At 63.9% G+C, this 228,102-nt stretch carries 202 protein-coding genes and 2 pseudogenes (2 of these 204 running past the window's edge); 79 read left to right on the forward strand and 125 right to left on the reverse strand.

Translation table 11 applies throughout. The features are described 5' to 3' along the window. Both NJ69_RS07050 and NJ69_RS07055 read right to left on the reverse strand, forming a co-directional pair. Window positions 1–335: the 5' portion of an MmcQ/YjbR family DNA-binding protein gene (locus NJ69_RS07050; RefSeq protein ID WP_039577494.1), read on the reverse strand. The gene continues 28 nt to the left of window position 1, outside the view; 335 of the gene's 363 nt are visible here — the first part of the coding sequence; it begins with the start codon at window positions 333–335; the stop codon falls past the left edge of the window. Beyond that, window positions 328–1,230, reverse strand: coding sequence for a LysR substrate-binding domain-containing protein (locus NJ69_RS07055; RefSeq protein ID WP_039577497.1), 903 nt, complete (start codon window positions 1,228–1,230; stop codon window positions 328–330). The genes NJ69_RS07050 and NJ69_RS07055 overlap by 8 nt, the downstream gene beginning before the upstream one ends. Window positions 1,231–1,362: 132 nt before the next feature. On the opposite strand from NJ69_RS07055, the gene NJ69_RS07060 reads away from it, so the two are divergent. From NJ69_RS07060 to yiaY, 5 genes are all read left to right on the forward strand, one after another. After that, window positions 1,363–1,971 carry an FMN-dependent NADH-azoreductase gene (locus NJ69_RS07060; protein ID WP_039577502.1) on the forward strand — a complete coding sequence of 203 codons (609 nt, stop codon included), beginning with the start codon at window positions 1,363–1,365 and terminating at the stop codon, window positions 1,969–1,971. Between the two features lie 131 nt (window positions 1,972–2,102). Next, entirely contained in the window at window positions 2,103–3,134 is a 1,032-nt protein-coding gene (locus NJ69_RS07065) for an alpha/beta hydrolase family protein (RefSeq protein ID WP_039577505.1), read from the forward strand. Between the two features lie 66 nt (window positions 3,135–3,200). Beyond that, entirely contained in the window at window positions 3,201–3,638 is a 438-nt protein-coding gene (locus NJ69_RS07070; RefSeq protein WP_039577507.1) for a PACE efflux transporter, read from the forward strand. Between the two features lie 187 nt (window positions 3,639–3,825). Next, window positions 3,826–5,388, forward strand: coding sequence for a threonine ammonia-lyase, biosynthetic (ilvA, locus tag NJ69_RS07075; RefSeq protein ID WP_039577509.1), 1,563 nt, complete (start codon window positions 3,826–3,828; stop codon window positions 5,386–5,388). Window positions 5,389–5,523: 135 nt separating this feature from the next. After that, on the forward strand, window positions 5,524–6,672 hold the full coding sequence (yiaY, locus tag NJ69_RS07080; RefSeq protein ID WP_039577513.1) for an L-threonine dehydrogenase: 1,149 nt from the start codon (window positions 5,524–5,526) through the stop codon (window positions 6,670–6,672). A 53-nt stretch (window positions 6,673–6,725) separates the two neighbouring features. On the opposite strand, the gene NJ69_RS07085 is transcribed toward yiaY, so the two are convergent. The 19 genes from NJ69_RS07085 to NJ69_RS07175 form a co-directional block, all read right to left on the reverse strand. Continuing rightward, entirely contained in the window at window positions 6,726–7,916 is a 1,191-nt protein-coding gene (locus NJ69_RS07085) for a hypothetical protein (RefSeq protein ID WP_039577516.1), read from the reverse strand. 76 nt (window positions 7,917–7,992) lie between these two features. After that, window positions 7,993–9,612 carry an NADP-dependent glyceraldehyde-3-phosphate dehydrogenase gene (locus tag NJ69_RS07090; RefSeq protein ID WP_039577519.1) on the reverse strand — a complete coding sequence of 540 codons (1,620 nt, stop codon included), beginning with the start codon at window positions 9,610–9,612 and terminating at the stop codon, window positions 7,993–7,995. A gap of 174 nt (window positions 9,613–9,786) precedes the next feature. Next, window positions 9,787–13,614: a dermonecrotic toxin domain-containing protein gene (locus tag NJ69_RS07095; protein WP_039577522.1), complete on the reverse strand. Its 3,828-nt coding sequence runs from the start codon at window positions 13,612–13,614 to the stop codon at window positions 9,787–9,789. 78 nt (window positions 13,615–13,692) lie between these two features. Continuing rightward, entirely contained in the window at window positions 13,693–14,460 is a 768-nt protein-coding gene (locus tag NJ69_RS07100; protein ID WP_039577524.1) for a carbohydrate deacetylase, read from the reverse strand. Further along, window positions 14,432–15,574: a GNAT family N-acetyltransferase gene (locus NJ69_RS07105; RefSeq protein ID WP_039577526.1), complete on the reverse strand. Its 1,143-nt coding sequence runs from the start codon at window positions 15,572–15,574 to the stop codon at window positions 14,432–14,434. The genes NJ69_RS07100 and NJ69_RS07105 overlap by 29 nt, the downstream gene beginning before the upstream one ends. Before the next feature lie 3 nt (window positions 15,575–15,577). Continuing rightward, a complete protein-coding gene (locus NJ69_RS07110) occupies window positions 15,578–16,267 on the reverse strand; it encodes a GNAT family N-acetyltransferase (RefSeq protein ID WP_039577529.1) in 690 nt (229 codons plus the stop codon). Between the two features lie 34 nt (window positions 16,268–16,301). Further along, on the reverse strand, window positions 16,302–18,212 hold the full coding sequence (locus NJ69_RS07115; protein WP_039577532.1) for a hypothetical protein: 1,911 nt from the start codon (window positions 18,210–18,212) through the stop codon (window positions 16,302–16,304). After that, complete coding sequence (locus tag NJ69_RS07120; RefSeq protein WP_039577534.1) at window positions 18,209–19,513, reverse strand: lipopolysaccharide biosynthesis protein; 1,305 nt, start codon at window positions 19,511–19,513, stop codon at window positions 18,209–18,211. The genes NJ69_RS07115 and NJ69_RS07120 overlap by 4 nt, the downstream gene beginning before the upstream one ends. Then, entirely contained in the window at window positions 19,510–20,520 is a 1,011-nt protein-coding gene (locus NJ69_RS07125) for a polysaccharide deacetylase family protein (protein ID WP_039583154.1), read from the reverse strand. The genes NJ69_RS07120 and NJ69_RS07125 overlap by 4 nt, the downstream gene beginning before the upstream one ends. Before the next feature lie 9 nt (window positions 20,521–20,529). Then, a complete protein-coding gene (locus NJ69_RS07130) occupies window positions 20,530–21,666 on the reverse strand; it encodes a glycosyltransferase (protein ID WP_039577536.1) in 1,137 nt (378 codons plus the stop codon). Further along, window positions 21,659–22,624, reverse strand: a complete 966-nt coding sequence (locus NJ69_RS07135) for a glycosyltransferase (protein ID WP_039577538.1) — start codon at window positions 22,622–22,624, stop codon at window positions 21,659–21,661. Before NJ69_RS07135 ends, NJ69_RS07130 begins: the two co-directional genes overlap by 8 nt. Continuing rightward, window positions 22,621–23,991, reverse strand: a complete 1,371-nt coding sequence (locus tag NJ69_RS07140) for an O-antigen ligase family protein (protein ID WP_039577541.1) — start codon at window positions 23,989–23,991, stop codon at window positions 22,621–22,623. Before NJ69_RS07140 ends, NJ69_RS07135 begins: the two co-directional genes overlap by 4 nt. Beyond that, complete coding sequence (locus NJ69_RS07145) at window positions 23,988–25,106, reverse strand: glycosyltransferase (protein ID WP_039577544.1); 1,119 nt, start codon at window positions 25,104–25,106, stop codon at window positions 23,988–23,990. Before NJ69_RS07145 ends, NJ69_RS07140 begins: the two co-directional genes overlap by 4 nt. Continuing rightward, window positions 25,103–26,677 (reverse strand): GumC family protein, encoded by a 1,575-nt coding sequence (locus tag NJ69_RS07150; protein ID WP_039577546.1) that lies wholly within the window; start codon window positions 26,675–26,677, stop codon window positions 25,103–25,105. Before NJ69_RS07150 ends, NJ69_RS07145 begins: the two co-directional genes overlap by 4 nt. Before the next feature lie 17 nt (window positions 26,678–26,694). Then, window positions 26,695–27,762 carry a polysaccharide biosynthesis/export family protein gene (locus NJ69_RS07155; RefSeq protein ID WP_052192030.1) on the reverse strand — a complete coding sequence of 356 codons (1,068 nt, stop codon included), beginning with the start codon at window positions 27,760–27,762 and terminating at the stop codon, window positions 26,695–26,697. Window positions 27,763–27,775: 13 nt separating this feature from the next. After that, on the reverse strand, window positions 27,776–28,423 hold the full coding sequence (locus NJ69_RS07160; RefSeq protein WP_039577549.1) for a CpsD/CapB family tyrosine-protein kinase: 648 nt from the start codon (window positions 28,421–28,423) through the stop codon (window positions 27,776–27,778). Window position 28,424: 1 nt separating this feature from the next. Beyond that, the gene (locus NJ69_RS07165; RefSeq protein ID WP_039577551.1) at window positions 28,425–29,171 is read right to left on the reverse strand and encodes a sugar transferase; all 747 of its coding nucleotides are present in this window, start codon (window positions 29,169–29,171) and stop codon (window positions 28,425–28,427) included. Then, on the reverse strand, window positions 29,168–30,232 hold the full coding sequence (locus tag NJ69_RS07170; RefSeq protein WP_039577553.1) for an NAD-dependent epimerase: 1,065 nt from the start codon (window positions 30,230–30,232) through the stop codon (window positions 29,168–29,170). The genes NJ69_RS07165 and NJ69_RS07170 overlap by 4 nt, the downstream gene beginning before the upstream one ends. Then, window positions 30,229–31,593 carry a UDP-glucose dehydrogenase family protein gene (locus NJ69_RS07175; protein ID WP_039577554.1) on the reverse strand — a complete coding sequence of 455 codons (1,365 nt, stop codon included), beginning with the start codon at window positions 31,591–31,593 and terminating at the stop codon, window positions 30,229–30,231. Before NJ69_RS07175 ends, NJ69_RS07170 begins: the two co-directional genes overlap by 4 nt. A 381-nt stretch (window positions 31,594–31,974) precedes the next feature. On the opposite strand from NJ69_RS07175, the gene NJ69_RS07180 reads away from it, so the two are divergent. Further along, the gene (locus NJ69_RS07180; protein WP_039577556.1) at window positions 31,975–33,675 is read left to right on the forward strand and encodes a sulfatase-like hydrolase/transferase; all 1,701 of its coding nucleotides are present in this window, start codon (window positions 31,975–31,977) and stop codon (window positions 33,673–33,675) included. A gap of 43 nt (window positions 33,676–33,718) precedes the next feature. Here NJ69_RS07180 and NJ69_RS07185 read toward each other — a convergent pair whose 3' ends face one another. Further along, window positions 33,719–35,038: an MFS transporter gene (locus NJ69_RS07185; RefSeq protein ID WP_029614825.1), complete on the reverse strand. Its 1,320-nt coding sequence runs from the start codon at window positions 35,036–35,038 to the stop codon at window positions 33,719–33,721. A 161-nt stretch (window positions 35,039–35,199) separates the two neighbouring features. Between NJ69_RS07185 and NJ69_RS07190 the strand changes: the two genes are divergently transcribed. Further along, the gene (locus NJ69_RS07190) at window positions 35,200–36,297 is read left to right on the forward strand and encodes a sugar diacid recognition domain-containing protein (protein ID WP_039577557.1); all 1,098 of its coding nucleotides are present in this window, start codon (window positions 35,200–35,202) and stop codon (window positions 36,295–36,297) included. 122 nt (window positions 36,298–36,419) lie between these two features. Beyond that, window positions 36,420–37,561: pseudogene (locus tag NJ69_RS07195) on the forward strand (glycerate kinase). Window positions 37,562–37,606: 45 nt separating this feature from the next. Here the strand turns inward: NJ69_RS07195 and NJ69_RS07200 are convergent. After that, a complete protein-coding gene (locus NJ69_RS07200) occupies window positions 37,607–39,751 on the reverse strand; it encodes a methyl-accepting chemotaxis protein (RefSeq protein ID WP_039577559.1) in 2,145 nt (714 codons plus the stop codon). A gap of 254 nt (window positions 39,752–40,005) precedes the next feature. On the opposite strand from NJ69_RS07200, the gene NJ69_RS07205 reads away from it, so the two are divergent. The 3 genes and pseudogenes from NJ69_RS07205 (at window position 40,006) to NJ69_RS22355 (ending at window position 41,730) form a co-directional block, all read left to right on the forward strand. Further along, window positions 40,006–41,325 carry a Na+/H+ antiporter family protein gene (locus NJ69_RS07205; RefSeq protein ID WP_029613511.1) on the forward strand — a complete coding sequence of 440 codons (1,320 nt, stop codon included), beginning with the start codon at window positions 40,006–40,008 and terminating at the stop codon, window positions 41,323–41,325. A 21-nt stretch (window positions 41,326–41,346) separates the two neighbouring features. After that, a pseudogene (locus tag NJ69_RS23135) lies at window positions 41,347–41,424 on the forward strand (hypothetical protein); the annotation flags it as partial. Between the two features lie 21 nt (window positions 41,425–41,445). Then, window positions 41,446–41,730, forward strand: a complete 285-nt coding sequence (locus NJ69_RS22355) for a pentapeptide repeat-containing protein (RefSeq protein WP_245219546.1) — start codon at window positions 41,446–41,448, stop codon at window positions 41,728–41,730. A gap of 751 nt (window positions 41,731–42,481) precedes the next feature. On the opposite strand, the gene NJ69_RS07210 is transcribed toward NJ69_RS22355, so the two are convergent. Genes NJ69_RS07210 through NJ69_RS07230 form a run of 5 tightly spaced genes read right to left on the reverse strand, consistent with a single transcriptional unit; the run spans window position 42,482 to window position 47,316 of the window. Beyond that, the gene (locus NJ69_RS07210) at window positions 42,482–43,393 is read right to left on the reverse strand and encodes a LysR family transcriptional regulator (RefSeq protein WP_039577562.1); all 912 of its coding nucleotides are present in this window, start codon (window positions 43,391–43,393) and stop codon (window positions 42,482–42,484) included. A 53-nt stretch (window positions 43,394–43,446) separates the two neighbouring features. Next, complete coding sequence (locus NJ69_RS07215; protein ID WP_029615165.1) at window positions 43,447–44,415, reverse strand: lysylphosphatidylglycerol synthase domain-containing protein; 969 nt, start codon at window positions 44,413–44,415, stop codon at window positions 43,447–43,449. Next, window positions 44,415–45,620 (reverse strand): cardiolipin synthase ClsB, encoded by a 1,206-nt coding sequence (clsB, locus tag NJ69_RS07220; RefSeq protein WP_039577565.1) that lies wholly within the window; start codon window positions 45,618–45,620, stop codon window positions 44,415–44,417. The genes NJ69_RS07215 and clsB overlap by 1 nt, the downstream gene beginning before the upstream one ends. Continuing rightward, window positions 45,617–46,402, reverse strand: coding sequence for an endonuclease/exonuclease/phosphatase family protein (locus NJ69_RS07225; RefSeq protein ID WP_039577566.1), 786 nt, complete (start codon window positions 46,400–46,402; stop codon window positions 45,617–45,619). The genes clsB and NJ69_RS07225 overlap by 4 nt, the downstream gene beginning before the upstream one ends. Continuing rightward, a complete protein-coding gene (locus tag NJ69_RS07230) occupies window positions 46,399–47,316 on the reverse strand; it encodes a DUF72 domain-containing protein (protein ID WP_039577568.1) in 918 nt (305 codons plus the stop codon). The genes NJ69_RS07225 and NJ69_RS07230 overlap by 4 nt, the downstream gene beginning before the upstream one ends. A gap of 197 nt (window positions 47,317–47,513) precedes the next feature. On the opposite strand from NJ69_RS07230, the gene NJ69_RS07235 reads away from it, so the two are divergent. Then, on the forward strand, window positions 47,514–48,071 hold the full coding sequence (locus tag NJ69_RS07235) for an ATP-dependent Clp protease proteolytic subunit (protein ID WP_275898088.1): 558 nt from the start codon (window positions 47,514–47,516) through the stop codon (window positions 48,069–48,071). Window positions 48,072–48,080: 9 nt separating this feature from the next. Here the strand turns inward: NJ69_RS07235 and NJ69_RS07240 are convergent, their stop codons facing one another. Continuing rightward, window positions 48,081–52,223: a CheR family methyltransferase gene (locus tag NJ69_RS07240; protein ID WP_039577573.1), complete on the reverse strand. Its 4,143-nt coding sequence runs from the start codon at window positions 52,221–52,223 to the stop codon at window positions 48,081–48,083. A gap of 354 nt (window positions 52,224–52,577) precedes the next feature. On the opposite strand from NJ69_RS07240, the gene NJ69_RS07245 reads away from it, so the two are divergent. The 3 genes from NJ69_RS07245 to NJ69_RS07255 all read left to right on the forward strand — a co-directional run bounded on the left by NJ69_RS07245 (window position 52,578) and on the right by NJ69_RS07255 (window position 54,492). Further along, window positions 52,578–52,793, forward strand: a complete 216-nt coding sequence (locus NJ69_RS07245; RefSeq protein ID WP_039577575.1) for a general stress protein — start codon at window positions 52,578–52,580, stop codon at window positions 52,791–52,793. A gap of 74 nt (window positions 52,794–52,867) precedes the next feature. After that, complete coding sequence (locus NJ69_RS07250; RefSeq protein WP_039577578.1) at window positions 52,868–54,091, forward strand: zinc-dependent alcohol dehydrogenase; 1,224 nt, start codon at window positions 52,868–52,870, stop codon at window positions 54,089–54,091. A gap of 95 nt (window positions 54,092–54,186) precedes the next feature. Next, window positions 54,187–54,492, forward strand: a complete 306-nt coding sequence (locus tag NJ69_RS07255; RefSeq protein WP_052192032.1) for a DUF6555 family protein — start codon at window positions 54,187–54,189, stop codon at window positions 54,490–54,492. 13 nt (window positions 54,493–54,505) lie between these two features. On the opposite strand, the gene NJ69_RS07260 is transcribed toward NJ69_RS07255, so the two are convergent. Next, window positions 54,506–55,513 (reverse strand): aldo/keto reductase, encoded by a 1,008-nt coding sequence (locus tag NJ69_RS07260; protein ID WP_039577580.1) that lies wholly within the window; start codon window positions 55,511–55,513, stop codon window positions 54,506–54,508. A gap of 157 nt (window positions 55,514–55,670) precedes the next feature. Between NJ69_RS07260 and NJ69_RS07265 the strand changes: the two genes are divergently transcribed. Then, window positions 55,671–56,144 (forward strand): YbjN domain-containing protein, encoded by a 474-nt coding sequence (locus tag NJ69_RS07265; protein WP_029614137.1) that lies wholly within the window; start codon window positions 55,671–55,673, stop codon window positions 56,142–56,144. Window positions 56,145–56,154: 10 nt separating this feature from the next. On the opposite strand, the gene alkB is transcribed toward NJ69_RS07265, so the two are convergent. Beyond that, window positions 56,155–56,799: a DNA oxidative demethylase AlkB gene (gene alkB, locus NJ69_RS07270; protein WP_039577583.1), complete on the reverse strand. Its 645-nt coding sequence runs from the start codon at window positions 56,797–56,799 to the stop codon at window positions 56,155–56,157. Window positions 56,800–57,073: 274 nt separating this feature from the next. On the opposite strand from alkB, the gene NJ69_RS07275 reads away from it, so the two are divergent. Both NJ69_RS07275 and NJ69_RS07280 read left to right on the forward strand, forming a co-directional pair. Then, entirely contained in the window at window positions 57,074–57,682 is a 609-nt protein-coding gene (locus NJ69_RS07275) for an SCO family protein (protein ID WP_029614138.1), read from the forward strand. Continuing rightward, window positions 57,683–58,165 (forward strand): copper chaperone PCu(A)C, encoded by a 483-nt coding sequence (locus NJ69_RS07280; RefSeq protein ID WP_039577584.1) that lies wholly within the window; start codon window positions 57,683–57,685, stop codon window positions 58,163–58,165. Between the two features lie 47 nt (window positions 58,166–58,212). On the opposite strand, the gene NJ69_RS07285 is transcribed toward NJ69_RS07280, so the two are convergent. The 4 genes from NJ69_RS07285 to NJ69_RS07300 all read right to left on the reverse strand — a co-directional run bounded on the left by NJ69_RS07285 (window position 58,213) and on the right by NJ69_RS07300 (window position 60,347). Beyond that, window positions 58,213–58,440: a hypothetical protein gene (locus NJ69_RS07285; RefSeq protein WP_029614139.1), complete on the reverse strand. Its 228-nt coding sequence runs from the start codon at window positions 58,438–58,440 to the stop codon at window positions 58,213–58,215. Between the two features lie 64 nt (window positions 58,441–58,504). Beyond that, window positions 58,505–59,338: an AraC family transcriptional regulator gene (locus NJ69_RS07290; RefSeq protein ID WP_039577587.1), complete on the reverse strand. Its 834-nt coding sequence runs from the start codon at window positions 59,336–59,338 to the stop codon at window positions 58,505–58,507. Then, window positions 59,335–59,649, reverse strand: a complete 315-nt coding sequence (locus NJ69_RS07295; RefSeq protein WP_029614140.1) for an AzlD domain-containing protein — start codon at window positions 59,647–59,649, stop codon at window positions 59,335–59,337. Before NJ69_RS07295 ends, NJ69_RS07290 begins: the two co-directional genes overlap by 4 nt. Beyond that, entirely contained in the window at window positions 59,646–60,347 is a 702-nt protein-coding gene (locus tag NJ69_RS07300; RefSeq protein WP_155290524.1) for an AzlC family ABC transporter permease, read from the reverse strand. Before NJ69_RS07300 ends, NJ69_RS07295 begins: the two co-directional genes overlap by 4 nt. Before the next feature lie 155 nt (window positions 60,348–60,502). Between NJ69_RS07300 and NJ69_RS07305 the strand changes: the two genes are divergently transcribed. The 3 genes from NJ69_RS07305 to NJ69_RS07315 all read left to right on the forward strand — a co-directional run bounded on the left by NJ69_RS07305 (window position 60,503) and on the right by NJ69_RS07315 (window position 63,482). Next, on the forward strand, window positions 60,503–61,366 hold the full coding sequence (locus NJ69_RS07305; protein ID WP_039577590.1) for a hypothetical protein: 864 nt from the start codon (window positions 60,503–60,505) through the stop codon (window positions 61,364–61,366). A gap of 50 nt (window positions 61,367–61,416) precedes the next feature. Further along, the gene (locus tag NJ69_RS07310; RefSeq protein ID WP_039577593.1) at window positions 61,417–62,169 is read left to right on the forward strand and encodes a methyltransferase domain-containing protein; all 753 of its coding nucleotides are present in this window, start codon (window positions 61,417–61,419) and stop codon (window positions 62,167–62,169) included. Between the two features lie 98 nt (window positions 62,170–62,267). Next, window positions 62,268–63,482 carry a YeeE/YedE family protein gene (locus NJ69_RS07315; RefSeq protein WP_039577595.1) on the forward strand — a complete coding sequence of 405 codons (1,215 nt, stop codon included), beginning with the start codon at window positions 62,268–62,270 and terminating at the stop codon, window positions 63,480–63,482. Window positions 63,483–63,617: 135 nt separating this feature from the next. Here the strand turns inward: NJ69_RS07315 and NJ69_RS07320 are convergent, their stop codons facing one another. Beyond that, on the reverse strand, window positions 63,618–63,947 hold the full coding sequence (locus NJ69_RS07320; protein WP_029614143.1) for a hypothetical protein: 330 nt from the start codon (window positions 63,945–63,947) through the stop codon (window positions 63,618–63,620). Window positions 63,948–64,198: 251 nt separating this feature from the next. Here NJ69_RS07320 and NJ69_RS07325 point away from each other — a divergent pair, with 251 nt between their 5' ends. Next, window positions 64,199–64,951: a FadR/GntR family transcriptional regulator gene (locus tag NJ69_RS07325; protein ID WP_039583158.1), complete on the forward strand. Its 753-nt coding sequence runs from the start codon at window positions 64,199–64,201 to the stop codon at window positions 64,949–64,951. Between the two features lie 33 nt (window positions 64,952–64,984). Here NJ69_RS07325 and NJ69_RS07330 read toward each other — a convergent pair whose 3' ends face one another. From NJ69_RS07330 to NJ69_RS07350, 5 genes are all read right to left on the reverse strand, one after another. Further along, a complete protein-coding gene (locus tag NJ69_RS07330; RefSeq protein WP_039577598.1) occupies window positions 64,985–66,565 on the reverse strand; it encodes an aldehyde dehydrogenase (NADP(+)) in 1,581 nt (526 codons plus the stop codon). A 70-nt stretch (window positions 66,566–66,635) separates the two neighbouring features. Beyond that, window positions 66,636–68,189 carry a galactarate dehydratase gene (gene garD / locus NJ69_RS07335; RefSeq protein ID WP_039583159.1) on the reverse strand — a complete coding sequence of 518 codons (1,554 nt, stop codon included), beginning with the start codon at window positions 68,187–68,189 and terminating at the stop codon, window positions 66,636–66,638. Window positions 68,190–68,245: 56 nt separating this feature from the next. Next, complete coding sequence (locus tag NJ69_RS07340) at window positions 68,246–69,601, reverse strand: MFS transporter (protein WP_039577601.1); 1,356 nt, start codon at window positions 69,599–69,601, stop codon at window positions 68,246–68,248. Between the two features lie 100 nt (window positions 69,602–69,701). Next, the gene (gene kdgD / locus NJ69_RS07345; RefSeq protein ID WP_039577603.1) at window positions 69,702–70,613 is read right to left on the reverse strand and encodes a 5-dehydro-4-deoxyglucarate dehydratase; all 912 of its coding nucleotides are present in this window, start codon (window positions 70,611–70,613) and stop codon (window positions 69,702–69,704) included. 391 nt (window positions 70,614–71,004) lie between these two features. Beyond that, window positions 71,005–71,817, reverse strand: a complete 813-nt coding sequence (locus NJ69_RS07350) for a gamma-glutamyl-gamma-aminobutyrate hydrolase family protein (protein ID WP_039577605.1) — start codon at window positions 71,815–71,817, stop codon at window positions 71,005–71,007. Window positions 71,818–72,215: 398 nt separating this feature from the next. Here NJ69_RS07350 and NJ69_RS07355 point away from each other — a divergent pair, with 398 nt between their 5' ends. The 10 genes from NJ69_RS07355 (at window position 72,216) to NJ69_RS07400 (ending at window position 92,607) form a co-directional block, all read left to right on the forward strand. Next, window positions 72,216–73,253: an Ldh family oxidoreductase gene (locus NJ69_RS07355; protein ID WP_039577607.1), complete on the forward strand. Its 1,038-nt coding sequence runs from the start codon at window positions 72,216–72,218 to the stop codon at window positions 73,251–73,253. Window positions 73,254–74,402: 1,149 nt separating this feature from the next. Beyond that, window positions 74,403–75,602 (forward strand): aromatic amino acid transaminase, encoded by a 1,200-nt coding sequence (locus tag NJ69_RS07360; protein ID WP_039577609.1) that lies wholly within the window; start codon window positions 74,403–74,405, stop codon window positions 75,600–75,602. Between the two features lie 202 nt (window positions 75,603–75,804). Continuing rightward, window positions 75,805–77,085 (forward strand): serine/threonine transporter, encoded by a 1,281-nt coding sequence (locus NJ69_RS07365; RefSeq protein ID WP_039577611.1) that lies wholly within the window; start codon window positions 75,805–75,807, stop codon window positions 77,083–77,085. Window positions 77,086–77,176: 91 nt separating this feature from the next. After that, window positions 77,177–77,677 carry a thiol peroxidase gene (tpx, locus tag NJ69_RS07370; protein WP_029615159.1) on the forward strand — a complete coding sequence of 167 codons (501 nt, stop codon included), beginning with the start codon at window positions 77,177–77,179 and terminating at the stop codon, window positions 77,675–77,677. A 222-nt stretch (window positions 77,678–77,899) separates the two neighbouring features. Then, complete coding sequence (locus NJ69_RS07375) at window positions 77,900–79,171, forward strand: MdtA/MuxA family multidrug efflux RND transporter periplasmic adaptor subunit (RefSeq protein WP_039577614.1); 1,272 nt, start codon at window positions 77,900–77,902, stop codon at window positions 79,169–79,171. Continuing rightward, the gene (locus NJ69_RS07380; protein ID WP_039577616.1) at window positions 79,168–82,263 is read left to right on the forward strand and encodes an MdtB/MuxB family multidrug efflux RND transporter permease subunit; all 3,096 of its coding nucleotides are present in this window, start codon (window positions 79,168–79,170) and stop codon (window positions 82,261–82,263) included. The genes NJ69_RS07375 and NJ69_RS07380 overlap by 4 nt, the downstream gene beginning before the upstream one ends. Window positions 82,264–82,390: 127 nt before the next feature. Beyond that, window positions 82,391–85,501 carry a multidrug efflux RND transporter permease subunit gene (locus tag NJ69_RS07385; protein ID WP_039577619.1) on the forward strand — a complete coding sequence of 1,037 codons (3,111 nt, stop codon included), beginning with the start codon at window positions 82,391–82,393 and terminating at the stop codon, window positions 85,499–85,501. Beyond that, window positions 85,498–86,988: an efflux transporter outer membrane subunit gene (locus NJ69_RS07390; RefSeq protein ID WP_039577621.1), complete on the forward strand. Its 1,491-nt coding sequence runs from the start codon at window positions 85,498–85,500 to the stop codon at window positions 86,986–86,988. Before NJ69_RS07385 ends, NJ69_RS07390 begins: the two co-directional genes overlap by 4 nt. A gap of 91 nt (window positions 86,989–87,079) precedes the next feature. Beyond that, window positions 87,080–91,873, forward strand: coding sequence for an NEL-type E3 ubiquitin ligase domain-containing protein (locus tag NJ69_RS07395; RefSeq protein ID WP_052192034.1), 4,794 nt, complete (start codon window positions 87,080–87,082; stop codon window positions 91,871–91,873). Between the two features lie 179 nt (window positions 91,874–92,052). Further along, complete coding sequence (locus NJ69_RS07400) at window positions 92,053–92,607, forward strand: DUF4174 domain-containing protein (protein WP_029612575.1); 555 nt, start codon at window positions 92,053–92,055, stop codon at window positions 92,605–92,607. 71 nt (window positions 92,608–92,678) lie between these two features. On the opposite strand, the gene NJ69_RS07405 is transcribed toward NJ69_RS07400, so the two are convergent. The 3 genes from NJ69_RS07405 to NJ69_RS07415 form a co-directional block, all read right to left on the reverse strand. Further along, window positions 92,679–93,539, reverse strand: a complete 861-nt coding sequence (locus NJ69_RS07405; RefSeq protein ID WP_039577625.1) for a shikimate dehydrogenase — start codon at window positions 93,537–93,539, stop codon at window positions 92,679–92,681. 163 nt (window positions 93,540–93,702) lie between these two features. After that, window positions 93,703–95,043, reverse strand: coding sequence for an MFS transporter (locus NJ69_RS07410; protein ID WP_039577627.1), 1,341 nt, complete (start codon window positions 95,041–95,043; stop codon window positions 93,703–93,705). Window positions 95,044–95,203: 160 nt separating this feature from the next. Further along, window positions 95,204–95,887 carry a FadR/GntR family transcriptional regulator gene (locus tag NJ69_RS07415; RefSeq protein ID WP_039577630.1) on the reverse strand — a complete coding sequence of 228 codons (684 nt, stop codon included), beginning with the start codon at window positions 95,885–95,887 and terminating at the stop codon, window positions 95,204–95,206. Between the two features lie 275 nt (window positions 95,888–96,162). Here NJ69_RS07415 and NJ69_RS07420 point away from each other — a divergent pair, with 275 nt between their 5' ends. From NJ69_RS07420 to NJ69_RS07440, 5 genes are all read left to right on the forward strand, one after another. Then, the gene (locus NJ69_RS07420; RefSeq protein ID WP_039577633.1) at window positions 96,163–96,948 is read left to right on the forward strand and encodes a transporter substrate-binding domain-containing protein; all 786 of its coding nucleotides are present in this window, start codon (window positions 96,163–96,165) and stop codon (window positions 96,946–96,948) included. Window positions 96,949–96,969: 21 nt separating this feature from the next. Next, entirely contained in the window at window positions 96,970–97,635 is a 666-nt protein-coding gene (locus NJ69_RS07425) for an amino acid ABC transporter permease (protein WP_039577635.1), read from the forward strand. Then, a complete protein-coding gene (locus NJ69_RS07430) occupies window positions 97,636–98,283 on the forward strand; it encodes an amino acid ABC transporter permease (protein ID WP_029612583.1) in 648 nt (215 codons plus the stop codon). Then, a complete protein-coding gene (locus tag NJ69_RS07435) occupies window positions 98,270–99,004 on the forward strand; it encodes an amino acid ABC transporter ATP-binding protein (RefSeq protein WP_039577638.1) in 735 nt (244 codons plus the stop codon). Before NJ69_RS07430 ends, NJ69_RS07435 begins: the two co-directional genes overlap by 14 nt. A 173-nt stretch (window positions 99,005–99,177) precedes the next feature. Beyond that, on the forward strand, window positions 99,178–99,957 hold the full coding sequence (locus NJ69_RS07440) for an AraC family transcriptional regulator (RefSeq protein ID WP_039577641.1): 780 nt from the start codon (window positions 99,178–99,180) through the stop codon (window positions 99,955–99,957). A gap of 9 nt (window positions 99,958–99,966) precedes the next feature. Here NJ69_RS07440 and NJ69_RS07445 read toward each other — a convergent pair whose 3' ends face one another. Continuing rightward, the gene (locus NJ69_RS07445; RefSeq protein ID WP_029612585.1) at window positions 99,967–100,551 is read right to left on the reverse strand and encodes a LysE family translocator; all 585 of its coding nucleotides are present in this window, start codon (window positions 100,549–100,551) and stop codon (window positions 99,967–99,969) included. Between the two features lie 259 nt (window positions 100,552–100,810). Here NJ69_RS07445 and NJ69_RS07450 point away from each other — a divergent pair, with 259 nt between their 5' ends. Beyond that, window positions 100,811–102,379 (forward strand): TerC family protein, encoded by a 1,569-nt coding sequence (locus NJ69_RS07450; protein ID WP_039577642.1) that lies wholly within the window; start codon window positions 100,811–100,813, stop codon window positions 102,377–102,379. On the opposite strand, the gene rarD is transcribed toward NJ69_RS07450, so the two are convergent. Next, a complete protein-coding gene (gene rarD / locus NJ69_RS07455) occupies window positions 102,345–103,229 on the reverse strand; it encodes an EamA family transporter RarD (protein WP_039577644.1) in 885 nt (294 codons plus the stop codon). The two genes, NJ69_RS07450 and rarD, sit on opposite strands and share 35 nt — an antisense overlap. A 34-nt stretch (window positions 103,230–103,263) precedes the next feature. After that, window positions 103,264–104,850 (reverse strand): EAL domain-containing protein, encoded by a 1,587-nt coding sequence (locus NJ69_RS07460; RefSeq protein WP_039577647.1) that lies wholly within the window; start codon window positions 104,848–104,850, stop codon window positions 103,264–103,266. 304 nt (window positions 104,851–105,154) lie between these two features. Here NJ69_RS07460 and hppD point away from each other — a divergent pair, with 304 nt between their 5' ends. After that, complete coding sequence (gene hppD / locus NJ69_RS07465; protein ID WP_029612588.1) at window positions 105,155–106,231, forward strand: 4-hydroxyphenylpyruvate dioxygenase; 1,077 nt, start codon at window positions 105,155–105,157, stop codon at window positions 106,229–106,231. A gap of 14 nt (window positions 106,232–106,245) precedes the next feature. On the opposite strand, the gene NJ69_RS07470 is transcribed toward hppD, so the two are convergent. Continuing rightward, a complete protein-coding gene (locus NJ69_RS07470; protein WP_052192035.1) occupies window positions 106,246–107,022 on the reverse strand; it encodes a CSS-motif domain-containing protein in 777 nt (258 codons plus the stop codon). A 321-nt stretch (window positions 107,023–107,343) separates the two neighbouring features. Between NJ69_RS07470 and NJ69_RS07475 the strand changes: the two genes are divergently transcribed. Next, the gene (locus NJ69_RS07475) at window positions 107,344–109,410 is read left to right on the forward strand and encodes an ATP-binding protein (RefSeq protein WP_245219520.1); all 2,067 of its coding nucleotides are present in this window, start codon (window positions 107,344–107,346) and stop codon (window positions 109,408–109,410) included. 6 nt (window positions 109,411–109,416) lie between these two features. Here NJ69_RS07475 and NJ69_RS07480 read toward each other — a convergent pair whose 3' ends face one another. Continuing rightward, entirely contained in the window at window positions 109,417–110,997 is a 1,581-nt protein-coding gene (locus NJ69_RS07480; RefSeq protein WP_039577653.1) for a response regulator, read from the reverse strand. Between the two features lie 109 nt (window positions 110,998–111,106). After that, a complete protein-coding gene (locus NJ69_RS07485) occupies window positions 111,107–112,165 on the reverse strand; it encodes a tetratricopeptide repeat protein (RefSeq protein WP_039577656.1) in 1,059 nt (352 codons plus the stop codon). Window positions 112,166–112,370: 205 nt separating this feature from the next. Here NJ69_RS07485 and NJ69_RS07490 point away from each other — a divergent pair, with 205 nt between their 5' ends. Both NJ69_RS07490 and NJ69_RS07495 read left to right on the forward strand, forming a co-directional pair. Next, the gene (locus tag NJ69_RS07490; RefSeq protein WP_039577658.1) at window positions 112,371–113,258 is read left to right on the forward strand and encodes a pirin family protein; all 888 of its coding nucleotides are present in this window, start codon (window positions 112,371–112,373) and stop codon (window positions 113,256–113,258) included. Window positions 113,259–113,473: 215 nt separating this feature from the next. Continuing rightward, a complete protein-coding gene (locus NJ69_RS07495) occupies window positions 113,474–113,749 on the forward strand; it encodes a DUF1652 domain-containing protein (RefSeq protein WP_039577661.1) in 276 nt (91 codons plus the stop codon). A gap of 76 nt (window positions 113,750–113,825) precedes the next feature. Here the strand turns inward: NJ69_RS07495 and NJ69_RS07500 are convergent, their stop codons facing one another. The 5 genes from NJ69_RS07500 to NJ69_RS07520 all read right to left on the reverse strand — a co-directional run bounded on the left by NJ69_RS07500 (window position 113,826) and on the right by NJ69_RS07520 (window position 118,204). Next, a complete protein-coding gene (locus tag NJ69_RS07500; protein ID WP_039577663.1) occupies window positions 113,826–114,662 on the reverse strand; it encodes a bifunctional allantoicase/(S)-ureidoglycine aminohydrolase in 837 nt (278 codons plus the stop codon). A gap of 155 nt (window positions 114,663–114,817) precedes the next feature. Next, complete coding sequence (locus NJ69_RS07505; protein ID WP_052192037.1) at window positions 114,818–115,471, reverse strand: hypothetical protein; 654 nt, start codon at window positions 115,469–115,471, stop codon at window positions 114,818–114,820. A 204-nt stretch (window positions 115,472–115,675) separates the two neighbouring features. After that, window positions 115,676–116,713, reverse strand: a complete 1,038-nt coding sequence (locus NJ69_RS07510; protein ID WP_052192206.1) for a hypothetical protein — start codon at window positions 116,711–116,713, stop codon at window positions 115,676–115,678. A gap of 70 nt (window positions 116,714–116,783) precedes the next feature. Beyond that, window positions 116,784–117,425 carry a LysE family translocator gene (locus NJ69_RS07515; RefSeq protein WP_039577667.1) on the reverse strand — a complete coding sequence of 214 codons (642 nt, stop codon included), beginning with the start codon at window positions 117,423–117,425 and terminating at the stop codon, window positions 116,784–116,786. A gap of 2 nt (window positions 117,426–117,427) precedes the next feature. Then, window positions 117,428–118,204 (reverse strand): YqcI/YcgG family protein, encoded by a 777-nt coding sequence (locus NJ69_RS07520; protein ID WP_039577670.1) that lies wholly within the window; start codon window positions 118,202–118,204, stop codon window positions 117,428–117,430. Between the two features lie 162 nt (window positions 118,205–118,366). Between NJ69_RS07520 and NJ69_RS07525 the strand changes: the two genes are divergently transcribed. Then, window positions 118,367–119,287 (forward strand): LysR substrate-binding domain-containing protein, encoded by a 921-nt coding sequence (locus NJ69_RS07525; protein WP_039583165.1) that lies wholly within the window; start codon window positions 118,367–118,369, stop codon window positions 119,285–119,287. Window positions 119,288–119,313: 26 nt separating this feature from the next. On the opposite strand, the gene NJ69_RS07530 is transcribed toward NJ69_RS07525, so the two are convergent. The 9 genes from NJ69_RS07530 to mqo all read right to left on the reverse strand — a co-directional run bounded on the left by NJ69_RS07530 (window position 119,314) and on the right by mqo (window position 131,310). Next, window positions 119,314–119,778: a DUF1348 family protein gene (locus NJ69_RS07530; RefSeq protein ID WP_039577673.1), complete on the reverse strand. Its 465-nt coding sequence runs from the start codon at window positions 119,776–119,778 to the stop codon at window positions 119,314–119,316. A 142-nt stretch (window positions 119,779–119,920) separates the two neighbouring features. Further along, window positions 119,921–121,102 carry an MFS transporter gene (locus NJ69_RS07535; protein ID WP_039577676.1) on the reverse strand — a complete coding sequence of 394 codons (1,182 nt, stop codon included), beginning with the start codon at window positions 121,100–121,102 and terminating at the stop codon, window positions 119,921–119,923. Window positions 121,103–121,177: 75 nt separating this feature from the next. Further along, window positions 121,178–121,981, reverse strand: coding sequence for a 2,5-didehydrogluconate reductase DkgB (dkgB, locus tag NJ69_RS07540; RefSeq protein WP_039577678.1), 804 nt, complete (start codon window positions 121,979–121,981; stop codon window positions 121,178–121,180). Between the two features lie 171 nt (window positions 121,982–122,152). Next, complete coding sequence (gene pvdM, locus NJ69_RS07545; RefSeq protein ID WP_039577681.1) at window positions 122,153–123,505, reverse strand: pyoverdine-tailoring dipeptidase-like protein PvdM; 1,353 nt, start codon at window positions 123,503–123,505, stop codon at window positions 122,153–122,155. 129 nt (window positions 123,506–123,634) lie between these two features. Further along, window positions 123,635–125,530, reverse strand: coding sequence for a penicillin-binding protein 2 (gene mrdA / locus NJ69_RS07550; protein WP_039577684.1), 1,896 nt, complete (start codon window positions 125,528–125,530; stop codon window positions 123,635–123,637). 229 nt (window positions 125,531–125,759) lie between these two features. After that, complete coding sequence (locus NJ69_RS07555) at window positions 125,760–127,961, reverse strand: xanthine dehydrogenase family protein molybdopterin-binding subunit (protein ID WP_039577687.1); 2,202 nt, start codon at window positions 127,959–127,961, stop codon at window positions 125,760–125,762. After that, entirely contained in the window at window positions 127,958–128,959 is a 1,002-nt protein-coding gene (locus tag NJ69_RS07560) for an FAD binding domain-containing protein (RefSeq protein WP_039577689.1), read from the reverse strand. The genes NJ69_RS07555 and NJ69_RS07560 overlap by 4 nt, the downstream gene beginning before the upstream one ends. Next, window positions 128,956–129,462, reverse strand: a complete 507-nt coding sequence (locus NJ69_RS07565; RefSeq protein WP_039577690.1) for a (2Fe-2S)-binding protein — start codon at window positions 129,460–129,462, stop codon at window positions 128,956–128,958. The genes NJ69_RS07560 and NJ69_RS07565 overlap by 4 nt, the downstream gene beginning before the upstream one ends. Window positions 129,463–129,660: 198 nt before the next feature. Next, window positions 129,661–131,310 (reverse strand): malate dehydrogenase (quinone), encoded by a 1,650-nt coding sequence (gene mqo, locus NJ69_RS07570; protein ID WP_039577692.1) that lies wholly within the window; start codon window positions 131,308–131,310, stop codon window positions 129,661–129,663. Between the two features lie 298 nt (window positions 131,311–131,608). On the opposite strand from mqo, the gene NJ69_RS07575 reads away from it, so the two are divergent. Beyond that, a complete protein-coding gene (locus NJ69_RS07575; RefSeq protein WP_039577693.1) occupies window positions 131,609–131,905 on the forward strand; it encodes a hypothetical protein in 297 nt (98 codons plus the stop codon). Between the two features lie 107 nt (window positions 131,906–132,012). Further along, window positions 132,013–133,122 carry a Gfo/Idh/MocA family protein gene (locus tag NJ69_RS07580; protein WP_039577695.1) on the forward strand — a complete coding sequence of 370 codons (1,110 nt, stop codon included), beginning with the start codon at window positions 132,013–132,015 and terminating at the stop codon, window positions 133,120–133,122. A gap of 46 nt (window positions 133,123–133,168) precedes the next feature. Here NJ69_RS07580 and NJ69_RS07585 read toward each other — a convergent pair whose 3' ends face one another. Further along, window positions 133,169–134,716: a glycoside hydrolase family 15 protein gene (locus NJ69_RS07585; RefSeq protein ID WP_245219521.1), complete on the reverse strand. Its 1,548-nt coding sequence runs from the start codon at window positions 134,714–134,716 to the stop codon at window positions 133,169–133,171. A gap of 426 nt (window positions 134,717–135,142) precedes the next feature. On the opposite strand from NJ69_RS07585, the gene NJ69_RS07590 reads away from it, so the two are divergent. Next, window positions 135,143–135,445, forward strand: coding sequence for a DUF6555 family protein (locus NJ69_RS07590; protein WP_039577697.1), 303 nt, complete (start codon window positions 135,143–135,145; stop codon window positions 135,443–135,445). A gap of 102 nt (window positions 135,446–135,547) precedes the next feature. Here NJ69_RS07590 and mobA read toward each other — a convergent pair whose 3' ends face one another. The 3 genes from mobA to NJ69_RS07605 form a co-directional block, all read right to left on the reverse strand. After that, a complete protein-coding gene (mobA, locus tag NJ69_RS07595) occupies window positions 135,548–136,123 on the reverse strand; it encodes a molybdenum cofactor guanylyltransferase MobA (protein WP_039577698.1) in 576 nt (191 codons plus the stop codon). A 61-nt stretch (window positions 136,124–136,184) separates the two neighbouring features. Further along, entirely contained in the window at window positions 136,185–139,289 is a 3,105-nt protein-coding gene (locus tag NJ69_RS07600; protein ID WP_039577701.1) for a multidrug efflux RND transporter permease subunit, read from the reverse strand. A gap of 11 nt (window positions 139,290–139,300) precedes the next feature. After that, window positions 139,301–140,470: an efflux RND transporter periplasmic adaptor subunit gene (locus tag NJ69_RS07605; RefSeq protein ID WP_039577704.1), complete on the reverse strand. Its 1,170-nt coding sequence runs from the start codon at window positions 140,468–140,470 to the stop codon at window positions 139,301–139,303. A 178-nt stretch (window positions 140,471–140,648) separates the two neighbouring features. On the opposite strand from NJ69_RS07605, the gene NJ69_RS07610 reads away from it, so the two are divergent. After that, the gene (locus NJ69_RS07610) at window positions 140,649–141,350 is read left to right on the forward strand and encodes a response regulator transcription factor (RefSeq protein ID WP_039577706.1); all 702 of its coding nucleotides are present in this window, start codon (window positions 140,649–140,651) and stop codon (window positions 141,348–141,350) included. Window positions 141,351–141,356: 6 nt separating this feature from the next. Then, entirely contained in the window at window positions 141,357–142,670 is a 1,314-nt protein-coding gene (locus tag NJ69_RS07615) for an ATP-binding protein (protein ID WP_039577710.1), read from the forward strand. A gap of 56 nt (window positions 142,671–142,726) precedes the next feature. Here the strand turns inward: NJ69_RS07615 and NJ69_RS07620 are convergent, their stop codons facing one another. From NJ69_RS07620 to NJ69_RS07640, 5 genes are all read right to left on the reverse strand, one after another. Beyond that, the gene (locus NJ69_RS07620) at window positions 142,727–144,313 is read right to left on the reverse strand and encodes an ABC-F family ATPase (protein ID WP_039577712.1); all 1,587 of its coding nucleotides are present in this window, start codon (window positions 144,311–144,313) and stop codon (window positions 142,727–142,729) included. Window positions 144,314–144,345: 32 nt separating this feature from the next. Next, entirely contained in the window at window positions 144,346–144,705 is a 360-nt protein-coding gene (locus tag NJ69_RS07625) for an integrase (protein ID WP_039577717.1), read from the reverse strand. Window positions 144,706–144,735: 30 nt separating this feature from the next. Next, entirely contained in the window at window positions 144,736–145,503 is a 768-nt protein-coding gene (locus tag NJ69_RS07630) for an SDR family oxidoreductase (protein WP_039577719.1), read from the reverse strand. Between the two features lie 55 nt (window positions 145,504–145,558). Beyond that, window positions 145,559–146,236, reverse strand: coding sequence for a polysaccharide lyase family 7 protein (locus NJ69_RS07635; RefSeq protein WP_039577721.1), 678 nt, complete (start codon window positions 146,234–146,236; stop codon window positions 145,559–145,561). A gap of 63 nt (window positions 146,237–146,299) precedes the next feature. Next, window positions 146,300–146,632, reverse strand: a complete 333-nt coding sequence (locus NJ69_RS07640; RefSeq protein WP_039577723.1) for a hypothetical protein — start codon at window positions 146,630–146,632, stop codon at window positions 146,300–146,302. A gap of 220 nt (window positions 146,633–146,852) precedes the next feature. Between NJ69_RS07640 and NJ69_RS07645 the strand changes: the two genes are divergently transcribed. Then, complete coding sequence (locus tag NJ69_RS07645) at window positions 146,853–147,110, forward strand: hypothetical protein (protein WP_029612618.1); 258 nt, start codon at window positions 146,853–146,855, stop codon at window positions 147,108–147,110. 8 nt (window positions 147,111–147,118) lie between these two features. On the opposite strand, the gene NJ69_RS07650 is transcribed toward NJ69_RS07645, so the two are convergent. After that, window positions 147,119–148,165, reverse strand: a complete 1,047-nt coding sequence (locus NJ69_RS07650) for an HWE histidine kinase domain-containing protein (RefSeq protein WP_245219522.1) — start codon at window positions 148,163–148,165, stop codon at window positions 147,119–147,121. A gap of 453 nt (window positions 148,166–148,618) precedes the next feature. Between NJ69_RS07650 and NJ69_RS07655 the strand changes: the two genes are divergently transcribed. Beyond that, a complete protein-coding gene (locus NJ69_RS07655; RefSeq protein WP_039577729.1) occupies window positions 148,619–149,116 on the forward strand; it encodes a methylated-DNA--[protein]-cysteine S-methyltransferase in 498 nt (165 codons plus the stop codon). 4 nt (window positions 149,117–149,120) lie between these two features. Here the strand turns inward: NJ69_RS07655 and NJ69_RS07660 are convergent, their stop codons facing one another. Further along, window positions 149,121–149,366, reverse strand: coding sequence for a hypothetical protein (locus NJ69_RS07660; RefSeq protein ID WP_029612622.1), 246 nt, complete (start codon window positions 149,364–149,366; stop codon window positions 149,121–149,123). 173 nt (window positions 149,367–149,539) lie between these two features. Here NJ69_RS07660 and NJ69_RS07665 point away from each other — a divergent pair, with 173 nt between their 5' ends. From NJ69_RS07665 to NJ69_RS22745, 3 genes are all read left to right on the forward strand, one after another. Further along, the gene (locus NJ69_RS07665; protein ID WP_039577732.1) at window positions 149,540–150,229 is read left to right on the forward strand and encodes a metallophosphoesterase; all 690 of its coding nucleotides are present in this window, start codon (window positions 149,540–149,542) and stop codon (window positions 150,227–150,229) included. 207 nt (window positions 150,230–150,436) lie between these two features. After that, on the forward strand, window positions 150,437–151,441 hold the full coding sequence (locus tag NJ69_RS07670) for a DNA-binding protein (RefSeq protein WP_039577735.1): 1,005 nt from the start codon (window positions 150,437–150,439) through the stop codon (window positions 151,439–151,441). A 37-nt stretch (window positions 151,442–151,478) separates the two neighbouring features. Next, entirely contained in the window at window positions 151,479–151,655 is a 177-nt protein-coding gene (locus NJ69_RS22745; protein ID WP_162889529.1) for a DUF6021 family protein, read from the forward strand. A gap of 48 nt (window positions 151,656–151,703) precedes the next feature. Here NJ69_RS22745 and NJ69_RS07680 read toward each other — a convergent pair whose 3' ends face one another. Together NJ69_RS07680 and NJ69_RS07685 are read right to left on the reverse strand one after the other, a co-directional pair. Continuing rightward, window positions 151,704–151,955 (reverse strand): hypothetical protein, encoded by a 252-nt coding sequence (locus tag NJ69_RS07680; protein ID WP_029612627.1) that lies wholly within the window; start codon window positions 151,953–151,955, stop codon window positions 151,704–151,706. A gap of 26 nt (window positions 151,956–151,981) precedes the next feature. Then, window positions 151,982–152,482, reverse strand: a complete 501-nt coding sequence (locus NJ69_RS07685) for a DUF4142 domain-containing protein (protein ID WP_039577738.1) — start codon at window positions 152,480–152,482, stop codon at window positions 151,982–151,984. Between the two features lie 302 nt (window positions 152,483–152,784). Here NJ69_RS07685 and NJ69_RS07690 point away from each other — a divergent pair, with 302 nt between their 5' ends. Then, on the forward strand, window positions 152,785–154,122 hold the full coding sequence (locus NJ69_RS07690; protein WP_039577743.1) for a dihydroorotase: 1,338 nt from the start codon (window positions 152,785–152,787) through the stop codon (window positions 154,120–154,122). Between the two features lie 25 nt (window positions 154,123–154,147). Next, complete coding sequence (gene dksA, locus NJ69_RS07695; RefSeq protein WP_039577746.1) at window positions 154,148–154,555, forward strand: RNA polymerase-binding protein DksA; 408 nt, start codon at window positions 154,148–154,150, stop codon at window positions 154,553–154,555. Between the two features lie 6 nt (window positions 154,556–154,561). Here the strand turns inward: dksA and NJ69_RS07700 are convergent, their stop codons facing one another. Further along, window positions 154,562–155,275 carry an MgtC/SapB family protein gene (locus NJ69_RS07700; RefSeq protein WP_039577749.1) on the reverse strand — a complete coding sequence of 238 codons (714 nt, stop codon included), beginning with the start codon at window positions 155,273–155,275 and terminating at the stop codon, window positions 154,562–154,564. Between the two features lie 421 nt (window positions 155,276–155,696). On the opposite strand from NJ69_RS07700, the gene NJ69_RS07705 reads away from it, so the two are divergent. The 4 genes from NJ69_RS07705 to NJ69_RS07720 all read left to right on the forward strand — a co-directional run bounded on the left by NJ69_RS07705 (window position 155,697) and on the right by NJ69_RS07720 (window position 158,467). Beyond that, window positions 155,697–156,161 (forward strand): sterol desaturase family protein, encoded by a 465-nt coding sequence (locus NJ69_RS07705; protein ID WP_029612632.1) that lies wholly within the window; start codon window positions 155,697–155,699, stop codon window positions 156,159–156,161. 93 nt (window positions 156,162–156,254) lie between these two features. After that, a complete protein-coding gene (locus tag NJ69_RS07710) occupies window positions 156,255–157,133 on the forward strand; it encodes a Dyp-type peroxidase (RefSeq protein ID WP_039577751.1) in 879 nt (292 codons plus the stop codon). A 213-nt stretch (window positions 157,134–157,346) separates the two neighbouring features. Continuing rightward, complete coding sequence (locus NJ69_RS07715; protein ID WP_029612636.1) at window positions 157,347–157,517, forward strand: KGG domain-containing protein; 171 nt, start codon at window positions 157,347–157,349, stop codon at window positions 157,515–157,517. Between the two features lie 101 nt (window positions 157,518–157,618). Beyond that, window positions 157,619–158,467, forward strand: a complete 849-nt coding sequence (locus tag NJ69_RS07720) for a Ku protein (protein WP_039577752.1) — start codon at window positions 157,619–157,621, stop codon at window positions 158,465–158,467. 45 nt (window positions 158,468–158,512) lie between these two features. Here the strand turns inward: NJ69_RS07720 and NJ69_RS07725 are convergent, their stop codons facing one another. Together NJ69_RS07725 and NJ69_RS07730 are read right to left on the reverse strand one after the other, a co-directional pair. Then, window positions 158,513–160,513: a peptidase U32 family protein gene (locus tag NJ69_RS07725; RefSeq protein WP_039577755.1), complete on the reverse strand. Its 2,001-nt coding sequence runs from the start codon at window positions 160,511–160,513 to the stop codon at window positions 158,513–158,515. 123 nt (window positions 160,514–160,636) lie between these two features. Next, complete coding sequence (locus NJ69_RS07730; RefSeq protein WP_029612638.1) at window positions 160,637–161,017, reverse strand: RidA family protein; 381 nt, start codon at window positions 161,015–161,017, stop codon at window positions 160,637–160,639. A 146-nt stretch (window positions 161,018–161,163) separates the two neighbouring features. Here NJ69_RS07730 and NJ69_RS07735 point away from each other — a divergent pair, with 146 nt between their 5' ends. Continuing rightward, window positions 161,164–161,856, forward strand: a complete 693-nt coding sequence (locus NJ69_RS07735) for a tRNA (adenine(22)-N(1))-methyltransferase (RefSeq protein ID WP_039583167.1) — start codon at window positions 161,164–161,166, stop codon at window positions 161,854–161,856. A gap of 74 nt (window positions 161,857–161,930) precedes the next feature. Then, window positions 161,931–162,863: a LysR family transcriptional regulator gene (locus tag NJ69_RS07740; RefSeq protein WP_029612641.1), complete on the forward strand. Its 933-nt coding sequence runs from the start codon at window positions 161,931–161,933 to the stop codon at window positions 162,861–162,863. A gap of 19 nt (window positions 162,864–162,882) precedes the next feature. Here the strand turns inward: NJ69_RS07740 and NJ69_RS07745 are convergent, their stop codons facing one another. The 14 genes from NJ69_RS07745 to NJ69_RS07810 form a co-directional block, all read right to left on the reverse strand. After that, window positions 162,883–163,194: a hypothetical protein gene (locus tag NJ69_RS07745; protein ID WP_029612643.1), complete on the reverse strand. Its 312-nt coding sequence runs from the start codon at window positions 163,192–163,194 to the stop codon at window positions 162,883–162,885. Window positions 163,195–163,298: 104 nt separating this feature from the next. Further along, window positions 163,299–164,603 (reverse strand): MFS transporter, encoded by a 1,305-nt coding sequence (locus NJ69_RS07750; RefSeq protein ID WP_039577759.1) that lies wholly within the window; start codon window positions 164,601–164,603, stop codon window positions 163,299–163,301. Between the two features lie 323 nt (window positions 164,604–164,926). Beyond that, the gene (locus NJ69_RS07755; protein ID WP_039577761.1) at window positions 164,927–165,139 is read right to left on the reverse strand and encodes a hypothetical protein; all 213 of its coding nucleotides are present in this window, start codon (window positions 165,137–165,139) and stop codon (window positions 164,927–164,929) included. Window positions 165,140–166,037: 898 nt separating this feature from the next. Next, window positions 166,038–166,820, reverse strand: coding sequence for a hypothetical protein (locus NJ69_RS07760; RefSeq protein ID WP_039577764.1), 783 nt, complete (start codon window positions 166,818–166,820; stop codon window positions 166,038–166,040). Window positions 166,821–166,927: 107 nt separating this feature from the next. Further along, window positions 166,928–167,776: an urea carboxylase-associated family protein gene (locus NJ69_RS07765; protein WP_039577766.1), complete on the reverse strand. Its 849-nt coding sequence runs from the start codon at window positions 167,774–167,776 to the stop codon at window positions 166,928–166,930. 16 nt (window positions 167,777–167,792) lie between these two features. Further along, window positions 167,793–168,470 carry a GntR family transcriptional regulator gene (locus tag NJ69_RS07770; protein ID WP_052192038.1) on the reverse strand — a complete coding sequence of 226 codons (678 nt, stop codon included), beginning with the start codon at window positions 168,468–168,470 and terminating at the stop codon, window positions 167,793–167,795. Beyond that, a complete protein-coding gene (locus tag NJ69_RS22995; protein ID WP_039577769.1) occupies window positions 168,467–169,972 on the reverse strand; it encodes an amino acid ABC transporter permease/ATP-binding protein in 1,506 nt (501 codons plus the stop codon). Before NJ69_RS22995 ends, NJ69_RS07770 begins: the two co-directional genes overlap by 4 nt. A gap of 15 nt (window positions 169,973–169,987) precedes the next feature. Beyond that, window positions 169,988–170,818, reverse strand: a complete 831-nt coding sequence (locus NJ69_RS07780; RefSeq protein ID WP_039577771.1) for an ABC transporter substrate-binding protein — start codon at window positions 170,816–170,818, stop codon at window positions 169,988–169,990. A gap of 211 nt (window positions 170,819–171,029) precedes the next feature. After that, the gene (gene cprA, locus NJ69_RS07785) at window positions 171,030–172,187 is read right to left on the reverse strand and encodes a cationic peptide resistance protein CprA (RefSeq protein ID WP_039577773.1); all 1,158 of its coding nucleotides are present in this window, start codon (window positions 172,185–172,187) and stop codon (window positions 171,030–171,032) included. 525 nt (window positions 172,188–172,712) lie between these two features. Continuing rightward, entirely contained in the window at window positions 172,713–173,528 is an 816-nt protein-coding gene (gene efeO / locus NJ69_RS07790) for an iron uptake system protein EfeO (RefSeq protein ID WP_029614901.1), read from the reverse strand. Window positions 173,529–173,548: 20 nt separating this feature from the next. Beyond that, entirely contained in the window at window positions 173,549–174,859 is a 1,311-nt protein-coding gene (efeB, locus tag NJ69_RS07795) for an iron uptake transporter deferrochelatase/peroxidase subunit (protein ID WP_039577776.1), read from the reverse strand. Then, on the reverse strand, window positions 174,856–176,085 hold the full coding sequence (efeO, locus tag NJ69_RS07800) for an iron uptake system protein EfeO (protein ID WP_052192040.1): 1,230 nt from the start codon (window positions 176,083–176,085) through the stop codon (window positions 174,856–174,858). The genes efeB and efeO (NJ69_RS07800) overlap by 4 nt, the downstream gene beginning before the upstream one ends. Then, window positions 176,082–176,927, reverse strand: a complete 846-nt coding sequence (efeU, locus tag NJ69_RS07805) for an iron uptake transporter permease EfeU (RefSeq protein WP_039577779.1) — start codon at window positions 176,925–176,927, stop codon at window positions 176,082–176,084. Before efeU ends, efeO (NJ69_RS07800) begins: the two co-directional genes overlap by 4 nt. Before the next feature lie 141 nt (window positions 176,928–177,068). Next, window positions 177,069–178,439: a gluconate:H+ symporter gene (locus tag NJ69_RS07810; RefSeq protein WP_039577781.1), complete on the reverse strand. Its 1,371-nt coding sequence runs from the start codon at window positions 178,437–178,439 to the stop codon at window positions 177,069–177,071. Window positions 178,440–178,623: 184 nt separating this feature from the next. Here NJ69_RS07810 and NJ69_RS07815 point away from each other — a divergent pair, with 184 nt between their 5' ends. From NJ69_RS07815 to NJ69_RS07865, 12 genes are all read left to right on the forward strand, one after another. Continuing rightward, window positions 178,624–179,133, forward strand: coding sequence for a peroxiredoxin (locus NJ69_RS07815; RefSeq protein WP_039577783.1), 510 nt, complete (start codon window positions 178,624–178,626; stop codon window positions 179,131–179,133). A 49-nt stretch (window positions 179,134–179,182) separates the two neighbouring features. Then, entirely contained in the window at window positions 179,183–179,341 is a 159-nt protein-coding gene (locus NJ69_RS22750; protein ID WP_162889530.1) for a hypothetical protein, read from the forward strand. After that, the gene (locus NJ69_RS07820) at window positions 179,338–179,658 is read left to right on the forward strand and encodes a hypothetical protein (RefSeq protein WP_039577786.1); all 321 of its coding nucleotides are present in this window, start codon (window positions 179,338–179,340) and stop codon (window positions 179,656–179,658) included. The genes NJ69_RS22750 and NJ69_RS07820 overlap by 4 nt, the downstream gene beginning before the upstream one ends. A gap of 319 nt (window positions 179,659–179,977) precedes the next feature. After that, window positions 179,978–180,652 carry a thermostable hemolysin gene (locus tag NJ69_RS07825; RefSeq protein WP_039577789.1) on the forward strand — a complete coding sequence of 225 codons (675 nt, stop codon included), beginning with the start codon at window positions 179,978–179,980 and terminating at the stop codon, window positions 180,650–180,652. Beyond that, window positions 180,642–182,105, forward strand: a complete 1,464-nt coding sequence (locus tag NJ69_RS07830; protein ID WP_039577791.1) for an AMP-binding protein — start codon at window positions 180,642–180,644, stop codon at window positions 182,103–182,105. The genes NJ69_RS07825 and NJ69_RS07830 overlap by 11 nt, the downstream gene beginning before the upstream one ends. Before the next feature lie 8 nt (window positions 182,106–182,113). Continuing rightward, complete coding sequence (locus tag NJ69_RS07835; protein WP_039577794.1) at window positions 182,114–182,794, forward strand: TenA family transcriptional regulator; 681 nt, start codon at window positions 182,114–182,116, stop codon at window positions 182,792–182,794. Next, entirely contained in the window at window positions 182,781–183,587 is an 807-nt protein-coding gene (locus NJ69_RS07840; RefSeq protein WP_039577796.1) for an SDR family oxidoreductase, read from the forward strand. The genes NJ69_RS07835 and NJ69_RS07840 overlap by 14 nt, the downstream gene beginning before the upstream one ends. Next, window positions 183,584–184,225, forward strand: coding sequence for a tetratricopeptide repeat protein (locus tag NJ69_RS07845; protein WP_039577800.1), 642 nt, complete (start codon window positions 183,584–183,586; stop codon window positions 184,223–184,225). The genes NJ69_RS07840 and NJ69_RS07845 overlap by 4 nt, the downstream gene beginning before the upstream one ends. Window positions 184,226–184,228: 3 nt before the next feature. Then, the gene (locus NJ69_RS07850) at window positions 184,229–184,891 is read left to right on the forward strand and encodes a response regulator (RefSeq protein WP_039577803.1); all 663 of its coding nucleotides are present in this window, start codon (window positions 184,229–184,231) and stop codon (window positions 184,889–184,891) included. Beyond that, a complete protein-coding gene (locus tag NJ69_RS07855; protein ID WP_039577806.1) occupies window positions 184,888–186,270 on the forward strand; it encodes a sensor histidine kinase in 1,383 nt (460 codons plus the stop codon). Before NJ69_RS07850 ends, NJ69_RS07855 begins: the two co-directional genes overlap by 4 nt. Then, a complete protein-coding gene (locus tag NJ69_RS07860; protein WP_039577809.1) occupies window positions 186,267–186,617 on the forward strand; it encodes a DUF7079 family protein in 351 nt (116 codons plus the stop codon). Before NJ69_RS07855 ends, NJ69_RS07860 begins: the two co-directional genes overlap by 4 nt. 63 nt (window positions 186,618–186,680) lie before the next feature. Continuing rightward, a complete protein-coding gene (locus NJ69_RS07865) occupies window positions 186,681–187,865 on the forward strand; it encodes a DUF2252 family protein (protein ID WP_039583171.1) in 1,185 nt (394 codons plus the stop codon). A gap of 45 nt (window positions 187,866–187,910) precedes the next feature. Here NJ69_RS07865 and NJ69_RS07870 read toward each other — a convergent pair whose 3' ends face one another. Then, window positions 187,911–189,494 carry a rhodanese-related sulfurtransferase gene (locus NJ69_RS07870; RefSeq protein ID WP_039577813.1) on the reverse strand — a complete coding sequence of 528 codons (1,584 nt, stop codon included), beginning with the start codon at window positions 189,492–189,494 and terminating at the stop codon, window positions 187,911–187,913. Further along, entirely contained in the window at window positions 189,491–190,099 is a 609-nt protein-coding gene (locus NJ69_RS07875) for a cysteine dioxygenase (RefSeq protein ID WP_039577815.1), read from the reverse strand. Before NJ69_RS07875 ends, NJ69_RS07870 begins: the two co-directional genes overlap by 4 nt. A gap of 298 nt (window positions 190,100–190,397) precedes the next feature. Between NJ69_RS07875 and NJ69_RS07880 the strand changes: the two genes are divergently transcribed. After that, window positions 190,398–191,351 (forward strand): ABC transporter substrate-binding protein, encoded by a 954-nt coding sequence (locus tag NJ69_RS07880; protein ID WP_039577817.1) that lies wholly within the window; start codon window positions 190,398–190,400, stop codon window positions 191,349–191,351. Window positions 191,352–191,362: 11 nt separating this feature from the next. Next, window positions 191,363–192,682, forward strand: coding sequence for an LLM class flavin-dependent oxidoreductase (locus NJ69_RS07885; protein ID WP_039577819.1), 1,320 nt, complete (start codon window positions 191,363–191,365; stop codon window positions 192,680–192,682). Window positions 192,683–192,754: 72 nt separating this feature from the next. On the opposite strand, the gene NJ69_RS07890 is transcribed toward NJ69_RS07885, so the two are convergent. From NJ69_RS07890 to NJ69_RS07925, 8 genes are all read right to left on the reverse strand, one after another. Continuing rightward, window positions 192,755–193,855 (reverse strand): LLM class flavin-dependent oxidoreductase, encoded by a 1,101-nt coding sequence (locus tag NJ69_RS07890; RefSeq protein ID WP_039577822.1) that lies wholly within the window; start codon window positions 193,853–193,855, stop codon window positions 192,755–192,757. An 80-nt stretch (window positions 193,856–193,935) separates the two neighbouring features. Beyond that, window positions 193,936–195,555, reverse strand: a complete 1,620-nt coding sequence (locus NJ69_RS07895; protein ID WP_039577825.1) for a dipeptide ABC transporter ATP-binding protein — start codon at window positions 195,553–195,555, stop codon at window positions 193,936–193,938. Next, on the reverse strand, window positions 195,552–196,466 hold the full coding sequence (locus tag NJ69_RS07900; protein WP_039577827.1) for an ABC transporter permease: 915 nt from the start codon (window positions 196,464–196,466) through the stop codon (window positions 195,552–195,554). Before NJ69_RS07900 ends, NJ69_RS07895 begins: the two co-directional genes overlap by 4 nt. A gap of 1 nt (window position 196,467) precedes the next feature. After that, window positions 196,468–197,418, reverse strand: a complete 951-nt coding sequence (locus NJ69_RS07905; protein ID WP_029612034.1) for an ABC transporter permease — start codon at window positions 197,416–197,418, stop codon at window positions 196,468–196,470. Beyond that, a complete protein-coding gene (locus NJ69_RS07910; RefSeq protein ID WP_039577831.1) occupies window positions 197,415–199,034 on the reverse strand; it encodes an ABC transporter substrate-binding protein in 1,620 nt (539 codons plus the stop codon). The genes NJ69_RS07905 and NJ69_RS07910 overlap by 4 nt, the downstream gene beginning before the upstream one ends. A 50-nt stretch (window positions 199,035–199,084) precedes the next feature. Beyond that, complete coding sequence (locus tag NJ69_RS07915; RefSeq protein ID WP_039577834.1) at window positions 199,085–199,879, reverse strand: class II aldolase/adducin family protein; 795 nt, start codon at window positions 199,877–199,879, stop codon at window positions 199,085–199,087. Between the two features lie 57 nt (window positions 199,880–199,936). Then, the gene (locus NJ69_RS07920) at window positions 199,937–201,070 is read right to left on the reverse strand and encodes an acyl-CoA dehydrogenase family protein (RefSeq protein ID WP_039577837.1); all 1,134 of its coding nucleotides are present in this window, start codon (window positions 201,068–201,070) and stop codon (window positions 199,937–199,939) included. A gap of 136 nt (window positions 201,071–201,206) precedes the next feature. Continuing rightward, complete coding sequence (locus tag NJ69_RS07925) at window positions 201,207–202,100, reverse strand: LysR family transcriptional regulator (protein WP_039577840.1); 894 nt, start codon at window positions 202,098–202,100, stop codon at window positions 201,207–201,209. 199 nt (window positions 202,101–202,299) lie between these two features. Here NJ69_RS07925 and NJ69_RS07930 point away from each other — a divergent pair, with 199 nt between their 5' ends. Beyond that, window positions 202,300–203,265: an ABC transporter substrate-binding protein gene (locus NJ69_RS07930; RefSeq protein WP_080754730.1), complete on the forward strand. Its 966-nt coding sequence runs from the start codon at window positions 202,300–202,302 to the stop codon at window positions 203,263–203,265. Between the two features lie 16 nt (window positions 203,266–203,281). Next, window positions 203,282–204,238 (forward strand): aliphatic sulfonate ABC transporter substrate-binding protein, encoded by a 957-nt coding sequence (locus NJ69_RS07935; RefSeq protein ID WP_039577843.1) that lies wholly within the window; start codon window positions 203,282–203,284, stop codon window positions 204,236–204,238. A gap of 41 nt (window positions 204,239–204,279) precedes the next feature. Here the strand turns inward: NJ69_RS07935 and NJ69_RS07940 are convergent, their stop codons facing one another. From NJ69_RS07940 to NJ69_RS08035, 21 genes are all read right to left on the reverse strand, one after another. Next, window positions 204,280–205,362 carry a protein-glutamate methylesterase/protein-glutamine glutaminase gene (locus NJ69_RS07940; protein WP_039577846.1) on the reverse strand — a complete coding sequence of 361 codons (1,083 nt, stop codon included), beginning with the start codon at window positions 205,360–205,362 and terminating at the stop codon, window positions 204,280–204,282. After that, a complete protein-coding gene (cheD, locus tag NJ69_RS07945; RefSeq protein WP_029612029.1) occupies window positions 205,325–205,858 on the reverse strand; it encodes a chemoreceptor glutamine deamidase CheD in 534 nt (177 codons plus the stop codon). The genes NJ69_RS07940 and cheD overlap by 38 nt, the downstream gene beginning before the upstream one ends. Next, window positions 205,855–206,664, reverse strand: coding sequence for a CheR family methyltransferase (locus tag NJ69_RS07950; protein WP_029612028.1), 810 nt, complete (start codon window positions 206,662–206,664; stop codon window positions 205,855–205,857). The genes cheD and NJ69_RS07950 overlap by 4 nt, the downstream gene beginning before the upstream one ends. A gap of 9 nt (window positions 206,665–206,673) precedes the next feature. Continuing rightward, window positions 206,674–207,213, reverse strand: a complete 540-nt coding sequence (locus tag NJ69_RS07955; protein WP_039577851.1) for a chemotaxis protein CheW — start codon at window positions 207,211–207,213, stop codon at window positions 206,674–206,676. A gap of 35 nt (window positions 207,214–207,248) precedes the next feature. Beyond that, the gene (locus NJ69_RS07960; RefSeq protein WP_039577854.1) at window positions 207,249–208,904 is read right to left on the reverse strand and encodes a methyl-accepting chemotaxis protein; all 1,656 of its coding nucleotides are present in this window, start codon (window positions 208,902–208,904) and stop codon (window positions 207,249–207,251) included. 30 nt (window positions 208,905–208,934) lie between these two features. Then, window positions 208,935–210,974, reverse strand: coding sequence for a chemotaxis protein CheA (locus tag NJ69_RS07965; RefSeq protein WP_039577856.1), 2,040 nt, complete (start codon window positions 210,972–210,974; stop codon window positions 208,935–208,937). A gap of 42 nt (window positions 210,975–211,016) precedes the next feature. Beyond that, window positions 211,017–211,301 carry an STAS domain-containing protein gene (locus NJ69_RS07970; RefSeq protein ID WP_039577858.1) on the reverse strand — a complete coding sequence of 95 codons (285 nt, stop codon included), beginning with the start codon at window positions 211,299–211,301 and terminating at the stop codon, window positions 211,017–211,019. Between the two features lie 23 nt (window positions 211,302–211,324). Further along, a complete protein-coding gene (locus NJ69_RS07975; protein ID WP_029612024.1) occupies window positions 211,325–211,693 on the reverse strand; it encodes a response regulator in 369 nt (122 codons plus the stop codon). Window positions 211,694–211,703: 10 nt separating this feature from the next. After that, a complete protein-coding gene (locus tag NJ69_RS07980; protein WP_039577861.1) occupies window positions 211,704–212,915 on the reverse strand; it encodes a methyl-accepting chemotaxis protein in 1,212 nt (403 codons plus the stop codon). A gap of 277 nt (window positions 212,916–213,192) precedes the next feature. Then, a complete protein-coding gene (locus tag NJ69_RS07985) occupies window positions 213,193–214,254 on the reverse strand; it encodes a hypothetical protein (RefSeq protein ID WP_039577862.1) in 1,062 nt (353 codons plus the stop codon). A 93-nt stretch (window positions 214,255–214,347) separates the two neighbouring features. Next, a complete protein-coding gene (locus NJ69_RS07990; RefSeq protein ID WP_039577864.1) occupies window positions 214,348–216,741 on the reverse strand; it encodes a hypothetical protein in 2,394 nt (797 codons plus the stop codon). A 10-nt stretch (window positions 216,742–216,751) separates the two neighbouring features. Continuing rightward, entirely contained in the window at window positions 216,752–217,906 is a 1,155-nt protein-coding gene (locus NJ69_RS07995; protein ID WP_039577867.1) for a hypothetical protein, read from the reverse strand. Then, the gene (locus NJ69_RS08000) at window positions 217,885–219,321 is read right to left on the reverse strand and encodes an alkaline phosphatase family protein (RefSeq protein ID WP_039577868.1); all 1,437 of its coding nucleotides are present in this window, start codon (window positions 219,319–219,321) and stop codon (window positions 217,885–217,887) included. Before NJ69_RS08000 ends, NJ69_RS07995 begins: the two co-directional genes overlap by 22 nt. Further along, window positions 219,308–220,543 (reverse strand): metabolite traffic protein EboE, encoded by a 1,236-nt coding sequence (gene eboE, locus NJ69_RS08005; RefSeq protein WP_039577871.1) that lies wholly within the window; start codon window positions 220,541–220,543, stop codon window positions 219,308–219,310. Before eboE ends, NJ69_RS08000 begins: the two co-directional genes overlap by 14 nt. Then, on the reverse strand, window positions 220,540–221,424 hold the full coding sequence (locus NJ69_RS08010) for a TatD family hydrolase (protein WP_039577874.1): 885 nt from the start codon (window positions 221,422–221,424) through the stop codon (window positions 220,540–220,542). The genes eboE and NJ69_RS08010 overlap by 4 nt, the downstream gene beginning before the upstream one ends. A gap of 58 nt (window positions 221,425–221,482) precedes the next feature. Further along, entirely contained in the window at window positions 221,483–222,229 is a 747-nt protein-coding gene (locus tag NJ69_RS08015) for an EboA domain-containing protein (RefSeq protein ID WP_039577877.1), read from the reverse strand. Next, window positions 222,226–223,116, reverse strand: coding sequence for a UbiA family prenyltransferase (locus tag NJ69_RS08020; RefSeq protein ID WP_039577880.1), 891 nt, complete (start codon window positions 223,114–223,116; stop codon window positions 222,226–222,228). The genes NJ69_RS08015 and NJ69_RS08020 overlap by 4 nt, the downstream gene beginning before the upstream one ends. Beyond that, on the reverse strand, window positions 223,113–224,987 hold the full coding sequence (locus tag NJ69_RS08025; RefSeq protein WP_039577883.1) for a 3-dehydroquinate synthase: 1,875 nt from the start codon (window positions 224,985–224,987) through the stop codon (window positions 223,113–223,115). The genes NJ69_RS08020 and NJ69_RS08025 overlap by 4 nt, the downstream gene beginning before the upstream one ends. 335 nt (window positions 224,988–225,322) lie before the next feature. Next, the gene (locus tag NJ69_RS08030; protein ID WP_245219523.1) at window positions 225,323–225,778 is read right to left on the reverse strand and encodes a hypothetical protein; all 456 of its coding nucleotides are present in this window, start codon (window positions 225,776–225,778) and stop codon (window positions 225,323–225,325) included. Between the two features lie 316 nt (window positions 225,779–226,094). Continuing rightward, window positions 226,095–226,217 (reverse strand): hypothetical protein, encoded by a 123-nt coding sequence (locus tag NJ69_RS23050; RefSeq protein WP_348529589.1) that lies wholly within the window; start codon window positions 226,215–226,217, stop codon window positions 226,095–226,097. Next, window positions 226,218–226,667 carry a hypothetical protein gene (locus NJ69_RS08035; RefSeq protein WP_348529590.1) on the reverse strand — a complete coding sequence of 150 codons (450 nt, stop codon included), beginning with the start codon at window positions 226,665–226,667 and terminating at the stop codon, window positions 226,218–226,220. A 1,035-nt stretch (window positions 226,668–227,702) separates the two neighbouring features. Here NJ69_RS08035 and NJ69_RS08045 point away from each other — a divergent pair. Continuing rightward, the gene (locus NJ69_RS08045) at window positions 227,703–227,972 is read left to right on the forward strand and encodes a helix-turn-helix domain-containing protein (protein ID WP_039577888.1); all 270 of its coding nucleotides are present in this window, start codon (window positions 227,703–227,705) and stop codon (window positions 227,970–227,972) included. Window positions 227,973–228,101: 129 nt separating this feature from the next. After that, window position 228,102, forward strand: partial view of a tyrosine-type recombinase/integrase gene (locus NJ69_RS22365; protein WP_209435525.1) — a 1-nt sliver only. It continues 1,292 nt past the right edge of the window; just 1 of its 1,293 coding nucleotides falls inside the window; its start codon straddles the right edge of the window (only 1 of its three bases is visible, at window position 228,102); its stop codon lies beyond the right edge, outside the window.

Raw genomic sequence — 228,102 nt, forward strand, 5'->3', positions numbered from 1 at the left:
CGCTTGGCCAAGCGCCGCACCACCAGTTGGTGCGAGCGTCGCAACAAGTCGGTCAGTTCTTCGCGGCCAATGGCGTAGGGCGGCATCACGCTGATCCAGTGAGCCCGCGCCAGGTAGGGGGCCGGCCGCACGCCGGGGCGGTCGCAGTAGCCGAGAAAGAGTGCGTCGTCCACTTTGAACGACAGGCCGGCGCCCGCCAGGTCTTGCACGGCGAACATCTTGTTGCCTGCCACCGAGAACACCCGCACTCCGCCCCATTTGTAATCCTCCTGTGCTCCGGGCAGGCTCAGGCAAAAGGCCGCAGCCTGTTCGGTCGTCAAGTGTCGCTCAGACATAGCGCTCTCCACAGGCCTCGAACGAGGCCGCCAGATGATCGATCCATACCCGCACCGCCGGCAGCACGCCGCGTCGATGGGGGTAGACCGCTTGCAGGAACCCGCCGGGCAGCGACCAGTCTGGCAGCAGGCGGACCAGTTCGCCACGCGCCAGCTCCTCTTCGCAGTACATGCTCGGCAGTGCGGTGAAACCAAGGCCCGCACAGGCCGAGGCCTTGCGCACGATGAAGTCGTCGATGGCCAGGCGCGGTTCCAAGGCGATGTCCTGCGCCTGGCCATGGGGCCCGATCAGACGAAAGTGCACCAGCCGATCGGCTTCGGCGGCGCCCAGCACCGGCAGGCTCAGCAACTGCGAGGGGTGCTCAAGGCCGACGGCGAAACCCGGCGCGGCCACCAGGTGCATGCGCGCCTGGCGCAGGCGGCGGGTGGCCAGGGCCGGGTCTTCGTCGCCCACGTCACGCACGCGCAAGGCAACGTCGATGCCTTCGGCGATCAGGTCGACGCGGCGATTGAGCAGCACCATGTCCAGTTGCACCTGCGGATACTGCTGCAGAAAACGATTGATCACCGGTGGCAGGAACGCGTGCGCCAGCGCCACCGGCGAAGACACCCGCAGCCGCCCGCGCGGTTCGCTGGTCATGCTGGCCACCGCTTCGTCGGCCATTTCGGCCTCCAGCAGCATCGCCTGGCAATGGTGCAGGTAGCGCTCACCCACGGCGGTCAACTTCAATTGCCGCGTGGTGCGCTGCAACAGGCGCGTGCCCAGGCGCTCCTCGAGCTCGGCGATGCGCCGTGACAAGCGCGATTTGGGAATGCCTAATTGACGGCCGGCCGCAGCGAAGCCCCCAGCTTCGACCACGCGGGCGAAATAGAAAAGGTCATTGAGGTCTTGCATGTTCGGTCCCACCGTTCCACCAGTGGAACAAACTAATGCACTTTTGCTCACTATTCACCTATTCAACCCTTCTGTAGCATCCTGCCCATCCTGATCGCCTCACTGCGCGGTCGTCATTCACAGGAGATTCCCATGAAACTGTTGCACATCGACTCGAGCATCCTGGGCGACAATTCCGCCTCCCGTCAGTTGAGCCGCGAAGTGGTCGAAGCCTGGAAAGCGGCCGACCCGAGCGTGGAAGTCACCTACCGCGACCTGGCGAGCGATGCCATCAGCCACTTCTCCGCCGCGACCCTGCTGGCCGCCGGCACCGCCGAAGAAGCCCGCGACGCCGCTCAAGCCCATGAAGCACGCCTGAGCGCCGAGACGCTGGCCGAGTTCCTGGCGGCCGACGCCGTGGTCATCGGCGCGCCGATGTACAACTTCAGCGTGCCGACTCAGCTCAAGGCCTGGATCGACCGCGTGACCGTCGCCGGCAAGACCTTCCGCTACACCGAAGCCGGTCCCGAAGGTCTGTGCGGTGGCAAGAAGGTGATTCTGGTGTCCACCGCTGGCGGTCTGCACCAAGGCCAGCCGACCGGCGTCGGCCACGAAGAATTCCTCAAGGTACTGTTCGGCTTCCTGGGCATCACCGATCTGCAGATCGTCCGCGCCGAAGGCCTGGCCTACGGTCCTGAGCAGCGCAGCTCGGCCATCGCCGCCGCACAGGCGCAGATCGCCGGCGAACTGTTCGCCGCCTGATTCAGCGCTGCTGAAAAAGCCGGCTGTCGTGGCGCACGACAGCCGGCTTTTTCATGGATCTTTCATCTGCACCCACGCGCTGCGCTTCTATGCTTGTGCTACTCGTCCACCTCCAGGGGAGAGCCGCTGCGATGAAGACCCGTGCCCTGTTGACCCTGATCCTGCTCGGTGGCCTGCTGGCCCGCGCCGACGCTGCGCCCTGGGTGGCCGGCCTGCATCGTCTGGCCCTGAGCGACCCGCTGGATGCCCAGCCCATGCAGGCACTGGTGTTCTACCCCAGTAGCGCCACGGCGCATCAGACGCGTATCGATGGCTATACGCTGCGCGTGGCCGAGGAAGCGCCGGTGGCCCTGGGGCAATTTCCGCTGTTGGTGATCTCCCACGGCAACACCGGTACGCCCGTGGCGTTGCATGATCTGGCCACGTCACTGGCGCGCCAGGGTTTCGTGGTGGTGGCGGTGACCCATCCCGGCGACAACCTGCACGATCACAGCCGTCTTGGCACCCTGAGCAACCTGTATGGACGCCCGCTGCAGGTGAGTGCCGCGATCAGCGCCGCACGTGCCGACACGCTGCTAGGGCCGTATCTGAACCCCGGCAAGGTCGGTGTGATCGGCTATTCGGCCGGTGGCGAGACCGCGCTGATCCTCTCCGGCGCCCGACCAGACCTGGAACGCTTGCGCAACTACTGCCTGGAGCGGCCGTTGGACGCCGATGCCTGCAAGACCCATGGCGTGCTGATCTCCGATCGCAGCGAGCTGGCGCCCCAGGCCGATCCGCGAGTCGGGGCGGTGGTGCTGATGGCCCCACTGGGGCTGATGTTCGGTCGCCATGCCCTGGCCAATGTGCAGGTGCCGGCGCTGATCTACAGCGGCGATCAGGATCAACTGCTGGCCGTGGAGCGCAATGCCAGCGCCCTGGCGCGCAAGCTGCCGGTCACCCCCGATTACCGTCTGCTCTCCGGTGCTGGCCATTTCGTGTTCATGGCGCCGTGCGACGACGAGCAACGCCAGCGCATGGCCGTGCTGTGCAAAGACGCCGATGGCGTCGATCGGCGCCAAGTGCACCGCAGCCTGCAAAGCGAGACCGCCGCCTTCTTCAGCCAGGCACTGGGCGCCCCAGAGCCGGCCGAGCGCTCGGCGGCAGTGGGGGATACGCCGTAGCGCATCGCTTGAACCGCACGCTGAACCGGGGTACCGTCGTCGTCCGTTTACGCGAAGGAACGCCCCATGCAAGGCAAGGCTCGCAAGGTCGTCCAGGCCATCCTCTATGAAATCATCGCCGTCGCCTGCGTCGCGCCCGCGCTGGCGCTGATGTTCGAGACCAGCATGGCCCATTCCACGGTGCTGTCGGTGCTGATGTCCGGCATCGCCATGAGCTGGAACATGGGCTACAACTGGGCCTTCGAGCGCTGGGAAGCGCGCCAGGCACAGCGTCGCCGGACCTGGCTGCGGCGCCTGCTGCACGCGTTGGGCTTCGAAGGCGGGCTGGTGCTGATCCTGCTGCCGCTGGTGGCGTTCTGGTTGGACATCAGCCTGTGGAGCGCTTTGCTCACCAACCTGGCGCTGTTCGTGTTCTTCTTCGTCTATGCCTTCGTATTCCAGTGGGGCTTCGACAAGGTCTTCGACGTGCCGCTGTCCGCCCAGCAGCGCGCGGCGGAGTGTTGACTTCCTACGAGTTGGCGGGATAAGTTCCTACCCCATGAATACCTCCCTGCCAGCGCGCACCTTCGGCCTGATCATTATTACCGCCATCATCGGATTGGCGGGCTAGCGCGCACTGGCACCGAACCCGCCCTGGAGGCGGGTTTTTCTTCTCGACTCCTGGGCACGTGAAACCACCCAGGAGTCATCGATGAGCAATCTCAGCGTCAGCCCCCGTACCGCCGTCACGCCCCAGCAACTGCTGTCGGAGCAGGTGCGGCGCATTCTTGCGGCGCCCGTGTACGACCTGGCCATCGAAACACCGCTGCAGCCCGCGCCGGCACTCTCGACGCGTCTTGGCAATCAGGTGCTGCTCAAGCGCGAAGATTTGCAACCGACGTTCTCCTTCAAGATCCGCGGTGCCTACACGCGGTTGTCGCGCCTGTCCCAGGCCGAACGCGCGCGTGGCGTGATCACCGCCTCGGCCGGCAACCATGCCCAAGGTGTAGCCCTGGCGGCGGCGCACCTGGGCATGGTCGCGACCATCGTCATGCCCACCACCACGCCGGAGCTGAAAATCGCCGGTGTGCGCGCCCGGGGTGGCGACGTGGTGCTGCACGGCGACAGCTTCCCCCACGCCCTGGCTCACGCCTTGCGCCTGGCCGACGAGCAAGGCGCGACCTTCGTGCCGCCGTTCGACGACCCGGAGGTGATCGCCGGGCAGGGCACCGTGGCCATGGAAATCCTGCGCCAGCAGCCGGGTGCGCTGGACGCGATCTTCGTGCCGGTCGGCGGCGGTGGGCTGATCGCGGGCATTGCCGCCTACGTCAAGTACCTGCGCCCGCAGGTCAAGGTGATCGGTGTCGAACCGCATGACGCCAACTGCCTGCAAGCGGCGTTGGCCGCCGGGCAGCGTGTGGTCCTGCCCCAGGTCGGCAGCTTCGCCGACGGCGTGGCGGTGGCCCAGGTTGGCGCCCATTGCTTCGAACTGTGTCGGCATTTCGTCGACGAGGTGATCAGCGTCAGCAGCGACGAGCTGTGCGCCGCGATCAAGGACATCTACGACGACACCCGCTCGATCACCGAGCCGTCCGGCGCGCTGGCCGTGGCCGGGATCAAGAAATACGTGGCGCGCGAGGGCGCGCGCGGGCAGACCCTGGTGGCCATCGACTCCGGCGCCAACGTCAATTTCGACCGCCTGCGCCATGTGGCCGAACGCGCCGAACTGGGCGAGCAGCGCGAGGCGGTGATCGCCGTCACCATCCCCGAGCGCCCCGGCAGCTTCCGGGCCTTCTGCCAGGCCCTGGGCCGGCGCCAGGTGACCGAATTCAACTACCGTTGCCAGCCCGGCAAGCCGGCCCGGCTGTTCGTCGGTGTGCAGACCCACCCACAGCACGACCCGCGCACGGGGTTGCTCGACAGCCTGCGCGAGCAGGGCTACGAGGTGCTCGACCTCACCGACAACGAGTTGGCCAAGCTGCATGTGCGCCATACCGTCGGCGGGCATGCCGCGCCGCAGACCCAGGAGCGGGTGCTGCGCTTCGAGTTCCCCGAGCGCCCTGGAGCACTGCTGGGCTTTCTCGAACGGTTGGGCCGGCGCTGGAACATCAGCCTGTTTCACTACCGCAACCACGGTGCAGCCCAGGCGCGGGTGCTGGCGGCGCTGCAGGTGCCGGACGATGAGCAGGCGACCCTGCCGCAGGCGCTGCAGGCCATGGGTTACGAATACTGGGATGAGACCGACAACCCGGCCTACCGCCTGTTCCTGGGCTGACGCCGGCCGCTCATCGACGCTTCCCAGCGTCGATGACTGGGCAGTCACGGACATTGTCCTGGATCAACATCCGGGCGCGAAAAGCGGAGGATGCTCGCCGCCAGAGAGACAACAACCAGAGAGAGGAACTCGGCCGTGAGCAGCACATTCTTCATTCCAGCGGTGAACATCATGGGACTCGACTGCCTGGGCGAGGCCATGACGGCCATCGCCGGCTACGGCCTGCGCAAGGCGCTGATCGTCACCGACGCCGGCCTGGCCAAGGCCGGGGTGGCCTCGCGTATCGCCAGCTTGCTGGCCGAGCGCGACATCGACTCGACGATTTTCGACGGCGCCAAGCCCAACCCGAGCATTGCCAACGTCGAAGCCGGCCTGGCGCTGCTGCAACGCGAGCGCTGCGACTGCGTGATCTCCCTGGGTGGCGGCTCGCCGCACGACTGCGCCAAGGGCATCGCCCTGTGCGCCACCAACGGCGGCCACATCCGCGACTACGAAGGCGTGGACCGTTCGGCCAAACCGCAACTGCCGCTGATCGCCATCAACACCACCGCCGGCACCGCCAGCGAGATGACCCGTTTCTGCATCATCACCGACGAAGCACGCCACGTGAAAATGGCCATCGTCGACCGCAACGTCACGCCGATGCTGTCGGTCAACGACCCCGCGCTGATGGTCGGCATGCCCAAGGGCCTGACCGCCGCCACCGGCATGGATGCGCTGACCCACGCCGTCGAAGCCTATGTATCGACCGCTGCCACGCCGATCACCGACGCCTGCGCGCTGAAGGCCGTCACCTTGATCAGCGACAACCTGCGCCAGGCGGTGAATGACGGCCAGGACCTGCAGGCACGGGAAAACATGGCCTACGCCCAGTTCCTCGCCGGCATGGCCTTCAACAACGCCTCGCTGGGTTACGTGCACGCCATGGCCCACCAACTCGGTGGCTACTACGACCTGCCGCACGGGGTGTGCAACGCGGTGCTGCTGCCCCATGTGCAGCGCTTCAATGCCCAAGTCAGCGCAGCGCGTCTGCGTGACGTGGCCAAGGCGATGGGCGTGAAGGTGTGCGGCATGACCGAGGCGCAGGGCGCCGATGCCGCGATTTCAGCCATCGAGCAACTGTCGGTGGCGGTGGGCATTCCGGCTGGTCTCCAGGAACTGGGCGCCAAGCGCGAAGACGTGCCGGTGCTGGCCAGCAACGCGCTCAAGGACGCCTGCGGCCTGACCAACCCGCGCAGCGCCAGCCAGGCGGAGATCGAGGCGATTTTCGCCGCAGCATTCTGAGACGCTGTGTTCACTGGGGCCGTGCTGCGGCCCCTTTCTCACGGGCGGCCGGATCACCGCTCGCGCATGAAGAACCCTGCCACGTACTTGCGAAACGTCTCCGCGCTCTTGAAGTCGGCGTAGCGCTTGAAATGCTCCATCTCAGGCTCAGGCCCCACTGGCTCTTGCAGCAACGACACCGACAGCACCCGGTCCTGGTCGGACGTGAGCACCAGCTCGTCCATCACCTCGCCGCCGATCACCGGACGGCGCATCAGCACCTTCACACCTTTACCCGCCATCCAGTCGATCAGCGACACCAGCGCCTTCAACGGCTCGCGCTCTTCATCCCGATACACCGGAAACAGCTGCCCACGCGACAGCACCGGCACACTGGCGATGTGGATCAGTTCATAGAACTGGCTGCCGGCGGTCGCCGGTGAGTAGAGCGCCAGGGCCAGCAGCGGGCCGCCGGTTTTACTGCCACCCCAGAGCAGGTGATGGCCTTGGAAATCGAAACCGTCCTCGCTGGCGGCGGTGAACACCTTGCGTCCGGCGATGCGCTCCACGCAGTCGAGCAGCAAGCCATGGCGGCGATGCTCGCCGAACAGGCTGGAATCGCGCAGACGCGCCTTGAGCCGCATCATCGACTTCATGTCCAGCCGCGTTTCCAGGTAGTTGCTGGCTGGCACGCGCGCCAGCAGCGGATAGCGCGCAGCCACGCCGCGCAGTTCAGCGAACTGCGCGGTCAGGTCCTTTTTCAGGTGGGTGGCGTAGACATTCAGCCCGCTGGCCTCGATCCAGCTCAGCAGCAACGACAGCAGGCGCTGCTGTTCGCGCCGCGGCGTGCCATCGCCCAGCGCAGTGCCACTGGCAGCGCTGTCCTGACGAAAATCGCCCAGCAGTCGCAGCGGCGTATCCGGCGCCAGCCAGGCCGCCGGCGCTACCTGAGGCTCGGCGTGGCCGCCCGATTCACGGGCCTCCTTGCTGAATGGGCAGCCTGGCGCATGCTCGGGCGTCTCGGGGTTGTTACGCAGAAACAGCGTCCCGCTATTGCCATTGAGGCTGACATTGAGCACCGGCAGCGCGTCGCGCCGACAGTCGCACCCCAACCACTGGTTGGCGCTGCGCACCTTCATCAGCCACTGGTTGGCTTGCAGCAGCCGCGGCCCAACCAGGTTCCCCGTCACGAACCCCACCAGCAGTTCTTCTTCAGCCGCAGTGAGACTGCGCACCGACGCCCCGTTCTTCTCGATGATTCGCATGAAGCAGCTCCAAGCTGTAAGCGGCAAGCGCCGAGCCAAGCCGCGACTCTAGCAGCTTGCCGCCGACAGCTCACCGCTAAAAGATGTAGTCGGTGGTGAGGAAGCTGGACTGGCGGTTGCGGATGATCTCGCTGATCAAGGTCTTGTTGGCGTCCTGGAACTTGGTGGCGACCAAGGTGCGGATCGAGAACACCCGCAGCGCATCGTGCACCGACAGAGTGCCTTCGGCGCTGTTCTTGCGTCCGTTGAACGGGTAGGTGTCCGGGCCGCGTTGGCACTGGGCGTTGAGGTTGATGCGCCCGACCTGGTTGGCGAAGGTGTCGACCAGCTCGCCGATGGTCTGCGGGTCGTTGCCGAACAGGCTCAACTGCTGGCCGTAGTCGGAATCCAGCACGTAGTCGATCACGGTGTGCAGGTCGCGGTACGGCACCACGGGCACGACCGGACCGAACTGTTCTTCATGGTAGACACGCATGGCGGCGGTCACGGGATAGAGCAGGGCGGGATAGAAGAACGAGCCCCGGCTTTGGCCGCCGCCGGGGTTGATCACCTGCGCGCCGTGGGCCTTGGCATCGCTCACCAGGCCATTGAGGTAGTCGACCTTGCCAGGTTCAGGCAGCGGCGTCAGGGCCACGCCAGGCGCCCAGGGCATGCCGGGCTTGAGGGCGGCCAGCTTGTGCTGGAATTTTTCCAGGAAGGGCTCGACCACATCCTCGTGGACGAACAGGATCTTCAGCGCCGTGCAGCGCTGGCCGTTGAACGACAGCGCACCAGTCACGGCCTCGTCCACGGCGTTGTCCAGGTCCACCTGCGGCAGGACGATGCCGGGATTCTTCGCATCGAGGCCCAAGGCCGCACGCAGGCGGTGCGGTCGTGGGTGCAGTTTCTTCAGGTCGCTGGCGGCCTTGTGGGTGCCGATGAAGGCGAAGACATCGACCTTGCCGCTGGCCATCAGCGCGCTGACCGTCTCGCGGCCGCGACCGTAGATGACGTTGATCACCCCCGGCGGGAAGCTGTCGCGGAAGGCTTCGAGCAGGGGGCGGATCAGCAGCACGCCGAACTTGGCGGGCTTGAACACCACCGTGTTGCCCATGATCAGCGCCGGAATCAGGGTGGTGAAGGTTTCGTTCAGCGGGTAGTTGTAAGGCCCCATGCACAGCGCCACGCCCAGTGGCGCGCGGCGGATCTGGCCGAGGGTGCCCTGTTCGAGCTCGAAGCGGCTGGAGCGACGGTCCAGATCCTTCAAGGCGTTGATGGTGTCGACGATGTAGTCGCAGGTGCGGTCGAACTCTTTTTCCGAGTCCTTGAGGTTCTTGCCGATCTCCCACATCAGCAGCTTGACCACCGCGCCGCGCTGCTCGCGCATGCGCGCCAGGAAGCCCTCGACATGCTGGATGCGCTCGGCCACGCGCATGTTCGGCCAGGCGCCGCGGCCTTTGTCGTAGGCCTGAACGGCGGCATCGAGCGCGGTGAGCGCAGTGTCGGCGTCAAGCAAGGGGGCGCTGCCGAGCACCACCTGGCGTTCGCCGTCGCTGTGCTTGAGCCAGACTGGACTGCGGACGGTGGCCAGTGGCCCTTGCCACTGCCTGAGTTCGCCGCCTACGAGGTAGTCGCGTTGTTCCAGCGGCTCGCCCAGACGCCAGGTGTCGGGAATGTCTTCAGGGGCGGGGAAAAGTGCATCGAGCAGACGGTCCATGGTTACTGCGCCTCACGTAGCTGAGCGAATGAAACGTTTCAGCCGAGCATGCACCGGCTGCCACAAAGTTTCCAGTGTGGCCCAACATCGGTGAAGGCGCGCTGCGGGTGATCACGCGCGGGTGTTCGCGGCGCCGACCTGCTGCCCAGCACGGCAGCAGGTCGGCGCCTGCGATCAGCTTTGCTCGATCGGGCGGTCCAGCAGATTGATCGCCGGTTGGGCCAGGACCCGCCGTCGGTAGTACCGGTCCTGGTCCTGCCGTTCCAGACGCCGCCAGGTCTCGGTGCGGGTGTGGGGCAGGCCGTCCAGGTAACGGTCGCTTTCGAGCAGTTCGCGCAGATCGCGGCGCCAGGCCAGTGGCAGCCGCGACCAAATGCCCAGCTGGGCGTCGTTCGCTTCGGCCAGCAATTCCTCGTAGTCGCTGTCCGGCACCAGCAGGTCGATGCCTGTGGCGCTGTAGAAGGCGTCGATCTGTTCGGCAGCGACCGCGCTGAGGGTTTCGCTTTCCAGGCGCAGGGTGCGCGCGATCCGGTCGGGCAGGGCGAAGGCCGGCGGTAGCGTTTGCAGCGGATTGCGGGAAAAGTCCAGCAGCAGCGGATCGAGCAGATGCTGCAAGCCCGTAGGCAGCGTCGACAGCAGGCAGTTGTCCATGTACAGCGTGCGGATCTGTACGTGGCGGGACAGGTCGGGGGCGCGGGTCAGCGGGCAGTCGGAGAAGTCCACCACGCGCAGGTTGAGGTAGCGGTCGAAGTCTGCTTGCTGAGCGGGGTCCCAGGTGATCGGATTGCGGTCCATTTCCAGCCAGACCAGCGCCTCTGGCCGGGTCAACCGTGGCAAACGAGTGAAGCCGCAACCCCGTAGCTTCAGGCGTTCCAGCGCCGGAAAGCGTTGCAGCCAGTGCTCGGGCAGGCGGCTGAGGGCGGCGCTGTGGGTCAGGTCCAGCTCGGTGATGTGGCGAAAATCGTCCGGCAGGACCAGGCTTTCCAGGCTCGCGTTGTCCAGGCCGATGCCGGAAAGGTCCATCACGTGCTGGGCAGTACCGTCCATCAACCTGACGATCGAGCTGCCGCGCTGGGCGTCGACGATGCGCTGCATGGCTCGCTGGCGCCGGGCCGAGGTGCCAGCCCAACGGGTCAGTTGCGCCTGCAGGTCACGCAGTCGGGCCTCCAGGCGCGCCACTTCGATTTCAGGCACACGCAGCGCGGCCTGCCAGTCGCGCAGGGTCCGTTGGGCGTCTTCCAGGCTGGCCAACGGGTACAGCCGCCGCAAGCGTGAGGCCAGCGAATGGTGGGAGAAATCGTCAGGTCGCTGCGGCGTCGGGTCCAGGCCGCCCAGCAGGCGTAGTCGGCTGCGCCAACCTGGGTGCTCGGGGGCGAGCAGACGCTGCCTGAAGGTACCTCGGGCAGCGCCGATCAGTGTGCGCAAGCGTACACGTAGCGCATCTGCACCGCCTTGGGCGAGCGTCGTGCCCAACTCCTGCGGCAGGGTCCACAGCAACGCTTCGAGCAGGTCGTGGCTGACCCTGCCCGGTGCTGGGCGTTCGCCCAGGTCGGCCTCGTAGCCCGCCGCCGACTTGATCAGGCGCAGCCGGCGCGGTGCCAAAGGCACGCCGCACTCGCGTAGCAGTGCGCCGTCCGGGCTGGCAGCGCGCAGCGCCAGGTGCAGGTCCTGCGGCCAGTCCGGCAGGCGGGTCAGGCTGGCGAACAGCAGGCGCTCGCTGGATTCCCCCGCCAGGATGGGCAGGTGTAAACCTTCCAGGCCACGCGCCAGCGGCAGCTCGCAGCGCAGCCGGTCGAGTGTTTGTCGTAGCGACGGGGGCAGGGTATCGGTGCTGCGCCACAGGGCACGTTCTTCGTCCGGTAGGGCGTTCACCAACCGCCGCGCCAGCGGGGCTGGCACGTCGGAATAGCGGTCCAGCAGACGCGCGGTATCGGTATCGATGGTCACAGCGCCATAGCGCTCGGCGATGGCGTCTATCCAGGCCTGTGCCGTCTGGCCGGGCAGATCGGCTGCCACGTCTCGCGCGATCTTCAGGCGCTCCAGGGTGTCGGCCAGCAACGGCGGTGTTGGCAGGTTGTTGAGGTGGATCTCACGCAACGCAGTGCTGTTCAGCCCGGTAATGTCCAAGGCCATGAGCGCCTCGGCTTCGCTGACATCGGCCAAGGTTGGACCCAGCCGCTGTACCAGCTTGTGTACATCCCACGCCTGCGGCTGTTCGTGCTCGACGCGCCAGGCGCCGTCGCCGTTGTGCTCCAACAAGGGGGCGTAGGCGTGCGCGTCGTCTGGGTGGACCAGGCGCCAACGTTGCAGGACCGGGTCCAGGCGCTGCTCGTACAACTGGCCATCGAGGCGGATGAAGTGGCGTCCCTGGTCGACGAACTGACCTCGGGCATTGGCGGTCAGCGCTTGCGGCAGTTCGACCTGACTGCGGTAGCCCGTCAGGTCGGGCAACCACAGGCGCTGCGTGCCATCGGCCAGCTCGACGGGCATCAAGCGCTCCATCAGCGGTGTGCTGGCGAGCTTGCCGGCCACGGCACCTGCAGCGCCGAGTCCGGCGATCAGCGCCAGGTTCAGGCCAGTGGTTTCCAGGTGCTGCAAGGCTTCTCGGCGATCGCCCACGCTCCAGGCCTGGTAACCGGCGTACACCTCGTCGAGCAACTGATACGCGGTCACCAGCAGCATCAGGCCCCCCACCGCCGGGACGAAGAATCCAGCGGCCATCAGCGCGTTGAGGCCCAGGCTCTGCCACAGCGCCAGGCGACGTTTACGCGCCTGCTCGTCGGCTTCGGCGGTGGGCACGGCGAGCAGGCGCGCTTCGGCTTTGAGCCGCGCCACATGGTCGTCGAAGAGGAAGTCGAACAGCGATGTGCCGATGCCCAGCACACGCAGGTGCAGATCGGCGTCGGCGGCCAGGCTCCAGGCCTGGTCCATGCCACTGTGCCCACTGTCGAGGTTCTGCTGTGCGCGGTCGAGCAAAGCGCCCCATTGGGCTTTGTCGACGTAGGCGCTGAACGCCTGGCGTGAGGCCGGTGCCAGCAAGGCCTGTTGCAGGTGCGTGCGCACCGCCTCGAGGCTATCGAACTGACGCAGCATCGTTTCGTGACTGGGCAGGTAGAGCAGCAGTCCGGCAGCGCCGGCATCGATCAGCAATGCCTCGTGCAGCCTCACACCGAACAGCTCCAGTTGCTGGCAGGTGATCCCGGGCTGTCCGTCGATCAGTCGCTGCACGGCGTCCAGTGCAGCGCCGCTGATCTGGTGCCGCACATGAGCCAGGTCGGCGCTGGCGCGCAGGCTGTGCTGGTACAGGGCGATGGCGGCGGGGCGAACCGCGGGTGCAGCGAAGTGGCTGTCCAAGTGCGCCTGATACTGGCCGCCCAGGTCGAGGCGTCGGCACGTGTCGGCGAAATCGGCGGGGGACAAGGGCAGTGCCGTGATCTCGAACTGCTCGGAGTGCAACGGGATGTCCACCAGGGTTTCACTGTCGCCCAGGGTGGTTTTACCGATGACCGTGACGGCCCGCCGTGTGGCATGGCCTTCGAGCGCCAGGGCGCTGTCGGCGCTGAAGCTGACGTCGGCGGCGAAATTATGCAGCGCCGCTTCCAGCAGCGAACGGCGCTCGTGGGTGGTGACGTAGACGTCGTGGGTGAACAGATGATGCAGCCAGATCAGTTCCGTGCTGCGCAAAGGGGCCGCGAACTGGTGTTCCTCGCGCAGACGCTCGCCGAGTCGAGGTTCGGCGAAGGCGCTGATCTGCTCCAGGCCGGTCAAGGCTTCGGCCAGTCGATGGCGCGCAGCGTCCAGGCGCGACTGGCTTGACAGCAGCGCTTCGCGCAAAGCAGGCGCTGCGTTGGCGAACCAGTCGGCCTCTGCGCCAGGTTCGCCCTGGGGCGGTGTGAGGCGTGCGCTCAAGGCCTGCCAGTGGGCCGCGTGCAGCGTCTTGGCCCAGGCGGGCAGCCGGGCGGCAAGGAAGTGCTGGTGGGGATGGGTAGCGCTCGGAGGCATGGGCCGGTCTCCTGTTCGGGAAGGCCACAGGAGACGCCACGCCCAGCGACGCGCGGTGGTAGATAGAGGGCACCCGCCTCAGCGATCCCCTAGCCCGGCGTAGCCCACTCGCTCGACGCCTGACAGGTGCTGGTCCAGCAGTTGCACCAGCGATTCGCCCGGTGGCAGATAGGCGTCGCCGAAGTCATGCCTGTCCAGCGCACTGGGATGCGCCACCACCTCCAGCACGCCGTGGCTCGGCGCCAGACCGTGCTTGAGGTCCAGTGGCGTGCAGACATGGTCGGCGGTCACCGCGCACAGCTGTTTCAGGCGGCGGTTGAGCAGGGTCTTGAACACCCGCTTGAGCGGGCCGATGTTGGCGCCGATGTTGCGCGCCAGGCGCACTGGCACGCCCTGCTCGCGGGCGAAGCGCGCCACTACGTCGCCGACCGGCCAGATATTGTGCACGTGCTGGTGCGAATCCAGGTGGCTGGGCCTGACGCCATGGGCCAGGCAGCGTTGCCACTGGGCATCGAGCTCCTGGCGCACGGCCTCGCGCTCACTCGGTGACAGGCGCAGGGTGCGCTGGCGCAGTTGCAGGTCGAAGCCGCCCTGGGCATCGCACAGCCGCCGTTCGGCGCGAATCGCCCGGCTCAACGGCGAGCCATAGGTGAGGTTGACGTGCAGGCCGATGCGCCCGGCGAGCGTCGGTTGTTGCGCCAGTTCGCACGCCGCCTCGAAGGCCGGCATGTTGGCCATCAGCGTCGCCGAACTGATCAGCCCGGTCTGGAAGGCCCGGACGATGACGGCGTTGACTTCGTCGTCCAGGCCGAAATCGTCAGCGTTGACTATGACCCGCAATGGCATCGGCGCGCTCCTGTGCTGGGGGGGAAGGGGTGTCGGGTTTACGCCGGCGCTTGAGCCAGCGCCAGGCGCGCAGGGCCAGGCCCAGGGCGATGCCGTCGAGGCGCCAGCTGTAGCAGCTCAGGCGCCATTGCTCGAGTTGTCCGGTCTGGCGTTCGTGCAGTTGATGGCTGGAGTTCTCCAGGCTCACCCGCGACGCGTCGACCCAGCTCCAGCCGTCGTCCAGGCCCCAGTGGATCCACTCTTCGAGCAGCACCCGGCCGCTGCCCAGGTCGCGCTGTTCGGGGACGAAGGCCAGGTTGTAGTCATACACCCGGCCCCGTTCGAGCAGGCCCAGGCGATAGCTGATGCAGCGCCCGTCCAGTTCCAGCAGCACCAGGCACACCAGGCCCTCGGCGGCCAGCGCCGTGAAGGCCTGGTACATCCATTGGCGGCGCAGGGGGCCACTGAAGATGCCCACCTCGTCATCGCCTTTCCAACTGGCCGCCTCGACGGCGCTCACCGCATCGAGCCAGTGCTCGATGTCAGCGCGCGTCGGCATGATCCGGCGTACCTGTGCGCCGCAGGCGGCGATGCGCTTGCGCGCACGGCGCAGCTTGTAACGCGGGTCGCCGCTGATCTCCTGGCGGTCGGCCTGGCTGATACGGTGCACCGGCACGCGGCAGGTCAGGCGGCGCTCGAAGGTCGAGCTGGCGGCGGCCCACTGTTGCAGCCAGTCGCTGTCGCCGTCTGGCACTTCGCTCAGTTGCAGCAGGGCGTGCGGCAGCCTGCCACGGATGGCCTTGAGTACCGCACCGGCGTGGCTGACCGGCAGGTCCAGCAGCAGGGCGATCCGGTCGCTCAGCGGATGGCCCAGGTGGCGCACCACCGGCACGTTCAACGGCCCCAGCGGCTGGCGTTCGCGTACCAGGGGCAGGCACAGGCACAGGCGTCCGTCCAAGTGGCCAAGCAACACCTGCAACTGCTGACCCGGCTGCAACGCCGCTTCGGCGGCGCGCAGCCAGCCCAGGTGATTGAAGGGCGTGCTGGCGGCCACGCGCTGACGCAGCGCTTCGTAGCCGGCCGCCGGAAAACTCGGGGTGCACAGCGAGGCGCACCAACTCAATTGCAGGGCCACCGCTCAGGACGCCGTGGCCGTGGTGTGGTGCGCGGCGTGCTTGCGCAGCGGCGCCAGGCGCGAGTCGCGATAGCGGCTTTCGCGGAAGAACTTCCAGCGCCCGAACAGGCAGTAGACATGCATGATGCGACCTTGCTCCTGATAGCCCATGCGCAGGTGCAGCTTGAGCGCCGGGATGTTGTGTTGTTCGCAGACGTCCACCACGGTCGTGCAGCCCTGCGCGGCCATGGCTTGCCACAGCGCCACCTGCAGGTCCACCGACAGTCGCGTGCCCCAGTAACGACGGATCAGTTCGCCGCCGAACTCGAAGAACTCGCCCGGGCCTACCGGGAACCAGCAGCCGTAGTAATGGCGGTCGTGGTAATGCCGGGCGCTGCCCCAGATGAAGGCGACCGCATCGCCTTCGTCGTCGAGGAACATCAGCCCGGTATGGCCTTCGCCGGCCAGTTCGCGCATGGTCTCGACGCGGTCGCCGAAATACCGGGCGAAAGCCCTGACGTTGGTCATGCTGATGTTTTCCAGGCGCAGTGGCGGGTAGGGCTTGAGCCGGTGCGGCGGCACGGGAGCCTGCAGGTCGCGCTGCATCCACAACAGTTCCCAATGATAGAAAACGTAGCGCCGCCAGGCGCTGGCCAGGGTGTTGCGCAGGCCCTTGCGCTGGATGCGTTCGCGGATCTTGCTCAGTGCACGCATGCTTCCTCCGGTGGGTGACGGCTCGTCCAGCGTCTTACGACGCGTTCCAGGTCAGGGCGAACAGCGTCTGCCCTGGCAGTTGAAAACTCAGGCGCCCCTGGCGGCAGTCGAAACGGCCGACGCGTGGGCGGTTGTCGGGGCCGAACAGCTCCAACTGCCCGCTGGGGCAGCGCTCCAGGGACAGTTCGACCTGTTGCTGCCGGTCGGCCTTGTTCACCCCCAGCAGGCTGCGCTGGCGACCGTCGGCCATGGCCAGGGCGTCGACCTCGAAGGCGTCGTTGTCCAAGGCCAGCACCTGGGTCAGCCAGTGGCGCTGGATGAACTGCTGGGCCAGGCCCACCGGCTTGAGCTCGAAGCGCGTTTCACCGAGCACACGGACCATGCCCTTGGGCCACTGCGGCTCGTCGGCGACGTGAAACCAGTTGAGCATGTCAAGCAGGCCGTCGGACGAGGCGTTGATCACCACCGAGGCCCACCACAGGCCGGCGTAGTGGGTGTTCTGCTCGTAGGGGCTGAGGGTCGAGCCGCTGGACAGGTTGGTCTGGTCGATCAGTAGCGCCTTGCGCGGTCGACCCTGGGCGTCGAGGCCGACCAGGTCGGCGGCCTGGCGCACACTGTCGCGGTAGCTGCGGGTGGCCAGCAGGTCGCGCACCATCCACTCATGCCAGGCCAGGGCGTCGATCTGCGCGCCCTGTTCCTCCAGCAGGCGGCGCGCCCAGTCCAGGCCGCGGCGCTGCTGACTGGCGCGGGTGAACGGCCCGCCGATCAGGCGCGAGGAGGCGGGCATGGCGATGCGCACGCCCGCTTCGCGAGCGCCAGGCCAGGCGCGCACGCGTGCGGCCATGGCGCTGAAGAAATCGCGGTAGCTGGCGTAGTCGCGATAGTTGAGGTTGGGCTCGTCGGCGAAGGCCAGGTAGTGCAGGCCCTTGCCGCCCAGCCGCGCGGTGGCGACCAGCCAGGCCTGCAAACCGTCGTGGCTGGTGCGGTCGGCAGCCAGGTCGGCGCGCCGGCCGGTACCGGCCAGCAGGGTGATGTCCTGGCCAATGGCGAAACGCTCTTGATACAGGCGCCGCCAGGCGTCCTCGTAATCAGGCTGACGCGCCAGTACGTCCATGAAACTGTAGTAGCCGGCCGCCTGCGGGCGCAGCGCATCGAGCACGGCGAAACTGGACGGCGGTGGCAGGACATAGGGCAGGTTCAGCCCCAGCAGCGGCGTGCGTCCGATCACCTTGGCCTGTAGGCGCAGGTGTACTTGACCGGGCAGGTCGGGCAGGTCGCTCAGGTCCTCGGCGCGCTGGGCGAACAGGTTGGCGCTGCCGTCGAGCCAGAACGCCGCCTTACCGCGCCCTTGCAGGCGCAAGCGCCAGGTTTCGTCGCGGCGACTGGTCGGCAGCGCTTGCTGGTCGAACTGCCAGTAGGCCGGGTAAGGCTTGAGCGTCAGGTTCACCTGCTGGCCATCGCCCAGGCGCTGGGCCCAGAGGCCGCGCACGCCGCCGTGGTACTTGCCGGCCAGGATGGCCTGTTCGCCCGCCTTGACCCGGAAGTACAGGGTCACGTCTGGCCCGACCTCGGCGCTGAAGTGCACCTTGGCCGGGGCGAACTGCGCGCCGGTGCTGTCCGCGTGCTCGGCCTGGTAATCGCGAAAACTGTAGCCCGGCACTTCCAGACGGTACGGTCCGGCGCCGGGCGTCAGCGGCCAGCGCTGCTCGCCACGCACCTCGGCGGCGTCTATGCGGCGCTCGCCGCACAGTTGCCCGTGGCCGTCGAGCAGGTACAGGTGCTCGCTGTTGGCATCGGCCTGCCAGGCTGGGCGCCAGCGCACCAGCAGGGTGTCTTCGGCGCTCGGTTGCAGGTACAGGCTGCCGTCGCGGATGTCGCCCCATTGCAGCTCGGCGGCCTGCAGCCATGGCGCACCCAGGACCATCAGCAGCAGCCAGCGCTTCATGCCGGCCTCCGTTGCAGCAACTGGCGCAATGGGATGCAGTCGCTGGGCAGCATGATCAGCGTGTGCCACAGCGGCACGCCGCTGAGCCGGCAGTACAGCACCAGCATGGCCAGGGTCACCGCCAGGTAGGCGATGGAGGACGCCGCGGCCGCGCCGACGATACCCCAGTGCGGAATCAGCAGCAGGTTGAGCAGCAGGTTGAGCGCAGCGCCGGCCGCCATCATCAGCGACACCGCGCCAGGGCGGTTCTTGCCCAGCAGGTCCAGGCGCAGGATGCTCGCGTAGCACAGCCCCAGCAGGCCTGGCAGCAAGGCCAGCAGTGCGGGATAAGCCGGCTGGTAGGCGATGCCGAACAAGGTGACGATCAGCCAGTCGCCGATCAGCGCCATGCCCAGGCAGGCACCGAGCATCACCGTGGCGGTCAGGCGCAGGGCCAGCGGCGTCAGCTTTTCCATGCCGGCGTCCTGTTGCAGCAGGCGTTTCATCAGCGGCGTGGTGACCGCCTCGGGCACGATCAACAGCAGTTCGGCAGCGGCGCTGGCCATGGCGTAATGGCCCAGTGCGGTGCTGCCGAGCAGGGCGCCGATGAACAGGTAGTCGGCGCGCAGGATCAGTTGCTGACAGAGCAGGTCCGGGTGGCTCTTGGCGCTGTAGGCGAGCAGTTCGCGCTGGCCGCTGCGGTCCCAGCGCAGGCGCAGGGGGTGCTGGCGGCGCAGCCACCACAGGCCGAGCACCAGCACCAGCGCGATGCCGGCCAGCCAGCTGATCAGCGCCGCCTCGAGCGCCTGTTCGCGCCACATCCAGAACAGCCCGAGAAACAGCAGCAGCGGCGCCAGCGATTCGCTCAGGCGTAGCAGGTTGAAGGCGCCGACGTCGCCGCTGGCGTTGTGCAGGGTCAGCAGCCCGCTCTTGAGCACCGTCATCGGCACCGCCAGCAGCAACAGCCAGGCCAGCAGGCCCAGTTGCAGGGTGATGTCCAGCTCGCCGCCGAAGGTGCGCACCAGCGCCACGCAGGCCAAGGTCAGCAGGCCGGCCAGCAGGCAGCCGTAGATCAGCACCTGGGCCAGCAGCAGGCCCATGTCGCGCTGCTTGGCCGCCTGGTAACCCAGGGCACTGTTCAAGCCGCCGCTGGTGGCGGCGCTGATCAGGTCGGGCAGGGTGCTGAGCAGGGCGAACAGGCCGCGCTCGCTGGGGCCGAGGATCCGCGCCAGCAACACATTGCGCAGCAGGCGCAGGGCGATCATCGCCAGCTTGGTGCCCATGCTCAGCGCCAGGTGGCGCAGGTAGTGGTTGCGGCTCATGGGCGGCTGCCCCGGGCGATACGCCAGCCCAGCAGCGAAGGGTGGCTGGCGCTGCGCTGACTGACGCCGATGCGTGGCAGCGCCAGGGCATCGTCCCGGCCCTGGCAGATGCCGGGGCGGGTGCTCAGGGCAAAGGGGTAGTGGTGGGCGGCGATGCGCGCGCGTACGCGTGGGTCATGGTCGCCATTGGGGTAGCAGTACACCGGCAGCGGCTGGCGACAGCCTTGCTGCAAGGCGTGGTGGCTGCGCTGGATCTCCGCGTCCAGGCCGTTGTCGTCCAGGCCCGGCAGCAGCGCATGGCTGGCTCCGTGGGGGCCGAAGCGCACCAGGCCGGACGCTTCCAGTTGGCGTACTTGATGCCAGTCCATGGCCTGGGGCAGGGCGTCTGCGGGGCAGGCGTCGGTCAACTGCAGCAGGGTCGCTGAATCGAGGGTCTTGAGGCTTTGCAGGTAGTGCGCCAGGGCCAGGCTGCGCGCGGGCGTCTGCTCGGCCAGCGCCGCAGCGGGCGGCAGCGGGCGGCCGAGATCGTGCAAAGCGTCGATGAGGGCGCGTCGGGCGGGTTCGCCATGGCTGCCCCACAGGGTTTCGCCGACGCTCTCCCACCAGAAGCGCTGGCGGCTGCCGATGTAGTCGGTGGACAGGAAGATGCTCGCCGGGGTCTGGTACTGGTGCAGCAAGGCGAAGGCGTGGCTGGCGTTGTCGCGCCAACCGTCATCGAAGGTCAGGGCGAGTTTCGGGCGTTGGTCGCCACGTGGGCGGCCTTGGCACTGCAGCAGGTCCATGAGCCCGACGCAGTCGAAGTGCCGTGGCAGCCAGCGCAGCAGGCGCTCGAAGGCGCGCGGACCGACGCACAGCTCGTTGCGGTGAGGCAGCGCCGCACTGGCGTCATCGGCCAGCACCCGGTGCAGCATCAGGATCACCCCGGCGCCGCGCAATTCGGCGCGCCCTTGGGGCGATCTGAGGTAGAGCCAGCCACTGGCCTGTTTGATCCGGGTCTTGATCGGCATGTCCATCGCTCATCGATTCTGGTCGGGGTTCCACTGCGTGTAGCGGTGCCCGCGCAGGAATTGCCACAGGCCCACGCACATGCCGGCCAGGGTCACCAGCACGAACGCCGCCAGGCGCAGCACTTTGGGCGGGCGCGCCGCGGGGTACAGCAGGCCCGCCAGCGCCGCGCCGTAGCCCAGCACCTGCAGCGCGAGGGTCAGTTGGTAGAAGGGCGATTGGCCGATCAGGCACAGGTTGGCCAGCAGCAGCGGCAGCAGCAACACCGGCGCCAGGCGGCGGATCAGCTTGTGGCTGATCAGGGCGATGGCGTACAGGCCGTGGCGCAGGGGATTGAGCAGTTCGCGGCGCGCAGCCAGGCTCTGCAGACCGCCGACGGTGACCCGCTGGCGACGGCGGAACTGTTTGTCGGCCTCGTCGACGCCCTGGTCGAGGACGATCGCCTGCGCCACGTAGACGATGCGTTTGCCCGCCACCGGCGCACAGGTGCTGATGTGGAAGTCGTCGTTGACCTGCGGCGGGATCGGTTGGAACAGCGCGCGACGCAGGGCCAGCAGTGCGCCGTCGGCCGAAACCATGCAGCCGGTGCGGTTTTCCACCTTACGCACCCACGCCTCGTAGTGGCGGTAAAGGCTGTCGCCCAGGCTCAGGCCTTTGCCGGGGTCGGGGATGATCATGTGCCCGGCGCTGGCACCTACGTCGGCATCGGCGAAGGGCGCCAGCAGCAGGCCCAGGGTGTTGCCGGCCCATTGATTGTCGGCATCGGTGAAGACCAGGATGTCGCCCCGACAGTGCGCCACCGCCGTGTTCAGCGCGCCGGGTTTGCCCAGGCGCGGCAGGTCGAGCACCTGCACCCGGGGGTCGTTCAAGGCCCGCGCCAGCGCCACGGTCTGGTCGCTGGAACCGTCGCTGGCCACCAGCACCTGCAACTCGGCGGCCTGGTAATCCTGGTTCAGCACGCTGTTGAGCTTGGCCTGGATATGGCGCTGCTCGTTGTGTGCGGCGATCACCACGCTGACCCGTTGCGCGGGCAGCGCTGCGCGCCTGCGCCTGGGGAACAACGGCGCGGCCAGCGACAGCAGCAGCGGATAGCCGACCCAGGCGTACAGGAGCAGCGACAGGCACAGCCAAAAGATGAACTCAGCCACGGGCGGGCCTCCTTGCGCTGCGGTTGAGCAGACTGAGCACGAAGGCCGCACCGGCGATGTGCAGGCGCAGCCAGTGCAGAATAAAGAGTTGCAGGGTGAACAGCGCATCGCGCTGGCGCAGGCTCTGGCGCACCGCCAGGGCCACGGCGGGTAGGGCGCCGCCAAGCAGCAACCCCAGGGCCAGGCCGGCGAACCCGCACAGCAGCGCCGAGAGCGCGAGCGCGTCGATCAACCACACGCCCAGCGACAGCAGCGGAAAGCGCAGCAACCGTAAGCTGGCGCCGTGGCTGCGCAACAGTTGCAGGTGACTGCCCTGGCGCCACAGCTCCTTGCCCAGCCATTCGCCCCAACTGCCCTCGAAGCCCCAATGCAGCACCGCCGGTTGGCACACCAGGCGCAGCCGCGCCCCGGCCTCGTGCAGACGCAGGGTGAAGTCCTTGTCCTCACCGGTGCGCAGGGCCTCGTCGAAGCCGCCCACCTGGACGAACCAGGTGCGGCGCATGAGCAGATTCGGCGTCGGCAGCCAGGTGCGCGACTGCACCGGCTGGCCGCCGCGCAGGGTACGGCGTTGCCAGGCGTGGGCGAACCACGGCGCCTGGCCTGGGGTGTCGCAGTCGAGGGCGAAGACGTCGCCGCGCTCCTGCTGTTGCAGGTCCATCAGCAAGGCCAGCCAGTTGGCGGGCACCTCGATGTCGGCGTCGACGAACGCCAGCCACTCGCCGCGACTGACCTCGGCGCCGCGGTTGCGCAGTGCGCCGATGGACACGCCCGGCAGGCTCAGCACCTGCGCGCCATGGCGGCGGGCGATGGCCGGTCCGTTGTCGCGCGAACCGTTGTCGACCACGATCAGCTCGCACTCCAGCCCCGCGAAACGCGCGGCCTGGCGCGCGGCATCCAAGGTCCGGCCAATGTGCCGGGCTTCGTCGAACATGGGGATGACGATGCTGACCACACTCATGCCTTGGCCTCCGCCAGCTGGGGCTCACGGGCCTGGCGCAGCAGCACGCTGGACAGCGCCAGCATCATCCACAGGTACTTGTGGCTGGGCGCGCTGAGGAACATCAGGAACAGCCCGATGGCCAGCATGCACATGGTCAGGTGGGTCATCAGGTCGGCGCGCGCCACATCGCCCGTCGCGCGCCAGGCCGCGCGGGCCTGCCAGAAATTGCGCAGGGCCAGGGCGATCATGCCGACGAAGGCCAGCCCGGCCGGTACGCCGGTTTCGCTGAACAGCTCCAGATAGGTGTTGTGGGCGCGGCGGTAGAGGTCGGTGGTCTTGCTGTTCTCCGGGGCGAAGGCCTTGGAGAAGCCGGTGTCGGCGTAGTGCAGCGGGAAGGTGCCGGGGCCGGTGCCGAGCAATGGGCTGTGGCTGATCATGCGCTGGCCGACCACCAGGTAAGAGGAACGCCGCCCCAGGGACTCGTCCTGGTGCGCGTTGACCCCGGACTTGAGCAGCATCAGCGACTCGATGCGCTCGGCGTAGCCCGCCGGCATCAGCGCTGCGCCCAGCGGCAGCACCACGGCGATACCGAGCAGGGCGAAGCCCAGGTGTCGGGGGCGGATGCGGGTGAGCTGTTCGCGGTAGTTGTAGAGCACGATGCCCAGGCTGATCAGCAGTACCACCAGTCCCGAGCGCGACTCGGTCTTGGTCATGCCCACCAGCAGCAGCACGCAGCAGCCAGCCCAGAACAGCTTGAGCAGGATGTGCCGGGTCTTGATCGTCAGCCACAGCCCCAGCGGCATGGCGATGGTGATCAGCAGGGCGAAGGCGTTGGGATCGAGCATGGCCGAGGCGCGGCCTTGCTCCTGGTATTTGGTGGAGAAGATGGCGAACAGGCAGGTGACGCAGACGCTGACGGTGATCAGCCTGGCCAGCATCGGCAGGTTGAGGTCACGGCCCACCAGCAAGGTGATGACGAACACGATCAGCCCCACCAGTAGTTCGCGCAGGTGGACCAGCGACAGGGCCAGGCTGTCGCTGGTCCACAGGCTCAGCAGGTACAGGGCCATGAACGGCAGCAGCAGGCGCCATTGATTGCTGCGCAGGCGCTCGCCCGGCAATTGGCGCACCGCCAGTTGCAGGGTGAGGATCAGCACCAGGCCCAGGCCGATCAGCTTGGCCCCGGAGACCAGGCTGTCCTTGAGCAAACCTTCCAGCGGTACCAGCGCCGCGATGGCCAGCAGACCCCAGGCGGGCTTGCGGTACAGCACCAGCGCACCGGCCAGGCCGACCACGGCGCCCGGGGCGAGGAAGGGGTAGGGGCTGGCCAGCAAGCCGAGCGACAGCAGGGCCGCCAGGCCCACCAGTGACAGTGGCACGATCATGCGACGACCTCCTGGGTGGCGCCCCGGTACACCAAGGCCCAGTGCTGGGCCAGGGTGGGCAGGTGATGGCGCTCGCGTTGGGTCTGGCGGGCGCGGGCGACCAGTTCCTCGGCCTGCTGCGGGTCGTCCAGCAGGGCGTGCAGGTGAGCGCCCAGTTCCTCGACCGCGAGCGGCGCGGCGAGCAGGCCGCTGCGCCCGTGCTCGATCACGTCTGGGATGCCACCGACGCCGAACGCCACCACCGGTACGCCGTCCTGCATGGCTTCGAGCAGGATCATCGGCGTGCCTTCGGTGCGCGAGCTGATCACCAGGGCATCCAGGCGCTGCATCCAGGCCTGCATGTCGTGCTGGAAACCGGGCAGGGTGATGCGTTCGCCGAGCCCGGCTGCGTCGATGCGTGCCTGCAAAACGGTGCGCTCCGGGCCTTCGCCGAGCATCACCGCGTGCACGTGCGGCTGGCGTTGGCACAGCGGGATCAGCGCGTCGAGGAACAGGTCCGGGCCTTTCTCGCTGGACAGCCGGCCGACGTAGCCAGCCAGCCAGTGATCCGTGCGTGCGCTGTGTCCATGCGCTTGGACGCGCTCCTGGGGCGCGCCCGCGCTGACGGGCTCCGGCAGGCCGTTGGGGATCACTTGAATCTTGCTGGCGGCCACCCCGGCCTGGCGGTGAATGCGGGCGATGCTCTGGGCCACGCACACCACGGTGGTGACCGTCGGGGTGCGGCACAGTTGCAGACTCAGCCAGGTGTAGAAGCGCTGCTTGCGGCTGCGCGGGGTGAAGCCGTGCTGGGTGGTCACCAAGGGCAAGCGCCAAACTGTGGCCGCCAGCCAGCCGAACAGCAGCCCCTTGAAGTTGTGGCTATTGAGCAACGGCCGGGCGCCGCGCTGCGCCGACACCACCCTGAGCACCTCGCCCAGGCCGTTGCACACCTGGCACTGGACACCGGCCTGGCGAAAGCGCGCCAGCAAGGCGTCCGGCGCGCCGAGGAACAGCACCTGGTGCCTGCCAGGGGTGGCCAGGCAGTGGTCCAGGAGCATGCGCTCGGCGCCGTAGAACCCGCCGCTGCCGAGCAGGTGCAGGATCGGCCGGCCAGCGGCAGTTAGAGCGGCGTTCAATGCCGCACCCAATGCAGCAGGCGCGGCAACGACCAGCCTTTATGCGGATTGGGCTGCGCCGGGTTCTGGTCGTTGATCACCAGCAGCACCGGCAGGTTCAGCGCCTGGCCGATCTGCGCCGGGTGCTTGAAGCGGTGGTCGAAGAACTCTTTGACGTAGACCAGGGCAATGGCCAGCAACAGCCCGGTGACCAGACCGAACGGAATGATCAGGCCCGGTTTCGGGAACGAGGCATTGGCCGGCTCGTAGGGCGCGCTGAGAATCCGCGCATTGGACTGGCTGCCGTCGAGCAGGCCCTGGCCACGGCTTTCCTCGTAGCGCTGGGCATAGGTGGAAAAGGCCTTGTGCAGGGCGTCGATCTCGGTGTCGAGCTGGCGGGTCTTGCTCTGGGTTTCACGCAGTTCGGTGATGCGCTGCTTGTAGTCGGCGATGCGCTGGGTCTTCTGGTCGATCACCTGCTGGGTCACGGCCAGGTCCTGCTGGCGTTCGCGGATGCGGTTCTCGACGATCTTCAGAAATTGCGCGCGCAGTTGGGCGATCTGCTGGCGGGCGATGACCATTTGCTCGGCGCCGGGCTGGAACACCGTAGCGTCGCCGTTGTAGCGGGCCAGTTGGGTGGTCAGTTGCTCGCCCAGTTGCTTGATCTCACGGTCTTCGAAGGCGATGTTGTCGACCGTGGTGGTGAAGGTGTAGGGGAAGGCGTAATCGGCCATCTTCGCCTTGCTCGCCGAGGCCAGCGCCGTTTGCAGGTAGTCCAGCCACTGCTGGTTTTCCAACTGGCGATCACGTTGCAGGTTGAGCGCCTGTTCCTCGGTGTTGATCGCGTTGAGGCGGAAGGTGATTTCCTCTTTGGGATCGGACGAGGCCACGGCCGTCAGCAGGCCCAGGCGCTGGCCTTCGAGGTCGTCCAGACGCGCCTGGTAGTGCAGTTTCTTCTGCTCGTAGAAGGTCTCGGGCAGTTCGTTGGACTGCAGGTCCTGGCGGTTCTTCAGAAAGTTGTCCAGCAGACGTGCGACGAACAGGGTGCCGACATGGGCGTCGTCGGCGCTGTAGGTGATGGAGATGACGTTGGAGCCGGGCAGGGTTTCCACCTTCAGGTCCTTGACCGCCTGGTCGGTGAGGTCGTCGAGCTGGGTGTCGCGCTCGTCGGCCACGTTCTTGCCCAGCGCCCGTTGCAACGGCTCGATCACAGCATGGCGCAGCGGGTCGATCAGGGTCCGGCGCAGCAGGCCCGGCTCCACCGGATACTGGCCTTCCTGGCGCAACTGGCCGATGGTCTGGCGGATCAGCGTGGGCGAGCGCAGGATGTTGCTTTCGGTCTCCATGTCGGCCAGCGACGGCGGGATGAACTGGTCCGCCTGCTGCGCCAGGGACGAGCTGGTGTCGCTCTGCGACAGCTTCTTGGACTGGACGATGACCTCGGCGGTGATGTCGAAGCTCTGCTTGAGCACCAGCGGCAGGATCAGCGCGATCACCGCGAAGATCAGGAACACCCGTTTCACCAACTGGCGGTTGGCGAAGAAGATGCGGAAGAACTCGTGCACGTAGTTCTCTTTCGGTTGCGTGGTCATGGTGGCTCCGTCCCCGGTCATTGGCCTGATGCCGCGCCATTGGCGGTTGAACTGCGGCGGTCGTTGTTGTCCTTGTTGTCCAGTCGGTAGCCGAAGCTCACGCCGATACCCTGGAACAGGATCACGTCAGCCAGTTGGCGCGACAGCTCGCCGGCGCTGGCCAGGGCGGTCTTGGGCACGTAGAGCATGTCTTCGGGCTGCAGGTAGGCGATGCTCTGGCTCTTGCCCGACAGGGCCTGGTCGACGTCGTACTGGTAAGCCTGCACGGTGTTGCCGGTGCGGCGCATGATCATCACCGAGCCGAGCTTGGCCTTGATCGTCGGGCCGCGGGCCAGGGTCAGCGCTTCGAGCACTGACACCGGACGGCGGATCTCGAACGCCCCAGGCTGGCCGACTTCGCCGAGCACGTAGATTTCGTTGGCGGCCGTGGACTTGAGCAGCACATCCACGCTCATGCGTCCCGGCAACTGCGCGTAGCGCTCGTTGAGGTAGTCGCGCAACTGGTTGACGGTCATGCCTTGCAGCGGCACCGAGCCGATTTCCGGGAAGGTCGCGCGGCCGTCGTTGCCCACGGTGATGTCGCGGCTCATGCCGGTGCCCGGATGGGTGAGGGCGTTCTTCAGGTTGATCTCGTCGGTCATGGGGCTGAGCACCCGTACCGTCACCTGGTCGCGGTTGGGCTTGAACACGCGCTTGTCGTTGTAGGCCTGGCGAATGGCGTTCTCGGCGTCGCTCGGGGTCAGGCCTTCGACGCGCACCGAGGCGTTGGTCGAGGGCAGGGTGATGCTGCCGTCGGGCTGCACCAGTTGCTGGCCGTTGAGGCTGCTGGCGGCCATGAAACTCAGGTCCAGGGTGTCACCGGACTGGATGCGGTAGACCCCGGCGGTGCGGTTGCTGACATGGAAGATCACTTCCAGCACGTCCTGCGGGCGCAGCACCTGTTCGCGCCGGGCCACCTCGGTGGCCTGGTTCTCGGTCGGCGGGGCGGTGAGGATCTGCACCGGCATCTGCCGGCCCTGCGGGCTGCTGCAAGCGGCCAGGGCCAGCACGCACAGGGCAATCGTGGGGTATCTCAGGGCGATCATCGTGTGCGTCCTCTCAGAGGTGGTCGTACAGCCACTTGGGCATGTAGTACTTGCGTTGGTTGAACACGCTGCCGATCAGCCGCGCGCCGGCCTGGCCCAGGCGCTGGGCGGCGGCCTGGGCCACTTCGAAGCGGGTGTCCTCGGCGCGCACCACCAGGATCACGCCGTCCACCAGCGGACCGAGGGTCAGGCTGTCGGCGCTGGCGTAGATCGCCTTGCCGTCGATCACCACGAAGCGGTACTGGGCGGCGAACTGGCGCAGCAGCACGCGCACTCGCTCCGGGTCCAGGCGTTGGCGGCCGCGCTTGAAGGTGCCTGCCGGCAGCACATCGAACGGCTGATCGGCCAGGTGCACCACGCAGTCCTGGGCCAGCGGCGGGGTGTCCAGGTCGAATTGCAGGTCGCTGTAGCCGCGCAGTTTGCCCAGCCCCAGTTGCTGGCTGAGGCTGGCGTTGCTGGCGCTGGCGTCGACCAGCAGCACGGCACCGGCGCTCATCTGCGCCAGTTGGCTGGCGAAGGCCAGGGCGCTGGTGCTGGTGCCGGTACCGGTGTTGGCGGCGGTCAGCAGCAGGGTGCGCTGGTCGAGGTCCAGGACGGTGGCGGTGAGGTTGGTCTCGCTCGGGTTGGCGATACGCAGGCTTCTAGAAGTGGAACCGTCCATCTCAACTTGCTCCATGGCCAGTGAATACCTTGAACGGGGTCTTGAGCAGGATCTTCAGGTCCAGCATCAGGCTCTGTTCGTTGATGTAGTTCAGGTCCAGCTCGACGCGCTGGTCGAAATCGATGTCGCTGCGCCCGGAGATCTGCCAGAGCCCGGTCATGCCGGGGTAGATCGCCAGCCGCGCCAGGTGGTTGTCCTTGTAGCGGTAGGTGTTGAACGAGGTGGGGCGTGGGCCGACCAGGCGCATGTCGCCGGTGACCACGTTGATCAGGTTGGGCAGCTCGTCCAGGCTGCTGCGGCGCAGCCAACTGCCCACGGGGGTGATGCGCGGGTCTTTGTCGATCTTGAAGTCGATGGCGTCGGCGCCGTGCTTGTTCAGGTGGCGCACCGAGTCTTTCAAGGCCTCGGCGTTGGCGACCATGGTGCGGAACTTGAACATGCCGAACAGGCGACCGCGGTAGCCGGTGCGTTGCTGCACGAAGAACACCGGGCCTGGGCTGGAGCGTTTGACCAGCAGCGCCAGCACCAGCAACAGGGGCGACAAGACCACCAGCAGCAGCAGCGCGGCCACGCACGACAACACGCGGTTGGTGCGCGACAAGGTCCACGGGCGCCCGCCGATGCGGCCGGTGATCCAGCCTCGACCTTGCATGTGGATGGCCGCATCGATGCGCTGGCGGTGCGCCGGATCCATGCGTTTGTCCTGGTACAGCGCCTGTAGCGGGGCGCTCTTGGGTTGTCCTGTCATATCACCCTCCGTTGTTGCGACAGCTCATCAGCAGGTTCGCCGTCTGCCGCGGCGTTCGAGTAGTAGGCCTGGAACCAGGCGACGAAGCGCCCCAGGCCTTCGTCGAGGCTGACCTGGGGGGTAAAACCGGTAACCCGGGCCAGGGCGCTGGCATCGGCGCAGGTGGCCAGGACATCGCCCGGCTGCAGCGGCAGCAGCTCGATCACCGCGCTGCGCTGCAGGTGCTGCTCCAGCAGGGCCAGGTAGTCGAGCAGTTCCACCGGGCGTTGGCCGCCGATGTTGAACAGCCGCCAAGGCGCCTGACTGCTGGCTGCATCCGGGGCGAAGGCGTCCCACTGCGGGTCGGCGTGGGGCGGATGGGGCATCAGCCGCACCAGGCTTTCGACGATGTCGTCGATGTAGGTGAAGTCGCGCTGATGGCGGCCATGGTTGAACAACTGGATCGGTCGCCCTTCGCTGATCGCCCGGGCGAACTGCATCGGCGACATGTCCGGGCGGCCCCAGGGGCCGTACACGGTGAAGAAACGCAGGCCGCTGCTGGGAATGCCGAACAGGTGGCTGTAGCTGTGCGCCATGGCCTCGTTGGCCTTCTTGGTTGCGGCGTACAGCGACAGCGGGTGATCGACGCCGTCCTCGACCCGATACGGGGTGCGCTGGTTGGCGCCGTAGACCGAGCTGGACGAGGCGTACAGCAAGTGCTGCACCGGATTGCGCCGGCAGCCTTCGAGGATGTTGAGAAAGCCGGCCAGGTTGCTGTCCAGGTAGGCCTGGGGGTTTTTCAGCGAGTAGCGCACGCCGGCCTGGGCGGCCAGGTGGATCACCACGTCCGGGCGCTGCTCGGCGAATAGCCGCGCCACGGCATCGCGGTCGGCCAGGTCCAGGCGGTGCAGCGGGAAGTCGCCCGCCTGCTGCTGCACCCACTGCACGCGGGCCTGCTTGAGCGCCGGATCGTAGTAGTCGTTGAAGTTGTCCAGCCCCAGTACCTGGTGGCCATCGCGCAGCAGCCGCAGGCAGGTGTGCGCACCGATGAAGCCGGCAGCGCCGGTGACCAGCACTTTCATGGTGCGCCAACCTGCCAGTCGGCCTGCTCCGGCGCGACCTGGCGCAGGCCGATGCCGCTGTAATGCAGGCCGTGGGCGGCGACCTGGTCGGGGTTGTAGAGGTTGCGGCCGTCGATGATCACGCGGCTGCGCAGCTTGTTGGCCAGCAGCGCGAAGTCGACCACACGAAAATTCTTCCATTCGGTGCAGATCACCAGGGCATCGGCGTCCTGCAGGGTGTCGTCGCGGGTGGCGCACAGTTGCAGGTCGTCCCGGTAGCCGTACAGGCGCCGGCATTCGTCCATCGCTTCAGGGTCGTAGGCGCGCACCGTGGCGCCTTCGGCCCACAGCGCTTCCATCAGGTAGCGGCTGGGCGCTTCGCGCATGTCGTCGGTGTTGGGCTTGAAGGCCAGCCCCCACAGGGCGATGGACTTGCCGGCCAGGCCGCCCAGGCGCTGCTTGAGCTTGGCGAACAGGATGCGCCGCTGGTGATCGTTGATGTCGTTGACGCTTTGCAGCAGGCGCAGTGGCATGCCGCTGTGCTCGGCGGTGTGCAGCAGGGCCTTGATGTCCTTGGGGAAGCACGAGCCGCCGAAGCCGCAGCCGGGGTAGATGAAGTGGTAGCCGATGCGCGGGTCGGAACCGATGCCACGGCGCACCGCTTCGATGTCGGCGCCCAGGTGCTCGCTGAGGTTGGCCAGCTCGTTCATGAAGCTGATACGGGTGGCGAGCATGGCGTTGGCGGCGTACTTGGTCAGCTCGGCGCTGCGGTTGTCCATGAACATCAGCTTTTCATGGTTGCGGCAGAACGGCGCGTAGAGCTCGGCGAGCTGCGCATGGGCCAGCGGGTCGCGGGTGCCGACGATGATTCGGTCCGGGCGCATGCAGTCGGCCAGGGCGCTGCCTTCCTTGAGAAATTCCGGGTTGGACACCACCCGCACGTGCAGGTGGTCCTTGCCCAGGCTGTGCAGGCGTTCGCGGGCCAGGTTCATGACCTGGTCGGCGGTGCCCACCGGCACGGTGGATTTGACGATCAGGGTGCGGTCGGCGTCCATCAGTTCGGCAATCTGCCGGGTGACGTCGAGCACATGGCTCAGATCGGCCGAGCCGTCCTCGTCGGGCGGGGTGCCGACGGCGATGAAGATCAGCTCGGCGTGGCTGACCGCGTCGCTGGCCTGGGTGCTGAACAGCAGGCGGCCTTCGCGGATGTTGTCTTCCAGCAGCGAGGACAGGCCCGGCTCGCTGATCGGCGGGACGCCTTGGCGTAGTTGGTTGATCTTGTGGGCATCGACGTCCACGCACAGGACCCGGTGACCCACGTCGGCCAGTGCCGCCGCTTGTACCAGGCCTACGTAACCTGTGCCAAAAACGCTCACGTCCATGTCGGCTTTCCTCATGAGAATGAGTAAGGGGGGTGAAACAGTGTGTTGTCGGTATAGCGCACCCTAACAGAAATGCGTCAAAGCAATGGCATGTTTCGTCAAACTTACAAGCGCTAACGATAAGGCCACTTGCCACTAACCCCTTGTATGACGCGGCTTTGGACTGAAAAGCGAGAAAAAAGAGGTGAAACGTTTAGCCGATGAACGGTTGCAAGCCGCGAATATCAAGGGTTGCGTTGATAGAAGGAGCAATGTGAAGGATTTTTTTCAGGCCGGATTATGGCGTCAGGATATCGACGGAAAATTGACTTTTTCATGTTGAGATTTGTTTCAACAGTGCTACGGTTGGCAAAATCACCCCGTCATCGGAGCGTTGGGATCATGCGCGGATGGATCAAATTGGCCCTGCTGCTGGCCTATCTGGCGAGTTTTCATGGGTATTACGCCGAGCGCGTCGAAGCGCTGGGGCTGGGCGTACCGCTGGTGCTGTACTTGGGGCTCGCGGCGTTGTTGACGGCGGGTCTGTTGCTGTCGGCGTGGATCCGCCAGGCCTGGCTGCGCTGGCCGTTGGCGCTGGCGTTCGCGGTCGGTGGGCTGTTCTTCGACGCCTACCTGCGGATCACCGATGCGTACCTGACCTACAGCGCGTTCGTCTCGATGGTGTATGCCGGCGGCTTCGTCCAGGAGGCACTGGAGCAGTACCACTATGCGATCACCCTGGCGACCGCCAGCTCGGTATTGGTGCTGCTGGGCGTCGGACTGCGGCCTGGGCCGGCGCCGCGCCTGCCGCAGTGGCTGCCGATCGGCGCGCCGCTGCTGGCGCTGGCGCTGCTGATCGGCATGCTGTTCGTGCGTGCCGGCGAGGGTGCCCGTGGGCTGCCGGTGATGTACACGCCGCTGGCGTACCTGAGCCTGTTCGGCTACGAAGCCTTGCACGACCGGGTGGGGCCGCGCGAGCCGGTGAAGCTGGCGCAGTCGAGCGCGCCGCTGGCGCGTGACATCGTGCTGGTGATCGACGAAAGCATTTCCGGCAACTACCTGGACCTGAACACACCGACGGGCGTACCCAGTCATCTGCTGCAGACATACCCCGGCGTGGACATCGTCAATTTCGGCTATGCCGCCTCGGCCGCCAATTGCAGCGCCGACACCAACGTCACCCTGCGCTTTGGCGGCACCCGTGAGGACTACCTGCGCATCAACTCGACGCAGCCGTCGATCTGGCAGTACGCCAAGCGTGCGGGCATGGGCACGGTGTACATCGATGCGCAGCGCACCGGTGGCAACCTGCAGAACCTGATGACCGACACCGAGAAGCAGGACATCGACCGTTTCATCCAGTTCGACACCACGCCAGTGGTCGACCGCGACATGGCCGCGTTGCAGCAGTTGATCGGCCTGCTGGGCGACGGCAAGCCGCAGTTGATCGTGATCAACAAGCTCGGCGCGCACTTTCCGGTGCACGACAAGTACCCCGACGCCTTCATGGCCTATCAGCCGGCGTTGCCACGCGGGCGCTTCCAGGACGTAGCCGATACCGGGTCGCGCGAAGGCTTCAGCGGCACCGCGCAGGATTGGGTGCTTTACCGCAACGCCTATCGCAATACCCTGGGCTGGAACGTCGGCGAATTCTTCCGCCGCCTGTTCGCCCAGGCCGACCTGAGCCAGGCCGTGCTGATCTACACCTCCGATCATGGCCAGGACCTGCACGAGCGTGGCAATCCCGGGCTCAACACCCATTGCGACAGCGATCCGGTGATGGAGGAGGGCCTGGTGCCGCTGGTGGTCATCCAGGGGCAGGGGGTCAAGGCGCTGGACTGGCAGGCGTACCTGGCACAGAACCGCAATGCTTCAAGCCATTACAACCTGTTCCCGACCTTGCTCAAGCTGATGGGTTATGACGCCTCGGCGGTGGCGGGTGCGTATGGCCAGGCGCTGGATGTGCCGACCCACGACCCGTTCACCTTCAACGCCCGCTACAACGCACGCCTGGGCGGCAAGCCGGATTTCCGGCACATCGACTTGAGCCGGATCGTGGTGCCGCCGCCGCACGAAGCCGAGGAGGTGAATGTCGCGCGTTGAGTGAGTCAGTCCCCGCCGCCCAGAGGCGGGCGGGGATTCGGGCTCAGGACGCCTGGGCATTCCCTGCGCGCGACACGCGCAAGGCCACCACGCTGCCGACCACGATCAAGCCGGCCAGCGAGTACAGCGCGGCGTCGGTCGAGCCGGTCTGGTCCTTGATGAAGCCGACCAGGTAGGGGCTGAGGAAGCCTGCCATCTGGCCGACCGAGTTGATGATCGCCAGGCCCGCCACGGCCGCGCTGGCGCTGAGCAGCGCCGTGGGCATCGGCCAGAACATCGGCAGGCCAGTGAGCGCGCCCATGGTGGCGATCGACAGACCGAGGATGGCAATCGCGGGGTTGCCCGCGAAATTCACCGCGATCAACAGGCCCAGGGCGCCCATCAGCATGGGCACCACCAAGTGCCAGCGGCGCTCGTTGCGCAGGTCGGCCGAGCGCCCCACCAGGATCATGAACACCCCGGCCAGCAGGTAGGGAATTGCGCTCAGCCAGCCGATCAGCAGCGGGCTGTCGAAGCCCAGGCTCTTGATGATCGACGGCAGCCAGAAGTTGATCGCGTAGACGCCGCTCTGGATGCAGAAATAGACGAAACCGAAGGTCCAGATCAGTGGGTTGGTCAGCACCGCCAGCACGCTGTCGCCGGTCGTGGACGGTTTGCTGGCGGCATCACGGGCGAGGTCGCGGGCGATCAGTTGGCGCTGCGCTTCGCTGAGCCACGTGGCTTTCTGATAACCGTCGCTGAGCAGGAACACCGCGAGGATGCCCAGCGCCACGGTGGGCAGGCCCTGGATCAGGAACATCCATTGCCAACCGGCCAGGCCGTGTTGACCGGCGGCGAAATGATCGAGGATCCAGCCGGAGAAGGGGCCGCCGAGCAGTCCCGAGACTGGAATCGCCGACATGAACAGGGCCATGATGCGACCGCGACGGTCCGCCGGGAACCAGCGCGACAGGTACAGCACCACGCCGGGGAAGAAGCCGGCTTCGGCGGCGCCGGTGAACAGGCGCAGCACGTAGAACTCCATGGGCGTGGTGACGAACAGCAGGCAGGTCGACAGGCTGCCCCAGGCGATCATCATCACCGCGATCCAGCGCCGCGGGCCGAAGCGGTTGAGCGCCAGGTTGCTGGGCAGGCCGCAGAGCACGTAGCCGATGAAGAAGATGCCGGCGCCCAGGCCATAGATGGTTTCGCTGAATTTCAGCGCGTCGAGCATCTGCAGCTTGGCGAAACCGACGTTGACGCGGTCCAGGTAGTTGAACAGGTAGCAGATGAAAATGAACGGGATCAGTCGCAGGGTGATGCGCCGGTAGAGCGCATCGCGGCTGGCGTCGTGGCCTTGGTCAGGGGCTGGGCTGTGTGCCATGATGAAATTCTCTGTTGTTATGATTGTCACTGCGGCGCCTGTACCGACGCTCGCCCGAACGAGTCTCGGCGAGCCAGGCGCTGCTGTCTTTGTGCGTCTGCACAGCGCCGGGCGCCGACGATTGTGCCGCGCAACGAAGTCTGCCACTGCAAGGAACCCACATGTTCGAACTTGACCACGAGCTGGCCCAGGACATCGTCGACCGGGCGATGGCGATCCTGCCCTGCAACGTCAACGTCATGGACAGCCAGGGCCTGATTCTCGGCAGCGGCGAGCCGGAGCGCATCAACACCCGCCACGAAGGGGCGCAACTGGTGCTGGCCAACGGACGCATCGTCGAACTCGACGGCGAGGCGGCCAAGTGCCTCAAAGGTGTGCAGCCGGGCGTGAACCTGCCGCTGATGCTCGATGAGCGGTTGATCGGCGTGCTGGGGCTGACCGGCGATCCACAGCACCTGCGCACCTACGCCGAACTGGTACGCATGACCGCCGAGATGCTGCTGGCGCAACGTAACCAGCAGGTTGAGCAACAGTGGCGACGTCAGCGCTGCGACGACCTGCTGGCCTTGCTGCTGGGCGGTAGCGGCGACTCGCCCCGACTGGTCGACGAAGCCCGGCAACTGGGGCTCAAGCCGCAGTTGCCGCGTATCCCGTGTCTGTTCGAGTTGGAAGCCGGGCCGCCGGCCGAGTTGTTGTCGGCCTGGCTGAGCAGTCGCTATCCCGACAGTTGGTGCGTCAGCCCGGCGCGCCAATCGCTGTTGTGGTGTCGGCCAGCCTCGGTGGCCCTGGATGAGGCGCGCCTGCTCGAACGCTTGCAGCGTCACGGTTGGCAGGTGCAGCGTCTGGCCTTGGGCGGCGCGGCGCAGAGTCTCGACCAACTGCGTCGGGGCTATCGCCGTGTGCGTGACCTGTTGGCCTATGGTCGCGAGGTGGTGCCTGGCGAGCGTTTGCTGAGCCTGTCGCGGTATCGCCTGCCGGCGCTGCTGTGGCGCCATCGCCATGACGATGCGCTGGACGAGTTGCTCGAGCCGCTGCGGCGCATTGCCGTCAAGGACGCCAGCGGGCAGTTGCTGGCCACCCTGCGCGCCTGGTGCGCCCATGATGGGCAGAGCCAGACCTGCGCCGATGCCCTGGGCATCCACCGCAACAGCCTGCGCTACCGGCTCGAACGCATCGCCGAGCTGAGTGAGGTCGACCCCCTGCGCCTGGACGGCATGCTGAGCTTGTACCTCGGCTTGCAGTTGCTGCCGGCCGAGTAGCGCCAACGGCCTGATACTCACGGGCATTTGCCCAAACCCGGCCTGGCGCTTTTGTGCAGCGGACAGAAGCCGCGCCGATCGGCAACTGTCAGCATGCCCTGCAACAGGACAGGAGAATCCCCATGAAAATCGTCATCGCCCCCGATTCGTTCAAGGACAGCCTCGATGCCGCCGGCGTCGCCCGGGCCATCAGCGCTGGGCTGGCCAAGGTGTGGCCTCAGGCCGAGCGCATCGAGTGCCCGATGGCCGACGGCGGCGAGGGTACCTTGGAGGCGATCGTCGCGGCCACCCAGGGCGAATTGCGCCGGCAAATGGTGCGCGGCCCCTTGGGGGCGCCGGTGGAGGCGAGCTGGGGCTGGCTGGCGCAGGAGCGCACTGCAGTCATCGAGATGGCCCAGGCCAGCGGGATACAGTGCATCCCCAGCGCCGAGCGCGACGCCTGTCGCAGCAGCACCTGGGGTACCGGCGAACTGGTGGCGGCGGCGCTCGCGGCAGGGCTCGACGCATCGTCCTGGCGATCGGCGGCAGCGCCACCAACGATGCGGGCAGTGGCATGCTGCGCGCGCTCGGCCTGCGCCTGCTGGACGCCGACGGTCAGGCGCTGGCCGAGGGTGGGCTGGCATTGGCCGCTCTGGCGCAAATCGACGCCAGCGATCTCGACCCGCGCCTGGGCGAAGTGCAGTTCGAGGTGGCGGCCGACGTCGACAATCCGCTGTGCGGCGCCCATGGCGCGTCGGCGGTGTTCGGCCCGCAGAAGGGCGCCTCACCCGAGCAGGTGCAGGCACTGGATCAGGCGCTGGGGCACTTTGCCGACCATTGCGCGCAGTTGCTCGGCGAAGACCTGCGTGATTTCCCCGGCTGCGGCGCGGCCGGTGGCATGGGCTTCGCGGCCAAGGCGTTCATGGGCGCGCGGTTCCGTCCTGGGGTCGAGGTGGTGGCCGAGTTGGCGGGCCTGGAGACAGTGGTGCAGGGCGCCGACCTGGTGATCACCGGCGAGGGGCGCTTCGACGCCCAGACCCTGCGCGGCAAGACCCCGTTGGGCGTGGCGCGAGTGGCCAAACGCCACGCCGTGCCGGTGGTGGTGATCGCCGGCACCCTGGGCGAAGGGTTCGAAGCGTTGTACGCCCACGGCATCGACGCGGCATTCGCCCTGGCCAGCGGCCCGACCAGCCTGGAGCGCGCCTGCAGCGAGGCGGGCGTGCTGCTCGAAGCGCGGGCCGAGGCCATCGCGCGCTTGTGGCAGGTGGCGCGCAGCCGCGACTAACCCTTTCCGCACGTCGGCGCGCCCTGTTCAGGCGCGCCTTGGCACTCACACGCGGAACTGATCCATCAACGCCTGCTGCTGGTTGGCCAGGCTGTTCAGCGACTGGCTGACCCGTGCCGATTCGTTGGCCTGGCCCGACAGCGACTCGGTCACGTCACGGATGGTCGCCACGTTGCCGGTGATTTCCTCGGCCACCGCGCTTTGCTCCTCGGCGGCCGAGGCGATCTGCAGGTTCATGTCGCTGATCACCGTGACCGCCTCGCCGATACGGCGCAGGGCGCTGACTGCATGGCCGACCTGTTCGACACCGCCTTGGGCCTGGCGGTGGCTGCTGTCCATGGCACCGACCACTTCGCGGGTGCCGGCTTGCAGCGACTCGATCACCTGGCGGGTTTCCTCCACCGACTCCTGGGTCCGTCGGGCCAGGTTGCGCACCTCGTCAGCGACCACCGCGAAGCCGCGCCCGGCCTCGCCGGCGCGGGCGGCTTCGATGGCCGCGTTGAGCGCCAGCAGGTTGGTCTGCTCGGCGATCGAGCGGATCACCTCCAGCACCGAGCCGATCTTCTCGCTGTTCTGTGCCAGGCCCTCGACCTGAGACATGGCGTTGCTCATGTCGGTCGCCAGGGCACCGATGCTGTCGGTGGTGCGGTCGATCACCGCCAGACCTTCACGGGTGGCCTGATCGGCCTCGCGGGCCGCCTGCGCCGCCTGGGCCGCGCTGCGGGCGACGTCCTGGGCGGTGGCGCTCATCTCCTGGGAGGCGGTGGCCACCTGATCGACCTGGCGGTACTGCTGCTCCATGCCGGCGCTGGTCTGGCTGGCGATGGCCGCCGACTGATCGGCGGTGCCGCGTGCGTCCTGCACCGAGCGTTTGACCTCGGCAATGGTCGGTTGCAGCTTGTCGAGGAAGCGGTTGAACCAGCCGGCCAGTAGGCCCAGTTCGTCACGTTTGTCGTAGGTCAGGCGGCGGGTCAGGTCGCCTTCGCCGCTGGCGATGTCTTCGAGCATCGCGGCGACGCCGAGAATCGGTCGGGTCACGCTACGCGCCATCAACCACACCGCCAGCAGCCCGGCCAGGGCGGCGCCCACGCCCAGGGCCAGTTCGAGCAGGGTGCCGCTGGTGTTGAGGGTATCGAGCGCTTGCTTGAGGGCGTCGGCCGGGCCAGTGAGGGCACTTTGCGGCGCGTCGAGCAGCACGCCCCACGGCCGGCCACCGGGAATCGGGGCGAAGGCCGCCAGCACTTTCAGGCGCTTCTCGCCCTGCAGCACCTGCAGCTTGCCTTCGGCCAGCTTGCTGACCAGTTCTGCGCCCTGGCGCGTGTCGACCTGGTCGAAGCGCTTGGCCAACTCGCTGGCGTCGGCGCTGTAGCCGGCCAGCAGCCCGGCGGGGCTAAGAATGCCGACCCGGGTGCGGCCCTCGTACAGCTCGCGGCTGGCGTTTTCGGTCAGCGCCTGCAGGCTGTTGAGGTTGGTGTCGATGGACAGGGTGGCGATCACTTTACCGTCGACCGACAGCGGGAAGACGATGCTGGTCATCAGCACTTGCTGCCCGGCGATTTCGTAGAAGTAGGGCTCGACGATGCAGACCTTGCCAGTGGCGCGCGGGCAGGTCCACCAGGTGTTGGCCGGCTCGCCGCTGGGGCCGGTGGTGGTGTCGGCCATGTCGTGTTCGGGCAGGGCCATGGAGGTCAGTTGGCCGGCCTTGGGCTGCGACCAGTACAGGGCGAAGCGGCCGGTCTCGTTGCTGCCCAGCTCGGCCTGGCCGCCGAACAGGCTGTCCTTGCCGTCGAGCGCGTTGGGCTCGAAGGTGAGCGACAGGCCGAGCAGGTCGGGGTTGGCCTGCAGCGCGGCACGCACCTGGGCGGTGAGATCCTGGCGCAGGTCATAGGCGTCGATGAAGCGCTTTTCCGCCTGCTCGCGCAGGAACAGCACCTGGCGGGCGAAGCCTGCGCCGTACTGGTAGGCGTCCATGAACTGACGGCGGATGCGTTGTGCCTGCACTTCGCCCTGAGCTTCGATACGGGCCTGGGCCGACTCGGTGAGCATCTGCGTACTGCTCGCCTTGACCAGCGCCGAGCTGTGCTGCATGCGGTACAGCGACAGGCCGACGAGCAGGGTGACGATGCTGGCCAGGCACAGCCCGGCGAGCAGGGTGATCTTCCATTGGATGGACAGTTGGCGCAGCGGCATGGTGAATCATCCCTTATAGGAACAGAGCGGGGGTCGCCGGATATGTCGGCGTGGACGCTGGTTTCTTTACGTGAATATTCGATGACGTGGGCGTGCTTGGCGTAAATGCCCTGGGTCGGCAGTTTTGACATCCCTGGTCGAGTGCTTCAGAGTGTGCGCCCTCCAGAACCACACCCCCTGTTCCGGCCACTGCCTCGCGCAGTCTGTCGCCGGACGCTGGTTTTTCGTCTGTCGTCAACGAGGTATTGCACACCATGAATGCAGTGATTGCCGCGGTCGGGATCATGCTGATACTGAGCCTGTCCCGCGTGCATGTGGTCATCGCGCTGATCGTCGGCGCCCTGACCGGTGGACTGGTCGGCGGCCTGGGCATCGAGGGCACGCTCGCCGCGTTCAATGGCGGCCTGGGCGGCGGCGCGCCGGTGGCGCTGTCGTATGCGCTGCTGGGCGCCTTCGCCGTGGCCATCGCCAAGTCGGGCCTGGCCCATGCCCTGGCCGACCGCGCCTTGGCGATGATCGACCGCCAGGGCCATGACCACAGCGGTCGGCTGAAGTGGCTGCTGATTGGCCTGATGTTGGTGGTGGCGGTGGCGTCGCAGAACGTGCTGCCGATCCACATCGCCTTCATCCCGCTGCTGGTGCCGCCGCTGCTGTACGTGCTGACGCGCCTGCGCATCGACCGTCGGCTGATCGCCTGTGTGATCACCTTCGGGCTGATTACGCCTTACATTTTTCTGCCGGTTGGGTTCGGCAACATCTTCCTCAATCAGATTCTGCTGGCCAACGTCAGCCGTGCGGGCGTGGATGTCAGCGGGATCAACGTCACCCATGCCATGGCACTGCCAGCGGCGGGCATGTTGGTTGGCCTGCTGCTGGCGGTGTTCGTCAGCTACCGGCGCAAGCGTGACTATGACCTGGCGCGGATCGAAGAGGTGGAGCAGGTCAGCGTGCGCTACAACCCGGTGACCTTGCTGGTGGCGGGGGTAGCCATCGCGGCGGCGTTCATCGTTCAGCTGTGGCTGGACTCCATGATCATTGGAGCGATGGTGGGGTTCCTGATCTTCTCGCTGTCGGGGATCGTGCGTTGGAAGGACACTGACGATCTGTTCACCGAAGGCATGAAGATGATGGCGATGATCGGCTTCATCATGATCGCTGCTTCCGGGTTTGCCGAGGTGATGAAAGCGACGGGTGAGGTGAAGAGCCTGGTCGAGACGGCGGCGCAGTGGATCGACCATAGCAAGGGCATTGGCGCCTTGTTGATGCTGCTGGTGGGGTTGCTGGTGACCATGGGGATTGGGTCGTCGTTTTCCACGGTGCCGATTCTGGCGGCGATCTTCGTGCCGCTGTGTGTGCAACTGGGATTCGATCCGTTGGCTACCGTGTGTATTGTCGGGACGGCGGGGGCCTTGGGCGATGCGGGGTCGCCGGCTTCCGATTCTACGTTGGGGCCGACTTCGGGGTTGAATGTGGACGGGCAGCATCATCATATCTGGGACACGGTGGTGCCTACGTTCATTCACTACAACTTGCCGTTGCTGGGCTTTGGGTGGGTGGCGGCGATGGTGCTCTAGGGGGTAGCTTGTAGTGTGTTTGTGGGTGTCAACTTTGAGCGCGCATCCTTTGACAGGGCACTGATGTGTAATGTCGTAATGAAAGGTTGTGATTTCTCGAAGAGCAGGCTCGTGATCAACATGGATGATGCTGTTTGTGAGGTTGCCACCTTTGTTCGCGCCAGATTCTTGGGTGGGGGTTCTGGGATGGAGTATGGCGGGCGTAGCGTGACATTCGTAGGGTGTGATTTTACAGAGGCGGTTTTCGACAGGGTTGAGTTTAGGGCTTCTACGTTTGTTGATTGCACGTTTACTGGAGCGGCATTAAAGCGATGCGACTTTCGCGGGGTTAAGTTTGAAGGTGGGATTTTGCCGCTCGCTCACCAGTTTGAATTTATGGAAGTACCTGATTTGGGTTTGTGCTGAATCAGTCGAGGCTGGCAGATTTTTTTGGGCTTATCCGTTTGCGATGGTGAGGCTTAGTCACCTTTTCGCCTTTACGGCGACCCTCTTTTTTTCTTGGAAAAAAGAGGGGCAAAAACCGCTTGCTCCCGCATCCGGCCCCTACGCTGCGCTTCGGGGTTCCCTCGCGCCGGTGGCACTCCGGGGGTACCGCGCTTAGGGGCCATCCATGGCCCCAAGCGCTTGACGGGCATCCATGCCCGTCAACCCCCTCCATGCCACCTCTGCTCGGCCTCCTGAGGTCGCGATGGGCGGCGTCTGAACTGGCGCGCGCTTAGAAGCAGGGCGGTGCGGCAGATGTTCTGGAGCGCTGCGCGATCAAACCGCCGTTGCCGTTGCCGTTGCCGTTGCCGTTGCCGTTGCCGTTGATCTTAGTGCGCGGTAGCCCAAACACCGCCAACCGCGACCTCAGGAGGCCGAGCAGAGGCGTTGCGCAGGGAGGTGACGGGCATGGATGCCCGTCAAGCGCTTGGGGCCAGGACGGCCCCTAAGCGCGGTCCTCCCGGAGCGACGCCGGCGCGAGGGAACCCCTGCGCGCAGCGCAGGGGCCGTATGCGGGAGCAAGCGGTTTTTGCCCCTCTTTTTTCCAAGAAAAAAAGAGGGTCGCCGTAAAGGCGAAAAGGTGACTCAGCCTCACCAAAGCCAATGGATAATCACCCAGAACCCAGAACCCAGAACCCAGAACCCAGAACCCAGAACCCAGAACCCAGAACCCTCAACCCCCCCGCCGATACATCCGACACTCCGCCAACAACGCCAGTAAATTCGGCTCCCGCTCACGCGCCTTCAAAAACACCACCCCAATATCCTGCTGCAACCGATACCGCTCGCGCAGCGCAATCAACCTCACCCGATTCTCATACACCGCCGCAATCCGCCCCGGCAACAACGCATACCCCACCCCCGAACTGACCATGCTCAGCAGCGTGAAGATATCGTTCACCTGCATCGCCACCTTCGGCTCGAACCCCGCCTGGCCGAACACCCGCGCCCCGTCCCGGTGAGTCGCAAAACCCTGCGTCAGGGTGATGAACGTCGAGTCGGCCAAGTCCGCCAGATCCACCTCGTCCTGCTCGGCGAACGGCGAATCGCTTGGCACGGCCAGGAAGATATCGTCGGAAAACAACGCCAGGTGCGCGCAGGCCGGGTCCTCGATGCTCTCGTCGAGCGCCACCAGAATCGCATCGAGTTCGTGATTTTTCAGGCGATGCAGCAAATCCACATTCGAGCCCAAGGTGAGATCGATATTCAGCTCACTGCGGCGCAGCTTCAGCCCCATCACCAGCTTCGGTACGGTCTTGACCGTCAGCGAGTACAACGCACCGAGCCGAAAGCGCTCGGCATAGAAACCGGCTGCCTCGCGGGTCTGGCGCACCATCTGCTCGGCGTCCTGCAGCAACTGGCGGGCCTTTTTCTCCAGCACATAAGCGCTTTCCAATGGGATCAACTGGCGGCCCTCGTGCTTGAACAGTGGGCAGCGCAGCGCGTTTTCCAGCGAATGAATGGCGCGGTGCACGCTCACCGCGCTGGTCGACAGCTCACTCGCCGCACGGCCCAAGCTGCCGCTGCGCATGAAGGCCAGGAACGTCTCCAGCTTCTTGAGGGTCAGCTCTTCGTCGATCAACATGCACGGCGCTCATTATCCGGGAGCGCCGATCATGCCATAGCCTGGGCCGACGATCAGCGCGCGTCCGCTTCCTGCGGCCGGTTGCGATCCTGTTGGCGCAACGCCTTGGCGCGTTTTTCCAGCACCACGTAAGCGATCAAGGCGAGCAACAGCGGAATCAGGTAGTACAGCGTGCGATAGCCCAGCAACGCGGCGACCAGCGTGCCCTGGCTCAATTGCCCGTGAAGCAGCGCCAGGAACACCGTTTCCAGCACCCCCAAGCCAGCAGGAATGTGCGCGACCACCCCAGCGATGCAACTGATCAGCAGGACACCCAGGATCGACGGATAAAACAGCTCGTGCGGCAGCAACAGATAGATCAGCGCCGCCATCAACGCCCAGTTGCTCGCGCCCAGAGCCACTTGGCACAGCGCCAGGCGCCAGGATGGCAAGGTGATTTCGTGCCCACGAATATGCCAGGTGCGGCGCTTGGCGAACGCGCAGGCGAACAGGTAGGCGAGGGCGACGGCCACCATGGCCACGCCGATCAGTTGCAGACCGCTGGCGCCGACCGCCCAGCCCTCCGGCAACTTCACCAGGCGCAGGGCGAACACGCTGCCGGCCAGCAGCAGGTAGCCCATCCAGTTGGTCAGCAAGCCCAGTGTGAGGATCCGGGTGATGGTGGCGGTGTCCAGGCCCAGCCGGCCGTACAGCCGATAACGCAAGGCCACACCGCCTACCCAGGTGGTGAAATTGAGGTTGAAGGCATAGCACACGAAGGCCACCGGCAGTACCTGGCGGGCAGGCAGGCGGTGTCCGGTGTAGGCGCGCCCTAGCAGGTCGTAGCTGGCGAATACCAGGTAGCTGGTGAGCGCCAGCAACAGGCCCAGCGCCAGGGTTGCCGGGCTGTAGGCCAGCAGCGACTGGCGCACCTCGTCCCAGTCCAGATTGCGCGCCAGGGTATAGAGCAGGGTGGGTATGAGGATGATGAAGCACAGGGTCAGCACCCGCTTGCCCCAAACCTTCCATGACTTCTCGGCCATCAGACGTTGCCCTCGTGCAGCTCACCCTGTTCCTGAACCGAAGGCAGGACCGACTTCAAGCGCTGCCGATGAGCCGGGAACAGGCCCGCGATGCGCGGAAAATAGCGAGTGAAGTGAAAGCCCATGAAGATCAGCGGCGCTCGCCACCAGTAGCCACGAATCATGCGTTCCAGGGTGACTGGCTTGCACTGCTCGCCGGCCAGCTCGCTCAGGTGCTGGTACAACTGCTGGTTGAATGCGCGGTCGCGGATCATCAGGTTGGCTTCCAGGTTCAGCGACAGGCTCAGGGGGTCGAGGTTGCTGGAGCCGACGGTGGACCACTGCTCGTCCACCAGCGCGACCTTGCCGTGCAGCGGACGTCGACAGTATTCGTGAATGCGCACATCGTCGCGCAGCAGGTAGTTGTACAGCAGTCGCGAGATGGCTCGCACCCAGCGCATGTCCGGTTGGCCTTGCAGGATCAACGTCACCTCCACGCCGCGTCGGGCGGCATTGCGCAGTTCGCGCAGGAGTCGGTAGCCGGGGAAGAAGTAGGCGTTGGCCACCACGATGCGCCGCTCGGCCTGGCGGAACATCTGCAGGTACTGCTCCTCGATGTCGGTACGGTGACGGACATTGTCACGCTGCACCAGCGTGGCCTGCGCAGCGCCGGTGGGCGCGGTCACCGGCTCGACGGTGTCGGCGCGGTCCAGGACCGGGGCCATCAGGCGACGGCTGCTGGTATGAACCTGGGCCACCACCGGGCCGGTGACCTCCACGGCGTAGTCCTGCTTGGCCATGGGGCCGAAGTCGCCCAAGTGATCGGCGCTGTAGTTGATGCCGCCGATGAACGCCCGCTGGCCATCGATGACCACGATCTTGCGGTGCAGCCGCCTAAACAGATTGGTTCGCATACCCGCCAGCATCGGCTGCGGGTCGAAGGCATGGAAGTGCACGCCGGCTTCGACCATCGAGGTGACGAAAGCGTCGGGCAGCTCGCCAGCGCCATAGCCATCGGCTACCACCTCGACCCGCACCCCGCGCTGGGCGGCGTCGATCAGCGTCTGGCGCAACTGCTGGCCGACCTTGTCGTCGTAGATGATGAAGGTCTCCAGAAGGATTTCCGTGCGCGCGGCCGCCATCGCCTCGAATACGCGCGGGTAGTACTGCTCGCCGTTGATCAGCAGCTCGACATGGTTGCCGTCGACCCAGGATGGTTGCTTCAAAGGTTCACCTCCGCTGCGAGCGGTGCGTGGTCGGAGAGGTGCGACCAGGGGTATTTGGAGAGCACCTGCGCCTGGCTGGGCATGGCATTGCGCAGGTAGATACGGTCCAGGCGCAGCGCTGGCCAGCGGGCCGGGAAGCTGCGCGCCGGAGTGCCGAAGCGTTCGCCGAAGGCTTCGACCAGGTGCTGGCTGAGCACGTCGTCGGCCTTCAGGCGCCAATCGTTGAAGTCGCCAGCGACGATCACGGGCGCGCTGGCCGGCAGGCTGTCGAGCAGTTCCAGCAGCAACTCGACCTGACGCTGGCGATGCGCTTCACGCAGGCCCAGGTGCACACAGATGGCATGTACCTGGTCGTGCCCAGGCACGTCGAGGCGGCAGTGCAGCAAACCGCGTTCCTCGTTGCCCTTGATCGACACATCGAGGTTGCGATGGTCGAGAATCGGGAATTTCGACAGCAGTGCGTTGCCGTGGTCGCCGTGCGGATAGACCGCATTGCGACCATAGGCGAACTGCGGCCACATGCTGTCGGCGAGGAATTCGTACTGCGGCGTCTGCGGCCAGCCCGGATGCCGCTGGGCATGCGCGTGATGGCTGCCATGCACCTCTTGCAGGAAGACCAGGTCGGCCCCGGTAGCGCGCACCGCTTCACGCAGCTCTGGTAGGATGAAGCGCCGGTTGAACGGCGCGAAGCCCTTGTGCACGTTGAGCGTCAGCACGTTCAGGCGACGCACGGCGGCGCGGGTGTCGACGGCGGGGCGGGGCTGGGTCAGCGGCTCGATCACAGCGGCACCTCCGTTTCCACGCCGGGCTCGGTGACCAACTCGCCGTCCAGTCCCAGCTTGCTCAGTAGGCGTCGCGCATCGAAGGGGGCGTGCACTTTCTGGTCATTGTCGAAATAACAGTACACGTCGCGACTCACCCGCTTGCGCGGCGGTTTGCCCAGTACGCAGTGCGCATCGGCCGGCTGCTCGCCACGGCTCCAGGCCTGGATGCGCAGGCGCCAGTGGCGCAACGCCCGTGCGGTGTAGCCGCTGCTGTACAGCTCGACATCGCCATGCAGGCGCAGGTAGACGAAATCGGCGGTAATGTCTTCGACGCACGGCCACTTGCCTGCACTGTCGGCGACCACCAGGGCCACCTTGTGCTTGCGCAGCAGCGTGATGAAAGCCTCGCACAGGAAGCTCTCATGGCGGATCTCGATGGCGTGACGCAGCGGTGCGTTGCCTTTGATGGCCAGGCCGCCGTTGTCTTCGAGGCGTTCGCTGCAGTGCCGTGCGCAGTCGCGCGCGGCTTTGCGGTCGCGCGGCAGATGCTCGAGGAAGTGGCTGAAGCGCGCCTCGTCGAATTTCAGGTTCGGCGGGAACTGCCAGAGAATCGGGCCAAGCTTGTCGCCCAGCAGTAAAAGGCCGGAGGCGAAGAAGTTGGCCATGGCTTCGTCGATGTCCTTGAGCCGGCGCACGTGGGTGATGTAGCGCGGTGCCTTGACCGAGAACACGAAGTCCTCGGGCGTCTCGTCGCGCCATTGGCGGTAACGTTCCGGGGTTTGCAGCGCGTAGAACGAGCCGTTGATCTCGATGCTGTTCACTGCACGCGAGGCGAATGCCAGCTCGTCGTCCTGACGCAGACCTGAGGGGTAGAAGTCCTTGCGCCACGGAGCATAACGCCAGCCAGAAATGCCGATGCGAATGTCGCTCACGGGGTCTCCTTGGAATCGGTCGATACTGTGTGTGCGACTGAAACGAAGGGGCGGGGGTTCCGAATGGATGGTCAGCGCGCGCTGGACGGTGCAGCGCCGGTCAGCGACGCTCGCCGAGCGGTGGTTGCGGGGAACTTTGTCGCTGCGCACGATTCCACCGAGAGCCGGATGCCCGAGGCGCCCGGACCACTCTGGAGGTGCTCATGGCCCGACATATCATCCACTTCACCGGCCCGATCAATTCCTCGACCTGCGGCAACTTGATCAACACCTGCTCGCGCGCTGTCCAGCAAGGTGCCGAGGCGCTGCAGATCAACATCGCGACCATGGGCGGGGAGTGCAGCTACGGTTTCACCCTGTACAACTTCCTCCTGGCTCAACCGATACCGGTGCACACCCACAATCTCGGCACCGTCGAGTCGATGGGCAACATCCTGTTCCTGGCAGGCAGCCGGCGTACCGCCTGCCGCTACAGCAAGTTCCTGTTCCACCCGTTTCACTGGACGCTGCATGGCTCGGTGGACCATTCGCGCATGGCCGAATACGCCATGAGCCTGGACTACGACCTGAGGCTGTACGCCGAAATCGTCGCCGAACGCACGCAGGGATCGCGCGAAGACCTGGACGTCACCCGCTACCTGATGGCGTACCCGCGTATCCTTGGCCCCGCCGAGGCGCTGGCCAGCGGGATGATCCACGCCATCGACGAATTGCCGCTGGCCGGTGACGTGGTGCAATGGAGCGTGCATGCTTGAGGCCAGGCCTCAGTAAGGCACCGACCCACTCAACGACTCGATCACCTCGATCAGTTCGTCGTAGCCCACGGGCTTGTTCAGGTGGCGGTCGAAGCCCGACTGCCGCGACTTGTGCTGATCGGCACTGGCGCCGTAGCCGGTCAAGGCAATGGCCGGTGTGCTGCGCAAGTGTTCCAGGCTGCGCAGGGCCTTGATCAAGGCATGGCCATCCATGCCCGGCATGCCGATGTCCGAGAGGATGATGTCGTAGCGGTCCTGCCCGGCAGCCTCCAGCGCCTTGCGCGGATCGCTGTAGGCATGCACCACGGCGCTTTCCATCTCCAGCAATTGCTGCATCACGTCCAGCACCTCGATCGAGTCATCCACCAACAGCACGCAGATGCCATGCAGACGGCCCTCGGTCTGTGGCGGCGGGGCATCGGCGCGCTCGTCCTGGCGTGCTGCGCTGAGCGGTAGACGTACGCTGAAGACGCAGCCCTGGCCTAGGCCCGGCGACTGCGCGCGCACCGTGCCGTCATGCGCTTCGACCAGTTGGCGGACCAACGACAGGCCGATGCCCAGTCCTTCGCGGTTGTGGCTGGTGGCGGCAGGGGCGGCCTGGCTGAACAGGTCGAAAATCTTCTCCAGGCTGTCCTCGCGCAGGCCTACCCCTTGGTCGATGACTTGCAGCAGGGCCTGGTCGTCTTCGCGGCTGAGCAGCAGATGAATCTCGCCGCCGTCGGGGCTGAATTTCAGGGCGTTGTTCAGCAGGTTCCAGATGATCTGCTCCAGCCGCGTACTGTCGCCTTCGATGTACAGCGGCTGACCATCGGCCGGCACGCTCAGGCGGATCGTGCAGTTGTGCTGTTCGCTCGACACCACCGCATGAATACCCAGCAGGATCGCGGTGAGATCGACCGATTCGGTCCGCAACTTGAGCTTGCCGGTACGGATACGTGCCACATCGAGCAGGTCGTCGATGATCCGGGCCTGGCTCGACACCGCTTCGCAGATGGTGCTGACCGCCTTGCTCGCGGTGCCTGCACCTTTGATCACGGGCAGGCGGCGGAGGATTTCGGCGTTGAGCTGAATGAGGTTCAGCGGATGCTTGAGCTCGTGGGACATCACCGCGAAGAACTCGTCCTTCAGGTGGCTGGAGGTTTGCGACTCGGCCAGTTGCTTGCTCTGCTCATCGTGCAGGCGCTTGTGGCCGGTGAGGTCGCGGGCGATCTTGACGTAGCCGCGCAGGCTGCTGCCCTTGAGCAGCGAGACCTCGCCGCTGCAATAGAAACGGCTGCCATCCTTGCGCACGTGCCAGCGTTCGTCCTGGCCGCGCCCATTGACCCGGGCGCTGTGCAGTTCGCGCTCGGGCACGCTGCCCTGGCGATCCTCCTCGGTGAAGATCAACTCGTAGTGTCGTCCCAGGACTTCTTCCTTGGTGTAGCCGAAGATCAGGGTAGCGCCGGTGTTCCAGTCGCTGATCGAGCCCTGCTCGTCGAGCAAAATGATAGCGAAGTCATGGGTGCTTTCGGCCACCAGGCGCATGCGTTCCTCGCCCAGGCGCAGGCGTTCTTCGGTGGCGCGGCTCTTGCTGATGTCGATGAAGGTCAACACCGTGCCGTCGATTTTCTGCTCGCTGGAGCGGTAGGCCAGCAGCCGGGTGAAGTACCAGTGCTGGTCCTGGCCGCTGACCTCGCGCTCGATGCTGGTGCCGCCCTGGGCCACGGCGCGGGCGTCGTCGGCCAGCTCCGGATAGTTGAGGCGGTGGGTGATGTCGAGCAGCGAGCGGCCGGTGTCGACCGGCAGCATGTTGAAGATGTCGGTGGCGCGCGGGGTGAACCAGCGGATGCACAGGTTGCGGTCGACGAATACCGTGGCGATGTCGGTGGAGGCGATCAGGTTGCTCAGGTAGTCGTTGACCTTGTCGGTTTCCTCGACTTTGTTCTTGAGTTCGTAGTTGACCGTCAGCAATTCCTCGTTGATCGACTGCAACTCTTCCTTGCTGGTTTCCAGTTCTTCGCTGGCCGAGCGTAGCTCCTCGTTGATGGCCTGCATCTCTTCATTGGAGGCGGTCAGTTCCTCGCTGGAAATCTCCGATTGCTCGATGGTTTCCTGCAACTGCAAGCGCGTGCGCTGCAGTTCACGCTCCAGGTTGGTCAGCACCATGCTGTCGGTCTGGCGGATGCCGCCGGCCAGCGCAATGGAAGGGTCCGGGGCGCGTTCCTCGAAAACCACCAGCAGGCACTCGCTGACGCTGGGGTCGTCCTTGTGCGGGTGGACGACGATTTCCACCTGGATTCGCTCGTCGCCTTCGCCCAATTCGACCGGGCGCGAAGTGACCGCCTGGGAGCCCTGGCGGGCCTGGAACAGGGTGCTGCGCAAGGCCAGGCGCAGGCTGGGCAGCACCAGATTGATCAGGTTGCGGCTCGGCTCGCCGCCGGTCAGTTGCAGAAAGCGACCGACGCCGTCGCTCATGTGCAGGATCATGCCTTCGCCATCGACGATCAGGCTGGGTGGGCTGCGCCGGGCCAGGGCGCGGTGATGGACTTCGGCGTAGGACGGCTTGCGCGCAGCGCGCGTCTTGACCGGCGTGCCCGGGGTGGCGGGCGGCAGGTCCGCTCCGGTCAGCCGGCGTCCGGAGTGGCGCAGGCCACTGGGCATTTCGCGGGCGCGGAAGATGCGGTTGCGCTTGTCCACCGGGGCGAACAGCTCGCCGGCCAGGTCTGCCGACTCGGAGGATCCGAGGAACAGGTAACCGCCGGGGCGCAGGGCGAAGTGGAACATCTGCAGAATGTCGCGCTGCACCTCGCGGTCGAGGTAGATCAGCAGATTGCGGCACACCACCAGGTCGATCTGCGAGAACGGCGGGTCGGACAACAGGTTGTGCCGAGCGAACAGCACCTGCTCGCGCACCTCCTTGCGCACCCGGTAGTGCTGGTCTTCCTTGCTGAAGAACTGGCGTAGCCGCCCGGGCGGCACATCGGTGACGATCGCTTCGGAATAGTTGCCGCTGCGCGCTTGCGTGATGGCGCGCCCGTCCAGGTCGGTGGCGAACACCTGGACCTTGGCCTCGCGCTTCTCCAGGGCCAGTTGCTCGCTGACCAGCATGGCCAGGCTGTAGGCTTCTTCGCCGGTGGAGCAGCCTGCGGACCAGACGCGAATGTCGGCGGGGCCTTCGCCGCTTTCGCCGTCGCTGACCAACTCGGGCAACACATGCCGCTCAAGGGCTTCGAAGGCTTCGCGGTCGCGGAAGAAGTTGGTCACGCCGATGAGCATGTCGGCCAGCAACTCATCGGACTCCTCCGGATGTTGCTCCAGGTAACGGTAGTAGCCGGGCAGGTCGGTCTGCGCGGTCACGTGCAGGCGCCGCTCGATGCGACGCAACACGGTGGCGCGCTTGTAGTGCTGGAAGTCATGGCCGGTGTTGGCGCGCAGCAGCAGGAGGATTTCCTCGAGCAGCGGTTCGGCCTGCTGCGGGTCGCCCTCGCGGATACCCAGCGGCGGCGGCATGTTCTGCTCGTCCACTTCCGGCAGGCGCACTTGCTTGGCCTTGAGCCAGATTTCCATCAACTTCTGGGCCATGTCGGCTGCCGGCATGACGAAGTCCACCAGGCCGGTGGCGATAGCGGCGCGGGGCATGCTGTCGTGCAGGGCGTCGTCTGGTGTTTGCACCAGGGTCACGCCGCCCTGTTCCTTGATCCGCGACAGGCCCACTGCACCATCGGCGCCCGTGCCCGAAAGCACCACGCAGAAGGCGTGGTCCTTGTGCACATCGGCCAGGTCGCGGAAGAACAGGTCAATGGCCACATGGTCGCCACGACGGCGATTGGCCGGGCTGACGCGCAGATAGCCGTCGTTGGTGGAGAGCCGGCTGGCCGGTGAGATCACGTAGACGTGATTGCGCTCGATCGGCACAGGCGCTGTCACCTGGCGCACGGGCATTCGCGTTACGCCCTGAATGATGTGGTCCGCCATGCTCTGATGGTCCGGGGACAGGTGCAGCACCACCACGAATGCCATGCCGCAGTCGGCAGGCATCTGTTCGAAGAAGGTACAGATGGCCTCGATGCCGCCGGCCGATGCGCCGATGCCCACCACCGGAAAATCGAGGTGACTGGGCATCAGTTTGCGATTGACTGGTGAGGCGGTGGGCTGGTTGGAAGACGACGTCATGGCACGGCCTTGTACAGGGCGAGGGGACCACCCAGAGAGGGGAATCGGACAGGGTGAGGGAGTATAGGCTTCGCAGCCTGGGGGACGAAAGCGGTGGCGTAGGGCTCGCTCCTCCGGGATTGGGACTTGGACTTGAACCGCGCAAGAAAGTGCTGAGTTAGCGGCAATGTTCATCGTGGCGCTGCACAACGGCCAATACTGGGGCGCTAAAGTCAGGCCCCGGCGCCTTTAGCGCCGCCGGTCAGAGATTCATCAAAACGATGGAGCGCAGTGTCAGGCGACTGTCGGAACCAGGGTAGGCGTGTGCATCGCGCGCGTACCGGCTGGCCACAGAATCCTTGTAGGAGACATGACATGGCACATGAACCTGAGCAAGACCGCCCGAGCAAGCGCGGCGGCACCCGGCAGCCCAATCCGGGCAATTTCGCTAACGACCCCGAGCGCGCGTCGCGTGCCGGTCAGAAGGGCGGACAGAACTCTGGCGGCAACTTCGCCAATGACCGCGCGCGTGCCTCCGAGGCCGGGCGCCGGGGCGGGCAGAACAGCCGCGGCGGCGCACGTGATGCTTGATGGCTAGACTCTGAACAGGCCCGGTCATCCCTTTGCCTGGGCCAGTGGCAATCCTCAGCCCTGGAGAGCGAATCATGCGTGCATTGACCTATCACGGCGCCGGTGATGTGCGGGTAGACACGGTGGCCGATCCCATTCTGCAAGACCCCGACGACCTCATTTTGCGCGTGACCGCGACCGCGATCTGCGGCTCGGACCTGCACCTTTATCGCGGCAAGATTCCCATGGTCGAGCAAGGCGATATCCTCGGGCACGAGTTCATGGGCATCGTCGAAGAAGTCGGCAGCGGCGTGACGGCGGTGCAGCGCGGGGACCGGGTGGTGATTCCCTTCGTGATCGCCTGCGGTGGTTGTTTCTTCTGCCAGCACGAATTGTTCGCGGCGTGCGAGACCACCAACACGGGTCGCGGCGCCATCCTCAACAAGAAGGCCATCCCGCCGGGGGCGGCGTTGTTCGGCTACAGCCATTTGTATGGCGGCATCGCGGGTGGGCAGGCCGATTACGTGCGGGTGCCGAAGGCCAACGTCGGCCCGTTCAAGGTGCCGGGGCATCTGGCTGACGACAAGGTGCTGTTTCTCTCCGACATCCTCCCAACGGCCTGGCAGGCGGTGGTCAATGCCGACGTGGGCGAAGGCTCTTCATTGGCCATCTACGGGGCCGGCCCGGTCGGCCTGCTGTCGGCGGCGTGCGCACGCATGCTGGGCGTCGAACGCATCTTCATGGTCGACAACTGCGGTTATCGTCTCGATTACGCCCGCCAGGCTTACGGTGTGATTCCCATTGATTTCTCCCACGATGACGATCCGGCCGACACCATCATCCGCCAGACCGCCGGCATGCGCGGGGTGGACGCGGTGATCGACGCAGTAGGCTTCGAGGCCAAGGGCAGCGCTACCGAGTCGGTACTCACCGCTTTGAAGATCGAAGGCAGCAGCGGCAAGGCGCTGCGCCAGAGTATTGCTGCCGTGCGGCGCGGCGGGGTGGTGAGCGTGCCGGGGGTGTATGCCGGCTTCGTCCACGGCTTCCTGTTCGGCGACGCTTTCGACAAGGGCCTGACCTTCAAGATGGGGCAGACCCATGTCCAGCGCTATCTGCCAGCGTTGCTGGAGCATATCGAGGCGGGCCGGTTGAATCCGGAGGCGATCGTCACCCATCGCCTGGCGCTGGAGGACGCTGCGCGTGGCTACGAGTTGTTCGACGAGATGCAGGAGCGCTGCCGCAAGGTAATCCTGCAGCCCGGTGCGGTGCCGGATCCCGAGATCGAGGCCGTGCGCCGAAGCTTGGCGGGGCAGGACTGAACGCACTGTTTATCCACTTGTTCGACAATTTTCTGAATCTTCGCGATGCAGCCCGATCAATCTAGGGTCATCCATGGAGAACAGGAGGCCCAGAAATGCCAGCTCCACAGTTGTACGTCATCGAATACAAGCAGCATGGGCAGCTGCGCAGCTTCATCATTCGATCGGAGCGCATGGACAATGCCGAGGCTTGGCATTGGGCCAGTTGCGATGCGGGGGTGGGCATCATCCCCAAGTTCGGGCGAGAGAAGATCAAGAAAGTCAGCCGGCCCATGGCTGAGCGCTACGGCATTACCGATGTGACCTGGCGGCTGTCCGGAAGCGGTGCCGGACGCAACGGCAGCGACAGCCCGCAACGCACCGAGCCGCTGTCTGGCGGCGAGATGCGTGTGCTGGTGTGATCACCGGGTTAAGTCAGCGCGGCAGCCGCCCGCTGACGAAATGCGCGACATCGTTGAATCCCGGGGTCGAAGCATGTCCTGGGGTGACCAGTGAATCGACGAAGGCTTCGTCTTCAGTGCTGATCTGGACCTCCAGCGCGCCGGCGTAGGTCTGCCACTGCGCCTCGGTGCGCGGGCCGACGATGGCCGAGCTGATCAATTGGTTGTTGAGTACCCAGGCAATGGCGAATTCGACCATGCCGACCCCTTTGGCCTGGGTGTACGCGTGGATCTTCTGGGCAATGGCCAGCGATTCCTGCCGCCATTCCACCTCCATGATGCGTTTGTCCTGGCGCGCCGCACGGCTGCCTTGCTCAGGTGTTGCGCCCGGTGCGTACTTGCCGCTGAGCACGCCGCGCGCCAGCGGGCTGAAGGGCACCACGCCCAAGCCATGGTAGGCGGCTGCCGTGAGCTGCTCGGGCTCGGCCTGGCGGTTGACGATGTTGTACAGCGGTTGGCTGACCACCGGTTTGGCCACACCCAGGCGCTCGGCCAGGTTGCAGATCTCGGCGATGCGCCAGCCGCGGAAGTTGGACACGCCCCAGTAGCGGATCTTGCCTTGCTGCAGCAGGTCCCCCATGGCGCGCACGGTTTCCTCCAGCGGCACCTGGTGGTCCTCGCGGTGCAGGTAGTAGATGTCCAGGTAATCGGTGTTCATGCGCGTGAGCGTGGCGTGCAGGGCATTGAACAGGTGCTTGCGCGACAGACCGCTACGGTTGGGCAGTCCGTCGACCGGTCCATAGCCGCCTTTGGAGGCGACCACCCAGTCCTGACGATTATGCGCCACCGCCTGGCCGACGATTTCCTCAGAGCGTCCGGCGTTGTACACATCGGCGGTGTCGATGAAATTGATGCCCTGGTCCCAGGCCTGACCGATGATTTTCAGCGCGGTCGGAGTGTCGGTCTGTTCGCCGAACATCATGCTGCCCAGGGTCAGGGCGGAAACGTGCAGGCCGGAGCGGCCGAGGGGGCGGTAGCGCATGCTGAAGGTCCTTGCATCGGGAAGGGGATCGGTCCGTTTTACACACAACGCCGCGGCTTTTAAAGGCTGGGCGCGCGTGCCTGGGTGTCGTCCTGGCCAATCAGAAGCGCTGTGCTACTACTTGATAGCGACGTAATGATGATGAGGAAGCGTGTGCATGACGGATGTGACCCTTATTGAAACCGTGAGCGTAGAGTCGCTGACCGAGCTGCTGCAGGATGCCGGCTGTCGGGTCAACCGCAACGAACAGAGCGCTGTGGTGCAGTTGCTCAGCGCCAGTCAGGGCGTGGGCTATGCGGTGCGCTTCGGCAACCGCGCGCCAGGCAAGGACGGCGAATTTCTCGACTTTACCTTCAGTTGTGCGCTGCGCATCCAGGGTGACCTGCCGGACGGCTTGGCTGAACGCTGGAATGCGAGCCGGCGGTTCGCCCGGTTGTCGCTACAAGGTGAATTTCTGGTGATGGAAATGGATGTCGTGGTGGCCGATGGCGTCACCCCGAAGCATCTGCTCGGTAGCCTGCTGCTGTGGGATCGGGTGTTGCAGGAGTTCATCGTTTATCTGCGCGACTACGGGCGTAATAACCCGGTACAGGCCGCGCAGTCGGTCAGCGACGACACGGCTGCGGTCTGAAGGCTGTGCTTCAGCCTGCCCTGCGCAAGGTCAGGTTGATGCGTCGCTCGCCCATTCGTTCATGGCGTCCCGGCTTGATCGGTAACACGCCATGAAATCGCAGCCGGTCCTCGCCGCCCCAGACCAGGACATCGCCATGATTGAGCGGCACCTGTTGCGGGCGGTCGCTGCGCTGATGGCCGCCGAACAGGAACGTGGCTGGCAGGCCCAGTGAAATCGACACGATCGGCTGGGCGAAGTCGCGTTCGTCACGGTCCTGGTGCAGGGTCAGTCGGGTGCCGGGCAGGTAGTGGTTGATCAGGCAGGCGTCGGCGACAAAATCGTCGAAGCCGGCTGCGGCGGCTGCCTGGGTTGCCAGGGACGATAACGTCTCGGGCAGCCTCGGCCAGGGTCGATCAGTGCGCGGGTCGGTGCGGCTGTAGCGGTAGCCGCGCTCATCGCTGACCCAGCCGAACGTGCCGCAGTTGCTCAAAGCCACGGCCATGTGCAGCCCGCCGGGCGTGCGCATGTGCCTGAAGGGCGCCGCGCGCAACACCGGGCGCAGCGCGTCGAGCAACGCTTCGATCCGCGGCAGGGCGAAGCCGGGGAGCAATACGGTGTGGCTGGCCAAGCGCTGGGGCTGCTGGCCGAACAGGTCGAGGTCGGACTGGATCATGGCGCTCACGGGCGGGGACAGGCGCTCAGTGTAGCGTCATGGTCGGGCAGCGCCCATGTCCTCCGGTCGTCCGTAAGCCTTCGTCGCACTGATCTCTAGCAACAAAGTGTTACTCTTTCAAGCCCTGCGACAACAGGCCGCAGCCCATAAATACGGGGCTGCGGGGGAATTGCCGTGTCGTCGTGTGGCCGCTGACGGGGTGTCATGCCAGAATGCCGCGGTTTTCGACCGGTCCTGCGCGAGGACCGGCGCCTCTCCTGTAAAGGATGGTTCCATGACTGATCTACTGACTCGGCGCGCGGTCGTCGCCGGGATGGGTGTACTGGGGCTCGGTCTGCTGGCCGGCTGCAGCCCGGCCCGTGGCCTGGACTTCAAGTACGGCAAGAACATGAGCAACGAGATTCTCGGGCGCAAGTTCAAGCTCAAGGACCCCCAGGGCAACGAGCGGACCTTGTCGAGCTTCTACGGCTCGATGCCGATGATCTTCTTCGGTTTTACCCAGTGTCCAGCCGTGTGTCCGACTGCCCTGGCACGCGCTGCGCAGATCCGCCAACAGCTCAAGGGCCGTGATCGCGATCTGTTCCGGGTGGTGTTCATCACCCTGGATCCGGAGCGCGACACCCCGGAGGTGCTCGACGCCTATGTCAAGGCGTTCGACCCTTCATTCGTCGCCCTGACCGGCACGCCGGAAGAGATCGATGCTGTTGCCCGGGAGTTCAAGGTGTTCTACGAGAAGATCCCGACCGGCGACACGTACACCATTTCCCACTCGTCCACCAGCTACGTCTACGATACCCGTGGCACCCTGCGCCTGAGTCTCGGCCATTCCCTGAACGCCAAGGAATGCGTCGAAGACCTGCGCACATTGATGGAGATCTGCTGAATGTCGATGCAACCGATCAAGCGCGGCCTGGCCGCATTCGCCCTGCTGGGCCTGACCCTGCCGGCGTGGGCCGACACCAGCGTCAAGGACGCCTGGGTACGTGCCAGCGTGCCCCACCAGCAATCGACCGGGGCGTTCATGACCCTTACGGCGACGACCGACAGCAAGCTGGTCGGTGTAGCTTCGCCCGTGGCCAAGACCGTGCAAGTGCACGAGATGACCATGCAAGGCGACGTGATGGGCATGCGTGAGGTGAAGGCCGTGGATCTGCCGGCCGGCAAACCGGTGACCCTGGACCCGAACGGTTACCACGTGATGCTGATGGGGCTCAAGGACCAGGTCAAGGAAGGCCAGCAGGTGCCGCTGACCCTGACCATCGAAGATGCGCAGGGCCAGAAGCAAATCCTGGACGTCCAAGCCCCGGTCAAGCCATTGACTGCCGACATGAGCGGCGGTCACGACCACATGCACATGAAACACTGATCGCCTTGATACCCGTTGGCCGCCCATCAGCCAACGGGTTGGAGGGCTCAACTGCGAAAGCGCGGCAGTGGTCGGTCGACGGTGAGCGAGGTCAGCGTGCGCCGCACCTGGGCTTCGTCGGCCTCAAGCGCCTTGAGGCTGGCGCGGATCTTACCCGCCGCCGGGACATCGCCCTGCCGGTCGATCCAGTCGGCGATCTGTTTGCAGGCGCTGCTCAGGCAGGCCTGGCGCTGGTTCATCAAGTTGATGAGGGTGGTGAGTTCGCGTTCAGACATGACTGCATCCTCCATTCAGCCCCAATCAGTGTAGCAGCGCCTGGCCATCTCGCCGGGTGGGCGCTCAGCGCTGCACACAGGCCAGACGGTAGGCCCCGGGCGTGACCCCATAGGCTTGCTTGAACTGACGGTTGAGGTGGCTCTGGTCGGCGAAGCCCAGGGTAAAGGCCACCTCCAGTGCCGGCAGTCCGCGACGCAGCAGTTCCCTGGCCCGCGCCAGGCGCCGTTGTTTGAGCCAAGCATGGGGCGGCAGTCCAGTGGCCTGGCGAAACACGCGGGCGAAATGGAAAGGCGAGAGGTTGACGGCCGCTGCCAGGCTCTCCAGGGAAGGAGGATCGGCCAATTGGCTTTCCAGCAGTTCCCGCGCCCGCGCCACGGCCAGCGGCTCGTGGCCCGGTGCAGCAGGTTCGGCGCCGTGGCCATGGCGCTGCACCAGTCCCAGCACGGCTTCGCGCCAGGCCGTTTGCTGCTGCAGTGCGCTGGCGCCCTGTTCAGAAAGGCGATGCAGTTGGCTCAGGGCGGCTGCCAGCTGCGGATCCTGGACCACGCTCTGGCGAAAATGCGGCAGGCCACCGCGCCTGAGTTCGAGCTCGTCGAGCACCCCAGTGACCCGTTGTTGCTCGGGGTAGAACGCCCGGTAACGCCAACCGGCCTCGTGCGCCTTCGCGCCGGTGTGCAACTCGTCAGGATTGATCAGCACCACGCTGCCGACCGGCGCCAGATGGTCGCTGCCACGATGCCAGAAGCACTGCGCGCCGGACTCGATCACCGTGAACACGTAGCCTTCGTGCACATGGGGCGCGAAGCGCTGCTGCACGTAGCGGGCGTGCAGCATCTCGACATCGCCGAGCGCAGGCGCCTGCCACAGGTGGATCTGTTCGCGCAGGGGCGTACTCATGCCAGCCAGCTGCGCAGAAGGATGAAGAGCAACATGCTCGCCAGCATGCTCAGCAGTACGCTGCGGGTCAACAGAACGAGTGCGATGGCCACCAAGGCCCCCAGCAGGTACGGGTTCAGCGGGTCCAGGTCGAGCTGATGGCCGGGCAGGAAAATGATCGGCCCACAGATTGCGGTGAGCATGCCCGGTACGGCGAATCCGAGGAACTGGCGCACGTTGGAGCTCAACCGCAGCGGCAGTCGCGGTTCGAGGAACACGTAGCGGTTGAGAAACACCAGCAGACCCATGGCGACGATCAGTAACCAGATCATGGGCGGCTCCTTGTCAACTTCTGGCACACGAAGCCCGCCGCCATGCCCAACAGGCCGGCCAGGACCAAGGCGGTTTCCCAGTGCCAGGTGCTGAACAGCACCGAGCAGAACAGCGACACCGCCACGCACACCAAGGTCGGCAGATTGCTCACACGGGGTGCGATCAGCGCGACGAAGGTGGCGACGATGGAGAAGTCCAGGCCCAACCGGTCCAGGTGCGGGATGCTCTGACCGAGCACGATGCCGGCCAGGGTGAACAGGTTCCAGGCCACATAGAAGGTGAGTCCTACGCCCAAGGCGTACCAGCGGTCGAACTGTTGACGGTCGTGATGGCTGGTCAGCGCGAACAGTTCATCGGTGAGCAGAAAACCCAGGCCCAGCCGCCAGCGCGTCGGCAGGCCACAGATCACCGGCCGCATGGACAGCCCGTAGAGCAGGTGCTGCGAGGTGAGCAGCAGGGTCGTCAACAGGATCGATAGCACGCCGGCGCCGCTCTTGAGCATGCCGATCGCTACCAGTTGTGCGGCGCCGGCAAAGACGATGGCTGACAGACCCTGGCCTTGCCAGGCGCTGAGGTCGGCTTCGATGGCCATGGAGCCGGCCAGCAGGCCCCAAGGCGCCACGGCCAGGGACAGTGGGACGATGGCGAGGCTGCCTTGGACGAACGCCTGGCGGTGATGCAGTGCAGGGCTGGACATGGTGACTTCGAACGTAGGGCAGGGGTAGCCAGCATGCCAGAGCCCATGCGGCAAGGCTTGAACGATCTTGCTGCCTGGGCGCTGGCCCGGGCCAGCCGATGACATTTTTTTCACATCCCCTTGTTAGGATCGCCGCGACCTCAAAGGAGCGATCGATGATTCAAGTGTTGCGCACGCGCGCGGTAAAACTGACCTTGGCGGCCACGGCAGGCGTTGTCGTCAGTGCTTTGGGTTTCTTCGCCTGGCAGAGCTTCTATCCCGTCCAGGCCGCTGATGGTTGGCAGGTTCAGGTGCTGCACGACGACCTGGACAAGGCCGCGTCGCTGCTGCCGCTGGCCGATGGCAGTCTGCTGGTCAGCCGTGAGCTGGACGACGGCAAAGGCAGCATTCTCAAGATCACCCCTCAAGGCGAGCGTCAGGTCCTGATTGATGGGCTGTCCAAGCCTGACGGCATGACAGCGGTGGAGGGCGGCTGGGTGTTCAGCCAGGAGGGTGGGCTGGCGCCGGTCAACCTGTCCCGCGACGGTCAGCTCACAGCCCTGTTCGAAGGCGAGAACGTGCAGGGACTGTGGAACGAGGGCAGCCACCTCTACGCCATCGAGGACCGCAAAGGCGAAGGTCGCCTGATGCGCTACGACTGGAGCACTGGCCAGGTGCAGGTGCTGCGCGCGGCGCTCACCGAAGGCGAGGGCCTTACCCGCTGTGAAGGGGGGCGTCTGCTTTATACCGAAAAAGCGGCCGGGCGCATTCGCGCACTGGGTGACAAGGGCGAGGATCCGGTGGTGGCCGAAGGCCTTCGCCATCCAACCTTCCTGTTTTGCGACCAGCGCGGGTTGTGGATCAGCGAAGACTCGACCCACCGCGCCCGATTGCTGCGCATCGATGCCGATGGTCAGCAGCACACCGTCCTGTCGTTCCTCAAGGCGCCACAGTCGATCGTGCCCGACGGCCAGGGCGGTTATCTGCTCGCCGAAGGTGGACGGGATCGTGTACTGCGCTTGTCGCCGTCTGCGCAGTAGCGCTCGGCGGCCTGTCCCGCCACACTGACCACCCCGATCAGGAGCAGGGCATGGCACTTTCCTCGACCGATTTCACCACCCGGCTGCTGGTCGATGCCGGCATAGGCCCCGGCATGCGTGTACTGGATGTCGGCTGCGGCATGGGCGATGTCAGCTTCATGCTCGCCGAGCTGGTGGCGGCGGACGGGGCGGTGGTGGGCATCGACCCGTTTGCCGCCGCGCTGGCGCACGCGCGCCAGCGCCAGGTAGATAGGCATGTTGCCAACGTCGAATTCGTCGAGTGTGACCTGCATCGACTGCCGGCGTCTCTGGGGCTGTTCGACGCCATCGTCGGGCGTCGAGTGCTCATGTACCAGCCCGATGCCGTGATTGCCGTGCGTCACTTGGCCAGGCTGCTGCTGCCCGGTGGCGTGCTGGTGTTCCAGGAACATGACAGCACGCTGACGCCCGCCAGCCTCGACCCTTTCCCCTTGCATCGCCGTGCCCAGCGCTGGTTGCAGCGCATGATCGCGCATGAAGGCGCCGACTTGCACATCGGTTTCAATCTGCACCGGATCTTCAGCCAGGCCGGGTTGCGGGTCGGTCACCTGCGCGCCGAATGCCTGCTGCAGACGCCTGACAGCCCCTACGGGCTGGCGGCGATCATTCGCGCCTGCCTTCCCCGCATCATCGAGCACGGCATTGCCACCGCGCGACAGGTCAACATCGACACCCTGCAGGCGCGTCTGGACGCCGAGCGGACCGCCTCCACGGGCATCTACATTGGCGACATGGCCTTCGGGATTTGGGCACACAAGCCCTGAACAGGCCGGTGTCACGACTGCGTGCCGGTACAGGCATCTCGCCAACGCCCGCATAGCGGTATACTCGCGGTCCGTTCGACTGTTATCCGAGTATTTCAATGGGTCTTTCCACTACCGCCACTTCCGAGCCGCGCCGTCTGGGCGCGCCGCTCATCGCCCTGGTCCTGTTGCTGACCGGCGCCTGGTTTCTCCAACTCAACGCCAGCTTCAAGCAGATGCTGTTGCTGCTGGTGGGCGCGGCCCTGGGGCTGACCCTCTATCACGCCGCCTTCGGCTTCACATCGGCCTGGCGCGTGTTCATCAACGAGCGGCGCGGCGCAGGGCTGCGTGCGCAGATGGTCATGCTGGCACTGGCGGTCGTGTTGTTCTTCCCGGCCTTGTCTGCCGGCAGCCTGTTCGGTAATCCAGTCAACGGACTGGTAGCGCCCGCCGGAGTGTCGGTGGTGTTCGGCGCCTTCATCTTCGGCATTGGCATGCAACTAGGCGGCGGCTGTGCATCTGGCACCTTGTTCACGGTGGGCGGCGGCAACGCGCGCATGCTGGTGACCTTGCTGTTCTTCATCATCGGCTCGGTCGCCGCGACTCACCACGCCGATTGGTGGTTCGCCTTGCCGTCGTTCCCGGCCACCTCGATCGTCAAGACCTGGGGTGTCGGACCGGCACTGGTCGCCAGCCTTGGGCTGTTCGCGCTGATCGCGTGCGTGACGGTGATCCTGGAGCGACGTCGCCATGGTGTGCTGGAGCGGCCTGTGGGCAGCGAGCACCACGGCGTGCGGCGTTTTCTGCGCGGGCCGTGGCCGCTGCTGTGGGGGGCCATCGCTTTGGCGCTGCTGAACTACGCCACCCTGGCATTGGCCGGCCGCCCGTGGGGCATCACCTCTGCCTTCGCCCTGTGGGGCGCCAAGACCTTGAGTGGGTTGGGCGTTGATGTCGGCAGTTGGGTCTTCTGGCAGGCACCGGCCAACGCCAAGGCCCTGGCATCGCCGCTGTGGCAGGACATCACCACGGTCATGGATGTGGGCATCGTGCTCGGCGCCTTGCTCGCCGCCGGACTGGCGGGTCGGTTTGCGCCTAGCCTGAGGATACCCTTGCCTTCGCTCGTCGCTGCGGTGATCGGGGGGCTGTTGCTGGGGTATGGCTCGCGTCTGGCCTACGGCTGCAATATCGGCGCCTATTTCAGTGGCATCGCGTCCGGCAGCCTGCACGGCTGGCTATGGCTGGTGGCCGCCTATGTCGGCAACGTGATCGGTGTGCGACTGCGTCCGCTGTTCTTCGCCGGTGAGCGGCGTGCTGACAAGCTGACCGGGTGTTGAGCATCGGGTCATCAATCGTGAAGCTGAGAAACTACCTGAGCTTTATCGATAAATAGCTTCAGGTTTTCATCCTAAGTTATTGATGAATAGACATTTTTGGTTTGAGGCTCTGATCAGTAGAGCCTCTGCTGCGAATCATCGACGGGCTACGGCATGCTGCACGCACTGTTCGTAGTACGTCTGCTTGATCGCCTTGGGCGGCAGCCTTGAACGACTGTTGTAGGTCTGTTCAGTGATGCCCATGGCGGTCATGCGCATCCAGGGCTTACCGAAGCGGCGTACCTGCAGTTTCTTGCGCGCTGCATACAGCGTGGCCCCCGACAGTTTGGACTGCTGCGCCTCAGCGGCGATCTGAGCGCCCCATCCACAGACGCTGCGATCGTTCTGGTTCAACGGCCTGGCCTGGGCGTCCCATGCCACGAAAGCCAGCGCACAGCTGGCCAGGGTTGCTAGAAATACACGCATGTTGCTGTCCTAAGCATCTGAAGAAAAAGGGAGTTTGCCTTCGCTTCTGTGGCATCGGGGCCAGCAAATTGCCGTCAGCCGACGGACTGTCACACCCCCATCCAGGGACCATGGCCGCGCGGGGCAGTGTGCTGGCGCCGCGCGAGCATGGGCTGGTGCATCTGAGGCGAGGAATATCGGGTGCATCGATGTGATCGTACAACTGCATGCGTTATGATGGCCGCTGTCTTTTCACGGTGAATCACAACGGCATGACAGAGCAGCACGTACAGCCGCGGACACGACGCAAGCCGCGCAGTTTGGCTCAGGAATTGGTCACGGTGCTCACCGAGCGTATCCGCAACGGCCAGCTCAAGCGCGGCGACAAGTTGCCGACCGAGTCGCAGATCATGCTCGAGGAGGGGGTCAGTCGCACCGTGGTGCGGGAAGCCATCTCGCGCTTGCAGGCAGCCGGGCAAGTCGAAACCCGTCATGGCATCGGCACCTTCGTGCTCGACGCACCGAGCGCTACCGGCTTTCGGATCGATCCTGCGACCGTCGTCACCTTGCGCGAGGTGTTGGCGGTGCTGGAGTTGCGCATCGCCCTGGAGATCGAGGCGGCCGGACTGGCCGCCCAGCGGCGCAGCGACGCGCAGTTGCAGGGCATGCGCACGGCGCTGGACGAGCTCAATGAAGGCGCCGCACAGGCCTGCGATGCGGTCTCGGCGGACTTCCAGTTCCACCTGCGCATCGCCCAGGCCAGCGGCAATCATTATTTCGCCGATATCCTCGCCCACCTGGGTACCAGCATCATCCCTCGCACCCGGCTCAATTCCGCGCGTCTGGCCCACGATGACCAGGCCCATTACCTCAGCCGCCTGAGTCATGAGCACGAGGCCATCTACGAAGCCATCGCTCGCAGTGACAGCGAGGGCGCGAAGTTGGCCATGCGCTTGCACTTGAGCAATAGCCGCGAGCGTCTGCGCCAGGCCCATGCCGCAGCCGAAGAGCAGCACGCGGGGTAGCGAACAGGGGCCTCGAGGCCCCTGGCCGTCGCGTCAGAGCGGTGCGTCACTCCACTGGCCGTTCACCAGTCGCCGCAGCCGCAGTGGATTGGCGTCCTGCAAGGCCAGTGGTAACAGCGCCTGCGGGTAGTTCTGGTAGCACACCGGGCGCAGGAAGCGGTCGATGGCCAGTGTGCCGACCGACGTGCCGCGTGCGTCGGACGTGGCGGGATAGGGGCCGCCATGGACCATCGCATCGCACACCTCGACCCCCGTGGGATAGCCGTTGATCAAGATCCTGCCGACTTTTTCCTCCAGCAACGGCACCAGCCAGGCGTAGGCCTCGAGGTCTTCGGGTTCGCCAATCAGCGTGGCCGTCAGTTGTCCACGCAGGCCCAGCAGCGCGGCGCGTAGCTGAGCGTCGTCAGCGACTTCGACCGCGACCGTGGTGGGGCCGAACACTTCTTCCTGCAGCACCGGGTCGGACGCCACCAGCAAATGGGCGTCAGCCTTGAACAGTTGCGCATGCGCTTGGGTGCCGGTCTGGACCTGACCGGCCAGGTGCTCGATGCCAGGATGCGCATGCAGGTGCGTCAGCCCCTCTTCGTAGCTGCGCAGGCCACCGGTATTGAGCAAGGTCTGTGCGGCTTGCTGTTGCAACTGCTGACCGACATCGCTCAACAATTGACTGAACCCAGGGGATTTCAGGCCGATCACCAGCCCCGGATTGGTGCAGAACTGGCCGGCCCCCAGGCATACCGACCCAGCAAGTTCTCGGGCAATAGCTTCCCCGCGCTGGGTCAGTGCCGCGGGCAGGACGATCACCGGATTGATGCTCGACATTTCAGCGAACACCGGAATGGGCTGGGGGCGTTCGGCGGCCATGCGGCACAGGGCATCGCCACCCTTGAGCGAGCCGGTGAAGCCGACCGCCTGGATGGCGGGGTGCTTGACCAACCCTTCGCCCACGCCTGCACCGAAGACCATGTTGAACACGCCCTCAGGCATACCGGTGCGCCTGGCAGCGCGGACAATGGCGCAGCCGACCAGGTCAGCGGTGGCCATATGCCCGCTGTGCGCCTTGAACACGACTGGGCAACCGGCCGCCAGTGCAGCAGCCGTGTCGCCACCTGCCGTGGAGAAGGCCAGCGGGAAGTTGCTGGCACCGAACACCGCCACCGGACCCACGCCGATACGCATCTGTCGAAGGTCGACGCGTGGCAGCGGCTGGCGCTGTGGCTGGGCCTGGTCGATGCGAGCGCCAAGGTAGTCGCCACGGCGCAGTATCTGGGCGAACAGGCGCATCTGACCGCTGGTACGGGCGCGTTCGCCCTGGATGCGCGCGGTGGGCAGGGCGGTTTCCTGGCAGACGATGGCGACGAAGCGGTCGTCCAGTTCATCCAGCTCGTCGGCGATGGCGTCGAGAAATTCGGCACGCCGTGTCCCAGGCAACTGACGGAATTCGGCGAAGGCGGCCGCTGCCGCGCGAGCAGCTTGATCGACTTCGCTGTCGGTGGCCTGCGCGAATCTGAAGGGCAGTGCCTGCCTCGTACTGGCGTCCAGGCTCTGCAGACGTTGCTGGCCGGCGGCGCTGCGCTGGCCGGCGATGAAGTTGTGGCCGAGGATCTCAGGCATGGGGTGCTCCTGTGGTTGACGCTGGGTGCCTGCTCACCGCCCCGTCAGGTGCGGAAGATGCAGGCCATTTTCAGGTGATCGGTGCTGGATTGAACAAGGTGATGTCGTTGTGCAGCTTGTGGCGCTCGGCCCAGGTCTGTTTGCGGCCACTGGCCACGTCCAGGTAGTAGTGGAACAGCTCCCAGCCCAGCGCCTCGATGCTCGAGCGGCCGCTGGCGATGCGTCCGGCGTCGATGTCGATCAAGTCGGGCCAGCGTTGCGCCAGTTCGCTGCGGGTACATACCTTGACCACCGGCGCCATGGCCAGGCCATACGGGGTGCCGCGGCCCGTGGTGAAGACATGCAGGTTCATGCCCGCCGCCAACTGCAGGGTGCCGCAGACGAAGTCGCTGGCCGGTGTGGCGCAGAAGATCAAGCCCTTGCCGGTGACTCGCTCGCCTGGGCCGATGACGCCCTGAATGGCGCCACTTCCGGACTTGACGATCGACCCCAGGGATTTTTCGACGATGTTCGACAGACCGCCTTTCTTGTTCCCGGGCGTGGTATTGGCGCTGCGGTCGGCTGCGCCCTGTTGCAGGTAGCGGTCGTACCAGTCCATCTCGCGCACCAGCGCCTCGGCCACCTCGGGGGTTTGTGCGCGCGAGGTGAGCATATAGATGGCGTCACGCACTTCGGTGACCTCCGAGAACAGCACCGTGGCCCCGGCGCGCACCAAGAGATCGGCGGCGAAGCCCAGCGCCGGGTTGGCGGTGATGCCGGAGAAGGCATCGCTGCCCCCGCATTGCATGCCCAGGATCAGCTCACTGGCCGGGACCGTCTCGCGGCGGCGCTGATCGAGCTTCTTCAGCCTTGTTTCGGCCAGGTGCATGATCTGTTCGATCATCTCCACGAAGCCCAGCGAGGCATCCTGCAGGCGGTACAGCCAGGGCTCGGCGAGGTCCACGGAGGGGTCGCCCTCGTGCATGACCTGTCCTGCCTGCAATTTCTCGCAGCCCAGGCTGATCACCAGCGCTTCGCCGCCCAGATTGGGGTTGCGTGCCAAGTTGCGTACGGTGCGGATGGGGATATAGGCGTCGCGGGCATTGATTGCCACGCCACAGCCGTAGCTGTGGGTGAGGGCGACCACGTCGTCCACATTGGGATAGCGCGGCAGCAACTCGGCGCGAATGCGCTTGACGGCGTGGTCGAGCACACCCGTCACGCACTGCACGGTGGTGCTGATGCCGAGGATGTTGCGGGTGCCGACGGTGCCATCGGCGTTGCGATAGCCCTCGAAGGTGAAGCCCTCCAGGGGGTGCAAGGCCGCTGGCACGGCATTGCACCGGGGCAGGCTGTCGAGTTCAGGCGCAGCAGGCATCGACAACTGGGTTTCCTGGACCCAACTGCCCTGGCGCAGGTCCTGGAGGGCGTAGCCGATGATTTGCCCATAACGCCGCACCGGCTCGCCTTGGCGGATGTCGACGGTGGCCACCTTGTGGCTTTGTGGCACGCCCTCGATCAGGGTCAGGCCATCGGCGAACCGCGCGCCTTCGCCCAGCCCGCCGTCGTTGACCACCACCACGACATTGTCATCGTCGTGCAGGCGGACGTAGCGGGGCGACTCGGAATGTTCGATCAACTGCATGCTCAAGCCCTTTTTGTCATTCATCTCAGGCGTTCATCCGGCGTTCTTGGTTCAGCTCATCGGCGCGCGGCCGCCAGCCCGCCAGTAGGCGCGGCGGCAGGCTTGGGCGGATCCTTGAGCTCGATACGCTTGATCGGCCCAACGATCACCAGGTAGCTGAACACCGCCACCAGCGCGTTGGCGCCTACATACACCAGTGCCCACTTGAACGAGCCGGTGGCGCTGATGATGTAGCCGATGACAATCGGTGTGGTGATCGAGGCGATGTTGCCGAAGGTGTTGAACAGCCCGCCCGAGAGACCGGCGATCTGCTTGGGCGAGGTATCGGCGACCACGGCCCAGCCCAGCGCGCCGATGCCTTTGCCGAAGAAGGCCAGGGTCATGAAGCCGACCACCATCCACTCGGCCTCGACATAGTTGCAGAACACCATGGTGGTGGAGAGCATGAGGCCGCAGACGATCGGCAGCTTGCGCGAGAAGGTCAGCGAGTTGCCGCGTCGCAGCAGCCAATCCGACAGTACGCCGCCCAAGACACCGCCGATGAAGCCGCAGATGGCCGGCAAGGAGGCGATGAAGCCCGCCTTGAGGATGGTCATGCCGCGCTCTTGCACCAGGTACACCGGAAACCAGGTCAGGAAGAAGTAGGTGATGGCATTGATGCAGTATTGGCCGAGGTAGACCCCCAGCAGCATGCGACTGGTGAGCAGTTGCTTGATGTAGCCCCATTTCGGTCCGTCGTTGCCGCGTTTCTGGTCCATGTCCACCAGGCCGCCGTTGCGTTCGATGTGTTCGAGTTCGGCCGGACTGATACGCGGGTGCTGGCGTGGGTTGTAAATGGTTTTCATCCACACCGCCGAGAACAGGATGCCCAGGCCACCCATGACCACGAACACATGTTCCCAGCCGAAACTGAACACGATCCAGCCCATGAGCGGGGCGAACAGGGCGGTGGCGAAATACTGCGCCGAGTTGAAGATCGCCGAGGCGGTGCCACGCTCGGCGGTGGGAAACCAGGCCGCGACGATGCGGGCGTTGCCCGGGAACGACGGGGCTTCGGCGAAGCCGACCAGAAAGCGCAGGGTGAACAGCGTGACCACCGCCCAGGCGACCGGCAGGCCGCCGACGAAGCCTTGCAGCAGGGTGAACAGCGACCAGGTGAAGATGCTGAAGGCGTAGACATTCTTCGAACCGAAGCGATCGAGCAGCCAGCCACCGGGAATCTGTCCGGCCACGTAGGCCCAGCCAAATGCCGAGAAGATGTAGCCCAGAGTGACTGCGTCGATGCCCAGGTCCTTCTGCAGGCTGGAGCCGGCGATCGCGATGGTGGCGCGGTCGGCATAGTTGATCGTGGTCACCAGGAACAGCATGAACAGGATCAAGTAGCGCACGTGCGTTGTTTTCGTCGCTTGCATGCGGTTGAACTCCCACTAGTTATTGTTGTGCGGGGCGGTCGAATTGTAGGCCGGAGCAGCTGTGCTCCGGCGGCGGCCTGTGCTGGCCGCAGGGCTGCGCCTATTGCGGGCCCATCTTGTCCATCAGCGCGGCGAGCATCTGGTATTCCTCGTCGGTCAGGTCGGTCAGCGGTGTGCGCACGGGACCGGCGTCGTAGCCGGCGATACGGGCACCGGCCTTGACAATGCTCACGGCGTAGCCAGCCTTGCGGTTGCGGATGTCCAGATACGGCAGGAAGAAGTCATCGATCAGTTTGCCGACGGTCGCGTGGTCGTCGCGGGCGATGGCGTTGTAGAAATCCATGGCGGTCTTGGGCACGAAATTGAACACGGCCGAGGAATACACCGGCACGCCCAGTGCCTTGTAAGCCGCTGCATAGACTTCAGCGGTCGGCAAGCCGCCCAGATAGCTCAGGCGATCGCCCAAGCGACGGCGGATAGACACCATGAGCTCGATATCGCCCAGGCCATCCTTGTAGCCCACCAGGTTCGGGCAGCGTTCGGCAAGCTGTTCCAACTGGGTTGCGTTCAGCCGGCAGACGTTACGGTTGTACACCACGACGCCGATCTTGACCGACTTGCACACCGCCTCCACATGGGCGGCTACCCCGTCCTGGCTGGCTTCGGTGAGGTAGTGCGGCAGCAGCAGCAGCCCTTTGGCGCCAAGGCGCTCGGCTTGCTGTGCATATTCGATGGCCTGGCGAGTGGCGCCACCGACCCCGGCCAGGATCGGAACCGAGGTGGCGCAGGTGTCCACGGCAGTCTTGATCACCTGGCTGTATTCGCTGGCAGCGAGGGAGAAGAACTCGCCGGTGCCGCCAGCGGCGAACAGCGCGCTGGCGCCGTAGGGGGCGAGCCATTCCAGGCGCTTGACGTAACCGGCGGGGTTGAAGTCGCCGTGAGCGTCGAAGTCGGTGACCGGGAAGGACAGCAAGCCGTGGGAGAGGATGGATTTCAGTTCTTGTGGATTCATTGTTGGACGCATCCTATGGCGCTTGAGGAGGAAAGGGTTCAAGGCTAGAGGTAAGTTATCGTACAACTGAAATTCTGCAAAGTGGTCTGTTGAAAAATTTCGATGCCAGGCGACGGAGATCGAGAGGGTGAGAAGCAGGCAAGCTGTTCGATCAGCACTGAGTAGGATCAGCTAGCTGCTTACGGTTGCAGGTGTTTGGGAGGAGCGGGTAGGCGTCTGCCCAACGTGATCGACTACTTGAAGGTTCAAGCAGGACTACTCAAAGTCATCGTATGTCTAAGTCGCAGGGCCGTGAGTGGTGCTGATCATGTCTGGTTCGCACGTCAAAGGCAGACAGTCCCACTGCGGAACGACATTGCGTCGTCCCGCGATCAGGGTATCAAGCACGCGATCAGGCCGCCTGATGGCGTTTTCCGGCCTGAGCTTTACGTACCTGGGCGCGGCACGCCTCGCCAAAGGCCTGGAACAACTTGATCGAATCCGGGTTCTTCGCGGCCTGCCATTCCGGATGCCACTGCACCGCGAACAGGAAGGGCGAAAGGTTTGGTGCATGAATGGCCTCGACCAGACCGTCTTCGGCACGCGCAATGGGCTGCAAGCCTTCCCCGAGGTTGCGCAAGCCTTGACCGTGGAGCGAGTTCACCCGGATCTGATCGCTACCCAGGGTGTCGCGCAGCCAGGTGCCTGGTTCAATGGTGACGCTGTGGGAAGCGGCATACTGCACCTCGACCGGATCATCAGGATTTTCCCGATGGTCGTTGAAACCGGGCTCGGCGTAGACCTTCTGATAGATGTCGCCACCGAGGGCCACGTTGATTTCCTGCATGCCACGGCAGATGCCGAAGATGGGCAGGCCACGGGCGATGGCCAGTTGTACCAGGGGGATGTCGAACAGGTCGCGATCCTTGTCCTGCGCTTTGCCGGGCGTTTCGTTCTGCTGACCGTACAGGGTCGGATCGATGTTGCTGCCAGCGCCGGTCAGGTACACGCCATCTGCCATATCCAGGTAGGCTTCGAGCGCCTCCGTACCACAGCAAGTGGGGACCAGAACCGGGATGCAGTCGGCGAAGTCGACCAGGGGCGTGATGTACTTGTGGGTCATGACCTGGTAGTCGTGACCTTTGCGCTCTTGGGTGCCCATGGTCATCAGGACGACGGGTTTGCGCAGGGCGGGTTGCTTGTTGCCAATGTTGCTGTTGGACATATGTCACCTTGGGACAGGTACTACCTGTCGTTGTTATGCAGGCGCGCGGCCTGAAGCCTGAAGTGCGCGGCCTGAAGCCCCGAGCACTGCCGGCGCAGCGATTGGCTGCGAAACCGGTCGGGGCATGGGATCTAGCTTGCCAGAGCCGTTCGATATGTCAAACGACTGAGCGGGCGGTTTAACGCGGTTTTCCGGGGTGTGCAGGGCTGCATGCCCGAGGCTGTAGGGGTTTGCCAGGGGCGCGGGTCAATAATAATTAACGATGCAGTTGGATCATTGCAGCGTTGCAATGAAGCGCAATGACCGCATGTGGTGATCGTCAGATTTGACAATGTGGCGGTGCTGGCCGAAGAGTGTCTGTCCTGTCACCGACCCGCTATCACTGCAAGGAGCCGTGTATGTCCGTGTCCATAGAACCCTTGATTCGTGTACCTCTGGCCGAGTTGCAGGCGCTGTTGCAGCAGGTTTTCCAGCGTCACGGCTGCAGCGAAGCGGTGGCCGGTGTGCTCGCCGCTAATTGCGCGAGCGCCCAGCGTGACGGCGCGCACAGCCATGGCGTGTTCCGTATGCCGGGATACGTTTCGACCTTGGCCAGCGGTTGGGTCGACGGGCGTGCGGTGCCTGAGGTCAACGATGTCGCGGCGGCCTTCGTGCAGGTCGATGCCAAGGGCGGTTTTGCCCAGCCGGCCCTGGCTGCGGCCCGGCAACTGCTGGTGCAGAAGGCGCGTAGTGCTGGCATTGCGGTGCTGGCGATACACAACTCCCATCATTTCGCGGCGCTGTGGCCGGACGTCGAACCGTTCGCCGAAGAGGGCCTGATCGCCCTGAGCGTGGTCAACAGCATGACCTGCGTGGTGCCCCATGGCGCGCGCAAACCTTTATTCGGCACCAACCCGATTGCCTTCGCCGCGCCCTGCGCCGGGCATCCGCCGATCGTCTTCGACATGGCCACCAGCGCCATGGCCCATGGCGATGTGCAGATCGCTGCGCGTCAGGGTGAGCAACTGCCGACCGGCGTGGGGGTTGATGCCGCCGGTGAGCCGACCACCGATCCCCAGGCGATGCTCGACGGCGGCGCCTTGCTGCCGTTCGGCGGACACAAGGGGTCGGCGCTGTCGATGATGGTCGAGCTCCTGGCCGCAGGACTGACGGGCGGGCACTTTTCGTGGGAGTTCGACTGGTCTCAGCACCCTGGCGCGAAGACGCCCTGGACCGGCCAGTTGATCATCGTCATCGACCCCGCCAAGAGCACAGCCACACCGTTTTCCTACCGCAGCGCCGCGTTGGTGGAGCAGATGCACGCCGCGGGCTTGTCGCGCTTGCCGGGGCAGCGGCGGTTCATCGAGCGTGAGTTGTCGTCAGACCGAGGCGTATCGGTCACCGAGGTACAGTGGCTGGAGCTGCAAGGGATGCTGGAGAGGCAAGTCGACGAGTGAATGATTCGCTTGATTTTAGTGGCTCAAGACAACATGACTTCAGCTCGGTCTCTTGGTCGATTCCAGCAAGGCGCAGGCCTTCGATTTTTCGTACCAAAGTTCGCAAGGTATGTGTTCATTCGCACTGGGAATTTCAGTGGGAACTGGCACCTGAGCGATCAAAAAACTTGGCACGCTTAGACAATAGGAAACTGCCGAGGAGTATCAAAGCCCAGCCCCACCAAGCACCGTCCAATTGAAGAAATCGTTTAACGCCCAGTGTTGACCAAACGGCTACACCTACCATGATTAATGCGAGACCTAAATGCCTACGAATGCGAGGCGATTCGCACAGCCACTCCAGCAGGAAGCCTATCAGTAGTAGTGCAAGTGCCAGGTAGATTTCAGTCATTTCAGATCTAGATAATGAGCATGGTGGTTGATACTTGAGGTCCGATACCACTTTTAACCTCAGCCTGGAGAACTACCATAACATCGCCGGCATGGTAGGGCGTCAACGCTTTCCGAGTCGCGAGCGCCGCGGCACTACCGGATACGCCACCTACCGCCCCTTTGGCCAATTTGCCAGATACTTTCGGCATTACCCACCCGGCGCCACGGGCAACGATCAAGCCGACCAGTGATGCAATTGTGATTTTGTTTTCGTTAAGTCTGTCGGCTTGCTGTCTGCTGAGAGGCCTGGAGACAGAGACTTGCAGGGTGCAAACACGTTCATCAGCAAGCATTCGCTGCTAAAGCTCTCGCATGGCACTCACCACTTTATAGTGTGCTCCATGGACGGAGGGGAGATTGGTTTCGGGGAAGTCGCAGCATTCCCCAGGTCTTATGATAAATACACTTACATCAAAAGCTATGGCGTAACGACCGATAGAGTGATACGTCCTTCCAGGTTTCATGACCTCTCCTGGCGGGGCCTGCATAACGTCGATGCCGCAATGACAACAAGATAAATCGTTGCGCAGGCACAGCAAGACGGCCCTTTCTGAAAGATCCGTGGTGCGTTTCCGCTCAATTTTCCATGCTGTCATAACCCTCGGCATTGCAACGCCGCACACCCACCTTGCACATCCAGTGATGTTCCTCGCTCGCTCCTGCAGGTATGCTCGGGCCTGTCCTTCCGACTGTCCTGATTCCAAGGAGCTGCGCGCTGTGTTCAAACATGTCGATGCCTATGCCGGCGACCCGATTCTCTCGTTGATGGAGGCCTTCAAGGCCGATTCGCGGACCGACAAGGTCAATCTGAGTATCGGCCTGTACTACGACGAAGCCGGCGTGGTGCCGCAGTTGGCGTCGGTGGGCGAAGTCGAGAAGCGTCTGGCCGGCCAGCCGCACGAGGCGTCGCTGTACCTGCCGATGGAAGGCCTGGCCAGCTACCGCCAGGCGATCCAGGCGCTGCTGTTCGGTGCAGACCACCCCGCAATCATCGAGGGCCGAGTGGCCACGGTGCAGACGGTTGGCGGTTCGGGGGCGCTGAAAGTCGGCGCCGACTTCCTCAAGCGCTATTTCCCGCAGGCCGAGGTCTGGGTCAGCGATCCAACCTGGGACAACCACCGCGCCATCTTCGAAGGCGCCGGATTCAAGGTCCATACCTACCCGTATTTCGACCCAGCCACCCGTGGCCTCGACTTCGAGGGCATGTTGGCGAGCCTGCAGGCGCTGGCGCAACAGAGCATCGTGCTGCTGCACCCGTGCTGCCATAACCCGACGGGCGTCGATCTGAGCCAGGACCAATGGCAGCAGGTGGTCGAAGTGGTCAAGGCGCGCCAATTGATCCCGTTCCTCGACATCGCCTACCAAGGCTTCGGCGAGGGCTTGGTCGAGGACGCCTACGCCATCCGCGAAATGGCCCGTGCCGGCGTGCCTTGCCTGGTCAGCAATTCCTTCTCGAAGATATTCTCGCTGTACGGCGAGCGGGTAGGGGGGCTGTCGGTGGTCTGTGACGACATCGCCAGCGCGCACAGCGTGCTGGGTCAGCTCAAGGCGACCGTGCGCCGCAACTACTCCAGCCCGCCCAGCCATGGCGCGCTGCTGGTCGCCGGCGTGCTGGGCGACGCGCAGTTGAACGCGCAATGGCAAGCGGAAGTCGGCGCCATGCGCACGCGGATCCTGGCCATGCGTCAAGGCCTGGTCGAGGCATTGGCCCGACACCTGCCAGGCCAGGACGTCCAGTTCTTCCTGCGCCAACGCGGCATGTTCAGCTACACCGGCTTCAGCCCCGAGCAGGCGCGTCGTCTACGTGACGAGTTCGGTGTGTACATTCTCGACAGCGGTCGAGTGTGCATGGCCGGGCTGCGTGAGGATAACCTGCAGCGCGTCGCCGAGGCCTTCGCGGCGGTGCAGCAGGGCTGATCCGAGCGCCCTCTGGAAGCGGCTCCACGCCGTTCCAGAGGGCAGCGTTTCCCTGCTACACCTGTCCCTCATGCCAACAGGGCTTCGCATTCGCCCCCATTCAGTGCACAATCGCGCCCCTCTTTTTCGGTTGGGGGTGGCGTGAGTCTCGTGTCTCGCCATGCTCAGCCTGTTGCAGTCTTGCGAGTGGAGTTGCACCCGGATGAATGAGCAGGCCCAAAGCGTCGAGCAACGCTTCGAATCGACCCAACACGCCGCCCTCGGCAGCTGGTCACGTCAAGACACCACCTGGATGCTGGGCCTGTTCGGCACGGCCATTGGTGCCGGTACGCTGTTCCTGCCGATCAACGCCGGTCTTGGTGGCTTCTGGCCGCTGCTGGTCTTGGCTGCGCTGGCATTTCCCATGACCTACTACGCGCACCGGGCCTTGACCCGCTTCGTGCTCTCCGGCAGCAAGGAAGGCGACATCACCCAAGTGGTCGAAGAGCATTTCGGCATCACTGCTGGCGCGCTGATCACCGTGCTGTACTTCTTCGCCATCTTCCCGATCCTGCTGATCTACAGCGTGGCGCTGACCAACACCGTGGCCAGCTTCATGGAGCACCAACTGCACATGACCCCGCCACCGCGGGCGATCCTGTCGTTCGTGCTGATTCTCGGCCTGCTGGCTATCGTGCGCTGCGGCGAGCAGGCCACGGTCAAGGTCATGAGCCTGCTGGTGTATCCGTTCATCGTCGCCCTGGCGCTGTTGGCGCTGTACCTGGTGCCGCATTGGAATGGTGGCATCCTCGATACCGCGCACCAGGTGCCGTCCGGCTCGTCGCTGCTGCATACCCTGTGGCTGGCGATTCCGGTGATGGTGTTCTCGTTCAACCATTCGCCGATCATTTCGGCGTTCGCCGTGGACCAGAAACGCCGCTACGGTGCCCATGCCGATGAGCGCAGCGGGCAGATCCTGGCGCGGGCGCACCTGCTGATGGTGGCGATGGTGCTGTTCTTCGTGTTCAGTTGTGTTCTGACCTTGAGCAGTGCGCAACTGGCCGAAGCCAAAGCGCAGAACCTGTCGATCCTGTCGTACCTGGCCAACCACTTCAGCAACCCGGCCATCGCTTTCGCCGCGCCGCTGATCGCCTTCGTGGCCATTGCCAAGTCGTTCCTGGGCCACTACATCGGCGCCAGCGAAGGCCTCAAGGGCATCATCGCCAAGACCGGCGCTCGCCCGGGCGCCAAGACCCTGGATCGTGTCGTGGCGGCGCTGATGCTGGTGGTGTGCTGGATCGTCGCCACGCTCAACCCGAGCATCCTGGGCATGATCGAGTCGCTCGGTGGTCCGATCCTGGCGGTGCTGCTGTTCCTGATGCCGATGTATGCCATTCGCCGCGTGCCGTCGATGCGCAAATACAGCGGCGCGCTGTCGAACCTCTTCGTCGTGGCGATCGGCCTGGTAGCCCTGAGCTCGGTGGTCTACGGCCTGTTGGCCTGAGTGAGTCAAAGCCTGCGGGCTTGCCCGCTTGCAGCCTGGCGCTAAAAACGATTAACTCGGGATCCTTTTCAAACCCATAAGGATTCGCGCCATGGCTCAAGTGACTCTCAAAGGCAACCCGGTTCAGGTCAACGGCGAGCTGCCCAAGGTCGGTGCCCAGGCGCCGGCCTTCTCCCTGGTTGGCGAAGGTCTGGCCGACAAGTCGCTCCAAGACTATGCCGGCAAGCGCAAAGTGCTGAACATCTTCCCCAGTGTCGACACCCCCACATGCGCCACCTCGGTGCGTAAATTCAACGCCCAGGCCAACGACCTGCCCAACACCGTGGTGCTGTGCATCTCGGCCGACCTGCCGTTCGCCCAGGCCCGTTTCTGTGGCGCCGAGGGCCTGACCAACGTGCACAACCTGTCCACGCTGCGCGGACGTGAGTTCATCGAGCAATACGGCGTAGCCATTGCCGATGGTCCGCTGGCAGGCCTGACCGCCCGTGCCGTGGTGGTGCTGGACGAACAGGACAAGGTGTTGCACGCCGAGTTGGTCAAGGAAATCGCCGACGAGCCGAACTACGACGCGGCGCTGGCTGTCCTCAAGTAAGCCTGCGCTAACGTCGCTGCGCGCTGTGCACGCAGCAGCCTCGCCGAAAATACGCGGCAATACGGCCCGGACGCCTTTCCGGGCCGTTTTCATTTAAAGTTCATTGTTTTAGCAACGTCAGCCAATGGTAAATCCCTGGTAAAGCTCCTTTGCTAAACCGATGCCAGTGCTTATCGTTCAGCCTCTCCGGCCGCCACTCTCTGAACAAGGTTCGTTCAATCCATGCAAGCTTCCGTTTCCCGCTCCCCCCGTCGCTGGCTGATCGGCCTGCTGATCCTGCTGCTGGTGGCCCTGCTGGCCTGGTGGCTGTGGCCTGCGGCTGCGCCCAAGCACACGGACCCGGCGGTACGCATGGGCAAGGGCGGGCGACCGGGTTTCGGCGCGTCCAGCGATCCAGTGCCCGTGCGCGTGGAGCCGGTCCGCGTCGGTGATTTCCCGCTGTATTACAAGGCCTTGGGCACCGTGACGGCGACCAGCACGGTCAACGTACGCAGCCGCGTCGCTGGCGAGCTGGTGAAGATTCACTTCACGGAGGGCCAGCAGGTGAAGGCCGGTGACCTGCTTGCCGAGATCGACCCGCGGCCTTATCGCATCGCCCTGCAACAGGCCGAAGGCACCCTGGCGCAGAACCAGGCGCAGCTCAAGAATGCCCAGGTCGATGTGGCCCGCTACAAAGGCCTTTACGCCGAAGACAGCATCGCCAAGCAGACCCTGGACACCGCCGAGGCTCAGGTCGGTCAGTTTCAGGGGCTGGTCAAGACCAACCAGGCGGCGGTCAACGATGCGCGGCTGAACCTGGAGTTCAGCCAGATCCGTGCCCCAATCAGCGGGCGTCTGGGCCTGCGTCAACTGGACCTGGGCAATCTGGTGGCGGCCAACGACACCACGGCGCTGGTGGTGATTACCCAGACCGAGCCGATCAACGTTGTCTTCACCCTCCCGGAAACCGAACTGGGTACCGTGCTGGACCGCTATCGCAGCGGCGCACGGTTGGCCGTCGAAGCCTGGGACCGGGGCGACAGCAAGCTGCAGGCCACCGGCGTGCTCGGCAGCCTCGACAACCAGATCGACACCAGTACCGGCACCCTCAAGTTCAAGGGCCTGTTCGAGAACAAGGACCGGGCCCTGTTCCCCAACCAGTTCGTCAACGTGCGCCTGCTGGCCGACACCCTCAAGCAGGTGGTGCTGGCCCCGGCAGCGGCAATCCAGTTCGGCAACGACGGCACCTTCGCCTATGTGGTCGGCGCCGACGACAAGGTCAATGTGCGTAAGCTCAAGGTCGGTGCCAGCGATGGCATCAACAGCGTGATCCTCGATGGCCTCAAGGATGGCGAGCGCCTGGTCCTGGAAGGCACCGACCGCCTGCGCGAAGGCACTCAGGTCGAGATCGTCGACGACAGTTCACAGGTGCCCGCCACTCCGGGTCAGCACCTGCAAGGCCAGGAAACCAAGGACGCCACCCAGGCCGGTGAGTCGAGCAAGGCGGGCGCATGAACATCTCGCGGCTGTTCATCCTGCGCCCGGTCGCCACCACGCTGACTATGCTGGCCATCGTGCTGGCTGGCCTGATCGCCTACACCCTGCTGCCGGTGGCGGCCTTGCCGCAGGTGGACTATCCCACCATCCGGGTCATGACCCTGTACCCCGGCGCCAGCCCGCAAGTGATGACCAGCGCGGTCACCGCACCGTTGGAGCGTCAGTTCGGCCAGATGCCGGGGCTGAGCCAGATGGCCTCGACCAGCTCCGGCGGCGCCTCGGTCCTGACCCTGCGCTTCAACCTGGACATGAACATGGATGTCGCCGAGCAGCAGGTGCAGGCGGCGATCAATGCCGCCAGCAACCTGCTGCCCAGCGACTTGCCGGCGCCGCCGGTGTACAACAAGGTCAACCCGGCCGACACGCCGGTACTGACCCTGGCCATCAGCTCGCGCACGCTGCCCTTGCCCAAACTCAACGATCTGGTCGATACCCGGGTGGCGCAGAAGATCGCGCAGATCAGCGGCGTCGGCATGGTCAGCATCGCCGGTGGCCAGCGCCAGGCGGTGCGCATCAAGGTCAATGTCGATGCCTTGGCGGCCAACGGCCTGAGCCTGGACGACGTGCGCACGTTGGTCGGCGCCTCCAACGTCAACCAGCCCAAGGGCAACTTCGACGGGCCGACGCGGGTGTCGATGCTCGACGCCAACGACCAACTGCGCTCCCCTGAGGAATACGCCAACCTCATTCTCAAGTACAGCAACGGCGCGCCGCTGCGTTTGAAGGACGTCGCCGAGATCGTCGATGGCGCGGAAAACGAACGCCTGGCCGCCTGGGCCAATGAAAACCACGCCGTGCTGCTGAACATCCAGCGTCAGCCTGGGGCCAACGTCATCGATGTGGTCGACCGCATCAAGACGATGTTGCCGTCGATCACCGACAACCTCCCGGCGGGCCTGGACGTCAGTGTGCTCACCGATCGCACCCAGACCATCCGCGCCGCCGTGCGCGACGTCCAGCATGAACTGCTGTTCGCCATTGCCCTGGTGGTGATGGTCACCTTCCTGTTCCTGCGCCGCTTCAGCGCCACGATCATTCCTTCCATCGCCGTGCCGCTGTCGCTGGTCGGCACCTTCGGTGTGATGTACCTGGCCGGCTTCTCCATCAACAACCTCACGCTGATGGCCCTGACCATCGCGACAGGATTCGTGGTGGACGATGCCATCGTCATGCTGGAGAACATCTCGCGCCATATCGAGGAAGGCGAAACGCCGCTGCAGGCCGCGCTCAAGGGCGCGCGGCAGATCGGTTTCACCTTGATTTCGCTGACGTTCTCGTTGATCGCGGTGCTGATCCCCTTGCTGTTCATGGCCGACGTGGTCGGCCGGCTGTTCCGTGAGTTCGCCATTACCCTGGCGGTGGCGATCCTGATCTCGCTGGTGGTGTCGCTCACACTGACACCAATGATGTGCGCACGGCTGCTCAAGCGCGAGCCCCGGGAAGAGGAACAGGGCCGTTTCTACCGCGCCAGCGGCGCCTGGATCGACTGGTTGATCAAGCGCTACAGCCATGGCCTGCGCTGGGTGCTGCGGCATCAACCGCTGACGCTGCTGGTCGCGCTGGCCTCGTTGGCGCTCACCGTCGTGCTCTACGTCATCGTGCCCAAGGGCTTCTTCCCGGTGCAGGACACCGGCGTCATCCAGGGCATTTCCGAGGCGCCGCAGTCGATCTCGTTCGCCGCCATGAGCGAACGTCAGCAGGCGCTGAGCCAGGTGATTCTGCAGGATCCGGCGGTGCAGAGCTTGTCGTCCTATATCGGTGTGGACGGCGACAACGCCACCCTCAATAGCGGTCGCCTGCTGATCAACCTCAAGCCCCATGCCGAGCGCGACGTCACCGCCAGCCAGGTGATCGCCCGGCTGCAGCCGCAACTCGAGCGCCTGGTCGGCATCCGCCTGTTCATGCAGCCGGTGCAGGACCTGAGCATCGAGGACCGCGTCAGCCGCACCCAGTACCAGTTCAGCCTGTCGTCGCCCGATCCGGACATGCTCGCCGAATGGAGCGGCAAGTTGGTGCACGCGCTGCAGCAGCGCTCCGAGCTGACCGACGTGGCCAGCGACCTGCAGGACAAGGGGCTGCAGGTGTACCTGGCGATCGACCGCGACATGGCCAGCCGGCTGGGCATCAGCGTGGCGCAGATCACCAACGCGTTGTACGACGCCTTCGGTCAGCGGCAGATTTCCACCATCTACACTCAGGCCAGCCAGTACCGCGTGGTGCTGCAGGCCCAGGCGGCCGCCAACATCGGTCCGCAGATGCTCGAATCGATCCACGTCAAGGCCGCCGATGGCGGACAGGTACGCCTGTCGGCGCTGGCCCGGATCGAGCAGCGCCAAGCGCAGTTGGCAATTTCCCACATCGGCCAATTCCCGGCGGTGATGATGTCCTTCAACCTCGGCCAGGGCGTTTCGCTGGGCGAAGCGGTGCAGGTGATCGAACAGGTGCAGCGCGACATCGGCGTGCCGCTGGGGGTGCAGACGCGCTTCCAGGGCGCCGCCGAGGCCTTCCAGGCCTCGCTGTCGAGCACCTTGCTGCTGATTCTCGCCGCCGTGGTGACCATGTACATCGTGCTCGGCGTGCTCTATGAGAGCTACGTTCATCCCGTGACCATTCTGTCGACGCTGCCTTCGGCGGCGGTCGGGGCGTTGCTGGCGTTGCTCATCAGCGGCAATGACCTGGGCATGATCGCCATCATCGGCATCATCCTGTTGATCGGCATCGTCAAGAAGAACGCGATCATGATGATCGACTTCGCCCTGGAGGCCGAGCGTCACCAAGGCATGAGCCCGCAGGAGGCGATCTACCAGGCCGCGTTGCTGCGCTTCCGGCCGATCCTGATGACCACCTTGGCCGCGCTGTTCGGTGCCTTGCCGCTGATGCTGGCCACGGGCTCCGGCGCCGAGCTGCGCCAGCCCCTGGGCCTGGTGATGGTCGGTGGATTGCTGGTGAGCCAGGTGCTGACCCTGTTCACCACCCCGGTCATCTACCTGTACTTCGACCGCCTTTCGCGCCGCTGGCGGCGCAGCCCCGCGCTGGAGACTCAGGTATGAGTGGCAAGCGCGAAGCGGCGAGCTGCGAGCTGATTGCGAAGCGCTCGGGCACGACACGCGCAGACGCCGCGGCTTGCCGCTTGCCACTTGAGGCTTGCAGCACGCCACGACCGGCAGGGAGCGCTCGATGAACCTGTCCGGCCCGTTCATTCGCCGGCCCGTGGCGACCATGCTGCTGAGCCTGGCGATCATGCTGCTTGGCGGCGTGAGTTTCGGTCTGCTGCCGGTTTCGCCGCTGCCGCAGATGGACTTTCCGGTCATCGTAGTGCAGGCCAGCCTGCCGGGGGCCAGCCCGGAGGTCATGGCCTCGACTGTGGCCACGCCGCTGGAACGCAAGCTGGGCAGCATTGCCGGGGTCAACGTGCTGACCAGCAATTCCAGCCAAGGCTCCACGCGAGTGATCATCGGTTTCGAGCTGGGCCGCGACATCGACGGTGCCGCGCGCGAGGTCCAGGCTGCGATCAACGCCACGCGCAACCTGTTGCCCAGCGGCATGCGCAGCATGCCGACCTACAAGAAGGTCAATCCGTCGCAGGCGCCGATCATGGTGCTGTCGCTGACCTCCGACGTCCTGTCCAAAGGCCAGCTGTACGACCTGGCGGACACCATCCTGTCCCAGAGCCTGTCACAGGTCACCGGGGTGGGCGAGGTGCAGATCGGCGGCAGCTCGTTGCCAGCGGTGCGCATCGAGCTGGAACCGCAACTGCTCAACCAGTACGGGCTGTCCCTGGACGAAGTACGCACCGCGGTGGCCAATGCCAACCAGCGCCGCCCCATGGGTTTCGTCGAGGATGACCAGCGCAACTGGCAAGTGCGTGCCAACGACCAACTGGAAAAGGCCGATGACTACAAACCTCTGGTCATCCGCCAGCAGAACGGCGCGATCCTGCGCCTGGGGGATGTGGCCAAGGTCCGCGATGGTGTCGAGAACCGCTACAACAGTGGTTTCTTCAACAACGATGCGGCGGTGCTGCTGGTCATCAACCGCCAGGCCAACGCCAACATCATCGAGACTGTGCAGCAGATCAAGGACCAGCTCCCGGCCTTGCAGTCGCTGCTGCCGGCCAGCGTCAAGCTCAACGTGGCCATGGACCGCTCGCCGGTGATCAAGGCGACGCTCAAGGAAGCCGAACACACCCTGCTGATCGCCGTGGTGCTGGTGATCCTGGTGGTCTACCTGTTCCTGGGCAACCTGCGCGCCTCGTTGATTCCCAGCCTGGCGGTGCCGGTGTCGTTGGTGGGTACGTTCGCGGTCATGTACCTGTGTGGCTTCTCGCTCAACAACCTGTCGCTGATGGCGCTGATCCTCGCCACCGGACTGGTGGTGGACGACGCCATCGTGGTGTTGGAGAACATCTCACGGCATATCGAGAACGGCGAGAAGCCCATGCGTGCGGCCTTTCTCGGCGCCAAGGAGGTCGGTTTCACGCTGCTGTCGATGAACGTCTCGCTGGTGGCAGTGTTCGTTTCCATCCTGTTCATGGGTGGCATCGTGCGCGGGTTGTTCCAGGAGTTCTCGATCACCTTGGCGGCCGCGATCCTCGTTTCGCTGCTGGTGTCGCTGACCCTCACGCCCATGCTGTGCTCGCGCTGGCTCAAGCCCCACACCGCGCGCCAGCAGACACGCCTGCAGCGCTGGAGCGACCGTCAGCACCAGCGCATGGTCGCCGGCTACGACCGCAGCCTGGGCTGGGCCTTGCGCCATCGGCGCCTCACGTTGCTCAGCCTGCTGGCGACCATCGTGCTCAACGTGGCCCTCTACGTGATCGTGCCCAAGACCCTGATGCCGCAGCAGGACACCGGTCAGTTGCAGGGCTTCGTGCGCGGCGACGATGGCCTCTCGTTCAGCGTCATGCAGCCGAAAATGGAAACCTATCGACGCGCGCTGCTGGCCGACCCGGCCGTGCAGAGCGTGGCCGGCTTCATCGGCGGCAATAGCGGCACCAACAACGCCTTCGTGCTGGTGCGCCTCAATCCCATCGGCGAGCGCAAGGAAAACGCCCAGAAAGTCATCGATCGGCTGCGCAAGGAGCTGCCGAAAGTGCCGGGCGGGCGGCTGTACCTGATGGCCGACCAAGACCTGCAACTGGGCGGCGGCGGACGTGACCAGAGCTCCTCGCAGTACCTGTACACCCTGCAGAGTGGCGATCTGGCAGCCCTGCGTGAGTGGTTCCCGAAAGTAGCGGCGGCGTTTCGCAAGCTGCCGCAGCTCACCGCCATCGATGCGCGTGACGGTGCCGGCACCCAGCAGGTGACGCTGGTGGTCGACCGCGATCAGGCCAAGCGCCTGGGCATCGACATGGACATGATCACCGCGGTGCTGAACAACGCTTACAGCCAGCGGCAGATCTCGACCATCTACGACAGCCTCAACCAGTACCAGGTGGTGATGGAGATCAACCCGCGCTATGCCTGGGACCCGAGCACACTGGAACAGGTGCAGGTGATCACCGCCGATGGCGCGCGGGTGCCGCTGTCGACCATCGCCCACTACGAAAACAGCCTGGCCAACGATCGGGTCAGCCATGAAGACCAGTTCGCCTCAGAGGACATCTCCTTCGATGTCGCCGAAGGCTATAGCGTCGATCAGGCGCTGGCGGCGGTGGAGCGTGAGGTGGCCAAGCTGGGGCTGCCCGAATCGGTGATCGCCAAGCTCGGCGGCGACGCCGATGCTTTCGCCAAGACCGCCCAGGGCCAGCCATTCATGATCCTCGGCGCCTTGGTGCTGGTGTATCTGGTGCTGGGCATCCTCTACGAGAGCTACATCCATCCGCTGACCATTCTCTCGACCCTGCCGTCGGCTGGGGTGGGCGCCTTGCTTACGTTGTACCTCACCGGCGGGGAGTTCAGCCTGATTTCGTTGCTCGGCTTGTTCCTGCTGATCGGGGTGGTGAAGAAGAACGCCATTCTGATGATCGACCTGGCGCTGCAACTGGAGCGCCACGAAGGCCTGACGCCTGAAGAGTCCATCCGCCGCGCCTGCCTGCTACGGCTGCGACCGATTCTGATGACCACGCTCGCCGCCATGCTGGGCGCGTTGCCGCTGCTGCTCAGCCAGGCCGAAGGCGCGGAGATGCGCCAGCCGCTGGGTCTGACCATCATCGGCGGCCTGGTGTTCAGCCAGGTGCTCACTCTCTACACCACTCCCGTCGTCTACCTGTACCTGGACCGCGCGCGCCATCGTTTCAACCGCTGGCGCGGCGTGCGTACCGACGCCGCCCTGGATACTCCGCTATGAATTTTGCCCAGACCCCGCTGCACCGTGCCCTGCAACTGCTGACCCGTGGCCGCGGCTCACGCCTGCTAGGTGCCGGGCTGTGCGTGGCGCTGCTCAGTGCCTGCACGCTCAGCCCCGACTATCACCGTCCCGAGGTCAGCACGCCGGTGCAGTTCAAGCAGGCCGAGGGCTGGACCCAGGCCAAGCCCTCGGATGCCATTGCCCGTGGCGCCTGGTGGGAAATCTACGGCGACCGCCAGCTCGATACCTTGGTCGAGACCCTCAACAGCAGCAATCAGACCGTGGCCCAGTACGAAGCGCAGTACCGTCAGGCCCAGGCCCTGGTACGTAGCAGCCGTGCGTCGCTGTTTCCATCGCTGAACCTCACCACCAGCAAGAACCGTTCGGCCCAAGGGGCGGGGAGTTCGAGCTCGAGTCTGTCGAACAACAGCAGTGGCATTCGCAACACCTACAACGCGCAATTGGGGGTGAGCTGGGAGATCGACCTGTGGGGCAAGCTGCGCGAAACCCTCAATGCCAATGAGTCCAGCGCCCAGGCGAGTCTTGCCGACATGGCGGCGATTCGGCTGAGCCAGCAGTCCGAGCTGGTGCAGAACTATTTGCAGTTGCGGGTGATCGATGAGCAGAAGCGGCTGCTTCAGGCCACGGTGGCCGCGTACGAACGCTCGCTGCGGATGAACCAGAACCAGTACCGCGCCGGCGTCGCCGGGCCCGATGCCGTGGCCCAGGCGCGCACCCAGCTCAAGAGCACCCAGGCCGACCTGATCGACCTGGCCTGGCAACGTGCCCAGTACGAAAACGCCATCGCCGTGCTCATGGGCAAGGCGCCGGCCGAATTTTCCTTGGCCGAAACCCGCGACATCCCTGCATTGCCGCAGATTCCGTTGAGCCTGCCGTCGCAGTTGCTCGAGCGTCGTCCGGACATCGCGTCTGCCGAGCGCAAGGTCATGGCCGCCAACTCGAACATCGGCGTGTCGCGCGCTGCGTATTTCCCCGATCTATCGCTGAGCATGAATGGCGGCTATTCCAGCAGCAGCTTCAGCAACTGGATCGAATTGCCCAATCGCTACTGGTCGGTCGGCCCGCAACTGGCGCTGACTCTGTTCGATGCCGGTAAACGCAGCGCCGAGGTCGATCGCACCGTGGCGGTGTATGACCAGACCGTCGCGCAGTATCGCCAGACGGTGCTCGATGGCTTCAAAGAGGTGGAAAACTACCTGGTGCAGTTGAAGGTCTATGCCGATGAGGCTGTGGTACGTCAGGAAGCCCTGGATTCGGCGCGCGAGTCGTTGCGTTTGACCGAGAACCAGTATCGCGCTGGGCTAATCGGTTATCTGGACGTGGTCAACGTGCAGACGACCGCCCTGAGCAATGAGCGCAGCGCCTTGAACCTGCTGCAGGGGAGGCTGGTGGCCAGTGTGCAGTTGATCGCAGCACTGGGCGGTGGCTGGGACGCCGAGCAGGCCTTATCGCCAGTCGAGGACTGAGCGAGTCGACGCGTTCTACGTGGCAACTATCTAGCGCATGAGCGCACCGCCTGCTCCTTAGCCTCAGGGCTTTCTCCAGGAGCATGCCATCGTGACTCACGCTATCCCTCCCTCGGCAGCGCATCAGGACTGGATCATCGGTCGGCGCTTGCCCAACTGGCTGGCGACCGCCAGCCTTGAACAGGTCCAGGCACTTCAGGATGCGTTGAGCTTGAGCCTGTATTTTCATGAACGGGCCAGAGCGTTATTGGCTGGACTTCAAGCCCCGGATGCTTACGCTGCGCCCTTGCTGAGCGCAGCGCTCGAACAGCAGATGGGCAGGGCTGTCGAGCTGGATGCCTTGCGGTTCAGAGTCGGCACCCGCGAACCTGTACTGACCTCGCAACCCATCGGTTACCCAGTGACCAAGGCGGAATATCGCGAGATACCACTCTTGGAGGCAGCTCTGCGCAACTTCAGCGCCGAGCAGGCTGAGGAGGGTGGACAACTGGAAGGCAATCGGCTGCTCCAGCCCGATGACGAAAAGGCTGTACTGCCCACTGCCGCGCAGTTCGCCCAACTGTGCCGCGAGGTGGATGTGGGTGGGCAGTATCAGGCGCATGTGGACCAAGTGCTGCAATCTGACGCGCACGCCGATGCGCCAGCAGGCTCGGCGCAGCGTCGAACCTTGTCCCTCCTGGCCCGCGCACACCGCTACGGGATGCTCGCCGATGCTCATGTGGCGCGCCTGAGAGGCCACCTGAGCGAGCAGGAGTTACAACTGGTGGTGCAGGTGTGCAGCTTGACCGTCAAGCCAACCTTCCAAGGTTGTCCGGTTCAGACCAAAGGCCTGCAGTTGCTAGGCACTGCACTAGAACGCATCGTGGTATTGGATGTACGCGATGAGAGCCTCAGCCCTCTCTATACCTCAAGCCAACGTGTGCTGGTGCATATTCCAGGCGATCCGCACACGCCCTGGAGTGCGTTTCCCAACTTGCGCTACTTCGCCAACGACTTGGGCAAGCGCCTGCGCACTGCCGACTATCAAGCATTTTTCAGTCGCTTCGTTCGCAGGCGGCAGGCCAATGCCTTCTTCAATCAATTGGTCAGTGGCTACGCGGGCGTATCGGATCTGGCCAACATTGCGCTCGAAGAGCACATGCGGCCGCTGCCTGAGCCGTTGTTCGACCAGTTGGCGCAGGCACGCATCGCACAGATCAAGGACGATGCTGCGATGATCGCGGTGCCGGTCAAGGCCGTCGATGAGCAGGTGCAGCGCGAGCACGATCAGCGCTTGGCCAGCGAAGGCTGGGCCTTGCTGAATCTGGCGGGTTTCTTCGTGCCGGTGATCGGCCTGGGGTTGCTGGCGGTGACGGCCTGGGAGCTGCTGGGCGAGGTCTACCACGGCGTCGAGGCCTGGCGCGAAGGCGATACCAGTGAGGCGTTGGACCACCTGCTCAATGTGGCGGGCGATGTCGCTGCATTCGCGGTCACGGCCGCCGGAGTGGGGGTGGTGCGCGGTGCCTGGAGTCGATCACGCTGGGTCGATGAGTTGCTGCCGGCCACTCTGGAGGATGGCAGTACACGCCTGTGGCACGAAGACCTTTCGCCCTGGCGCGACGCACCGCCGGCCGAAGCGCGCTGTGACGAACAGGGCCTCTGGCGCCACGGCGACCGTACCTGGGTCCAGATCGATGAACATCACTATCCGGTGCGACAGCGCGCCGATCTGCGCTGGCAGCTTTTGCCGCACAACGGTCACGGCCCGCTGCTCGAACACAACGGTGCCGGTGCCTGGCGTTTGTGGTGGGAGCAGCCGCTGGCCTGGGACGACCCGTATCGGCTGTGTCGCCGCCTGGGCGGGGCCTGGGCGCGACTGGATGACCAGCAGCTGGACGAAATCATGCAGATTCACGGCCTGGATGCCGCGCAATTGCGCGCGCTGCATGCCGATGGACGCAAGCCTCCTGCAGTCTGGCAGGACAGCGTCGAGCGCTATAATCTGGACCGCCGCATTCGGGGCACCGTCAGCCAGTTGCGCAGCGGCCAGCCGGCGAGCGACGGTCTGGTGCTCGCCCATGCACGGCGCTTGCCGGGTGCCGCCGACGTCAGCGATCAAGCCCTGGCCGAGCGGATCTGGGCACAGCGTCGAGAACTGTTCGAGCAGTTGTATGAGGCCACGCAGCCCAGTGACGCGCCCGCGGCGCAGATCGTGCGACGGCAGTTCACCTCGCTGCATTCACGGGGCGCAGCCCAGGTGCTGAACGATGCCCGTGCTGCGGATCGCGAACGTTTGTTGCAAGGCGCACGCGTGCCGCTGGCCCTGGCGGAGGCGGCGCGTGAAATGGTGCGGCAGATCCGTGTCGCCCGGGTGCTGGAGGCGTTGTACCTGGACGCCAGTCAGGACGCGGATCTGGCGCGGGTGGTGTTGCACCTCCTGGGCCGATCGCCTGGGCCTGCCGCCGCTAGCGGATGGCGTCTGTACGAGCATTCATTGTCGGGGCCCACGCTGCTGTCGATCGAGGCCGGGGAGGGCGCGGCCAGCTTCGACCTGGTTCATCTCAATGGCAGGTTCCAGTTGGCGCAGGGGGGGCATGCACTCGGCGAGCGGGGCGAGTTGTTCGAAGTCATCGCGCACACGTTGGATGAATCGCGCTGTACGGCGATGGGACTGAGCGACCCACTGCCGCACAACCTGCGCGTGCACATGGCCCGACTGGCTGCCCGTCAGCCTGGCGAAATCCAGCAGGCCCTGGGGCTGCGCTCGCCGGTTGGCGGCTTCCGGCCGCCCCAGCGTCTGGCTGACGGACGCTTGGGCTATCCGCTCAGTGGGCGCGGCGCGAGACGCCAGGCCCGCGCATTGTATGCACGGGTTCGGGCGCTGTACCCCAATTTCAGCGACAGCGAAGTGGAGAACTGGCTGATTTCCGTACGCGCACAAGGTCTTGACCATAACCTCGAGCTGCAGCGCTTGGGCGCAGAGCTCGACACGCTGCGCGAACATCTCGCTGCCTGGACCCAGCAAGCGCCGGGGCTGATGGCCCGTGCCGAGCGCTCTGCCATGAGGGATGCGCTGATGGCTGTCTGGCGCCGCCAGTCTCAGCGCGTGGCCAACCAGGTCGGCGAGCCGATCGGCTATCGCCTGGCCCTCTGGGGGCTGCCCATGCGTCGACCACCAGACATCCCGGCGCAGGTGCGCTTCAGTCATGTGGTGTCGCTGAACATGACCAGCATGGGCCTGGAAGAGATCCCTGATTCGTTCATGAACGCCTTCACCGGCTTGCAGTCCCTGGCGCTGAACAACAACGCGTTGAGCCGATTACCGGCCAACATCGAGCACTTGCCTGAGTTGCGCGAGCTGGACCTGTACGGTAACCAGATTGTGCTCGATCCTGAACAGGCCGAGCGTCTGGGTCGTTGTACCCGTTTGCAGCGGCTGAACCTGTCGTTCAATCCGCTGGGGCGGGTGTTTTCGGTGGCTGCCATGCCGCGCCTGATCTCGCTGCAGGTGCGTGCGACGAGCATCAGCGAACTGCCGAGCGGTCTGTTCGACCACCACCTGCTGGAAGAAGTGGACCTGCGCAACAATCTCATTACACGGGTGCCGGACGACTATTACCGAGTCCCGCTGTGGGTTTCGGGTGCCATCCTGCTAGCCGAGAACCCGCTGGAGTCCGGCTCGGCCAACCGGCTGCGCAGTTTCATGAGGGTGAACGGCTGGCTGGAGGAAACCGACCCTGCCTCAGGGGTCGAGGAACCCGAGTCGCTCGATCTTGCTCAGGCTTTGGACTATGCGCGCGAGGGGTGGATACGCAGCATCGCGCCGCGTGAGGCCAGAGGTTTCGGCGAAGCCTGGGACGCCTTGCAGGCCGAGCCGGGCAGTCAGGACTACTTGGCCTTGCTGGCTCGTCTGCGCGAGACCCGCGATTACCGGACCGACCCTACCGGCCTGGGCAGCCGAGTCGCGGCCACCCTGCAGGCTGCCCAGGACCATGCCGAACTGCGTCAGGAGCTGTTCGACCTGTCCAGGGGGCTGGAGGGGTGTGACGACGCGGTGATTGGCCGCTTCAGCGATCTGGAAGTCCATCTGCTGGTGTGGCGAGCACGGTGTGAGGCCGAGCGCGGTGCCGAAGAGTCCGCTCTGCTGTACCTGGGTCGACAGTTGTGGCGGCTGGACGAACTCGATCGCATCATCGCCGAAGACTTGCAGAGTCGGCGCCAGGACGGTGGGCATCCGGATGAAGTCGAGGTAGGACTGGCCTACCGGCTAGGCCTGCGTGACGAGTTCGATCTGCCGGGGCAACCGGCGACCATGAGTTACCGCGAGGTGGCTGGTGTGGGTGCGGATCAGTTGGATGACGCGCGGGCGCGGCTGCATGAGAGCGAGACCGACGAGGCGGTGGCGCAGTCGATGGTCTGGAAGTCCTTCTGGCGCACCCATCTGCTGCGCAGCGATCCAGAAGGCTTCGAGCGGTTGGACCAACGTTTCCACAGCCGCCTGCAGGTGATCGAGGACATGGCCGAGGGCAAAAGCTATGACCAGGTGCTGCTCGATCGCGCCGCACAGATCGACGCCCTGCAGCAACGGGCGCGGGTGTTGGGCGATGAAGCACAGGCGCTGGGCGAGGATTCTGAGGCGCGGGTGCGCAATGCAGCGGCTTTGGCCGAAAACGCCCGCCAGTTGCAAGAGAGCCAGAGTGAATTGGCAGCAATACAGGACGATTCGGCGTTTGCCGAACAGGTCAGGTCACTGACGGTGTCCGCCGATGACCATGAAAACTGGCTGCGCAGCATTGGTCGGGACCGAGAGGCGGCGTGGGATGCACGCATATTGGCATACACCCGTGCAGCACTCGCCCAGGCCAGGCCCGAACCGCAACCGGGGCCCAGCCACAGGCGTCCCTGATGCCTTGATCGACTATGCTTGCAGATGTGTAGGAAGCTTCTGAGACGTTCGGGGCCGTTTCCGAAATCCCACGTTACCTTTAGTCTAAGCCGGTGCCTGATCCCTTGGTTTAGGCTCTGGCTCGGATCTTTCTCCCTGATCTGTAGTCCCTGGTTAATCGAGAAAACAAGGAGATGCTCATGCTCGTCCGGTCACTGACCCTCGCCACCCTGTTCGCCGTCAGCGGCCCGCTGTTCGCCGCCGACAGCGACGCTCCACTGGCCAAGGAACTGGGCAAGGCACGGCCATTGGTCGTCATCGCGCCCAGCAGCGCCGACCCGACGCTGCGCGGCCTGGAGCAGGCCATCAAGGATCCTGCCACCGAAGCCGGGTTCAAGGAGCGCAATCTGGTGCTGTTCAGCGTGGCCAGCATGATGGGCAAGCGCGAAGACAAGAACCTCGAGCAGCAGACCACCATGGCCTTGATCCGCGAGCTCAAGCTCGGGGCGAGCAAAGGCACCCGGGTGATCCTGATCGGCAAGGATGGCGAGCGTCATGTACTCAAGGACGACGACACCCCGGAGAAGCTCGACCCGCAAGCGGTGTTCAAGGCAGTCGACGAACTGCCGGCCAGCGAAAAGGCTGTGACTGCGCCTGAACCGGTGGCTGTAGCGCCAGCCGGCAAGCCGGAGAAGCCGAACAAGGGTACCAAACCTGTCAAGCCCGCTGCGGCGCCCAAACCATTGGACGACTGATTGCGCTCGGCGATGCGCAGGTCTGGGCGATGGTGCTCATCTGGCCTTTGCCTTCGACCTGCCTGTGACCCTCAGCCCAGCCGCGCAAAGTGCGCCTGCATGCGCGCGGCATCGGCCGGCCGGCCGCTGAACAGCTCGAACGCCTTCACTGCCTGAAATACCGCCATGGTGCCGCCGTCCAAGGTACGGCAGCCCAACGCTCGGGCATGGCGCAGCAATTCGGTTTCCAGCGGGAAGTAGATGATTTCCGCTACCCACAACCGTTCATGCAGCAAATGCACCGGCAGCGGAGTGCCGGGCAGTTTGCTCATGCCCACCGGCGTGGTGTTGACCAGGCCGTCAGCCGCGGCCAGCGTAGCCGCCAGATCATTGCCGAGCAGCGCCCGGCCAGCACCGAAACACTGTGCGAGGTTTTCTACCAGGGCTTGCCCGCGAGCGGCGTCGACCTCGAACAGGGTTAGTTGCTCCACGCCGTCGGCCAGCAGTGCATGCGCCACCGCCGAACCTGCACCGCCGGCGCCCAGTTGCACCACCTGGCGGCGCGCCACATTGGGCAAACCACGGCGCAGACCTTCGGCAAAGCCCAGGCAGTCGGTGTTGTGGCCAATGCGCTTGCCGTCTTTGAATACCACGGTGTTCACAGCGCCGATGCCACGGGCTTCTTCTGACAGTTCGTCGAGCAACGGCACGATGGCTTGCTTGAACGGGAAGGTGATGTTCAGGCCGGTAAAGCCGCTGCGCTGCGCACCTTCCACCAGCGCAGGCAGAGCGCTATCGTCCACGCCGAGCTGATCGGCATCGATCAGACGATACAGATAACGCAGGGATTGGGCATCGCCTTCGCCTTGGTGCAGGGCAGGCGTGAGGGAGGCTTGGATACCACGACCGACAAGGCCGGCGAGAATGCCGTGGGCGGCGAGGGGGGAGGTCATGACAGTGCATCGCTTTTGTTATTGGATGCGATTATTTTTGTACCATCTGGTTAGTTTTGTAAACGCAGACCTGCTTCGCCTTGGGGATTTGGGGCGGTAATCGCCCGCAGCTTTAGGCGTCGTTACCCAAACAGGGGGCGTAGCCAACGCCCCCTTATCTCTGTTACAACGCGTCGGCTCGCCCGCGGGCCGTCGATGGGCCGCCGAGTGTTTCGTCATCCAGTGAAACGCGTGAGGTTTCCGGCAGCGCCAATCCACCGACCAGCGCAACCAAAGCAATCACCACCAGATAGAAAGCAGGCGCCAAGCTGCTGCCAGTCTGGGTGATGAGCCAAGTTGCCACCAGCGGTGCGGTGCCGCCGAACAGGGTATACGCCACGTTGTAGGTAATCGCCGACGCGGTGTAGCGAGTGCGGGTCGGGAAGCTCTCCGACAGCAAGGCAGCGGTCACCACACCACTGGACAAGGCGCCGACCGCCAGCAGAATCACCCCCAACAGCGCGCCGGACATCGAGCCGGAACTGGCCAGCCAGTAGGCGGGGAATACGCAGACCATCACCCACAGGCAGGTGAAGCCGATGGTCCGACGCCGGCCGATGCGGTCCGACAACGCGCCGGCCAGCGGGCATCCGGCGGCAGCGAACAGCAGTGCCACCGTGGTTACCAGCAGCGACTGGGCACGGCTGAGATGACCGACCATCTGCAGGTACGTGGCGAAGTAGGTGGTGAACATGTAGAACGACAAAGCCGTCAGCGAGATGAAGGCCCCCAGGTTGCGAATAGCTCGGCCATGGTGGCGCAGGGTGTCCTTCAGCGGCGAGTGCTCGTGCTGGCGACCCTCGGCCAGCGCCTCGCGGAAGGCCGGCGTTTCCTCCATGCGCCAACGCAGGTACAGGCCCACCAGACCCAGGGGCGCGGCGATCAGGAACGGTACGCGCCAGCCCCAGGCGTTCATGGCATCGCTGCTCAGGCTGGCTTCCAGGCCGTAGGCGATCACGGCTGCACACGCGAACGCGGAAAAAGTCGAGACCGGCACGAAGCTGCCATAGAACGCCCGGCGCTCACGTGGGGCGTGCTCCATCAGGTAAGCGCAAGCGCCGGCATACTCGCCTCCGGCAGAAAAACCTTGCAGGCAGCGCGCAAGCGTCAGCAATACCGGGGCGGCGATGCCGATGCTGGCGTAGGTCGGCAACAGGCCGATCAGTGTGGTGGAGCCGGCCATCAACAGGATGGTCAGCGAGAGGATACGTTTGCGTCCCAGACGGTCGCCCAACGCGCCGAAGACGATGCCACCCAGCGGGCGCAGGGCGAAGGCGACGGCGAATACGGCGAAGGTCTTGAGCAAGGCGACGCTGGCATCCTCGCTGGCGAAGAACTGGCTGGCGATCAGTGTGGCGAGAAAGCCGTAGACCGCGAAATCGAACCACTCGACGAAGTTGCCGATGGCCGAGGCGGCAATCACGCGGCGTAGGGTGGCGGGGGATACCTCATGGGATGCGGACATGGGCACGTGCTCCGGTTGGCGTAGGCAGCCTGATGGGGGCGGACAGGATCATGCCCTGTCGTCTGGTTATCAGGTGCAGTACACCCCAGCGCAACGACCGCCGCATCCTTGAGCACGACACCCAGATATCCGTTTGGACCGATCCGGGCGCCAACGCTATTCAAACCGTGAACACCACCCCGGTGCGCGAGGCGGCGTTGCGGATATGCGCTTGCATGGCCCGCTGGGCGGCGGTCTGGGCGCGGCGTTCGAGGGCCTTGAGGATGGTGCGGTGTTCCTGCCAGGTTTCCATGGCCCGCTCGGGACGACTGAACGGCAGCTTCTGGCTTTCCAGGAAGATCTCCCGGCTGCTGGTGATCACCTGCAGCATCGCCTGATTGCCGCAGGCCTGCAGCAGCGCCTGGTGGAACTCGAAATCCAGTCGCGCCGCCGCCTCGAAGCGGCCCGCGCGCAGCTCCAGGCGCATGGCCTCGACGTTGGCCCGAAGCCGGTCCAGCGGATCGGCGGTCAGGGCCAGGGCCGCTTGGCCGGCGGCGAACCCCTCCAAGGCATAACGCATCTGGAAGGTATCGGCCGCCGACACTTGCTCGGCATAGGGCCAGGCGAATCCGCCCGGTGCCGGGCTCTGCACGAAGACACCTTTGCCGGCCTGCACGCTGATCAGCCCCAGGGCGCTCAACGAGGACAGGGCTTCGCGCAGGGAGGCCCGGCTGACGCCGAGGCGATCGGCCAGGTCGCGTTGCGAGGGCAGGGCGTCGCCGGGTTGATAACCGCCTTCGTCGATGAGCTTGCGGATGGCCTGCAGGGCCAGTTCCGGTACGGCGCGGGGGAGGGTGTCGAGCATGCTGTTCAGACCGGTAGGAGGGCGATGACGCTGACGTTGTACGGCGATCTGCCGGTGCTGGCAAGCCTTGCGCCAAGCTGGCGCAGCGCGGATTACAGCGCACGAAAGCAGGGCGCACGAGGCCGACCGAGTGAGATCTACAGGTCAACTGTTCAGACCAGTAAGACCTTGTAGAGCCCGCGCCACTCGCACTCGCGGTCGATTTCAGGACGAGCTGGCATGCTGCCTGCAATGGCCTGCAGCGCACACCCATTCGACTTTCCGCGAGGCCTTCCATGACGACGTTCCGCTCCCTGCTCCTGGCCACCCTGTTCTGCAGTGCGGGCCTTACGCTCACACCCGCCCAGGCCGATGCCCTGAGCGACATCGCTGCCCGTGGCGTGCTCAAGGTCGCCGTGCCCCAGGATTTCCCGCCCTTCGGCTCGGTTGGCCCCGACATGAAACCGCGCGGGCTGGATATCGACACCGCGCAGTTGCTGGCCGACAAACTGGGCGTCAAGCTGGCGCTGACGCCGGTCAACAGCACCAACCGCATTCCCTTTCTCACCACCGGTAAAGTCGACCTGGTGATTTCCAGCCTGGGCAAGAATGCCGAACGTGAAGCGGTGATCGACTTCTCCCAGCCCTACGCGCCGTTCTACCTGGCGGTGTTCGGTCCGGCCGACGCGCCGATCGACGACATCGGCGCAGTGGCCGGCAAGACCATCAGCGTCACCCGCGGCTCGATCGAAGACATGGCGCTGAGCGCCGTCGCACCCAAAGACGCGGTGATCAAACGCTTCGAGGACAACAACTCGACCATCGCCGCCTACTTGTCTGGCCAAGTACAGTTGATCGCCAGTGGCAGCGTGGTGATGGCGGCCATCGCCGAGAAGAACCCGGCCAAGGTGCCGGTGGTCAAGGTCAAGCTCAAGGACTCGCCGGTCTACGTCGGCGTCGCCAAGCACGAGCCGGCATTGCTGGACAAGGTCAATAGCACACTGGCTGCCGCCAAGGCCGACGGCAGCCTGAACCGCAACGCCGAGAAGTGGCTCAAGCAACCGCTGCCAGCCGACCTTTAAGCACCAGGCGGACTCTCGGACATGGCCTATCAATTCGACTTCGCGCCCGTGCTCGCCCAGAGCGACCTGCTGCTCAAGGGCGCACTGTTCACCCTGGAGCTGACCGCCATCGGTACGGTGCTTGGCCTTGCCATCGGTGTGGTCGGTGCAGGCGTGCGGGCCTGGCGCCTGCGCCCGTTCGACCTGCTGTTCGGTGTGTACGTGGAACTGATCCGCAACACGCCGTTCATCGTTCAACTGTTCTTTATCTTCTTCGGTCTGCCGGCACTGGGTGTTCGCCTGAACGAGTGGGAAGCCGCGGTGCTGGCCATGGTGGTCAACCTCGGCGCCTACAGCACCGAGATCATTCGCGCCGGCATCCAGGCGATCCCCAAGGGGCAGTTGGAGGCTGCGGCAGCGCTGGCCATGAGTCGCTTCGAGGCGTTCCGCCACGTGGTGCTGCTCCCGGCCCTGGCCAAGGTCTGGCCGGCGCTCACCAGTCAGATCGTGATCGTCATGCTCGGATCGGCGGTCTGTTCGCAGATTGCTACCGAGGAGCTGTCGTTCGCCGCCAACTTCATCCAGTCGCGCAACTTCCGCGCCTTTGAAACTTACCTGCTGACCACCGCCTTGTATTTGCTGATGGCCATCGTTGTGCGCCAACTGCTCAACTGGCTCGGCCAGCGTCTGCTGATGGGGAAACGCTGAATGGATTTCACCTTCTGGGACATCGTGCGCAACTTGCTGGTGGGGTTGCAGTGGACCCTGGCGTTATCGCTGGTGGCCTTCGTCTGCGGCGGGCTTGCCGGACTGTTGGTGCTGATCGGACGGATCTCCGAGCGCGCACTGCCACGGCGGCTGGCGCGTGCCTACATCGAACTGTTTCAGGGCACGCCGTTGTTGATGCAGCTGTTCATGGTGTTCTTCGGCATTGCGTTGTTCGGTGTCGATGTGTCGGCCTGGGCAGCGGCGGCTATCGCGCTGACCCTGTTCACCAGTGCATTTCTCGCCGAGATCTGGCGCGGCTGCGTGGAATCGATCCCGCAAGGGCAGTGGGAAGCCAGCGAAAGCCTGGCGCTGAGCCGTCTGGAGCAACTGCGCCACGTGATCCTGCCGCAGGCCCTGCGTATCGCCGTTGCGCCGACCGTGGGCTTCTCGGTGCAGGTGGTCAAAGGCACCGCCGTAACCTCGATCATCGGCTTCACCGAGCTGACCAAGACCGGCGGCATGATCGCCAACGCCACCTTCGAGCCGTTCATGGTCTACGGCCTGGTCGCGCTCGGCTACTTCATCCTCTGTTATCCGCTCTCGCTGAGCGCCCGCTACCTTGAAAGGAGGCTGCATGCCGCTGCTTAGAGTGTCCGCGCTGCACAAGTATTACGGTGACAATCATGTGCTCAAGGGCGTCGACCTGAGCATCGAAGAAGGTGAAGTGGTGGCCATCATCGGCCGCAGCGGCTCGGGCAAGAGCACCTTCCTGCGGACCCTCAATGGTCTGGAATCGATCAGTGACGGGGTGATCGAAGTGGATGGCGAATACCTCGATGCCAGTCGCGCCGATTTGCGCGCACTGCGCCAGAAGGTGGGCATGGTGTTCCAGCAATTCAACCTGTTCCCACACCTGACGGTCGGTGAGAACGTGATGCTGGCACCGCAAGTGGTGAAGAAGGCCGGCAAAGCCGAGGCACAGGCGTTGGCCCGGCAGATGCTGGCTCGGGTCGGCCTTGCCGAGAAGTTCGACGCCTATCCGGATCGTCTTTCCGGCGGACAGCAGCAGCGGGTGGCCATCGCCCGGGCCCTGGCGATGTCGCCCAAGGTGCTGCTGTGCGACGAGATCACCTCGGCGCTGGATCCGGAGTTGGTGAGCGAGGTGCTAGGTGTGGTGCGCCAGTTGGCCCGCGAGGGCATGACCCTGGTCATGGTCACCCACGAGATGCGCTTCGCTCGGGAAGTGGGCGACAAACTGGTATTCATGCACCAGGGCAAGGTGCACGAGGTGGGCGATCCCGAAGCGCTGTTCGCCGCGCCGAGGACGCCGGAATTGGCTCACTTCATCGGCATGACCGCGCCGGCCTGACACCAAGGGGGGAGGTGACATTGCCAGCTAAAAGCTTATGCTGTGCCAATCCATGAGCCTTCCGACTGTTCTGCCATGATCAGATCTCAAACCCTGTATCGCCGGTCCCGCAAGGGTGGTGTGGTCACGTTCCCAGGTTGCACAGCCCTGCCGGGCGACCTTGGGAAGTGGGTATGAGCACCCACTCGCAATTCTGGCGCGATTCAGCACTGCCCTTCGTCGAAGCGCGGCGGGTCGGGGATGGTCGTGAAGTCTGCTATGGCCCGCATTCCCATGAGAGCTTTTCCATCGGCGTGGTGACAGGTGGGCGCAGTACCTATCTCAATGGTCACCAATGGCGAGAACTGGCAGCGGGTGCCACCGTCCTGATGAACCCGGGTGCAGTCCATGCGTGCAACCCCATCGCCGATGAGCAGTGGTCGTACCTGATGCTGTATGTGGATCTGCCCTGGCTGCAGGCCCAGGGGTTCGTGCTGCCAGTGGCGACGTGGAGTGATTGTCCCCGTCTCTATGGGCACTTGCTTGAGGTGTTCGGGCAACTGTTCGACGGTCACACCGTGAATGCCGAGGCAATGCTGAAGACGTTCTTCAGTGCGTTGCCGGTGTATCTGGAGGTGCCCAAGCCACGGCCGCTATCGGCTCATCCCCAATTGGAAACCGCAGCGGCCTTTATTCGCGCCCATCGGCTCGATCCGTTGAGCCTCGAAGACATCTGCGCGGCAGCGGGATTGTCGCGGGCCTATCTGATTCGTGCCTTCCGCCGTCGCTTCGGCCTCACCCCGCATGGTTACCTGATCGATCAGCGTGTGCAGCATGCGCGGGCTGAGCTGCGTCGGGGGCGGGGCATCGCCGAAGTGGCGCTGGAAGCCGGGTTCGCCGATCAGGCGCATTTGCAGCGCGCCTTCAAACAACACCTGGCGGCAACGCCTGGGCATTACCGCAGCGGTCGGTGATCCAGCCCTTCAGGCCAGCATCAGATACGCCGCGCTGACCACCAGCAAGCCCGCCAGTAGCCGATTGAACAGGCGCATGTTCCGGGCATTGCCCAAGTAATGGCTGATCATGCTGCCCGCCCAGGCCCAACTGGCGACCGACACAAAGCAAATGGGCGCGTACAGCCAGGTGAACAGCCACAGCAACTGGTGATCGCCGCCAGTATAGGCGCCGATACCGGCCACCGAGGCCAGCCATGCCTTGGGATTGAGCCACTGCATCACCGCGCCGTGCCAAGCCGAAGGTGCCTGGCTCTGGTGCCCAGTGTGCAACTCGCCCCTGTCGCTGGCCAGCTTCCAGGCCATGTACAGCAAGAACAGCACACCGCCCCAGTGCAGCAGACGATTGAGCAGTGGCCAACGCAGCAGCAGTTCGTGCAGGCCCAGGCCGATCAGCACAAGCAACAGGCAAAAGCCCAGGCTGGCACCGGCGGCGTGTCCCAGGCTGGCCCGCAGACCGTGTCGCGCGCCGCTGCCCAGCGCGACGATGTTGACAGGGCCTGGGGAAATCGAAGCGGCCAAGGCGAAAGCGGCCATGGACAGTGACAGGCTCATGGAAGGCGTCCTCGTTGTTCTATGAAGCGGCCATGCTCTTGCAGGGGGCACTGCGGCGTATTGAACGAAAGTGCTCAGCGACCGGTTACAGTTTTTGTAATAGTTTCCCGCTGTCAGAAAAACCTGCTTCGATTGTAGGATCGACATCCCAAATTACACTTAAGGCCCTTATGAGCACCTTCGCGGAGCCCCCCAGTCCCTGGCCGTCCCGGCCGCCCTTCATGCGTCGTCCTGACGCGTTCCCCGAGAGTACCTGCTGATGGAATGGCTAGCTGACCCCACGGCCTGGCTGGGCCTGCTGACACTCATCGTGCTCGAACTGGTGCTGGGTATCGATAACCTGGTGTTCATTGCCATCTTGGCCGACAAACTGCCCCCGCATCAGCGTGACCGCGCCCGGGTGATTGGTTTGACGCTGGCATTGGTGATGCGCCTTGGCCTGCTGGCCTCGATCTCGTGGATGGTGACGCTCACTGCGCCGCTGTTCGAGGTATGGGGCAAGAGCTTCTCAGGTCGAGATCTGATCATGCTGTTTGGCGGCGTATTCCTGCTGTTCAAAGCCACCATGGAGCTGCACGAGCGCCTTGAAGGGCATGTCGCCCAAAGCAGTGCGGGTGCACGTCACGCGGCTTTCTGGCCGATCGTCGCGCAGATCGTGGTGCTGGACGCGGTGTTCTCGCTGGATGCGGTGATCACCGCCGTGGGCATGGTCGAGCATCTGTCGGTGATGATGATCGCAGTGATCTTCTCCATCGGCATCATGATCGTGGCCAGCAAGCCGCTGACCCGTTTCGTCAACGCCCACCCGACGGTCATCATGCTGTGCCTGGGCTTCTTGATGATGATCGGCTTCAGCCTGACCGCCGAAGGCCTGGGCTTCCACATTCCCAAGGGCTATCTGTATGCGGCGATCGGTTTCTCGATCCTGATCGAGGCGTTCAACCAACTGGCCCGGGCTCGTCGCAAGCGCAGCCTGCAACAGCACCGCCCGCTGCGCGAGCGCACCGCCCACGCGGTGCTGCGCCTGCTGGGCGGGCGTCGTGTCGAGGCTGACGAACTGGGCGAGGAGATCGCCGACCTGGTCGAAGGCGGTGAAGAACAGGTGCTGTTCGACCGCCGCGAGCGCGTGATGATCAGCGGTGTGCTGAACCTCGCCGAGCGGCCGATCCGGACCGTGATGACCGTGCGCACCGAAGTCGATGCGCTGGACCTGGCGCAGTCGGCCGAGATGATCACGCAGACGCTGATCAACTCGCCTTACTCACGGCTGCCGCTGATTCGTGACGGTCGCATCGACGAGCCTCTGGGCTTCATTCACAAGAAGGAGTTGCTCAAGGAATTGCTGACCGGTAGTACCCCGGACCTTGAGCGTATGGTGCGCCAGCCGCTGAACCTGCTGGAGAGCTTCAGCATTCTCAATGCGCTGGAGCAGATGCGCGGACAGTCGACGCACATCGCGTTCGTGATCAACGAATTCGGTGATTTCACCGGCGTGCTGACCATGACCGACATTCTTGAGTCGATCGCCGGTGAGCTTCCCGATGCCAGTGAGGTGGCCGGGCCGGAGATCGTCCAGGAGGTCGATGGGTTCGTCGTCAACGGGGCGCTGAACCTGACCCAGGTGCAGGCGCGAACCGGCTTCGCCGCCCGCGCCACCGAGGATTACCAGACCCTCGCCGGACTGGTGATGAGCCTGCTCGACCGCCTGCCGATGGTCGGCGATCAGCTCGACTGCAATGGCTGGCGCATGACGGTGATGGCGGTGCAGGAGCGCCGGGTGCGCCAGGTGCGCCTTACACCGCCCGCCGACGCTGACGCAGGTGCTTGATGCCCTCGAGCACCAGGACCAGTACGGCGGCCCAGATCGGCAGATAGGTCAGCCACTGATCCGAGGTGATGGTTTCGCCCAGCAGCAGTGCCACGCCAACCAGCAGCACCGGTTCGACGTAGCTGAGCAAACCGAACAGGCCAAAGGGCAGTAAGCGGCTGGCCAGCACGTAGACGATCAGCGCCGAGGCGCTGATCGCACCGAGCAGGGGAATCAGCCCATACAATCCAGGATGGGCGGCCAGGTCGGCCGTTGTCAGGGGGCCCTCGATCACGAAGTACAGGGCCCAGGGCAGCAGCAGGCACATGTCGCACCACAAACCGCCCAGGTGGTCGGTGCGGCAGCGTCGGCGCAGGACGAAGTAAATCGGGTAGCCCACCACCACCAACAAGGTTTCCCAGGCGAAGCTGCCATGCTGGTACAACTCGTGGCCAACGCCTAGGGCAGCGCAGCCCACGGCCAGTTTTTGCAGGCGTGAGAGACGTTCGCCATAGACCACTCTGCCCGTGAGCACCATTGCCAGGGGCAGTAGGAAGTAGCCCATCGATACTTCCAGACTGCGCCCATGCAGCGGTGCCCACAGGAATAGCCACAACTGGATGCCCAGCAGCGATGAAGTGCCGATCATGCCGAGCAGCAGGGCGGGTGTCTGGCGGATCCGTGTCAACAGTTCGCCGACATGGCGCCAGTCCTTGCTCAGCAGCATGAACAGGGTCAGGCACGGCAGGGTCAGCAACGTTCGCCAGCCAAAAATTTCCTCGCCGTCGAGCGGAGCAAGCAGGGAGGTGTAGAAATACATCACGGCGAACAGACAGGACGCCATGACGGACGAGATGATGCCTTTTGACACGAAAGCCTCGATAGCTGGAGAGTGGACGGACCGATCAACCGGGCATGATGGCAGCGGGGGTGTCCGGGGGCAACCGGCCGCTTGAGGAACGTGCGGCGAGTGCCTGGATGAAGGCCTCCAGTGGCATGGGCCTGGCATGCAGGTAACCTTGCTGCAGATCGACCTGATGTCGTGCCAGGTAATCCCGCTGCGCCTCGGTTTCCACCCCTTCAGCGACCACCGCCAGATCCAGCTTGCGCGAGAGCTCGATGATGGTGTCGAGGATGTGCTGCGAGAGCGCGTCGCCGCCGATCATGGCGACGAAGCTCTGATCAATTTTCAGATAATCGATGTTGAACTGACGCAGGTAGCTCAGGCTGGATTGCCCGGTGCCGAAGTCGTCCAAGGCGATCTTTACGCCCATCTGGTGGAGTTTCTCGAACAGTTCGAGGGTCATCGGCGTGACTTCGAGCAGCTTGCGTTCGGTCAGTTCCAGCGTCAGCAGCACCCGTCCGGGGGGAAAGAAGCCGAGAAAGGCGCGACACTCGTCGAGCAGGGTGAAGTCCTGGCAATGATCGGCGGTGATGTTGATGCCGATGTGAAAGCCTTCATCCATGAAGGCTGCATAAGGCGCCAGACCTCGGGCGGTGCGCAGCATCAACGCGCGAGTCATGGGTACGATCTGCCCGCTGTGCTCGGCATAAGGGATGAACAGGTCAGGGGGCACCAGCCCCTCGCGCGGGTGCTGCCAGCGCATCAGCACTTCAGCCCCGGCCCAACGATAGTCGCTTGTGCGCACCACGGGCTGGAAATACGGGGTGAACTCGTCGGCCTGCAGCGCCCTGTCCAATTCGCTGCGTGACGAGGACGCCCGGCGCAGTTGCCAATGGCAGGTCATGCCGATAAATGTGCCGATGACACACAGCAGGGCGAGCAGCGCTGGATAGTGGCTGTAGAGCGTGCGCAGCGATTGATGTGCGCGATAGCCGCCATGTACACCGAACGGATAGCGGGAGGAATACAGCGATATTGGCGTGCTGCCTGTCAAAAGCGGCTTTGAGAGGTGCACCCGACCGTCGGCACCCATCCAGTGCGTGCCGACCTGAATCTGCAGGGCTTCGTCATTGGCAATCAACTGCAAGGCGGTAATGAGGTGATCCCCATCCACCGTGAGCAGAACGCCACGCCCAGCCTGGTGGGTTCGATAGACCAGCAGCGCGTGGTCGGGCGTGACCGTGTTTCCATCCATCAACCACAGTTGGCCCTCGATGTAGCGCATCGCTTCGACCGGCTCATGAATGGCGCCAAACAGGGACGAGCAATAAAGTATGTCGTTGGCGAACAGGTTGGTCGAGCGGATGAACGCGTTGCGCGTCACCTGCTCGCGCAGTGCGAGCGTCACCTCTGCGCAAGGGCGGCCTGCCAGCGGTGCCAGGATCTTCGCTGCGGCCGACACGCTGTCGAGAATGCGTTCGACATGATTGACCACCTGTCGTGCCGTGGCCACGCTGCGCTCGTGCAGGTTACGCTCGACTTGCCACTCTAGCAGTACCAATCCGCACAGCAGCGGCAGCGCGCCAACCGCCCAAGGAAGTACAGCCCGCCAGGTTGGATGACGTTGACGTTCAAGCGTGAGAGGCATGTGAGTCTGGAGGTGAGTGGCTGCCGACAGCACAAGAATAGTCGGTGATACGCCCGCACACTGAACGAGTGCGCGACAAAGGAAATTACGCCCTGTAGAATCAAGTTACGAATACAAGAATAAGGTTTCCCGTTTTGGGGAACCGACCCAGCCGAGAACATTGCTATGGCGTATCACGGGTTCAAGCTTCTCATCGGTGATTTTCTCGCCCGCAGCGTCAGGGGAATTCCCTGCTCGCCGCCTGTCCTGTCTGACATCCCACGCATTCGAGCATATTCATTCTGTTACCGCTGAGGATAACGACATGGCAGATCTTTTCGAAAACCCGATGGGCCTGATGGGCTTCGAGTTCATCGAGTTCGCTTCCCCCACCCCTGGCGTTCTTGAGCCCGTGTTCCAAGCATTGGGCTTCACCAAGGTGGCTACCCACCGTTCCAAAGAGGTGCACCTGTACCGCCAGGGCGGCATCAATCTGATTCTCAACAATGAGCCCAAGAGCATCGCGGCGTACTTCGCTGCCGAGCATGGCCCGTCGGTATGCGGCATGGCGTTTCGCGTGCGCAACGCGCACGACGCTTACGCTAGAGCGTTGGAGCTCGGCGCGCAGCCGGTTGAGATCGAAACCGGCCCCATGGAGTTGCGCCTACCGGCGATCAAGGGTATCGGTGGTGCACCGCTGTACCTGATCGACCGCTTCGAAGAGGGCAGCTCGATCTACGATATCGACTTCAACTTCATCGAGGGTGTCGATCGTAATCCGGTTGGGGCGGGACTGCAGGTGATCGATCACTTGACTCACAATGTCTATCGCGGGCGCATGGCCTATTGGGCCGGTTTTTACGAAAAGCTGTTCAATTTCCGGGAAATTCGCTACTTCGACATCAAGGGCGAGTACACCGGCCTCACTTCCAAGGCCATGACCGCACCTGATGGCATGATTCGCATTCCGCTCAACGAGGAGTCTTCCAAGGGCTCCGGACAGATCGAGGAATTCCTCATGCAGTTCAACGGAGAGGGCATTCAGCATGTTGCCTTCCTCACCGACGATCTGCTCAAAACATGGGATGCCCTGAAAGGCATTGGCATGCGCTTCATGACGCCACCTCCCCAGACCTACTACGAAATGCTCGAGGAGCGTCTTCCAGGGCATGGCGAACCGGTCGATCAACTCAAAGCTCGAGGTATTCTCCTCGACGGCGCATCGGTGTCGGGAGATAAGCGCCTGTTGCTCCAGATTTTCTCCGAAACCCTGATGGGGCCCGTGTTCTTCGAGTTCATCCAGCGCAAGGGAGATGATGGTTTCGGAGAAGGAAACTTCAAAGCGCTCTTTGAATCCATCGAGCGTGATCAGGTTCGTCGAGGCGTGCTGAGCGCCGAGTGATCACACGTGTCGGGTCAAGCCGCCGGTCGCCGATTGGCGGTTTTACCGTCGATGTTGACCCTTCGATTACGCAAGCTCCAGATCACGACGGCAGAAGTGAGTGCACTGATCAGCACCAGTGAGGGGAGCACGCTGTTTCTTGCCTGGCGTGCTTCCGCGGCAGTGAAGCCCTGCGGATAGCCGACTTTTATTCGGTATCCGTACTTCTTGGAAACACCGCCTTCCAAGAACTCCGACATTGAGGGGCGTATTTGCTCACGGCTGTCGCCCTCTGTCCAAATGTACTGATCGCCGATTTCAACGATCAGACGCAGGCCATTTTTGAAAGCGCGTAGTTCGTTGCGTATTTCCAGTCCATAGGTTGTGGCGACGACTGAGCGGTCGCCGTTGACCAAGCGATAGGCGACCAGTGCGCCATCGGGTATCGCGGTCGAATCGAAGATCAACCGGAGGGTCTGGTCCGGGGCAAAGTCGGGAAGTTCCATGGTCTCCATGCTGCGGCATATTCGCCCCGCGCCCTGATTGACGATCAGCGATTGCAGTCTAGGGTTGCCTGCGACCTGGGCGGCGAGTCTGTTCTGAATGTCCTGGCAGGGTTTTGTCCCTGACGGCAGGGCGAGTACTGCTGCGGCGCGCAGACCATCGAACAGACGGTCGAACGTGAACAATGCTTCGTCTACGGCGATCTTCGCGCTTTGCTCCAAGCGTTTATTCAATTGATAGTCCATGACGAGCAGCCCAGAGATCAGTGGCGCAGCACCGATCAGCAGTGCGATCGCCAGAGCGACCATGCGACGGCTTTGATGCTTTGGATGCCTTGATATGCTCATTGATTTCCTAATCCGATAGTGGAGGACTCCAAGAGCCTAAGGCTGTGTCTGGGGCCACGCTGTAGGTCATATCTGTAGCGTATGAAGCAAGGCATGCTCAAGGCGTGGGATTGATTACGCCTACCCCCCGAGCCAACGGTGGATGCGCGTCTGCCAGGCGGCACTGGCGATCCATGTGCTAGGCTCAAACCCACCTCAATACTGCCCAGGAGTTGCCATGGACCCGGAAACTCTGCTCCGCTACTCCATCTTCGTCGTCATGCTAGAACGGGAGTCTGTTCCGTGAATGCTGGCAAAGCGGCTCGTATGGGTGCTACACAGGTGATTCACCTAGCGGCAGCTTCCTGTTCTGCACAAATGGCGGGCGAACACATCACGCGTTTCGACTGGGGGCCGACACCGCTCGGTGCCTTGACGCAATGGCCGCCGTCACTGCGAGTGGCGGTGGATATCATGCTTTTGTCGCCATTTCCGTGTGCATTGGTATGGGGTCGAGCACTCACGCTGATACCTAACCGCAGCTACATGGCGCTTCTGCCCGGTGTCAAGCAATCACTCGGCATGCGCTTTGATCTGTTGTGGCACGAGGAGTGGCCGCGTATCGGCCCCTGGGTCTTCCAGGCACTGGAGGGGCGTGCGAATTTCATTGATGCACCCATTCAGCTGAACAGCCATGAACATGATGGGCCTGCCTGGTTCGCCTTTGGCTACGCACCACTGCGTGACGAGCAAGGTGCAGTGGCCGGGCTCCTGCACACGGCGATCGACAACACCGCCAGCATGGAGCAGGTCAGGCAGTGGCGCGAGCAGGCGCAGGGTTTCGAGCATCAGGTGGGGCAATATCTGCCCAGCAGCGATCATCTTTGGCGAATGGCGCGCGATGCGATGGTCGTCGTCAGCCGTGAGCTTACGCTGCTGGCTGCGAATGAAGCCTGGCAACGGGTACTGGGATGGGACGTGCAGGGCATGGATACTGTTGCCCTGGTGGACTTGGTTCATCCCGGTGATCGCGCGGAGGTCAGGTTGGCCATCACCGACTTGCTACAGGGAAAGGCGGTCCATGAAGTCGAGTCTCGGCTCAAGCACAGAGATGGACATTATTGCTGGATGTGCTGGAGCGCCCGCTCACAAGGGGACGTCCTGGTGGCAGTTGGGCGTGATATCACCCAGGAGCGCTCCAGTATCGTACGCGAGGCCGAAGGCCTGCTCCGTGACAATCAGCGCATGGAAATCGTGGGCCAACTGGCAGGTGGAATGGCCCACGAAATGAACAATCTGCTGGCCGGCGTCGGTGGGAGCTTGGAGTTGCTCCAGCGACGGATGGGCCAAGGTCGAATGGAGCGCATCGACGAGTACGTCCACGTCGCGCGCGACTCAGTGCAGCGTGCCATGGCCCTTACGCACCGGCTGCTGGCCTTTGCCCGAAGCCAGCCGTTGCAGCCGCGCCCGGTGAACGTCAATACCCTGCTGCTGGAATTGAAACCGCTCGTGCATCAGGCGCTAGGCCCGGATTTCGACGTTCACTGGCAATTGGATGTTGCGCCCTGGCCAATACGGGTGGACTGCGCCCAGTTGGAGATCGCCATGCTGCATTTGTGCAGCAACGCGCGGGATGCGGCGGCTGAGCAGGGCGTGCTGACCGTTCGCACGTCGAACGAGCGCTTGCCGGCTCGGACGCTGCATGGAGAAAGCATACCGGCCGGAGACTATGTCGCCATTCTTGTCGAAGACGGGGGTACCGGCATGCCGGCAGAGATCCTCAGCCGCGCGTTCGAGCCGTTTTTCACCACCAAACCGAAAGGTCGGGGCTCTGGGCTGGGGCTTGCGATGGTCTACGGGTTCGTCCACCAGTCAGGCGGTCATGTGTGGATCGAGTCCAGTCCCAGTGACGGTACCGTAGTGACTTTGCTATTTGCCCGGTATCCGGGTGATTTGCCGGCCAGCGACTCCGATATACGCGCTTGTGAACGCAAGCGTGGGAACGGGGAACGGATACTGTTGGTCGACGATCAGCTCAATCTCAGGGCATTGATGCGAGAGGTGCTGGTAGATAACGGTTTCGAGGTGCACGAGGCGGGTGACGCCGTGCAGGCATTGGCGTGCTATGAGCAGGACGGCCCCTACGACTTGGTCATTACCGATATAGGTCTGCCGGGAGGCATGAGTGGGCGGCAGGTTGGCAAAGCGATCCGCCAGACCAGGGCAACACAGAAAATGCTGTTCATTACCGGCTATACCGAGCAACCGCTGGAGCGCAGTTTGCTTGGAAAACCGGGTACTGCATTGATGCTCAAGCCGTTTTCGCTGGAAAACCTGGTCGGCAAGGTCTATCAGATGCTGGATGAGTAGCCTGTATCAGTGGTCAGCGAGCAGCTTGAGGATCTGATCACGAAGCTGCTGCAGTTCGAACGGTTTGCACATCAGGTGCATTCCCGGATCGAGAAAATCATCTCGGGAAATAGCGGTCTCTGCGTAGCCGGTGATCAGCAAGATCGGCAGGCCTGGGCGTAGCGTCCGCGCGATTTCTGCCAATTGGCGGCCGCTCATCCCCGGCAGCCCAACATCGCTGAGCAACAGGGACACCTGCGTGCCGGAGCCTAGCATCTGCAGCGCTTGTGTGGCGTCGTGGGCAGTCAGGCAAGAAAGCCCGTCTTCGGTCAAGGACTGATAGAGCAATGCGCGGACATCGCGGTCATCTTCGACGATCAGTATCGGTCCCTCGGTGCTGCCAGGGCGACGGAGCAATGTGGCGGGAGCGGGGGCTGCCAGGCTCCGAGGCAGGTACAGATCGATTTGAGCGCCATGACCTACTCGGCTGCGCAGGGTGACATATCCATGGGATTGCCGGCTGAACCCATACACCATCGACAAGCCCAGACCTATTCCTTGGCCAACAGGTTTAGTACTGAAAAACGGCTCGAACGCATGATCGAGGGTGATCTGTGACATGCCTTGGCCGGTGTCGATGACGCTCAAGCGGACGTAATCGCCGGTACTCAGACCGCTTTGTGGAAAACACAGCGCATCGATGTGCTCGTTGCACGCCTGGACAGTAAGCTTGCCACCATTGGGCATGGCCTCACAGGCGTTGCATAACAGGCTGTCCAACGATTCCTGCAACTGTTGAGCGTCTGCTTGCAGGGCCCATAAATCCTCCGGTACGTTCAGCACAAGCTGAACGCACTCGGGCACGATTGCACGCAGTCGCTGAGGATCAAGCAGCGTATTAAGCTCGAGTGTTTGCTTCTGCAACGATTGGCGAGAGGAAAATGCCAACAACTTGTGTGTCAGCTTGGCCCCGCGCGCCACCGACTCACGACCCATACGCACAACCTTGTCCAGGTCTTCGAGGCGGCCCTTTTGTAATCGTCGCTCGATAAGTTCGAAGCTCCCCCCGATGCTGGTCAGCAAGTTATTGAAATCATGGGCGAAACCACCAGCGAGCTGACCAATGGCATCCATTTTGCGCCTATGCTGGAGAGTGTTGTCGTCACGCGCCGCATAGGTTTCAAGCCGATCGGTGAGTTCGCGCAATGCCTCACGGGCAAGATATTGACGCTTTCGGGTGCGCATTGCCTGTGCAGCCAAGCTCAGTAACTGCGCCTCATCGAAGGGATGGTACAAGCAAGACAGATTGCCAAGACTTTGTGCTAGCGCCGAGCCGCTGCCTGTCTTCATCATCAAGATCGGCAAGTCAGACCAGTTCGGCTGGGCGTCGACAAACTGCTGGAGTGGGGATATTTGATCAGTGGACAGCACCTGCTCATCGACCAAGACCAGCGCTGCGCCCTCATTGAGCCACACCCCAAGACGTTGGTTGTCAGTCGTGCACAGACACGTGATGCCACCGCCTGAAAGCATCTTCGAGGCCTTAGCGGCAACGTGCTGCGGCGCCAGAATGAGCGCCCTTTCGTCGTAGGGCAGTGAACCTGACAAGACCAATCTCCCGAGGGTGGGGCGGCCTGATGCGATGGGGCATTCAGCGAGCCGATACTCACTGGACCGCCTATTTTCCGTCAGGGTTCAAAGTGCTTGTAAGAAAGGGCTACAAGCCCTGTTGCAGGTATGGATCGTCGGGATTTTGCCGCTCAAGTTCGGCGAGCAACACCTGAACGTTCTGCAATTGCCCAGTCTCTTTCCAGTAGCGGATCAGTTGCACCCGCGCACGGCGATTGGCGGGTTGGCGATCCAGCAGGTTTTCCAGCTGCTTTTGCGCGGCCTCTACCTGTTCAAGGTCATGCAGGGTAATGGCCAAGGTGTAGCGGTAGTCGGCGTTGTCAGGTTCGAGTTCGACTGCGCGCGATAGGGCAAGCAGGGCATACTCGCGTTGTCCGTGGCGTAACAGCCAGAGACCGAGCTCATACTGCAGAAATGCGGAGTCTGGACGCAGTGCCAACGCCTGTGCGAGCACTTCGCGGGAGGCATCGTGCCGGTCCATGGCCTCTAGCAGTCGCACCTGGGTTGCCAGTGCATCCGGATCTTGCGGCGCCAATCTCAGGCTGCGGGCGAGGGCGGCTTCGGCACTTGGGAAGTCTCGCTCGTGCAAGTACAGCCGCGCCAGATGGGTCTGGGCCTGGGCATCGTCTGGCTGTTGCTCGAGGGCTTGCTGGTACTGCTCGAGCGCTGATTGCAAAGGGCGGAAATACAGGCCGATGGCGTCCGGATCCAGGCCCATCAACGCGTCTACGGCGGCGAAGCGCACGCTTTGCTCTTCATCTTCGAGCAACGGCCCCAGCACCAGACTGCGCTGGGCGGGTGGCAACAGGCGTCGAATGCTGGCAATGGCTGCGCGCCGGACCAAAGGATCACCGTGTTCAAGGTCCTGCTTGGCCAGCTTGAGCGCCTGGGGGGAAGGGTAATTGGGTAACTCGTTGTACAGCGCAGCCCGACGGATCGGGGTGAGATCGTCCCGCTGGAGTTGCTGATAGAGCACCCGGGCGGCGCCTGGCAGTCCGGCATGGGCCTGCCGTAACGCTTTGGCGTAGCGTTCGGCAGGTGGGCCGGGAGGCGAGGATGCGGGAGTTCGCCACACGACAAGGATGGCCACGGCCAGAACCACCAGCGCGAGCGGCAGCGCGATCAGGTAACGGTGACGAATGGACATCAGCTGTTCCGTGAACTCGGGAGTGCAGAGCTTGGGACAGGTGGAGGTCAATTGCAACGGTGTCGCGGCTCGAGCTCGCGATCGATATGGGAAACACGTTCACGCCCATTGTCCTGCTGATAGGACTATTAAAGCTGCTTTGAGCGGCTAATTACCCATTGCCTGGGTTGGTAGACTGATCCTCAGCCAAATGAGGAGTTTTCCCATGAAACAGGTTCTGAGTGTGCAACGAAGCCCACAGCCGCACTGGGTAGGCAATGGCTTTCCCGTGCGCAGCCTTTTTACCTATGATCGGCAGGCAGCGCATGTCAGCCCATTTCTCCTGCTCGATTACGCCGGTCCCCACCTATTTGCCCCCACCGAAGCGCGTCGCGGTGTCGGGCAGCATCCGCACCGCGGCTTTGAGACCGTCACCATCGTCTACCAGGGCGAGGTCGAGCACCGCGACTCCACGGGCGCTGGCGGACTGATCGGCCCGGGCGACGTGCAGTGGATGACCGCGGCGGATGGGATCATTCATGAAGAGTTTCATTCACCGGCGTTTGCTCGGCAGGGCGGCACACTGGAAATGGTTCAGTTGTGGGTCAATCTGCCCGCCCGCGACAAGCAGGCAGCGCCGGGCTATCAGACCTTGCTCGACCGAGATATCCCCCGCGTGTCACTGGCGCACGGCGCCGGCAGCTTGCGCGTGATTGCTGGCGAATATGAAGGATACAGCGGCCCGGCGCGGACATTCACCGCCATGGATGTATGGGATATCCGTCTTGATGCAGGCGCTTCCCTGCAGTTGCCGATCAGCACCGGACGCAACGCTGCACTGGTCGTGTTACACGGTGCGCTAACCGTCAACGATTCACAGCGAGCCGCCGACGGCGAGCTTGTGCTGCTCACACGTGAGGGCGAAAACGTTCGTGTGGCGGCGCAGCAGGATGTTTCGCTATTGCTGCTCAGTGGTGAACCCATTGACGAACCCATCGTTGGCTATGGGCCGTTCGTGATGAATACGCAAGCGCAGATCGCCGAAGCATTCGACGATTTTCACGCTGGGCGCTTCGGCAAGATACCCGCGTCGACATCGGCGCCGGAACGGTGAACTGAGTCCTGTTCGGCCGTCCGTCACCTGGCCAGGAGAGTGCTCGAACTAACAGGGTCGCGTGATGCTCATCAGTTAAGGCGTAGCGTGTGATCGCGCGGCTCAATTAGCCGCCCTGATAACCACGTGTTAGCTCACAGGCAATATCCATTGGCAAAGGATAGGTAGATGGCGTAATCCCTCATCTGGCCATCCACCGTTTTGAGGGTCTGACGATGTCTCTGAGTGGCGTTTCGATGCTGGAAATGCGTCAACTGATCGAGCAAGCCTGCCTGCCAGACCGGTGCGAGGTCAGTAGTCGCGATGGCGTGAGCTTGACTATCCGGCTTGGCACGGGCTCAAGCCTTGCCGACTGCGTGACACTGACCGACGTGCGACTGGACAGCCTGAACAGCTCTCGCGATCTGATTGGCCTGCTTGGAAAGCTCAAGGAAGGACAGCGTCTGGGGCACCTAGCGCCGCAAAAGGCGTCGCCTCGTTTACGGGCCTGACTCTGGGCGGATGCGTGTGGGGTTGGTGCACACCCAACCCCACTCAAGGTGATCGGCCGCAAATGGGATCAATGCGTCAACGCTGCGGGTTCAGCGTCAGGTGCACATGACGGTTCACGTCCTTGTACAACAGGTAGCTGAACGGACCTGGACCGCCGGAGTAGCAGGCCTGTGGGCAGAAGGCGCGTAGCCACATGAAGTCGCCGGCTTCGACCTCTACCCAGTCCTGGTTCAGGCGATACACCGCTTTACCTTCCAGCACATACAATCCGTGCTCCATCACGTGGGTTTCGGCGAACGGAATCACGCCGCCGGGTTGGAACGTGACGATGTTGACGTGCATGTCATGACGCATGTCAGCCATGTCGACGAAGCGCGTAGTCACCCAGCGGCCCTCGGTTCCTGGCATTTCGATGACGGTCGCGTTGTCACGGTGGGTAACGAAGGATTCAGGCGCGGCCAGGCCCTCAACCTTTTGATAGTGCTTGCGCAGCCAATGGAAGGTGACGTTGGCCTTGCTGTTGTTACGTAGGCTCCATTCAGCCCCAGGGGCGAGAAACGCGTAGCCACCGGGCACCAAGGTATGACCTTTGCCTTCGACGGTGATGTCGATTTCGCCTTCAACGACAAACACCACCGCTTCGGCATTGGGGTCCAGCTCGGGCCGCTCGCTGCCGCCTTCAGGGGCGACTTCGACAATGTACTGTGAAAAGGTTTCGGCAAAGCCGGTCAGCGGTCGGGCAATGACCCACATGCGCATCTTGTCCCAGAACGGCAGATGGCTGGTGACGATGTCACGCATCACGCCCTTTGGAATAACGGCGTAGGCTTCGGTGAACATCGCACGGTCAGTCAGCAGCTCGGTCTGAGCCGGGTGCCCTCCGTGAGGGGCAAAGTAGGAGTGATTCGACATGGACGGTCTCGATTTGTTGTTCTGCCCCGTGCCGTAAGCCGCACCGTCCGGTGCGCCGCAGGGGATGCGAGGCCAGCATAGGGCGCGTCCGAGGCTATCCACAAATTAAATGTTGGAATAATCGGCATTCATCTTTCAAATGCAATTTGCGCTTCTCAGCGATTGCTGGTCAGACGCTGTTGAGCGGCCACGCATCCGTTGATCTCCACGGCTTTTTGCAGCATGGCCTGACTGCGTTGCGGATCGAGCTCGCCCAGCAGCCGGTAGACTTCTGCCTGGTAGTCGCGTTGACGTCCCCACTGCAGTTCCAGTCCCTGCGGGCGGTTGCGGTTGCACGCCAGGCGCGGGGCGGGTTGAGGATAGTAGGGGGCGTAAAGGGTGGCCATGCCTGCAATCGCCTCCAGAGCGTCTTGGTAGGCAGGGCTGGTACTGAACGCAGGGCACCAGTTGGCGATGGCCGTGGCCGGTGGAGCGAAGCCCTGCCGAAGGCTGGATTCGAGCAAAGGGCAAGCCGCCTCGGCGATTTTTCCGGCTGGCAGGTAGGTCATGTAATACAACGCCAAGCGGTACTGGGCAACTGGATGACCCAGTTCGACTGACTTCTCCAGTAGTGCGACCGCGCTCGGCAGCGTGCGCGCCATGGCCTGGCCCTGCCGGCTGAGCTCTGGGTCGCGCAGGTCGGCAGTGCGCAGCGGACTGGCGCTGTCATTTTCTGCGTCGGCCTGCTCCAGCAATGGCAAGGCCTGGCGGTAGAGAAGATCGGCGTGAGGGTCGATGCGCACTTCAAGCGCCAAGGCCGCAACCGGCATCAGCGTTGCGAGCAGTCCCGAGAAAAAGACAGCTCGACTCACAAATACGCCTCGCGGGTAAGCGTGGGGCACCGGAGCGGAACCAGCGCGGAATTCAGTGCTTGGGAGTTCATGGCGAGTACGCGTTTGCCTCGAGCGACCGGGAGCGGTGACGGGCTATTCTAGCCATCACCGGGTGCTTGTCGAAAGGGCCGCGAACAGTAATCAGACGAGCTTGAAGGGCGAAGCCTTGCGGCTGGCGTATTTTTCCTGCGCCAAGCCGAGCTTGGCGGTGATGACTTTGGCGAGTGCATTGTTGCCGAGGTCGTTGAGATGCAGACGGTCGATGAACAGATCCTGGCCGAATACGGGTGAGCTGCTGAGCATGCCATTCATGTCATAGCAAGGCACTGGCTCCGCCTGGCTTTTTATCCGCCGGAAAAAGATCGAATGCAGATGATCGTCGTACACGCCGTCCAGCAACCGATCGTAATGGTCCGACCGTTGGAGCAGCAGGTTCAGCATTGCCTGTTCTCCAGGCGGTAGTTTTTCTCTGCACCATGGAAGCAGCGGCTGCAGGATGAAGGTCAGCGAGGTATGGCTGTCAGCGAGCAAGCGATCCCATTGCAGCAACGTGCGGCCAATGCGATCGGCGGCGCGGATCAAGCGCTTTTCAGGTGACGATAATACCGGTGGCGGTAGAGGCTGCTGACGGCGCCGGAAAAGGCGCTGCAGCCAATGAGGCCACGGCGAGAGGTGTGTTGTCGCCTGCTGTGGCTGCTTATCTGGGGTTCGGTGTTCGGGCGCATCGACACGCAGGTTCGCTTGCTGATCGTCAGCAAGCATTTCGCACATGCCCTCGTGCGCCAGGGTATTGAGTCCGCTCAGGATCACCACATGACCGATTCGCCCCAGTCGATGTTGGTGGCTCAGGAACAGCAGTAACTCCTGGGTGGCGTCTAACCCGCAGCCTGCCAGGCTCAGCCACACCTCGCCGGTCAGCAGGGCCAGGCAGGAGGCCACCGTCTGCTGGTCAGAACTCGCGCCGATTCCCAATGCGGTCGAGCCGCCCACCAGCAGGTTGACGCGTGCCGAGCCGCCACGCTCGGCCAGGGAATAGCGCTTGCCGCCGAGTTGACTGTAGCGCAGGCCCAACGCATCGGTGTTGATGATGTCCGAGCGATAGCCTCGCTCATGAACGTAGAGCGTGAGGGGGGCACGGCGTCCGCCCAGCAGCAGGAAGCGCTGATAGTCTTCGCGCATCGCCTGGCCGCAGTTCATCTCTAGCGTGTGGTCGATCGGTGCCATAGGCGCTCCTATGGGCCGGGCCTGTTCAGCCGGCCAGCTCCCTGAGGTTGTACAGCAGGCCGCCTGCAGCAATCAGTAGCAGCGCGATGCCTGAGGCCAGGCTGATCATCCGGCTGCTGCGCTGCGAGGCGATCTTGCCGATCGCGAAGATGTACAGGCTCAGCACGGCAAAATCGATGGCAATCCACAGCAGCGACAGCACCACCATGCTTTTTCCGAACGACTCGGTGATCTGGATGAACTGCGGAAAGAAGGCAATGAAGAAGATGATGTCTTTCGGGTTGGAGATGCCGACCATGAAACCCTGCAATAACCCGCCGCGGCCTCCTGTCGTCGCCATCGCGCTCTGTTCGGCAGCAGCAGCGGAGCTCGCTGGGGGCTTGAGGGCTTCGCGCAAGGTGCCCGAGGCGATGTAGCCGATGAACAGGCAGCCCAGCAGGCTCATGCCGCTGAGCCAGGCCTTGTCGATGGCCGCGCTGGTCATGATGATCCAGGCGGCGGCGCCAATCAGTACCAGCGATGCCCAATTGGTGCCTACTGCCGTGAACAGTGCCTTGCGTGCGCCTGCCGCGGCGGCGGTGTTGACGACCAGCGCCACTACTGGGCCAGGGGTGGCGATCAGCAGCAAGACGGTCAAGGCATAGGTGGCGGTCAGTGCGGTATTCACGTTCAGTTCTCGATCTTGTGTTCGATAGGGGTGTCAGGATTGAAAGGGCAGCGCGCGGGGTTGAGTGAGCCGGTTTCCTGGAGTTGGTACTGCGTCCATTCGTAGTTGTCGGGCTCGCCGAAGAACCCCAGACTCTGGGGCACTCGCCCATCGTTGTAGCGCGCGACCCGTTCGCGGATTCGAGCGCGAATCCGTTGCCCGCTCTGGGTCGCGGCGCTGGCCACCTCGTCGAAACTCTCACGCGGATTGATCACGAAAACGATGCTATGGCCCAAATTGCGGCTTTTCATCTGCCGGTGAGCCGGAAAGCTCATGTTGATGAACAGCGGCATGCTGGCGAAGCAGAACGACCATTGCGTGTCGTGAGGATCACGTGGCACGTCCTGGGGCCAGGGATGAGGGTCGCGAGCGTGCACTTGCTGCAGAATCTTCCACGCAAGCGCCTGCTGTTCTGCCAACGTGCCGTGTTCGCGGGTTTCGAGAAACACCAGCAGTGGACAGCCGATCCGCTGCTTGAGTGGGATCGGCGTAATGGTCTGTACGTAGTCGGCCAGCCCGCGAGCGATATCGTTGGCCGGATCCTCGGCGCGGGCGAACAGGATATGGCAGGTGCCGGCGGCCACCGCCTTGCGTCCGAACAGGCAGGGAAAGCCAGGGTTGGCAAGAATGGCTTTGAAGTGTTGCAACGTGGTGTACGTCCAATGCTGTTTGCTCTGGACATGTTCGTCGGCCAGCTCTAGCGCATCCAGGCGATAGCAGTTTCCATAACCCGTAAACATGTTTTCCCCGGAAGAATGCTATGAAGTGGTTTTTCTGCCTTATCGCGGCGTATTGGCTGAATGTAATTGTTATTTACCTGCATTTTCTGGAAGCAGGACTCGGTTGTAAAACGCCTGGAACTATGAGTAACTATTAGTTTCACTCATGGTTTGGCGGCGAAGATGTCAGAACGGATTCAGGCTTTGCACGCCTTGCGTGCCTTCGAGGTGGCCTCGCGCTACGGATCCTTCACCCGTGCAGCGCAAGAGCTGGCATTGACTCAGGGTGCCGTCAGCCACCACATCAAGACCTTGGAAGCCTTGTTCGGCTGCGACCTGTTCGAGCGCCGAGGCCCCAAGCTGCGCCTCACCGAGCACGGACGTCTGCTGGCCCAAGAGCTCAAGGTCGGGTTCAAGATCATCGAGAACGCCTGTGCGTTGTTGCGTCAGGACCGCTACGGCCTGCGCTTGAAGGCTGCATCGACCCTCACCGTGCGCTGGTTGCTCAGGGCGGTGGACAGCTTCAAGAGGGCCGACGACAGTTGCAGCGTGCAACTCTCCAGCGTGTGGATGGATATCGACACGGTGGATTTCTATTCCGAGCCCTATGACTGCGCCATCCTACTGGGCAATGGCCGCTTTGCAGCCGACGTCGAAAGCGTGAAGCTCTTCGACGAATGGCTGATCCCCGTGTGTCATCCGGATTATCTGAGCGACGCGGCACCGCCCTTGTCGGTGCTGCGCGAATGTGAGTTTCTGCACCCGTCGTCCGACCGCCGCGATTGGCGCCGCTGGCTGGCGCGGGTGGATGCCCCGGACATCAGCATCGACCAAGGCCAGGTGTTCGATACCTTGGACCAGGGCATCTCCGCTGCTCAGCAAGGGTTGGGGATTTCGGTGGTCGATCTGGTACTGGCCAGCGCCGACCTTGATGCCGGGCGCCTGATCACGCCGTTCAGGCAGGCGGTGTCGACGGGTGACGGCTATTACATGACTTGGCTCAAGGCCAGCCCCAAGGCCAAGCAGATGGCCAAGTTGCGCGATTTTCTCATCGGTCAGGTGCCGCCTCTGGCATTGAAGGACATCACCTACCTGTATGGCTGATCCGTCCTTGGATCGCGGACCTGAGCTCAGAAGCCGAAATGGCTCAGGCCCGGGTGATCGTCCGGTCGGCGCCCCAGTGGCCAGCGGAATTGGCGGTCTTCTTCGTTGATCGGCATCTCGTTGATGCTGGCGTGGCGATGCTGCATCAGGCCGTCGGGCGCGAACTCCCAATTTTCATTCCCGTAGGCCCGATACCACTGACCGCTGTCGTCGCGGTACTCGTAGGCATAGCGCACCGCGATGCGGTTGTCGGTGAAGGCCCAGAGCTCCTTGATCAGGCGGTAGTCATGCTCGCGGTTCCACTTGCGGGTGAGAAATGCCTGAGCCTCGTCGCGATTGCTGACGAAATCGACCCGATTGCGCCAGCGGGTGTCGAGCGTGTAGGCCAGAGCGACTTTTGCCGGATCGCGGCTGTTCCAGCCGTCTTCGGCCAGGCGGACTTTCTCGATAGCGGTTTCACGGCTGAACGGTGGCAGGGGTGGACGGGACATGACGAAATTCCTCTGAGTGCAGATCGAGTAGGCGACCTGATGGAGTGAAGCCTAAGCCTTCACGGCTAGCACGAGAATCCGCCCGCGTGTCAGTTCATCATTTCGCCGGGCGGAACAATCGCCGATTGTGACCTGTGGTGTGTCAGAGCGCTTCGCCCATCCCCCGTCGCGCTACGTGAGTGCGTCCACCCAGCCTCACCAGCAGGAGCGCGCTGGCGGCGAGCAATCCACCGGCCATCGGCACGGCCGCATAGCCAAGGTCCAGACTGATCACCGCGCCGCCCAAGGCCGCGCCGAGAGCGTTACCCAGATTGAACGCGCCGACGTTGATCGACGACGCCAGCCCCGGTGCCTCGGCGGCGGCGGTCATGACCCGCATCTGCAGCGGCGGGACGACGGCGAAGGTGAAGACGCCCCACACCAGCAGCGCCAGCGCCGCACCGACGTGAGTGCCGAGCACCAACGGCATCGACAGCATGATCACCGCCAGAATGGCCAGCACGATGCGCGCGGCACCGTCCAGCGACCAGTCGGCCAGGCGCCCGCCAAGGCTGTTGCCCAGGGTGAAGCCCACGCCGATCAGCACCAGCCCGAGGGTGACGAACGCCGCCGAGGCGCCGGTGAGCGCCGTGAGCACTGGCGCGACATAGGTGTACAGCGTGAACATCGCGCCGGCGCCGAGTACGGTGGTGGCCATGGCCAGCAGCACATTGGCACGGCCGATCACCGCCAGCTCCTTGCGCACAGGCGGCACGCTGCCGCGTTCACCCTTGGGCAGGGCGTACCACAAGGCGGCGATGGCGATGAGGCCCAGCACGGCGGTGCCGGCGAAAGCCATGCGCCAGCCAATCTGTTGGCCGATCCAGGTGGCAGCCGGCACCCCACCGATATTGGCGATGGTCAGACCCATGAACATACTGGCGATGGCACTGGCCTGCCGTTCCTTGGGCACTACGCTGGCGGCGACCACTGCGCCGAGGCCGAAGAATGCCCCGTGGTTGAGGCTGGTGATCAGGCGGGAGATCAGCAGGGTGTAGTAATCCGGCGACAATGCCGACAGCAGGTTGCCGACGGTGAAGATGCTCATCAGCAGCATCAGCGCCGCGCGCTTGCCGAAGCGGCTGAACAGCAGGGTCATGATCGGCGCGCCGACCATCACACCGATCGCATAGGCGGTGACCAGCATGCCGGCGCTGGGAATGCTGGCGTTGACGCCTTCGGCGATGACCGGCAGCAGGCCCATTGGGGCGAATTCGGTGGTGCCGATGCCGAAGGCGCCGATAGCCAAGGCAAACAAGACACGTTTGGGATGCAGCACGCTCATCGAAAACTCCAGGTGATGGCGGTGGAACGACAAAGGAGGAGGGCGCCGGTCACGCCGGCGCCGGGTGGTACAGGATCAATCCCAGGCAGGCGCCAGCCCCGCCGGGCTGACCTCACGGCCGTTGCGCTCCAGTCCGGCGATGCGCGCCATGTCCTGTTCGTCCAGGCGCAGGTCGCGGGCGAGCAGGTTGCTGGCCAGGTTCTCACGTTTGGTGGAGGAGGGAATGACCGCATAGCCTAGCTGCAAGGCCCAGGCTAGAGCAACTTGAGCGACGCTGGCCTGGTGCTTGCTGGCGATCTCGGCCAGCACCGGATCCTTGAGCACCTTGCCGTAGGCCAGGGTCATGTACGAGGTCACGGCGATGCCCTGCTCGCCGAGGAAATCGGCCAATCGACGGTTTTGCAGATAGGGGCTCAGTTCGATTTGGTTAGTGGCGATTTCGCCCTTGCCGACCACCTCGATGGCCTGACGCGTCAGTTCGATGTTGAAATTGGAAATACCGATCTGCCGGGTCAATCCTGCCCGTTTGGCCTCGGCCAGTGCGGTCATGAATTCACGCAGTTCCACGCCGTTGCCCGGTGCCGGCCAATGGATCAGGGTCAGGTCGACCTGGTCGGTGCGCAGTTTGCTCAAGCTTTCGCGCAGGCTGGGGATCAGCTTGTCGGCAGCGTAATTGTGGGTCCAGATCTTGGTGGTCAGGAACAACTGGTCGCGAGCCACGCCACTCTCGGCGAGAGCCTGGCCGACATCGGCTTCGTTCTTGTAGATCTGCGCGGTGTCGATGGCGCGGTAGCCCAGTTGCAGGGCCGTCTTGACCGAGTCGATGATGGTTTGACCGGTAAGGCGATAGGTGCCGAGGCCGAAGGCAGGGATAGTCATGCAAGATGCTCCACGCAAAGGATGATCGAATTCATTCGAGCCGGGAGCAGTGTGAAGGTTGCAGCGCAAATGATTAAGCACGCTGCCGGGCAAGCACTTTTGCGTTCAAATCATCAATCCAACCGTCTGGCCTGCCGGGCGCGAAATACACGCCCGGCACGGTGAATGCGATCAGGGCTGCGCCTGCGCCAGCGGGCGAGCGTCCTTCTGCACCTGCTCCCAGACCCGCAGGAAGTTGCCGGCCCAGAGCTTGGCGATGTCGGTCTCGCTGTAGCCGCGGCTGAGCAGTTCGGCCGTGACGTTGCGGATCTCGCTGACGTCTTTCCAGCCTTCCAGGCCGCCGCCATCGTTGAAGTCCGAACTCAGGCCCACATGGTCGATACCGACCTTCTTGACCGTGTAGTCGATGGCGTCGGCGTACTGCTTGAGCGTCGCCTTGGGCTCTTCTTCGAGAATCGCGTAGAGGCTGCTGGCGTATTCGCCGAAACGCGATTCGGGCCAGATGGCGATCACTGCATCGCCCGGCATCAACGCGTTGGCCAAGCCTTGCAACGGCTGCAGGTCGAAGCGCGCGCGCAGGGCTTCGAGCTTCTCCAATACCGGCTTGCTCAGCGGTTTGAGGTACTGCCCAAAGCCGACTACCTGGATCACGCCGCCGCTGTCCTTGATCAGCTGCATTTCCTTGTCGGACAGGTTGCGCGGAATGTCTACCAGGGCCCGGGGCGCGGAGTGCGAGGCAACGACGGGCGCACGGCTCAGGCGCGCGACCTGCTCCAAAGCCAGGGTGGACATTTGCGACACGTCGATGATCACGCCCAGGTCATTCAGTCGTTTCACCGCCGCTTGGCCCAGCGGCGACAGACCGCCCAGCGCGTCGGCGGTGTCATTGAGAAACGGCAGCGGGCGCGAGGAGTCTGCCCAGTCGTTATTGCCGGTGTAGCTGAAGCCGAACATGCGCATGCCACGTGCCGTCCACAGGTCCAGTTGCGACAGGTCGTGGCCCAGCGGATAGGCGTTCAGCATGCTGATGAAGATCGCGAACTTGCCCTCGCCATTCAGGCGGCGGAAGTCCTCGGGGGTGTAGGCAATGCCGACCTGGTTGGGGAAATCGCGAACCATGCCACTGATGATCTTCCAGCGCACCTCTTGCTGCTGCCTGGCCTCGTCGACGAAGCCAGGCGTCGGGCGGTGCGGTGCATTGGGGCCGTTCCAGATCTCGGGCCAGCCAAAGAGGGTCAGGGCCGCGCCGGAGAGCCGACCGCGGTTGGCCTTGACCAGGTCGAACTGACCAGGGCCGTCCTTGTCGACTTCCTCGCCCGTGCTGCCCAGGCTCAGAGGAACCGTGATGTGACTGTCGAACGAGAGCATGTGCTCGTGCAGCGCCTCGGCCTGCTCGACGATCTTTTGCGGGTAACCGGCAGTGCGGTGTTGCCAGTAGAAATAGCCGGCAGCGCTGCCCAGGGCGACCACCAGGGCCAAGGGCAGGCCGATGTACAGGGCTTTGCGGGAACGGGTCTTGGTCATTGCCATCTCGGTGCAGGACTGATCGCAACCGCCCGGCAGGTGCACGACGTGCCGGGACAGGGTTCGGGTATCAGGTGGACGAATGGCGTCGACGCAGATTTACGTGGCAGGCGGTTGTCGGTGCCGGCCTCAGCCGTGCGGGGTTGCGCGCTTGTCGGGGGTGCCGGCGTACTGCGCCTTGAGATGACCCTGATCGTCCAGCAACCAGGCGTCCATGATCTCGCGCACCACGGGGCCGGCAACTCGGCCGCCAGCTTCGCCGTTCTCGATCATCACCGCCACCACGATCGACGGGTGATCGGCCGGGGCGAAGCCGACGAACAGGGCATTGTCACGGTGCCGCTCCAAGGTCTTGTCGCGGTTGTAGCGCTCGCCCTGGCGGATCGCGACCACCTGCGCCGTGCCGCTCTTGCCGGCGATCCGGTACTGCGCGCCTGCTGCGGCGGCGCGGGCGATGCCGCGCGGGTCGTGCATGACCATCTGCATGCCCTGACTGACCTGGTCCCAGGCGCGCTTGTCGTGCAGCACGATATCGGGCATCGGGTTGGGGTCTACCGGCTTCTCGCCGCCCACCGTCATGGCCAGGTGCGGGCGATGCCACACGCCCTTGCTGGCCAGCAGGCTGGTGGCCTGGGCCAGCTGCAGCGGGGTGACCTGCATGTAGCCCTGGCCGATACCCAGAATCAGCGTCTCGCCAGGGAACCAGGCCTGGCGGCGAGTGGCGCGCTTCCACTGCGCCGACGGCATCAGGCCCGGCGCTTCTTCGAACATGTCCAGCGAGACTTTCTGCCCCAGGCCGAACTCGGCCATATAGTCGTGCAGGCGATCAATGCCCAGCTTGTGCGCCAGGTCATAGAAATAGGTATCGTTGGAACGCATGATGGCGGCGTAGAGGTCCACCCAGCCATCGCCACTGCGGTTCCAGTTGCGGTACTTGTGGTCGTAGTTGGGCAGTTCGTAGTAGCCCGGGTCGAATACCCGGCTGCCGGGGGTGATCACGCCGCTGTCCAGTCCGGCGATGGCCACCTCCGGCTTGACCGTCGAGCCGGGCGCATACAGGCCACGCAGCACGCGGTTGAACAGCGGCCGGTCGATGGAGTCGCGCAGGGCTGCGTACTGCTTGAAGCTGATGCCTTTGACGAAGAGGTTGGGGTCGAAGCTGGGGTTGCTGACCATGGCCAGCACGTCGCCTGTAGCCGGGTCCAGCGCGACCACCGCGCCACGCCGCTCGCCCAGGGCTTTCTCGGCGGCCTGCTGCAGGTGGGCATCGAGGCTCAGCACGATGTCCTTGCCCGGTATCGGGTCATGATGGCGCAACACACGCATCACCCGGCCCTGGGCATTGGTCTCGACTTCCTCGTAGCCCACATGGCCGTGCAGCTCGTTCTCGTAGAAGCGCTCCACGCCGGTCTTGCCGATCGACTGGGTACCGCGGTACTCGGTGTTATCGAGGCTCTTGGCTTCTTTTTCGTTGATCCGCCCCACGTAGCCCACCGAATGGGCGAAGTGCTCGGCCAACGGGTATTCGCGGATGAACTGTGGCTCGACTTCCAGCCCTGGCAGGCGGAACTGATTGACCGCGATCTGGGCGATTTGCTCCTCGCTCAGACCGACCATCAGGGTCACCGGCTCGAAGGGCTTGCGCCCCCGCCGCAGGTCTTTGTCGAACTGGGCGCGGTCGTCCTCGGACAGGTTCAGCACCTGGGCCAGGGCATCGAGCACGGCCGGGGTCTGGCCGTTGGTGCGCTCACGGGTCAAGGTCAAGTTGAAGCTGGGTTTGTTGTCGGCCAGCACCACACCGTTGCGGTCGTAGATCAGGCCACGTTCTGGGGGAATCGGCAGCACATGCACCCGGTTGTTCTCCGAAACGGCCGACTGCTGGTCATGCTGCAGCACCTGCAACACGTACAGTCGACCCACCAGAACCGCGACCAGGCTCAGGGTCAGCGCGGCGCACACCAACAGGCGGCGGTTGACCAGGCGTTTTTCGGTTTCGTGGTCCTTGAGGGGGATCGGTTGTGGCATGGGGTCTCGGGTGGCGTATCGGTGAGGGCAACGGCGCGGGGTTCGCGATGCTACGCAAGGCCGCGGCGCGTCTCAACCCAGGCTTGCCCTGCGATCACCGTGCCGCAGGGCTGCCGAGCCGCTGTTGAAGGGGTTGTCGAGAACATGAAGATTTATTCATTCGGCCAGAGGGTGCGTGGGTTGCGTCCCGCCTCGACGTTGAGAGAAGCAGGGCGCAACCCGCCGCGGTCTACAGCACTTTGTCGAGGGTGATCGGGAACTCGCGCACCCGCTTGCCCGTGGCGTGATAGAGGGCGTTGGCAATCGCGGCGGCGACGCCGACCACGCCGATTTCCCCGACGCCCTTGGAGCCGAGCTCATTGACGATGTCGTCTTGCTCCTCGACGAAAATCACCTCGATGTCGCCGATATCGGCGTGCACAGGAATGTGATACTCGGCCAGGTTGTGGTTGAGGACGCGACCCAGCCCATGGTCGGTTTGGCCTTCCTCGTGCAGCGCCATGCCCAAGCCCCACACCACGCCGCCGAGGATCTGGCTACGGGCGGTCTTGGGGTTGACCACGCGACCTGCCGCCACGGCGCTGACCACGCGGGTCACCTTGATCGAGCCCAGATCCTCATCGACAGCGACTTCGACGAAAACGGCCGAGTGGGTCGCGGTGGAAAAGGCCTGGCGCCGACTCCCAGGCTCGGCGTCGATCTGCACCTGCAATACGCCATGCTCGGCGCGAGCAACGATGTCTGCCAGGGCGATGCGCTGGCCGGCGGCGTGCAGATGGCCGTCGGTGAAGCGAATGTCTTCGACCGCCACTGCCGACAGCGCGGGGTACGCCTGACGTGCGCATTCCAGCACCTTGGCGCGCAACACCAGGCAGGCCTGGCGCACCGCCGAGCCGACCGAGGACACGGTGAACGAGCCGCCTTGCAGGGGCGCGGTGGGCAACGAGGAGTCGCCAAGCTCGAAGGTCACCTCAGCCGTGTCCAGGCCCATGGCGTCGGCCGCGATCTGGGTCATGACGGTGTAGGTGCCGGTGCCAATATCCGTGGTAGCGCTGCTGACCGTCAGGTGTCCGGAGGCATCCATCCGGGCTTTGGCGCTGGCTTTCATCTGCATGGCTTCCCACACGCCGGTGGCCATGCCCCAGCCCAGCAATTGCTTGCCGCTGCGCATGCTGCGCGGCTGCGGGTTGCGCTTGGCCCAGCCGAAGCGCTCGGCGCCTTGGTCGTAGCAGGCCAGCAGTTCTTTGCTGGAGTAGGGCTTGCCTTCATTGCCGTTGTGCGAGGCAAAGTTGAGCCGTCGCAGTTCCACCGGGTCCAGGTCCGCTGCGCAGGCCAGTTCATCCATCGCGCATTCCAGCGCGATCATCCCTGATCCGGCCCCAGGGGCACGCATGTCCAGCGGGGTGTAAACGTCCAGGTCCACCAGGCGATAGCCCAGTGCCACGTTGTCGCACTGGTAGAGCATGCCGCTCCATTCCACCAAGTGCTCGGTGAAGTCTTCGAAGCGTGAGGTCTGGCCAATTGCGTCGTGGCCGACCGCCAGTAACTTGCCCCTGCCATCCACACCCAGCCGTACACGCTGCTGAGTCCTTGGGCGATAGCCGAAGGTGAACATCTGCTGACGGGTGAGGGTGAGTCGCACCGATCGCTTGAGGTGCAGCGCCGCCATCACCGCCAGGGGCAGTTGATATTGAGGTCTCAGACCCGAGCCGAATGCCCCGCCGACGAACGCGGCCAGCACGCGGATACGGTCCTTGGGCAGGCCGAAGACGTTGTGCAAGTATTCTTGGCAGTTCTGCGTGCCTTGGGTCTTGTCGTGGATTTCCAGGGCATCGCCGGATCTGTAGAACACCGTGGAGGCGTGTGGCTCCATCGGGTTGTGGTATTCGTTGGCAGTGACATAAGTAGCGTCCAGCGTGGTGGTCGCAGTGGCATAGGCACCGGCGAAATCACCACGCGGCTCGGGGAGCTCGGCCGGCGCTTCGTGGCTGGCTGCAAGCGCACCGAGCAGATCGGTGCGATGGTCATCCTGATCGTACTCCACGGTGACCAACGCCCCGGCATGCCGGGCGAGCTCCAGCGTGTCGGCCACCACCAGCGCGATTGGCTGGCCGCTGTACAGGACCTTGTCGTTGTACAGCGGACGGAAAGGGGACCCGTCGGCCGAGTCGTCATCGCTGTAATCATCGTCGTAACTGGAGACATGGGGTCTGTTCAGGTGGTGCAGCACGGCAATCACGCCAGGCACCTGCAGGGCGGCGGCGATGTCAATTGCGCGGATACGGCCGCTGGCGATGGTGCTCGACACCACACTGGCATGCAGCAGGCCGTCTTCGTGGTACTCGCCAGCATAGCGCGCCTGGCCGGTGACCTTGGCCACGCCATCGACGCGGTCCAGGGGCTTGCCCATGGCGGAGGTAAAAGTGTTCATGGGGTGTTTCCTCCGTGCGGGGCACCAAGCGCTGCTTCGGTCAAGGCGCGAATGATCGCGCGCTCGGCCAGTTCGACTTTGAAGCCGTTGTGATCGAGCGGGACGGCGTCTTCGAGGACCAGCTTGGCCACTCGGGCGAAGAGTGCTGGCGAGACGGTCTGTCCCTGCATCAACGCCTCAGCCGCCTCGTTGCGCCAGGGCTTGTGCGCCACGCCACCGAGTGCCAGGCGCGCTTGCTGGATGACGTCGCCGCGCAACTCCAGTGCTGCTGCGACCGATATCAAGGCAAAGGCATAGGACGCCCGGTCACGAATCTTCAGGTAGCGGGCGTGTTCGGCGAACCGCGCCGGGGGCAGCTCGATGGCGGTGATCAGTTCATCGTCGTCGAGTTGATTGTCACGCTCAGGTGCATCGCCGGGCAGACGGTGGAAATCCTTGAAGGCGACGCAGCGCGTGCCGCGAAGACTCTGCACGTGCACCACGGCCTCCAGCGCCGCCAGGGACACGCACATGTCCGAAGGGTGAGTCGCAACGCACGCTTCGCTGGCACCGAGGATGGCGTGAATACGGTTCAGGCCTGTGCGCGCCGGGCAGCCGCTGCCGGGTTCGCGTTTGTTGCAGGGCGTGCCGGTGTCATAGAAGTAGTAGCACCGGGTGCGTTGCAACAGGTTGCCGCCGGTGCTGGCCATGTTGCGCAACTGCGGCGAAGCGCCGGCCAGGATGGCTTCGGACAGCAACGGGTAGTCCCGCTCGATCAGCGGATGCCAGGCCAGGTCGGCGTTGCTCACTAGAGCGCCGATCAGCACGCCACCGTCGGCGGTGGACTGCACGCTGTCCAGGCCCAGGCCGGAAAGGTCGATCAGGCGTTCGGGACGCTCGATGTTTTCCTTCATCAGGTCGACCAGGTTGGTGCCGCCAGCGATGAAGCGTGCGCCGGGCCCGACACTGTTCAGGGCCTCGGCGATGGAGGTGGGGTGCTGATAGCTGAAGGGCGTCATTCACTCACCTCGCGCATCTGCGGCAGGGCTTCTTCGACCGCCGCGATGATGTTGCTGTAAGCCCCGCAGCGGCACAGGTTGCCGCTCATGTGCTCGCGGATGGCCTCCCGGGTATGGGCACGGCCTTCGCGGGCCAGTCCGACCGCCGAGCAGATCTGCCCAGGCGTGCAGTAGCCGCACTGGAACGCGTCCTGCTTGATGAAGGCGCGTTGCAGGGGATGCAACGTATCGCCGTCAGCCAACCCCTCGATGGTGACCAAATCGGCCCCCTCGCAGCGGATCGCCAAGGTCAGGCAGGCGTTGACTCGCTTGCCGTCGCGCAACACGGTACAGGCGCCGCACTGGCCATGGTCACAGCCCTTCTTCGACCCCGTCAGGTCAAGCTGTTCGCGCAGCAGGTCCAGCAGCGTAGTCCAGGGATGCACCTGTACGGTAAGGGCCTGACCGTTGACGGTCAGGGAAACGGGGTGCGCCGCAGCGCCCTCGACAGAGGTGGCATTCATGGAAATTCCTCACGGTTACGGTCGTGCACAGTGGACTGTGTCTCTAAACAGCGACTGACGTGATCCGATGAAGGTTCAGCCTGTTTGCCGGAACGCTGATGGAAGGGGCTGGCGTTGAACGGGCTTGGCTAAGCCGTAGAAGCGGCTGGAGGGTGCTCCGGCAGACCTGTGCGAGGTCTGCCGGAAAGGTCTCCATGCTCAGGGTTTGAGGTCTGGATTGGTGTCTTTGGTGTTTTTCTGACCGATGGGATCGATATCGTCCGGGTTACGCGGGTCCTGGCGCGTGTCGATGTTCGGTGCCGGAGACAGTTGCAGCACCTCGTTGGTGTAGTCCCACTCCTGCTGGACCTTGTCCGGGTGATCGTTCAAGTGCAGGCCGTAGGACGGGATGATCTGCTTGATTTTCTGTTGCCATTCGGGTGTGGCGAGCTTGTCCTTGAACACTCGGTTGAGCAGGTCGAGCATGATCGGGGGCGCGGTCGAGGCGCCCGGCGAGGCGCCCAGCAGGCCGGCGATGCTGCCGTCCTTGGAGGCGACCACTTCGGTACCGAGCTTGAGCACACCGCCTTGGTCCGGGTCTTTCTTGATGATCTGCACGCGCTGGCCGGCCTGCCACAGTCGCCAATCTTCCTTCTTGGCATGGGGGAAGTAAGTCTGCAGGGCTTCGAAACGATCGTCGTCGGACTGCATGACTTGGCCGACCAGGTACTTGACCAGGTCGAACTCACGCACCCCGACGCGGACCATGGGCCAGGTGTTGTGCACGCTCATGCTGGCGAACAGGTCGAGTAGCGAACCTTCCTTGAGGAATTTGGTGGAAAAGGTCGCGAACGGCCCGAACAGGATCATGCGCTTGCCGTCCAGTACCCGCGTGTCCAGGTGTGGCACCGACATCGGCGGCGCGCCGGTGGCGGCGATGCCGTAGGCCTTGGCCATGTGGCGCAGGGCGATGGCCGGGTTCTCGGTGACCAGGAACGAGCCGCCCACGGGGAAGCCGGCATAGTCCTTGGCCTCGTCGATGCCTGACTTCTGCAGCAGCGGCAGCGCGGCACCGCCCGCGCCGATGAACAGGAACTTGGCGTCGGTCGACTGGCGGCTGCCGTCCTTGAGGTTCTTGTACGTCACGTGCCACGAGCCGTCGTCGTTGCGGGTGATGTCCTGGACCTCGCTGGACAGTTTGAGGTCGAAGTTCGGCCGGCTCTGCAGGTAGGCCACGTACTGGCGGGTGATCTCGCCAAAATTGACGTCGGTGCCGATGGGTGTCCAGGTCGCCGCCAGTTTTTGATCGGGGTCGCGACCCTCCATCATCAGCGGCACCCACTTGCGGATCTGCTCGGGGTCCTCGGAGTACTGCATCGGCCGGAACAGGGGGCTGGCCTGCAGCGCTTCGTAACGCTTGCGCAGGAAGCGGATATTGTCGTCGCCCCAGACGAAGCTCATGTGCGGCGTGGAGTTGATGAACGAACGCGGATTTTTAAGTACGCCCTGCTTGACCTGCCAGGCGAGGAACTGGCGGGTGATCTGGAACGACTCGTTGATTTCCACGGCCTTGGTGATATCGATCTTGCCGTCTTTCTCCGGTGTGTAGTTCAGCTCGGCCAAAGCCGAATGGCCGGTGCCGGCGTTGTTCCAGCCGTTGGAGCTTTCCTCGGCGACTTTGTCCAGTCGCTCGATCATCTGCATCGACCAACTCGGCTCCAGTTCGTTGAGCCAGATGGCCAGGGTGGAGCTCATGATGCCACCGCCGACGACCAGCACATCGACCTTGGGTGGATCGGCGGCGTTGGCGGTGGACAGGGCGCAGCCTAGGCTGAGCAGCGCGCAGTTGAGGCGGTTGTTGATCTTCATGTCGGCTCCAGAGAGGCACGCACGCCTCCGATAACGGTGGAACAGTCTTCGAGAAGCCTGACCGGACGTCGGTTCAAAACGTCCGGCCAGGGCCTGCATTGGAGTAGCAGGCGCGTCACCTTGAGGTTGAGAATAGAAGATCGTCGCAGCGCCACGGGAGGCACGGGATGCTGTTGGTCCGCACAGATCGCCAGCACTCGTCTGGAGGGCTATCCTTCGAGCAGATCACCTGGTGCTTGAGGGGGCCACCCCACATCGGCATGACCTACCATCGAATACACATCAGGGAGGACGCGACATGCTTAAGCGAGGCGATGACTACAAGCGCTGGTGCGACCCAGGCCTCAACCATCAGGTTCATCAGCAAACCCTCGATGACGGCACGTTGCTCGAGGCACAGACGCGCTTGTCGCGAACCGGCGCTACGCAGTTGTTCATTGGGATCTACGAGGCAGACGGTGCGTGCATCCATGAGCGTGTCTACGACCAAAGGCCTGGCGAAACCACCACGCGTGCATTGCTCTGGGGGCTGGGTCGCGCCCGGCGTCTGGCGCAAGAAGCGCGCAAGCATGGGACTTGGATCATCAATCAGTGAGTCTGCAGGCCTGAGGTTCACCTGGGCCACCCGGTAGATTTTTGGAACTCAGGCCCTGCGCCACTTGCCCACTTCCTTGACAGTCACAGACCACGAGGAGGGGCAAGATGCCCAAGGCAACAGGCAAAGTCCGTTATGGCGTGGTAGCCGGCGGCTCGATTTCCCAGGGTGCATTCATGCCAGGTATCGGTCAGACCGATAACTCGGTGATCACTGCGTTGGTGACGGGTGACCCACAGAAGGCCAGGCTTCTGGCCGAGCGCTACGCGCTCAAGGCCTATGCCTATGAAGAGTACGCCGCGCTCTTGAGCAGCGGTGAAGTGGATGCGGTGTACGTTGCCACGCCGAACTTCCGCCACCGCGAATTCGTGGTTCCAGCGCTCGAGGCGGGCATTCACGTGCTGCTGGAAAAACCCATGGGGGTCAGTGAGGCCGATTGCCAGGCCATGATCGACGCGGCGCAGCGTTCCGGCGCCAAACTGATGATCGCCTACCGCCTGCACTGCGAGCCCGGCACCCTGGACATGGTCGAGCGCGTGCATGCCGGTAACTTCGGTGACCCACGGTTGTTCACGTCGATCTTCACCCAACGGGTCAAACCCAGCAATCATCGCGCGCAAAGCGGTTTCGAGGCCGGCCCTGTGCCGGACATGGGGCCGTATCCGCTGAACATGGTGCGTCAGCTGTTCAATGCCGAACCCATCGAGGTGTCGGCGATCGGCGTGCATTCACCGGGGTCATCGATCAATACCTGGGACACCGTGACGGTGAGCCTGCGCTTCCCCGACGAGCGCCTGGCACAATTCACCGTGAGCTACACCTTGCCCGACAGCGAGCGTTTCCAATTGCTGGGCACCAAGGGCGAGATCGAGGCGTCGCCGTGTTTCGGCTATGGCGAAGGCGTCGCCATCAGCTATCGAGCCACCATCGACGGCGAAACGCGGGTCCACGTCAATCCGGTTGTGGATCAGTTCGCCGGTGAAACCGCTTACTTCTCCGATTGCATCCTCAACAACGAGAGTCCGGAGCCCGATGGAGAGGAGGGGCGGCGCGATGTGAGAGTGGTCGCCGCAATCCAGCGAGCCCTGGAGACTGGCCAGGCTCAGCGCCTCGAGCCCCTCGATCCACGGCCAGTCGCGCGGCGTGCAACGCAGCGTCGGGCGTTTCCGTTAGCCAAGGTGCCGCCGATGATCGACACCGAGTCGCCCACCGAATGACTGCGCCGTCCGAGCGCGCTGCCTGGCGCGCCCGGACCTGCGCGCCTCAGCGCTGGGGGGCGTAGCCACCAATGGCCAACGCCGCACGCAACGCGGCCAGGTGAGTCAGTCCCTGGGGCAGGTTGCCCAGATAATGCCCCGTACTTGGGTCGACCATTTCCGAGTAGATACCCACGCCATGGGCCAGCCCGGATAGCGCCTGGTCGTAAGCCTGCTCGGCACGGCCACGCTGATCGAGTATGGCCCAGGCCTCGATCAGCCAGAACGTGCAGGCGAGAAAACACCCTTCCTCTTGCTCGGCTCCGCTGTAGCGATAATGAAAGGCGCCGCTACCCAGTGCCTGCTGCACCGCCTCCAACGTACTGTTCAAACGTGCTCTGGATGGGTAGCCAAAGCGCACTGCCAGGGCGATGGAGGCATCCAGCCGATCGCTGCCGGGGTAGAACAGGTAGGCCTGGTGCTTCTCGCTCCAGCCGTGGGTTTCTATCCATACGAAAATACGCTCCCGCTCGCGCACCCAGCGCTCGCGGCAGGTGGTGGGCAGATGACCGCCATCGGCCAGTTCGATGGCACGGGTCAGGGCTTGCCAACTGCTGACCTTGGACATGGTGTAATGCTGCGGCTCGGGCAGTTCCCAGATACCGGAGTCGGGCAGGCGCCAGCAGTCCGCACATTGATCGGCCAAGTGGGCCAGCGTGGCGGCGCTCACGGCATCAAGGATATTGCCGCTGTCGATGAAACAGCGCGCGGTCTCGAAGATGTCGCCGAACACGCCGTGCTGCAGTTGATCCCGGGCATCGTTGCCGACCACCGGCGGGGAATGCTTGTAGCCGGGCAGGTCGAGGGGGCGGGTGCAGTCGCCCAGCGCACCGTCGAGTGTGTAGAACACCTGCGCCCCATGTTCTTTCACCCGCCGCAACAGCCAGGTGAAGGCGGCCTTGGCTTCGGGCTGGGCACCGATGCCGAGGAAGGCTTCGATGGTGTAGCCGGCATCACGGATCCAGGCGAAGCGGTAGTCGTAGTTCTTCGCACCGCCGATGCGCTCGGGCAACGAGGTGGTGGCCGCAGCCATGATCGAGCCGCTGGGCGAGGACAGCAGCAGCTTGAGCGCCAGGGCATTGCGCACCACCAGGCCCTTGAAAGGGCCATCGTAAACCAAGCTTTGTGACCACTGGCGCCATTCCCGGTCGGAGCCGTCGATGCGCGCATCGATCAGGCTCAACGGGGGCACCACCAGCGGCTCATCGTGCCCGGCGATCAACGCCACGATGCTGCGCTGGCCTGGGCCGACCGACACCCGGGCGCGCACGCCCATGTCATCCTTGCGCTCGATTTCCGTGCGCGCATCATGCAGGAACAGACCGAGGATATGACCGGCGTGGAACACGCAGCCGTTGTCGTTGGGCGTCAGGTAGGGGCTGATGGTATCGGCCTGGGTGCCGAAGTCGATGGCGATGTCGAACTCGACTTCGCCTTCGACTCCTTCGATACGGCGGGCCAGCTCAGCCCAGGGCAGGCGACCGGCCGGGCCGCTGTTCAAAGACTCGGTAAGTCTGGCGCGACCATTGGCGGTGATGTACAGGGTTTCCAGCACATTGCTGTCAGGTAGATACCGGCGCTGGACGTGGAAAGGTTCGCGTGGCGTGACGGCGAAGAAGCCTCCGGTGGAGGGGCCAGCAGCCGATCGAACAGGGGGGGAGAGTCCATGTGCGGGACGCACCACCAATCGATCGAACCATCCAGGCCGATCAGCGCCACTGATCGGCCATCGCCCAGGGCAGCGTAGTGCTCGAGCAGCAGCCAGCCACCGCTGTCGCGTTGCGGTTCGCCCTGTTGGCAGGAGTGAGAGTCGATATCGTGCACGCTGTGTCTCCGCTGTAGGTCGTCATCTTGGGACCAAGGGTGCGGCTGCAGAGTTCTGAACGACGCGTTGGCGCTATTGAGTGACCACTCAGTCAAAAAAACGGAATTTTTTGATTCAGTGCCCGCTCCATTAGCCTGAACTGATGAGGAGAGTCCAATGGCAGGAGAGCAGTTGTACGTGATCGAGTACGCGCTTCATGGGGAATACCGGACTTTCATCATTCGGCTGGAACGTATGGATAATGCCGCAGCTTGGCACTGGGCAAGCTGCGACGCGGGTGTGGGCATCATTCCCCGGTTTGGCCAGCATTCCATCAAGAAGGTCAGCCGGCCGATGGCTGAGCGCTATGGGCTGTCCGATGTGCGCTGGCGGCCTTCGGGGCAGGGTCCCGAGTTCGTCCCACCACCAGTAGATGTGAAGAGGTTTTCCAGTTCGGGACGCTGTGGGGCCGACGCCTGAGCGATATGAGCGGTGCCCCTGGAGTCGAACCCGCTGCTGTGAGGGCGGTTTCAGCCGCCCTCACGGGACGTTGCCAAAAGCCGTGGCCTGTGCTCGACGTTTTCACGGCTCGAGCAACTGTGGGCTGTTGAAATTGCTCAGGCGAAGGTCGTTTGCAGCACACTCCAAGCCAACTACGCGCTCGTGCTGCAGCGCTTTCTGCAGGCTGCGTTCGCCAGCCTGCCAGGCATGTTCGAGTACCGGGAGCAGTCGACGAGGCAAGACGCTGAACATCGGCTGCCAATAACCACTCTGACGAACCATCGCGGTGGCCTCTTCGGCCGCCGCGAGCTGGCGCAGGGCGTCGATCAATTCACGGTCGATCAGCGGCGAATCACACGCCAGTACCACCACCCATTCATGACGCACCACCTGCAGGCCGGCGATCACGCCAGCGAGCGGTCCTGGATAATCCCTGTCTTCATCGCCCACGCAGCAGTCGGCGAAGCCGGCATAGAGCTGCTGGTTGCGGTTGCACGAGATCACCAGGTCATCGGTGAGCGGCCGGACCACGCGCTGTATGTGCGCCACCAGCGGCTCGCCACGCCAAGGCAGCAAGCCCTTGTCACGCCCGCCCATGCGCTGGCCACGGCCTCCGGCGAGGATCAGAACGGAACAGGGGGGCAGGGCAGCAGGCATTGAAAAGGGCTCCGGACAGTGACTGCCCGGAACCCTCTCATTCAACGCCTGGCTTGTCCAGTCAGGCGTCCGGCTTGGCGCTGCGGTGACCGGCAATACGCATGACCACCACGAAGAACACCGGCACGAACACCACGGCCAGGGTCGCACTGAGCATGCCGCCTATCACGCCGGTGCCAATGGCTTGCTGGCTGGCCGAGCTGGCACCGCTGGCAATGGCCAGCGGCACCACGCCGAGGATGAACGCCAGCGAGGTCATGACGATGGGGCGCAGTCGCAGCTTGGCGGCCTGCATGGCCGCATCGGCGGCGTCCACGCCTTGATCGACCAGGCTCTTGGCGAACTCGATGATCAGGATGGCATTCTTCGCCGACAGACCGATCAGGGTGATCAGGCCGACTTTGAAGAAGACGTCGTTGGGCATGCCGCGCAGGGTCACCGCCAGCACCGCACCCAATACGCCCAACGGCACCACCAGCAGCACCGCCGTAGGGATCGACCAGCTCTCGTAGAGTGCTGCCAGGCACAGGAACACCACCAGCAGCGACAGGGCCAACAGTACAGGTGCCTGGCTACCGGACAAGCGCTCCTGCAAGGACAGACCAGTCCATTCCAGTGCACTGCCGGCGGGCAGGGCATCGACCAGGCGCTGGATTTCCGCCATTGCCTCGCCCGAGCTGTGGCCTGCTGCTGGCTCACCGGAAATCGACACCGCCGGGTAACCGTTGTAGCGCGTCAGTTGCACCGGGCCGCTGAGCCAGCGTGCCTGCACGAAAGCGCCGAGCGGCACCATCTTGCCGCTGGCGTTGCGTACGTGGATCTTCAGCAGATCCTCGACCTGGCTGCGTTGATCGCCCTCGGCTTGAACCACCACGCGTTGCATGCGGCCCTGGTTGGGGAAGTCGTTGACGTAGTTCGAGCCCACGGAAGTGTCGAGCACGGCGCCGATGTCGGCGAAGGACACACCCAGCGCATTGGCCTGACGGCGGTCCACTTCCAGTTGCACCTGCGGGCTCTCGGCCAACGATGCCTCACGTACGTTGGTCAGCACCTTGCTCTTGCGTGCCTGGGCCAGCAGCTCGTCGCGGGCCGCCATGAGACCGGCATGGCCCATGCCGCCGCGGTCCTGCAGGCGGAACTCGAAGCCGGTCGACTCGCCCAGTCCGTCCACCGGCGGCGGCAGCACTGAGTAGGCCACGGCATCCTTGAGCGCCGAGAACGCCAGGGTCGCGCGATCGGCGATCGACTGCGCGCTGTCGTCGGCGCCACGCTCGGACCAGTCCTTGAGCGTGGTGAAGGCCAGCGCCGCGTTCTGGCCAGTGCCCGAGAAGCTGAAGCCGAGGATCATGGTGGTGTTGCCCACGCCCGGTTCCTGGGCGTTGTGGGCTTCGATCTGCGCGGCGACCTGTTCGGTACGCATGCGGCTTGCCCCTGGGGGCAACTGGATGTCGGTGATGGTGTAACCCTGGTCCTCGGTGGGCAGGAAGGCGCTGGGTAACTGGCTGAAGCCGTAGCCCAGCACCGCCACCAGCAAACCGTACAGCAGCAGGTAGCGGCCACTGCGGGCCAGGGCGTGGGCGACCCAGCGCTGGTATCCCTGGCTCATGCCCTCGAAGCGGCGATTGAACCAGCCGAAGAAGCCTTTACGCTCATGATGCTCGCCTTTGGCGATGGGCTTGAGCAGGGTCGCGCACAAGGCGGGCGTGAGGCTCAGCGCCAGGAAAGCGGAGAACAGGATCGACACCGCCATCGACAGCGAAAATTGCTGGTAGATCACGCCCACCGAGCCTTTCATGAATGCCATGGGCAGGAATACGGCCACCAGCACCAGGGTGATGCCGATGATCGCGCCGCTGATCTGCCCCATCGCCTTGCGCGTCGCCTCCTTGGGACCTAGACCTTCCTCGGCCATGATCCGCTCGACGTTTTCCACCACCACGATGGCATCATCGACCAGGATGCCGATGGCCAGCACCATGCCGAACAGGGTCAGCACATTGACCGAAAAACCCAGCGCGAGCATCACGGCGAAGGTGCCCATGAGTGCGACGGGCACGACAAGGGTGGGGATCAAGGTGTAACGGATGTTCTGCAGGAACAGGAACATCACCGCGAACACCAGCAGCATCGCTTCGAATAGCGTGCTGATCACCTGCTTGATCGAGACCTTGACGAACGGCGAGGTGTCGTAAGGGATGTCGTATTTGACCCCGGCAGGGAAGTAGCGCGACAGCTCGTCCATCTTCTGCCGCACCAGCGTGGCCGTTTCCATGGCGTTGGCACCCGGGGACAGCTTGACGCTGAACGCGCTGGTCGCCTTGCCGTTCAGGCGCGTGCCGTATTGGTACTCCTGGGCGCCGATCTCGACGCGAGCGACATCGCCAACGGTGACCACCGAGCCATCGGGATTAGCCCGCAGCACGATGGCGGCGAACTCTTCTGGCGTGCTGAGCTGACCCTTGACCACCACGTTGGCGGTGATTTCCTGGGTCGGCCGGGTGGGCAGATCGCCGATGCTACCAGGCGCCACCTGCGCGTTCTGCGCCGTAATGGCGCTGGCCACGTCCTGAGGCGTGAGGGCGAAGCCGACCAGCTTGGCCGGATCGATCCAGATCCGCATGGCCCGTTCCGAGCCATAGAGCTGGGCCTTGCCGACACCCTTGATGCGGCGGATCTCGTTCATGACGTTGCGCGCCAGCAGATCGCTCAGGGCAATTTCGTCGTAGCTGCCGTCTTCGGAGGTGAGGGTGCCGAGCAACAGAAAGCCAGTGGAGACCTTCTCCACTTGCAGGCCTTGCTGAGTGACCGGTCGCGGCAGACGCGACTCGACCACTTTCAGACGGTTCTGCACATCGACCTGAGCCAGGTCGGGCACCGTGCCGGGCTCGAAGGTGGCGGTGATGGTGGCGCTGCCCAGGCTGCTCTGGGATTCGAAATACAGCAGATTATCGGCGCCATTGAGCTCCTGCTCGATGACGCTGACCACGCTCTCATCCATGGTCTGCGCCGAGGCGCCTGGGTACACGGCGTAGATTTCCACCTGCGGCGGCGCGACGTCGGGATACTGGGCGACCGGCAACTGCGGAATGGCCAGCGCGCCGGCGAGCAGGATGAACAAGGCGACCACCCAAGCGAAAATCGGGCGGTCGATGAAGAACTGCGGCATGGGTCAGGTCCTCACTGGCCGGTGTGCTTGACGAGGGGTTGAGCGGACTTGTCGGCGTCGACTTGCACTTGATCTCCGACCTTGACGTGCTGCAGGCCCTCGACCACCACGCGTTCGCCAGGCGTCAGCCCTTCGCTGACGATCCAGCGGTCACCCTGGGCACTGCCCAGGACCACCTGGCGCTCGTCGATACGCTGCTGGTCATCGACCACCAGCACCTTGGGTACGCCGGCGCTGTCGCGCAGAATCGCCCGCTGCGGCACGCTCAGGCCCTTGGGCTGTACCGCCTGCTCCAGTCGCACGCGCACATAGCTGCCGGGCAGCAGGTCCAGGTCTGGATTGGGGAACTCGCTGCGCAAGGTAATCTGGTTGGTGCTCGGGTCGACGCTGATGTCGGAGAACAACAGCTTGCCCGGCAGCGGGTAGGCACTGCCGTCGTCCTGAATCAGCGTGGCGCGGGCCTGGTCGGGGCCGACCTGCTGCAATTCGCCAGCGCGCAGGGCGCGGCGCAAGGCATTGAGGTCGCGGGTCGACTGGGTGACGTCGGCATGGATCGGGTCGAGTTGCTGGATGACGGCCATCTCGGTGGCCTCGCTCTGTCCGACCAGAGCGCCCTCGGTGACCAGGGCGCGGCCGATACGGCCTGAAATCGGTGCGGTGACCGTGGCGTAGCCCAAGTTCAGTCGCGCACGCTCCAGTGCTGCCCTGGCCTCGGCCACCTGGGCTCCGCCCTGCAGGAAGGCGGCACGGGCGTTGTCGTATTCCTGACGGCTCACGGCATTTTCTTCGACCAACTGCCGGTAGCGCTGCTCCTGAAGCCGCGCCTGGTACAAGGTAGCCTCGGCGCGGGCGAGGGCAGCGCGGGCGCTGTCGTGATCGGCCTTGAACGGTGCCGGGTCGATCAGGAACAGCACATCGCCTTGTTTGACGTCGCTGCCTTCGCGGTACACCCGCTTGAGCACCACGCCGGCGACGCGGGCGCGTACCTCGGCCGTCCTGGGTGCCAGAATACGCCCGCTCAGTTCGGTGCTGATGGCCAGAGCCTGCGGCTGCACGGTCTCGACCCGCACCTGCGGGGCTGGCGCGTCGGTTTCCTGATCGTTAGCATCGTCGCAACCGGCAAGGACCAAGCCCAGCACGGTCAAAAGCGCCAGACGGCGCTTGAAGAAGGGAATAGACATACGGATCTTCCAGATAGGATCGTGCCTATGCTACGGCAGCCGTTCGCGTGCGGGCTGTTAAGCTATGTAGGTCGTGTGTGAAAAAGTGTAAGGAGCGTGCTGTGCGCTACGTAGGATTCTATATCCTGCGGGCAACGGGCCGTGTCGGCCTTTTCACTCTGATGACTTTCAAGCGCCCATGCCCAACTTACTCCTGGTCGAAGACGACAGCGCGCTGTCGGAGCTGATCGCCAGCTACCTGCAACGCAACGATTTCCATGTCCGGGTGATCGCCCGTGGCGACCACGTGCTCGAGGAGTTCCGCCGCCAGCGTCCGGACCTGGTGGTGCTCGACCTGATGCTGCCGGGGCTGGATGGATTGCAGGTCTGTCGCCTGCTGCGCCAGGAGTCGCAGAGCCTGCCGATTCTCATGCTCACCGCTCGCGATGACAGCCATGATCAGGTATTGGGCCTGGAGATGGGTGCCGATGACTACGTCAACAAGCCGTGCGAGCCACGCGTGTTGCTGGCCCGTGTACGCACTTTGCTGCGCCGTAGCAGCGTGGGCGAGCCGCGCCTGGACCACGAGCTGATCGAAATCGGTGGGCTGAGCATCGATCTGGCCGAGCGAACAGTCAGTTGGCGCGGCGCCGAGGTCGAGTTGTCCAGTGGTGAGTACAACCTGCTGGTGGTGCTGGCGCGCAATGCCGGCGAGGTGCTCAGTCGCGACCGTATCCTGCAGCAGCTGCGTGGTATCGAGTTCAACGGCACCGACCGCTCCGTGGACGTGGCGATCTCCAAGCTGCGGCGCAAGTTCGACGATCACGCCGGCGAAGCACGCAAGATCAAGACTGTGTGGGGTAAGGGTTACTTGTTCAGCCGGGTCGAGTGGGAGTACTGAGCCGCCATGCTCAAGTTCCTGGTACGACTCTACCTGCTGATCATCGTCGCCTACGCCGGCGCGCTGCTGCTGATTCCCGATGCCATAGTCGGTGCGTTCCACGATCGTTTCATGGCCTACAACCTGGATCAGACCCGTGGTGTGCAATCGCTGATCGTCCGTCAGTTCCAGCAGGCGCCGCAGGCACGCTGGCCGCAGGTGGAGCAGGAACTGGCTGCCGCGTTCGCACCCTTGCAGGTGCAACTGCTGCGCATGGACGACCCGGATCTCAAGCCGGTCGAGCGCGCACGCCTGGAACGCGGGCAGCACGCCTTGCGCCTGGCGGACTGGGGTTATTACCAGACCATCATGGCGCCGCTGGATCGCAATTGGTTCGTGCGTCTGAACTCGCCACCGGACCCGCTGGACATCAACGTGTTGTCGTGGGGCGTGACGGTACTGATCGGCGCGGCCATGCTCGGCTGCCTGCTGCTGTGGGTCTGGCCGCACTGGCGTGACCTGGAGCGGCTCAAGGACACCGCCCGACGCCTGGGGCGCGGCGAGATGTCCGAGCGCACGCAGATTTCCCCGCGCTCCAACATCGGCGAGCTGGCTGGGGTGTTCGACACCATGGCCGGCGACCTGGAGCGCCAGGTCAGGCAACAGCGCGAGCTGCTCGATGCCGTCTCTCACGAGCTCCGTACGCCGTTGACCCGGCTGGACTTCGGGCTGGTACTGCTGTTCGACGAGGTGCCCGCCGCCAGTCGCAAGCGTCTGCTGGAACTGGTCGGGCATGTGCGCGAGCTGGACGAACTGGTGTTGGAGCTTTTGTCCTACAGTCGGCTGGACAACGCCGAGCAGGTGCGCGAGCGGGTGGAGGTGTCGCTGGTCGAACTGGTCGACAGCGTGATCGGGGGTTTCGCCGAAGAGCTCGACGGGCGCGGCATCCAATGGGAGGTGCACGCCGATGAGGGGCTGCCGCGCTTCGTGCTCGATCCGCGGCTGACAGCGCGGGCGGTACAGAATCTGGTGCGCAACGCCATGCGCTACTGCGACCGACGCCTGCTGCTGCGCCTGACCCAGGAAGCCGACCGGGCTTGCCTGCTGACGGTGGAGGATGATGGAATCGGCATTCCGCCCGAAGAACGCGAGCGAATTTTCCAGCCGTTCTATCGTCTGGACCGCAGCCGAGACCGCAGTACCGGTGGCTTCGGCCTGGGCTTGGCGATCAGCCGTCGAGCCATCGAGGGGCAGGGCGGAACCCTGACGGCGGCGCAGTCCGCCTTGGGCGGGGCGCAATTCAGGATTCGCCTTCCGGCAGGTGCCCTGCAACCCAGCTGAACAGCGCTCGCAAAAAAGGGCTGCCAGGCAGCCCTTAGTGCATCGTCCGTGAGGACTTAGAACACCACACCCTGACTACGCAGGTAGTCATCGTAAGTGCCGCTGAAGTCGATCACGCCATCGGCCGACAGCTCGATGATACGCGTGGCCAGCGAGGATACGAACTCGCGGTCATGGCTGACGAACAGCAGGGTGCCCGGATAGTTCTCCAGCGCCAGGTTCAGCGCCTCGATGGATTCCATGTCCAGGTGGTTGGTCGGCTCGTCCATCACCAGCACGTTGGGCTTCTGCAGGGTCAGCTTGCCGAACAGCATACGGCCTTGCTCACCACCGGAAATCACTTTGACCGACTTGAGAATCTCGTCGTTGGAGAACAGCATGCGGCCGAGCGTGCCACGGATGACCTGCTCGCCACTGGTCCACTGACCCATCCAGTCGAACAGGGTCACGTCGTCTTCGAAGTCGTGAGCATGATCCTGCGCGTAGTAACCTACCTCGGCGCTGTCGGTCCACTTGACCGAACCGGCGTCGGGCTGCAGCTCACCGACCAGGGTGCGCAGCAGCGTGGTCTTGCCGATGCCGTTGGGGCCGATGATCGCCACGCGCTCGCCGGCTTCGACGGTGATGTCGAAGTTCTTGAACAGCACCTTGTCGTCGAAGGCCTTGGCCATTTTTTCCACGACCACGGCCTGACGGTGCAGTTTCTTGGTCTGCTCGAAGCGGATGAACGGACTGACCCGGCTGGAGGGCTTGACCTCGGCAAGCTGGATCTTGTCGATCTGCTTGGCCCGGGAAGTGGCCTGCTTGGCCTTGGAGGCGTTGGCCGAGAAGCGGCTGACGAAGGTCTGCAGCTCGGCGATCTGCGCTTTCTTCTTGGCGTTGTCCGAGAGCAACTGTTCGCGGGCCTGGGTGGCGGCGGTCATGTACTCGTCGTAGTTGCCTGGGAACAGACGCAGTTCGCCGTAGTCCAGGTCGGCCATGTGGGTGCAGACGCTGTTGAGGAAGTGACGGTCGTGGGAAATGATCACCATGGTACTGTTGCGCGCCGTGAGCACGTTTTCCAGCCAGCGGATGGTGTTGATGTCCAGGTGGTTGGTCGGCTCGTCGAGCAGCAGCACGTCCGGATCGGAGAACAGCGCCTGGGCCAGCAGCACGCGCAGTTTCCAGCCCGGCGCCACTTCGCTCATCGGACCGAAATGCTGCTCCAGCGGAATACCCAGGCCCAGCAGCAGTTCGCCGGCACGCGATTCGGCGGTGTAGCCGTCCATTTCAGCGAACTCAGTTTCCAGCTCGGCGACGGCCATGCCGTCTTCCTCGGTCATTTCCGGCAGCGAGTAGATGCGGTCGCGTTCGGCCTTGACCTTCCACAGTTGGCTGTGACCCATGATCACCGTGTCGATGACACTGAACTGCTCATAGGCGAACTGATCCTGACGCAGCTTGCCCAGGCGCGTGTTGGGCTCGAGCATCACCTGGCCGGCGCTGGGCTCCAGATCGCCGCCCAGAATTTTCATGAAGGTCGACTTGCCGCAACCGTTGGCGCCGATCAGGCCGTAGCGGTTGCCGTTGTTGAATTTGACGGAGACGTTCTCGAACAGGGGCTTGGAGCCGAACTGCATGGTGATGTTGGCTGTGGAGATCAAGTGCTTGTCCTGCGGGGGTTCCAGAGGTGTATTTAGGCTATCCCGGCGCTGTCGGGCCATTTTTCGGCCCGTTCGACTCGGGGCGGCAGCTTCTCCAGCTCCCTCCAGTCCGAGGAGGAGCTGATCCATTTCGCGTAGGTAGAGAGGAACAGCTCTACGCTATGGCCGAGCTGATTGGCGATGAACGCGGGGTTCATCCCAGGCATCAGGCACAGAGTTGCGTAGGCGTGGCGGGTGTCGTACTGACTGCGTTCACGGATGTTCAGCGCCTTGAGCGCTGATTTGAAGTGGCGGATTGTAACACTTGGCTCGTCGATCCACAGCCCACCTTTGCCCGGCTGGAGCAGAAAGGGCTTTGCGGGTATGCCGGTTTGAATACCAAACGTCAACATTTCGCCAGCCGCCAAGCCTGATGTACGGCGTTATTCTCCCTCCCTCGCCGCCGCCATCTGATCGTTGAACCGCCTGAAGAATTCCGTGTAATCCTCGCCGCGCTCGGCGAAGCGCAATGGCTTCACCCGTTCCACCAGAATTTCGTCCGCATCCGGTGAGTGCTCGAAGATTGCCATCACCTCGTCGATGAACTCACGCAACGGCATGGCATGGGGATCGTTCGCCTGACGTTGGCCCATCAACTCGGTTTGTACGTAGGGCGGAGCGATTTCATGCACGCGCACACAGGTGTCTTTCAATTGATAGCGCAGTGACTGCGTGTAGGAATGAATCGCCGCTTTGCTGGCGCTGTAGCTGGGCGTGAGGGCTAATGGCAGAAACGCCAGCCCTGAAGACACGGTAATGATCGTCGCGTGAGGTTGTTGCAAAAAGTGCGGCAGTAGCCAGCCGTCCAGACGCATGGGGCCTAGTAGGTTGGTGGTGATGGTGGCATCCAGTTCGGTGGGGCCTGCTCTGAGTGATTCGCCGCGCATGATGCCCGCGGCATGCAGCACGCCGTTCAAAGTCGGGTAGTCGCGGATCAACGCCTGTGCCACGCGCTGCAGATCTTCGGCATCGCTGACGTCCAGCACTTTGTACTGCAGGCCGGGGTTATCCGCCACCTGCTGACGCAACACCGACTCGCGCCGCCCGGCGATGATCACCTCGTTGCCCAGGGCTGAAAACGCCTTGGCCAATTCCAGGCCGATACCGCTGCCGCCGCCGGTGACCAGAAGAGTATTACCTGTCGTTTGCATGATCGTTCCTTACTACGGATGTAGTGTGAGGTGAACACGGGGTGGGCATTGCTGGTTATAAGCGATGGGTGAGCGAAAGCGTGGAGATGATGCAAATCGAACCATCGTCAGCCGGCGTCGTTTCAGTTTGATCGACCTGATTGTAGACGCCGCCATGGAATTCGAAGCGCTGTGAACTCCACGTCTTATCGAATTGAAGAGGACCGCAGGATCCGGAAGCGCCGTTGCATTTCGCAGTCACTGTTATCTGGCCCTGGGCGGTGGCCTGTAGGGTCACGGTGAACTCGGCACCCAGCGGCACATTTTCCAGCACCGTCATGTTAGTTGGCGTTGCTTGGCTATAGGTCCGGCGAAAACCCAGGGTGAGGCTGCCCTTGTTCCAGAACACCTTGACGGGCGGTCCGTCATCACCTCTCACATGCATCTGCGAAACCACCACCTTGTGTGCAGAGTTGACTTTGGTAAGTCGCATCGTTTGCCGGTTCAGGTGTTCAGTTGCACTCGCCAGCGTCCAATTTGTGGATTCAGACCACTCGCAACGGGTTCGCCGTGTACTTTTGCTCGACGCGCCTTTTGTGGGTGCCGAGAGCTGAACAGACCCGTCGTCCAGCACCTTGATGATGCTGGGGTATTTCGCGATCGCCTCCGAGCCTTTCATCTCAAGCGCGACCGGGTTCTTCGCCGATGTCGGTAGGGGTGTAGTGAGGGTGAGGTTATTGATGTTTACAGTCATGTCGCCTTCCTTGTGCGGCCGGGGTAGTAGGTGACGATTGCACGTCATGTTCAATCAACCGTCTCACCCATTCATCTTCGCAGCCAATAGCGCACGTTCCTTGCTCAATGACTTGAGTACGCCGGGCTGTCCTCCGACTTTCATGAACAGGAAGTAGCGTTCGTGTTCATCGTGGAGGAGGCGATAGACATTGGCTGACCTTTCAGCATTAGGCGGCGTGAGTTTGTCCACGATCAATGTGTAGGCGTCCACTCCGAGGTCGCTCAAGGCGTTCTGCAGCTCAGTATCAACTTTCAAGCGCCACCTCTTCGAGTTGTATCGATACGCCCAAATCGCAAACGCGATAGCCAGTATTGGCATTACCCCGGAGGCGAAGACCGTCAGAACTTTATCCATGAAGCCTCTTCGTGACGTGGGAAAACCCGTTATCAATACCGGCGGGCGCCCAGAACTGCAAGAGAGGTCTACAGGCACTGCCCGCTGCCTGTCCATCCAGCCTGGATGCAAAGCCAGTAGCACCGTCAGGCGCGCCATAGTAGGTTGCGCCTTCAACACAACCTGTCCGGTTCGTTGCCTGTATGCCCATGGACCGGGCACTCACCATTGGGGAGGTCAGATGGACACTGTTCAATCAATCAGTCAGCGAGAAATGGATGCCGCCCTCGTGGCGTTTGCCCGCTTCAAGATCGGCGAGATCAAGCTCTTCGATCTGGAGCAGGCCATGAGCTTCGATGCAGGGGACGCGCTGTCCAGAAGCGGGCTGGTGAGGTTCTCGATCAGCAAAATGGCGTCGGGCCGTTATCGCATCAGCGATGAAGGCGAGAATGCGATCACCCAGGCAGGGCGGGAACGTCTGGAGGCGCTTCGCGGATAAGCGCCGGGCTACGGTAGCTGTTCAGGCGAGGCCCCGGCAAAGCCCAGCCTCGTCGTGAACGGCGCACTGATACTGCAACTGAAACCCTGTGGGTCGTAAGTCAGGCTCGCACTGCCATCGAACGCATTGCGCAGGCTGCCGTTGATCATCAACGTGCCGTAGCCCTTGTGGGTGGGCGCTGTTACCGGTGGGCCGTTTCCTTCCTGCCAGGTCAGGTCGAAATAGGGGGCGCTCTCTTCGCCGGTGCGCAGCGACCAAGCGACATTGAGTCTCCCGCCAGGTTCGGAGAATGCGCCGTACTTGGCAGCATTGGTCGACAGCTCATGCAGTACCAGGGCGATGGAGGACGCAGCCTCCGGTGCCAGGGTGATCGCAGGACCGTTGAAAAGCGTCTGGTGCGTGCAACTGTAGGGCGCCAAGGTGTCCTGCAGCAGTTCGAGCAAGCCGGTTTGCTGGTGAGTGACGGCCAGCGCGTGGGCTTTTTGCATCATCACCAGGCGTCCCTCGAACGCCTTGCGAAAGTTCGCGGGGTCGGGGTAATTGCGTGAGGTGAAGACGGCCATGGCGCCGATGGTGGTAAACAGGTTGCGCATGCGGTGGTCGAGCTCCTCGACCAGAATCTTCGCCGCCTCTTGCGTTCTGCTATAGGCGAACAGGTGCGCGCACAGCTCGGTGGCATGACCAAGCAGCTCACGCTGGTCCCCGCTCAAAGGCACGTCGTGTGGATGGATGACGGCGATGCTGCCTTGCACCACGCCTTCGTTGCTCAGTGCGGGGAACGACACCAGCGATTGCAGACCATGGGCGTGGAACAGCGCTTTCCATTCGGCAGAAAATCGCGAGTCGCAGGCGACGTTCGGTACTTCGACCGGACGTCCTGTCATCACCGCCATGCCGCATGAGCCACGTTTGCCCGTGATCAGATTGCCTACCAACTGGGCGCCGAACTGTTCCGGCAACGCTGGAAAAATGGCGTGGCGAAAGGTTTTTCCGGGTTTGTCCAGGACGGTGACGCCTACCGTAGTGCCGGGCATTTCAGCCTGCAGGGCGTTCACGAAGGCTTCCAGCAATGGAAGCACTGGTCCACCAATGGCCATGACGCCAAGCGCTTTTTGGCGAAATGCATCAATCAGCTGGAGCATGGTCAGGTCACTCGAAACGATAAGCTGAACGGCAGCGTCTAGCGTGAGGGCTGGCGGATGCTCGGCGCCCAGGGCAGCGCTGCGCGAGGCACATGATGCGTCAAAAGGCTGCACTCGCCAAGCAAACAAACTCTTGGGAAAGGGGCGCGGGTGTCGCGATCAGGTAACTATTGCTGAATGGCGGGCAAAGAAAAGCCCGCTGGGGAGGGCGGGCGAAGTATTTCACGGATGTGGCTTAATCTTGCCAGCCGCCAGGTGAAAATGTCGTGAAGATAGTGTCGCAAAGATCTGTAGTTGGAAAAAACTGGATCCACCCGATGACCCCGATTAGTGTGCCAGGTGTCTCATCCCTTCCAGGAGCCATCCGTGTCCAACGCCTATACCTTGATGCCATCACCCGTAGGCACTTTGACACTGGTCGCGCGTGGCGAGTGTCTGGCTGCCGTACTTTGGGAAGAAGAGCGTGAGAACCGGGTGCGGCTCGGTGAGCTACACCGCGAGGACCGCTTGCCGGTGTTGCGTGAAACCGCTCGCCAACTGGGTGAATACTTCGCGGGGCAGCGTGAGCGCTTCGAACTTCCATTGGATTTTGCCGGCACCGACTTCCAGCGCCAAGTCTGGGCGGCGTTGCTGACCATCCCCTTCGGGCAGACCCGCAGCTACAGCGATATCGCCCGTCAGATCGGCAATCCCTCGGCGGTGCGGGCGGTCGGGGCGGCCAATGGTCGCAATCCCATCTCGATCATCGCGCCATGTCACCGGGTGATCGGCGCGTCGGGCAGCCTGACGGGCTTTGCCGGTGGGCTGGCGGCCAAGCACTTCCTGCTGGCGCTCGAGGGACGCCAGAGCTTATCTCTGTTCTGAGTGCTCAGCGGCTGAACGCCCATGCCAAGACACAGGCCACGAGGCTGACCAACGTTCCCGCAAGCATTGTGTAGTGGCGGTGAGACTGGCGAGCATGCGCCTCGACGTTGCGCAGGTATTCGCCCGGGGTCGGAGCGTCAGGCCGATGACGCAGACCTTCGGCGATGTCGGCCAGCCTGCCGTGAATCAGCAAACCGACCAGGTAATAGCAAATGGCATAGCTGGCGATGATCAGCAGCAGGTATTTCACGCGGATCCGTCCTTGGTCGAGACAAGTGTCAAAGATAACCACGTGCGCAGACTTTTACCCAGTGAAACTGAGATTTCCACGTTCATCGCGTGACCCAACCTTATGCCATGCTATCCGCCACAGCCTAAGCAGTACCCTACGAATGCGGGCGGTCTGTCGAGAGGTTATAGAGAATGCTGCGCTTTAAGAGCATGACGGCCAACACCGCAGGCCGCGACATGGCGGTAGGTGATATCCATGGTCATTTCCAGCGCCTGCAAGCGGCGCTGGAGCTCATCGCCTTCGATCCCTCGGTGGACCGACTCTTCAGCGTCGGCGATCTGGTGGATCGCGGTCCTGCCAGCGCGGATGTTCTGCATTGGCTGGCGCAGCCCTGGTTTCATGCAGTGCAAGGCAATCACGAAGCGTTGGCAATCACGCACGTGCGCGGTGGTCAACTCGATCTGGACATGTACCGTGCGGCGGGTGGCAGCTGGTTTCTGGACTTGGCGCCGAGCGAGCAGTTGGATTTGGTCGAACATTTCGAAGCGCTGCCCATCGCTATGCAAATACCCACGCCGCTGGGCCTGATTGGGTTGTTGCACGCGGACAGCCCGTTTCCGGACTGGCAGCAACTGCGCGCCGGCCTGGAGGTCGGCGATCAGAATGTGCAGGAGGTCTGCCAATGGTCCCGGCGGCGCCTGAAAACGCATGATGCCAGGCCGGTGGAAGGTCTGCGCGCGCTGCTGGTCGGTCATACCCCGGTGCCCGAGCACAGGGTCCTGGGTAATGTCTGGCACTTGGATACGGGAGGGTGGAGCAATGGTTTCTTCAGCCTTCTGGACATCACGACCCTGAAGATCGCCACGCCCACATTCCGCTGATTCCCCTGCGCTGACGCACTCTGCAACCTCGACCCATCTCCCGTTAATCCGTACGCCTGCCGCGCCTGGCAGCGCGTCCACAAACCCTCACATTCGATAACCCGTGATTATTGAATGTATTCGTATCAGGAATTGAGGTGGAATAATTTTGATTTCTAGTATGTAATTACATGGTACGTAATACATTACGAAATCGTAGGAGTCATCATGGCCCGTGGAGGCATCAATAAGGCGGTGGTGCAGCGGGCGCGTCAGGCTCTCATCGCCAGGGGCGAGCATCCCAGCATTGATGCCGTCCGTATCGAGCTCGGCAATACCGGGTCGAAGACCACCATTCATCGTTATTTGAAAGAGCTGGATGCGCAGTTGCCCGTGCAAAGTGCCCCGGCGCTGGGTGAGACGTTGGGCCGCTATGTGCAGCAGCTTGCAGACCAACTCAATGAGGAAGCCGAGGCCCGCGTTGCCCTGGCTCAAGCTGCGTTCGATGCCCAGATCGAACAGATGCGGACACAACTGAGTTTGGCCGAGCAAGCGCTTGTAGCCGCCGATCAGCAACAGCAGATCCAGGCCAGCGCGTTGCAGAGTCAATCCGAGCGACTCGAGACGACCCTGGCCAGCCTTCAGAGCGAGCAACTGCGCAGCGCTAGCCTCAACCAGTCTTTGGGCGAGCTCCAGGTGCGCCTGGACGACAAGATCGAACAGATTCGGTCACTCGAAGACAAGCACCGCAATGCCCGCGATGCCTTGGAGCATTACCGCAGCGCCAGCCGTGAGCAGCGCGAGCTGGATCAACGTCGCCATGAGGCGCAGGTGCAACAATTGCAGGTGGAATTGCGCCAGATGCAGCAGGGGATGGTGGTACGCCAGGAAGAACTGACCCGGCTGCACCGCGACAATGAGCGGTTGTCAGTCGAGAATCGACAGCAACAAGCGCAGCGCAAGCAGCTCGATGAACAACTGGAGCAGCGCGACGCCCAGGTCCAGGGACTGCGCTCGATCCTGGCTCAGGCCCAGGGCGCCAGCGAAGAGTTGCGCCGGCAGTGGGATAATGATCGTCAGGCCTTGGAAAGCCAGCGTGAGTTGACTCTTGAGCAGGCACGCCTGGTAGAACGGCTGCAAGATCGGCTGACGCTCAGCGAAGCTCGATCTGCGCAGCTCGCCCTGGCCGCCGAGGAGCGTGAGAAGCAGATAAATCAAACTTCCCCGCCGTGACAGGCTCTTTCATAGACACGTTCGAGGAGAGTAGAAGATGAGTACACACAAAACTCCTTCACATCACAATGAAGGGCCGCATTCTTCGGAAGAGAGTTCTGGGGAAAAAGATCTTGGATTCGATCCGGATTCGCCGGATCTGGAAGATCCTCAGGTAGACCCGCAAGGTCCGGCCATTGCGCCCAAGGATCACGAAAAGAAAGACCACCACTGACGCGACGAGCCTCGGCGCTGCGCAGGCAGCCACCGAGGCTCTAGGCCTTCAGCCTTCCAGTTTCTTCGCCGCCTCTACGCCGGCACTGGATAACTTGATCGGGTAGCTGACGTCGAGTTGCTGATCAGCATCGACGCTGACGCAGCCGTCATGGATCAACCCCTCTTCTTGCAACGACTTGAGCATCCCGGCGACAGCCATCTCGCCGCGGTAGTTGTCCAGGATCTCCTTACCCAAGCCGTGAGGGTGGGCGTGTCGCAACCGGGTCAGCACCTCGGCGCGCAGGTCATCGTCACTCATATCGAACCTCATTGGTTACCGGTGAATCACTTGCCGTGCTTGGTTTGCAGTTGCTTGGCTTCCTGCAGGTGCTTTTCCAGCGCAGGCAAGGTCTGAACGGCAAAGGCCTTCAGCTCGGCCTTGTCGGAGGACTGAGCCTCCTTTTTGTACAGCTCCACGGCTTTTTCGTGTGCAGCGACCTGATTGTTGACGTAGGACTTGTCGAACGACTCATCACGCCATTCCAGGATCACTTTCTTGATCTTGTCGGTCAGCGCAGCGTCATCCGGCACCTTGATGTCCAGCTTGCCCGCCAACTCGGTCAACTGCTGATTCACTTTGGTGTGATCGGTGACCATCTGCTGAGCGAAGGTCTTGATTTCGGCGTCCTTGCTCTTTTCCAGCGCCAGGTTGCCGGTGACCACTTCCGCGATACCTGCCTCTACAGCAGCATCGACGAAATCGTCCGAGGTGGCGGCCATCGCTTGTACCGAGGCCAGTCCCATGGCCATGCACAGTCCGGCTCGCTTGAGGAAGAGATTGCTCATGTGTCACTCCTTATCCGTGGGCGCGACGTCAGTGTCGCGTTCGGTTGAGCCACGGCCGGTGGAGAAAGTTTGATTTATCTCGCTTTTTTTCAGGCGCCATTGGGGTGGGGAGGGGCGGGCTGCTTTCGGTGCCGTCAAGACGGACACCGAGAATGCAGTTGCAATTTAAGTGTTATAACGTAACATTTTATCCCGATTCTTCTTTCAGGATTTCCGCGTGCGCTCTTTGCCTTTCATTCCTGCCTCACCCAATTCCTGCACCTGCCATCCAGGCGCAGCATTTGTCCTGATCGGGTGCTGACATGGCCGATCTGTTGATACGCAACGCTCGCTTGATCAACGAGGGCCGCGTCTTCGAAGCCGACGTGCAGGTGACCCGTGGACGCATCGACAAGATCGCCACGAGCATCGACGGCGCTTGTGCCAACCAGGAAATCGACGCCCAGGGTCAGTGGTTGATGCCTGGGATGATCGACGACCAAGTCCATTTTCGCGAGCCCGGAGCCGCGCACAAAGGCACGATGGCCAGCGAATCGCGGGCGGCAGTGGCGGGCGGCATCACCAGCTTCATGGACATGCCCAACACCCTTCCGGCCACGTTGAGCCTTGCGGCGTTGGCCGATAAGAAGCATCGCGCCGCCGCCACTGCCCAGGCCAACTATGGATTTCATTTCGGTGTCAGCTGCGACAACTTGGACACCGTCGCTGGGCTCGATCCCCGAGAAGTCGCCGGGGTCAAGGTGTTCATGGGCGCCTCCACCGGCAATATGCTGGTCGACGACCCGCAGGTGCTCGAGCGCTTGTTCCGCGACTGTCCGACCATCCTGCTGGCGCACTGCGAGCACACGCCCAGCATCCTCGCCAATGAAGCGCGCTGGCGTGCCAGCCATGGTGAGGCGATCCCTGCGGCGGCGCATCCATTGATCCGCGACGCCGAGGCATGCTACCGCTCATCTTCTCTGGCCGTGGCGATGGCGCGCCGACTGGGGACACGCCTGCATGTACTGCACCTGACCAGCGCGCGCGAGTTGGCACTGTTCAGCACAGGCGCGCCGAGCGACAAACGCATCACTGCTGAGGTGTGCCTGCATCATCTGCTGTTCGATGACCGCGACTATGACCGACTGGGCCATCTGATCAAATGCAACCCCTCGATCAAGACCCGGGCAGACCGCGATGCGCTGCGCCAGGCACTGGCCAGCGATGTAATCGACGTCATCGGTACCGATCATGCGCCCCATACCCTCGAGGACAAACAACGCCCTTACAGCCAGGCGCCTTCAGGACTGCCGCTGGTGCAGCACGCATTGCCGGCAGCGCTGGAGCTGGTGGCCGATGGCGTGCTGAGCTTGCCAAAGCTGGTGGAGAAGACCAGTCACGCGGTGGCCAGGCTATTCGGTATTCGCGAGCGCGGTTTCCTGCGCGAGGGGTATTGGGCGGATCTGGTATTGGTCGAGAAACTGGCCACGCCGCGTCCGGCCATTGATGACCCGGTGCTGGCCCACTGCGGCTGGACGCCGTTCCAGCACCATGCCTTCCGCCATGTGGTGCGCACCACGGTCGTATCGGGGCAACTCGCCTGGCACCAGGGTCAGGTGCAGCCGGGCTGCCAAGGGCTGCCATTGATGTTCGATCGATGATTCATTTCTTCCACGAGCGTGTCCCATGACTGAAGAAGAGTTGCTTGCACAGGCACCAGAAGCCTACATGAATGAACCCCAGCGTCAGTTCTTCCGCAACCTGCTGCTGGCGCAGCGTACCGATCTGCAGACGCGCATCGAGCAGGAGTTTCGTGCGTTGCGCGAGCAGGAGGTGCACAGCGATCCAGCTGATCTGGGCAGCGCCGAAGAGGAAAGGCAGTGGCAACTGCGCTCTCTGGAACGGGAAAAACGCCTGCTGGACAAGATCGACCAGGCGCTTGAGCGCCTGGCGCGCGGCGACTATGGCTGGTGCGACGAAACCGGCGAGCCGATCGGGTTGCGCCGTCTGCTGCTGCGTCCCACGGCCACCTTGTGCATCGAGGCCAAGGAGCGCCAGGAACTGCGTGAGCGGCACCTGCGCGACGACACCTGATACGTTCTAGTCGGTCAACACCGGCTGGACGTGACGCTGCCACCGCACCGCGCTGACGCCTTTCTCCAGACTCACCCGGCTGACCAGGCGTTCCAGTTGGGCGGGCGCCTGGGGCGTGCCGAGCAACTCGGCGCGGACCTCAAGACGTTGTGCGTCGGGCAAATCTTCGCTGTGCAGCGACTGCAGACGCAGCCCAGGGTCGCTCAGGCTGTGCAGCATCAGGCTGCGCACTTGAATCTCGTCTTCGGTGCGGCAGACGATGCGCACTTCGAAGTGTTGCTCGACTTCGCTGGCCGGAACCATGTCCTGGCGGTCGAGGCGTTGGGCGATCTCACGCAGCAGGATGTTCGCGCACAGCACCGTCAGGCTGCCCAAGGTGGCTTCCAGCAGCAGACCAAGGCTGCACAGCACACCGATGGCGGCGGTGCACCAGAGCGTGGCAGCGGTGTTCAGGCCGCGCACGTTGAAGCCGTCGCGCATGATCACGCCGCCGCCGAGAAAACCGATGCCCGACACCACGTAGGCGGCGATGCGCGACGCGTCGCTGGGCGCCATGCCTGGCACCGCCTGGGTCATCAGCACGAACAGGCAGGCGCCGGTGCTGACCAGCGCGTTGGTGCGCAGGCCGGTCAGACGCTGGCGCAGTTGACGTTCGGCGCCGATCAGGGCGCCCAGAGCGAGTGCTACGCCGACGCGCAGCAGAAATACTTTCCAATCCATAGCAAACCTCTTTCCACGGGACAATGCCCGCACGCGCGTCACTGGCTTCAGTGACGCCGATGAAGTGAATGAGTGCGCAGGACCACAGTGCTCGCCAGCAGCAGCCGGCTGAGTGGAAGGAGAAGGGGATGAGCCTGTACAGGCATCAGGGGCCGCTATCTACCGTGTTCGGCAAGACAGCGGCAGGAATACTGCCGGACTAGCTTGCCGTGTGGACCTGTCGCAATCGACTGGGGCTACTGTCCAATGCAGGACTCCTGTTGGGGATGCGAAATTGCGCGGCGGACATTACCCCGCGCCAAGCGATCGATCAAGGGCAGATCGATGACAATTGCTTCATCGCCGAACGCTCCTACCGATTTCGAAGGCCTGTCCGGCGGTGGTAATCTTGCGCCATTCGTTTTTCACGCCGGACCGTCACATGCTGTTCAACATCGCCGTGCTGCTCGCCACCCTCGTGGCCATGGAGGGTGTCGGTACCTTGGCCCACAAATACATCATGCACGGCTGGGGCTGGTGGTTGCACCGATCGCATCATCGACCGCACCTGGGGATGCTCGAGACCAACGACTTCTATCTGCTTGCCCTGGCGTTGGTTGCGACCGCCCTGGTGGCTTTAGGCAAGGCCGGCTATCCACCGTTGCAATGGGTGGGTGGCGGTGTCGCAGGCTACGGCCTGCTCTACGTGGTGGCTCACGATGGCGTGTTCCACCGGCATTGGCCACGCCATCCCCGGCTCCTGCAGCCCTACCTGAAGCGGCTGTACCGCGCCCATCGCCTGCACCATGCGATCAAGGAGCGCACAGGCAGCGTGTCGTTCGGCTTCTTCTATGCACCACCTTTCGAGGCGCTCAAGCGCCAGTTGCGCGAGCGTCGGCGTGACTGAACGGTGCACCTGTGTCCGGGCGGCGACACGTCGCGTTGCGGGCGCCCGCCAGGCGCAGTAGGATTCGCGCTTTTGCCGAAGGATTAGCTCGTCATGCCGTTCCAGCAAGGTCTGCTCGCCACCCCGGTACCGGTCCACGCCCGTCACTTGTTCTTCGCCCTGCAACAGATCGATGCCGCTGCGGCGGCACTGGAAGCGCTGCTGGGCGAGGTCGATGGGCGCAGCCTGATCCTCGGCATTGGCCTGCCGTTGAGCAAAGCCCTGGGCCGGGACATACCGGGCCTGCGCAGCTTCCCGCAATTGGACGCGGTGGTGGAAAACCCCTCCACTCAGCATGCCCTGTGGTTGTGGTTGCGCAGCGACGAGCGGGGCGACCTGTTCCTGCGCGCTCAAGCACTGGAACAGACCCTGGCGCCGGCCTTCACCTTGGTGGACAGCGTCGACGGCTTTCTGCATCGCGGCGGACGCGACCTGACCGGTTACGAAGATGGCACCGAGAACCCGCGAGACGAAGAGGCCGTGGAGGCGGCAATCGTGGCATCGGAGGCCGGCGATATGGCCGGGTCCAGTTTCGCGGCGTTCCAGTTGTGGAAGCATGATCTGACCTACTTCAAATCGCTGCCGCAGCCCGAGCAGGACGACATTATTGGTCGACGCCTGAGCGATAACGAGGAACTGGACGAGGCGCCGGAATCGGCCCACGTCAAGCGCACGGCGCAGGAAAGCTATGCGCCGCAAGCGTTCATGGTGCGTCGCTCGGTGTCCTGGGCCGACACCCGGGGCGCAGGGCTGGCCTTCGTTGCCCTGGGGCGTTCCTTCGAGGCGTTCGAGGCTCAGCTGCGGCGTATGAGTGGTCTGGAAGATGGCGTCGTCGATGCCTTGTACCGCTTCAGTCGACCGCTGACGGGTGGCTATTACTGGTGCCCACCCATGGGCCGTGCCGGACTGGACCTGCATCGGCTGATCGGCTGAGCGCCCCCCACACAAGGCGCCGCACTCACGCGGTGCCTTCTACACGACGTCATCTCCAAGCACAAAGCTGCCGCACCAAATACCCCGCCTTGCACCTTTAGCGCCGCCGGTCCGCTGGCCTGTCAATAAAACGAATCGCCCGTTTTCGGCGCACTCCGAACCTATGTACGGCGCACAACCGTGCACATCCCACAGCCCAAGAGGTGCAAGACCATGGCCAATAACCAGAGCAAGACTGGCAGTCAGGGTGGTACCAAGAATCCTGGAAACTTCGCCAATGACCGGGAGAAAGCGTCTGAGGCCGGACGCAAGGGTGGACAGCACTCCGGTGGCAGTTCCGGTGGCAAGAAAGACGACATGAGCCACAAGGGCGGTCGTTCCTGAGGTGCTGGGCAGTGCCGGTGCCTCCGGCACTGCCGCAGTTCATCGTCGTGTGTTTGGCTCACTGGCAGGTGCTACTGCCGGTTTGGCGACAGGAGCCGTAGATGGCCCGTGCAATCTGGAAAGGCGCGATCAGTTTTGGCTTGGTGCATATCCCTGTGTCTCTGAAGACCGCCGTACGCAGCGAGCGCATCGACTTCGACTGGCTCGACAAGCGCAGCATGGAGCGGGTCGGCTACAAGCGGATCAACAAAGTTACCGGCAAGGACATCGACAAGACAGAAGTGGTCAAGGGCGTCGAGTACGAGAAAGGCCGCTACGTAGTGATCAGCGAAGAAGAAATTCGCAAGGCGCGGCCAGAGGCGACCCAGACCATCGATATTTTTTCGTTCGTCGAAGCGGGCGAGATTCCTCTACAGCATCTCGATACCCCGTATTACCTGAGCCCTGATAAACGTGGCGGTAAGGTTTACGCGCTGCTACGCGAGACGCTGGCCAGCACCGCGAAAGTTGCGCTGGCGACGGTGGTACTGCACACCCGCCAGCATCTAGCCTTGATTCGACCGCTGGACGGTGCGCTGGTGTTGATGACCTTACGCTGGCCAGACGAGGTTCGTGGCGTCGATAGCTTGGAGCTTGGTACCGAGGTCAAGGACGTCAAGCTGGACAAGAAAGAACGAGACATGGCCAAACGTCTAGTGGAAGACATGAGCGGCCCTTGGTCTCCCGATCAGTACCACGATGCGTTTCGCGACACGATCATGGAATTGGTGGCAGAGAAGGCCAAGAGGGGCAAGATCGCCAAGGTCCGCAAGGGCGATGGCGGCAAAGGCGAGAAGGGTGCGGACATTCTTGACCTGACCGAACTGCTCAAGCGCAGCCTTGCCGGCAAGGGTAAAGGCGCTCAGCCTTCCAAGAAACCGGCGGCGAAGAAAACCCGCAAGGCATCCTAGGTCGCCTTCAGGCGCAGATGTGCTCCGCGCCTGAGGTCTTACGGGTCAGTGAGGCGCGCGGACGATGGTCTTGAGCAGATCCTCAGGACTGATGTGCCCGACTACGGCACCCACGGCACTGCCGGGTGAGGGCAGGTCGATGATATGGCCCTTCATGCGCCCGACGACATGCATTTCGCAGGGCTTGCAGTCGAACTTCAAAGTCAGCACTTCGTCGCCGTGCACCAGTTGCATCGGCGCCACCTTGGTGCGCACCCCGGTCACGCCTTTGGCCTGCTTGGGGCACAGGTTGAACGAAAAACGCAGGCAGTGCTTGGTGATCATTACCGGCACGTCACCGTGCTCCTCGTGCGCCTCGAACGCCGCATCGATCAGTTTCACCCCGTGGCGATGGTAGAAGTCACGCGCCTTCTGGTTATAAACGTTCGCCAGGAACGACAGGTGAGCCTCGGGATAGACCGGCGGCGGGGTGGTTTCGGCCTTGCGATAGCCGCGCGGATGCGCTTTGACGCGTGCGTCGGTCAGCGCCTCGATGGCCTCGCGGCGCAGGGCCTTGAGTTGCGAATTTGGAATGAAATAGGCCTGCGGCGCATCCAGTTCGACGGCCTCGGCGTGGTACTGGGTGGTGCCCAGTTGGCCCAGCAGATCATGCAACTGATCCAGTGCCTGTTGAGGCTTGTTGGCCGTGCCGAAGGGGCCGTCCAGGGCTACTTGCGCGGTGATGCCTTCTTCGCTGGTGACACTCAGAGCCAGGCGCTGCTCAGTGAGTACGGCCTGCCAGCGCACCGCGACTCGCCGTTCGGAGGAGGTGCGCTGCAAGGCCTGCTGCCAGTTATGGTCCAGGTTGCGCGACAACGGGTGATTGGGCCGCAGCTTGTGCAGGCCTTCAGGCATTTCGTTGGGCTCTACGCGATAGCGGTAGCGAGCCTGGCCGTCCTCTTCGAACTCGCCACGGGGTTCGGCGATATTGGCGCGGAACCCCACCACCTCGCGCTTGACCAGCACGTTCAGGCCATCGCCATTGGTCAGCGGCACCTCAGTCACGACCATCAGGTCGCGCTTGCCGACTTTCTCCACCACCCCCACCGGCAGGCCGGTAAAGGTCGGCGAGTCGAAGGCGCCGATGTCGATCTTGCGGTCGCTGACGAAGTAGTCGGTGCTGCCGCGGTGGAAGGTCTTGTCCGGGTCGGGCACGAAGAAGTGCTGGGTCCGACCGCTGGACGCGCGGGCCAGGTCGGTGCGGTCTTCGAGGATGGCGTCCAGCTCGCGGCGGTAGTGGGCCGTGATGTTCTTCACATAACCCATGTCCTTGTAGCGCCCCTCGATCTTGAACGAGCGCACGCCGGCGTCCACCAGGTCGCGCAGGTTGGCGGTCTGGTTGTTGTCCTTCATCGACAGCAGGTGTTTTTCGAAGGCGACCACCCGGCCTTGGTCGTCCTTGAGCGTATACGGCAGGCGGCAGGCCTGGGAGCAGTCGCCACGGTTGGCGCTGCGCCCGGTCTGGGCGTGGGAGATGTTGCACTGTCCCGAGAACGCCACGCACAGTGCGCCATGGATGAAGAATTCGATCGCCGCATCGGTTTCGGCAGCAATTGCGCGGATCTGTTGCAGGTTCAGCTCACGGGCCAGGACCAGTTGCGAGAAGCCGGCCTGGTCGAGGAACTTGGCCCGCTCCAGGGTGCGGATGTCGGTCTGGGTACTGGCATGCAGCTCGATCGGCGGAATGTCCAGTTCCATGACGCCCAGGTCCTGCACGATCAGCGCATCGACGCCGGCGTCGTACAACTGGTGGATCAGCGCACGGGCCGGCTCCAGTTCGTTGTCGTGAAGAATGGTGTTGATCGTGGTGAACACCCGCGCATGGTAGCGTCGGGCGAACTCGACCAATTCGGCGATATCGGCGACCTCGTTGCACGCATTGTGCCGCGCACCGAAGCTTGGGCCGCCGATATAGATGGCATCGGCGCCATGCAGGATCGCCTCGCGGGCAATGGCCACGTCGCGGGCAGGGCTGAGCAATTCCAGGTGGTTCTTTGGAAGGGACATGTCGTTATGAATTCGGGCTGGCACGGTTTGGCCGGCATTGTAGCGGCGAAACGGGCCGCTGGCACCCTTGGCTGCCGGAAGGCAGGCGCCTGGGGGTGGCGCCTGCGCGGCTGGAGTGCGGTGTCAGCCCTTGGCCGCCATCGCAGTGACTTCCACCTTCATCCCTTCGAACGCCAGCGCCGCCACGCCGACAGCGGCGCGCACGGGCCAGGGCTTGGCGAAGAAACGCTGGTAGACCTGGTTGAAGACCGCGCGATCGGCCATGTCGGTCAGGTAGATGGTCAGGTGCAGCACGCGGTCCATCGAGCTGCCGGCGCCTTCGAGCGCATCCTTGAGTGCCTGCAGGGTGCACTCGCACTGGGTGACGATGTCGCCCAGTTCCAGCTCGCCGTCGGCGCGCACGGGAATTTGCGTGGTGACCAGCACGCCGTTGAACTCGGCGACGTCGGAGGAAATGGACTCGGCGTCCGCATCGGGGGTGAAGGTGATACCTGTCTGAGCCATGGATGAATCTACCTTGCGCTGGACTGAAACAGGCAAGCCTACGCGAGCGTCACGAAAGGGTCGAGTCGGCTGCGTGCTACGAATGGCATTGAAATGACGAGGCTGGCACCGCAGAATCGCCGCGGATTTCAGGCAAGGGGTTGGCGTTGAACGAACTGACACTGTCGCAGCGGCTGGAACGCGTGGCGGCTTACATTGCACCGGGTGCGCGCCTGGCCGACATCGGCTCAGATCACGGGTATCTGCCGGTGGCCTTGGCGCTGCGCGGCGTACTCGAAGCGGCGGTAGCCGGCGAGGCTGCGGTCACGCCGTTCGAGTCGGCGCAGCGCAACGTCAAACGCAACGGCCTTGAGCACCGCGTCACGGTACGTCTGGCCGATGGCCTGGAGGCCATCGAAGTCCATGACCGTATCGACACCGTCAGCCTGTGTGGCATGGGCGGCGAGACCATGGTCGAGATACTGCAACGGGGCAAGGCGCGACTGCACGGGCGCGAGCGCCTGGTGCTGCAGCCCAACGGTGGCGAGCAACCGTTGCGGCAGTGGCTGATGGACAACCGCTACCGCATCGTGGCTGAAGAGGTGCTGCGGGAAAACCGCTTCGACTACGAGATCATCGTCGCCGAACCGGCCGACCCGGTGAGCTACAGCGCCCAGGAGTTGCTGTTCGGGCCACTGCTGATGCGTGAGAAGAGCGCAGCGTTCATTGACAAGTGGCAGCGCATGCGCCGTCAGCGGCAGATGGCCCTGGCCAATGTTGCCCGGGCCCGGGATGTGCCGCAGGACAAGGCGCGTCTATTCGCCTTGCACATCGAGTGGATCGAGCAACTGCTGGGCTGAATACCCTGGCCTGCGGCATCTCATGATAGATTCTCGCCCCCTGGGTAACGTTCGACCTCAAAGGATTGCCGACCATGGATATGCTGCATGCGATGCGTACCTTCGCCCGCGTGGTGGAGTGCGGCAGCTTCGCCGGTGCCGCCAATGCGCTGGACATCTCGGCGGCGCAAGTGTCGCGGATCGTCGCGGAGCTGGAGAAGCAGTTGCAGACCCGCTTGCTGCACCGCACCACCCGGCGCCTGCGCATGAGTGAGGCCGGGGAGCGCTTCCTCGAGCGTTGCCGGCAAATCATGTTGCTGACCGAAGAGGCCGTCGACGAAGCCCGTGGCGCCCACCTCACGCCGCGCGGACGGCTGCGGGTGCATTGCAGCCATGGTCTGGGCCTGCTGATGATGCCGCTGGTGGCGCGCTACAACGCCAGTTGCGCAGAAGTGGTGATGGAGCTGACGCTGTCCCAGCGCAACCCCGACCTGCTCGCCGAGGGGCACGATGTGGTGATCGCCATCGGCCAGGGCCTGCCGGATTCGCAACTGATCGCCATCCCGTTGGGCAGCATCTACAGCGTGCTCTGCGCCTCGCCCGACTATCTAGCTCGCCAAGGGATACCCAAGCAGCCCGAAGACCTGCACCAGCACATCTGCCTGCGCACGGTGGATCCGTTGTTCGAAGAAGACTGGCCCTTCGGTGAAGGGCCGGACGCGTGCGTGATCCATCCGCAGGACACCTTTCTGACCAACGTCGCAGACGCCATGGTCAAGGCCACTGAGCTGGGAATGGGGATTGGCTTGCTGCCTTATTACTCGGCCAGTCAGGCGTTGCAAGATGGCAAGTTGTTGCGACTGTTGGCGCCATATCGTCTGCGCCAGCGGGAGATCTACGCGATCTACCCTTCGCGGCACTATCTGGATGCCAAGGTACGAACCTGGCTGGACTTTCTCAAGGAACAACTGCCGCTATTGTTCCAGGCCCATGAACAGCGGGTGGACGATCGCACCTGCTGGCGTTGATCGTCCACCGCCAGGTCGTTTATTTGCTGTCCTGGTCCTCGGCGGCGCCACCGGTCACACCGGCACCACTGCCGGTGGCTTCACCGGTGCTGCTGGAGCCCCCGGTGCTACCGTCAGCTGCACCCGCGCTGCTGGTATCGCTGCTGTCGTTATCGCGCGTGCCACCTGGATTGTTGACGCTGGTGCCGTTGCCAGGGGTCTTGCTTTTCTGGATTTCGGCGTTGGAGGCCGGGGCCTTGTGATCGGTGCTGTTCATCTCGCCGGCGGCGAAGGCAGCACTGGAGGTCAGGCCGATGGCCAGGGCGAGTAGAAGCGGACGCGTGCGAACCATGGTGAATCTCCTGTGGGTGATCGTCTTTCGTTCGGCTACCGAGCCGGGGCAGGGTGCCCGGTAGCCGACGAACGGTCGTGGTACGGGTCCACGACCTGACGCCTTCACGCCGGTTCGGTACGCGTGGGTGTAGCGCTCTCGCCGGTTACCGCGTCGACGATCGGCGGGTGGTCCTGGGCGGCGTGGATCAGCTCTTCGGTCATGCGCAGTTCTGCGCCCGTCGGCGAGAACGTGGCCGTTGGTGCGAAAGGCGCGGGATGCTCCGGCGCCGGCCGCTTGCCACGACGCCACATGAAGAAGCTGACCATGGCCAGGTTGATCACGGCGAAGGCCCAGAACAGACCATCCGCACCGTAGGAGGTCATCACCGGCGAGATGGCCAGCGGACTCATCGCCGAGCCCAACGAGTTGATCAGCAGCAGCCCCTGGATCATCGGCACCAGCGCGTCCATCGGCGCGCGGTCGGCGGCGTGGCTGACCGCCACCGGATACACCGCGAACACGCCGCCGCCGAACAGGAACAATACCGCCGGTAACCAGGGCGAGGACGAAGGCAGCAGCAGGATCACCACCGAGAGCACCACGCACAGCGCGCCCAGGGCGATCAGCACGTCCTGACGGTCCTTGCGGTCCGACCAGCGTCCGACCGGATATTGCAGCAACATGGCGCCGAGGATGACCCAGGCCATCATGTGGCCGACTTCCCCCACATCCATGCCAATACGTTGCAGGTACAGCGGCAGCAGGGCATACACGGCCGCGATGGCCACACCCGAGCCGAAGCAGCCGACCAGCCCGCTGGGCGTCACGCCCAGCAGTTGCCGTGGCTTGAGCGGCTCGACCTGTTCGAGCAGCGGCGAAACCCGTGGCAGGATCACGATCGGCAGCACCGACAGCGCCGCGAGCATGCCGGCCACGGTGAAGGGTGCGCTGTCGCCAAGACTGACCAGATCGCCGAGCAAGGCCTGGCCCAGCACGCCGGCGCCATACAGGGCGATCATGTACAAGGCCAGCAGGCGGCCACGGATCTTCGCATCGCCGGCCAGCAGCAGCCAGCTTTCGATCACCAGGAATACCCCGACCGTGGCCCAGCCGTTGAGCAGGCGCAGGGCGAACCAGCCCCAGGTGTCGACGAACAGACCTTGCAGCAGGATGGTGGCAGCGATCAACGAGGCGAAGCTGCTGTAGGCGCGGATATGGCCGATGCGCAGGATCAGCCGGTCGTTGAAGACGGCGCCGAGGGTCAGGCCGATGAAGAAGCCGGAGGAGACGATACCGATCATCGTCGCCGATTCGCCGGCCTCGCCCAGGCGCAGGGTGGTCAGGGAGTAGAGCAGGCCATTGCCCAAGGCAATGATGAACAGTCCAAGCAGGGGTGCCAGCGCCATGGCCAGCAAACGCGGTGACATACGTACCTCAAGTGATCGATCAGCGGATGAGCCTTTTCGATCACACAGGCCAGGCCGGCCGCTGGAGGGTCGGGGCTGTGCGACGGTGCCAGGGTGGGGTGCGACCAGGGCAAGACTCAACCGCAGACTCGCGCAGGCGACGTCGGGCGGGGTCGGTTGAGCCTGTGGCACATGGGCGATGTGGGTTAGGCGCAGACGTGGTCATTGCTGCCGGTGGCCACCGTACGAGGCGACTGGGCGAAAAGGGCGCGGCATTCTACGTCCTGGGCCGCGCGCTTGCCAAAGGCCGGCTGGTGCGACAGGACGCCGCACCTTGTCTCGACTCAGGATGAGGGTTTGGCGGCCTTTTCTGGATGTTCGGCGCTGGGGGAGGATTCACGGGTGGCCAGAGCCTGGGTGGATTCTTGGCTTTGTTGCTGTTGTTGCTGGGCCCAGCGGGCATGGTGTTCCTGCAGGCGTTCGGCGCCGCCTTCGGCCAGGGCGGTGGTCATGGTGGTGGCGGTCAGTAGGGCCAGGAGGTAGGGCAGGGCTTTCATTTGGGTGGATCTCCGTCATCGATTTGGGTTTCAGGCCGGGTTTGGGGCCGATGGAGGGGATGATGGAGGGGTTGGATTTTCTCAGGATTAACAGGGGGTGGGATTTTGTGGCTGGTTTGGTTTTGGGTGATTATCCGGTGGCTTTGGTGGGGCTTAGTCACCTTTTCGCCCTTACGGCGACCTACTTTTTTTCTTGGAAAAAAGTAGGCAAAAACCGCCTGCTCCCGCATCCGGCCCCTTCGCTGCGCTGCGGGGTTCCCTCGCGCCGGTGGCACTCCGGGGGTACCGCGCTTAGGGGCCATCCATGGCCCCAAGCGCTTGACGGGCATCCATGCCCGTCAACCCCCTCCGTGCCACCTCTGCTCGGCCTCCTGAGGTCGCGATGGGCGGTGTCTGAACTATCGCGCGTTTAGAAGCTAGCGGTGGGGCAGATGTTCTGGAGCGCTGCGCGATCAAATCGCCGTTGCCGTTGCCGTTGCCGTTGCCGTTGCCGTTGATCTTAGTGCGCGGTAGCTCAAACACCGCCAACCGCGACCTCAGGAGGCCGAGCATAGGCGTTGCGCAGGGAGGTGACGGGCATGGATGCCCGTCAAGCGCTTGGGGCCAGGACGGCCCCTAAGCGCGGTCCTCCCGGAGCGACGCCGGCGCGAGGGAACCCCTGCGCGCAGCGCAGGGGCCGTATGCGGGAGCAAGCGGTTTTTGCCCCTCTTTTTTCCAAGAAAAAAAGAGGGTCGCCGTAAGGGCGAAAAGGTGAATCAGCCTCACCAAAGCCAACGGATAATCACCCAGAGCCCAGAGCCCAGAGCCCATGTAGCGCACCGCCAGCAGATCGCAGGTGTGTCGCTGGCGCAGACGCCCAGGTCCGCCACGCCACCGAACAGACCTGCATGTCTCCCCCTTAGCCACGCCGGGTCGCCGCGCGGCCACGCAGCACGGCTGCCAGCCCCAAGGTCAGCGCCACTGCCAAGCCGATGGCCAGCAGGAAAGTGAGGGCGATCCCCACAGACGCGAGCAGCGCGCCGAGGCTGAGGTAAAAGGCGATCACGCCGACACCGCCGATGGCATTACCGCGGATCATGCCGGCCATGGTGAAGCGTCCGCCTTGGACATGGGAGAACACCACCAGCGGCCAGGCGATCACTGGAATCGGCGCGAGCATTCCGCTGACCGCCGGGCCCAGCCAGTGTGCCGCGCCCGTGGTGAGCATCAGCAGCGCTGTCGCGGCGACCATGCGCAGGGGAATCTCCCACCAGCGATGGCGAATCTGCGCCAACTCCGCCGGTCGTGGCTCCCGGTCCGTGGCCCAGACCAACAGCGCGATCAATGCCAGTGCCAGGCCGATGGACAGCGGTAAGCCTCCCCAGTGGGTGAGCACGTAGGACGCCACCGCATACAAGGCCAATGCCAGCAGCGCCGAGTGCGCGACGCCGAAACGCCGGGTGGCGAACAGGTAGCAGGCGTAGCTGCCTTGCACCGCCGCCAACCCGCCCAAGGCGCCGGGTACTGCATTCAGGGAAAAGGCCGTGCCCTGTTCCAGGCACAGGAACAGCATGACCAGCGCCGAGGTGATCGGCATGCCGGACAGCAAACCACCGAGCAGGCCGCCCCATCGCCGTGAGGCAAGGGAGACGGCCCACATCAGCAGCGGGGTGACGATGAGTTTGAGATAGAAGAGGGTCATGGCGCGCGGCGATCCGGTTGTTCTTGTTCGGCCGCAGGTCAGCGCCTGCGGCCGCGCCATTGTCGGTTATCCGTTGCGCCAGGGACACCGCTTTCACGCCGCGGGCGTCATTCCCACTCGGCTTTGCCGATGGCCAGCCCATGCAGCCCGTTGTAGCTGGCGCGCTTGGGCGACGCCCAGCCTTCGAGCAGGCTGTCGTCGAGGCTGTAGATTTCCACCCCCAGCGGCCGGCAGACCGACAGCGGATCCTGGGCTTCGGGTCCCCACATCGGCAGCGACAGGTCGCCGCCCGGGCAGGTCGATAACGCGCACAGCACATCGATTTCGGCGAAGAACTCCAGATAGTCGCCTTGCTTGGCCGGGCAGGCTTTCATGAAGTACATATCGTCATGGTTCAGGCCCGTGCACTGGAAGATGTTCAGTACATCGTGCACATCGAACTCGGTCAGGCCATGGGGCAGCACGGCGCGGGTCAGGTTGGAATGGCAGTGATGGTGGAAATCCTCGCCGGTGAGCATCTTGTTCACGTAGGGGTCGCAGCGGGTGCCGAGCAGGTCGTGGACGCGACCGCCGTGTTCGTCGATGCCGTAGTCGGCCAGGCTGTCGTCGGTAATGGTCACAAGCGGACGCAGGAACGGCAGGTTCGACCACAGGCGGTCGTAGGTGGTGACGTGGGCGCCTTGCAACTGGCGGGTGCGCGCCGCCCACAGGCGCTCGCGTGGATCGTGGGCGTTCCAGATGTTGAAGTCGCCGACCTGCGGGCCGACGGGGGTGGTGACGCGGAACACGTGACCGGCTGGCACTTTCCAGGCCCGTCCGGTACGGATCGGCACGTCGAAGTGTTCGATCAAGGTGCGTGCATCCTGACGCTCGCGCACGCGGTCGTAGAAGGCCTTGTCCACTTGCAGGGCGGCGCCCTTGCTGACTTGGTAAGCGGCGGGGTAATCCTTGTACATGGGTAAGTCTCCGGTTTCAGGAACGGGGTGGGTGACTGAACAGGTCGAGCAGGGCGTGCTCGGAGTCGTCCAGGTAACGGGTCATGGCTTCGGCAGCGTCCAGGCGCAGGCCGTCGGCGAGTAGGTCGTGGATCTGCCGGTCACGCTCTAGCCAAGGGCTCTGGAAGTTCTTTTCATCCGGGGCCACGGCAAACACCAGGCGCATCTGCGCCGCGATGTTGGTGAAGAAGGCGTCGAGCAGCGGACTGCGCAGCAGGCCGACGATGTGCTGATGAAAGCGCAGGCTGTGGGTGCCGAAGGTCTGCCAGTCTTCGCGCTCGCGGGCCAGCTCCGCGGCCTCGATGGCATCGAGCATGCGGTCGGACTGGTACTCGCGCAGCGGCTTGCTGCCGTGGATCGCCTGCACCTCCAAGGTGCGCCGCACCAGGAAGATGTCGCGCACTTCGGCCACCCCCAGGCGCCGGACCATCACGCCTTTGTTGCGCACGTAGGTGGTCAGGCCCTCGTGGCCCAACTGGTGCAGAGCTTCGCGCACGGTATTGCGCGAGGCGTTGTAGCGACCGGTGAGGTCCGCCTCGACCAGCGCCATGCCCGACACCAGGCGTCCACCGATGATGTCCTCACGGATTTCGCAGGCCACCTGATCGGCCAGGGACAGGCGCTCGTCGGTCTTTTCCGCGGTTCGATTGCTCATGCCAGTTGCACGTCCTTGAGGAAGCGGCCCATGCGCTCGCTGCGGTTGTCGAGCAATTCGCGCGGCGCGCCGGCCTGGATGATTTCACCGCGCTCCATGAACACCACGCGGTCGGACACCTGGAAGGCGAACTTCATTTCGTGGGTGACGATGACCATAGTCATGCCTTCGCGGGCCAGGTCTTCGATGACCTTGAGCACATCGCCTACCAGTTCCGGGTCCAGCGCCGACGTCGGCTCGTCGAACAGCATCACTTGCGGGCGCATGGCCAGAGCGCGGGCGATCGCCACCCGTTGCTGCTGACCGCCGGAAAGCTGGTGTGGGTATTTGCCAGCGTGCTCGCGCAGCCCCACCTTGCTCAGCAGTGACAAGCCGAAGGCGCGCAGCTCGGCGGCACTGGCGTGGCCGTGATGCTGCGGGGCGAGTATCACGTTCTCCAGCACGGTCTTGTGCGGGAACAGGTTGAAGCCTTGGAACACCATGCCGACCTGGACGATGCCTTCCATGTGCAGGCGATTGCCGAGGCTGCCGCCTTCTTCAGCATGGCCGCGCAGGAACGGTGCGCCGCACAGTTCGACCTGGCCGCGATCCAGGCCTTCGAGCCCGTTGAGGGTGCGGATGAGCGTCGTCTTGCCCGACCCCGACGGCCCGATGATCGATACCACTTCGCCAAAGCGGATATCCAGGTCGATGCCCTTGAGCACCTCCAGTGGCCCGTAGTGTTTGCGCGCACCGAGCACACGCATGGCGAACTCGCCGCGCCGCGCGGGGCTGGCACGGGGGGCCGGTGCAGCCTGCGCCGTGTCGTCGGCGACGACCTTGGGCAAGCGCTGGGTAACGTCCAGATAGCGCTCCAGGCGGCGCAGCAGGTAGCTGAACACCGTCACAATCAGCACGTAGTAGAAGGCCACCGCGAGCATGGTCTCCATGACCAGGAAGTTCTGCGTGTACAACTGCTGGCCGACCAGCAGGATCTCCGATAGAGAAATCACCGACACCAGCGAGGTCAGCTTGACGATGGTGATGTACTCGTTGGCAAGAGTCGGCAGCGCCACGCGCAAGGCCTGGGGAATCACGATCAGCCGTTGCACGCCGGTATAGCGGATGCCCAGCGCCTTGCCCGCTTCCAGTTGACCCTTGGCCACCGCCAGCAGCCCGCCGCGATGGATCTCGGCGATGTACGCGGCTTCGCTCAGTACCAGGGCGATCAGGCCGGCAGCATAGGGGTTGGACAGCAGTACGCTGGTGCTGGGAAATACCTGGGGCAGGTTATAGACGAAGATCAGCAGCACCAGCAGCGGCAGGCTGCGGAAGAACCAGATGTACAGCGCCGCACCACGGTTCAGCGCGCGGTGGCGAGATTGCCGTGCCAGGGCCAGGACGAAACCGAACACGATGCCCAGCAACCAAGTCTCGACGCTCAACTCCACCACGGTGCCGACCGCTTTCCAGAAGTCGCCGTTGACCAGCAGGCCTGCGGCGTAATCCCAATCGAATTGCATGCTTGACGCTCCCGCTTACTGGGCTGCCGCTTGAGGGTTCTGACCCAGGGCCTGGGCCACTTCGGCCGCGCTCGGTTCAGCGAGGTTGTAGCGGCTGAGCAAGGTCTGGTATTCGCCGCTGGCCTTCATGTCGGCGAAGCCTTGGCGCAGTTCGCCGAGCAGCGCCTCGTTGCCCTTGCGCACGGCCAGGCCGATGACCACGGGGTAGATGAGTTCGTTGGAGCTGATCAGCACGCGGCCCTTGAGCTTGTCGGCGGTAATGGCGGCCACGGCGGCGTCTTCGAACTGCACGTCCACGGCCTTGGCCAGCAGCGCCTGCGCCGCTTCGGGCGAGGTGGGGAATTCACGCGAATCGATGGCCGGCTGACCATTGGCTTCGCAGTGGCTCTTGGAAAGTGCCATCAGCTTGGGAATCCACGAGCCGCCCTTGATCGAGCCGATGCGCTTGCCGCACAGGTCTTCTGGCCGTTGGGGACGGAAGCTGTCGTTGGCACGTACCATCAGCGAAGCGCCGCTCTTGAGGTACGGCAGGAAATCGACCTGGGCCGCGCGCTCGGGGGTGACGTACAGCGCCGACGCCACCACATCGAAGCGCCGCGCGTTGACACCCATCACCAGGTTGGCGAAGCGGGTGTCCTGGAACTGGGTGGTCAGCTTGAGGTGCGCGCCGAGCAGGTTCATGAACTGCGGGTCGAAGCCAGCAGGTTTGCCTTGATCGAGGTAGGTATAGGGTGGGTAGGTGAGGTCCGAACCCACGGACAGGTGATCAGGTTGCAGGGTGCCGTCGGCGGCCTGGGCGGCAGCGCTGAGGGTCAGGGCGAAGGTGAGGACGGTAGCTCGGGACATGAGGGCTGCTCCACGTGGGATTGTTCAACAATCGTTGCGGAGTAGCTAATCAATAGCCGTGCCAACTATTAATTTGCGCGCGTTGACAAGGATGATTTCGGCAGCGTGGTTGGAAGATCGCGGGCGGACGTGCACGCTTTTCGCGCATCCGTGTCACCTCGTGACACACCTGAGTGCCGGGGCCGAAGGTTGGCCCCGGTCTAATCAAGGCTTACTTGAAGTCCCACTGCATCTGCGTGGCGATACTGACACCGCTGGAGGAGCGCACGCACACGTCCAGGTAGTCGGTGAAGCGCGGCGGAACGGCAATGCCCTCATCAAGCAGGCGCTGATTGTCGAACAGGTAGTTCAGGTCAGCGAATCCGCTGTACAGGCGCAAGGCGCGCAGTACCAGCCGCGGGTTGGCCGGGCCGATGCGCGACTCGAAGCTCACCGCCAGCTCCTTGAGGTTGTCGACGTCGATCTTGCGGTAGCGCTCGCCCACCGGGTCCGCACCATTGGCCAGGGCGAAGGCACGGTCGATCTCGGCGAAGGTACAGGCCGAGTCATGGCCGGCCGAGATGTGGTACAGGTCGTGATTAAGGCGCGGCTTGAGGGTCAGGCCGATCAGGGCTTCGGCGCAGTAGTCCACCGGGATCACGTCGATCTGTTCGTCCAGCCCGCAAGTGAAGCTCTCCAGGGCGAAGCCCATGCGGAACACCCAGAAGATGCTGCCAGAGGCCTGGCAGCCCAGGCTGCGGTGGCCGACCACGATCGAAGGGCGCGCCACCACCAGGGGCAGGCTGGGCAGGTCTTCGCGCATGCGTCGCTCGATCTCGGCCTTGGAGGCGGTGTAGTCCACCAATTGCTGCTCGGCCTCGGGGAATTCCCACGACTCGCTGATCGGCGACTCGCGCTCTGGCCCGCAACACATGGCGGTACCGACATGCAGGAAGCGTTTGAGGCGCCGCGAGCGGCTCATGACCTCGGCGAAGGCGAAGGTGCCTTCGACGTTGACCGGCCAGATGGTCGGGTTCTTCGAGAAGGAAGCGACGGCGGCGCAGTTGATCACGCGGTCCACCGTCATCAGACGCGGCGTTTCGCGCGCCAGCCAGGTGGTGTCGAGGAAGTCCCCGCAGATGATCTGCTCGGCGCCCAGCGCCATGCGCTCGGCCAGGCCGACGCCGTGCTGTTGCAGGTTGGCGCGCAGACGCTCCAGACCCTGTTCGGCCTCATCGGCACGCACCAGGAACATGAGCTGCGCAGCCTGGCCGCTGGCGATCAGTTGAGCGACGACCGACCCGCCCAGAAAACCGGTAGCGCCGGTGATCAGGATGCATTCGGGCAGCGTGGTAAAGGTGATGGGTTCACCGGTGGCGAGCATGTTCATAATTATCCTCAAGGGCGAGTAGGCCGCCGTTGAATGATAAGTGTGCCGTTCGGAACACGTAATGAACTAAAAGTCATCCGTACGTTCAGTAAAAAGTTATGCCCCGGGCGCACGGTGGCGTAACTGCGGCATTCAATCCGCATTTCACAAACCGCCCGCATTAACTTCAGATGAAAGAAAGTTTACGACTCACCGCCCACGCTCTCGCCTGCAAGCACAATCGTGCAGACGCCACCCATCGCGACTTCAGGAGGCCGAGCAGAGGGGGCATGGAGGGGGTTGACGGGCAGGGATGCCCGTCAAGCGCTTGGGGCCATGGATGGCCCCTAAGCGCGGTACCCCCGGAGTGCCACCGGCGCGAGGGAACCCCGCAGCGCAGCGAAGGGGCCGGATGCGGGAGCAAGCGGTTTTTGCCCCTCTTTTTTCCAAGAAAAAAAGGGGGTCGCCGTAAAGGCGAAAAGGTGACCCAGCCTCACCAAAGCCAATGGATAATCACGCCACCCAAGCCCACCTAAACCACCCAGCTCAATTCAAGCCCAACTTCCCCCGCAACGTCGAAAGATCCTCAGCCAAGGTATTGACCGGCCCAATCATGGCCTTGCGATCCCGCTCAGCAACTTTGTCATAAGCCTGGAACCCGCCGTCAGCCGTCTTGTACTTGGCCAGCAACCCATTGACCGTCGCAAAGTTCTTGTCAACTTTGGCGACAAACCCCTGATCTTGCGCCGCCAAATGCGTCCGGAACAGCTCGAAAATCTTCTGCGCGCCGTCGATATTGCCCTGGAAGTCGTACAGATCGGTATGGCTGTAGCGATCTTCCTCTCCCGAAACCTTGGTCGCCGCCACTTCCTCGAGCAGCGCCGCCGCCCCACCCACCACTTTCTCCGGCGGGAAGGTCAAGGTGGCGATGCGGTTCTGCAGGTCTTTGACATCGGCGATGAGTTTATCGGCAATTGCCCCCTGGCCCTGGGTCGTATGCTGGTCGAACAGCGCATATTCCAGGCGATGAAACCCGGTGAAATCCTCGGCAGCCACGCCTTTTTCGTGATCGTCCACCCGTGAGTCGATGGCCGCGTCGAGGTCGCTGAACAACTCGGCGATCGGTTCGATCGTCTCGTAGTTGACGCGGGTGGTGGCATACAACGCCTGGGCCTTGGCCAGATCTCCCTGCTTCACCGCCTGGGTGAACAACTGGGTGTCGCTGACCAGTTGATCGACTTTCTCGGTGACATAGATCTTGTAGTCCGACACCGGCTGGACCAGGGTCAGCGGATCCACCGTGGCGGCATTGGCCAGCAGCGGGGCAACAGCAAGCAGCAGGGCGAGACGGGTGTTGTTCATGGTGTGCGTCCTGGTCCAGGTCATACGGGTTTGGAAGAGGCGGCCGCGCCGAGCAGCGAACGGCCGATGAAGTCCTGCGCGTGCGTCACGCCCGGCAGGACGAAGAAATAGCCACCGCCCACCGGCTTGATGTACTCCTCCAGCGGCTCGCCGTTGAGGCGGTTCTGCACTGTGATGAAGCCTTTTTCCAGGTCGGCCTGGTAGCAGATGAACAGCAAGCCCATGTCCAACTGACCGTTCTTGCCGACGCCTGAGGAATAGTTGAACGGGCGGCGCAGGATCAGGTTGGCCTGGCTGCCGGCATCGCGTGGGTTGGCCAAGCGAATGTGGGAGTCGAGTCGCGTCAGCTTGCCGTGCGGATCTTTCGGGTAGTTCGGTACGTCGGTTTCGCGCTGACCGTCCATGGGCGCACCGCTGGTCTTCTTGCGGCCGAAGATCGATTCCTGCTCTTGCAGCGGCGTACGGTCCCAGCGCTCGACCAGGTTGCGGATGATGCGCACCACTTGATAGCTGCCATGCGCAGCCCAAGCCGGCTCCTGACCCGCACCGACCCAGACCACACGATCCATCAGGCCCGCGTCGCTGGAGTCCGGGTTGGCCGAGCCGTCACGAAAGCCCAGGAAGTTGCGTGCACTCTGTTCGGGGTCGCCGGCCTTGTGCGGTGCCTGGGGCGGCACCGAGCCTTCCTGCTTCCAGCGCACGTAGAGCAGGTCCGGCAAGGTCTTGATGATGTCGCGCAAGGCGTGGATGTTGGTGTCCGGCGAGTTGGAACAGAACTGCAGGCCCAGGTCGCCGTGGCAGCGCTCGGCCTCCAGGGCGTCGTTGGGAAAGCCGGTCATACGGCTCAAACGCACCGGTTTGGCAGCGGCCAGGCCATAGCGGTCGTCGAACAGCGATTCGCCGACCGACACGGTGATGGTCAGGTTGTCGGGCGTAACCACTGGACCCAGGATGCCGGAGTCGACCGGTGGCAGCTTGGGGTCCACCTGCGGCACCGGGCCTCCGGCCATCAGGAAACGGATGCGCTGCTCCAGCGTGCGGAACAGCCGTTCGAGGTCCTCGGCGTTCTGCGCCAGCACATCGAAGGCAACGAACATGCCCGCCGTTGGGCGCGGCGTGACGATGCCTGGCTGGTGGGCACCGAGCCAGGTCTTGCGTTCCTGGGTGCGGTCGCTGTGCGGGGCCTCGGTGACCTTGGCCGGGGAGGGCGCGGCCAGGGCAGTGCCGCTCAGCCCGGCGCCGGCGATGGCCACCCCGGCGGCACCCAGGCCTGCCAGGAGGCGTCGACGTTGTGGGCAGAGCGGGGCGTTGGCGGTGTCGCGGTCGGTCATTGGGGGCTCGCTTGTGTCGGCAAATCGTCCAGTCCCAGTGCGGGATTCAGGGCCGTGATGGCATTGGCCAGGTGCTGCGCGTCTTCGGTAATCTGCTGCCTCTGCGCGGGCGTTACCTGGTCGTAAGGCAAGAACTGGTCGTCACTGCGCAGCGCCTTCAGTTGCTGGTCGAACTGGGCCATGGCGGCGTCGACGGCTGCCAGGGGGGCGGAGGCGTTTCGGGCCAGCAACGGACGCAGCAGGTCGATCACCTTGCGCGCGCCTTCGAGGTTGGCCGCGAAGCCGGGCAGATCGAGGTGGCTGTAGCGTTCTTCTTCACCGCTGCTGCGGCTCTGCGCCAGGCTCTGCAGGTTGCGCACCACCGCGCCGGTGAATTGTGCTGGCGCCATGGACTGGGCCAGCAGTTGCGTCTTGAGTTCGCTCAGGTCGTGGGTCAGGGCTTGTGCGACCGGCTGCAGGCCGGCGCTGCTGCGCTGCTGGAACAGACCGTATTCGAGGCGGTGAAAGCCGCCGAACGCCGGGTCCTGCTCGCGCTGCTCGAAGTAGTCGGCGCGCGCGTTGATACGGTTGTCCAGCTCGCCCAGGCGCTGGCTGGCCCCTGCGATGCGCTGATAGATCAGTCGCGCCTGCGCATAGGCGGTCTGCGCCTGTTGCAGGTCGCCCGCTTGGATCGCCTGCTGCAGCGCCGCCCCCGCGCGTACTAGCGCCGAGCCCTGGCTGCTCAGGTAGAAGCGGTATTCCGACAGCGGACCGATGAAGGCGGTCAGGGTCGGGCGCGCCTGGGCAGCGGCCTCGGACGCGGCGGTCGGGGTGACGGTCAAGCTGCCGCGCGGGTTGCTCAGCAGGCCGCAGGTGATCGCGTAGCGGCCCGGCTGCAGGTTGGCGGTGATCACTTGCGACAAGCCCGGCGCGATGTTCTCGCGCTCCTCGATCACCAGTACGCCGTCGAGGATCTCCCACTCCACGGCACGCTGGGACTGGTTGACGATGCGAAAACGGTTGACTCCGGCTGCAACGCTCAGGTCGTTCGGCTCGCAGGCGTGGTCACGCAGCGTGACCAGCGTTTCCTGCCCGGCGCCAGTCGAACGCTTGGCTTGGGCTTGCTGGGCGGCGTAGTAGAACACCACGCCAGCGCCGGCCATCAGCAGCACGCTGCCGACCAGGGCCAGGCGCAGCAGGCGCGGGGAGGGGGGCGTGGCGGGCGTGCCGCCTTGATCACGGCTCATGCGGGGCCTTGTGCGTTCGAGGAGGAGGATGACGGTGTGGCCTTGACCGGCCAGAAGAACAGCAGCAGCGCACCGATCAGGTAGAGCAGATAGGCGCCCAGCGTGCTGATGGTCGGGGTGTCCTGGTAGCCAAACATGCCGGCCAGCACCGAGCCGGTCGGCCCGTCCTGCGGCAGCACAGCGCTGCTGTCGAAGACCACCGCTTGCAGCCCGTTCCACACACCGGCCTCGTGCAGCGCTTGCACGGCATTGGCCAGGATGCCGGCGGCGACCACCAGGATGAACAGGCCGGTCCAGCGGAAGAACTGCGACAGGTTCAGGCGCAGGCTGCCCGAATACAGTGCCACGCCTATCAGAACCGCAACCAACAGACCCAGCAAGGCGCCCAGGGGCGCCGCAGGGCCGCTGCTCTGCTGGAACACGGCCAGCAGGAAGAACACCGTTTCCAGGCCTTCGCGGGCCACGGCGAAGAACACCATGCCGATCAGCGCCCAGGCCTGGTGCCGGGAGCCGGCCAGCGCGGCGTCGAGCGAGACGTGCAGGGCCTGCTTGATCGACCGCGCCACTTTGCGCATCCACAGCACCATGGCACTGAGCATCACCACCGCCGCCAGACCGACCACGGCCTCGAACAGCTCCTGCTGCTTCTGCGGAAATTCGCTGCTCATCAGCTCCAGGCCGGCACCGACCAGCAGCGAAAGCGCGATGGCCAGGAATACGCCGATCCACACAGCCGGCATCCACTGGCCGCGACCTGTCTGGCGCAAGTAGCTGGCGATGATGCCGACGATCAGCGCCGCTTCGATGCCCTCGCGGAGCATGATGAGGAAAGGAACGAGCATGATTCTCCTGGGATGACCGTTGGCGCGAATGGATAGGTCGCCGGCGAATCTACCTCAATGAGAATCATTAGCGCATGTGAAGAATATTTAACTTAGCAGGCGAAGCGCGTGGAGTACGGATGTACTCCTCGCCGGTCGATCTTACTGCAGCCATTGCCACAACAGCAGCGTGCCGACCAGCCCCACCACCGAAACGATGGTCTGCAACACCGACCACACCCACAGCGTCTGCTTGAGCTGCAAGCCGAAGTACTCGCGCACCATCCAGAACCCGGCGTCATTGACGTGGCAGAAGAACACCGAGCCTGCGCCGATGGCCAACGCCACCAGCGAACTCTGGGTGCTCGCCAGCCCCGTCATCAGCGGCGCCAGAATACCCGCCGTGGTGGTCGTGGCGACGGTGGCAGAGCCCGTGGCCTGACGCAGGGCCACAGCGATCAGCCACGCCAACAGCACGTACGACAGGTGGGCGCCACTGGCGACCTTGCTGATGGTGTCGCTCACGCCCGCTTCGAGCAGCGTCTGTTTGAGTCCACCACCGGCCCCGATGGTCAGCAGCAACACGGCGATCGGTGCCAGGCTCTTGCGCAGCACGCCACCGACCTGATCGCGCGCCATGCCGATCGACCAGCCCAGGCAGATCACCGCCGCGATCACCGCCAACCCCAGTGCGATCAGCGGCTCGCCGAGGAACTTCAAGGTCAGTGCCAGGCTGCTCTCGGGCGCCATGGCGACTTTGGCCAAGGTGCTGCCCAGCATCAGCAGCACCGGCAGCAGGATGATCAGCAGCGACATGGCAAAGCTTGGCTTGCGCCGAGTCTGCACCTTGGCGGTGAACAACTCGCCCAGTTCCGCAGGCTCCTCGACCTGCATACGCCGTGACAGCCAGATGCCGTACAGGGGACCGGCGAGGATCACCGCCGGTACCGCGATGCACAGGCCCAGCAGCATGGTCGTGCCCAGGTCGGCGTGCAGCGCGCTGACCGCGATCAGCGGGCCGGGGTGAGGCGGCATGAGGGCGTGCAACGTGGTCATGCCGGCCAATGCCGGGATCGCCACCTTCAGCAGCGGTTGCCCGGACTGCCGGGCGATGACGAAGATCACGGGCACCATCAGCACCAGGCCCACTTCGAAGAACAGCGGCAGGCCGATCACCATGGCCACCACGGCCATGACCCAGGGCAGCGCTTTACCACGGGCATGGCGCAACAGCGTCGAGGCGATGCGGTCGGCGGCACCGGACTCGGCCATCAGCGCGCCGAGCATGGCGCCCAGGGCGATGATCATGCCGGCCTCGCCCAGCAGGCTGCCTGCACCCTTGGCGAACGCCTTGGCCACGGCTTCCGGCGGCAGGGCAGCGCCCAGGCCGGCGACGAAGGTGCCGATGAGGATGGAGAGAAACGGCGGCAGCTTGGTGAGACTGATCAGCACCACGATGCAGGCGATGGCAGCCCCGCAGCAGATCAGCAGGCGGGTGTCGTGGGCGAGCCACGCGGCGTGTGAAAGATCCAAGGCAAACCTCTTCTTGTAATGTCTTGTTACGAGCTACGAAAACTATAACGCAGACATTCATATAGATGACTAGCGCGGTGGGCTATTTGCCGGTTAGGTGCATGAAAGATTTTTTACAAAGCCCAACTGCGCTAAACCTGATACAAACGCACCTGCCTCAATTCTTTTCCCAGGAATCTCAGCGATGATCGAACGTGGCGCCATGCTCCCTGATGTCACCCTTTATCAATACAGCGAAGGCGAGGGCGGCTGTGCCATCGGCCCGAACGCCTTTTCGCTGCGCGAGCGCTGCGACCAGCGCAAATTGCTGATCTTCGCGCTGCCGGGCGCGTTCACCCCGACCTGTTCGGAGCGCCATGTGCCGGGGTATGTCGCGGCCGCGCCGGAACTGTTCGCCGCCGGTATCGACGAGATCCTTTGCGTCTCGGTCAACGATGCCTTCGTCATGCAGGCCTGGGGTAAGAGCCTGCAGGTGGGCACGGCCGTGCAGATGATCGCCGACGGTAATGGCCAATTCACCGAGGCCCTGGGCCTCGGCCAGGACCTGTCCGCACGGGGCATGGGCTATCGCTCGCAACGCTACGCGCTGCTGGTGGACAACGGTGTGGTCCGGCACTTGGCGGTCGAGGCGCCGGGCAAGTTCGAGGTCAGCGACGCGCAGACGCTGCTCGCCGTGGTGCGCGCCCGCGACTGAACGACGGGCCCGGCCGCGACTCCAAGCTCGCAGCAACGGAGGAATCACCATGCAGCCAGAAACCGAAGGTCTCGAAGAACAAGGCCCGAGCCGTGTGCCTTTCATCAACGACCCACGCAAGCCAGCCTCGCCGGCATTGAATGACGCTGACGAGGCCGACGACGCGGACCTTGTCGAAGACGACAGCGAAGACGATCAGTATCGGTGAAGTATCCCACCACGCCGGATGGCCGCTATTTCGTGGTCAAGGGGCGTCTATGGCGCTGCAGCGACCCGGCGTTGCCCGAATCACGCCGTGCGGCTTTGGTCAGCCAGTTGATGGCGGCGCGGCGTGCGGTCAGGCAAGCCCGCCTGGCCGATGACCCTGCTGCGCTGCGCAGCGCCCGCGCCGAGGTCGACGTCGCCAAGGTGGCGCTGGGCGAGCGAGGGCCGGTGTGGTGGGCCGATGGCAGTCCGGACTACAACCGCCGCAAGGTCGGCAACACCCCGTATGCCGCCTGGTACGACGGGCAAGCACCGGAATGAAGTGCTCAATGCTTAAGCGGCTACTTGAACTGAGCCAGATTGAATAGCAGCGCCGCCAATAACCAATAAGCCAGCAACCCATAGTCTCGCCTCTGAATGACGGCTTCGATCAACTGATTCACAGGTGACAGGAACGCGGTCAGCACGGCGCGCCGGGGTTTGCTGACATTTCCAATCCTCGGCGGGTATCCATGTAGGACAGCACGAGCGGGCGCCATGATGCCACTTGCCCATGGCTTGTAAAGTCAGCCGGCACTTCAGACTCCTTTCAGATTCGCTGCCGATACTTCCCCCACACGCCGATCCCAGGGGGAGTCGCATGTCACATCTGCCATGGAGCACCTTGCTCCCGTTGTCTGTAGGCGGCCCCGCCGCCTCTACTCAGCTGACCCTGCACCTGGCCGCCGACGCCGGGCGCAGTGAGCTGGAACAGTTCATCCATCAGTGCTTCGCCGACCGTCATCAGGCCGATGTGCAGCACTACCTGCCCGAGTTACTGGCCCTGCGCGACGCGTCCGGGCGCCTGGTCGCCGCTGCCGGGGTGCGTCCAGCCAGCAGCGGTGCACTGTTTGTCGAGCGCTACCTGGACCTGCCTGTCCACCTGGCACTGGCGGATGTGCAGGGCGCTGTGGTGGAGCGCGGGCAATGGGTCGAGGTGGGCAACCTGGCCTCGGTCGACGCCGGCAGCGCCCGGCTGATGATCATCCTCATCACCTGGCTGCTGGCCGTGCGCGGGCTGCAGTGGGTGACGTTCACCGGGGCGGCGTCACTGGTCAACAGCTTCCGCCGCCTGGGACTGCAACCCAGCGTGCTCGGCGTGGCCGATCCGCGACGCCTGGGTGACGAACACGTCCAGTGGGGCCGCTACTACAACCAGCTGCCCCAGGTGATGGTGGGCAACATTGGCCAAGGTTTCGCCGCGCTGGCGCGCATCGGGCTATTCCAACGCCTGGGACTGCCGCAGGTGGTCGAGGAATCCGGACATGCCGCATGAACTCGAGCGTTTCTGGCACAGGTTGAGCGTGCAAGCCCGTGACTGCCCGCACGAGGTGGCTGTGCAGGGGGCCGACGAGCGGGTCACCTGGGCGCAGTTGCGCGATGAAGTGGAGCGCCGTGCAGGCGAGCTGGAGCGTCAGCCGCCAGCCGCACTTATCCTGGCCTTGGACAACGGCCCGCAGGCGTTGCTCTGGGACTTGGCAGCGCTGTTTGCCGGCTGCCCGTGCGTTGTCATTCCAACGTTCTTCAGCCCCCAGCAGTTCGCGCATTGCGTGCAGCAGAGCGGCGCCACGTTGGCGTTGGTCGATGAGGTGTGGACCGCTCAGCTACACAGCGCCGGTTTCAGCCGTACCGCTGCGTTCTGGCATCGCTCAGCACCCAGGCCGGTGACCTTGCCCGAAGGCACCGCGAAGATTACCTACACCTCCGGCAGCACCGGCCAACCCAAGGGCGTGTGCTTGAGTGCCGAGGCGATGCTGTGCGTCGCCCGGACCCTGGAAGAGGCCAGCCGCAACGCCTCGGCCCAGCGTTACCTGGCGGTGCTGCCGCTGGGTGTGTTGCTGGAGAATTTGGGTGTGTATGCCGCGCTCATGGCCGGTGCGTGCGTGCAGTTGTACCCGCAGGCGCAATTGGGCATCAGCGGCGCTACCCAGGTCGACTTCAAACGACTGCTCGGCGCCATAGCCCTGAGCGGTGCACACAGCGTGATCCTGGTGCCGCAGTTGTTGTTGGGCCTGGTCACCGCCATCGAGCGCGGGTTGATGCCAGTGGGCGCGCTGCGGTTCGTGGCGGTAGGCGGCGCGCGGGTGTCCCAGGCGTTACTGGAGCGCGCCGAGGCGATTGGCCTGCCGGTGTATGAAGGCTATGGCCTTTCTGAGTGCGCGTCGGTGGTGGCTCTGAACAGGCCCGGCGCGCACCGCCTGGGCAGCGTCGGCAAGCCCTTGCCGCACGTGCAGGTGCGCATCGCCGAGGACGGTGAAGTACTGGTCGCCGGTTCGACGCTGCTGGGTTATCTGGGCGAGACACCGCTGCACGCGTCATGGTGGGCCACCGGCGACCTTGGTTACCTGGACGCGCAGGGCTACCTGTACTTGAACGGGCGCAAGAAGCACCAGTTCATCACCAGCTTCGGACGCAACGTCAGCCCCGAGTGGGTCGAGGCCGAACTGACCCAATGCGGCGCCCTTGCTCAAGTGTTCGTGCACGGCGAGGGTTTGCCGCGCAACGTCGCCTTGCTCTGGCCGCGAGACCCTGCCAGCAGCGATGCCGATATCGAGCAGGCCGTGCGGCAGGGCAATGCGCGCCTGCCGGACTATGCCCGTGTTCATCACTGGCGCCGCCTGCCCGAGCCGCTCGACAGCCACCAGCACACCCTGACCGCCAACGGTCGCCCGCGTCGCGAGGCGATTCTGGCGCGCTACCACCGCTTGCTATCCGACATTGCGTTGTGAGGTTCGCCATGGCTTTTTTCGACACCCTGCAGTTACAGACCGCCACGCAACGCGAGGCGCTGTTCGCCGTTCCGGTCATCCGCCAGGCACTGGCTGGGCAGGCCAGCCGCCACAGCTACATCGCCTTCCTGACCCAGGCGTACTATCACGTGCGCCATACCGTACCGCTAATGATGGCGTGCGGTGCCCGGCTGCCACGGCGCCTTGAATGGTTGCGCGGCGCGGTGTGCGAGTACATCGAGGAAGAATACGGCCACGAACAGTGGATTCTCGATGACATCAAAGCCTGTGGCGGCGACTGGGAGGCTGTGCGAGACGGCCGACCGGCATTGCCCATCGAGCTGATGGTCGCCTATCTCTACGACCTCATCGCACGCGGCAATCCGGTGGGGTTGTTCGGCATGGTCAACGTGCTCGAGGGCACCAGCATCGCCTTGGCGACCCAAGCGGCCGGTACCTTGCAGCGCAGCCTGGAACTGCCCGACAGGGCATTCAGCTACCTGAGCTCGCACGGTGCCCTGGATCAGGAGCATATGGTCACCTACCGCACGCTGATGAACCGTCTGGAGCAGCCCGAGGACCAGCAGGCCGTGCTCGATGCGGCTAAGGTCGTGTACCACCTCTACACCGAAATGTTCCGCGGCCTGCCACTCAGCGAATCGCAGGGCGTACAGCATGCGCCTGCCTGACTGTGTGGTGATCCTGACCGGTGCCAGTGGCGGTATCGGCCTGGCCCTGGCCGAGCAGTTATGCGCGGCGGGGGCTCGGGTCCTGGCGGTCAGTCGACAGATGGGCGATTTGGCCGGGGTGCTCAAGCGCTACCCGCAGCACCTCACCTGGCACAGCGCCGACCTGCGCAACCCCAGCGGTCGCGACCAGGTGGTGCAACAGGCGCGAGCGCTGGGCGGTGTCAACGTGCTGATCAATGCCGCCGGGGTCAATCGCTTCGCCTTGCTCGACCAACTCGACGAACAAGCCCTGGACGAGTTGCTGGACATCAACCTCAAGGCGCCGCTGCACCTGACCCGTGCTTGCCTGCCGCTGTTGCGCGCCCAGCCCAGGGCGCTGGTGGTGAATGTCGGCTCGACCTACGGCTCGATCGGCTATCCGGGCTACGCCACCTACTGTGCCAGCAAGTTCGCCCTGCGCGGCTTCTCCGAGGCGCTGCGCCGGGAACTGGCCGACACCTCGGTGAACGTGCTGTACGCCGCGCCCAGGGCCACCCGCACATCGATGAACAGCAGCGCCGCCATGGCGCTCAATCATGCGCTCAAGGTCGGCATGGACGACCCCGTCGATGTCGCACGGGCCGTGCTCGACGCCGTGCAGAGCGAACGCAGCGAGCTGTACCTGGGCTGGCCGGAGAAGCTGTTCGTGCGCCTCAACAGCCTACTGCCAGGCGTCGTCGACCGTGCGCTACGCAAGCAATTACCCATGATCCGTCGCCACGTCGACGGACACGCGAAGGAGTCGTTGAAATGAAGCGTCTGTTGCTCGCCACGCTGCTGGCGTTCTCATCCTCTACCTGGGCGCTGGACCCAGGCGGCGCGCAGCGGCTGGCCGACTTGCAGCAGCGCTGGGCGCAGATCCAGTACCAGACTCCCAAGGAGCAGCGCAGCGAGGCCTTCGAGAAGCTGGCCGGCGACGCCGCAACCTTCGTCCGGCAGTATCCGGGCGCGGCCGAACCGCTGATCTGGAACGGCATCGTCAACAGCAGTTGGGCCGGCGCGACCGGCGGGCTGGGCGCGCTGAGCAAAGTGAAGGCGGCGCGGGCCAGCCTGGAGCAGGCCATTGCCTTGGACGCCGGTGCCTTGCAGGGCTCGGCCTATACCAGCCTGGGCACGCTCTACGACCAGGTGCCGGGCTGGCCGATCGGCTTCGGCGACAGCGACAAGGCCGAAACCTTGTTGCGCCAGGCACTGCAAATCAACCCCAACGGTATCGACAGCAACTACTTCTGGGCCGATCATCTGGTTCGGCGCAAACGCTACGACGAGGCCCGCGTTGCGCTGAACAAGGCGCTGCAGGCACCGCCACGTCCGGGGCGCGAGCTGGCCGATCAGGGCCGGCGCAGCGACATCGCCGCGTTACTCAAGACCCTCGAGGACAAACAGGACTGATCTATGCGGCTGTTGCTGGTGGAGGACGATACGGCGCTGGGCGAAGGCATCTGCGATGGCTTGCGCCAGGAAGGTTATACCCTCGACTGGCTGCGCGATGGCGCCAGCGGCCTGCACGCCTTGCAGCACGAGACCTTCGACCTGGCCATTCTCGACCTGGGGCTGCCGCGCCTGGATGGCATCGAGGTGCTGCGGCGGGTGAGGGCGGGCGGTGACAACCTGCCGGTGCTGGTGCTCACCGCCCGTGACGCCACCGACGACCGTATCACTGGGCTGGATGCCGGTGCCGACGACTATCTGGTCAAACCCTTCGACCTCAACGAGCTCAAGGCCCGCCTGCGCGCGTTGCTGCGCCGCAGTGCCGGGCGAGCACGGGTGCTGATCGAACACGCCGGAGTGAGCCTCGACCCGGCCACCCAGCAGGTGCACTACGAGGGCCGGCCGGTGGTGCTGACGCCCAAGGAGTACCGCCTGCTGCACGAGTTGCTGGCGCAGCCGGGCAAGGTCTTCACCCGCGAGCGGCTCACCCAGTTGCTCTACGGCTGGGACGAGGAACCGGAGAGCAACACCCTGGAAGTCAACGTCTACCAGCTACGCAAGAAGCTGTTCAACGGCTTGATCCGCACCGTGCGCGGCATCGGCTACCTGGTGGAGGGCAAGGCATGAGTTCGCTGCGCCAGCGCACGCTGTGGCGGGTGATGTTGCTGCTGGTGGTCGGTACCAGCCTGTTGGCGTTGTACAACTACCATGACAGCCGCCATGAGATCACCGAGATCTACGACGCCCACCTGGCGCAGAACGCGCGGCTTCTGCAGGGCGTGATGAGCCTGCCGGTGGAGGAGGGCAGCCGGGCCTCGCTGTACCAGGCCTTCAACGACGCCCTGAGCCAAGCCGGCCGGCACCGGGTCGGCCATCCCTATGAAAGCAAGCTGGCGTTCCAGGTCTGGGATGACGCCGGCACGCGCCTGGTCAATACCCCGAGTGCACCGGTGCTGACACCGCTGCCGGTGACCCCAGGCTTCTCCGAGATCGTGGTCGATGGCCAGTGCTGGCGCGGCTTTGTGCTACCGGTGCCGGCGCGTCACTGGGTGATCTGGGTCGGCGAGCGCGAGGATGTGCGCTTCGACCTGATCGACCGCATCGTGCGCCATACCTTGTTTCCGTTCCTGATCGGCAGCCTGGCCCTGGCGCTGTTGGTCTGGGCCGCCATCGGCTGGGGTCTGCAACCGCTGCAGAACATGGCCAATGTGATTCGTGCACGGCATGCGCAATCGCTGGAGCCGCTGCAACTGGTGCCGCTGCCCTCGGAGCTGGAGCCGATGCAGGCGGCGATCAACCGCTTGCTGGCGCAGATCGACGATTTGCTGCGCCGCGAACACCGCTTCATCGCCGATGCGGCCCATGAAATGCGTACGCCGCTGGCCATTCTGCGTCTTCACGCGCAGAACGCCGAAGCCGCCACCAGCGAGGCCGAACGGCAAAAAGCCCTGGGCTTCCTGATCGGTGCCGTGGATCGCCTCACGCGGGTGGTCAACCAGCTGTTGACCCTGGCGCGCCTGGAACCGCGCCTGGGCCAGCGCGTGGACACGCCGATCGACCTGGGCGAGGTGGTCACCGAGACCTTGGCCGAATTGACGCCCTGGATTCTGGAGCGTGGCCAGGAACCGTCGTTGCAACTCGATGAGGGCGATCACCTGGCCACGGTCGATGCCGGCGTGCTGGGCATCGCCTTGCAGAATCTGGTGGCCAATGCCGTGGAGCACTCGCCACCGGGCGGACGCATCTGCGTTTCGCTGCAGCAACGCGGTGGGCAGCTCGAACTCAGTGTGGAAGATGAAGGCCCCGGTATCGAAGAGGCCAGCCTGACGCGCGTGTTCGAACGTTTCTACAGCCGCAACAGCCCGAACGGGGCAGGGCTGGGACTGTCCATCGTCGCGGCCATCGTCGAGCGCCTGGGCGGTCAGGTACGCCTGGAAAACCGAGCCGAGGGCGGGCTGGCCGCCATCCTGTCGATTCCGCTGGCGAGCACAGGGGGCGCCTCATGAGCACCGTTGACGCGGATCGACTGCGGGTGTGGCAAGCCTTGTCGGAGTTCTTTCTGGACACCGATGTCGACCTCAGTTTCGACGGGGTCGTGCAGCGTCTGGCCCAGAGTGGCTACACGCCTGACCAGGTGCAGAGCATCTTGTGGAACGAGGTTTATCCGGTCCTGCACAGCAATCTGCAGTCCATGGCGGGCGAGTGGGCAGGATGGTCGGACGCGTTTCTCGAAGCCCACCTGGTGGTGCGCCCTTATTCGCCAGGTATGCCAGCCAGAGGACGGATCGGTGCCGAAATCTCGCGATGCTGGGACGAAGTGCTGACGCGATGGGCACGCCTGAAGACCTCTTGAAACATTTCGGAACAACTGTGTCAGATTGAAGTCAATTTGATATCGCCTGGATCCGAGATGTCCATGAAACTACCGCGCCCCTCAGACCGTATCGACACCCTCACGCAATTGCGCAATCTCAAGATGGCCCGGTCGGCGCATGCCTATGTGCGTGGCAGCACCGTGCAGTTCTACGACTGGCTGCACAGTCAATCCGGGCGCCGCCTGCCCAGCGGGCCGGCGGTGTGGATCTGCGGCGACTGTCACGCCGGCAACCTGGGTCCGACCGGGGATCTGAAGGGCCGTATCGATATCCACATCCGCGATCTCGACCAGACCGTGATCGGCAATCCAGCCCATGACCTGGTGCGACTGGGCCTGTCGCTGGCCACCGCCGCACGCAGCTCGGACCTGCCGGGCGTGGTCACTGCGCGCATGCTCGAGGAGATGATGCAGGGCTACGCCCAGGCCTTCGAACAGAGCGATGACGAAGAGCCCGAGCGGCCGGCGCAGGTCAAGGCTGGGATGCGCACCGCCGTGCGCCGCACCTGGAAACACCTGGCCCGCGAGCGCATCGAGCGGGTGCGTCCGAGCATTCCGCTGGGCAAGCATTTCTGGCCGCTGTCGCGCGAGGAAAAGACGGCGGTGCGCAAGCTCTGCGCCTCGGACGACATCCACACCCTGGTGACCTCGCTCAAGGGCCGTAGCCCGGAGGACCGCGTGGAACTGCTGGACTCGGCCTACTGGGTCAAGGGCTGCAGCTCACTGGGCCTGCTGCGCTACGCCGTGCTGATGGCGGTTGGGGAGGGCGACGACCAGGAGTTCTGCCTGTTGGACGTCAAGGAAGCCATCGCCGCCGCCGCCCCCCGTACCGCCCGCGCCTCGATGCCGCGCGACAATGCCCGGCGCGTGGTCGAAGGTGCTCGGCATCTTTCGCCGGGGCTGGGCAATCGCATGGTGGCGGTGCGCATGCTCGATCACGGCTTCTTCGTCCGTGAGTTGCTGCCCCAGGACATGAAGCTGGAACTCGATGAGCTGAGCGAGCAGGAAGCACGCCGGGCTGCAGGGTATCTGGCCCGTGTGGTGGGCCATGCCCATGCCCGGCAAATGGACCTGAGCACGCGCGCCGCCTGGATCGAGGAGTTGCAACTGCACCGTTCCGAGACGCTGGATGCGCCGTCGTGGTTGTGGAGCAACGTGATTCAGTTGGTGGGCAGTCACGAGCAAGGGTATCTGGCGCATTGCAGGCGGTACGCGTTGGAGCATTGATGGGCAGGCAATCTCGTCTCTTGATTACCCATGGAGGGGGCTTGCTCAGAGCACCTTGAAATGATGGGTGGCGTCGCGTTCGAGTTGGGCAATCAAACCGAATTCCCAGTCCAGATAGCCCTGCATGGCTGCGCGTGGATTGTCCGTCCCTTCATAGGGCCGCTGGTAACGGTCGCTGCGCGCTACCGCCAAGTGCGTTTCGCCGCTCTGCAGCGGTTGTCCGGCTGCGATCCACTGTGCGGTGCCGCCTTCGAGCACATGCACCGGGATGCGGGTCAGGGCTTGCAGGTCGGCTGCGGCAAAACGGGCCAGCAGGCTGCTGCCGCACGTCAGTACATAGCGGCGCGCCTGTGGCAGCCTTTCCAGGGCTTCGGCCAATTGAGCGCGGATCACCCAGTGTGCGCCGGGTATGTGGCGGTTGACGTAGTTGGCGCTGGTGGTGAAGTCCAGGACGACGGTGCCATCCTCCTGCAGCCAGTCGGCCAGTTGCTCGACGTCGATCGAATGGACGGCAGGCCGCTCGGGCAGCGGTGGCTGCCAGGGACCGGTGGCGCTGAAGTCTGCGCGGGTCAAGCCGTCGAGCACTGCGACCTGCCAGCCCATCTGTGCTAGCCATGAAGCGCTCATGTTCGCGCGCACACCGTCGTCATCCACCAGTACGACCCTCGCGCCACGGACGCTGGCGACATGGTCGGTTTCCTGCACCAGTTGCCCGCCGGGCACCGAGCGGCTGCCGGGGAAGTGACCGGACTCGTACTCTTCGGGCGTGCGCACATCGAACAGGTAGGTAGTGCGCGTTTCGTCGCTCTGCCATTGCGCCAGCAGGCTGCGATCGAGTCGTTGTACGCCTGCACGCTCGGCCAGGGCACGTGCCCGTCGGGCAGCGTCGAGGCGCGTATCGTCACCGACTTCGGCGAAGCGACGTGCCTGACCATGGGCCAGTGCCTGTCCCGCCAACGTCCAGCCGATGGTGCCGTTGCGCAGGGCTGCGACCGGATTGGCAATGCCGGCGTTGATCAGTGACTGGGTACCAATGATGCTGCGCGTGCGTCCGGCGCAGTTGACGATCACCTGGGTGGACGGATCGGGTGCCAGTTCCGCCACGCGCAATACCAGTTCGGCGCCGGGTACGCTGATGCCGCCGGGGATGCTCATGGTCTGGTACTCGTCGAACCGCCGCGCATCGAGCACCACCACATCGGCTCGTGCCTCAAGCAACGCCTGGACGTGCTCGGCCGCCAGCGATGGGGTATGGCGCACCTGCTCGACCAGTTCGCCGAAAGCCTTGCTCGGCACGTTGACGTCACGGAACAGCTCGCCTGCGGCGGCGCGCCAGCCCTCAAGGCCACCGTCGAGCAGCGCGACATCACGGTAGCCAAGGGCCAACAGCCGCTGCGCAGCGACGCCAGCCAGTCCTTCACCGTTGTCGTAGACCGTGATGGGTGTGTCCAGACGCGGCACGCGAGCGAACACCTCAATCTCCAGTTTCGACAGGGGGATGTTGGCGGCGAACAGCGGGTGGCTCTGCGCGAACGGGTCTTCCTCGCGGACGTCGAGCAGCGCCAGTTCTTCGCGAGCCAGCAGCGCGCGGCGAATGTCATGGGGGTGGCGGGTGGCGAGGGTGCTCATGGGGCAGGGTTCTCTTTGGACAGGTCCCAGAGGTTGGGAAGGTGAGTGTTGGAGTAGCCGGAAATGAAGGTTTTTTCGCTGCCATCGTCGCTGTATACCGCGCGCTTGACGGCGCCAATGTTGCCGCCATAGACATGGATGCTGATCGAGACCCGGTCGTCGTAAGCGTTGCTGACCCGATGGATGTCACCAATTCGCGGCGAGACGGCTTCCACCTGGCCCGGCAGCAGACGCACTGCGGCGCCATGGGGCTGTAGCGCGCCCTGAGCATCTCGCACGAAGCCCTGCGCCCATTCCGCGCCGCGCAACATGCCGATCAGCCCCCACACGCGGTGGTCGTGGATCGGTGTGCGCTGCCCAGGTCCCCAGACGAAGCTCACCACGCAGAAGCGCTGGCGCGAATCGCAGTGCAACAGGTACTGCCGATAGCGCTCGGGATCGGGCTGGGCGAGTTCGTCAGGCAGCCAGTCGTCATGGGCGACCAAGTCGGCCAGCAGGCGTTGGCCACGGTCGAGCACAGCCGCCTCATCAGGGCGTTGATCGATCAACTCGGCCAGGTTCTCGATGAAGTGGCGCAAGCGCTCCGTGCGCACAGGCTGGGTCATGGTTGAGACTCGACTTCAAATGAGGGGTGAGCACGACCCTAGCAAAACACCTGGCTATTCTCAAAATGCAGAATAATCATAAGCTAATATGAAAATAATGCATTTACAGATCCCTCTGTCCTGTTTTGAAATGGCTTACACACAAGAGCATGAGCTTATGCCAAGCGTGCATTTCACAGCCCGCAGAGGCTGATTTAACTTATAAGAAGCACCACACCTATACCCTAACGCTATAAAACCTGGCGTAGACCGCACGCGCGGATCGCCTCACTACCTTCACTGGTATTCGGAGACGACCGTGCGCTATATCAAACACTTGGCTGCGACGCTGCTGGCCACCACCTTCAGTCTGGCCGCCAGCGCACAAACGCTGGTGGTCGGCGATCAGAGCTATAACGCCCGCGCGGTAATGGAAGCGGCTGGCGTTCTGGAAAACCTCCCTTATAGCCTGGAATGGAAGCAGTTCACCGCAGGTTCGCCAGTGGCCGAGGCGCTCAATGTCGGCAGCCTCGACATCGGCCTGCTGGGTGACGCCCCGCCGTTGTTCCTTGGCGCACTGGGCGCGCCAATCAAGGTCATTGCGGTCAGTCGGCAGAACCTCGAAGGCGTGGCCATCCTGGCGCGCAAGGATTCGCCGATTCACAGCCTGCAAGACCTGCGCGGCAAGCGTGCAGCGATCTGGAAGGGCTCGTGGAGCCAGCAACTGCTGTTCAGTGCCCTGGACAAGGCGGGCGTCCCGCGCGATGCCGTAGAACTGCGCTACCTCAGCGCCCTGGACGCCTCCCATGCCCTGGACGGCGGCTCGGTGGACGTGATCGCCACCTGGGAGCCCTATGTCACCCAGCAGGAGCGCCAAGGGGCTCGCGTGTTGGCCACGGCCGAAGGCGTGATCCCTGCGCAGAGCTTCGTCGTGGCCAACAGCAAGGCCGTGGACCACAAGCGCGCACAGATTGCCGACTTCCTGCAGCGCCTGAGGAAGGCCCGTGACTGGGCCCTGAGCGAGCCGGCCCACACCGAGGCCTATGCCGATGCCTGGGCCCAGCGCACTCGCGCCGATCGCGATATCGCCCGGACCTGGTTTGCCCGCGCACGCACCGACCTGGCACCGCTGAACCCGCAGGTCATTGCCGATGCGCAGAAGACCGTGGATTTCTTCGCCGGCCTCGGCCTGATCAAGGCCTACCCAGCGGCGAGCCTGTTCGATACCTCCTTCGCAGCCGCCTTGCAGGCGTCCGCTGCGAATGGCCAGTGAAAGGACGTCCCATGAGCACACGACAGATCAAACTCGGCGCCCTGACCATGGGCTGCGGCGGCCCAGGTCGACACAACTTGTGGCTCGACCCGGAGCTGCCCGCCGACGCCAGCGTCAACATCGACTGGTACATCGACATTGCCCGGCAGGCAGAAGCTGCGCTGTTCGACCTGATCTTCATCGTCGACAGCCAGTTCATCACCCCCGGCTCACCGTCGCATTACCTCAATCGCCTGGAGCCGTTGACCTTGCTCTCTGCCCTGGCGGTCAGTACCCGCCGTCTGGGGTTGGTCGGCACGCTCACCACCTCCTACAACGCACCGTTCAACGTTGCTCGCCGGCTCGCCTCACTGGACCTGATCAGCAAAGGCCGTGCCGGCTGGAACGTCGTCACCAGCGGCGACGCCGGCACGGCCGGCAACTATGGGTTGGACGAGCACTACGACTATGACACTCGGTATGCGCGTGCCCAGGAGCATGTGCAGGTGGTCCAGGGGCTGTGGCATTCGTACGAGGAGGATGCGTTTCCTCGGGACCGCAGCCAGGGTCGGTTCCTCGACCCGGCGAAGCTGCATGCCTTGAATCACCAGGGTGCGCACTTCTCGGTGGTCGGTCCGCTGAACATCCAGCGCTCGCCCCAGGGGCAGCCGGTGATCTTCCAGGCGGGCGACTCCGAGCAGGGGCGCGAACTGGGTGCCGCCACGGCCGATGTGGTGTTCACCCACGCCGCCACTCTCGAGCAGGGTCAGGCGTTCTATCGCGATATCAAGGCGCGCGCGGCACGCCTGGGACGCGACCCAGAGCACCTGTTGGTGCTGCCCGGCGCAGAGATCTACGTGGGCGATACGGACGAGCAGGCGCGTGAGATCGAGCGCCACTATCACCAGGCCGACCACAGCTTCGAACTGGCGCTCAAAGAGTTCGGGCGTAACTTCGGCTGGCATGACTTCAGTCAGTACGACCTGGACGCCCCGTTTCCCCAGCAAAGCCTGGAGGCTGCGCGCAGCAGTTTCTTCACCAATGCCAAGCGCATTGCCGACCAGGCCCGTGAACGGGGGTTCAGCCTGCGCCAGGCGGTGGAGTTCGGCCGTCAGTTGCGCCCGGGTGCCTTCGTCGGCTCGGCCCAGACCGTGGCGGCGAAGATGGCCGACTGGTTCGAAGCGCGGGCAGTGGACGGATTCAATATCTACATCGGTCATCCCGGGCAGTTCCGCCGATTCACCGAGCAGGTAGTGCCCTTGCTGCAGGAGCGAGGTGTCTATCGCACGGCCTATGAAGGGACGACCTTGCGCGAAAGCCTGGGCCTGCCGATACCGCGCTTCGGCCGATAGAAGCCGGGCCGCCAGGCGACCTTGTGCCCATGAGCCCGCTGGCAAGTCCCGGCGGGATCATGGGCACATCCTTCAGGCGCGGCGAGCGCTGCGGCCCTTCTCGTACTGCGCAACCTTGTCACGGATCCGTGGGATCAAGTCCTGGCCGTATTCCACGGCATCGCGCAGTTGCTCGAAACCCCGGAACAGGAACGTGCTCACACCCAGTTCGTAGTACGCCAGCGCCGCCTCGGCGACCTGCTCAGGCGTACCCACCAGCGAGGTGGAATTACCGGCACCACCGCCCAGGGCGGCGATCTCGGTCCACAACCGGGTGTCGTGCACTGTGCGCTGGCTGGCAAGTTGCACCAGGCGCTCGGAGCCCACGTTGCTCTTGCCGAAGTTCTTTTCGCGGCGGTTGCCCTGGCGGATGCCGATGCGCTGCCTGGCGTCGGCCAGAATGCGCTCGGCGCGGGCCCAGGCTTGGTCTTCGGTGGCGCCGAGGATCGGTCGCAAAGAAAGGCTGAAGCGGATGTGCTGCTCGCGGCCATAGCGGGCCGCGGCCTGGCGGACCTGGGCGATGCGTTCGCGGACCTGTGCCAGTGGCTCGCCCCACATCATGTACACGTCGGCGTGCTTGGCCGCGACGTCCACTGCAGCGTCCGAGGCGCCGGAGAAGTACACCGGCAGACTGGCCACCGGCTTGACCAAGGTGAGGTTGTCCTGCACGCGGTAGTGCGGGCCGTGGTGATCGAACGGCGCGGTCTGGGTCCAGGTGTTGCGCAGAACCTCGAGATACTCGTCGGTACGGGCATAGCGAGCATCCTTGTCGAGGAAGTCGCCGTCGCGTTGCAGGTCGCCGCTGTCGCCCCCGGTGATCACGTTGATCGAAGCGCGGCCACGGCTGAGCTGGTCAAGGGTGGCGAACTGGCGCGCGGCGAAAGTCGGCGCCTGGAAGCCGGGGCGGTGCGCGACCAACAGGCCGATGCGTTCGGTCAATGCCGCCACGTAGGTGGCGAGGATCATCGAGTCTGGCGCGCTGGTGTTGACTGCCAGCAACGCCTTGTCGAAACCGGCGTATTCCTGGGCCTGGGCGAACGCCTTGATGAACTCGAGGTCGACTAGCGGGCCGCGTGGGGCCTGCGATTCGCTGCTTTCCTGGGGGCCGATGAGGCCGATGAATTCGAGGCTCATACCGTAGTGCTCCTGTTGTCGAAAAGGGTCTTGGGTCAAGGGCGCGCGCTATCGCTTGCCCGCAGTACTCGGCGTAGCGGTCAGACCGCCACAGGCAATACGCTGCGCGAGTGTCCTGGTATCGCCTCGATCAATGCCCGTGTGTAGTCGCTGGAGGGGCGGCTGAACACCTGCGCCGCCGGCCCTTGCTCGACCACGTGCCCGCGCTGCAGCACCAGGACCTGGTCGGCCACGCTCGCCACAACCGCCAGATCGTGGGACACCAGCACATAGGCCATGCCCAGATCGCGCTGCAGCTCATCGAGCAGGGCGAGAATCTGCGCCTGTACCGAAACGTCCAGCGCGCTGACCGGCTCGTCGAGCAGCAGCACCTCAGGCTTCAGCGCCAAGGCGCGAGCGATGGCGACCCGTTGGCGTTGCCCGCCTGACAATTCCCGGGGCAGGCGATCGAGAAACGCCACGGGCAGGTGCACGCGCGCGATGAGTTCGCGGGCCTTGAGTTCCAGGGCCTGGCCCTTGAGCAGCCCGAACGACACCAGCGGCTCGACGAGGCTGTCGAACACGGTGAAGCGCGGATCGAGCGCGGCGAAGGGGTTCTGCTGCACCAGTTGAATGCGTCGACGCAGCGGGCGGAGCTGGCGCCAGCTGTAGTCGCTGACATCCTGGCCGAACCACTCGACGCGTCCCTGATCAGGCCTTTCCAGACCCAGCGCAATGCGCAGCGCAGTGCTCTTGCCTGAACCCGATTCGCCGACGATGGCCAGCGTCTGCCCGGCGTGGACCTCCAGGCTCAGCCCATGCAAGGCGGTGAAGGGCGTATCCTGCCCTGGCAACGCGAAGCGTTTGCCCACCGCGTCCAGACGCAGCATTGGGCGCTGTGAGGTGACCTGTTGTGGCCTGTGACGCGGCACGAAAGCAAGCGCTGCGTCGAGCAGACTGCGGGTGTAGGGCTGCTGTGCACCCCACAATATCTGTCGGGGCGTACCCTGCTCGACACATTGGCCCTGGCGCATCACCAGCAGCCGGTCGGCGCGATCACAGGCCATCCCCAGGTCATGGGTGATGATCAGCAGCGAGATGCCGCGCTCGGCGACCAGTTGTTGCAGGTGGTCGAGGATGCGGCGCTGCACCGTCACGTCCAGTGCGCTGGTGGGCTCGTCAGCGATGATCAGCCGTGGCTCGCCGGCCAGGGCGATGGCGATCAACACCCGTTGACGCATCCCGCCAGACAGTTCGTGGGGGTACTGGCGAGCGCGTACTGAGGGCTCGTCGAGGCCGACCTGGGTCAGCAGCGCGAGCACGTCGGCCTCCAGACCCGGGTAGCGCCGGCCACGGGCCAGGAGCAGGGCTTCGGCGATCTGCCGACCAATGCGCAGCGTGGGATTGAGGCTCACCATCGGGTCCTGCGGCACCAGGCCGATGGCGCGTCCGCGCAACTGCTGCCAGGTACGCTCGCGGGCCTGGGCCCTGTCGATGCCGTCGATCCGCAGTTGTCCGTGGTCGATGCTGGCAGTGCCCGGCAGCAGTCCAAGCAAGGCGTTGGCCAGGGTCGACTTGCCGCAGCCGGACTCCCCGACGATGGCCAGCGTTTCGCCCTGGTCAAGGCTGAACGACAGCCGGCGTACGGCGTGCGTGCGCTGCCCGGCGACGGTGTAGCTGATATCCAGTTCGTGTACGTCGATCAAGGCTTGCGTACTCATCGGGCATGCTCCTCGGCGCTACGCGCCAAGTGATTGAGGCTGAACACCACGACCACGACGAACAGGCCCGGCAACAGCGACACCCAGGGCGCGGTGATCAGGAAATGACGGCCATTGGCAATGAGCGTGCCCCATTCCGCTGCGGGCGGTGCGGCGCCAAAGCCAAGGAAACTCAGTCCGGCGGTGGCCAGGATCGCGGCACCGAAATCCAGTGTCGCAAGCACTGCCACTGGGCCCCAGGCATTGGGTAGCACATGGCGCAGCAACGTGCGCAGCCAACTGGCGCCACCCAGCCGGGCGGCCTCCACATAGGGCAGGGTTTTGATGCGCAGTACTTCGGCCCGTGTGGTACGCGCAAAGCCTGGAACGATGCCGATGCCCACGGCGATTGCCACGGGCACCGTACCGAAACCAATGGCGGTGACGATCGCCAGCGCCAGCAGCAGGCCAGGCAACGCCAGCAACACATCGATCAGGCGCATCAGCGCGGCATCGAGGCGTGCGCCGGCAAAGCCTGCCAGCGCGCCCAGGCCCAAGCCGCCGACCAGCGCAATCGTCACCGCCAGCAGTGCCGCCAGCACCGACAGGCGCGCACCGTAGATCACTCGCGCATACAGGTCACGGCCCAACTCGTCGGTCCCAAACCAGTGGACCAGGCTGGGCGCGCTGAGCTTGTCGGCGGGCGACGTGGCGTAGGGGTCGAAGCTGCTCAGCCATTGCGGGACCAGTGCCGCGAGCAAGGCAAACAGCACGATCAGCAGCGCCAGGCTGACACTGGGCCTGCGCAGCAGCGCGATCATGGCCTGTCGGGTCCGCTGCAGGCGCGTGCGGCGCTTCCAGAGGTGGCAAGTGCGATCGGAACCAACGGTATGCCTGGCGTCGAGCCGAGGATGCGATAGGTCAATGGTCATTTCAGCTCACCTTGGCCGTAGGGCTGATGCGTGGGTCGAGCCAGGGGTAGAGCAGGTCGACGATCAGGTTCACCGCCACGAAGGCAGCGGCCGCTACCGCGACGATCGCCAGCACCACGGGAATGTCCTGGCGCAGCACCGCCTCCTGGGCCAGGCGCCCGACGCCGTTACGCGAATAGATGGTCTCCACCAGCACTGCACCGGACACCGTGTTACCGACCTGAAGGCCTACCAGCGTCAGCAGCGGCAAGGCTGCGTTGCGCAGGCCATGGCGAGCCTGCACCTGAGCCCGGCTCAGCCCTTTGGCGAACGCGGTGACGATGTAGGGTTGCTGCCATACACCTTGAAAACCTCGCTGCAGCACTTGGGCATACAGGGCCGCGCTGGGGATCGCCAAGGTGATAGCAGGCAGCACCAGGCTGGCAAACCCCTGGCTGCCGGTGGCCGGAAACCAATCCAGGGCGAAGGCGAACACCTGGATCAGCAGCAACCCCATCCAGAACACCGGGATCGAGAAACCCAGCGACGGCAGGCGCGCCAGTGCGGTTTTCAGCGGCCGGTACTGCACGTAGGCGGTCAGATAGGCCAGCCCGATGCCGGCTACCAGCGACAGGACGATGGCGCTACCGGCCAGGGCCAGGGTCTGAGGCAGCCGCTCGGCCAGTAGCCCGCTGACAGGACGGCCCAGCGACAACGACTGCCCCAGGTCGCCGTGCACGGCGCGCCAGAGCAGATCGGCATATTGTGCGAACACCCCTTTATCCAGCCCGTAGTAAGCCCGAGCCTTGGCCAGGTCTTGCGGCGACAAACCATCGGCTTCCATGCCTGATGCGCTGAGCATGATCGCCAAGGTATCGCCCGGCAGCAGGTAGAGAATGAAGTAGGTGGCGGTGTAGGCGCCCCAGAGCACCAGCAGGGCCTGGCCGATACGGCCGATGAGGTAGCGTGTCATGGCTGCCCCACCTGGATGTCGCCCAACAGCGCGAAGCCTTCTGCCGTCCAGCGAAAATCTTTGATCCGGGGGGCGGTCGCAGCCTGCCACACGCGTTCGTACAGTGGAAACGCCGAGGCCTGGTCGATCAGCAGGTCCTGCAACTGGCCGTAGGCGTGGGCGCGTTGCGCGTCCTGGGTCGCGGTCATGCCGTTGTCGAACAGGGTCTGGGCCTGGGTCAAAACGGTGGGTTCGTAGAGGTTGGTGGCCAATGTGGCGCTGTTGGCTGCACGTGGATCGAGAATGGTCTGCAGGATGATTGGGTCGGCGCGGGTCATGTAGGTCGACGTCAGGTCGTAGTTGCCGGACGCGTTGCCCGCGACCCACTCGGCACGCGTGAGCACGTTGAGCTTGAGGTCGATGCCGACCTTGCGCAGTTGGTCCTGTACCAGCACGTCACCCGCGCTTTCGGCCGGCGTCAGGTTGTAGCGCAGGGTCAGGCGTTGGCCGTTCTTGTAACGGTAACCATCGGGCCCCGTGTGCCAGCCAGCAGACTCGAGCAGTTGCTCAGCGCCTCGGGGGTCATGGGCAAGCTTGTCGCTTTGCGGTTTGAAGTAGGGCGTGGTGACGTCGTACACCCCGCTCACCACCGGGAAGCGGGCATTGAACACGGTGTGGGCGTAGCCGGTGCGGTCGATGGCTTTCTGCACGGCCAGGCGTACTTGGCGGTCACCCAGCAGACGACCGTTGCGCGTATTGGGATAAAGATTCAGCGCAGGGCCCGGCAGTGATCGGCTTTGAATGGTGGCGCCCTTGGACTTAAGCAAGGTCAGGTCGACTTCCGAAAACGGATTGCGCGGCCACAGGATGTCGACCTTGCCCTGTAGGAACAGGCCGTTGCGTACGCTTTCCTCGGGGATGTAGCTGATTTGCACCGCCTCCATATACGCAGGCCCCGGATTGCGCGCGTTGGCCGATGGCCAGGCATAGTCGGCACGTCTGACCAGGCGCGCGCCGACTTCCGGGGTGTACTGCTCAAGGATGAAAGGGCCGGTGCCGATGATCTTGCCTGACGAGCGCTGCTGGGCACTCAACCGGTAGCTGGCCGGCGCGAGAATCGAGAGGTTGGTGGTGGAGGTGGCTTGCAGGAAACCGGCATTGGGCCTTGCCAGGGTCAGGCGAACGGTGAAGTCGTCGATCACTTCGGCATGGTCGTAGCCAGCCAGATACGTCGCGCCGAAGGTAGCGGGCAACTGCGCGGCAAAGGCCTTGTTGCTGTCGAAGGCGGTTTTCACCGCCTGGGCGTCGAAACGCTCACCGTTGCTGAAGCTCACGTCCTGACGCAGATGGAAGGTGTACTTCAAGGCGTCGCTGCTGATCTCCCAGCGTTTGGCCAGCCAGGGAATGATGCGACCGGTCTGCGGATCCTGGTCGGTCAGCGACTCGGCGACGTTGCGCAGCAGCACCCGGTGTTCCAGCCAGTAGACCTGGAAAGGATCGAGGCTGACCAACGTGGTGTTGTCGCCCCAGAAGGCGATGCTCAACGTCTTGCTGACCGCGCTGTCGTCGGTCGGTGAGCAGGCGGCAAGCGTCATGGCCAGGGCGCTGCTGGCCAGCAGGCGAAGGAATGAAGGCATGGAGCGGTCCTTGATAGAGAGTCGGGGCGGCAGAAGGCGGTTGCGATCGATCAGTCCTGGTAATCGAGGCCTTCGCGGTCCAACTGGCGAATGAGCGCGTCCCAATGCCGCTGGATGCTTTCGCCCTTGCCATCGGAAAAGCGCTTGGATTGCTCGTGCACCTTGGCGATGGCCGCAGGCGAGGCATGCAGGAGCTGATCGTTGCCGCCGGCCTGGGCCGCGATCTGGATAGCGCAGGCCCGCTCCAGGCCATGCAGTTCGCGAAACGCGTGCTCGACGCTGATGCCGCCGGTGAGCAGACCATGGTTGCGCAGGATAAGGATGTTGCTGTGGCCCAGATTAGCGACCAGCCGCTGTTGCTCGTCCAGATCCAGGGCCACGCCTTCGTAGTCGTGGTAGGCCACGCGGCTGTAGTAAGCCAGGGCGTGCTGGGAGATCGGCAACAGACCGTCACGCTGGGCCGAAACCGCGGCTCCATCGCGGGTATGGGTGTGCAGCACGGCGGCGAGGTCTGGGCGGGCGCGGTGGATGGCGCTGTGGATCACATAGCCTGCCTGGTTGATGCCCAGGCCCGAGGGGTCGTCGATGAGCGTACCGTCCACATCGACCTTGACCAGGTTCGAGGCGGTGATCTCGTCGAACAGCAGGCCGAAAGGATTGATCAGGAAATGCTCGTGCGGCCCGGGCACCCGGGCGGAGAAATGCGTGTAGATGTGATCGGTCCAGCGAAACAGGGCGGCCAGGCGGTAGGCAGCAGCCAGCTTGACCCGCACCTCCCACTCCTGGGCGCTGACTCGATCTCGTACAGGTTCCAGGCGGGCGGAAACGGCAGACAGTGAGCTCATGAAGGTTCTCCGGTAATCAGGCGTATTGAGTGGTGTGGCGCACTGCTTTCGAACGGCTCAGGGTGGCTCGGGCATGAGCGCCGCGCGACCGACCTGGCCGAACACCGTGTCGTCCTGGGGGGTGTGGATCCGGCTGCAGAGCACATCACGGTAGTGCCGCTCCAGGGCGTTGCGCCGTGACAAGCCAGGATTGCCCGCGGCCTCGATGGCCAGCTCGACCGCGTTGATGGCGTTGCTGCTAACCAGGTGTTTGAGCTGCCCGGCGTGGGCCTGATCGACCTGTCCAGCGGCGGCCGACTCGAGCAGGGTGTGGCTGGCGAACAACAGCGTGTCGATACGACCGAGCACGTCCTGAAAGCGCGGCAGGCTGGCCAGCGGCGCACCCAAATGGGAAGGGATGCGTTGCGTGAAAAAGTTCGCCAGCCAGTCACGCGCAGCGCGGGCAACGCCGTCGTAGACCGTCGGTAGCAACACGGCCATCCACAACAGGCCCTGTCCATCGAGTTCGGTTTTCGGCGCACTGGCCGGGCTGACGCTGACGGCGTGGTCCAGGGGAATCAACACCTCGTCGAACCGCACCTGATGGCTGCAGGTGGCGCGCATGCCCAGGTGATCCCAATCGTCGAGGATGGTGATGCCGGGCGAGTCGCGATGGACCAGGAAGCCACCGACCAGTGGATCGGCGTCGTCGCTGCGGGCCCACACCAGCAGCCAGCTGAGGCCGTGGCTACCGGTGGAATAGATTTTGCCTCCATTCAGGCGCCAACCTTCGGCGGTGCGCCGTGCGACGGTGGCCGGAAGTCCGCCTCTAGCCGGCGTTCCCTGCTCAGGCTCGACGCGCAGGGCGTTGATCAGCGCACCCTGTTGCACGGCCTCACGGGCCACGCGCTCACGCAGATGGCGTGGCCAGCGCCTGTCGTCCTGCAGCCGGGCGTGTTGCAGGTATTGCATGACCAGGATCAGCGCGGTCGCTGGGTCGCCCTGGGCGACGGCTGAAATCACACGGCGTGCGCACGCCAGGTCTGCGCCTGCGCCGCCGAGGGTGCGGGGTACGGTGAGGGCGAGCAGGCCGTGGCGCTGCAATAGAGCGATGTTGTCTTCAGGGAAACGGGCGCTTCGGTCATAGCGCTCAGCGTTGGCAGCCAGCGCCTGGGTCAGCTCGGCCAGGACGCTGTCTGAGGGGTGACTCATGGGCTCTCATCCCTGAAATACGGTGGCGATGCTAAGACCGTATTCGTATGAATGATCGCTGTAAAAGTCTTTTTAGTTCTATGCTAATTATTTAAATAAGGAATCTAGTCGAAATCACATTATGTTCAAAACGCATTTATTGATCGGCTAGCCGATGCCCCGCGACCTCACCGAACAGTTCCACCGGCTCTTGAAAGCTTCCAAGGTAGCGCGGGTGGAACAGCCAGAGATCCACGTGCGGCTTGAAGTCGGTGATGTTCAGCACATCGAGCGCGTCACGGTGGCTGCTCATGCGCAACAGCGGCTCAGGCACGAGCCCCAGGCCCTGGCCGCTGGCAACCAGCCCCAACTGCAGCTCGGTGCCGAAGGTTTCCAGATTAATCTTCAGGTTCAACCCCAACTCGCTCAATGCCCGCTGCAAACCGGCCCGGAAGCCGCAGCCATCGGGGTTGAGGACCCAGCCACGGGCGTAGCAGTCCCTGAGCTTGCAGTTGCGCTTAGCGGCATTGCTCTTGGCTTCCACCACTTTCAGCGGCATGCGCGCTATCGATCGACTGGCGATACCTTCCGGGAAAATCTTGCCTGGCGGAAACAGTGCGGCTGCGGCATCCAGTTCGCCGTTTTCCATGCGCGCGATCAGGCTGCTACCCCAGCCACTGGTGACTTGGGTCCGCAACTGCGGATAGGCCTCTCTGATCCGACCCAGGGCATCGAGCAACACGACATCGCCCAGCGTCTGCGGTATGCCCAGGCGCAATGTGCCTGATGGCGCACCGTCGCTGGCCACCAGCTCGCGCAGCGAGTCGATCTCGCGCAGGATCGCTTTGCACTGCGCATAGACGCGCAAGCCCATGGGGGTCGGCTTGAGCGGCTTGGTCGTCCGGTCGAGCAGGCTGGCGCCGAGGTCTTGCTCGAAGTTCTGCACGCGGCGAGTGATCGCCGGCTGGGTGATCTGCAGGGCCTCGGCGGCGAGGTTGGTGGACTGGCACCGGATGACCGCGACGAACGCGTCCATGTCATCGATTTTCATGATCGCGCTCACATGATCGAGTGGAGAAATAACGCATCAGCATAATCATTGGAGTGGACAATGCCATCCCCTACAGCAAGTTAAAGCGAATAATGCATATTAGGATATTCCTAAAATCAATTTAGTTTATTTGACGTACTTCGTTAGAGTCGCTTGGCCTGGACGGCACGATGCCGTCCACCCAGCCCCGAGGAAGTCCATGTCCATTCGATCCACGCTGCTGGCCCTCGCCGTAGCCACCTTGCTGGCCAGCCAGGCAGGAGCCGCCGAGCGACTGACCCTGCGTATTGGCGATCAAAAGGGCAACATGCGCGCCCAATTGGAAGCGGCTGACGCCCTGCGTGACCTGCCCTACGACATTCACTGGGCAGAATTCCCCGCCGCCGCGCCGTTGGCCGAGGCGCTCAATGCCGGTGCCATCGACGCCGGCATCATCGGGGACGCACCGCTGCTGTTCGTGCTGGCTTCGGGGGCACCGGTCAAGGCGATCGCGGTGGACAAATCCGATCCCTACGGTACGGCTTTGCTGGTACTTCCCGAGGCGCCGCTGCACAGCGTTATTGACCTCAAAGGCAAGCGCATTGCCACAGGGCGCGGGTCGATTGGTCATCATCTGGCCCTCAAGGCGCTGGATCACGCCGGACTGAGCGAAAAAGACGTGGCGTTCAGGTTCCTGGGACCTGTCGATGCCAAGATCGCGCTGGCCAATGGTTCGGTGGACGCCTGGTCCACATGGGAGCCCTATACCGCCCTGGCCGAGGTCAGCGGGCAAGGCAGGGTGCTGGTCAATGGTCGCGGCCTGTCCAGTGGCAACAGTTTTCTTGCGGCGACCGACCACGCCTTGGGCGAGGCGTCGAAGCGTGCGGCGCTGCAGGACTACCTCACCCGTCTGGCCGATGCGCAGGTCTGGGCCAATCAGCACTTGGACAGCTACTCGAAAACCTTGGCCGCAATCATCGGTTTCCCCGAGCAGGCCGCGCGCCTGCAGTTCGAGCGCCGGAAATTGCGCTGGCAGGTGATCGATGCACAGACCGTGGCCGAGCAGCAGGACACCGCCGACTTCTACCACGCCCATGGCCTGATGAACCAACGCCTGGACGTGACCCCGACCTTCGCCACCGGCTTCACGCTTGCCGAGCGCGCCACGTCCACCGCACAGCCTTGATTGGGGAGACCTCGAAATGCCCATCCGCTATCTACGCCAGCTTGGCCTGGCAGTGCTGGCCACTGTATTGCTCCCTGGCATTGCCAGCGCCGAGCAGATCCTGCGTATCGGTTACCAGAAGTCCTCGACCCTGTTGACGCTGCTCAAGGCCCGAGGCGGCCTCGAGGACCGATTGCGCGCCCAAGGCATCCGCATTACATGGCATGAATTTCCCAGTGGGCTGCCCCTGTTGGAAGCCCTGAACCTGGGCAATGTCGATGTGTCTGCCGATGTCGCCGACACCGTACCGGTATTCACCCAGGCCGCAGGCGCCAGGCTGACCTACTTCGCCCGCGAGACGCCGTCGCCGAAGGCTCAGGCGATACTGGTGCCATCGGATTCGCCGCTTCGCACCCTGGCCGATCTGAAGGGCAAGCGCGTGGCGGTGACCAAGGCCGCCGGCAGTCATTACCTGCTGATCCAGGCGCTGGCCAAGGCCGGCCTGACGTTCAAGGACATCACCCCGGCCTACCTGATCCCCGCCGACGGCCGCGCCGCTTTCGAGAACCACAAGGTCGACGCCTGGGTAACCTGGGATCCCTTCGTGGCCAGCGCCCAGCGGCAGCAGAACGCGCGCATCCTGGCCGATGGTGAAGGGCTTGCCAGCTACCAGCGTTACTACCTGGCGAGCAGCGACTATGCCCAAGCTCACCCTGAGGTCCTGCAACAGGTGTACCTCGCCTTACGCGAAACCGGCGAGTGGACCCAGGCCAATCCGGCAGCGGCGGCGCGCATCCTGGGGCCATTGTGGGGCAACCTGGATAGCACCACCGTGCTACAGGCCAATGCCCGGCGCAGCTACGACGTACAGCCGGTGAAACCGGAAAACCTGGAGGAGCAACAGCGCATCGCCGACGCGTTCCTGCATGAGGGGTTGTTGCCCAAGGCTGTCGATGCGAGGGACGTCAGCGTGTTCGTGCCGAGCACGCCTTGAACGTCGTTCAGTCGACAGCCCAATCACCCTGGCCTTGCCAGTCACTTGTGCACAATCGCCTGATGAATATCGCCCAGCGCCATGATGCGTTGGGCGGCATTGAGCTTGATGGCTTCCTTGGGCATGCCGAATACCACGCAGCTGGCTTCGTCCTGGGCGACGGTGGCGGCGCCGGCGTCGAGCATCTCTTTAAGACCGCGTGCACCGTCGTCGCCCATGCCGGTCATGATGATGCCGGTCGCGTTCTTGCCGGCGAAGCGGGCTACGGAGCGAAACAACACGTCGACCGACGGCCGATGGCGGTTCACCAGTGGGCCTTCGACCACCTGGGCGTGATAGTAGGCGCCGCTGCGGGTCACCATCAGGTGCTTGCCCCCCGGCGCGATCAGCGCCAGGCCGGGCAACACCCGGTCGTTGTTGCGCGCTTCACGCACTTCGATCTGGCAGAGGCTGTTGAGCCTTTCGGCAAAGGACGCGGTGAATTTCTCCGGCATGTGCTGCACGATCACCAGGCCCGGGCACACCCTCGGTAGCGCGGTGAGCACCGTTTCCAGTGCCTGAGTGCCACCGGTGGACGTGCCGATGGCGACGATGCGTTCGGTGGTCTGTGCCATGGCCTGGCCGCCCGCGGCGGGCAGGATAGCGTCCGCGCTGAGCTTGCTCGCGGGCGCAGCCATCGGCGCAGGGCGCACCACACGCTTGCCCAGGTTCTTGACATTGGAGTGCGCCGCTGCCCGTATCGCCCCAACCAACTCAGCGGCGGACTCCATCAGAAAGCTCTTCAGCCCCGTGGTGGGTTTGGTGATGATCTCCACCGCGCCGGCCGAGAGCGCCTGCAAGGAGGTTTCCGCGCCTTTTTGCGTCAGTGACGAGCAGATCACCACCGGCGTGGGCCGCTCGCTCATGATTTTCCTGAGAAAGGTGATGCCGTCCATGCGCGGCATTTCCACATCCAGCACGATCACGTCCGGCCATTCGCGCGCCAGTTTGTCCATGGCGAAGATCGGATCGGAAGCGGCGCCCATCACGCGGATGTCCGGCGTTTCGTTGAGAATCGCCAGCAGCACCTGGCGCACTACGGCCGAATCATCGACCAGCAGTACGCTGATTTTTTTGGTAGGCATCTTTACGCAGGGTTCCCATTGGTTGGTGCCGGACCCAGACATTGCCGGTCCACAGGTCGAAGAGGATGGTGCGGTAGCCGGTGCTGCCCATGTCCTGGGCGGCCAGGTGCAGGTGATGACGTTCGGCCAAGGCCAAGGCCGCACGGATGTTCAGGCTGGCCACGTCCTGATCGGGCAGGTGGCGATGCTGCTCAGGGAACATCTCGCCACCGCCGAACACTTTCACCTGATAGTCACGCGCCCGCGTGCCGTGGGCCCTGGCGTGGCGCAGCAGCAGTTCGAGGGCCTCGTCGGCGTACTTGCCGTCCAGCGGCTGGTCGCGGCGGGTACGGGCCGGCAGCATGAAATGGCACATCCCGCCGATCAGGCGTTGCGGGTGCCACAAGGTGAATGCCACGCAGGAGCCGAGCAGGGTCCGCAACCGCAGGGGGCGCGTGGCGAAGCTGACTTGACCGGGCGCCAGGATCAGTTCGGTGGTTTTCGTGGCTGTTTTCATGGTTTGCGATAGATCGACGGCGCCACCAGCTTCAACGTGTCGTTCACGCCGTGCAGGCTTTCCGAGTGGCTGATGATGAAGTAGCCGCCGGGCTTGAGCTGGGGCAGCAAACGCGCGACCACCTGGCGCTTGGTGGGTTGATCGAAATAGATCATCACGTTGCGCAGGAAGATCACATCGAACTCGCCCAGCCCAGGCAGCGGCTCGTTGAGGTTGACCTGGATGAAATTGACCCGGTTGCGCAGCGACTTGTCGATCAGGAATGTACCTTCCTGGCGGCCAACGCCTTTCAGGCAGTACTTGCTCAGCAGCGGCTGGGGCAGGGTACTGGCACGCTCCATGGCGTAGTGCCCGCTGCGCGCCTTGGCCAGCACCTGGGTGCTGATGTCCGAACCGATCACCTCCCAAGGCGTGGTATTCAAGCCTTCGGCCAGGGTCATCGCCAGGCTGTAGGGCTCTTCGCCGGAGGAGCTCGCCGCGCTCCACACCCGAAACACCTTGCCTGGCGCTGCCTTGGGCAGCACCTGCTGGCGCAGGAAGTCGAAGTGCTTGGGCTCACGGAAAAAATAGGTTTCGTTGGTGGTCAGCAAATCCAGGGCCACCTGCAGCTCGCCCTTGCGCTGGTCGCCCATGATCAGCTTGAAATAATCCCCATAGCTGTCCAGCTCATAGTGCTTGAGGCGCTTGAACAGGCGCCCGGCCACCAGTGCCTTTTTTGCCGGCGACAGGTTGATGCCGGCTGCGCGGTGCAGCCAGGCCTGGAATTGACCGAACTCCCGGTCGTCGAGTGATGAAGTGTCGGTCATGGTCGCGCCTCACCGGCCTTCGGCTTCAAGCGCCGGCAACTGGCCGGCCTCGGCCAGGCTGGACATCTCATCGATGGACAGCACCTTGTCCACGGCCAGGACGATGACGAACTTGCCATCGACCTTGGCCATGCCGCTGATGAAGTCGGCGCGAATCCGCGCGCCGAAGCTGGGTGGCGGTTCGATCTGCGCGGCCGGTACTTCCTGCACGGCCGAGACGGTATCGACCAGCAGCCCGAGATCCTGGGGCTGCCCCTCCTGAGTGCTGGCCTCGATGATGATCACGCAGGAGCGCCGGGTGATGGTGGAGTTGGGCCGGCCAAAACGCGCCGACAGGTCCACCACCGGCACCACCGCGCCGCGCAGGTTGATCACGCCGCGCACGAAGGCGGGCATCATCGGCACTACGGTCAGGCTGCCGTATTCGATGATCTCCTTGATGCCCAGAATGCCGATGGCGAACATCTCGCCCCCGAGCATGAAGGTCAGGTACTGCCCGTCCTCGTCCGCCGCACTGGCGGTCTGACGGGTGGCGATGACTGCGCCCATGTGATTCTCCTGGTTGGCCCGTGCCAATTCCCTGATCAGAAACGGGTGAACTCCGACTCGTCCGGCACACCGGCCATGCTGTAGGCGAAGGCCTTGCGCGGTGCCTGCTGGACCGGGCGTGGCGTGGGGCGGGTGAGCTTGCCGCTACTATCGACATTGTTGCCCTGCGCCACGGCCTTGGTGGTCGAATCCAGCACGAAGAAACTCATGGCCTGTTGCAACTGCTCGGCCTGGCTGCTCATTTCCTCGGCGGTGGCGGCCAGCTCTTCGCTGCTCGACGCGTTCTGCTGGGTGACTTGGTTGAGCTGGGTCATCGCGGTGTTGATCTGCGCGACGCCTGCGGCCTGCTCCTCGGACGCCGCACTGATTTCCTGCACCAGGTCGGAGGTCTTGTTGATCGACGGCACCATCTCGTCCAGCAGCTTGCCGGCTTTCTCGGCCATGTCGACGCTGCTCGAAGACAGCTCGCCGATTTCCTGGGCGGCCACTTGGCTGCGCTCGGCGAGCTTGCGCACCTCGGCGGCCACCACCGCGAAGCCCTTGCCGTGCTCGCCGGCCCGCGCGGCCTCGATCGCGGCGTTGAGGGCAAGCAGGTTGGTCTGGTAGGCGATGTCGTCGATGATGCTGATGCGCTGGGCGATCTTCTTCATCGCCACCACGGTCTGCTGTACCGAGTCGCCGCCGTCGGTGGCTTCCTTGGCCGCCTTGCTGGCCATGCCATCGGTGACCTTGGCGTTCTCGGTGTTCTGGTTGATGCTGGCGCTCATCTGCTCCACCGATGCACTGGTTTCCTCGACGCTGGCCGCCTGTTCGCTGGTGGCCTGGCTCATCGACTGCGCAGTGGCGCTGACCTGCTCCGAGGCGCTGGCCAGGTTGTCGGCGGCGTTACGCACTTCGCCGATGATATGCGCCAGCTTGCCGACCATATTGCGCATGGCATTGAGCACCATGCCGGTTTCGTCCTTCGCGCCGGGCTCGATATGGGCACTGAGGTTGCCTTCGGCCAGTTGCTCGGCCGCCGTGGCAGCCTGGCGCAACGGGCGGGCGATGATCCGGGCGATGAACAAGGCCAGGCCCAGGCCGATCAGCAGCGCCGCGATCAACACGGCGATGATCGACCAGCGCGAGCTTTCATACAGGGCGGTGCCCTTGTCACCGGCGGCGGTGGCACCGGCGTCGTTGAGTTCGACCATCTTCTGCAAGTGGCCGGTGACCTCGTCGAAATGGGTCTTGGACTCGCCCCTGATCAGGCTGCGGGCCTCGGCTTCCTGGTTCTGGCGGGACAGCTCGAACAGTCGCGTACTGGCCTTGAGGTACTCGGCCCACGCGCTTTTCACGTTCGACAGCAGTTGCCGATCCTCATCACTGACGATCAGGCCTTCGTAGGTTTCCAGCCGAGTCTCGAACTCCTTGCGTGCATCGGCCGCTTCCAGCTCGGCCTGGGCTTTCTGTTCGGCGATGTCAGTGCCGAGACTGCGGTTTTCCTTCAGGCGATAGTTGGCGGCAAAAAAGCGCATGCCTGCCGCCGCGCGCATCGACGGCATCCAGTTGCTCTTGATGTCCTGCGCCGCCTGGTTGACGGCGCCCAACTGGACGATGGCGAAGACCCCCATCACCGCGGTGAGCGCCAGGACCAGCAGGAACGCGCTGATCAACTTGGTGGATATTTTCAGGTCGTAGAACCATTTCATCGGGGAAACCTCCATGGAAGTGCAAGAACGTCAACGCGTGGTGCCCGACAGGGCCTGGGACGCCGGAGCCGGGCGGGCTTCCAGTTGTACGATTTGATTGAGCAGGGCAGGGACGTCCAGGATCAGCGCGACCGCACCGCTGCCCAGGATGGTCGAGCCACTGATGCCGCGCAGTGCCCCGAACAGCTTGCCCAGGGGTTTGATGACGGTCTGGAACTCGCCGAGCAGTTCGTCCACCACCAGCCCGGCCTTGTGCTCGGCATAGCGCACCACCACGACGTTCTGGCGCCGCGCAGGCGCACCCTCGTGGTTGAAGTGCTCGCGCAGGTCCACCAGCGGCAGTACCTCGCCACGCAAATCCAGGTAGCCCTGGTCGCGCGTCGACACCGGCTGGTGTTCGTCGAGCTCGATGCATTCCTGGACCATGTCCAGCGGGATCACATAGGTGGACTGATCGATCCCGACCAGGAAGCCATTGATGATGGCCAGGGTCAGCGGCAGGCGAATGCGCACCAGCGTGCCCTGGCCGTGACGGCTGTCCAGATCGACGGTGCCGCGCAACAGGGTGATATTGCGCTTGACCACATCCATGCCCACGCCGCGTCCGGAAAGGTCGGTCACCGCTTCGGCAGTGGAGAAGCCCGGCTCGAAGATCAGGTTGTAGATCTCCTGGTCGGTCAGTGTCGCGCCGCTGGCGACCAGGCCGCGCTCCTGCGCCTTGTGCAGAATGCGCTCACGGTTGAGGCCAGCGCCGTCGTCGGCGATTTCGATGACGATGCTGCCGGAGTCGTGATAGGCATTGAGCCTCAGGTGGCCCTTGCTCGGTTTGCCCGCCGCCTGCCGCGCCTGGGCATTCTCGATGCCATGATCCATGGCGTTGCGCAGCAGGTGCATCAACGGATCGCCGATCTTCTCGACCACCGTTTTGTCCAGCTCGGTTTCAGCGCCGCTGATGATCAACTCGATGTCCTTGCCCAGTTCCTGACTGACATCGCGCACCACCCGACGGAAGCGATTGAAGGTGTCGCCGATGGGGATCATGCGCAGGTGCAGGGCGCTGTCGAGGATTTCCTCGACCAGGCCCGACACGCTGGAGGTGGCTTCCTGCAACGGGTCGTTGTCGCACGAACGGGCCAGCAGGCTCGCTCCGGCGCTGGCGATGACCAACTCGCCCACCAGGTTGATCAGTTCGTCGAGCTTGTCGGCGTTGACCCGCACATAGTTACCGTCGCGGGGTTTGCCTTCGACAGGCGCCGTCACGCGCTGGGGCGTGCCCACCAGAGGCACGACCTCGGCCTGGACGACCAGCTCGGTGCCGGAGACTGAAGCGCTTTCGCTCGCCTCATCGATGCGGCTGATGTGTACGTCACAGTCTTCACGCACGAAATCGAAGACTTCGTTGAGGCTGGCGTAGCCGGCGGTGGAATTCAGATCGAGCTCGAAGCCCAGGTAGCAGCTTTCAGGATCCCAGCGGCTCAGGTCTGGAACGCGCTCGGTGAGGGTGCGCAACTGCACGATCTGCCCTAGGGTTTCGAGATAGCGCAGGAAAGACAGCGGGTCCATGCCGTTGCGAAACACGTCCTCGCCGAAACGCAGCGAGATATGCCAGAGCACCTGGCCTTCTTCACTTGCAGCGGAGGGTTCGGTTTCGAGTCCAGTCACCGAGGCATCCACGTGCCGATAGGCATTCAACGCTTGGTGTAACGCGTCTTCGCGCTCAACGGCGGCGGGCGAGAGCGCTTCGCCCCGGCTGGCAACCACCTCGATCAGCTCCAGCATGTGGTCGCCGGACTTGAGCAGCACGGCGATCAGTGCGGCATCGACCGCTATCAGTCCGTCACGCAGCCGGTCGAGTACATCTTCGACGATGTGCGTGAACGTGACGATCGGCGTCAGCCCGAACAGCCCGGCAGAGCCCTTGATGGTGTGGGCGGCACGAAACACCGCGCCGATCGCATCCTCGTCGCCCGGTTCGCTTTCCAGTTGCAGCAAGGATTGCTCCATGGCCTGCAACAGTTCGCGCGCCTCGACGATGAAGGTTTGCAATGCCTGATCGAGATTGATGCTCACCTGAACGGTCCTTGTCGATGATTGAACAGCGTATGGCGAGGGCTAGACGAGGCAACGACACAGTTGCAACGCCTGTTTGACCGCCTGGCTCTGGTCGGTCAGCGTCAAGGCCGTACCGGCAGCGCTGGCTTCGCGCTGGACGACCGCCAGCAGTTGCACGCCGGCGCCGTCCATTTCCGTGACCTGGGACAGATCGAGCTGCACACACGCTGTTGCGCCCATCTCGGGCAGCAGCGCAGCGGCCAGCTCGGCCACGGTGTAGATCGTCAGCTCACCGTCGATGACCAGGTGGGCGGTGCCGTCGAGCGTTTCGCGAGTGATAGGCATGCAGAACTCCTGGTCCACGACGCTCAGGGCAGGATCAGCTTGGACACCGCCGCCAGCATCTGCGCCGGCTGGAACGGCTTGACCACCCAGGCCTTGGCCCCGGCGGCCTGGCCCTCGGCCTTTTTCGATTCCTGGGACTCGGTGGTCAGCATGATGATGGGCGTGAACTTGTAGCTGGCCAGCTTCTTCACCTCCTTGACGAAGGTGATGCCATCCATGTTCGGCATGTTCACGTCGCTGATGATCAAGTGCACTTTCTGTCCGGTGAGCTTGCTCAAGGCGTCCTGGCCATCGCGGGCTTCGATCACCTCGTAACCGGCGCTCTTCAGGGCAATGCCCACCACCTGCCGTACGCTGCTGGAGTCGTCGACCACTAATACGTTCTTCGCCATGGTGTACTTCCTAAAAGAAGGTGATGTCTTGGGAATGCTGCTGTTCGGCCGCGTTGCCATGGTGGTTGCGGCGTTGCTCGTCGGTGGCGTAGGTGGCCTCCATGCGCGCCAACCACTGGCGGGCATCGACCGCCACGGCCTGGTCCGGCGCCTGGCTGGCTTGCTGCAGGTGTTCGTGCAAATCGTGCATGTTGTCGCGCACATGACTGAGGATCTGGCTGACACGGTCCTGGAATTGCAGGTTGACCAGCACCTCGGTCATCTCGTCGCGGATGCCGTAGCTTTCCTGCTTCAGCAGGTCGGCCGAGTCGGCCAGGCGCCCGGTGATGCTCTGAAAGCGTTCGAGCACCTGCTGGATGCTGTGCTCGGATTCGCTCACCGAGAGACCGTCCTGCTCGGCGCTGTTGGACGCGGCCTGAACGAGTTGGGTAATGGCGTTATTGATGATGTCGACCTTGGCCGACATCTGCTGACCGGTTTCGCTGGACTTGCTCGACAGGCTGCGCACGGCATCGGCCACCACCGCGAAGCCGCGCCCGGCCTCGCCGGCACGCGCGGCTTCGATGGCTGCATTAAGGGCTAGCAGGTTGGTTTGCGCCGCGATCGCGGCCACATCGGCGGCCATGGTGCGCAGTTCACCGGTGTAGGCGGTGAGGCTGCGGACCTGGGACAGGGTCTGGTCGCGGCTGGTCTGCGTGGCCTTGAGCGATTCGATGACCTGGCTCAGTTCGCTGTCGCTGCGCGCCAGCACCTTGAGCGCGCCTTCGGCGTTTTGTCCATCCAGTTCGCCGGCGGCGTGCTGCGAGGCCTGCACGGTGTCTTGCAGGCGCTGGGCGATGCCGGTGAAGCGGTTGGCCAGTGAGACGATCGCTTCTTCGGTCTGCTGACGCGAGCTTTCCACCTGCTTGGCCCAGATCGGCATCGCGCCGAGCAGCACCTCGTCGAGCTGGGCACGCGAAGCTGTGTTGGTCTGCGTTGCCTGCGCCGTGACGTGATCCAGCGCGAATGCCTGCGCACGGCGAATCGCCTCGGCCTGGGATTTCGCGCTCAAGACGCCGACGCCCAGGCCGATCAGCACGAGCACCGTGCAGGCCAGCAGGTTGGCCGTGGAGGTGGATTGCGTGAGCAGCCACACCACTGCGGGCAGCACAGGGATCAAGGCGAACCAGAGAAAACGCGGCTGGGCGGGAGCGGGGAGGAGGGTGGAGTGACGCTGGGTCATGGTTCCGTCCTTGGAAGATGTTTCGGATTTAACGATAGAGGGGTTATCTGCCCTGTGCCCCTGGACTTGAGGTTTTCGAGGCGCCTTCCGTCGGGTTCTTGACAGCGGTATTTCTGACGCGCGCACTGAATGGGGAAAGGCGAACAGCCGTTACCTCACGGAGCCAGCGCAGGATTTGCCCTTCGCAATCTGCGCTAAAGCTCATGAGGCGGTGAGGCCGAATGACGGGAGAGGTGCGTGGGTGCCTCATTTGCGGCGGCGGCAGGCGTGTGCTGTGTCAGGGGAGCGCTTGCAGTGAGACCTTACGCAACCGGCCATCCAGGGCGACCACGCCACCCGCTGGCGTAGGCAGCGGCCGGCCGGACAGGCCCATGCCCTCGCTGACCAGCACTGCACCTTGCACCAGGCACAGATTCGACGGGGTATCCAGTTCGTGGGCCAGCACGCTCACCGCGCCTGTGTGCAGGTCGCACTGCAGCAGGCGTCCGCTGAAACGGGTGAAGCCGCCATGCACGGCTTCGCCGCTCCAGTCGGCAGCCAAAGGTTGCTGCAGGCTGGCGCAGAGCTCCAGGACCAGCACGTTGCCTTGCGCATCGACGGCCAGGCCGGTGGGCAATTGCAGACCATCGATCAGCACCTCGATGTGCCCGTTGTCGGGCCAGACCCGGATCACCTGGCCGGCCTTGTCGGCAAAGTCCACGCCTTTACGCGCCGGGTCGCTGTGCAATTCGCCGGAGAACAGACTGATCAGCACTGCAGTCGTTGCCGGTTCGTATACCAGGGTGACTGGAACGGCCTCCTGGCCCCGGTCCAGGTCCGGCAGATTCACCAGTACCCGCTCCTGCTCGCCGGGACGCAGCGCGACCAGCTCGTTGGTATCGGGCTTGACCGCCAGCCAGCGATGCAGGCCGGGGTGATAGCACAACGCATTGAGGTTGCCTTGGCTGTGACATACCGGCTCGGGCGGACTGAAGCGGAGGTCGAGGAGTTTCGAGCCGGCAACGTAGTCGGTCTGACTGACCAGGCAGCGGCCCTCGCCACAGGCGAGATCCGACAAACCCATGATCTCGTCACGCAGCATGCGCGCCTGCATGTTCATGGCCCGGAAGCCTTCGGCCAGGGTTTCACGCGGCAGATAGCCGCCGGGGGTCTGCGGGTCGGCCGGCAGGCGGCTGATGCGACCGGTGAACGGATCACCGGGCAGGCCCGTGCCGGCTTCGACCAGCAACAGGCTGCCGTCGGCCTCGGCAAGAACCCCGCGAGGGTTGCGCAGGCCTTCGGCAATGATCGAAGTGGGGCGTAGGGTTTGATCAGGGTGCTGCGGGATATGGATCGTCATTGGCCTGTATCCCCTTGAGGCAGGGCTGCTTGAAGTCTGTTCGTTGACCCGGCAAAGCGCAGGGGGGCATCACTGTCCCCCTGCGCCCCGAGGTCAGTTGACCTTCAGATGGTTGTAGTCATCCATGCTCAACGGCTGCGGCGGATACTTCTGCTGCACCAGCTTCTGCGCCCACAGCTCCAGCACCGAGCGACGACTTTGCGGCATGTCCCGAGTGATCGGCATCGCCACGGTGCTTTCTTCCTGGTACGGCTTGCTGATCAGGCGGATCAACTGGTCCACAGCGCCCTCGATACGCGACAGATCGTTGAGCGGCATGTACTTGCCCATGATCGGATAGAGGTAGTAGTAGGGCTCGAAAATCCTTGGGTAGATGAAGCTGTCCCAGATGAGCTGCCCCGCATCGCTCTTCTGGTACACCTGGTTCCATTGGTCGACGAACGCCTGCTGCAGCTCCGGCTCCAGCGGCAGCACCCGCAGGGGGGCGAGAAAGTCCACATAGGCGTTGAGATAGTCGAAGCTGAAGACGATGTCGGCCTGGCCGTCCTCATTGGGGTAGAAACGCAAGGTCGGGAAGCCTGGGCGCTGGCCGGTGACGGTCACGCTGGCGATGCCATTGCCGTCGGTGGTGATCTGCACGTAGTTGTAGTTCACCTGTTCGTTGGCTGGCGCCTGCAGCGAGCGGGTGGCCGTCTTGGCGTTCTGCAAGGTCAAGCACGCGTTGAGCGAGATGCCGGCCGGGGTCTTGCTGTAATCCTGGTACATGACGTCCGTACCGCCAGTGGCCGAGGCGTCGGTGCACAAGCCCACCAGATTGCGACCCGCGCCGATCGTCACCAAGGCCTCGACCTCGGCGGCCCCGACGAACTGCGGCAAGACTTCGATGTTCTGCCCGCGGTTGGCCGGGAAGTCCTGGAACAGGGTGAAGTTCGGCGTGTTACTGAAGCCCAGGTAATAGCTGGAGGTACCCAGCAGATAAGGGTTGTTGTATTCCGCCACCAGCAGCTGGGTGTTTTTCGCCGCAACGCCGTTTTTCTGCACCATGATCTGCAGGGTTCTGGTTTCGCCCACGTCGATGAAGCTGCCGCTCTGGATCACCTCGGCGGTCCAGGCCACCTGTTTCGAGGCATGGACTCCGGTGGTCTGCTGTTGCAGCGCCAGCGGCGCACCGCTGGTCAATTGCGTCTGCTGGGCCGGGGTGAGGGGGAGGTCGATGATGCCAGCGCGCTGCTCGAACTGGTCCTGCTGGTAGTCGGCGTAGCTGAAATGCGTGACCGGCACGAAGGTGCCGTTCTGATCGATGCCCACGTCGAACGCACCCACATCCAGTTTCTGCGCGATTGGAACAGCGGGATCCTGACCTGCTGGCGGTGTCGCGGGCATGAACGGAAGGGTATTCATCAGGTCCAGTGACAGGGTGTTGTCGTGAACCTGCGCCGAGGCGACGCCCAACTGTATCGTCGGGGGCCGCAGCTTGTACTGCGCAGGCACGGCAATCGCGACGTCGGGCACCAAGCGTACGCCGGCCGGAGCGGTCGGGTACTCGCCGTCGAGCCACAGGCCGAGAACGCCGGAGGTGCAGCTGTAGGCCGGGTTGAAGAAGATGTCCGCAGGGTTGCTCAGGCCTTTCTGGTACAGCTCATGAACCCTGTCCATGTCCACCTTGTTCTGGGACTTGGCATCGATCGGCGGCTGGTCATTGAATACGCCGTTCATGTCGTAGAAGGTCAGGTAGGTGCAGAAACGGAACATCAGGCCCTGGACACCCGGCTGGTCCAACTGTGCCTTGAGGGTCTGGAGCAGCGCCGAGTTGCCCACCACCCAGCTCAGGTTGTCTTTCGGGAAGCAGGTCTGCCACGTGGTGGTGACGTAGTTCAGTCCGCCGAGAGCGCCCCAGTTGAAGTTGAGGAAGCGGTCGAGCATGCGGAATTGGCGCTTGGCCGTCAGGCCGCAGGTGTCGTTGCCCAGCACCAGCCTGTCGAAGTACAGCGCCGTGAAGGTGTTCTGCCAGGGGCTGACGTCGACGAAGCGCGCCGGGCTCGGGTTGGTGCTGCCGAACGGGTTGCCATACAGGTTGTAGGGCAGGGTGATCAACGGGTCGTTGTCGACGTAGCCGCCAGTGGGCAGTTCGCCGCCGATGACGGTGGACGTGGTGTCCTTGTAAGTCACCGTACCGCAACCGTTGTCGCCGAACAGATCCCACTCGGCGGGCATCATGATCGGGTGGGGGTTTTGCGGCGAGGGCGCATTGGGCGGCGCTTGGCGGACATAGTCCGGTGCGTCGTCCAGCGCCTGAGGGGTGATCATCCAATTGGCCAACAGATCGCCGGCATTGGCTGGGTTGATGTTGTAGTGCTGGAGGAACGGCCAGTTCATCTGCATGTTCACCGCGTCGTAGAGCGGGAACATGTCGTTGTTGTTCCCGGTTGGCGGGTTCCAGAACATATGGCCTTTCAGATAGATACGAGGGAAATTCAATACGCTCATGTCATCTTCCTCACGGACGCTGCCACTGGGCGCGCTTGAGCGACCAGACGAAGTCGAGTTTGTGGTAGCCCTTGAAATCGGACGCCGGCACTGGGTCGGTCGGATAGACGATGCCCCCCTGGCCCGCATCGCCACCGAGGGCGAAATTGAAGTAGCCGTCATCCTTCGAATAGGCCGCCGTACCATGGCAGGCAAAGCACGACGACTGGCTCTGGAAGGCCGACTCCAGTTGCGAGTTGGCCAGCAGCTTGGGGCTGGTCTGCAATTGGGTGCCGATCAGCTCGTAGCGCGACAGGTCCTTGTAAGCGGCCTGGAATGCAGTGTTCACCAGTGCCGCCGCCGGGGTCGGTCCGGTGCTGTTGGTCATCGGCTTGGGCGGGATGTCGTTGGTCACGGTGTACGAGTGATTGTTGACGTTCTCGAAGGTGGTCCAGACCCAGCCTGGGACCAGCTTGTTGATGACGTGCAGGGCGCTGAGCGCGGCATAGCCGACCTCGTAGGTGCCGTCCTGGTTCTGGTAGTAGGCCTGGGCGATGTAGTAGCCGTCGTTGGCCAGTTGCGCCTGGTAGGTCGTGTCGCTGCCGATCCACAACCAGCCAGCTTTCGCTTCCCATGAGGTGGCCGGGAAGTTCAGGTCGCCGGTCAAGGCTTGCTGACCATTCATGTTGTAGACGCCCTGGTCGACGATGTAATCGAACGTGGACTCACTCATCAACAACTGGAAGCGCACCGGCTTGCCCCGCTGCGATTCCGGCACCGATCCGCCCATCTCCAGGGGCAGGCCGTCCACCTGCAGGGTGGCATTGAGGTTGTGGAAGACGCGGTTGAGGTTCATCCCCGGGATTTTGCCGGCGGCCTGCGTCACCGCTGCCGGAAGCGTGACCGGCGCGCCGTAGGGCGTGGGCTTGGCGCCATCGGCCAGGTACACCTGGTCCGAGGGCTTGAGGGTTTCCCAAACCCGGTCAAGGCCGTTCGGCGCAGGCTGGTTCAAACAGCGGAACCAGTTCCAGCTCAGGGTTTCCTTGCTGGCATTGAGCAGGAGGTTCGTCTGTGCCTGATTGCCGTTGAAGTTGAGGAAATCGCTGCAACTGAACGGGTTGATGTTGTCAGCCTGGGCCAGTCCGGCCACGGTACTGAGAACGGTTATTGAGATGGCTCGCCGCATATGTGCTCCTTGGCATTGGCCAGGTCGTTTCGGTTCTGCCCCAGGAAATGCCGAAGGAGCAGGTGTTTGACCGCCGTTGCCGCAATGCTGGGCGGCAACGGCAGGTCGCAATCGGTGATCAGCAAGGGCCCCACCTGCTCGCTGGCGGGCAGACGGCCGTGACTGCCACGGACCAGACCGCTGTCCAGCGGGATCAGGTCCATGTAGTAGCGAAAGCCGAGCTTTTTCTGTAGCAGACGGCGCGCCGCCTTCAATTTGGGGAAGCGGATGGTCGGGTCGACGAACAGCTCCACCGGGTCGTAGCCGGGCTTGCGATGGATATCCACGGTACGGGCGAAATCTGGCGCTTGGCGCTCATCGACCCAGTAGTAGTAATCGAACCAGAACCCAGGCGCGGCCACCGCCACCAGCTCGCCGCTGCGCGGATGATCCAGTTGCCAGAGACGCTGTTCGGCGCGATCCAGCACCTGCTCGATACCTGGCTGGCGTTGGAGCAGGGCCTTGATCCGCGGGACATCCTCCGGGCGCTTGACGTAGACATGGGCGATCTGGTGATCGGCCACGGCGAAGGCGGCGCTGGCGCCGGGGTCGAGCAGTTCCCAAGTCAGCGATTGGCGCACCTTCAACAGGCCTTGCTCGCGCAGCACGCGGTTGATCGACACCGATTGCCCGACCGCCTCGATGCCGTACTCCGAGAGCAGCATCACCGCAGCGCCCTGATCGCGGGCCAAGCGCAGCAGGCGCCCGACTTCATGGTCGATGGCGCGCACCTCAGCAGCGATCGAGGGGTGTTCAGGCCCGAATTTTTGCAGGCTGTAGTCGAGATGGGGAAGGTAGACCAGTTGCAGGTCAGGCCGATTGAGCTGGAACTCGAGCAGGGCGCAATCGACGATCCAGCGGCTCGAGGCGATGCCCGCCGCAGGCCCCCAGAAGCTAGGGAAGGGAAACTCGCCAATCTGCGCCTCGATCTGCTCGTGCAGCCCCGCGGGCGACGAATACAACCCGAAGTGCTTGCGCCCATCGGCCGGATAATGCGGGCGCGGGGTAATCGAGGCGTCGACATTGGCGTACATGTTGTACCACCAGAACAACTGGCTGCAGCGCAAGCCAGGCAGCTCACGCTTGAGCGTGTCCCAGATCTTTTCGCCCTGGATCAGCGCGTTGGACTGCAGCCAGAAACGCACTTCTGCCTGCTCACGCAAGTACCAGCCGTTGCCGACGATACCGTGCTGCGAAGGCGGCGTGCCGGTGAGGATCGAAGCCTGCACGGTGGAGGTCACTGCCGGAAACGACGGTTGCAGGCTGGCCATCTGCGCGGTCTTCAGCAGCTCGTTGATCTGCGGCGTGTTCGCACCCAGCAGGGACGGCGTCAGGCCGACCACGTTGATCAGCAACAGCGGTCTATAGGCTGACATCGGCTTGCTCCTCGCACAGTGGTCCCGGCAGCAGGCGGCGCTGGCGCAACTGTGCTTCGACCCAGTGCAACTCTGCGGCGATACCGCGCAGCTGCGCCTGCTCATCTGCCGGTCGCAGTTGCGCGGGCAAGACGCCCCAACTGTAGGTTTCCACTTCCAGCACCGGGTGCAGGTCGTGGTGAGCGGCCAGATAGTCGAAGGTCTGGCCCAGGGCGACTTGGCTGGCGCTGAGTTCCGGCAACAACAGCTGCTCGCTGAACAACGGCACATGGAAATGGATGCGCAATTCGGTGTAGCGTCCAGGGTCGCTGGCGCAGTCGGCCAGCGCGGCAGGCAGGTCGGCCCAGGCGCTCAGGCGCCCCTGAGGGTCCCGCGCCTTGACCTGATGCAGGTAGGTGGCCTCGGAAAACTCCCCGAGCACGCCCAGCACCTCGGAGAAGCGCTGTGGGTCATCCACCGGCAGGCGGCAGATCATGGCGTTGGACAACTGGATCTTGCCGACCGGCACGCCAGCCTGGCGCAGACGCTCCAGCGAGCGATAGCAGTCCTCGAACATCACGGCCTGATGGCAGACGTCGAAGCACAGGGCCAGGTATTCGTGGTGCGGGTCACTGGCTTGCCAATGGCTGAAGAACGCGATGGCCTGGTCGGTGTTCTCCAGCACGCAGTCCGGCTCCATTTCCAGGCAGAACACCACTTTCCTGCCGCACTCGCGATGCAGCCGGGCCAGCCCGGCGGTGAGTTGGCGCAGGTGCTCTTCGGCGCGCTGCTGCAAGGCTGGACTCCAGCCGGCGGCGTAGCCCAGCGGTACGGTGGAAATCACCCCCTGCCGACAATCCGCCGGCAGGGCCTGCGCCAGGAGATGGGCAAGGTTCAGGCTATAGCTCAACCGCTGTGGCATGGACCAGTCGGGCAGGTACACCTCGGCCTTTACCGCGCCTTGGTGGAACTCGCCGTAGGGAAAACCATTGAGCGAGGTCAGACGCAGCCCAGTGTCTTGCAACAGTGCGAGAAAACGACGACGTGCCGAGGCGTCTTGCAACTGGTCGGCGGCCTGGGCGCAGATCCACAGGCCGCTGTCCTGTTCGGGCAGACCGCGCAGGCGGCGTACGCCTTGGAAGTGGCGTTCGATAGAGCTGTGCAGCCCGACCAGATCACGGGTCGGGTGCACATTGCTGCAATAACCGACTTGGGCGGCTGTCCAGCGCTGGACCAGAGTCATTTGACCACCGGATCCTGGCCGCGCAGGGCGGAGTTTTCCTGCCAGGTCTTGCGCTGGTCGATGGGTAATGGCGTGCTGACCAGAGCCTTGTCCAACTGGCCACTCTGAGCGAAGAAATCCACCGGGTTGTCGAACAACACCTGCTCGACCTGGGCTGCGGTGAAGCCGGCATCGCGCATGGCCTGGCCGGTCTTGGGGACTTTAAGCGGGTCGCTCACGCCCCAGTCGGCGGCGCTGTTGACGATCATTTTCTCGGTGCCGTACTGCTGCAGCAGGGCGACCATGCGCTGTTCCGACATCTTGGTGTTGGGATAGACCGAATGTCCGCGCCAGCAGTCGCTCTCCAGCACCAGCGGCAGGGTCTGCTCGTTGAGGTGGTCGATCACCACCTGGTGTTCCGCAATGCCGACTTCGCGAATCACCGCCAGCGTCCGTTTTGTCCCGCCAATCTTGTCGCGGTGCGGCGTGTGCACCAGGACCGGCAGTTGGAACTGCCTGGCCAAATCCAGTTGTATGGCCAGGAAGCGGTCTTCCTCGGGCGTGATGTCGTCATAACCGATCTCGCCGACGGCCACTACGCCATCCTTGACCAGGTAGCGCGGCAGGATTTCCAGCACCTCCTGGGCCAGCCAGATATTGTTGGCCTCCTTGGGGTTGATGCCCAGGGTGCAGAAGTGGTGGATGCCAAACATGCTGGCGCGAAAGCGCTCCCAGCCCAGCAGGGTGTCGAAGTAGTCGGCGAAGCTGCCGACGCTGGTCCGCGCTTGTCCCTGCCAGAAGGCGGGCTCGATCACGCCGGTGATGCCGGCGGCCGCCATGTTCTGGTAGTCATCGGTGGTACGGCTGACCATATGAATATGCGGATCGAAATACTTGGGCATGGTGAATCCTCATCAAGGGCACAGAGATGACGGGTACACGGGTCTTGCGGTGGATCGGTCAGGTGCCGGCGAGGTGCTCGCGCCAGTGCGCCGGCAGGCGCTGCTGCTGGTACAGGCCTGTCAGGCGCTGAAGCTGCGCCGGGCTGAGCAGGTCGAAGGCGATCAATTGCGGCAGGCTGGAGGCTACCGGGCGCCCGGCGGCGAGCTGCTCGTCCATCAGGTCGAGGGCCAGTTGGTTCAAGGAGACGCTCTGGCGCTGCGCCAGGCCGATCACCCGTGCGGCATCCAGGCCCATGCCCAGCGCCTTCAGCACCAGTTGATGGAAGGCCCGGTCCGGGTAGTGACGGGCCGGGTAGGGCGTGTCCAGGGCCAGGGCGGCGAACACGTGCGGGTTGCTGGTGCGACCGGCGAGCAGGGCCAGATCGAGACAGGAGCCGTCGCTGTCGAGGTGATCGAGCACCTTGAGCAGGGCGATCTTTTCCAGGTCGTCGCCCCATTGAAAGAGTTGCTTCAGCAGTGCAAGGCGGGTTTTGGGCGCTTGCAGCCCGACGACCTCGGCCAGCAGCAGGGCGCGGGCCAGCTCGACGCAGCTCCAGCCTTCGGCGCCGACGACCGACCGCGCCCGCAGATGGCGCTTGCAGTGGCTGCTCAGCATCGCCGCAGTGGTAGCGTCAGGTGATTGCGCAAGCCGTTCCAGAGCCTGTCGCCACCAGTGCAGCTCAGTTGCGTCGAGCAGCCGGTCCAAGGCTTGATTCAGTTCGACCAGGGCGGCCTGGCGCGGGATGACATCCATGTTCGTATTCATGTCGGTTTGATCCAGCGTTGAAAGTGTGGAAGCACGATGAACACCAGCACGCAGAACAGGCTGCCCAGGGGTTGGTTGGCCACGGCCATCACCAGGGCATCGAACAGGGGGAGGGCCGCCAGACCGGCACCGATGAAGGCACGCACCTTCACGTGCTGTGGATTGGCCAAATGCACCCAGTAATGACGACCGAGCCAGCCCAGCCAGAGCAATAGCAGTGGCCAGAACCACAGGGTCTCGGCGTAGATCGCCAGTGCCAGGGGGCTGAGCATCAGTAGCAAAGGCAGTCGGCTGAGCAACCGATTGCGGTGCTCCTGGCTGGCCAGGTAGGTGAGCCCGCTGATGTAAGCGCCGAGCAGGATCGCGCAGAGCCAGAGGGGTTGCGGCGGGACCGCCAGGCTGGCCGCTGCCGTGAGGTACAGCGCCGAGCGGCAGGCGCCCATCAGCCAGACGCTGTGCACGTACTTCTTGTGCAGCAGGTTGTAGCCCAGGATGCAGCCGACCAGCAGGGTCACGCTGCCCAGCAACCACTGGGGCTGCTCGATCAGCCTGCTGAGGCCCACTGCCGAAGCACCGGCGAGCAGCAACAGGATCAGTGTCGCCAATTGCACCTGGCGGCGACTGACCAGGCCCAGGGTGATCGGGCGGGGGTTGTTGTGTTGCTGGTCCCACTCGGCGTCCAGCAGGTCGTTGAGCAACATACCGGCCAGATACAGCAGTGACAGCATTGCCAGCAGCAGTCCCCAGACCCGCCACGACGGGGGCGCCAGGGCGCCGGCGCTGCTGGCCAGCAGCGCGGCGGCGAGGGCGTTGGTCCACACCGTCGGCAAGTTGGAAATCCGTCCCAGGGTCATCCAGGTCTTGAGACTCGCCTGGGGCTGGTTCATTGCGCGTACCCCTCGCTCACGTTCACGGGGGCATTGCCCCGACTGGAGAGTCGTAGCAAGGCCTGCTCCATCAGTCGATCATCGATTTCATGGAGATCTATGGAGGCACCGATGCGGTTGAGCATAGGGATCGACAACTGGCCACCCAGGTGCTGGCGAAACTCTTCCAGCCCGAGCATCACCTTGAAGCGTCCCGCCGTATCCTTCAGGGTCAGTTCCGCTGGGCATAGGTCAAAGCCAAGCCTGTGCAATAGGTTCAGCACTCGCGCACTGTCGGTATCGCTCAACAATCCCAAAGCGTTGGCGTAGAGCGCATCCAGGGCCATGCCCACGGCGACCGCCTCACCATGGCGCAGGCGATGCTGGCTGAGGTTTTCCAGCTTGTGCGCGGCCCAATGCCCGTAATCCAGGGGACGGCCGTTGCCACGCTCGAATGGATCGCCGGCACCAGTGATATGCCCCAGATGCAGCTCAGCACAACGGCGGATGGCATGGCGGCTGGCAGGATGATCGAAGCGGGCGAGGGCGTCGGCGTGCGCCTCCATCCACTGGAAGAACGCTTCGTCCTTGATCAGCGCAACCTTCACAGCCTCGGCCAGGCCGGCGATCTGATCGCGGCGGCCTAGGCTGGTCAGCAACTGGAAGTCATTGATCACGGCAGTGGCGGGGTAGAAGGCGCCCAACAGGTTTTTCTGGCCGAAGGCGTTGATACCGTTCTTCACCCCGATGCCGGCGTCGTTTTGTGCCAGCACGGTGCTTGGCAGGCGGATCAGGCGGATGCCGCGGTGGAAGGTGGCGCAGGCGTATCCCACCGAATCGAGCAGGGCGCCACCGCCGATGGCGAGGACGTAGCAATGGCGGTCGAGGCCGTGCTTGAGCATTTCAGCGTACAGCTGCTGGAGCACCTCGGCGGTCTTGCTCAGCTCACCGGCAGCCACCGCGATGGGCGCGGCCTTCAGGTGCAGGTCGCGGGCATGGCTGGCGAACCAGGTCTCGATCTGTCCAGACAACTGCCGGTTGCACTGCAGCAGATGCTCGTCGGCGAAAATCAGTACCGTGACTCGTCCGTGCTGCCCTGTGGTGAGTTGCTGATGCAGGCAGCGGTTGTGCAGCTCGAACAGGTGGTCGGTGAAGTGTACTGGGTAGTCGTAGCTGACCTCGAAGCGTCCGTGCAAGGCTGGCTGTGGAGTGGGTTTGCGCAACTTGCGTAACAGGCTGTAGCTGGCGATGAACAAGCCTGGGAGCACCATGCTCGCCAGCAGTGTGACCAGCAGCACGTTCTCGTCGACCAGGAAGCTGCCGATGGCACTGTAGGCCAGGGCCAGGCCAGCATTGGCCAGGGTCGTGACCAAGACGAAGGCTCCCAGTGGGTAGCGCTGCATGCCTGCGGCCACTACCGAGGTCTCCGCCAGTACGGGCACGCCCCGCAGACAGATCAACGACAGCGTACCGAGCTTCTGCGCCAGCGGACCCGGCGTGCGCTGATGCAGGCCAAGGCGACCAGACAGCACACGGAAGTAGCCGGCGCCCAGGGCATAACCCAGCCAGGCGCCGAGGCACAATCCGATGAAAATCACCAGGTAACCGCCGAGGCCACCCAAGGCAGCCACGGCAAGCAACGCCACCACGCTTGAGGGCACTGGCAGCAACACATCCAGCGCCAGCAAAGCGATCAGCAACAGGGCGAGTTGGTTTTTTTGTGCGGGGGTATCGGGCCGGTACAGTTCAAGGTGGGACAGGAAGTTCTGGATTGGCTGCTCGAACAAGAGAAAGCTGACGATCACCAATAAGGCGAAGCAAACAAGCGATACCCAGAAATGTCCGGCAGGCGCTCTTTTGCAGAGCACACGACGCCAATGGCCACTCTTCATCAAGCATCCCTCTTGATAGTTTTATGACTGATTTCCGTTTCAGTGCTGTGAGGCAGTGCATTAATGCTTAGACGGAATAAAAACCCTTAGGATTGCGCGACATTATTTTGATGGCTATTTCGACGGTTGTGGACAAAGCTAGACGCTCGCCGGGCTTTTGCAAGGTCGCGTGGGACGATTTTTTGGATGGTGTCGTACGTGCGCTATCCGCGCGGTGCTGATCGAACTGTGCTCGCCTGTGGGCCAGTGAGGAACACATTCGATCGTATGGGGGCGTGTCTGGCGAGAACGGGGAGTGAAGAATTCAGCCCCCGTCAATGGACTAATTTAAGTGATCACTCCGCAGGCAGGATTAGCCCTAAGCACGCCAGCGCCAGCAGTAACGTGCCCAGCATCATGAACCCATAGTTCACAGGCGTGAACTGCGCATTGCTGCGACCTTCAAGGTCGCTAGCAGCAGCGTTCAGTCCACGCTGGCCTAGCCAAGTGACCCAGCCAGTGACCGGCAGCAGCCCTAGGTTCAGTAGTTCAACAATGGGAAGACCAATGTTATGGCTCGACAAAACTTCGGCTAACGTAGCGATTAGCATCACGATCACGAAGAGCGTCGCTAGTTTCATGGGATTCCACCGAAAATCACTGCCATTACGCTTGAGGTGAGTATCGGCCTCACGGTAAAGGGAATGAGTGAAAAACACCGAAAACAGTGCGCGAGCTATCGGCCACAGCTTTTCGCCGGTACTGCGTTCGAGTTGCTTCCAGTTCGCGAAAGCCCAGTAGAGCTGGTACATGCCAAACGACAGAATCCAGAGAGTAAGGAATTTACCTCTGGACACGACATAGAACGGGCGGTTTTCGGTTGTCTGGGGGGGGGATGCTCTGGTCTGGCTGGTCAGGGGCATAGGTAGTAACTGGGGTGGTATCGGGCACGGACTGTCCTTTGATTGGGCCGGAATTGGACGGGCACGTTAACGCATGCCTTAAGGCGAACCCATCAGCAAAGTCGTCTTTACTCGGTGGTCGATTGTTGTATTTAACATAATATACATTATGCGTATCTTCATGTTGAGCTGCCGGGGCATGGGTTGGCCAAATTGGGCGTCAGGCTCATGACGGATCGGCCTGCTTGGTCGCCTCAGGCTGGAATTCAGCCGGCGTCATTCCGTAGTAAACAATGAACGGGGCACGGCACCCTTGCTCGCGGTACCACTTCACGACGTTCTCGATCATCTAACCAAGCACGTAAACCAGCGTGTCGCTGTAGCCTTTCGGCGAGTTGGCCTCATATGGATAGCGAGCGTTTGTGAAAACATTGCGATAACGCTCAATCCATTCTTCCTCCTGGTCGAATCGAAGTCGCGACCGGATATCAGCAGGCACTGCATGGAAAAGCGTGAGCAAATCGTGCTTGTCGACGCGCTTGTCAGCCGCAATCTTGCCTGCGTACTGCAACTCGCGATGCGCGTTCTTAATCAAATCGGCGTCAAGGTCGTAGGTTTCATCGACCTGGCCGTGGTTGCCATTGGGCACGGCAACGAAGCTTTTCAGCAAAATCTCCATGCCGATCGCAGCATTTACCTGCGCAACAGCCATCATATCGTGCCCAGTAAGCAGGTGTTTGGCGGCTTCGCAATAGCGGTAAGCGCTTTCGATCATCCAAGGCGTAAGGTGCTGCTGCATAAAAATTCTCCGTCATTTGAGCTACCCCTAGCTCATTCTTGAACGCTAGCGTGCATGCATGAACGTTAGCGATCATGGATGAGCTATCCTACCCTCGCAATATGACTGAAATGAATAACTAAACTAAATGACTAATATTGGTGCCATACAAAAATGTACTAAGTCAGCGAAGGTGAGAGCGGTCGGGCGGACGGATAGCGCCTAGGGTGCATGCAGAGAAGGCCCGAGAGCTATCTGTTGTCGCCCTAGCCCCGGCACTCGAATACGGGCTAGCTGGCTTTTCTCACATCCGCAACAAAGCTGGGCTGCTCGGAACCTGGTCAGCATGGCGCTATCCATCTATATAATCTGCCTTGGGCTCAATGGGCGGGCCTAGTGCTTATTAGCGCTATAAAAATCCAGTGCGGCCATAGCTTTAAAATCAGTTATCGATTCCGATCAGATTTGAGGGCATGTACTTCGTTAATTAGGCCTCCTAGAGCAGCTGATAGCCACATCTGAAAATTGCTAAGCTCTTCGTCATGCCCATTTGCATTAGACGCTGCATAGATGGTTCTTGCATTGACTAGTTGCGAGACGCTCAGCTGGTAGTCATCCGACAATAACCGGCCGGAGAGAGTTCGGTATATATAACCACTCAGCTCGTCATCTTGATGAATGATCGTGGCTGTTTGAAATTCGAGTATAGCCTCGAGTTCCCAGCGGTTAGTCATTGTCATACTCGGTGGAACGGCTATTTGCAGACCAACGACAGCAAGCGTTGCCGAAGGGGCATCTAGCTCATGGAGCAAACCGAGGACATTCTCCCCTTTTCTTAATATTTGGACGCCGATTACTTCATCGTGCGCGTATAGATTGAGCAGGCACGCGACAAAAAAAGGTGTGTGTGAGTCGGCATCCAGTACCTCGGAGAATGTGTTGAGGGTTACCCGTAGCCCAGCCATAGCATGCCTCCTGGGAAAATGAACACTATAGATTGTAGTCCTATAGGGCTCAACAAGGCTTCATCCTTCCTTTTGTGGATAAGAAACGCAAATGGAACTCAAGCAAGCCCTCGCCCAAGCGCTGCGAAACACTAGAACCAGTCGCGGGCTCACCCAAGAAGATCTGGGAGACGTCAGTAGCCGTACGTACGTAAGCACCCTAGAGCGTGGCCTTAAAAGCCCTACCCTTGAGAAACTGGTGGAGCTCGCAGTTCGCATGGACGTTCACCCTCTCAGCCTCCTCACTAAGGCCTTTCTGCTTGCAGGAGAAGAAACAGACATTGAGATGCTATTCGCCCGGGTGCGCAAAGACCTGGAATAGTCTTGAGTACTGAGCAGGGATAGGGAATACGCGCGCATGTAATATCCGATAACGGCTAGACCTGGATATTGCACAACAAGCCATTTCGAGGCATCCTAACCGGCCTCCTACGATTGATAATGTGAAAATA

Source organism: Pseudomonas parafulva (assembly GCF_000800255.1).
GTDB lineage: Bacteria > Pseudomonadota > Gammaproteobacteria > Pseudomonadales > Pseudomonadaceae > Aquipseudomonas > Aquipseudomonas boreofloridensis.

Excerpts from the sequence above, each read along its gene's own strand:
- NJ69_RS07495 (WP_039577661.1), top strand. The coding sequence starts at position 113,474 with ATGTCTCTGAGTGGCGTTTCGATGCTGGAAATGCGTCAACTGATCGAG.
- NJ69_RS07750 (WP_039577759.1), bottom strand. The coding sequence starts at position 164,603 with ATGTCACCGCGTTTGCTGGCCATGGCGCTGGCACCCCTGCTTGGACTG.
- NJ69_RS07875 (WP_039577815.1), bottom strand. The coding sequence starts at position 190,099 with ATGACCCAGCCTGTGCGCACGGAGCGCTTGCGCCACTTCATCGAGAAC.
- cheD (WP_029612029.1), bottom strand. The coding sequence starts at position 205,858 with ATGAAAACAGCCACGAAAACCACCGAACTGATCCTGGCGCCCGGTCAA.
- NJ69_RS07170 (WP_039577553.1), bottom strand. The coding sequence starts at position 30,232 with ATGAAAGTGCTGGTCACCGGCGCTGCCGGCTTCATCGGTGCGCACACC.
- efeO (WP_052192040.1), bottom strand. The coding sequence starts at position 176,085 with ATGAGCCGTGATCAAGGCGGCACGCCCGCCACGCCCCCCTCCCCGCGC.
- NJ69_RS07065 (WP_039577505.1), top strand. The coding sequence starts at position 2,103 with ATGAAGACCCGTGCCCTGTTGACCCTGATCCTGCTCGGTGGCCTGCTG.
- NJ69_RS22995 (WP_039577769.1), bottom strand. The coding sequence starts at position 169,972 with ATGCAATTCGATTGGGATTACGCCGCAGGCCTGCTGGTCAACGGCGAC.
- NJ69_RS07535 (WP_039577676.1), bottom strand. The coding sequence starts at position 121,102 with ATGAGCGTGCTGCATCCCAAACGTGTCTTGTTTGCCTTGGCTATCGGC.
- NJ69_RS07175 (WP_039577554.1), bottom strand. The coding sequence starts at position 31,593 with ATGGACGTGAGCGTTTTTGGCACAGGTTACGTAGGCCTGGTACAAGCG.
- NJ69_RS07155 (WP_052192030.1), bottom strand. The coding sequence starts at position 27,762 with ATGATCGCCCTGAGATACCCCACGATTGCCCTGTGCGTGCTGGCCCTG.
- NJ69_RS07310 (WP_039577593.1), top strand. The coding sequence starts at position 61,417 with ATGGCACTTTCCTCGACCGATTTCACCACCCGGCTGCTGGTCGATGCC.
- NJ69_RS07120 (WP_039577534.1), bottom strand. The coding sequence starts at position 19,513 with ATGAGCCGCAACCACTACCTGCGCCACCTGGCGCTGAGCATGGGCACC.
- NJ69_RS07615 (WP_039577710.1), top strand. The coding sequence starts at position 141,357 with ATGCTCAAGTTCCTGGTACGACTCTACCTGCTGATCATCGTCGCCTAC.
- cprA (WP_039577773.1), bottom strand. The coding sequence starts at position 172,187 with ATGAACATGCTCGCCACCGGTGAACCCATCACCTTTACCACGCTGCCC.
- NJ69_RS07865 (WP_039583171.1), top strand. The coding sequence starts at position 186,681 with ATGAAACTACCGCGCCCCTCAGACCGTATCGACACCCTCACGCAATTG.
- NJ69_RS07900 (WP_039577827.1), bottom strand. The coding sequence starts at position 196,466 with ATGACCATTGACCTATCGCATCCTCGGCTCGACGCCAGGCATACCGTT.
- NJ69_RS07305 (WP_039577590.1), top strand. The coding sequence starts at position 60,503 with ATGATTCAAGTGTTGCGCACGCGCGCGGTAAAACTGACCTTGGCGGCC.
- efeB (WP_039577776.1), bottom strand. The coding sequence starts at position 174,859 with ATGACCGACCGCGACACCGCCAACGCCCCGCTCTGCCCACAACGTCGA.
- NJ69_RS07605 (WP_039577704.1), bottom strand. The coding sequence starts at position 140,470 with ATGTCTATTCCCTTCTTCAAGCGCCGTCTGGCGCTTTTGACCGTGCTG.
- NJ69_RS07910 (WP_039577831.1), bottom strand. The coding sequence starts at position 199,034 with ATGCCTTCATTCCTTCGCCTGCTGGCCAGCAGCGCCCTGGCCATGACG.
- NJ69_RS07460 (WP_039577647.1), bottom strand. The coding sequence starts at position 104,850 with ATGCCTCTCACGCTTGAACGTCAACGTCATCCAACCTGGCGGGCTGTA.
- NJ69_RS07205 (WP_029613511.1), top strand. The coding sequence starts at position 40,006 with ATGAATGCAGTGATTGCCGCGGTCGGGATCATGCTGATACTGAGCCTG.
- NJ69_RS07950 (WP_029612028.1), bottom strand. The coding sequence starts at position 206,664 with ATGACCGACACTTCATCACTCGACGACCGGGAGTTCGGTCAATTCCAG.
- NJ69_RS07510 (WP_052192206.1), bottom strand. The coding sequence starts at position 116,713 with ATGCGCGAAGACTATCAGCGCTTCCTGCTGCTGGGCGGACGCCGTGCC.
- NJ69_RS08035 (WP_348529590.1), bottom strand. The coding sequence starts at position 226,667 with ATGCAGCAGCACCTTACGCCTTGGATGATCGAAAGCGCTTACCGCTAT.
- NJ69_RS07435 (WP_039577638.1), top strand. The coding sequence starts at position 98,270 with ATGCCGCTGCTTAGAGTGTCCGCGCTGCACAAGTATTACGGTGACAAT.
- NJ69_RS07505 (WP_052192037.1), bottom strand. The coding sequence starts at position 115,471 with ATGCCGGTTGCGGCCTTGGCGCTTGAAGTGCGCATCGACCCTCACGCC.
- NJ69_RS07755 (WP_039577761.1), bottom strand. The coding sequence starts at position 165,139 with ATGAAAGCCCTGCCCTACCTCCTGGCCCTACTGACCGCCACCACCATG.
- NJ69_RS07940 (WP_039577846.1), bottom strand. The coding sequence starts at position 205,362 with ATGCCTACCAAAAAAATCAGCGTACTGCTGGTCGATGATTCGGCCGTA.
- NJ69_RS07980 (WP_039577861.1), bottom strand. The coding sequence starts at position 212,915 with ATGACCCAGCGTCACTCCACCCTCCTCCCCGCTCCCGCCCAGCCGCGT.
- NJ69_RS07825 (WP_039577789.1), top strand. The coding sequence starts at position 179,978 with ATGTCACATCTGCCATGGAGCACCTTGCTCCCGTTGTCTGTAGGCGGC.
- NJ69_RS07355 (WP_039577607.1), top strand. The coding sequence starts at position 72,216 with ATGTCCGTGTCCATAGAACCCTTGATTCGTGTACCTCTGGCCGAGTTG.
- NJ69_RS07560 (WP_039577689.1), bottom strand. The coding sequence starts at position 128,959 with ATGACGCCCTTCAGCTATCAGCACCCCACCTCCATCGCCGAGGCCCTG.
- NJ69_RS07680 (WP_029612627.1), bottom strand. The coding sequence starts at position 151,955 with ATGAGTGACGATGACCTGCGCGCCGAGGTGCTGACCCGGTTGCGACAC.
- NJ69_RS07700 (WP_039577749.1), bottom strand. The coding sequence starts at position 155,275 with ATGGATTGGAAAGTATTTCTGCTGCGCGTCGGCGTAGCACTCGCTCTG.
- NJ69_RS07125 (WP_039583154.1), bottom strand. The coding sequence starts at position 20,520 with ATGCCGATCAAGACCCGGATCAAACAGGCCAGTGGCTGGCTCTACCTC.
- NJ69_RS07250 (WP_039577578.1), top strand. The coding sequence starts at position 52,868 with ATGCGTGCATTGACCTATCACGGCGCCGGTGATGTGCGGGTAGACACG.
- NJ69_RS07845 (WP_039577800.1), top strand. The coding sequence starts at position 183,584 with ATGAAGCGTCTGTTGCTCGCCACGCTGCTGGCGTTCTCATCCTCTACC.
- NJ69_RS07100 (WP_039577524.1), bottom strand. The coding sequence starts at position 14,460 with ATGCCATTGCGGGTCATAGTCAACGCTGACGATTTCGGCCTGGACGAC.
- NJ69_RS07280 (WP_039577584.1), top strand. The coding sequence starts at position 57,683 with ATGTCGATGCAACCGATCAAGCGCGGCCTGGCCGCATTCGCCCTGCTG.
- NJ69_RS07300 (WP_155290524.1), bottom strand. The coding sequence starts at position 60,347 with ATGTCCAGCCCTGCACTGCATCACCGCCAGGCGTTCGTCCAAGGCAGC.
- pvdM (WP_039577681.1), bottom strand. The coding sequence starts at position 123,505 with ATGACCAAGACCCGTTCCCGCAAAGCCCTGTACATCGGCCTGCCCTTG.
- NJ69_RS07850 (WP_039577803.1), top strand. The coding sequence starts at position 184,229 with ATGCGGCTGTTGCTGGTGGAGGACGATACGGCGCTGGGCGAAGGCATC.
- NJ69_RS07740 (WP_029612641.1), top strand. The coding sequence starts at position 161,931 with ATGGATATGCTGCATGCGATGCGTACCTTCGCCCGCGTGGTGGAGTGC.
- NJ69_RS07580 (WP_039577695.1), top strand. The coding sequence starts at position 132,013 with ATGCCCAAGGCAACAGGCAAAGTCCGTTATGGCGTGGTAGCCGGCGGC.
- NJ69_RS07320 (WP_029614143.1), bottom strand. The coding sequence starts at position 63,947 with ATGCGTGTATTTCTAGCAACCCTGGCCAGCTGTGCGCTGGCTTTCGTG.
- NJ69_RS07295 (WP_029614140.1), bottom strand. The coding sequence starts at position 59,649 with ATGATCTGGTTACTGATCGTCGCCATGGGTCTGCTGGTGTTTCTCAAC.
- NJ69_RS07665 (WP_039577732.1), top strand. The coding sequence starts at position 149,540 with ATGCTGCGCTTTAAGAGCATGACGGCCAACACCGCAGGCCGCGACATG.
- NJ69_RS07390 (WP_039577621.1), top strand. The coding sequence starts at position 85,498 with ATGAATTTTGCCCAGACCCCGCTGCACCGTGCCCTGCAACTGCTGACC.
- NJ69_RS07135 (WP_039577538.1), bottom strand. The coding sequence starts at position 22,624 with ATGAGTGTGGTCAGCATCGTCATCCCCATGTTCGACGAAGCCCGGCAC.
- NJ69_RS07830 (WP_039577791.1), top strand. The coding sequence starts at position 180,642 with ATGCCGCATGAACTCGAGCGTTTCTGGCACAGGTTGAGCGTGCAAGCC.
- hppD (WP_029612588.1), top strand. The coding sequence starts at position 105,155 with ATGGCAGATCTTTTCGAAAACCCGATGGGCCTGATGGGCTTCGAGTTC.
- NJ69_RS07290 (WP_039577587.1), bottom strand. The coding sequence starts at position 59,338 with ATGAGTACGCCCCTGCGCGAACAGATCCACCTGTGGCAGGCGCCTGCG.
- NJ69_RS07935 (WP_039577843.1), top strand. The coding sequence starts at position 203,282 with ATGCCCATCCGCTATCTACGCCAGCTTGGCCTGGCAGTGCTGGCCACT.
- NJ69_RS08045 (WP_039577888.1), top strand. The coding sequence starts at position 227,703 with ATGGAACTCAAGCAAGCCCTCGCCCAAGCGCTGCGAAACACTAGAACC.
- kdgD (WP_039577603.1), bottom strand. The coding sequence starts at position 70,613 with ATGAATCCACAAGAACTGAAATCCATCCTCTCCCACGGCTTGCTGTCC.
- NJ69_RS07485 (WP_039577656.1), bottom strand. The coding sequence starts at position 112,165 with ATGTCCATTCGTCACCGTTACCTGATCGCGCTGCCGCTCGCGCTGGTG.
- NJ69_RS07200 (WP_039577559.1), bottom strand. The coding sequence starts at position 39,751 with ATGCCGCTGCGCCAACTGTCCATCCAATGGAAGATCACCCTGCTCGCC.
- NJ69_RS07860 (WP_039577809.1), top strand. The coding sequence starts at position 186,267 with ATGAGCACCGTTGACGCGGATCGACTGCGGGTGTGGCAAGCCTTGTCG.
- NJ69_RS07350 (WP_039577605.1), bottom strand. The coding sequence starts at position 71,817 with ATGTCCAACAGCAACATTGGCAACAAGCAACCCGCCCTGCGCAAACCC.
- NJ69_RS07670 (WP_039577735.1), top strand. The coding sequence starts at position 150,437 with ATGGCCCGTGGAGGCATCAATAAGGCGGTGGTGCAGCGGGCGCGTCAG.
- NJ69_RS07960 (WP_039577854.1), bottom strand. The coding sequence starts at position 208,904 with ATGAAATGGTTCTACGACCTGAAAATATCCACCAAGTTGATCAGCGCG.
- NJ69_RS07815 (WP_039577783.1), top strand. The coding sequence starts at position 178,624 with ATGATCGAACGTGGCGCCATGCTCCCTGATGTCACCCTTTATCAATAC.
- NJ69_RS07375 (WP_039577614.1), top strand. The coding sequence starts at position 77,900 with ATGCAAGCTTCCGTTTCCCGCTCCCCCCGTCGCTGGCTGATCGGCCTG.
- NJ69_RS07095 (WP_039577522.1), bottom strand. The coding sequence starts at position 13,614 with ATGCCTCCGAGCGCTACCCATCCCCACCAGCACTTCCTTGCCGCCCGG.
- ilvA (WP_039577509.1), top strand. The coding sequence starts at position 3,826 with ATGAGCAATCTCAGCGTCAGCCCCCGTACCGCCGTCACGCCCCAGCAA.
- NJ69_RS07780 (WP_039577771.1), bottom strand. The coding sequence starts at position 170,818 with ATGTCCCGAGCTACCGTCCTCACCTTCGCCCTGACCCTCAGCGCTGCC.
- NJ69_RS07930 (WP_080754730.1), top strand. The coding sequence starts at position 202,300 with ATGTCCATTCGATCCACGCTGCTGGCCCTCGCCGTAGCCACCTTGCTG.
- NJ69_RS22750 (WP_162889530.1), top strand. The coding sequence starts at position 179,183 with ATGCAGCCAGAAACCGAAGGTCTCGAAGAACAAGGCCCGAGCCGTGTG.
- NJ69_RS07885 (WP_039577819.1), top strand. The coding sequence starts at position 191,363 with ATGAGCACACGACAGATCAAACTCGGCGCCCTGACCATGGGCTGCGGC.
- NJ69_RS07430 (WP_029612583.1), top strand. The coding sequence starts at position 97,636 with ATGGATTTCACCTTCTGGGACATCGTGCGCAACTTGCTGGTGGGGTTG.
- NJ69_RS07600 (WP_039577701.1), bottom strand. The coding sequence starts at position 139,289 with ATGCCGCAGTTCTTCATCGACCGCCCGATTTTCGCTTGGGTGGTCGCC.
- NJ69_RS07150 (WP_039577546.1), bottom strand. The coding sequence starts at position 26,677 with ATGACCACGCAACCGAAAGAGAACTACGTGCACGAGTTCTTCCGCATC.
- NJ69_RS07645 (WP_029612618.1), top strand. The coding sequence starts at position 146,853 with ATGGACACTGTTCAATCAATCAGTCAGCGAGAAATGGATGCCGCCCTC.
- NJ69_RS08000 (WP_039577868.1), bottom strand. The coding sequence starts at position 219,321 with ATGTCAGCCTATAGACCGCTGTTGCTGATCAACGTGGTCGGCCTGACG.
- NJ69_RS07265 (WP_029614137.1), top strand. The coding sequence starts at position 55,671 with ATGACGGATGTGACCCTTATTGAAACCGTGAGCGTAGAGTCGCTGACC.
- dksA (WP_039577746.1), top strand. The coding sequence starts at position 154,148 with ATGACTGAAGAAGAGTTGCTTGCACAGGCACCAGAAGCCTACATGAAT.
- NJ69_RS07990 (WP_039577864.1), bottom strand. The coding sequence starts at position 216,741 with ATGAGCGTATTGAATTTCCCTCGTATCTATCTGAAAGGCCATATGTTC.
- NJ69_RS07285 (WP_029614139.1), bottom strand. The coding sequence starts at position 58,440 with ATGTCTGAACGCGAACTCACCACCCTCATCAACTTGATGAACCAGCGC.
- NJ69_RS22745 (WP_162889529.1), top strand. The coding sequence starts at position 151,479 with ATGAGTACACACAAAACTCCTTCACATCACAATGAAGGGCCGCATTCT.
- NJ69_RS07725 (WP_039577755.1), bottom strand. The coding sequence starts at position 160,513 with ATGTCCCTTCCAAAGAACCACCTGGAATTGCTCAGCCCTGCCCGCGAC.
- NJ69_RS07690 (WP_039577743.1), top strand. The coding sequence starts at position 152,785 with ATGGCCGATCTGTTGATACGCAACGCTCGCTTGATCAACGAGGGCCGC.
- alkB (WP_039577583.1), bottom strand. The coding sequence starts at position 56,799 with ATGATCCAGTCCGACCTCGACCTGTTCGGCCAGCAGCCCCAGCGCTTG.
- NJ69_RS07625 (WP_039577717.1), bottom strand. The coding sequence starts at position 144,705 with ATGTTGACGTTTGGTATTCAAACCGGCATACCCGCAAAGCCCTTTCTG.
- NJ69_RS07745 (WP_029612643.1), bottom strand. The coding sequence starts at position 163,194 with ATGGTTCGCACGCGTCCGCTTCTACTCGCCCTGGCCATCGGCCTGACC.
- NJ69_RS07565 (WP_039577690.1), bottom strand. The coding sequence starts at position 129,462 with ATGAATGCCACCTCTGTCGAGGGCGCTGCGGCGCACCCCGTTTCCCTG.
- NJ69_RS07315 (WP_039577595.1), top strand. The coding sequence starts at position 62,268 with ATGGGTCTTTCCACTACCGCCACTTCCGAGCCGCGCCGTCTGGGCGCG.
- NJ69_RS07440 (WP_039577641.1), top strand. The coding sequence starts at position 99,178 with ATGAGCACCCACTCGCAATTCTGGCGCGATTCAGCACTGCCCTTCGTC.
- NJ69_RS08025 (WP_039577883.1), bottom strand. The coding sequence starts at position 224,987 with ATGAAGAGTGGCCATTGGCGTCGTGTGCTCTGCAAAAGAGCGCCTGCC.
- NJ69_RS07985 (WP_039577862.1), bottom strand. The coding sequence starts at position 214,254 with ATGACGATCCATATCCCGCAGCACCCTGATCAAACCCTACGCCCCACT.
- NJ69_RS07380 (WP_039577616.1), top strand. The coding sequence starts at position 79,168 with ATGAACATCTCGCGGCTGTTCATCCTGCGCCCGGTCGCCACCACGCTG.
- tpx (WP_029615159.1), top strand. The coding sequence starts at position 77,177 with ATGGCTCAAGTGACTCTCAAAGGCAACCCGGTTCAGGTCAACGGCGAG.
- NJ69_RS07425 (WP_039577635.1), top strand. The coding sequence starts at position 96,970 with ATGGCCTATCAATTCGACTTCGCGCCCGTGCTCGCCCAGAGCGACCTG.
- efeU (WP_039577779.1), bottom strand. The coding sequence starts at position 176,927 with ATGCTCGTTCCTTTCCTCATCATGCTCCGCGAGGGCATCGAAGCGGCG.
- NJ69_RS07070 (WP_039577507.1), top strand. The coding sequence starts at position 3,201 with ATGCAAGGCAAGGCTCGCAAGGTCGTCCAGGCCATCCTCTATGAAATC.
- NJ69_RS07715 (WP_029612636.1), top strand. The coding sequence starts at position 157,347 with ATGGCCAATAACCAGAGCAAGACTGGCAGTCAGGGTGGTACCAAGAAT.
- NJ69_RS07215 (WP_029615165.1), bottom strand. The coding sequence starts at position 44,415 with ATGGCCGAGAAGTCATGGAAGGTTTGGGGCAAGCGGGTGCTGACCCTG.
- NJ69_RS07420 (WP_039577633.1), top strand. The coding sequence starts at position 96,163 with ATGACGACGTTCCGCTCCCTGCTCCTGGCCACCCTGTTCTGCAGTGCG.
- NJ69_RS07835 (WP_039577794.1), top strand. The coding sequence starts at position 182,114 with ATGGCTTTTTTCGACACCCTGCAGTTACAGACCGCCACGCAACGCGAG.
- NJ69_RS07410 (WP_039577627.1), bottom strand. The coding sequence starts at position 95,043 with ATGTCCGCATCCCATGAGGTATCCCCCGCCACCCTACGCCGCGTGATT.
- NJ69_RS07240 (WP_039577573.1), bottom strand. The coding sequence starts at position 52,223 with ATGACGTCGTCTTCCAACCAGCCCACCGCCTCACCAGTCAATCGCAAA.
- NJ69_RS07365 (WP_039577611.1), top strand. The coding sequence starts at position 75,805 with ATGAATGAGCAGGCCCAAAGCGTCGAGCAACGCTTCGAATCGACCCAA.
- NJ69_RS07720 (WP_039577752.1), top strand. The coding sequence starts at position 157,619 with ATGGCCCGTGCAATCTGGAAAGGCGCGATCAGTTTTGGCTTGGTGCAT.
- NJ69_RS07710 (WP_039577751.1), top strand. The coding sequence starts at position 156,255 with ATGCCGTTCCAGCAAGGTCTGCTCGCCACCCCGGTACCGGTCCACGCC.
- NJ69_RS07190 (WP_039577557.1), top strand. The coding sequence starts at position 35,200 with ATGTTCGAACTTGACCACGAGCTGGCCCAGGACATCGTCGACCGGGCG.
- NJ69_RS07765 (WP_039577766.1), bottom strand. The coding sequence starts at position 167,776 with ATGTACAAGGATTACCCCGCCGCTTACCAAGTCAGCAAGGGCGCCGCC.
- mqo (WP_039577692.1), bottom strand. The coding sequence starts at position 131,310 with ATGAAGATCAACAACCGCCTCAACTGCGCGCTGCTCAGCCTAGGCTGC.
- NJ69_RS07905 (WP_029612034.1), bottom strand. The coding sequence starts at position 197,418 with ATGACACGCTACCTCATCGGCCGTATCGGCCAGGCCCTGCTGGTGCTC.
- NJ69_RS07180 (WP_039577556.1), top strand. The coding sequence starts at position 31,975 with ATGCGCGGATGGATCAAATTGGCCCTGCTGCTGGCCTATCTGGCGAGT.
- mrdA (WP_039577684.1), bottom strand. The coding sequence starts at position 125,530 with ATGCCACAACCGATCCCCCTCAAGGACCACGAAACCGAAAAACGCCTG.
- NJ69_RS07840 (WP_039577796.1), top strand. The coding sequence starts at position 182,781 with ATGCGCCTGCCTGACTGTGTGGTGATCCTGACCGGTGCCAGTGGCGGT.
- NJ69_RS07925 (WP_039577840.1), bottom strand. The coding sequence starts at position 202,100 with ATGAAAATCGATGACATGGACGCGTTCGTCGCGGTCATCCGGTGCCAG.
- NJ69_RS07055 (WP_039577497.1), bottom strand. The coding sequence starts at position 1,230 with ATGCAAGACCTCAATGACCTTTTCTATTTCGCCCGCGTGGTCGAAGCT.
- NJ69_RS07325 (WP_039583158.1), top strand. The coding sequence starts at position 64,199 with ATGACAGAGCAGCACGTACAGCCGCGGACACGACGCAAGCCGCGCAGT.
- NJ69_RS08015 (WP_039577877.1), bottom strand. The coding sequence starts at position 222,229 with ATGAATACGAACATGGATGTCATCCCGCGCCAGGCCGCCCTGGTCGAA.
- NJ69_RS07090 (WP_039577519.1), bottom strand. The coding sequence starts at position 9,612 with ATGGACCGTCTGCTCGATGCACTTTTCCCCGCCCCTGAAGACATTCCC.
- NJ69_RS07255 (WP_052192032.1), top strand. The coding sequence starts at position 54,187 with ATGCCAGCTCCACAGTTGTACGTCATCGAATACAAGCAGCATGGGCAG.
- dkgB (WP_039577678.1), bottom strand. The coding sequence starts at position 121,981 with ATGACTATCCCTGCCTTCGGCCTCGGCACCTATCGCCTTACCGGTCAA.
- mobA (WP_039577698.1), bottom strand. The coding sequence starts at position 136,123 with ATGCCTGCTGCCCTGCCCCCCTGTTCCGTTCTGATCCTCGCCGGAGGC.
- NJ69_RS08030 (WP_245219523.1), bottom strand. The coding sequence starts at position 225,778 with ATGTACCAGCTCTACTGGGCTTTCGCGAACTGGAAGCAACTCGAACGC.
- NJ69_RS07920 (WP_039577837.1), bottom strand. The coding sequence starts at position 201,070 with ATGAGTCACCCCTCAGACAGCGTCCTGGCCGAGCTGACCCAGGCGCTG.
- NJ69_RS07890 (WP_039577822.1), bottom strand. The coding sequence starts at position 193,855 with ATGAGCCTCGAATTCATCGGCCTCATCGGCCCCCAGGAAAGCAGCGAA.
- NJ69_RS07450 (WP_039577642.1), top strand. The coding sequence starts at position 100,811 with ATGGAATGGCTAGCTGACCCCACGGCCTGGCTGGGCCTGCTGACACTC.
- NJ69_RS07060 (WP_039577502.1), top strand. The coding sequence starts at position 1,363 with ATGAAACTGTTGCACATCGACTCGAGCATCCTGGGCGACAATTCCGCC.
- NJ69_RS07635 (WP_039577721.1), bottom strand. The coding sequence starts at position 146,236 with ATGACTGTAAACATCAATAACCTCACCCTCACTACACCCCTACCGACA.
- NJ69_RS08010 (WP_039577874.1), bottom strand. The coding sequence starts at position 221,424 with ATGCCCAAGTATTTCGATCCGCATATTCATATGGTCAGCCGTACCACC.
- NJ69_RS07530 (WP_039577673.1), bottom strand. The coding sequence starts at position 119,778 with ATGTCCCGTCCACCCCTGCCACCGTTCAGCCGTGAAACCGCTATCGAG.
- NJ69_RS07975 (WP_029612024.1), bottom strand. The coding sequence starts at position 211,693 with ATGGCGAAGAACGTATTAGTGGTCGACGACTCCAGCAGCGTACGGCAG.
- NJ69_RS07970 (WP_039577858.1), bottom strand. The coding sequence starts at position 211,301 with ATGCCTATCACTCGCGAAACGCTCGACGGCACCGCCCACCTGGTCATC.
- NJ69_RS23050 (WP_348529589.1), bottom strand. The coding sequence starts at position 226,217 with ATGATCGAGAACGTCGTGAAGTGGTACCGCGAGCAAGGGTGCCGTGCC.
- NJ69_RS07955 (WP_039577851.1), bottom strand. The coding sequence starts at position 207,213 with ATGGGCGCAGTCATCGCCACCCGTCAGACCGCCAGTGCGGCGGACGAG.
- NJ69_RS07895 (WP_039577825.1), bottom strand. The coding sequence starts at position 195,555 with ATGAGTACGCAAGCCTTGATCGACGTACACGAACTGGATATCAGCTAC.
- NJ69_RS07575 (WP_039577693.1), top strand. The coding sequence starts at position 131,609 with ATGCTTAAGCGAGGCGATGACTACAAGCGCTGGTGCGACCCAGGCCTC.
- NJ69_RS07630 (WP_039577719.1), bottom strand. The coding sequence starts at position 145,503 with ATGCAAACGACAGGTAATACTCTTCTGGTCACCGGCGGCGGCAGCGGT.
- NJ69_RS07340 (WP_039577601.1), bottom strand. The coding sequence starts at position 69,601 with ATGCAAGCGACGAAAACAACGCACGTGCGCTACTTGATCCTGTTCATG.
- NJ69_RS07165 (WP_039577551.1), bottom strand. The coding sequence starts at position 29,171 with ATGACAGGACAACCCAAGAGCGCCCCGCTACAGGCGCTGTACCAGGAC.
- NJ69_RS07730 (WP_029612638.1), bottom strand. The coding sequence starts at position 161,017 with ATGGCTCAGACAGGTATCACCTTCACCCCCGATGCGGACGCCGAGTCC.
- NJ69_RS07555 (WP_039577687.1), bottom strand. The coding sequence starts at position 127,961 with ATGAACACTTTTACCTCCGCCATGGGCAAGCCCCTGGACCGCGTCGAT.
- NJ69_RS07520 (WP_039577670.1), bottom strand. The coding sequence starts at position 118,204 with ATGTTTACGGGTTATGGAAACTGCTATCGCCTGGATGCGCTAGAGCTG.
- NJ69_RS07760 (WP_039577764.1), bottom strand. The coding sequence starts at position 166,820 with ATGACCCTCTTCTATCTCAAACTCATCGTCACCCCGCTGCTGATGTGG.
- NJ69_RS07705 (WP_029612632.1), top strand. The coding sequence starts at position 155,697 with ATGCTGTTCAACATCGCCGTGCTGCTCGCCACCCTCGTGGCCATGGAG.
- NJ69_RS07995 (WP_039577867.1), bottom strand. The coding sequence starts at position 217,906 with ATGCGGCGAGCCATCTCAATAACCGTTCTCAGTACCGTGGCCGGACTG.
- garD (WP_039583159.1), bottom strand. The coding sequence starts at position 68,189 with ATGCAGTTGATCGAACATTCCGAGTCGCCCCGCTACGTCCGCCTGCAC.
- NJ69_RS07275 (WP_029614138.1), top strand. The coding sequence starts at position 57,074 with ATGACTGATCTACTGACTCGGCGCGCGGTCGTCGCCGGGATGGGTGTA.
- NJ69_RS22355 (WP_245219546.1), top strand. The coding sequence starts at position 41,446 with ATGGATGATGCTGTTTGTGAGGTTGCCACCTTTGTTCGCGCCAGATTC.
- NJ69_RS07185 (WP_029614825.1), bottom strand. The coding sequence starts at position 35,038 with ATGGCACACAGCCCAGCCCCTGACCAAGGCCACGACGCCAGCCGCGAT.
- NJ69_RS07260 (WP_039577580.1), bottom strand. The coding sequence starts at position 55,513 with ATGCGCTACCGCCCCCTCGGCCGCTCCGGCCTGCACGTTTCCGCCCTG.
- NJ69_RS07405 (WP_039577625.1), bottom strand. The coding sequence starts at position 93,539 with ATGACCTCCCCCCTCGCCGCCCACGGCATTCTCGCCGGCCTTGTCGGT.
- NJ69_RS07210 (WP_039577562.1), bottom strand. The coding sequence starts at position 43,393 with ATGTTGATCGACGAAGAGCTGACCCTCAAGAAGCTGGAGACGTTCCTG.
- efeO (WP_029614901.1), bottom strand. The coding sequence starts at position 173,528 with ATGAACAACACCCGTCTCGCCCTGCTGCTTGCTGTTGCCCCGCTGCTG.
- NJ69_RS07855 (WP_039577806.1), top strand. The coding sequence starts at position 184,888 with ATGAGTTCGCTGCGCCAGCGCACGCTGTGGCGGGTGATGTTGCTGCTG.
- NJ69_RS07915 (WP_039577834.1), bottom strand. The coding sequence starts at position 199,879 with ATGAGCTCACTGTCTGCCGTTTCCGCCCGCCTGGAACCTGTACGAGAT.
- NJ69_RS07110 (WP_039577529.1), bottom strand. The coding sequence starts at position 16,267 with ATGCGTGCACTGAGCAAGATCCGCGAACGCATCCAGCGCAAGGGCCTG.
- NJ69_RS07685 (WP_039577738.1), bottom strand. The coding sequence starts at position 152,482 with ATGAGCAATCTCTTCCTCAAGCGAGCCGGACTGTGCATGGCCATGGGA.
- NJ69_RS07385 (WP_039577619.1), top strand. The coding sequence starts at position 82,391 with ATGAACCTGTCCGGCCCGTTCATTCGCCGGCCCGTGGCGACCATGCTG.
- NJ69_RS07115 (WP_039577532.1), bottom strand. The coding sequence starts at position 18,212 with ATGAAGCGCTGGCTGCTGCTGATGGTCCTGGGTGCGCCATGGCTGCAG.
- NJ69_RS07640 (WP_039577723.1), bottom strand. The coding sequence starts at position 146,632 with ATGGATAAAGTTCTGACGGTCTTCGCCTCCGGGGTAATGCCAATACTG.
- NJ69_RS07770 (WP_052192038.1), bottom strand. The coding sequence starts at position 168,470 with ATGAGCAATCGAACCGCGGAAAAGACCGACGAGCGCCTGTCCCTGGCC.
- NJ69_RS07140 (WP_039577541.1), bottom strand. The coding sequence starts at position 23,991 with ATGATCGTGCCACTGTCACTGGTGGGCCTGGCGGCCCTGCTGTCGCTC.
- NJ69_RS07590 (WP_039577697.1), top strand. The coding sequence starts at position 135,143 with ATGGCAGGAGAGCAGTTGTACGTGATCGAGTACGCGCTTCATGGGGAA.
- NJ69_RS07445 (WP_029612585.1), bottom strand. The coding sequence starts at position 100,551 with ATGAGCCTGTCACTGTCCATGGCCGCTTTCGCCTTGGCCGCTTCGATT.
- NJ69_RS07245 (WP_039577575.1), top strand. The coding sequence starts at position 52,578 with ATGGCACATGAACCTGAGCAAGACCGCCCGAGCAAGCGCGGCGGCACC.
- NJ69_RS07500 (WP_039577663.1), bottom strand. The coding sequence starts at position 114,662 with ATGTCGAATCACTCCTACTTTGCCCCTCACGGAGGGCACCCGGCTCAG.
- NJ69_RS07610 (WP_039577706.1), top strand. The coding sequence starts at position 140,649 with ATGCCCAACTTACTCCTGGTCGAAGACGACAGCGCGCTGTCGGAGCTG.
- NJ69_RS07400 (WP_029612575.1), top strand. The coding sequence starts at position 92,053 with ATGCTCGTCCGGTCACTGACCCTCGCCACCCTGTTCGCCGTCAGCGGC.
- NJ69_RS07490 (WP_039577658.1), top strand. The coding sequence starts at position 112,371 with ATGAAACAGGTTCTGAGTGTGCAACGAAGCCCACAGCCGCACTGGGTA.
- NJ69_RS07470 (WP_052192035.1), bottom strand. The coding sequence starts at position 107,022 with ATGGTCGCTCTGGCGATCGCACTGCTGATCGGTGCTGCGCCACTGATC.
- NJ69_RS07870 (WP_039577813.1), bottom strand. The coding sequence starts at position 189,494 with ATGAGCACCCTCGCCACCCGCCACCCCCATGACATTCGCCGCGCGCTG.
- NJ69_RS07415 (WP_039577630.1), bottom strand. The coding sequence starts at position 95,887 with ATGCTCGACACCCTCCCCCGCGCCGTACCGGAACTGGCCCTGCAGGCC.
- NJ69_RS07525 (WP_039583165.1), top strand. The coding sequence starts at position 118,367 with ATGTCAGAACGGATTCAGGCTTTGCACGCCTTGCGTGCCTTCGAGGTG.
- NJ69_RS07085 (WP_039577516.1), bottom strand. The coding sequence starts at position 7,916 with ATGCGAATCATCGAGAAGAACGGGGCGTCGGTGCGCAGTCTCACTGCG.
- NJ69_RS08020 (WP_039577880.1), bottom strand. The coding sequence starts at position 223,116 with ATGAACCAGCCCCAGGCGAGTCTCAAGACCTGGATGACCCTGGGACGG.
- NJ69_RS07160 (WP_039577549.1), bottom strand. The coding sequence starts at position 28,423 with ATGGACGGTTCCACTTCTAGAAGCCTGCGTATCGCCAACCCGAGCGAG.
- NJ69_RS07330 (WP_039577598.1), bottom strand. The coding sequence starts at position 66,565 with ATGCCTGAGATCCTCGGCCACAACTTCATCGCCGGCCAGCGCAGCGCC.
- eboE (WP_039577871.1), bottom strand. The coding sequence starts at position 220,543 with ATGACTCTGGTCCAGCGCTGGACAGCCGCCCAAGTCGGTTATTGCAGC.